Origin of the sequence: Ensifer sp. ENS10, from assembly GCF_014852025.1 — a bacterium.
Lineage (GTDB): Bacteria > Pseudomonadota > Alphaproteobacteria > Rhizobiales > Rhizobiaceae > Ensifer.
The window spans coordinates 791,452-1,012,559 of the sequence record NZ_JACVAS010000001.1; the positions used below are offsets into that span (position 1 = coordinate 791,452).

General features: G+C 62.8%; 221 protein-coding genes, 2 tRNA genes and 1 riboswitch (1 of these 224 running past the window's edge). Of the genes, 110 read left to right on the top strand and 113 right to left on the bottom strand.

The window, feature by feature from the left end; all coding sequences use genetic code 11:
- From IB265_RS03815 to IB265_RS03865, 11 genes are all read left to right on the top strand, one after another.
- On the top strand, positions 1-556 hold the 3' portion of the coding sequence (locus tag IB265_RS03815) for a LuxR family transcriptional regulator (RefSeq protein ID WP_192494632.1). It extends 185 nt beyond the left edge of the window; 556 of the gene's 741 nt are visible here — the last part of the coding sequence; its start codon lies off the left edge, out of view; the stop codon is at positions 554-556.
- 142 nt (positions 557-698) lie between these two features.
- Complete coding sequence (locus tag IB265_RS03820) at positions 699-1,472, top strand: LuxR family transcriptional regulator (protein ID WP_057250827.1); 774 nt, start codon at positions 699-701, stop codon at positions 1,470-1,472.
- A 472-nt stretch (positions 1,473-1,944) separates the two neighbouring features.
- Positions 1,945-3,108, top strand: coding sequence for an Mrp/NBP35 family ATP-binding protein (locus IB265_RS03825; RefSeq protein WP_057250825.1), 1,164 nt, complete (start codon positions 1,945-1,947; stop codon positions 3,106-3,108).
- Between the two features lie 547 nt (positions 3,109-3,655).
- Entirely contained in the window at positions 3,656-4,633 is a 978-nt protein-coding gene (locus tag IB265_RS03830; protein WP_057250823.1) for a magnesium transporter CorA family protein, read from the top strand.
- 16 nt (positions 4,634-4,649) lie between these two features.
- The gene (locus tag IB265_RS03835) at positions 4,650-6,548 is read left to right on the top strand and encodes a potassium transporter Kup (RefSeq protein WP_057250821.1); all 1,899 of its coding nucleotides are present in this window, start codon (positions 4,650-4,652) and stop codon (positions 6,546-6,548) included.
- A 352-nt stretch (positions 6,549-6,900) separates the two neighbouring features.
- Entirely contained in the window at positions 6,901-8,022 is a 1,122-nt protein-coding gene (locus tag IB265_RS03840; RefSeq protein ID WP_057250819.1) for a cell wall hydrolase, read from the top strand.
- A gap of 302 nt (positions 8,023-8,324) precedes the next feature.
- Positions 8,325-8,684, top strand: coding sequence for an AtpZ/AtpI family protein (locus IB265_RS03845; protein WP_057250817.1), 360 nt, complete (start codon positions 8,325-8,327; stop codon positions 8,682-8,684).
- Positions 8,685-8,744: 60 nt separating this feature from the next.
- A complete protein-coding gene (locus IB265_RS03850) occupies positions 8,745-9,497 on the top strand; it encodes a F0F1 ATP synthase subunit A (protein WP_057250816.1) in 753 nt (250 codons plus the stop codon).
- 82 nt (positions 9,498-9,579) lie between these two features.
- Positions 9,580-9,807, top strand: coding sequence for a F0F1 ATP synthase subunit C (locus IB265_RS03855; protein ID WP_025426100.1), 228 nt, complete (start codon positions 9,580-9,582; stop codon positions 9,805-9,807).
- A gap of 76 nt (positions 9,808-9,883) precedes the next feature.
- Entirely contained in the window at positions 9,884-10,501 is a 618-nt protein-coding gene (locus IB265_RS03860; protein ID WP_057250814.1) for a F0F1 ATP synthase subunit B, read from the top strand.
- A gap of 13 nt (positions 10,502-10,514) precedes the next feature.
- Positions 10,515-11,000, top strand: coding sequence for a F0F1 ATP synthase subunit B (locus tag IB265_RS03865; RefSeq protein WP_057250812.1), 486 nt, complete (start codon positions 10,515-10,517; stop codon positions 10,998-11,000).
- Positions 11,001-11,303: 303 nt separating this feature from the next.
- Here the strand turns inward: IB265_RS03865 and IB265_RS03870 are convergent, their stop codons facing one another.
- Both IB265_RS03870 and IB265_RS03875 read right to left on the bottom strand, forming a co-directional pair.
- Positions 11,304-11,951 (bottom strand): ribonuclease HII, encoded by a 648-nt coding sequence (locus IB265_RS03870; RefSeq protein ID WP_057250811.1) that lies wholly within the window; start codon positions 11,949-11,951, stop codon positions 11,304-11,306.
- 245 nt (positions 11,952-12,196) lie between these two features.
- Entirely contained in the window at positions 12,197-13,354 is a 1,158-nt protein-coding gene (locus tag IB265_RS03875; RefSeq protein WP_057250809.1) for a PA0069 family radical SAM protein, read from the bottom strand.
- A 187-nt stretch (positions 13,355-13,541) separates the two neighbouring features.
- On the opposite strand from IB265_RS03875, the gene IB265_RS03880 reads away from it, so the two are divergent.
- Positions 13,542-14,078, top strand: coding sequence for a hypothetical protein (locus tag IB265_RS03880; protein ID WP_057250807.1), 537 nt, complete (start codon positions 13,542-13,544; stop codon positions 14,076-14,078).
- 291 nt (positions 14,079-14,369) lie between these two features.
- Here the strand turns inward: IB265_RS03880 and moaB are convergent, their stop codons facing one another.
- The 4 genes from moaB to IB265_RS03900 form a co-directional block, all read right to left on the bottom strand.
- Positions 14,370-14,912, bottom strand: a complete 543-nt coding sequence (gene moaB, locus IB265_RS03885; RefSeq protein WP_057250805.1) for a molybdenum cofactor biosynthesis protein B — start codon at positions 14,910-14,912, stop codon at positions 14,370-14,372.
- A 1-nt stretch (position 14,913) separates the two neighbouring features.
- Positions 14,914-15,828, bottom strand: a complete 915-nt coding sequence (locus tag IB265_RS03890) for a 4-(cytidine 5'-diphospho)-2-C-methyl-D-erythritol kinase (protein ID WP_192494633.1) — start codon at positions 15,826-15,828, stop codon at positions 14,914-14,916.
- Between the two features lie 7 nt (positions 15,829-15,835).
- Positions 15,836-17,677 carry a tetratricopeptide repeat protein gene (locus IB265_RS03895; RefSeq protein WP_057250800.1) on the bottom strand — a complete coding sequence of 614 codons (1,842 nt, stop codon included), beginning with the start codon at positions 17,675-17,677 and terminating at the stop codon, positions 15,836-15,838.
- 162 nt (positions 17,678-17,839) lie between these two features.
- Positions 17,840-18,856, bottom strand: coding sequence for a polyprenyl synthetase family protein (locus IB265_RS03900; RefSeq protein WP_057250798.1), 1,017 nt, complete (start codon positions 18,854-18,856; stop codon positions 17,840-17,842).
- A gap of 107 nt (positions 18,857-18,963) precedes the next feature.
- Here IB265_RS03900 and IB265_RS03905 point away from each other — a divergent pair, with 107 nt between their 5' ends.
- The 6 genes from IB265_RS03905 (at position 18,964) to IB265_RS03930 (ending at position 22,939) form a co-directional block, all read left to right on the top strand.
- Positions 18,964-19,185, top strand: a complete 222-nt coding sequence (locus IB265_RS03905) for a DUF2007 domain-containing protein (protein WP_057250796.1) — start codon at positions 18,964-18,966, stop codon at positions 19,183-19,185.
- On the top strand, positions 19,182-19,970 hold the full coding sequence (locus tag IB265_RS03910; protein ID WP_057250794.1) for a tRNA1(Val) (adenine(37)-N6)-methyltransferase: 789 nt from the start codon (positions 19,182-19,184) through the stop codon (positions 19,968-19,970). The genes IB265_RS03905 and IB265_RS03910 overlap by 4 nt, the downstream gene beginning before the upstream one ends.
- A 147-nt stretch (positions 19,971-20,117) precedes the next feature.
- The gene (locus IB265_RS03915; RefSeq protein ID WP_057250793.1) at positions 20,118-20,984 is read left to right on the top strand and encodes a S49 family peptidase; all 867 of its coding nucleotides are present in this window, start codon (positions 20,118-20,120) and stop codon (positions 20,982-20,984) included.
- A 131-nt stretch (positions 20,985-21,115) separates the two neighbouring features.
- Positions 21,116-21,307 carry a hypothetical protein gene (locus IB265_RS03920; protein WP_057250790.1) on the top strand — a complete coding sequence of 64 codons (192 nt, stop codon included), beginning with the start codon at positions 21,116-21,118 and terminating at the stop codon, positions 21,305-21,307.
- A 127-nt stretch (positions 21,308-21,434) separates the two neighbouring features.
- The gene (locus IB265_RS03925; RefSeq protein ID WP_093232042.1) at positions 21,435-22,391 is read left to right on the top strand and encodes a glycine--tRNA ligase subunit alpha; all 957 of its coding nucleotides are present in this window, start codon (positions 21,435-21,437) and stop codon (positions 22,389-22,391) included.
- Positions 22,388-22,939, top strand: a complete 552-nt coding sequence (locus IB265_RS03930; protein WP_192494634.1) for an AAA family ATPase — start codon at positions 22,388-22,390, stop codon at positions 22,937-22,939. Before IB265_RS03925 ends, IB265_RS03930 begins: the two co-directional genes overlap by 4 nt.
- On the opposite strand, the gene IB265_RS03935 is transcribed toward IB265_RS03930, so the two are convergent.
- A complete protein-coding gene (locus IB265_RS03935; protein ID WP_057250783.1) occupies positions 22,940-23,137 on the bottom strand; it encodes a hypothetical protein in 198 nt (65 codons plus the stop codon).
- Between the two features lie 253 nt (positions 23,138-23,390).
- Here IB265_RS03935 and IB265_RS03940 point away from each other — a divergent pair, with 253 nt between their 5' ends.
- The 6 genes from IB265_RS03940 (at position 23,391) to IB265_RS03965 (ending at position 30,760) form a co-directional block, all read left to right on the top strand.
- Positions 23,391-23,939 carry a LemA family protein gene (locus IB265_RS03940; RefSeq protein WP_057250782.1) on the top strand — a complete coding sequence of 183 codons (549 nt, stop codon included), beginning with the start codon at positions 23,391-23,393 and terminating at the stop codon, positions 23,937-23,939.
- Between the two features lie 86 nt (positions 23,940-24,025).
- The gene (locus tag IB265_RS03945) at positions 24,026-25,297 is read left to right on the top strand and encodes a 3-phosphoshikimate 1-carboxyvinyltransferase (protein ID WP_057250780.1); all 1,272 of its coding nucleotides are present in this window, start codon (positions 24,026-24,028) and stop codon (positions 25,295-25,297) included.
- A gap of 123 nt (positions 25,298-25,420) precedes the next feature.
- On the top strand, positions 25,421-27,361 hold the full coding sequence (locus tag IB265_RS03950; RefSeq protein WP_057251095.1) for a DUF2207 domain-containing protein: 1,941 nt from the start codon (positions 25,421-25,423) through the stop codon (positions 27,359-27,361).
- A gap of 111 nt (positions 27,362-27,472) precedes the next feature.
- Entirely contained in the window at positions 27,473-29,638 is a 2,166-nt protein-coding gene (glyS, locus tag IB265_RS03955) for a glycine--tRNA ligase subunit beta (protein ID WP_057250778.1), read from the top strand.
- A gap of 118 nt (positions 29,639-29,756) precedes the next feature.
- Positions 29,757-30,137 carry a cupin domain-containing protein gene (locus tag IB265_RS03960; protein WP_057250776.1) on the top strand — a complete coding sequence of 127 codons (381 nt, stop codon included), beginning with the start codon at positions 29,757-29,759 and terminating at the stop codon, positions 30,135-30,137.
- A gap of 122 nt (positions 30,138-30,259) precedes the next feature.
- Entirely contained in the window at positions 30,260-30,760 is a 501-nt protein-coding gene (locus tag IB265_RS03965) for a DUF523 domain-containing protein (RefSeq protein ID WP_057250774.1), read from the top strand.
- A 118-nt stretch (positions 30,761-30,878) separates the two neighbouring features.
- On the opposite strand, the gene IB265_RS03970 is transcribed toward IB265_RS03965, so the two are convergent.
- The 5 genes from IB265_RS03970 to IB265_RS03990 all read right to left on the bottom strand — a co-directional run bounded on the left by IB265_RS03970 (position 30,879) and on the right by IB265_RS03990 (position 37,667).
- Positions 30,879-31,406, bottom strand: coding sequence for a plant virulence effector HPE1-like domain-containing protein (locus IB265_RS03970; RefSeq protein WP_057250773.1), 528 nt, complete (start codon positions 31,404-31,406; stop codon positions 30,879-30,881).
- A gap of 107 nt (positions 31,407-31,513) precedes the next feature.
- A complete protein-coding gene (gene purD, locus IB265_RS03975; protein ID WP_057250771.1) occupies positions 31,514-32,785 on the bottom strand; it encodes a phosphoribosylamine--glycine ligase in 1,272 nt (423 codons plus the stop codon).
- A gap of 106 nt (positions 32,786-32,891) precedes the next feature.
- A complete protein-coding gene (locus IB265_RS03980; RefSeq protein WP_057250769.1) occupies positions 32,892-35,261 on the bottom strand; it encodes a bifunctional diguanylate cyclase/phosphodiesterase in 2,370 nt (789 codons plus the stop codon).
- The gene (locus tag IB265_RS03985; RefSeq protein WP_057250767.1) at positions 35,258-36,298 is read right to left on the bottom strand and encodes a spermidine/putrescine ABC transporter substrate-binding protein; all 1,041 of its coding nucleotides are present in this window, start codon (positions 36,296-36,298) and stop codon (positions 35,258-35,260) included. Before IB265_RS03985 ends, IB265_RS03980 begins: the two co-directional genes overlap by 4 nt.
- Positions 36,299-36,470: 172 nt before the next feature.
- Positions 36,471-37,667, bottom strand: coding sequence for an MFS transporter (locus tag IB265_RS03990; protein WP_057250765.1), 1,197 nt, complete (start codon positions 37,665-37,667; stop codon positions 36,471-36,473).
- Positions 37,668-37,776: 109 nt separating this feature from the next.
- On the opposite strand from IB265_RS03990, the gene IB265_RS03995 reads away from it, so the two are divergent.
- From IB265_RS03995 to ubiA, 3 genes are all read left to right on the top strand, one after another.
- Complete coding sequence (locus IB265_RS03995; RefSeq protein ID WP_057250763.1) at positions 37,777-38,592, top strand: helix-turn-helix domain-containing protein; 816 nt, start codon at positions 37,777-37,779, stop codon at positions 38,590-38,592.
- A gap of 172 nt (positions 38,593-38,764) precedes the next feature.
- Positions 38,765-39,571 (top strand): MipA/OmpV family protein, encoded by an 807-nt coding sequence (locus IB265_RS04000; RefSeq protein ID WP_057250761.1) that lies wholly within the window; start codon positions 38,765-38,767, stop codon positions 39,569-39,571.
- Positions 39,572-39,640: 69 nt separating this feature from the next.
- Complete coding sequence (gene ubiA, locus IB265_RS04005) at positions 39,641-40,600, top strand: 4-hydroxybenzoate octaprenyltransferase (protein WP_057250759.1); 960 nt, start codon at positions 39,641-39,643, stop codon at positions 40,598-40,600.
- 512 nt (positions 40,601-41,112) lie between these two features.
- Here ubiA and IB265_RS04010 read toward each other — a convergent pair.
- Positions 41,113-41,679, bottom strand: coding sequence for a DUF6101 family protein (locus tag IB265_RS04010; RefSeq protein ID WP_057250756.1), 567 nt, complete (start codon positions 41,677-41,679; stop codon positions 41,113-41,115).
- A 334-nt stretch (positions 41,680-42,013) separates the two neighbouring features.
- Here IB265_RS04010 and IB265_RS04015 point away from each other — a divergent pair, with 334 nt between their 5' ends.
- Positions 42,014-44,488, top strand: a complete 2,475-nt coding sequence (locus IB265_RS04015) for a DUF1217 domain-containing protein (RefSeq protein WP_057250754.1) — start codon at positions 42,014-42,016, stop codon at positions 44,486-44,488.
- Positions 44,489-44,558: 70 nt separating this feature from the next.
- Here IB265_RS04015 and IB265_RS04020 read toward each other — a convergent pair whose 3' ends face one another.
- The 3 genes from IB265_RS04020 to IB265_RS04030 all read right to left on the bottom strand — a co-directional run bounded on the left by IB265_RS04020 (position 44,559) and on the right by IB265_RS04030 (position 47,790).
- On the bottom strand, positions 44,559-45,992 hold the full coding sequence (locus IB265_RS04020; RefSeq protein WP_057250752.1) for an FAD-binding oxidoreductase: 1,434 nt from the start codon (positions 45,990-45,992) through the stop codon (positions 44,559-44,561).
- Between the two features lie 144 nt (positions 45,993-46,136).
- On the bottom strand, positions 46,137-47,111 hold the full coding sequence (locus IB265_RS04025; RefSeq protein ID WP_057250750.1) for an L-threonylcarbamoyladenylate synthase: 975 nt from the start codon (positions 47,109-47,111) through the stop codon (positions 46,137-46,139).
- Positions 47,112-47,190: 79 nt separating this feature from the next.
- On the bottom strand, positions 47,191-47,790 hold the full coding sequence (locus IB265_RS04030; RefSeq protein ID WP_057251094.1) for a DUF6656 family protein: 600 nt from the start codon (positions 47,788-47,790) through the stop codon (positions 47,191-47,193).
- A 313-nt stretch (positions 47,791-48,103) separates the two neighbouring features.
- Positions 48,104-48,313: riboswitch (cobalamin riboswitch) on the top strand.
- Between the two features lie 103 nt (positions 48,314-48,416).
- On the opposite strand from IB265_RS04030, the gene IB265_RS04035 reads away from it, so the two are divergent.
- On the top strand, positions 48,417-49,661 hold the full coding sequence (locus tag IB265_RS04035; RefSeq protein ID WP_057250748.1) for an aromatic ring-hydroxylating dioxygenase subunit alpha: 1,245 nt from the start codon (positions 48,417-48,419) through the stop codon (positions 49,659-49,661).
- Between the two features lies 1 nt (position 49,662).
- Positions 49,663-50,757, top strand: a complete 1,095-nt coding sequence (locus tag IB265_RS04040) for a hybrid-cluster NAD(P)-dependent oxidoreductase (RefSeq protein ID WP_057250745.1) — start codon at positions 49,663-49,665, stop codon at positions 50,755-50,757.
- Between the two features lie 4 nt (positions 50,758-50,761).
- Here IB265_RS04040 and IB265_RS04045 read toward each other — a convergent pair whose 3' ends face one another.
- A complete protein-coding gene (locus IB265_RS04045; RefSeq protein ID WP_082615826.1) occupies positions 50,762-51,913 on the bottom strand; it encodes a glycoside hydrolase family 25 protein in 1,152 nt (383 codons plus the stop codon).
- 103 nt (positions 51,914-52,016) lie between these two features.
- Between IB265_RS04045 and IB265_RS37290 the strand changes: the two genes are divergently transcribed.
- Together IB265_RS37290 and IB265_RS04050 are read left to right on the top strand one after the other, a co-directional pair.
- Positions 52,017-52,148 carry a hypothetical protein gene (locus IB265_RS37290; protein ID WP_255570933.1) on the top strand — a complete coding sequence of 44 codons (132 nt, stop codon included), beginning with the start codon at positions 52,017-52,019 and terminating at the stop codon, positions 52,146-52,148.
- A 171-nt stretch (positions 52,149-52,319) separates the two neighbouring features.
- A complete protein-coding gene (locus tag IB265_RS04050) occupies positions 52,320-52,772 on the top strand; it encodes a BA14K family protein (RefSeq protein ID WP_057250743.1) in 453 nt (150 codons plus the stop codon).
- A 47-nt stretch (positions 52,773-52,819) separates the two neighbouring features.
- On the opposite strand, the gene IB265_RS04055 is transcribed toward IB265_RS04050, so the two are convergent.
- Complete coding sequence (locus IB265_RS04055) at positions 52,820-53,809, bottom strand: transporter (RefSeq protein WP_057250741.1); 990 nt, start codon at positions 53,807-53,809, stop codon at positions 52,820-52,822.
- A gap of 187 nt (positions 53,810-53,996) precedes the next feature.
- Between IB265_RS04055 and IB265_RS04060 the strand changes: the two genes are divergently transcribed.
- The 3 genes from IB265_RS04060 (at position 53,997) to mcpU (ending at position 58,990) form a co-directional block, all read left to right on the top strand.
- On the top strand, positions 53,997-55,778 hold the full coding sequence (locus IB265_RS04060; RefSeq protein WP_057250739.1) for an acyl-CoA dehydrogenase: 1,782 nt from the start codon (positions 53,997-53,999) through the stop codon (positions 55,776-55,778).
- 11 nt (positions 55,779-55,789) lie between these two features.
- Entirely contained in the window at positions 55,790-56,542 is a 753-nt protein-coding gene (locus tag IB265_RS04065; RefSeq protein ID WP_057250737.1) for a crotonase/enoyl-CoA hydratase family protein, read from the top strand.
- A gap of 381 nt (positions 56,543-56,923) precedes the next feature.
- Complete coding sequence (gene mcpU / locus IB265_RS04070) at positions 56,924-58,990, top strand: methyl-accepting chemotaxis protein McpU (RefSeq protein WP_244495603.1); 2,067 nt, start codon at positions 56,924-56,926, stop codon at positions 58,988-58,990.
- Positions 58,991-59,159: 169 nt separating this feature from the next.
- Here the strand turns inward: mcpU and IB265_RS04075 are convergent, their stop codons facing one another.
- The 7 genes from IB265_RS04075 to IB265_RS04105 all read right to left on the bottom strand — a co-directional run bounded on the left by IB265_RS04075 (position 59,160) and on the right by IB265_RS04105 (position 66,871).
- Positions 59,160-60,410, bottom strand: a complete 1,251-nt coding sequence (locus IB265_RS04075) for a class I SAM-dependent RNA methyltransferase (RefSeq protein ID WP_057250734.1) — start codon at positions 60,408-60,410, stop codon at positions 59,160-59,162.
- Positions 60,407-61,177, bottom strand: a complete 771-nt coding sequence (locus IB265_RS04080; protein ID WP_057250733.1) for a TlyA family RNA methyltransferase — start codon at positions 61,175-61,177, stop codon at positions 60,407-60,409. Before IB265_RS04080 ends, IB265_RS04075 begins: the two co-directional genes overlap by 4 nt.
- Before the next feature lie 283 nt (positions 61,178-61,460).
- On the bottom strand, positions 61,461-63,374 hold the full coding sequence (dxs, locus tag IB265_RS04085; RefSeq protein WP_057250732.1) for a 1-deoxy-D-xylulose-5-phosphate synthase: 1,914 nt from the start codon (positions 63,372-63,374) through the stop codon (positions 61,461-61,463).
- A 244-nt stretch (positions 63,375-63,618) separates the two neighbouring features.
- Entirely contained in the window at positions 63,619-64,542 is a 924-nt protein-coding gene (locus IB265_RS04090) for a pirin family protein (protein WP_057250730.1), read from the bottom strand.
- Positions 64,543-64,652: 110 nt separating this feature from the next.
- Complete coding sequence (locus IB265_RS04095; RefSeq protein WP_057250728.1) at positions 64,653-64,904, bottom strand: exodeoxyribonuclease VII small subunit; 252 nt, start codon at positions 64,902-64,904, stop codon at positions 64,653-64,655.
- Positions 64,905-64,906: 2 nt separating this feature from the next.
- Positions 64,907-65,836, bottom strand: coding sequence for a histone deacetylase family protein (locus tag IB265_RS04100; protein WP_057250726.1), 930 nt, complete (start codon positions 65,834-65,836; stop codon positions 64,907-64,909).
- A gap of 63 nt (positions 65,837-65,899) precedes the next feature.
- Positions 65,900-66,871 (bottom strand): zinc-dependent alcohol dehydrogenase family protein, encoded by a 972-nt coding sequence (locus IB265_RS04105; protein WP_057250725.1) that lies wholly within the window; start codon positions 66,869-66,871, stop codon positions 65,900-65,902.
- 16 nt (positions 66,872-66,887) lie between these two features.
- Here IB265_RS04105 and IB265_RS04110 point away from each other — a divergent pair, with 16 nt between their 5' ends.
- Positions 66,888-67,289: a thioesterase family protein gene (locus tag IB265_RS04110; protein ID WP_057250723.1), complete on the top strand. Its 402-nt coding sequence runs from the start codon at positions 66,888-66,890 to the stop codon at positions 67,287-67,289.
- Between the two features lie 56 nt (positions 67,290-67,345).
- On the opposite strand, the gene IB265_RS04115 is transcribed toward IB265_RS04110, so the two are convergent.
- Genes IB265_RS04115 through IB265_RS04135 form a run of 5 tightly spaced genes read right to left on the bottom strand, consistent with a single transcriptional unit; the run spans position 67,346 to position 71,890 of the window.
- Positions 67,346-68,527: a thiolase family protein gene (locus IB265_RS04115; protein ID WP_057251093.1), complete on the bottom strand. Its 1,182-nt coding sequence runs from the start codon at positions 68,525-68,527 to the stop codon at positions 67,346-67,348.
- On the bottom strand, positions 68,505-70,007 hold the full coding sequence (locus IB265_RS04120; RefSeq protein WP_057250721.1) for a class I adenylate-forming enzyme family protein: 1,503 nt from the start codon (positions 70,005-70,007) through the stop codon (positions 68,505-68,507). The genes IB265_RS04115 and IB265_RS04120 overlap by 23 nt, the downstream gene beginning before the upstream one ends.
- Positions 70,008-70,011: 4 nt before the next feature.
- Positions 70,012-70,575 carry a biotin transporter BioY gene (locus IB265_RS04125; RefSeq protein ID WP_057250719.1) on the bottom strand — a complete coding sequence of 188 codons (564 nt, stop codon included), beginning with the start codon at positions 70,573-70,575 and terminating at the stop codon, positions 70,012-70,014.
- 35 nt (positions 70,576-70,610) lie between these two features.
- Positions 70,611-71,216, bottom strand: a complete 606-nt coding sequence (locus IB265_RS04130) for an energy-coupling factor transporter transmembrane protein EcfT (RefSeq protein WP_082615825.1) — start codon at positions 71,214-71,216, stop codon at positions 70,611-70,613.
- Positions 71,210-71,890 (bottom strand): energy-coupling factor ABC transporter ATP-binding protein, encoded by a 681-nt coding sequence (locus tag IB265_RS04135; protein WP_057250717.1) that lies wholly within the window; start codon positions 71,888-71,890, stop codon positions 71,210-71,212. Before IB265_RS04135 ends, IB265_RS04130 begins: the two co-directional genes overlap by 7 nt.
- Positions 71,891-72,062: 172 nt before the next feature.
- Between IB265_RS04135 and IB265_RS04140 the strand changes: the two genes are divergently transcribed.
- Both IB265_RS04140 and tldD read left to right on the top strand, forming a co-directional pair.
- A complete protein-coding gene (locus IB265_RS04140; protein WP_192494635.1) occupies positions 72,063-73,262 on the top strand; it encodes a winged helix-turn-helix domain-containing protein in 1,200 nt (399 codons plus the stop codon).
- A gap of 74 nt (positions 73,263-73,336) precedes the next feature.
- A complete protein-coding gene (gene tldD / locus IB265_RS04145) occupies positions 73,337-74,752 on the top strand; it encodes a metalloprotease TldD (protein WP_057250713.1) in 1,416 nt (471 codons plus the stop codon).
- Between the two features lie 233 nt (positions 74,753-74,985).
- Here tldD and IB265_RS04150 read toward each other — a convergent pair whose 3' ends face one another.
- Positions 74,986-76,245: a D-alanyl-D-alanine carboxypeptidase family protein gene (locus IB265_RS04150; protein ID WP_373419807.1), complete on the bottom strand. Its 1,260-nt coding sequence runs from the start codon at positions 76,243-76,245 to the stop codon at positions 74,986-74,988.
- A 230-nt stretch (positions 76,246-76,475) separates the two neighbouring features.
- Between IB265_RS04150 and IB265_RS04155 the strand changes: the two genes are divergently transcribed.
- Positions 76,476-77,516 carry a polysaccharide deacetylase family protein gene (locus IB265_RS04155; RefSeq protein WP_057251091.1) on the top strand — a complete coding sequence of 347 codons (1,041 nt, stop codon included), beginning with the start codon at positions 76,476-76,478 and terminating at the stop codon, positions 77,514-77,516.
- A gap of 11 nt (positions 77,517-77,527) precedes the next feature.
- Here IB265_RS04155 and pdxH read toward each other — a convergent pair whose 3' ends face one another.
- Positions 77,528-78,148, bottom strand: a complete 621-nt coding sequence (gene pdxH, locus IB265_RS04160) for a pyridoxamine 5'-phosphate oxidase (protein WP_057250709.1) — start codon at positions 78,146-78,148, stop codon at positions 77,528-77,530.
- Positions 78,149-78,289: 141 nt separating this feature from the next.
- Between pdxH and IB265_RS04165 the strand changes: the two genes are divergently transcribed.
- From IB265_RS04165 to IB265_RS04180, 4 genes are all read left to right on the top strand, one after another.
- Positions 78,290-78,742: an RT0821/Lpp0805 family surface protein gene (locus tag IB265_RS04165; protein WP_057250707.1), complete on the top strand. Its 453-nt coding sequence runs from the start codon at positions 78,290-78,292 to the stop codon at positions 78,740-78,742.
- Between the two features lie 208 nt (positions 78,743-78,950).
- The gene (locus tag IB265_RS04170; protein ID WP_057250705.1) at positions 78,951-80,057 is read left to right on the top strand and encodes a DnaJ C-terminal domain-containing protein; all 1,107 of its coding nucleotides are present in this window, start codon (positions 78,951-78,953) and stop codon (positions 80,055-80,057) included.
- 208 nt (positions 80,058-80,265) lie between these two features.
- Complete coding sequence (gene fabI, locus IB265_RS04175; protein ID WP_057250703.1) at positions 80,266-81,084, top strand: enoyl-ACP reductase FabI; 819 nt, start codon at positions 80,266-80,268, stop codon at positions 81,082-81,084.
- A gap of 47 nt (positions 81,085-81,131) precedes the next feature.
- Positions 81,132-81,716: a histidine phosphatase family protein gene (locus IB265_RS04180; protein WP_057250701.1), complete on the top strand. Its 585-nt coding sequence runs from the start codon at positions 81,132-81,134 to the stop codon at positions 81,714-81,716.
- A 94-nt stretch (positions 81,717-81,810) separates the two neighbouring features.
- On the opposite strand, the gene IB265_RS04185 is transcribed toward IB265_RS04180, so the two are convergent.
- Complete coding sequence (locus tag IB265_RS04185) at positions 81,811-82,071, bottom strand: DUF1344 domain-containing protein (protein WP_057250698.1); 261 nt, start codon at positions 82,069-82,071, stop codon at positions 81,811-81,813.
- 295 nt (positions 82,072-82,366) lie between these two features.
- Here IB265_RS04185 and IB265_RS04190 point away from each other — a divergent pair, with 295 nt between their 5' ends.
- From IB265_RS04190 to ribB, 3 genes are all read left to right on the top strand, one after another.
- Positions 82,367-85,540 carry an EAL domain-containing protein gene (locus tag IB265_RS04190; RefSeq protein WP_057250696.1) on the top strand — a complete coding sequence of 1,058 codons (3,174 nt, stop codon included), beginning with the start codon at positions 82,367-82,369 and terminating at the stop codon, positions 85,538-85,540.
- Positions 85,541-85,655: 115 nt separating this feature from the next.
- Entirely contained in the window at positions 85,656-86,756 is a 1,101-nt protein-coding gene (gene aroC / locus IB265_RS04195; RefSeq protein ID WP_057250694.1) for a chorismate synthase, read from the top strand.
- A 126-nt stretch (positions 86,757-86,882) separates the two neighbouring features.
- Complete coding sequence (gene ribB / locus IB265_RS04200; protein ID WP_057250692.1) at positions 86,883-87,983, top strand: 3,4-dihydroxy-2-butanone-4-phosphate synthase; 1,101 nt, start codon at positions 86,883-86,885, stop codon at positions 87,981-87,983.
- Between the two features lie 134 nt (positions 87,984-88,117).
- Here ribB and IB265_RS04205 read toward each other — a convergent pair whose 3' ends face one another.
- Positions 88,118-88,672: an invasion associated locus B family protein gene (locus tag IB265_RS04205; protein ID WP_373419799.1), complete on the bottom strand. Its 555-nt coding sequence runs from the start codon at positions 88,670-88,672 to the stop codon at positions 88,118-88,120.
- 341 nt (positions 88,673-89,013) lie between these two features.
- On the opposite strand from IB265_RS04205, the gene coxB reads away from it, so the two are divergent.
- The 13 genes from coxB to rnhA all read left to right on the top strand — a co-directional run bounded on the left by coxB (position 89,014) and on the right by rnhA (position 98,970).
- Complete coding sequence (gene coxB / locus IB265_RS04210; RefSeq protein ID WP_057250688.1) at positions 89,014-89,895, top strand: cytochrome c oxidase subunit II; 882 nt, start codon at positions 89,014-89,016, stop codon at positions 89,893-89,895.
- 20 nt (positions 89,896-89,915) lie between these two features.
- A complete protein-coding gene (gene ctaD, locus IB265_RS04215; protein ID WP_057250686.1) occupies positions 89,916-91,604 on the top strand; it encodes a cytochrome c oxidase subunit I in 1,689 nt (562 codons plus the stop codon).
- Positions 91,605-91,702: 98 nt separating this feature from the next.
- Complete coding sequence (locus IB265_RS04220; RefSeq protein WP_057251090.1) at positions 91,703-92,659, top strand: heme o synthase; 957 nt, start codon at positions 91,703-91,705, stop codon at positions 92,657-92,659.
- Positions 92,659-92,799, top strand: a complete 141-nt coding sequence (locus IB265_RS04225; protein ID WP_043619862.1) for a hypothetical protein — start codon at positions 92,659-92,661, stop codon at positions 92,797-92,799. The genes IB265_RS04220 and IB265_RS04225 overlap by 1 nt, the downstream gene beginning before the upstream one ends.
- Positions 92,800-92,810: 11 nt before the next feature.
- Positions 92,811-93,404, top strand: coding sequence for a cytochrome c oxidase assembly protein (locus IB265_RS04230; protein ID WP_057250684.1), 594 nt, complete (start codon positions 92,811-92,813; stop codon positions 93,402-93,404).
- 64 nt (positions 93,405-93,468) lie between these two features.
- Complete coding sequence (locus IB265_RS04235) at positions 93,469-94,347, top strand: cytochrome c oxidase subunit 3 (RefSeq protein WP_057250682.1); 879 nt, start codon at positions 93,469-93,471, stop codon at positions 94,345-94,347.
- Positions 94,348-94,449: 102 nt separating this feature from the next.
- Complete coding sequence (locus IB265_RS04240) at positions 94,450-94,938, top strand: murein L,D-transpeptidase family protein (RefSeq protein ID WP_057250679.1); 489 nt, start codon at positions 94,450-94,452, stop codon at positions 94,936-94,938.
- Entirely contained in the window at positions 94,935-95,318 is a 384-nt protein-coding gene (locus tag IB265_RS04245; protein ID WP_057250677.1) for a DUF983 domain-containing protein, read from the top strand. The genes IB265_RS04240 and IB265_RS04245 overlap by 4 nt, the downstream gene beginning before the upstream one ends.
- Complete coding sequence (locus tag IB265_RS04250) at positions 95,287-96,051, top strand: SURF1 family protein (RefSeq protein ID WP_057250675.1); 765 nt, start codon at positions 95,287-95,289, stop codon at positions 96,049-96,051. Before IB265_RS04245 ends, IB265_RS04250 begins: the two co-directional genes overlap by 32 nt.
- Positions 96,052-96,107: 56 nt before the next feature.
- On the top strand, positions 96,108-96,473 hold the full coding sequence (locus tag IB265_RS04255; RefSeq protein ID WP_058320379.1) for a DUF1304 domain-containing protein: 366 nt from the start codon (positions 96,108-96,110) through the stop codon (positions 96,471-96,473).
- Positions 96,474-96,476: 3 nt separating this feature from the next.
- Entirely contained in the window at positions 96,477-97,487 is a 1,011-nt protein-coding gene (gene ispH / locus IB265_RS04260) for a 4-hydroxy-3-methylbut-2-enyl diphosphate reductase (protein WP_057250671.1), read from the top strand.
- A 38-nt stretch (positions 97,488-97,525) separates the two neighbouring features.
- Positions 97,526-98,506 (top strand): homoserine kinase, encoded by a 981-nt coding sequence (locus tag IB265_RS04265; protein ID WP_057250669.1) that lies wholly within the window; start codon positions 97,526-97,528, stop codon positions 98,504-98,506.
- On the top strand, positions 98,503-98,970 hold the full coding sequence (rnhA, locus tag IB265_RS04270) for a ribonuclease HI (RefSeq protein WP_057250667.1): 468 nt from the start codon (positions 98,503-98,505) through the stop codon (positions 98,968-98,970). Before IB265_RS04265 ends, rnhA begins: the two co-directional genes overlap by 4 nt.
- A 47-nt stretch (positions 98,971-99,017) precedes the next feature.
- Here the strand turns inward: rnhA and IB265_RS04275 are convergent, their stop codons facing one another.
- A complete protein-coding gene (locus IB265_RS04275) occupies positions 99,018-99,503 on the bottom strand; it encodes a peroxiredoxin (protein ID WP_057250664.1) in 486 nt (161 codons plus the stop codon).
- Positions 99,504-99,577: 74 nt separating this feature from the next.
- Positions 99,578-100,420, bottom strand: a complete 843-nt coding sequence (locus tag IB265_RS04280; protein WP_057250662.1) for a protein-disulfide reductase DsbD domain-containing protein — start codon at positions 100,418-100,420, stop codon at positions 99,578-99,580.
- 169 nt (positions 100,421-100,589) lie between these two features.
- Here IB265_RS04280 and IB265_RS04285 point away from each other — a divergent pair, with 169 nt between their 5' ends.
- Positions 100,590-101,195: a YqgE/AlgH family protein gene (locus IB265_RS04285; protein ID WP_057251089.1), complete on the top strand. Its 606-nt coding sequence runs from the start codon at positions 100,590-100,592 to the stop codon at positions 101,193-101,195.
- A 113-nt stretch (positions 101,196-101,308) separates the two neighbouring features.
- On the opposite strand, the gene IB265_RS04290 is transcribed toward IB265_RS04285, so the two are convergent.
- The 4 genes from IB265_RS04290 to thrC all read right to left on the bottom strand — a co-directional run bounded on the left by IB265_RS04290 (position 101,309) and on the right by thrC (position 107,940).
- Entirely contained in the window at positions 101,309-104,218 is a 2,910-nt protein-coding gene (locus tag IB265_RS04290) for an EAL domain-containing protein (protein WP_093232074.1), read from the bottom strand.
- Entirely contained in the window at positions 104,218-104,829 is a 612-nt protein-coding gene (locus tag IB265_RS04295; protein ID WP_057250658.1) for a GNAT family N-acetyltransferase, read from the bottom strand. Before IB265_RS04295 ends, IB265_RS04290 begins: the two co-directional genes overlap by 1 nt.
- A 392-nt stretch (positions 104,830-105,221) precedes the next feature.
- Positions 105,222-106,523, bottom strand: coding sequence for a pitrilysin family protein (locus tag IB265_RS04300; RefSeq protein WP_093232076.1), 1,302 nt, complete (start codon positions 106,521-106,523; stop codon positions 105,222-105,224).
- A 16-nt stretch (positions 106,524-106,539) separates the two neighbouring features.
- Positions 106,540-107,940 (bottom strand): threonine synthase, encoded by a 1,401-nt coding sequence (gene thrC / locus IB265_RS04305; protein ID WP_082615823.1) that lies wholly within the window; start codon positions 107,938-107,940, stop codon positions 106,540-106,542.
- A gap of 280 nt (positions 107,941-108,220) precedes the next feature.
- On the opposite strand from thrC, the gene IB265_RS04310 reads away from it, so the two are divergent.
- Positions 108,221-108,772, top strand: coding sequence for a hypothetical protein (locus IB265_RS04310; RefSeq protein ID WP_057251086.1), 552 nt, complete (start codon positions 108,221-108,223; stop codon positions 108,770-108,772).
- Between the two features lie 72 nt (positions 108,773-108,844).
- On the opposite strand, the gene IB265_RS04315 is transcribed toward IB265_RS04310, so the two are convergent.
- Positions 108,845-109,951, bottom strand: a complete 1,107-nt coding sequence (locus IB265_RS04315) for an ABC transporter substrate-binding protein (protein WP_057250656.1) — start codon at positions 109,949-109,951, stop codon at positions 108,845-108,847.
- Positions 109,952-110,175: 224 nt separating this feature from the next.
- On the bottom strand, positions 110,176-110,871 hold the full coding sequence (locus IB265_RS04320) for an HAD family hydrolase (RefSeq protein ID WP_057250653.1): 696 nt from the start codon (positions 110,869-110,871) through the stop codon (positions 110,176-110,178).
- Positions 110,872-111,051: 180 nt separating this feature from the next.
- Between IB265_RS04320 and IB265_RS04325 the strand changes: the two genes are divergently transcribed.
- Positions 111,052-111,720 (top strand): GntR family transcriptional regulator, encoded by a 669-nt coding sequence (locus IB265_RS04325; RefSeq protein WP_057250651.1) that lies wholly within the window; start codon positions 111,052-111,054, stop codon positions 111,718-111,720.
- A 123-nt stretch (positions 111,721-111,843) separates the two neighbouring features.
- Here the strand turns inward: IB265_RS04325 and IB265_RS04330 are convergent, their stop codons facing one another.
- A complete protein-coding gene (locus IB265_RS04330; protein ID WP_057250649.1) occupies positions 111,844-112,524 on the bottom strand; it encodes a helix-turn-helix transcriptional regulator in 681 nt (226 codons plus the stop codon).
- A 93-nt stretch (positions 112,525-112,617) separates the two neighbouring features.
- On the opposite strand from IB265_RS04330, the gene IB265_RS04335 reads away from it, so the two are divergent.
- From IB265_RS04335 to IB265_RS04350, 4 genes are all read left to right on the top strand, one after another.
- Positions 112,618-112,938 (top strand): NIPSNAP family protein, encoded by a 321-nt coding sequence (locus tag IB265_RS04335; RefSeq protein WP_057250647.1) that lies wholly within the window; start codon positions 112,618-112,620, stop codon positions 112,936-112,938.
- A gap of 3 nt (positions 112,939-112,941) precedes the next feature.
- Entirely contained in the window at positions 112,942-113,292 is a 351-nt protein-coding gene (locus IB265_RS04340; protein ID WP_057250645.1) for an antibiotic biosynthesis monooxygenase, read from the top strand.
- Positions 113,293-113,427: 135 nt separating this feature from the next.
- On the top strand, positions 113,428-114,558 hold the full coding sequence (locus IB265_RS04345; RefSeq protein WP_057250643.1) for a site-specific DNA-methyltransferase: 1,131 nt from the start codon (positions 113,428-113,430) through the stop codon (positions 114,556-114,558).
- A 240-nt stretch (positions 114,559-114,798) separates the two neighbouring features.
- Positions 114,799-115,200 carry a YkvA family protein gene (locus IB265_RS04350; RefSeq protein WP_057250641.1) on the top strand — a complete coding sequence of 134 codons (402 nt, stop codon included), beginning with the start codon at positions 114,799-114,801 and terminating at the stop codon, positions 115,198-115,200.
- 52 nt (positions 115,201-115,252) lie between these two features.
- Here the strand turns inward: IB265_RS04350 and IB265_RS04355 are convergent, their stop codons facing one another.
- On the bottom strand, positions 115,253-115,870 hold the full coding sequence (locus tag IB265_RS04355) for an HAD family phosphatase (protein WP_057250639.1): 618 nt from the start codon (positions 115,868-115,870) through the stop codon (positions 115,253-115,255).
- Positions 115,871-115,893: 23 nt separating this feature from the next.
- A complete protein-coding gene (gene mutY, locus IB265_RS04360; protein WP_057250637.1) occupies positions 115,894-116,982 on the bottom strand; it encodes an A/G-specific adenine glycosylase in 1,089 nt (362 codons plus the stop codon).
- Positions 116,983-117,075: 93 nt separating this feature from the next.
- Here mutY and IB265_RS04365 point away from each other — a divergent pair, with 93 nt between their 5' ends.
- From IB265_RS04365 to smc, 3 genes are all read left to right on the top strand, one after another.
- Positions 117,076-117,582 (top strand): DUF721 domain-containing protein, encoded by a 507-nt coding sequence (locus tag IB265_RS04365; protein WP_057250635.1) that lies wholly within the window; start codon positions 117,076-117,078, stop codon positions 117,580-117,582.
- A gap of 115 nt (positions 117,583-117,697) precedes the next feature.
- Positions 117,698-118,525, top strand: a complete 828-nt coding sequence (locus tag IB265_RS04370; RefSeq protein WP_057250633.1) for a DsbA family protein — start codon at positions 117,698-117,700, stop codon at positions 118,523-118,525.
- Positions 118,526-118,630: 105 nt separating this feature from the next.
- Positions 118,631-122,092 carry a chromosome segregation protein SMC gene (gene smc / locus IB265_RS04375; protein ID WP_057250631.1) on the top strand — a complete coding sequence of 1,154 codons (3,462 nt, stop codon included), beginning with the start codon at positions 118,631-118,633 and terminating at the stop codon, positions 122,090-122,092.
- A gap of 4 nt (positions 122,093-122,096) precedes the next feature.
- Here smc and IB265_RS04380 read toward each other — a convergent pair whose 3' ends face one another.
- The 4 genes from IB265_RS04380 to IB265_RS04395 form a co-directional block, all read right to left on the bottom strand.
- On the bottom strand, positions 122,097-123,866 hold the full coding sequence (locus IB265_RS04380) for a caspase family protein (protein ID WP_057250629.1): 1,770 nt from the start codon (positions 123,864-123,866) through the stop codon (positions 122,097-122,099).
- 182 nt (positions 123,867-124,048) lie between these two features.
- On the bottom strand, positions 124,049-124,990 hold the full coding sequence (locus tag IB265_RS04385) for a peptidoglycan-binding protein (protein ID WP_192494636.1): 942 nt from the start codon (positions 124,988-124,990) through the stop codon (positions 124,049-124,051).
- Positions 124,991-125,008: 18 nt separating this feature from the next.
- Positions 125,009-125,785: a caspase family protein gene (locus IB265_RS04390; protein ID WP_192494637.1), complete on the bottom strand. Its 777-nt coding sequence runs from the start codon at positions 125,783-125,785 to the stop codon at positions 125,009-125,011.
- Between the two features lie 143 nt (positions 125,786-125,928).
- Entirely contained in the window at positions 125,929-127,749 is a 1,821-nt protein-coding gene (locus IB265_RS04395) for a caspase family protein (RefSeq protein WP_057250623.1), read from the bottom strand.
- A gap of 317 nt (positions 127,750-128,066) precedes the next feature.
- Here IB265_RS04395 and ppdK point away from each other — a divergent pair, with 317 nt between their 5' ends.
- From ppdK to IB265_RS36600, 4 genes are all read left to right on the top strand, one after another.
- Positions 128,067-130,733 carry a pyruvate, phosphate dikinase gene (gene ppdK, locus IB265_RS04400; protein WP_057250621.1) on the top strand — a complete coding sequence of 889 codons (2,667 nt, stop codon included), beginning with the start codon at positions 128,067-128,069 and terminating at the stop codon, positions 130,731-130,733.
- A gap of 299 nt (positions 130,734-131,032) precedes the next feature.
- Positions 131,033-132,247, top strand: a complete 1,215-nt coding sequence (locus tag IB265_RS04405; RefSeq protein WP_210334385.1) for an RNA ligase RtcB family protein — start codon at positions 131,033-131,035, stop codon at positions 132,245-132,247.
- On the top strand, positions 132,240-132,503 hold the full coding sequence (locus IB265_RS36595) for a hypothetical protein (RefSeq protein WP_244495598.1): 264 nt from the start codon (positions 132,240-132,242) through the stop codon (positions 132,501-132,503). Before IB265_RS04405 ends, IB265_RS36595 begins: the two co-directional genes overlap by 8 nt.
- A gap of 30 nt (positions 132,504-132,533) precedes the next feature.
- Positions 132,534-132,854, top strand: coding sequence for a peptide chain release factor-like protein (locus IB265_RS36600; RefSeq protein WP_244495597.1), 321 nt, complete (start codon positions 132,534-132,536; stop codon positions 132,852-132,854).
- Positions 132,855-132,949: 95 nt separating this feature from the next.
- On the opposite strand, the gene IB265_RS04415 is transcribed toward IB265_RS36600, so the two are convergent.
- Together IB265_RS04415 and IB265_RS04420 are read right to left on the bottom strand one after the other, a co-directional pair.
- Positions 132,950-133,201 (bottom strand): hypothetical protein, encoded by a 252-nt coding sequence (locus IB265_RS04415; RefSeq protein WP_057250618.1) that lies wholly within the window; start codon positions 133,199-133,201, stop codon positions 132,950-132,952.
- Between the two features lie 265 nt (positions 133,202-133,466).
- On the bottom strand, positions 133,467-133,850 hold the full coding sequence (locus IB265_RS04420; protein ID WP_057250616.1) for a hypothetical protein: 384 nt from the start codon (positions 133,848-133,850) through the stop codon (positions 133,467-133,469).
- A 257-nt stretch (positions 133,851-134,107) separates the two neighbouring features.
- On the opposite strand from IB265_RS04420, the gene IB265_RS04425 reads away from it, so the two are divergent.
- On the top strand, positions 134,108-135,016 hold the full coding sequence (locus IB265_RS04425; RefSeq protein WP_057250614.1) for a DUF1499 domain-containing protein: 909 nt from the start codon (positions 134,108-134,110) through the stop codon (positions 135,014-135,016).
- Between the two features lie 24 nt (positions 135,017-135,040).
- On the opposite strand, the gene IB265_RS04430 is transcribed toward IB265_RS04425, so the two are convergent.
- From IB265_RS04430 to IB265_RS04445, 4 genes are read right to left on the bottom strand one after another with little or no spacing between them, the layout of a single operon-like run.
- Complete coding sequence (locus IB265_RS04430) at positions 135,041-135,688, bottom strand: DUF4166 domain-containing protein (protein WP_057250612.1); 648 nt, start codon at positions 135,686-135,688, stop codon at positions 135,041-135,043.
- Positions 135,685-136,137 (bottom strand): thiol-disulfide oxidoreductase DCC family protein, encoded by a 453-nt coding sequence (locus tag IB265_RS04435; RefSeq protein ID WP_057250610.1) that lies wholly within the window; start codon positions 136,135-136,137, stop codon positions 135,685-135,687. The genes IB265_RS04430 and IB265_RS04435 overlap by 4 nt, the downstream gene beginning before the upstream one ends.
- Before the next feature lie 2 nt (positions 136,138-136,139).
- Positions 136,140-137,063, bottom strand: coding sequence for an MBL fold metallo-hydrolase (locus IB265_RS04440; RefSeq protein ID WP_057250608.1), 924 nt, complete (start codon positions 137,061-137,063; stop codon positions 136,140-136,142).
- Positions 137,064-137,080: 17 nt separating this feature from the next.
- Complete coding sequence (locus IB265_RS04445) at positions 137,081-137,377, bottom strand: cupin domain-containing protein (protein ID WP_057250606.1); 297 nt, start codon at positions 137,375-137,377, stop codon at positions 137,081-137,083.
- 225 nt (positions 137,378-137,602) lie between these two features.
- Here IB265_RS04445 and IB265_RS04450 point away from each other — a divergent pair.
- Together IB265_RS04450 and IB265_RS04455 are read left to right on the top strand one after the other, a co-directional pair.
- Positions 137,603-137,677, top strand: a tRNA-Gln gene (locus IB265_RS04450).
- A 129-nt stretch (positions 137,678-137,806) separates the two neighbouring features.
- Positions 137,807-137,989, top strand: a complete 183-nt coding sequence (locus tag IB265_RS04455; RefSeq protein ID WP_057250604.1) for a YegP family protein — start codon at positions 137,807-137,809, stop codon at positions 137,987-137,989.
- A 67-nt stretch (positions 137,990-138,056) separates the two neighbouring features.
- Here IB265_RS04455 and IB265_RS04460 read toward each other — a convergent pair whose 3' ends face one another.
- Positions 138,057-138,494, bottom strand: coding sequence for a hypothetical protein (locus IB265_RS04460; protein WP_057250603.1), 438 nt, complete (start codon positions 138,492-138,494; stop codon positions 138,057-138,059).
- 317 nt (positions 138,495-138,811) lie between these two features.
- Here IB265_RS04460 and IB265_RS04465 point away from each other — a divergent pair.
- Both IB265_RS04465 and IB265_RS04470 read left to right on the top strand, forming a co-directional pair.
- Positions 138,812-138,888: transfer RNA gene (locus tag IB265_RS04465), tRNA-Pro, on the top strand.
- Between the two features lie 245 nt (positions 138,889-139,133).
- Entirely contained in the window at positions 139,134-139,553 is a 420-nt protein-coding gene (locus tag IB265_RS04470) for a hypothetical protein (protein ID WP_210334386.1), read from the top strand.
- Between the two features lie 76 nt (positions 139,554-139,629).
- Here the strand turns inward: IB265_RS04470 and IB265_RS04475 are convergent, their stop codons facing one another.
- Positions 139,630-139,809: a hypothetical protein gene (locus tag IB265_RS04475; protein ID WP_057251083.1), complete on the bottom strand. Its 180-nt coding sequence runs from the start codon at positions 139,807-139,809 to the stop codon at positions 139,630-139,632.
- A 516-nt stretch (positions 139,810-140,325) separates the two neighbouring features.
- Here IB265_RS04475 and IB265_RS04480 point away from each other — a divergent pair.
- A complete protein-coding gene (locus IB265_RS04480) occupies positions 140,326-140,469 on the top strand; it encodes a hypothetical protein (protein ID WP_093232085.1) in 144 nt (47 codons plus the stop codon).
- Positions 140,470-140,489: 20 nt separating this feature from the next.
- Here IB265_RS04480 and IB265_RS04485 read toward each other — a convergent pair whose 3' ends face one another.
- The 5 genes from IB265_RS04485 to IB265_RS04505 form a co-directional block, all read right to left on the bottom strand.
- Positions 140,490-140,684 (bottom strand): hypothetical protein, encoded by a 195-nt coding sequence (locus IB265_RS04485; protein ID WP_057250601.1) that lies wholly within the window; start codon positions 140,682-140,684, stop codon positions 140,490-140,492.
- A 139-nt stretch (positions 140,685-140,823) separates the two neighbouring features.
- A complete protein-coding gene (gene cysN, locus IB265_RS04490; protein WP_057250599.1) occupies positions 140,824-142,329 on the bottom strand; it encodes a sulfate adenylyltransferase subunit CysN in 1,506 nt (501 codons plus the stop codon).
- Positions 142,329-143,282: a sulfate adenylyltransferase subunit CysD gene (gene cysD, locus IB265_RS04495; protein ID WP_057250597.1), complete on the bottom strand. Its 954-nt coding sequence runs from the start codon at positions 143,280-143,282 to the stop codon at positions 142,329-142,331. The genes cysN and cysD overlap by 1 nt, the downstream gene beginning before the upstream one ends.
- Positions 143,283-143,325: 43 nt before the next feature.
- The gene (locus IB265_RS04500) at positions 143,326-144,084 is read right to left on the bottom strand and encodes a phosphoadenylyl-sulfate reductase (RefSeq protein WP_057250595.1); all 759 of its coding nucleotides are present in this window, start codon (positions 144,082-144,084) and stop codon (positions 143,326-143,328) included.
- Positions 144,085-144,325: 241 nt separating this feature from the next.
- On the bottom strand, positions 144,326-146,230 hold the full coding sequence (locus IB265_RS04505) for a methyl-accepting chemotaxis protein (RefSeq protein WP_057250591.1): 1,905 nt from the start codon (positions 146,228-146,230) through the stop codon (positions 144,326-144,328).
- Between the two features lie 379 nt (positions 146,231-146,609).
- Here IB265_RS04505 and IB265_RS04510 point away from each other — a divergent pair, with 379 nt between their 5' ends.
- Together IB265_RS04510 and IB265_RS04515 are read left to right on the top strand one after the other, a co-directional pair.
- On the top strand, positions 146,610-146,999 hold the full coding sequence (locus tag IB265_RS04510; protein ID WP_057250589.1) for a DUF6152 family protein: 390 nt from the start codon (positions 146,610-146,612) through the stop codon (positions 146,997-146,999).
- Positions 146,996-147,475, top strand: a complete 480-nt coding sequence (locus IB265_RS04515) for a hypothetical protein (RefSeq protein WP_057250587.1) — start codon at positions 146,996-146,998, stop codon at positions 147,473-147,475. The genes IB265_RS04510 and IB265_RS04515 overlap by 4 nt, the downstream gene beginning before the upstream one ends.
- An 8-nt stretch (positions 147,476-147,483) precedes the next feature.
- Here IB265_RS04515 and IB265_RS04520 read toward each other — a convergent pair whose 3' ends face one another.
- The 6 genes from IB265_RS04520 to betI (IB265_RS04545) all read right to left on the bottom strand — a co-directional run bounded on the left by IB265_RS04520 (position 147,484) and on the right by betI (IB265_RS04545) (position 155,067).
- Positions 147,484-148,119: a flavodoxin family protein gene (locus IB265_RS04520; protein ID WP_057250584.1), complete on the bottom strand. Its 636-nt coding sequence runs from the start codon at positions 148,117-148,119 to the stop codon at positions 147,484-147,486.
- Between the two features lie 264 nt (positions 148,120-148,383).
- Positions 148,384-149,271, bottom strand: a complete 888-nt coding sequence (locus tag IB265_RS04525) for a sigma-70 family RNA polymerase sigma factor (protein WP_082615822.1) — start codon at positions 149,269-149,271, stop codon at positions 148,384-148,386.
- A gap of 335 nt (positions 149,272-149,606) precedes the next feature.
- Positions 149,607-151,256: a choline dehydrogenase gene (gene betA / locus IB265_RS04530; RefSeq protein ID WP_057250580.1), complete on the bottom strand. Its 1,650-nt coding sequence runs from the start codon at positions 151,254-151,256 to the stop codon at positions 149,607-149,609.
- 211 nt (positions 151,257-151,467) lie between these two features.
- On the bottom strand, positions 151,468-152,931 hold the full coding sequence (gene betB, locus IB265_RS04535; RefSeq protein ID WP_057250578.1) for a betaine-aldehyde dehydrogenase: 1,464 nt from the start codon (positions 152,929-152,931) through the stop codon (positions 151,468-151,470).
- Between the two features lies 1 nt (position 152,932).
- Complete coding sequence (gene betC / locus IB265_RS04540; RefSeq protein ID WP_057250576.1) at positions 152,933-154,468, bottom strand: choline-sulfatase; 1,536 nt, start codon at positions 154,466-154,468, stop codon at positions 152,933-152,935.
- Positions 154,465-155,067 (bottom strand): transcriptional regulator BetI, encoded by a 603-nt coding sequence (gene betI / locus IB265_RS04545; RefSeq protein ID WP_057250573.1) that lies wholly within the window; start codon positions 155,065-155,067, stop codon positions 154,465-154,467. The genes betC and betI (IB265_RS04545) overlap by 4 nt, the downstream gene beginning before the upstream one ends.
- 146 nt (positions 155,068-155,213) lie before the next feature.
- Here betI (IB265_RS04545) and IB265_RS04550 point away from each other — a divergent pair, with 146 nt between their 5' ends.
- Together IB265_RS04550 and IB265_RS04555 are read left to right on the top strand one after the other, a co-directional pair.
- Positions 155,214-155,762 carry an HdeD family acid-resistance protein gene (locus IB265_RS04550; RefSeq protein ID WP_057250571.1) on the top strand — a complete coding sequence of 183 codons (549 nt, stop codon included), beginning with the start codon at positions 155,214-155,216 and terminating at the stop codon, positions 155,760-155,762.
- A gap of 250 nt (positions 155,763-156,012) precedes the next feature.
- Positions 156,013-157,809: a GGDEF domain-containing protein gene (locus tag IB265_RS04555; protein WP_057250569.1), complete on the top strand. Its 1,797-nt coding sequence runs from the start codon at positions 156,013-156,015 to the stop codon at positions 157,807-157,809.
- A gap of 20 nt (positions 157,810-157,829) precedes the next feature.
- On the opposite strand, the gene betI (IB265_RS04560) is transcribed toward IB265_RS04555, so the two are convergent.
- Positions 157,830-158,411 (bottom strand): choline-responsive transcriptional repressor BetI, encoded by a 582-nt coding sequence (betI, locus tag IB265_RS04560; RefSeq protein ID WP_057250567.1) that lies wholly within the window; start codon positions 158,409-158,411, stop codon positions 157,830-157,832.
- Between the two features lie 102 nt (positions 158,412-158,513).
- Between betI (IB265_RS04560) and choX the strand changes: the two genes are divergently transcribed.
- From choX to IB265_RS04575, 3 genes are all read left to right on the top strand, one after another.
- Positions 158,514-159,449, top strand: coding sequence for a choline ABC transporter substrate-binding protein (gene choX / locus IB265_RS04565; RefSeq protein WP_057250565.1), 936 nt, complete (start codon positions 158,514-158,516; stop codon positions 159,447-159,449).
- Positions 159,446-160,258 carry an alpha/beta fold hydrolase gene (locus tag IB265_RS04570; protein ID WP_063893296.1) on the top strand — a complete coding sequence of 271 codons (813 nt, stop codon included), beginning with the start codon at positions 159,446-159,448 and terminating at the stop codon, positions 160,256-160,258. Before choX ends, IB265_RS04570 begins: the two co-directional genes overlap by 4 nt.
- 79 nt (positions 160,259-160,337) lie before the next feature.
- Complete coding sequence (locus tag IB265_RS04575; protein ID WP_057250563.1) at positions 160,338-161,336, top strand: NAD(P)H-quinone oxidoreductase; 999 nt, start codon at positions 160,338-160,340, stop codon at positions 161,334-161,336.
- 319 nt (positions 161,337-161,655) lie between these two features.
- Here IB265_RS04575 and IB265_RS04580 read toward each other — a convergent pair whose 3' ends face one another.
- Positions 161,656-162,393, bottom strand: a complete 738-nt coding sequence (locus IB265_RS04580; RefSeq protein ID WP_057250561.1) for a DUF3750 domain-containing protein — start codon at positions 162,391-162,393, stop codon at positions 161,656-161,658.
- A 71-nt stretch (positions 162,394-162,464) separates the two neighbouring features.
- Between IB265_RS04580 and IB265_RS04585 the strand changes: the two genes are divergently transcribed.
- Positions 162,465-163,472, top strand: coding sequence for an asparaginase (locus tag IB265_RS04585; RefSeq protein ID WP_057250559.1), 1,008 nt, complete (start codon positions 162,465-162,467; stop codon positions 163,470-163,472).
- Positions 163,473-163,533: 61 nt separating this feature from the next.
- On the opposite strand, the gene IB265_RS04590 is transcribed toward IB265_RS04585, so the two are convergent.
- Positions 163,534-164,286 (bottom strand): DeoR/GlpR family DNA-binding transcription regulator, encoded by a 753-nt coding sequence (locus IB265_RS04590; RefSeq protein ID WP_057250557.1) that lies wholly within the window; start codon positions 164,284-164,286, stop codon positions 163,534-163,536.
- 92 nt (positions 164,287-164,378) lie between these two features.
- Between IB265_RS04590 and IB265_RS04595 the strand changes: the two genes are divergently transcribed.
- A complete protein-coding gene (locus IB265_RS04595) occupies positions 164,379-164,750 on the top strand; it encodes a hypothetical protein (protein ID WP_057250555.1) in 372 nt (123 codons plus the stop codon).
- A gap of 116 nt (positions 164,751-164,866) precedes the next feature.
- On the opposite strand, the gene IB265_RS04600 is transcribed toward IB265_RS04595, so the two are convergent.
- Positions 164,867-165,598 carry a DUF4198 domain-containing protein gene (locus IB265_RS04600; protein ID WP_057250553.1) on the bottom strand — a complete coding sequence of 244 codons (732 nt, stop codon included), beginning with the start codon at positions 165,596-165,598 and terminating at the stop codon, positions 164,867-164,869.
- 235 nt (positions 165,599-165,833) lie between these two features.
- Between IB265_RS04600 and IB265_RS04605 the strand changes: the two genes are divergently transcribed.
- Positions 165,834-166,454 carry a glutathione S-transferase family protein gene (locus tag IB265_RS04605; protein WP_057250551.1) on the top strand — a complete coding sequence of 207 codons (621 nt, stop codon included), beginning with the start codon at positions 165,834-165,836 and terminating at the stop codon, positions 166,452-166,454.
- Between the two features lie 18 nt (positions 166,455-166,472).
- Here IB265_RS04605 and IB265_RS04610 read toward each other — a convergent pair whose 3' ends face one another.
- Complete coding sequence (locus IB265_RS04610) at positions 166,473-167,396, bottom strand: bestrophin family protein (protein ID WP_192494638.1); 924 nt, start codon at positions 167,394-167,396, stop codon at positions 166,473-166,475.
- Positions 167,397-167,450: 54 nt separating this feature from the next.
- Here IB265_RS04610 and IB265_RS04615 point away from each other — a divergent pair, with 54 nt between their 5' ends.
- Positions 167,451-168,152: a dihydrofolate reductase family protein gene (locus IB265_RS04615; protein ID WP_082640654.1), complete on the top strand. Its 702-nt coding sequence runs from the start codon at positions 167,451-167,453 to the stop codon at positions 168,150-168,152.
- A gap of 6 nt (positions 168,153-168,158) precedes the next feature.
- Here IB265_RS04615 and IB265_RS04620 read toward each other — a convergent pair whose 3' ends face one another.
- Together IB265_RS04620 and IB265_RS04625 are read right to left on the bottom strand one after the other, a co-directional pair.
- On the bottom strand, positions 168,159-168,512 hold the full coding sequence (locus tag IB265_RS04620; RefSeq protein WP_057250546.1) for an MmcQ/YjbR family DNA-binding protein: 354 nt from the start codon (positions 168,510-168,512) through the stop codon (positions 168,159-168,161).
- 30 nt (positions 168,513-168,542) lie between these two features.
- Positions 168,543-168,752, bottom strand: a complete 210-nt coding sequence (locus IB265_RS04625) for a hypothetical protein (protein WP_057250544.1) — start codon at positions 168,750-168,752, stop codon at positions 168,543-168,545.
- A gap of 89 nt (positions 168,753-168,841) precedes the next feature.
- Here IB265_RS04625 and IB265_RS04630 point away from each other — a divergent pair, with 89 nt between their 5' ends.
- Positions 168,842-169,780 (top strand): LysR substrate-binding domain-containing protein, encoded by a 939-nt coding sequence (locus IB265_RS04630; protein ID WP_057250542.1) that lies wholly within the window; start codon positions 168,842-168,844, stop codon positions 169,778-169,780.
- Between the two features lie 30 nt (positions 169,781-169,810).
- Here the strand turns inward: IB265_RS04630 and IB265_RS04635 are convergent, their stop codons facing one another.
- On the bottom strand, positions 169,811-170,473 hold the full coding sequence (locus IB265_RS04635) for a glutathione S-transferase family protein (RefSeq protein WP_057250540.1): 663 nt from the start codon (positions 170,471-170,473) through the stop codon (positions 169,811-169,813).
- Between the two features lie 186 nt (positions 170,474-170,659).
- The gene (locus IB265_RS04640; RefSeq protein WP_057250538.1) at positions 170,660-170,860 is read right to left on the bottom strand and encodes a hypothetical protein; all 201 of its coding nucleotides are present in this window, start codon (positions 170,858-170,860) and stop codon (positions 170,660-170,662) included.
- 309 nt (positions 170,861-171,169) lie between these two features.
- Here IB265_RS04640 and IB265_RS04645 point away from each other — a divergent pair, with 309 nt between their 5' ends.
- The 3 genes from IB265_RS04645 (at position 171,170) to IB265_RS04655 (ending at position 175,980) form a co-directional block, all read left to right on the top strand.
- Positions 171,170-172,540, top strand: coding sequence for a PepSY domain-containing protein (locus IB265_RS04645; protein ID WP_192494639.1), 1,371 nt, complete (start codon positions 171,170-171,172; stop codon positions 172,538-172,540).
- A 173-nt stretch (positions 172,541-172,713) separates the two neighbouring features.
- Complete coding sequence (locus IB265_RS04650) at positions 172,714-175,047, top strand: bifunctional diguanylate cyclase/phosphodiesterase (RefSeq protein WP_057250534.1); 2,334 nt, start codon at positions 172,714-172,716, stop codon at positions 175,045-175,047.
- Positions 175,048-175,191: 144 nt separating this feature from the next.
- The gene (locus IB265_RS04655; protein WP_057250532.1) at positions 175,192-175,980 is read left to right on the top strand and encodes a L,D-transpeptidase family protein; all 789 of its coding nucleotides are present in this window, start codon (positions 175,192-175,194) and stop codon (positions 175,978-175,980) included.
- 60 nt (positions 175,981-176,040) lie between these two features.
- Here IB265_RS04655 and IB265_RS04660 read toward each other — a convergent pair whose 3' ends face one another.
- Positions 176,041-176,517 (bottom strand): MarR family winged helix-turn-helix transcriptional regulator, encoded by a 477-nt coding sequence (locus IB265_RS04660; protein ID WP_057250530.1) that lies wholly within the window; start codon positions 176,515-176,517, stop codon positions 176,041-176,043.
- A 114-nt stretch (positions 176,518-176,631) separates the two neighbouring features.
- Between IB265_RS04660 and IB265_RS04665 the strand changes: the two genes are divergently transcribed.
- A complete protein-coding gene (locus IB265_RS04665; protein WP_057250528.1) occupies positions 176,632-177,054 on the top strand; it encodes an organic hydroperoxide resistance protein in 423 nt (140 codons plus the stop codon).
- 132 nt (positions 177,055-177,186) lie between these two features.
- On the opposite strand, the gene IB265_RS04670 is transcribed toward IB265_RS04665, so the two are convergent.
- Both IB265_RS04670 and IB265_RS04675 read right to left on the bottom strand, forming a co-directional pair.
- Complete coding sequence (locus IB265_RS04670; protein ID WP_057250526.1) at positions 177,187-177,399, bottom strand: alkylphosphonate utilization protein; 213 nt, start codon at positions 177,397-177,399, stop codon at positions 177,187-177,189.
- Positions 177,400-177,494: 95 nt separating this feature from the next.
- A complete protein-coding gene (locus IB265_RS04675; RefSeq protein WP_192494640.1) occupies positions 177,495-179,069 on the bottom strand; it encodes a helicase HerA-like C-terminal domain-containing protein in 1,575 nt (524 codons plus the stop codon).
- 248 nt (positions 179,070-179,317) lie between these two features.
- On the opposite strand from IB265_RS04675, the gene IB265_RS04680 reads away from it, so the two are divergent.
- A complete protein-coding gene (locus tag IB265_RS04680; protein WP_057250522.1) occupies positions 179,318-179,710 on the top strand; it encodes a DUF2780 domain-containing protein in 393 nt (130 codons plus the stop codon).
- An 87-nt stretch (positions 179,711-179,797) separates the two neighbouring features.
- On the opposite strand, the gene IB265_RS04685 is transcribed toward IB265_RS04680, so the two are convergent.
- Both IB265_RS04685 and wrbA read right to left on the bottom strand, forming a co-directional pair.
- A complete protein-coding gene (locus tag IB265_RS04685) occupies positions 179,798-181,000 on the bottom strand; it encodes a CynX/NimT family MFS transporter (protein WP_200964173.1) in 1,203 nt (400 codons plus the stop codon).
- Entirely contained in the window at positions 181,000-181,632 is a 633-nt protein-coding gene (gene wrbA, locus IB265_RS04690; protein ID WP_057250521.1) for an NAD(P)H:quinone oxidoreductase, read from the bottom strand. The genes IB265_RS04685 and wrbA overlap by 1 nt, the downstream gene beginning before the upstream one ends.
- Before the next feature lie 108 nt (positions 181,633-181,740).
- Between wrbA and IB265_RS04695 the strand changes: the two genes are divergently transcribed.
- On the top strand, positions 181,741-182,652 hold the full coding sequence (locus IB265_RS04695; RefSeq protein WP_057251080.1) for a LysR family transcriptional regulator: 912 nt from the start codon (positions 181,741-181,743) through the stop codon (positions 182,650-182,652).
- On the opposite strand, the gene IB265_RS04700 is transcribed toward IB265_RS04695, so the two are convergent.
- From IB265_RS04700 to IB265_RS04710, 3 genes are all read right to left on the bottom strand, one after another.
- A complete protein-coding gene (locus IB265_RS04700; protein WP_057250519.1) occupies positions 182,649-183,809 on the bottom strand; it encodes an MFS transporter in 1,161 nt (386 codons plus the stop codon). The two genes, IB265_RS04695 and IB265_RS04700, sit on opposite strands and share 4 nt — an antisense overlap.
- A gap of 150 nt (positions 183,810-183,959) precedes the next feature.
- A complete protein-coding gene (locus IB265_RS04705; RefSeq protein ID WP_057250518.1) occupies positions 183,960-184,796 on the bottom strand; it encodes an aldo/keto reductase in 837 nt (278 codons plus the stop codon).
- A 103-nt stretch (positions 184,797-184,899) separates the two neighbouring features.
- Positions 184,900-186,081: an MFS transporter gene (locus IB265_RS04710; RefSeq protein ID WP_057250516.1), complete on the bottom strand. Its 1,182-nt coding sequence runs from the start codon at positions 186,079-186,081 to the stop codon at positions 184,900-184,902.
- Positions 186,082-186,221: 140 nt separating this feature from the next.
- Between IB265_RS04710 and IB265_RS04715 the strand changes: the two genes are divergently transcribed.
- On the top strand, positions 186,222-187,115 hold the full coding sequence (locus IB265_RS04715) for a LysR family transcriptional regulator (RefSeq protein WP_057250513.1): 894 nt from the start codon (positions 186,222-186,224) through the stop codon (positions 187,113-187,115).
- Positions 187,116-187,127: 12 nt separating this feature from the next.
- Here IB265_RS04715 and tam read toward each other — a convergent pair whose 3' ends face one another.
- The 6 genes from tam to IB265_RS04745 form a co-directional block, all read right to left on the bottom strand.
- Positions 187,128-187,898: a trans-aconitate 2-methyltransferase gene (gene tam, locus IB265_RS04720; RefSeq protein WP_057250511.1), complete on the bottom strand. Its 771-nt coding sequence runs from the start codon at positions 187,896-187,898 to the stop codon at positions 187,128-187,130.
- Positions 187,899-187,909: 11 nt separating this feature from the next.
- Entirely contained in the window at positions 187,910-188,572 is a 663-nt protein-coding gene (locus IB265_RS04725) for a haloacid dehalogenase type II (protein ID WP_057250509.1), read from the bottom strand.
- 191 nt (positions 188,573-188,763) lie between these two features.
- A complete protein-coding gene (locus IB265_RS04730) occupies positions 188,764-189,324 on the bottom strand; it encodes a hypothetical protein (RefSeq protein ID WP_057250507.1) in 561 nt (186 codons plus the stop codon).
- Positions 189,325-189,431: 107 nt separating this feature from the next.
- Entirely contained in the window at positions 189,432-190,115 is a 684-nt protein-coding gene (locus IB265_RS04735; protein ID WP_057250505.1) for a YoaK family protein, read from the bottom strand.
- 111 nt (positions 190,116-190,226) lie between these two features.
- Positions 190,227-191,267: a zinc-dependent alcohol dehydrogenase family protein gene (locus IB265_RS04740; protein WP_057250503.1), complete on the bottom strand. Its 1,041-nt coding sequence runs from the start codon at positions 191,265-191,267 to the stop codon at positions 190,227-190,229.
- Positions 191,264-191,791 carry a GNAT family N-acetyltransferase gene (locus IB265_RS04745; protein ID WP_057250501.1) on the bottom strand — a complete coding sequence of 176 codons (528 nt, stop codon included), beginning with the start codon at positions 191,789-191,791 and terminating at the stop codon, positions 191,264-191,266. The genes IB265_RS04740 and IB265_RS04745 overlap by 4 nt, the downstream gene beginning before the upstream one ends.
- Before the next feature lie 153 nt (positions 191,792-191,944).
- Here IB265_RS04745 and IB265_RS04750 point away from each other — a divergent pair, with 153 nt between their 5' ends.
- On the top strand, positions 191,945-192,826 hold the full coding sequence (locus tag IB265_RS04750) for a branched-chain amino acid aminotransferase (RefSeq protein ID WP_057250498.1): 882 nt from the start codon (positions 191,945-191,947) through the stop codon (positions 192,824-192,826).
- A 64-nt stretch (positions 192,827-192,890) separates the two neighbouring features.
- On the opposite strand, the gene IB265_RS04755 is transcribed toward IB265_RS04750, so the two are convergent.
- The 3 genes from IB265_RS04755 to IB265_RS04765 form a co-directional block, all read right to left on the bottom strand.
- Positions 192,891-193,406 carry a hypothetical protein gene (locus tag IB265_RS04755; RefSeq protein ID WP_057250497.1) on the bottom strand — a complete coding sequence of 172 codons (516 nt, stop codon included), beginning with the start codon at positions 193,404-193,406 and terminating at the stop codon, positions 192,891-192,893.
- 188 nt (positions 193,407-193,594) lie between these two features.
- Positions 193,595-194,182, bottom strand: a complete 588-nt coding sequence (locus IB265_RS04760) for a TetR/AcrR family transcriptional regulator (protein ID WP_057250495.1) — start codon at positions 194,180-194,182, stop codon at positions 193,595-193,597.
- 233 nt (positions 194,183-194,415) lie between these two features.
- Complete coding sequence (locus IB265_RS04765; RefSeq protein WP_057250493.1) at positions 194,416-194,754, bottom strand: hypothetical protein; 339 nt, start codon at positions 194,752-194,754, stop codon at positions 194,416-194,418.
- Between the two features lie 219 nt (positions 194,755-194,973).
- On the opposite strand from IB265_RS04765, the gene IB265_RS04770 reads away from it, so the two are divergent.
- Positions 194,974-195,576: a superoxide dismutase gene (locus IB265_RS04770; RefSeq protein ID WP_057250491.1), complete on the top strand. Its 603-nt coding sequence runs from the start codon at positions 194,974-194,976 to the stop codon at positions 195,574-195,576.
- Positions 195,577-195,660: 84 nt separating this feature from the next.
- Here the strand turns inward: IB265_RS04770 and IB265_RS04775 are convergent, their stop codons facing one another.
- Positions 195,661-196,356 carry a YafY family protein gene (locus IB265_RS04775; RefSeq protein WP_057250489.1) on the bottom strand — a complete coding sequence of 232 codons (696 nt, stop codon included), beginning with the start codon at positions 196,354-196,356 and terminating at the stop codon, positions 195,661-195,663.
- A 131-nt stretch (positions 196,357-196,487) separates the two neighbouring features.
- Between IB265_RS04775 and IB265_RS04780 the strand changes: the two genes are divergently transcribed.
- The 4 genes from IB265_RS04780 to IB265_RS04795 all read left to right on the top strand — a co-directional run bounded on the left by IB265_RS04780 (position 196,488) and on the right by IB265_RS04795 (position 199,661).
- Positions 196,488-197,120 carry a LysE family translocator gene (locus IB265_RS04780; protein WP_057250487.1) on the top strand — a complete coding sequence of 211 codons (633 nt, stop codon included), beginning with the start codon at positions 196,488-196,490 and terminating at the stop codon, positions 197,118-197,120.
- A gap of 236 nt (positions 197,121-197,356) precedes the next feature.
- Positions 197,357-197,803: a cytochrome c gene (locus IB265_RS04785; protein ID WP_057250485.1), complete on the top strand. Its 447-nt coding sequence runs from the start codon at positions 197,357-197,359 to the stop codon at positions 197,801-197,803.
- Between the two features lie 109 nt (positions 197,804-197,912).
- Entirely contained in the window at positions 197,913-198,827 is a 915-nt protein-coding gene (locus tag IB265_RS04790) for a cytochrome c (RefSeq protein ID WP_057250483.1), read from the top strand.
- A 159-nt stretch (positions 198,828-198,986) separates the two neighbouring features.
- Positions 198,987-199,661, top strand: coding sequence for a nitroreductase family protein (locus IB265_RS04795; protein WP_057250481.1), 675 nt, complete (start codon positions 198,987-198,989; stop codon positions 199,659-199,661).
- A 110-nt stretch (positions 199,662-199,771) separates the two neighbouring features.
- Here the strand turns inward: IB265_RS04795 and IB265_RS04800 are convergent, their stop codons facing one another.
- The 7 genes from IB265_RS04800 to IB265_RS04830 all read right to left on the bottom strand — a co-directional run bounded on the left by IB265_RS04800 (position 199,772) and on the right by IB265_RS04830 (position 207,809).
- Entirely contained in the window at positions 199,772-200,359 is a 588-nt protein-coding gene (locus tag IB265_RS04800) for a DJ-1/PfpI family protein (RefSeq protein WP_057250479.1), read from the bottom strand.
- Between the two features lie 10 nt (positions 200,360-200,369).
- Complete coding sequence (locus IB265_RS04805; protein WP_057250477.1) at positions 200,370-200,873, bottom strand: GNAT family N-acetyltransferase; 504 nt, start codon at positions 200,871-200,873, stop codon at positions 200,370-200,372.
- A 217-nt stretch (positions 200,874-201,090) separates the two neighbouring features.
- On the bottom strand, positions 201,091-201,504 hold the full coding sequence (locus IB265_RS04810; RefSeq protein ID WP_057250475.1) for a helix-turn-helix domain-containing protein: 414 nt from the start codon (positions 201,502-201,504) through the stop codon (positions 201,091-201,093).
- A gap of 250 nt (positions 201,505-201,754) precedes the next feature.
- Positions 201,755-202,222, bottom strand: coding sequence for a hypothetical protein (locus IB265_RS04815; RefSeq protein ID WP_057250473.1), 468 nt, complete (start codon positions 202,220-202,222; stop codon positions 201,755-201,757).
- Positions 202,223-202,326: 104 nt separating this feature from the next.
- The gene (locus tag IB265_RS04820) at positions 202,327-204,660 is read right to left on the bottom strand and encodes a glucose/quinate/shikimate family membrane-bound PQQ-dependent dehydrogenase (RefSeq protein ID WP_210334387.1); all 2,334 of its coding nucleotides are present in this window, start codon (positions 204,658-204,660) and stop codon (positions 202,327-202,329) included.
- Positions 204,661-205,093: 433 nt separating this feature from the next.
- Positions 205,094-206,599 (bottom strand): YdiU family protein, encoded by a 1,506-nt coding sequence (locus IB265_RS04825; RefSeq protein WP_058320517.1) that lies wholly within the window; start codon positions 206,597-206,599, stop codon positions 205,094-205,096.
- 253 nt (positions 206,600-206,852) lie between these two features.
- Positions 206,853-207,809, bottom strand: a complete 957-nt coding sequence (locus tag IB265_RS04830) for a homocysteine S-methyltransferase family protein (protein WP_057250471.1) — start codon at positions 207,807-207,809, stop codon at positions 206,853-206,855.
- Between the two features lie 239 nt (positions 207,810-208,048).
- Here IB265_RS04830 and IB265_RS04835 point away from each other — a divergent pair, with 239 nt between their 5' ends.
- Positions 208,049-208,666, top strand: a complete 618-nt coding sequence (locus IB265_RS04835) for a TetR/AcrR family transcriptional regulator (RefSeq protein WP_057250469.1) — start codon at positions 208,049-208,051, stop codon at positions 208,664-208,666.
- On the opposite strand, the gene IB265_RS04840 is transcribed toward IB265_RS04835, so the two are convergent.
- The 5 genes from IB265_RS04840 to gstA form a co-directional block, all read right to left on the bottom strand.
- Positions 208,663-209,181, bottom strand: a complete 519-nt coding sequence (locus IB265_RS04840) for a DUF1697 domain-containing protein (protein WP_057250467.1) — start codon at positions 209,179-209,181, stop codon at positions 208,663-208,665. The genes IB265_RS04835 and IB265_RS04840 overlap by 4 nt on opposite strands.
- Before the next feature lie 125 nt (positions 209,182-209,306).
- The gene (locus IB265_RS04845; protein WP_057250465.1) at positions 209,307-211,415 is read right to left on the bottom strand and encodes a S9 family peptidase; all 2,109 of its coding nucleotides are present in this window, start codon (positions 211,413-211,415) and stop codon (positions 209,307-209,309) included.
- A 149-nt stretch (positions 211,416-211,564) separates the two neighbouring features.
- The gene (locus tag IB265_RS04850) at positions 211,565-211,777 is read right to left on the bottom strand and encodes a 4-oxalocrotonate tautomerase family protein (protein WP_057250463.1); all 213 of its coding nucleotides are present in this window, start codon (positions 211,775-211,777) and stop codon (positions 211,565-211,567) included.
- Positions 211,778-211,787: 10 nt separating this feature from the next.
- The gene (locus IB265_RS04855) at positions 211,788-212,183 is read right to left on the bottom strand and encodes a nuclear transport factor 2 family protein (RefSeq protein ID WP_057250461.1); all 396 of its coding nucleotides are present in this window, start codon (positions 212,181-212,183) and stop codon (positions 211,788-211,790) included.
- Positions 212,180-212,794, bottom strand: a complete 615-nt coding sequence (gene gstA / locus IB265_RS04860; protein ID WP_192494641.1) for a glutathione transferase GstA — start codon at positions 212,792-212,794, stop codon at positions 212,180-212,182. The genes IB265_RS04855 and gstA overlap by 4 nt, the downstream gene beginning before the upstream one ends.
- Positions 212,795-212,930: 136 nt before the next feature.
- Here gstA and IB265_RS04865 point away from each other — a divergent pair, with 136 nt between their 5' ends.
- Entirely contained in the window at positions 212,931-213,335 is a 405-nt protein-coding gene (locus IB265_RS04865; RefSeq protein ID WP_057250457.1) for a helix-turn-helix domain-containing protein, read from the top strand.
- 25 nt (positions 213,336-213,360) lie between these two features.
- On the opposite strand, the gene IB265_RS04870 is transcribed toward IB265_RS04865, so the two are convergent.
- Positions 213,361-214,281 (bottom strand): LysR family transcriptional regulator, encoded by a 921-nt coding sequence (locus tag IB265_RS04870; protein WP_057250456.1) that lies wholly within the window; start codon positions 214,279-214,281, stop codon positions 213,361-213,363.
- 149 nt (positions 214,282-214,430) lie between these two features.
- Here IB265_RS04870 and IB265_RS04875 point away from each other — a divergent pair, with 149 nt between their 5' ends.
- Positions 214,431-214,703 (top strand): DUF2798 domain-containing protein, encoded by a 273-nt coding sequence (locus tag IB265_RS04875; protein WP_057250454.1) that lies wholly within the window; start codon positions 214,431-214,433, stop codon positions 214,701-214,703.
- A gap of 146 nt (positions 214,704-214,849) precedes the next feature.
- On the opposite strand, the gene IB265_RS04880 is transcribed toward IB265_RS04875, so the two are convergent.
- The 3 genes from IB265_RS04880 to IB265_RS04890 form a co-directional block, all read right to left on the bottom strand.
- Positions 214,850-216,640 carry a right-handed parallel beta-helix repeat-containing protein gene (locus IB265_RS04880; RefSeq protein ID WP_156414632.1) on the bottom strand — a complete coding sequence of 597 codons (1,791 nt, stop codon included), beginning with the start codon at positions 216,638-216,640 and terminating at the stop codon, positions 214,850-214,852.
- A 14-nt stretch (positions 216,641-216,654) separates the two neighbouring features.
- Positions 216,655-216,873: a hypothetical protein gene (locus IB265_RS04885; RefSeq protein ID WP_057250451.1), complete on the bottom strand. Its 219-nt coding sequence runs from the start codon at positions 216,871-216,873 to the stop codon at positions 216,655-216,657.
- A gap of 220 nt (positions 216,874-217,093) precedes the next feature.
- Positions 217,094-217,933, bottom strand: coding sequence for an SDR family oxidoreductase (locus IB265_RS04890; RefSeq protein WP_057250449.1), 840 nt, complete (start codon positions 217,931-217,933; stop codon positions 217,094-217,096).
- 133 nt (positions 217,934-218,066) lie between these two features.
- On the opposite strand from IB265_RS04890, the gene IB265_RS04895 reads away from it, so the two are divergent.
- Entirely contained in the window at positions 218,067-218,423 is a 357-nt protein-coding gene (locus IB265_RS04895; RefSeq protein WP_057250447.1) for a helix-turn-helix domain-containing protein, read from the top strand.
- A gap of 60 nt (positions 218,424-218,483) precedes the next feature.
- Here the strand turns inward: IB265_RS04895 and IB265_RS04900 are convergent, their stop codons facing one another.
- Positions 218,484-219,347: a VOC family protein gene (locus IB265_RS04900; RefSeq protein ID WP_057250445.1), complete on the bottom strand. Its 864-nt coding sequence runs from the start codon at positions 219,345-219,347 to the stop codon at positions 218,484-218,486.
- Positions 219,348-219,652: 305 nt separating this feature from the next.
- On the opposite strand from IB265_RS04900, the gene IB265_RS04905 reads away from it, so the two are divergent.
- Together IB265_RS04905 and IB265_RS04910 are read left to right on the top strand one after the other, a co-directional pair.
- Positions 219,653-220,075, top strand: a complete 423-nt coding sequence (locus IB265_RS04905) for a universal stress protein (RefSeq protein ID WP_057250443.1) — start codon at positions 219,653-219,655, stop codon at positions 220,073-220,075.
- Positions 220,076-220,137: 62 nt separating this feature from the next.
- Positions 220,138-220,482: a TraR/DksA C4-type zinc finger protein gene (locus IB265_RS04910; RefSeq protein ID WP_057250441.1), complete on the top strand. Its 345-nt coding sequence runs from the start codon at positions 220,138-220,140 to the stop codon at positions 220,480-220,482.
- Positions 220,483-220,534: 52 nt separating this feature from the next.
- On the opposite strand, the gene IB265_RS04915 is transcribed toward IB265_RS04910, so the two are convergent.
- Positions 220,535-220,972, bottom strand: coding sequence for a GNAT family N-acetyltransferase (locus tag IB265_RS04915; protein ID WP_057250439.1), 438 nt, complete (start codon positions 220,970-220,972; stop codon positions 220,535-220,537).
- Positions 220,973-221,108: the final 136 nt, after the last annotated feature.

Below are 221,108 nucleotides of genomic sequence, written 5' to 3' on the forward strand. Positions count from 1 at the left end.
ACTTATGACCAATTATCCGACCGCGTTCTTGCAGAGGTATGACAGCGCTGGCCTGATTAGTGGCAGCCCGGTGATCCAGCGCCTGCGCCGCAGCACCATTCCCTTCACCTATGACGCGCATCAGCTGGCGCGCCGTCGGTCCGACGGCAAGGGCGATGCGGCCATTTGTGTCTTTGAACAGGCGAACATGCCGCGTGGCCTCTATCTGCCGGTACATGATGCGAGCGGCCATCGCGCGGCCATCGCTTTTGGCGGTGATCGTTCCGTCGTCTCGAACGATGAGTTGCAGGAACTCAATCTGTGGGCGGGCCTGCTCTATAGCAAGTACATGGAAGTTCGCGACCGCGATCGGCGCGGGCCGGGCAGTCTTTCGCGCCGCGAGGTGGAGTGCCTGCGCTGGGCGGCTGCCGGCAAGACCACCAGTGAGATGGCGAAAATCCTGGCGCTGTCCGAGTATACGGTCAACCACTACCTCAACCGTGCGACGCGCAAGCTGGATTCGGTCAACCGCGTCCAGACCGTCGCGAAGGCCATGCGCGCTGGTCTCATCAATTGAGATCGGTGCCGGCTGCGCCTGAAGCGAACGGCACTGCCTGCGCTTCGCGAGAGAAATACACAGACTTTTGGGCCGAGGAAGCAGGGAATCTCGATCATCTGTTGGCATTGGCAGGCCGCTCGGTCTATTTGATACTTGATGAATGCCATGGAACGCGCGAATGCAGGATACGATGACGACCGGGATGACTGACGCAGATCTGCCCCGGGGCGGTGATTTCGCGTCCGAGATCGCAAAGCTTGAGACCCAATTCGATATCATCCGCTATATGCGGCGGATTACGCAGGTCTTCGGCTTCAAGACCTTTCTGATCTGCTCGATCCCCTCGATCGACGTGGAGCGGCTGGCTGCGAGCACGGTCATCTCTAATATGCCGGCGGAACTGCTGAACAAATATGATAGCCTGTCGATGCTGCGCTTCAGCACCGGCGTGCGCCGCCTGCGCGAGACGACGACGCCGTTCCAGGTGACGCTGGACGCCTGGGAAGGCGAGGGCGGCAAACCGGAGACGGCGGCCGAGTACATCGCGATGCTGCGCGAGAACGGCATCTTCCAGGCAAGCTATTTCCCTGTTCATGACGCCGAGGGCGGCCGCGGCGCGGTCATTCTCATGGGCCCGCTGGTCGAATTGCCGATGACGGTGACCATGGAGCTGCAGATGATTGCGATCCATGTCTACAATCGCCTCGCCGAAATCGGCTCTGTGTGGAAGAGCAGCGGCGCGGCGCTTTCGGAGCGCGAGATTCAGTGCCTGAGCTGGACGGCGGCCGGAAAGACCAGTGCCGAGATCGCCGGCATCCTCGGGCTCTCCGAACATACGGTCAATCACTACCTCAATCACGTGACCAAGAAGCTCGACGCCGTGAACCGCACGCAGGCGGTCGTGAAGGCGATGAAGAAGGGCTACATCAGCTAGCCCTCCCGGCGTCGAAGGCCGTTTGCCTCTTCTCGCTTGCCCTCCGTCTCCGTTGCGATCACGAAGGCTGCAGCAATCGCCGCGCCTGCGTTCCTATGCCGCTGAGATCGCCCACCACCGCAGCCGAATTGCTCCATCCTTGGACGTTTTGCAGAGAGTTGCTCAGAATCTGAGCAGATGCCCCAGCCGTATCAGGCGTTGAGAAATCATCCATCTATTTGAAATTGCTTGTTATTATTGCCGAATTTGAATCTGGCACGCATCCTGCATTTCTATCGGCATGTCCAGAGGGGACTAAAAAGAAGACAGCGCCCACGAAGGTCGCGATCGAAAGGGCCACTGCCCGCCTCAAGGTGATCCCGGATGTACGGACACCGGGGTGGACGGTGGCCCTTCCTTTTTCCGTTATGTCGCATTGGCGAAGCGCCCCGCCTCGACTATCTAAGGGATAACAGAAGAATGAGAGGGCGCGATGCCGGAAGTCACGAAAGAAGTGGTCCTTGAGAAGCTGCGCACGGTGCGTGGCCCGGGCATGGAAGGCAACATCGTCGACCTCGGACTTGTGTCTGATGTCTTCATCTCCGATGGCAAGGCCTATTTCTCGATCACCGTGCCGGCCGAGCGCGCCAAGGAACTGGAGCCGATGCGGGCCGCAGCCGAGCGCGTCGTGCGCGACATCCCGGGGATCACGGCGGCCATGGTTGCACTGACCGCCGACCGCAAGGCGGCGCCCGCCGGCGCCCCGGTGCAGCGCCCGCAGCCCTCGGCAGCGCCTCATGCCGGCCATTCCCATGCGCCGCGTCCCGCCGGCGGCCCGCCGGCCAAGGCTGGAATTCCGGGCGTCGGCGCCATCATCGCCGTCGCCTCCGGCAAGGGCGGTGTCGGCAAGTCGACGACCTCGGTCAACCTGGCGCTGGCGCTGAAGGCAAACGGCCTGAAGGTCGGCCTGCTCGATGCCGATATCTACGGCCCGTCGATGCCGCGCCTTCTGAAGATTTCCGGAAGGCCGCAACAGATCGAAGGGCGCCTTATCCGCCCGATGGAGAATTATGGTCTCAAGGTCATGTCCATGGGCTTCCTCGTCGATGAGGAAGTGGCGATGATCTGGCGCGGACCGATGATCCAGTCGGCCCTGCTGCAGATGCTGCGGGAAGTCGCCTGGGGCGATCTCGATGTGCTGGTCGTCGACATGCCCCCCGGCACGGGCGACGCCCAGCTCACCATGGCCCAGCAGGTGCCGCTCGCCGGCGCCGTCATCGTCTCGACGCCGCAGGATCTGGCGCTGATCGATGCCCGCAAGGGCCTCGCCATGTTCCGCAAGGTAGAAGTCCCGGTTCTCGGCATCGTCGAGAACATGAGCTATTTCATCGCGCCCGACACCGGCAAGCGCTACGATATCTTCGGCCATGGCGGTGCGCGCAAGGAAGCCGAGCGCATCGGCGTCCCGTTCCTCGGCGAAGTGCCCCTGACCATGGGAATTCGCGAAACGTCGGACGCCGGGACACCACTCGTCGCGTCTGACCCGAGCGGTGAGATCGCGCGTGTCTATCGCGATATCGCCACCAAGGTCTGGGATCAGATATCCGCCGCGCAGCAGGACAAGAGCCGCGCCGCGCCGACCATTGTCTTCGAGTGACGGTTTCCGGGAAGGCTGTCTGGTCTTTCCGGGCCGCGGTTACGCCTGTTCCGGAACAGGCCGCAATTCAAGGCGCTACAGCGACTTTGCACGTCAGGCATGACGTGACGCTCGGCACCGAATCGTTTTGCCCTTGATTCGATTTTGATTTAAGCAAACATGCGGTAGGGTGGTGCCGGTATGGCGGCACATGCCCGCGTGCCGGATTGCAAGGGGGCATTGATTTTGCGTTTGCGTTGCGCCATATGCCTTGCCGCACTTGCGAAGGTGCCCAACTTGACGCCCGCTCGCCGGAGATTTTGGCCTCGCGCGATGACTGAGTTGAAGACTTTGTCCTGACTGGCGGAACGCTCCATCCGATGGATCTCTATTGCGGGTATTTTGTGGCGCACGACCTTTCGCCTTCGCGGTTCGGCACGCTGCATGATTGCTTAGATCGGAATCGATTTAAGGATAAAATTATGCAGCCGCTCAATGTGTTACAGCGACCCTTGCGCGTCTCAGAAGACGGGCGGCGCTGTCAGCTTCGCATGACGAGGACGGTCGCATGATCACCGGCTATTGCGCCGATGGGACAGCCGTCGTTCTGACACCGGCCGAACCACCCGAAAAATTGCGTCCCGATGTCATCTGGCTGGATCTGGTCGAGCCCACCAAGGCAGAAGACCTGATGATGGAGAAGCTTCTCGGCATTTCCATCCCGACACGCGACGATCTGAAGGACATCGAACCGTCGAGCCGCCTCTATGTCGAGGAGGGTGCCGTGTTCATGACGGCGTCACTGGTGTTCCGTTCGGATACGGATATCCCCGGACTGACGGATGTCGGCTTCATCCTGTCGGGTGGCCGGCTTGTGACCATCCGCTATGCCGAGCCCCGGTCGTTCACCCTCTTCAAGACATCGATGCATCGCTTCCCGGGCGGTTGCCGCGATGGCGCGGTTGTCCTGACCCGGCTTCTGGAAACGGTCGCCGACCGAACCGCCGAGATTCTCGAGCAGGCGGTCACCAAGATCGACGATCTGTCGATCGACGTCTTCAGCGACAAGGCTGCAGGCAAGCGCCGCTCGCCGCATTATCTCGAGGCGCGCTTGCGTGATGTCGCTGGCCATCATCGCCTCGTCGCCAAGACGCGTGACAGCCTTGCCTCGCTCTCGCGCCTGCTGACCTTCGTCTACACTGTTCCGGAGGTGCAGGAAGACAAGGACACGCGCGAACTCTGCCGTTCGATCTCCCGCGACATCCAGTCGCTTTCCGAGCACGCAAGTTTCATTTCCGGCAACATCACCTTCCTGCTTGATGCGTCGCTGGGTCTGATCAACGTCGAGCAGAACGCCATCATCAAGATTTTCTCGATCGCATCGGTCGTCCTGCTGCCGCCGACCCTGGTCGCTTCGGTCTACGGCATGAACTTCCGCGTTATGCCCGAACTGGAATGGCACTTCGGCTATCCCTGGGCGATTGCGGCGATGGTGATATCGGCCGTCATCCCCTTTTTCTTTTTCCGCTGGAAAGGCTGGCTGTGAACGCCAGTAGGTTTGCATGACCCAACCGCATGCCCCCTCCCACGAGCCGAAGGATCTGCGACGCCTGCTGATCCTCGGGCTTGGCTCGATCGGTGTCGTCTACGGCGACATCGGCACCAGCCCGCTCTATGCCTTTCGCGAAGCGCTGCGCCCGGTTTCCCACGACGGCGTGACCGACGTGGAGATCATCGGCCTGATCTCGCTGATGATCTGGACGCTGACGATTATCGTCACGATCAAGTACGTGCTGTTCCTGCTGCGCGCCGACAACCAGGGGGAGGGCGGCACGCTGTCGTTGCTCGCTCTTCTGATGAAGTCCGCCAACGGGCACGCATCGATCCTCTTCTTCATGGGGATCGCGGGTGCAGCACTTTTCATCGGTGATGCGATGATCACGCCGGCCTTGTCCGTTCTTTCGGCGGTCGAAGGTCTGAAGCTGGTGACGCCGGCGCTGTCGGAATACGTGGTTCCGATCGCAGTGGTCATCCTGCTCATGCTCTTTGCGGTGCAGTCAAAGGGAACGGCGGCCGTCTCCAACTTCTTCGGGCCGATCACGCTGGTCTGGTTCCTGGTGATGGGCTGGATCGGCCTCGTCCACATTTCCGACGACCTGACGATCTTCAAGGCCTTCAATCCTTACTATGCCGTGAGCTTCATGCTGAATGAAGGCTATGTCGGCATCATCGTCCTTGGCGCCGTTTTCCTGACGGTGACGGGTGCCGAGGCGCTCTACGCCGACCTCGGACATTTCGGTCGCCGACCGATCCAATGGGCCTGGTTCCTGGTCGTCTTCCCGGCGCTGACCCTCAACTATCTGGGGCAAGGTGCCTTCGTGCTGCAGAACCCGGAAGCGATGTCCGATCCGTTCTTCCTGATGTTCCCGAAATGGGCGCTGCTACCGGTCGTCATCTTGGCGACGGCGGCGACCATTATTGCCAGCCAGGCAGTGATAACAGGGGCCTTTTCGCTGACGCGTCAGGCGATCCACCTGGGCTTCCTGCCGCGCATGGCGATCTTCCACACGTCGGAGACGCATACGGGTCAGATCTATCTTCCGAACGTCAACACGCTGCTGATGTTCGGCGTCATGGCGCTCGTCTTCGTCTTCGGCTCGTCGGAATCGCTCGCCACCGCCTACGGCATCTCGGTCACCGGCGCGATGGTGGTGACGACGGTGCTTTCGTTCGAGTTCCTGCGCACGCGCTGGAATTGGTCCGGGCTCTGGGCGGCGGCGGTGTTGCTGCCGCTGTTTGGGCTTGAGTTCATCTTCCTCGGCGCCAACATGCTGAAGATCCACGACGGCGGTTACGTGCCGGTGCTGATCGCCGCCACCTTCATCGTCATCATGTGGACCTGGCGGCGCGGAACCGAGATCCTGCACGCCAAGACGCGCCACATCGACATTCCGCTTGCGAGCTTCATCAAGTCGATCGAGCGCAAGAGCGAGCATGCACCGGTGGCCGTTCCCGGCACGGCCGTGTTCCTGACGAGCGATCCGGAATCGACCCCGGCCGCACTGCTCCACAACATCAAGCACAATCATGTGCTGCACAATCAGAACTTCATTCTGACGATCCGTACCGCCAATACACCGAAAGTGCCGAAGTCGGAGCGGGTGAGCATGCAGCCGCTTTCGGATCGCTTCACGCTGCTCGAGATGCGCTTCGGCTTCATGGAAACGCAGAACGTCTCGCAGGCGCTCGGCCTTTTCCGCAAATCGGGGCTGAAGTTCGACATCATGTCGACCTCCTTCTATCTCGGTCGCCGCAAGCTCGTGCCCGATGCCGAATCCGGCATGCCCCATTGGCAGGACCGGCTGTTCATCGCACTGGCCAATGCGGCGATCGACCCCTCGGACTATTTCCGCCTGCCGACCAACCGCGTCGTCGAACTCGGCTCGCACGTCATCATCTGATCCTTGCGTCCCTCAACCTGGTGTACCGGGCAGGGGCTTCGCGCACACAGTCGGATAAAGCGGAGCCGTACCCGGCCGGGGCGGCTCCGTTCGCGTTATGACGGCCGTGTTCTTCAGCGAGGCTGCATTAACTAAACATCAAGGTTAATGCTTCATTTTCAAAGCTCGAACGAAGCGGCTCCGGCGGGGTGTCCGGCCGCCTCATTGTCTTAGCTTCCCGCGCGGAATCTCCGACGCTGGCTTCTTGCCGGCGCGGGCAAAGCCGTGCCGTTCGTCAAGCGTTGCGTGGAGTCGGTTGGTGCGTAAGAGTCGGAACCTGCGTCAAAAGTCTCGCCTGAACGTGTCCACGTGGATGGCGCCTGCAATCATCGGCCTCGCGCTCTATCTCGGCTTCCCTTCCGTTGCGGCCTATGCGGATCTCGCGACCTTTCTCTCCGGCATCAATCGTGGCGGTGAGCGCTGGCGCATGTACATGACGCCGTCGCCGGCGGGCTCGATCCACGAAGTCGAGATGGTCTTTGCCGATCCGATCACGACGGGCGCGCTCGATGGCGGCGCCGGCATCAACATGCCCGACGGCAGCCATGTCGCACTCACGTCCGAGACCAAGCATTCCGGCACGCCAGACGAAGAGCGTATCAACCGCCGCGACAAGAAGGGACGCATCGTCGCCGTCACGCCGATGACGCCGCCCAAGGATTTCAGCGCCGGCTCCATCCTGCAGCGCACGAGTTCCCTCACGGAGCCGCGCTTCGAGGAGGGCGAGAAAATGGTCTTCGCCAAGGCGCGCATCAAGGGCAAGGAGATCGAGATCGCCACGGCCTTCTATGGAAAGAAGCCGCCAAAGGCGGATCCCGGCGTTTCGCCGATGCTGGCCAAGCTCGTGACGAACGACAAGCCCGACATTCTTGCGACTGCTTACGTCCGGCCCGAGCCGGACTATGCGCGTGAATCACCCTTCGATTCGATCCTGCGCGAGGACAAGAACGCTGGCCGCTTCATTCCCGAAATCGCGCCTGACGACCACGCTTGGGCGGCAACGGTGCTGCCCTCGGCCGTATTCAGCAAGGAAGAGCAGGCCTGCCTGGCCGAAGGCATCTATTTCGAAGCGCGCAGCGAGTCGCTCAAGGGCCAGGCGGCCGTCGCTCAAGTGATTCTCAATCGCGTCCGCAATCCGACCTATCCGAAAACCATCTGCGGCGTCGTCTATCAGAACAAGACCTGGCGCAACCGTTGCCAGTTTTCCTTCGCCTGCGACATGATCCGGGACCTGATCTATTCGCGCTCGCACTGGAAAATGGCCAAGGAAGTCGCGATGGCGGTCACGGCCGGCAAGATCTGGCTGCCAGAAGTGGGCTCTGCCACCCATTACCATGCGACCTACGTCAATCCGCCCTGGGCAAAGACGATGAAGCGGGTCGGCAAGATCGGTATGCACATCTTCTACCGGACCTATGGCGGCGGCTGGAGTTGATCGGCGCCTGGCGCGATTCCGCCGTCTTTTCCTGTCTAACCCGTAGAACCGAGATTCCAGCCGACAGAGTGCAGGAATCCTGCGACAACCTTGTCGCGGATCGTGCTTTGCAATTCTAACTATTTGAATTATCGTAATAATATTGTCCACGGTCAAGCTGCCCGCATGCCTTGACTATGCGGGTGCCTAAAACTATGTTGCGCGCGACTTCAAATGGGGCCGAAACGTGGCTTGAACGATGGCCTATTGTATGACCGAAATCGCGGTCTGAGACCCGATCGGGACGGCAAGGGAGTGGCCACGTGGCGGAGAAACCTGAAGAAAGTCTGGAAGCGCGGCTGAAGCAGCTCGGCGATAAGATTGAGGCCAAGAAGCCTCATACGTCTGATGCAGCGGAGGCCCGTGCCGCCGAAAGCCGTAAGGGCTATGCGGCGGCGATGAAGCTGTCGAGCGAATTCATCGCCGGCATCGTTGTCGGCGCGTTTCTGGGCTATCTTTTGGACCACTTTGCGGGTACAGGGCCGTGGGGCATGATCATCCTCCTGCTTCTTGGCTTCTGCGCTGGCGTGCTGAATGTGCTGCGCTCGGCCGGTATGGTGGCAACACCGGAAGCTGGAAGAGGCGGCCCTGAGGATGACAAGAAGGACGGAGACGCCCACTGAGGCGTTGTCCCGAAGAAAACGGTTTCCGCTCTTGGGCGGGCAGAACGAAAGAGAAGCGCGGTGTCAAACGATCCGACCCACCAGTTCCTGGTCAACAAGATTGTCCCGATCGAGATTGGCGGAATTGACTTTTCCTTCACCAATGCGTCGCTGTTCATGGTCGCGACCGTGGGTGCTGCCGCAGGCTTCCTGTATCTGACGACGTCGCAGCGCGGTCTGATCCCGAACCGCATGCAGTCGGTCTCCGAAATGTCCTACGAGTTCATCGCCTCGATGCTGCGCGAAGGCGCCGGCAGCGGCGGCATGAAGTTCTTCCCGATGGTGTTCTCGCTGTTCATGTTCATCCTGACGGCGAACCTGCTCGGCATGTTCCCGTACTTCTTCACGATCACCAGCCAGATCATCGTCACCTTCGCACTGGCGCTGTTTGTGATCGGTACCGTCATTCTCTATGGTTTCTACAAGCACGGTTTCGGTTTCCTGAAGCTTTTCGTGCCGCATGGTGTTCCTGGCGTGCTTCTGCCGCTTGTCGTCGCGATCGAAATCATCTCGTTCCTTTCCCGCCCCATCAGCCTCTCGGTCCGTCTTTTCGCCAACATGCTGGCCGGCCACATCACGCTGAAGGTCTTTGCAGGCTTCGTCACGTCGCTCAGCGCCCTTGGCGCGCTCGGCATCGGTGGCGCGATCCTGCCGCTCATCATGACCGTCGCCATCACCGGTCTTGAGTTCCTCGTCTGCTTCCTCCAGGCCTATGTCTTTGCGGTACTGACCTGCATGTACCTCAACGACGCTGTCCATCCCGGAAGCCACTAAGGAATAACAGTCGCTTGCTTTCGGCCGGCCCTCCGCCGGAAGCGCAATCCTAAGCCGCAACACCATTCGAAGGAGTTCAAACATGGAAGCGGAAGCAGCAAAGTACATCGGCGCAGGTCTCGCTTGCCTCGGTATGGCCGGCACGGCTCTCGGCCTCGGCAACATCTTCGGCAGCTACCTGTCCGGCGCACTGCGCAACCCGTCGGCTGCTGACGGTCAGTTCGGCCGCCTCGTATTCGGCTTCGCCGTTACGGAAGCTCTGGGCATCTTCTCGCTGCTCGTAGCCCTGCTCCTCCTCTTCGCCGTCTAATATCGGCTGGAGTTTTGGCCGCGGCCCGTCAAACGGCCGCGGCCGCGCATATTCTTGAGTGCACCTGGAGGTGAGCATGTTTGTGACCGCGGCCTATGCCCAGCAGTCAACCACCACTGAAGGCGCCGAAGCACACGATGCCGCTGCGGCCGGTGAGGTGCACACCGAAACGGGTGTGGCCCACGAAGGCGAGGCTGGCTCCGGCGTGTTCCCGCCCTTCGATTCGACCCATTTCGCATCGCAGCTGCTTTGGCTCGCGATCACGTTCGGCCTCTTCTATATCCTGATGTCGAAGGTCATCATTCCGCGTATCGGCGGAATTCTCGAAACCCGTCACGATCGGATCGCTCAGGATCTCGATGAAGCGTCCCGCCTCAAGGGCGAAGCCGACGCGGCCATCGCTTCCTACGAGCAGGATCTGGCAACGGCCAAGTCCAAGGGTCACAAGATCGCTGACGACGCTCGCGAATCCGCAAAGGCCAAGGCCAATGCAGACCGCACGGCCGTCGAAGCCGATCTCGCCAAGAAGATTTCGGCTGCGGAAGACCGCATCGCCGACATCAAGGCAAAGGCACTGGCTGACGTCGGCGCCATCGCTGAGGAAACCGCGACCGCTGTCGTCAAGCAGCTGATCGGTGGAACCGTCACCAAGGCCGAGATCACCGCTGCCGTCAAGGCATCGGCCGGTAACTGAGGAGCACTGAACCATGCATCTTGATGCGACCTTCTATGCCCTCGTCGGCCTGATCCTGTTCTTCGTCCTGATCGCCTATCTCAAGGTTCCGGGCATGATCGGCAAGGCGCTCGACGCCCGCGCCGAAAAGATCGGCAACGAGCTGACCGAAGCCAAGCGTCTGCGCGAAGAAGCACAGAGCCTTGTCGCCGAGTACCAGCGCAAGCGTAAGGATGCCGAAGCGGAAGCTGCCGGTATCGTCGCTGCCGCTCAGCGCGAAGCCGAAATGCTGACGGCGGAAGCCAAGCAGAAGACCGAGGAATACGTTGCCCGTCGCACGGCTCTCTCGGAGCAGAAGATCAAGCAGGCTGAAAGCGACGCGATCAACGCCGTCCGTTCCGCTGCCGTCGATCTGGCGATTGCCGCTGCCGAGAAGGTCGTCGCCGCCAAGGCCGACGCCGGTGCACAGAGTGATCTGTTCACGAAGGCGCTTGGCGAAGTCAAGGCACGCCTGAACTAAGCCTCAGGACATTCCGGATTTGAAAAGCCCCGCCCTGTGCGGGGCTTTTTGTTTGGGCCATGCACCGGGTTTGGCTGCAGGCACTGGCTTGCCGGCGATACGCTGGGCGATCGCTGAGACAACAATGCGCATGCCCCCGCTTCACGGCGGGCGCCTCGCGAGGCGCCGGTGACGCCGATAAAACTTTACGCGCGCATATTCATCGGCGCGTGGCCCTATGGGCACGCGCTGCTGAGTCAGACAAGATTTCTTCTGCAAGCTGGCGAGCTAGAATCGGCGCTCCCAAGAACCGTTCAGCCGCCATTAATCCTGCCGCAGGGGCCGGAAGCTCATGCGGTGCAGGGCACAGGGACCTTGCGTTTCTATGGCGCGCCGGTGGGTTACGGTCGCGTAGCCGGCATGGAGCGCAAAGCCGTAGCCGGGATGCGCGAGGTCGGCGCGAGCCATCATACGATCGCGCGTAACCTTGGCGACGATCGAAGCGGCGGCGATCGATAGCGACCGTGCGTCGCCCTTTACGACTGCCTTGGCATGGCATGAAAGCCCGGGCGGCACGTCGCGGCCGTCGACGAGTACGAAGCGTACGGTCGAGGGAAGACCCGCCACTGCGCGTCGCATCGCCTCCAGGCTTGCCTTGCGGATATCCGTGGCATCGATCGTGCCGGCCGAGGCCGAGGCGATCGATACCTCCGATGTCGCGAGGATTTCGTCGAACAGCTTCTCGCGCGCCTGCGCGCTGAGCTTCTTGCTGTCATCGAGGCCCTCGGGAATGGCGTCGGGATTGAGAATGACCGCAGCCGCTACGACCGGTCCTGCGAGCGGGCCGCGACCAGCTTCATCGGCGCCGGCGACCGGCCAAAATCCATCACCTCTTGCCGAGAGTTCAAAACTGAAATCGGGTGCTTCGATGATATCGGGAAAAAGGGGAGAATCGGACGACCTGCGAGACATAAGTCTAATTCGCATGATCGACCGATTCTCTTCAAGCCCCCAGGTCCGAGTGCGGCGGCGGACGGGGGGATGGCCGATGCCCCAGGCGGGGGCGGGGCACCGGAACTGTTTTGCGACCTTCTAGCGTTCACACCGGCTTGCCTGAGGGGCGGTGACGAAAACTCCCCCATTGCCCGGGCATCCTCGGTGCCTATCGCTGGCCACAAACCCGGAACAGCCATCACGCAGGCCATTCCGGAAAACCTTCAAAGAAGCGAGAGCTGCACCCCCGTTCCGAGCGGCGGCACGAACAGATCGTCGCGAAGCTGGCGGCGTGTCGGGTTGAAGCCGAGGCGCTTGGTGGCGAGATCGAAGCGGCGGCCGATCTGCCAGGCATAGGGGCCGGCGCCTTTCATGCGCTTGCCGAACTCGGCGTCATAGTCCTTGCCGCCACGCATGGAGCGGACGAGCGACATGACGTGGCGGTAGCGGTCCGGATAGTTGCGCAGAAGCCAGTCACGAAACAGCGGGCTGACTTCGAGCGGCAAGCGCAACAGCACATAGCTCGCCTCCGTCGCACCGGCCGTCCTTGCCGCTTCGAGAACCCGCTCGATCTCATGGTCGTTGAGCGCCGGGATGATCGGAGAGACGAGAACCCCGGCGGGGATGCCGGCCTCGGCAATGGCACGCATCGCCTCCAGCCGCTTGGGTGGCGTTGCGGCGCGGGGCTCCATTGTCCTCGCCAGCTTGCGCTCGAGCGTGGTGACTGAAATGCCGACCCGCGCCAGTCCCTTCTCGGCCATCGGCGCGAGAATGTCGATATCGCGGGTGACCATCGCCGATTTGGTGACGATCATGACCGGGTGGTTGGCGTCCCTCAGCACTTCGAGGATCTGGCGCATGATGCGCCATTCCTTTTCAATCGGCTGATAGGGATCGGTGTTGGTGCCGATGGCGATTGGCCTGACCTTGTAATCCGGTCGCGCCAGTTCGCGCTCCAGGAGCCGCGCGGCATCCGGCTTGGCGAAGAGCTTCGCCTCGAAATCCAGACCCGCCGACAGGCCCATGAAGGCGTGTGTGGGGCGGGCGAAACAATAGATGCAGCCGTGCTCGCATCCGCGATAGGGGTTGATCGAACGGTCAAAGGAGATATCGGGAGATTCGTTGCGGGTGATCACCGTCCGCGGCTTCTCGACCTGGACTTCGGTCTTGAAGGGGGGCAGATCTTCCAGGCTTTCCCAGCCGTCGTCGAAGCTTTCCCGCGCCTGCGGCTCGAAGCGGCCGGACGTGTTGAGCCCGGCGCCGCGTCCGCGGCGGCGGTCGATATCGATCCGCAAGCCTGTTGCGCTCATCATCGCTTCGGCGACATCTGCCGTATTGGCGGGCGCAAGCGCACCCTGCCTGATCTGAGACAGCTCGTTCATTGGAATCTCCCCGGAATCAGATCTTTGATCCCGTTTTGTTCTGATTATTTTCCTATCTCGAATACGAGAACAATTCAAGAACAAAAAGCGGGAGCAGTACGTTTGGAGTTTCGTGCTCCCCGGTTTGGTTTTCAGCCAAGCCAGCAGTGCATGTAGCAATTGTGAGTGTGATGCGGTAGGACGGGCTATGCTGACGATCATCATGGAAACGCGGGACAACGAAGCCGAGCTGGTGCAGACGCTGTCGGTGCTCGTCGCCGGCGCCGTGGAGGGCCTCGTCAGTGATGTGATTGTCCTCGATCACGGCTCCACGGACGGCTCGTCGCGTGTGGCGGAAGCGGCCGGCTGCCGCTTTCACGTCGATTGGAATCTCGGCGACGTCGTGCGTTCGGCGCGCGGCGAATGGCTGATGCTGCTCGAACCCGGTGCCCGTCCGATCGGCCGGTGGATCGACGAGCTTGCCGAATACGTCTCGCTCAACAGGGCGCCCGCGCGCTTCTCCGATTCCAGAATGCACCGCAAACCGTTCTTCCGCCGCCTGATCCGGCGAAGAAAGCCGCTGGAAACGGGTTTCCTGGTGAACAAACATGATGCGCTCGCAGCGGCCGATGGCAATCGATGCCTCGGCGACATGACGAATGTCCGGGCGGTCCGCAAACTCTCGACGGAGCTCGTTCCGGCCTGGGTCGTCACCGAAAGCAAGCCGACGCCGGGACGCTCCTGATCGCTGTGCACTAAAAAGGTGCCAGTCCCAGGGGACGGCACCTCAAGGTGGCTCTCAAATGACCTTGTCTGGTAAATTTCTTACCGGGCAGCATTCTGGCTGCACGTCGTATCCCCTTGTTCTCCCCGCCCGGGGATATCGGCGGGGAGGCGTCTTTGCAGCCTGAAGAGAAACGTGCGGCGTCCGATCTTCGGTGGGCTGATGATCGGACGCTAAAGGCACGAAAAATGGCTGTCAGTTCCAAAGGTAACAGACGGGCCGAAAGTGCGATGGGACGTGGAGGATCCGGGCTTAACCGCGTTTGAGGTGCTCGTCGAGCCGGGGCATGATCTCGACGAAATTGCAGGGCATGTGCCGGTAATCGAGCTGCTGCTTCAATATGCCGTCCCACGCATCGCGGCAGGCGCCGGGTGAGCCGGGCAGAACGAAAATGAAGGTGGCGTTGGCAACGCCGCCAGTTGCGCGTGACTGGATCGTCGAGGTGCCGATCTTCTCGTAGGAGATCCGATGGAAAACCTCGGAGAAGCCGTCCATGCGCTTTTCGAACAGCGGCTCCAGCGCCTCCGGCGTCACGTCCCGGCCGGTGAAGCCCGTGCCACCGGTCGTGATCACCACGTCGATCGTCGGTTCGAGCGTCCAGGCCTTCACCTGGTCGTAAATCTGCGCCCGATCGTCCGGCACGATCGCGCGCGCTTCCAGGCGATGACCTGCGTCGCGCACCCGCGCCTCCAGCGTGTCGCCCGATTTGTCGTCGGCGAGCGTGCGGGTGTCGGACACCGTGAGGACAGCAATTCCGACGGGAACGAAGGGGCGTTTTTCGTCGATGCCAGCCATTCTACTTGCCTCTTCCTATCGTGTTGCAGGCGAGAACGTACCAGCCGGGCTGCGCCTCCGAAAGAGTACGCGCTGTCGCAGCCGCACGCTCACCGTTGTCGAAAATGCCGAAGCAAGTGGCGCCTGAGCCCGACATCCGAACCAGCAGGGCCCCGGCCTCCATCAGCGACTGGCAGACGTCGCCGATGACAGGCTGCAGCTGCTGCGCCGGCGGCTGCAGATCGTTGCGCATCGTTGCCATTGCCGCCAGCCACGCGTCGAGCGTTCCCGAAGCCTGAGGCAAAACGAGCGGCGCATTGGTCTTGTTCGCGAGCGTCCGGAACACCACCGGCGTCGAAACGGCAACGAGCGGATTGACCAGTACGAGGGGCAGGGATGGAAGGTCGGCAAGCGGCGTGATGTCCTCACCGATGCCTTTCGCCACGAGAGGAATGCCGGCGAGGCACATCGGTACGTCGGCGCCGAGCGCCAATGCCATTGCATCGAGGCGGGAGGGTTCGATCGCGGCGTGCCAAAGTTGGAGAAGCCCAAGAAGCGTCGCCGCCGCGTCGGCGGAACCGCCGCCGATGCCGGAAGCGAGGGGCAAATTCTTTTCGAGATGCAGATGAACAGGGCCGGCAGCGGCGAGGTTGCGGGACCGCAGTTCCTCACGCAGGACATCTCGCGCCTTTAGGACCAGATTGCCGCCCTGGGCGCTGGCATCCATTGGCAGTTCTGCGGCAAAGGGCCCCGATACGGTAAAGAGGTCGGCGTCTGCCGATGCAAAGCCGATCCGGTCGCGGCGATCGGCAAAGGTGACGAGGCTTTCGAGAAGGTGGTGGCCGTCGGCCCGCTGGCCGACGACGTGGAGCGCCAGATTGATCTTTGCGGGCGCCGCGCGCGTCAGCGTGAAGCCCGCGATGCCGTCATCAATCATGGATCGATCAGGACTTCTTGTCCGGCGCCGGCGCTTCCGCTTCCGGGGTCACCTTCTTCGGCGCGGTTTCCTTGGCATCGGCGGAGGCCGGAACCTCTTCCTTCAGCGGCGGCAGGCCGTTTTCGATCTTCGCCTTGATCTTCGGGATCTCGGCTTCCTCGGGCTTCAGCTCAAGCGTCTGTGTCCATTGGAACACCGCTTCGAGCTTGCGGCCGACGCGCCAGTATGCGTCACCGAGGTGATCGTTGATCGTCGGGTCGCCGGCCATCAGTTCAGCCGCTTTTTCCAGTTCCACCACCGCATCGTCGAAGCGGTTCATGCGGAAATAGGCCCAGCCGAGCGAATCGACGATGTAGCCGTCGTCGGGCTTCAGTTCGACCGCCTTGCGGATCATCTCGAGGCCTTCGTCGAGATTGATGTTCATGTCGACCCATGAATAGCCGAGATAGTTCAAAACCTGCGGCTGGTCCGGGTTGAGTTCCAGCGCTTTCTTGAAGCTCGGTTCGGCCTTGTCCCAAAGCTTCTGGCGCTCGTAGGCAATGCCGCGCTGGAAGAACACGGTCCAGTCGCTGCGCTTCGGCACCGGTCCGATCTGTTCGACGGCCTGGTCGTAGAGCGTGCCCATCTCCTTGTAGTCCTTGGCGTCGGAGAGCACGCTGCCATAGGCGAGATAGTTGCGGATGTTCTTCGGATCGACGTCGATCAGCGCTTTCAGGTGCTTCTTCGCTTCGTCGACTTTGCCGATGCTGGCCAAGCTCAGGCCGAGTTGCAGTTCAGAGACGCGCCGCATCGGCGAGGTCTCCGGGATAGCCTTGTAGAGTTCGATCGCCTCGTTCGGCTTCTTCAGGTTTTCGGCGATGCCGCCGAGCATCACGAGGATGTCGGCGCTGTCGGGGTCGAGCCGGCGGGCGGTCTGCAGATAGAGCGAAACGATATCCTCGGCGCCGTCGCGATTGAGCGCAGCACCAATCGAGAAGAGCACGGCCGCAGCGCCCTGGCTGGCATTCTTGACCTGCTGTTCTTGCGGAACACCGTTCTCGATGTCGGTCCTCAGCGCCTGCAGCGGCGTGTAGTTGTTGACCATGTTCTCGCCGACGGCGACGGTATCGAGCGCCTTCTGCTTGTTGCCTTCGCGCGCCTCGAAACGAGCCAGCGCTTCGACCGCCCGCATGAAGGTGTCAGGCGCAGCACTTCCGCCTTCCCGATCCAGAATGGCATCGTTGAGCCTGGTCCGTGCGGTCTGCTTGTCGCCCGCGGCAACCGCGATCGCGCCGGCGTGATAGTTCTTGAACACGCGGAACCAGTCGGGGCCTTCCAGGCCGTTGATCTGCGCCAGCGCTTCCTTCGGCTTGCCCTGGCCGAACTTCGCCCAGGCGGAAAGCAGGCCGTTCATCAGCCGGTCGAGATCGTTGGGGCCTTGGTAGTTCAGGAGTTTCTGCGCATTGCGATACTCGCGCTTGCGGATCGCTTCGATCGCGCGGATCACGGTGGTGATGCGCTCGACGGCCGGGTCTGACTTCAGCTGCTCGGCAATCTTGGCGCCTTCATCGAACTGGCCGGCCATCAGCAGGGTGATCATCAGCCGCTGCTTGACGTCGTTGTTGTTTGGTTCGAACTGCAGCGCGATCTTGTAGAGCTCGGTGGCGGACGCGAAGTCGCGGTCCGTATCGGCGGTGCGGGCAGCGAGGAAGGCGCCGGCGAAAGTGTTCACCGTCTTGATGTCAAAGGGTTCGCTTTCCTCGACAGCGGCGACCTTGTCTTCCGCGAAGGCCTGGTGGCTGCCGCTGACTGCGGCGAGAGCCAGCAGTGCTGCGCCGCTAAGGAGGCGGAGGATCGTCATTTGCCGCATGTCAAACCTTTCGTGCCGATTGCTCGGTCTTGCGCACCACTGAGGGTTGTTTCCGGAGTCAGCCACATATAGCCCAGCGCAACTCTTGAGGAACAGAATGGCTTTTTTGGCGCAATGCGGCAAGAAAATCCTGTCGGTCGTCCCGGTAGGGTTGAGGTCCCGTCAGCTTACCCGGTCGATGCAGAAGTCGATCACTTCCGTGAGCGCCGACTTCCAGGGGGACGCCGGCAGCGGTGCCAGCGCATCGCGGGCAATCGTGCCGTAGTGCTGGGCGCGCGCGATGGTGTCGCTCAAGCCGCCGTAGCGCTTGATCAGGCCGAGCGCCTTTTCGAGGTTCTGATCGCTGCTGTCGCCGCCTTCGATCGCCTCGCGCCAGAAGGCCCGGTCTTCTGCCGTTCCGCGGCGGTAGGACAGGATCACCGGAAGCGTGATCTTTCCTTCGCGGAAGTCGTCGCCGACATTCTTGCCGAGGTCGCTCGACGAGCCGCCATAGTCGAGCACGTCGTCGACGAGCTGGAAGGCGAGGCCAAGGTTCATGCCGTAGGATTTCAGCGCATTGCGGTCGGATTTGCTCGTCTGGGCGACGATCGGTCCAACTTCGGCGGCAGCGGCAAAGAGTGCCGCGGTCTTCGCGCGAATGACCTGGAGATAATCGTCCTCGGTCGTTTCCATGTTCTTGGCGACGGAAAGCTGGAGAACTTCGCCTTCGGCGATGACGGAAGCAGCCGTCGAGAGCACGTCGAGCGCGTCGAGCGAGCCGACATCGACCATCATGCGGAAGGCCTGGCCGAGCAGGAAGTCGCCGACAAGAACACTCGCCTGGTTGCCCCAGATCGTGCGCGCGGTGGACTTGCCGCGGCGAAGGTCGCTTTCGTCGACGACATCGTCGTGCAGCAGCGTCGCCGTATGCATGAATTCGACGCTGGTGGCGAGCTTGACGTGGGCGTCGCCCTCATAGCCGAACATCGAGGCGGAGGCGAGCGTCAGCATCGGGCGCAGGCGCTTGCCGCCGGAAGAAATCAGGTGGTTGGCGACTTCGGGAATCATCTGAACGTCGGAACCGGCCTTCGACAGGATGAGCTGGTTGGCGCGCTCCATGTCCGGCGCTGTCAGGTCGACGAGCGGCTTAACGGACGCCTGTTTGTTTTTGCTGTCTTCCAGCGGTATCACTACGCCCACACCGGGACTCCTGTTTTCATTGTCGCTTTCGACAATAGGAAGGGGTGTCCCGTGCGGCAAGAGGCGAATTGTCCCGCTTGCTGAAATAGGACAGGAAAAACCGCCGGATGAAGGAATTGATCCGTACCAACGATGCCGTCGTGCTCTCCTTTGCCGAGAGCCTGATGAAGGATGCCGGCATCGCAAGTCTCATCGCCGATCAGGGGATGAGCATTCTGGAAGGCTCGCTCGGCCTGCTGCCCCGCCGTTTTCTGGTCGCGGACGAGGACGCGGAAGCCGCGCGGCGGATATTGATCGACGCCGGGCTCGAGGCGGAGTTGCGGTCGTGAACTCGGACCCAGTGCTGGCGGCCGCAACCGAAACCGTCGATGCCTTCCATCGCGGCAAGTTCCATGTCGTTCAGCCGCTGGGGCAGGGACATCGCTCGGGCATGGACGCGATGCTGCTGGCATCGCTCGTTTCCTCGGATCATCCCTGCCGCATCGCCGATCTTGGCGCCGGTGCGGGCGCCGCCGGCATGGCCGTCGCTTCGCGGATCGCAGCTGCGGAGGTGGTGCTGGTGGAGCGCTCACCGATCATGGCGGAGTATGCCCGTCGCAGCCTGCTGCTGGCTGAGAATGCCCGCTTTGCTTCGCGGGTCTCGGTGCTGGAGGCCGATGTCTCGCTTGCCGGCAAGGCGCGTGTCGCGGCGGGTCTGGCGGATGACAGCTTCGACCACGTGATCATGAATCCGCCCTTCAACGACGCTTCCGATCGCAAGACGCCGGACAGCCTCAAGGCTGAGGCCCATGCGATGAGCGACGGGCTCTTCGAGGTCTGGGTGAAGACGGCTGGCGCGATCATGAAGCCGGGCGGGCAACTGTCGTTGATTGCCCGGCCGGAATCGATCGCCGAGATCATCGCCGCCTGCGGCCGCCGCTTCGGCGGCATCGAGATCACGGCGCTGCATCCGCGCGTCGGCGAAAACGCCGTGCGCATCCTGGTGACGGCGATCAAGCAGAGCCGCAAGCGGCTGGTGTTGCGCGCGCCACTCGTCATGCATGAGGAGGGGCATCGCTTCGCTGATCATGTCGACGATCTCAACAACGGTCGTGCCGCCTATCGCCGCCGCTGATTTACCGTATGCGGCATTGCGTTTGTCGTGGCAGTGCATACATGCCATGGATGGGCCAATACATTTGGCCATCGGAGCGGCATGAGGAAAGGTGCCATGCCGTTTTCCTCACGCTGCTCCAAAGCGATCCAGTAGGCAGGAGTTGAAATGAAGGCGTTCCTGAGACGGTTGTTGCCGAGGCGATTTCGCAGGGAAGGCGTGACGATCCCCGTTGTCCGGCTTCACGGTGCGATCATGGCTGGCGGCGGGCAATTCCGGCCGGCGCTCAACCTGGCAACGGCGGCACCGCTTCTGGAAAAGGCCTTTGCAATCAAGGAAGCGCCTGCGGTTACGATCTCCGTCAATTCGCCCGGCGGCTCCCCGGTGCAGTCGCGCCTGATCTATCAGCGTATCCGGGACCTCGCCCAGGAGAAGAAGAAGCGCGTCCTGATCTTCGTCGAGGACGTTGCAGCGTCCGGCGGCTACATGATCGCACTCGCCGGCGATGAGATCATCGCCGATCCGACCTCGATCGTCGGCTCGATCGGCGTCGTTTCCGGCGGTTTCGGCTTTCCGGAGCTGCTGAAGAAGATCGGCGTCGAACGACGCGTCTATACCGCCGGCGAAAACAAGGTGATGCTCGACCCGTTCCAGCCGGAAAAGGAGCAGGACATCGCGTTTCTGAAGAACCTGCAGCTCGACATCCATGATACCTTCATCCAGATGGTGAAGGCGCGTCGCGGACAGATGCTCGCCGATGATCCGGATATCTTCTCCGGCCTTTTCTGGACTGGCCGGCGCGGATTGGAACTGGGGCTAATCGACGGTCTCGGCGATCTGCGCGGCGAGGTGAAGAAGCGTTACGGCGACAAGGCGCGGCTCGAACTCATCCAGCCGGTGCGCAGCCTTTTCGGCCGCCGGCAGACCGGCACGGCCGTTGCCGGCGCCCTTGTCGAGCCCTTGGCGGCGTCGGCGGCAGCGGGTCTTGCCGAAGCAATCGAGGAAAGGGCATTGTGGGCGCGGTTCGGGCTTTGAGCCCAAGCAATTCCAGCGAAATTGTACGACGGTTTCGCATCCGGAACGGCGTAGAACATGAGATAGGGCGTTTCGACGACTGAATTTGATCGGAAGCGCCCTGGCTCACGCGTGATGTCCTTGGAGGAAAAATGCCGCAACTCATCCTGCTCCTGATTGCAGGTTTCGTCTTCTGGCTCGGCTACCGCAAGTTCGTGGCCGATGCGCAGAAATTGACGCGCCAGCGTGAACAGACCCGCCGCGAGGAGCGGACCGGGGCGCAGGGCACGCTGGTCCAGGATCCGGAGACCGGTGAGTACAGGCTGAAACGCGACGACGAGTAGCGAGATCAAAGGGCGCGGAGGCTCCGGCGCGTCTAATTGGCGGGCCGGCGCTGTAGTTGCTTGACCCTTCTCATCAGGCGTGGCACCTGTCCGGCTCAATTTTTATGAAGAAATCCGGACGCGATCCATGACCACTCTGCCCGATCATATGAACCCGAAGCGCTCGTTTCAGGCCCTGATCCTGACTTTGCACAACTACTGGGCCGACAAGGGTTGCGCCGTCCTGCAGCCCTACGACATGGAAGTGGGCGCCGGTACCTTCCATCCGGCAACGACCCTGCGCGCGCTTGGTCCGCGCCCCTGGCGTGCCGCCTATGTGCAGCCGTCGCGTCGCCCGACCGACGGCCGCTACGGCGAAAACCCGAACCGCCTGCAGCACTACTATCAGTACCAGGTGCTCTTGAAGCCGAACCCGTCCAACCTGCAGGAGCTCTATCTCGGCTCGTTGGAGGCGATCGGCCTCGATCCGCTGCTGCACGATATCCGCTTTGTCGAGGACGACTGGGAAAGCCCGACGCTCGGCGCCTGGGGCCTCGGCTGGGAGTGCTGGTGCGACGGCATGGAAGTGTCGCAGTTCACCTATTTCCAGCAGGTCTGCGGCATCGAATGCTCGCCGGTTTCCGGTGAACTGACTTACGGTCTCGAGCGTCTCGCCATGTATGTGCAGGGCGTCGACAACGTCTACGACCTGAATTTCAACGGCCGCGAAGGCGCCGAGAAGATCAGCTATGGCGACGTCTTCCTGCAGGCGGAACAGGAATATTCGCGCTACAATTTCGAATACGCCAACACCGCCATGCTGCATCAGCACTTCATCGATGCCGAAGCGGAGTGCCAGGCATTGTTGGCCGCCGGCGCACCAGGCGATCACAGCAACAATCAGCTGCACAAATGCGTCTTCCCCGCCTATGACCAGTGCATCAAGGCGAGCCACGTGTTCAACCTGCTCGATGCCCGTGGCGTCATCTCGGTCACCGAACGCCAGAGCTACATCCTGCGCGTCCGAGCGCTGGCCAAGGCCTGCGGCGAAGCCTTCCTGCTGACCGACGCTGGCGGCGCGAACTTCAACCGGGACGCGGCTTGATCACGCAACCGTCCGGCCTCGTCGTTCACATCAACGGCTGGCCGGGAACCGGCAAGCTGACGATCGCGCGCCATCTGGCCGAAAGGCTGGGCGCGCGGCTTGCCGACAACCACACGCTGATCAATCCGGCCGAGGCGCTGTTTGCGCGGGGCACACCGCTCTATCGATCGCTGCGCGCGGCGATCCGTGAGAGTGTGTTGGACCATTTGGCGAGGGCGCCAGGGGAACAATCCTTCGTCTTTACCGATGCGCTCTCGGATGACGCCTCCGACACCCGCGCCTTCGAAGACTACGCCGAGCTTGCGCGCCTGCGCGGCGCCCGCTTCGTTGCGGTCGTCATCGATTGCGATGTCGAGGAAAATCTCAAGCGGCTGACAAGGGCCGGACGGTCAAAGCAACACAAGCTGACCGATCCTGCGATCCTTTTGGACCTTAGGGCCAGACACAGATTGCTGCGGGACAATGGTCATGCGGTTGTCGAGATCGATGTGACGACGCTTGGCGCCAATGAGGCCGCCGAGCATATCGCCGGCCGTATCTTTGCGTGATCAAACAACATTGACGATGGCGGCAGCGTTGTTGGCCTGGTCCAGGGTGGGGTAGGCGCCGGTGTAGATCTGACCCGCATAGGTCTGTAAGGCGCGACGAACACCGACCGGCTTTTCCTCTGCGATGGACACGTTCGCATAGGCAACGAAAAGCGCCGTGAAGGCGATTGCGTTGATGAGGGGTGCGAACGTTTTCATGACCTTAGCTTCGTTTTCCAGGAGTTGCTCTCTGGATTGGAATATGGCTGAAGGTCAGCAATGCTGCCGTTCCCGTTGGAACAGGGATTGGACGCCGCACGCGAACACTGTGTTCACGAGGGGGAATGCGCATTGTCTCCGTTTGAAGCGACAGTTGGGGAGGAGTGCGTTTCTCCGCGCAATTGCGGTAGAAAGGCCTTTGCAGCTTGAAAGCCGGTGCTAATCTCGGCCGGGCAATTTTGGAGGGCACCCTATGATCGGTCTGGCAATCGCCGTCGTCGTGATCCTGTATCTGGTTTTCGTCTATAACGGTCTCGTCAAGGCGCGGCAGATCGCCGAGGAGGCCTGGTCCGGCATCGATGTGCAGTTGAAGCGTCGTGCCGATCTCATCCCCAACCTGATCGAAACCGTGAAGGGCTACGCGGCGCACGAGAAGTCGACTCTCGAAGAGGTGATCGCCATGCGCAACCGGGCGCAAGCGGTGCCTGCAGGCGATGTCGAGGGGCGAGCGCAGGCCGAAGGCGCGCTGTCCCAGGCGCTCGGCAAGCTGTTCGCGCTTGCCGAAGCCTATCCGGATCTGAAGGCCAACGAGAATTTCGCCGAACTGCAGCGCTCACTGGAGACGATCGAGGGCGAGATCCAGATGTCGCGCCGCTATTACAACGGCGCTGCCCGCGATCTCAACGTCAAGGTCGAGAGCTTCCCGTCGAACCTGATCGCCAACGCCTTCCGTTTCGTCAAAGCCGGCTATTTCGAGATCACCAACGAAGCCGATCGCGCGGTGCCGCAGGTCAAGTTCTGAGCTTTTCCCATCCGCGGTTCCGATCGCCACGAACATCCCGGCCGCGGGCTCCCGCCGCAGCTCATTCGCATCAAGAGACCTATTCGATGACCACCGATACCATGAAGAAGCTGACCATCCTGCCGACCGACCATCCGCTTCGCGGCCATGTGCGCCCGCCGGGCTCGAAGTCGATCACCAACCGCGCGCTTTTGCTGGCCGGCCTTGCGAAAGGCACGAGCCGATTGACGGGTGCCTTGAAGAGCGACGACACCCGCTACATGGCGGATGCACTCAGGGCGATGGGTGTCGAGGTCAGCGAGCCGGATGAAACCACATTCGTCGTGACCAGCACGGGCAAGCTGCTCCCGCCGGCTGCACCGCTGTTCCTCGGCAATGCCGGAACGGCGACGCGCTTCCTGACGGCGGCGGCCGCTCTCGTCGATGGCACAGTCGTCGTCGACGGCGACCAGCATATGCGCAAGCGCCCGATCAAGCCGCTGGTCGAAGCACTCGGCGCCCTCGGCGTCGAGGTTACCTCCGAGACCGGCTGCCCGCCGGTCACCGTCAAGGGCACCGGCGGCTTTCCGGCCGGCCGCGTCGTCATCGATGCCGGCCTTTCCAGCCAGTATGTCTCTGCCTTGCTGATGGCGGCTCCGGGCGCCAAGGGGCCTGTCAGCATCGAGCTTGCCGGCGACGAGATCGGCGCGCGTGGTTACATCGACCTGACGGTTGCCGCCATGCGCGCCTTCGGGGCCGAAGTCGAGCAGGTGAGCCCGTCCGTCTGGCAGGTCGCCCCGACCGGCTATCGTGCGGCGGACTATGTCATCGAGCCTGACGCGTCGGCTGCAACCTATCTCTGGGCGGCGGAAGTGCTGACCGGCGGCGCCATCGATCTCGGCGTCCCGGCAACAGCCTTCTCCCAGCCAGATGCGCGCGCTCATGCAGTGATCTCAAGCTTCCCGAACCTGCCTGCTGTCATCGACGGTTCGCAGATGCAAGACGCGATCCCGACGATTGCGGTGCTCGCCGCCTTCAACAACACGCCGGTACGCTTCGTCGGTCTCGCCAATCTGCGCGTCAAGGAATGCGACCGCGTGCGCGCGCTGTCGCTGGGCCTGACAGCGATCCGGCCGGGTCTTGCGCATGAGGAAGGCGACGACCTCATCGTCTCGTCCGACCCGGGTCTTGCCGGCCAGACCCTGCCGGCATCGATCGACACCTTTGCCGATCATCGCATCGCCATGAGCTTCGCGCTTGCCGGCCTGAAGATCCGCGGCATCACCATCGAGGACCCTGGCTGCGTCGCCAAGACCTATCCGGCCTATTGGGACGCGCTCGCATCCCTCGGCGTCGAATTCACCGGCGACCGGCCGTGATCGAGAGCGGATGAGGAAAAGTGTATGCGGTTTTCCGCCCGCATCCCGCTCTAACTTATCAAATCGCCGCGCCTTGACCCCCAACCGGAACTTGACCCTCAACCGGAAGAAAGCTTGATCCGCATGGCCCGTCTCGCTGCCGCATTCGCCATTCTGGTTCTTTTGCTGGCGACGGCGGGCATCGGGCGGGCGGAGGAGGTCTTCTCCGCCTATCGCTCCGTCATCGACCTCGCCAAGGACGGCACGATGACCGTGACGGAGACGATCACGGCGACGGTCGAGGGCAACAAGATCCGCCGCGGCATCTATCGCGACCTGCCTTTGACCTTCACCGATGCGAAGGGCAAGCGCAGCAAGGTCGACTTCGAGCTGCTATCGGTCGAGCGCGATGGCGAGGAGGAGCCCTACCGCACGGAGTCGATCAGCGGCGGCGTCCGCATCTACACCGGTTCTGCCGAGGTGTTTCTGGACCCGGGTGAGCATACCTTCCAGTTCACCTACGAGACCGGCCGGCAGATCCGTTTCTTCGACGATCACGACGAACTCTACTGGAACGTGACCGGCACGGAGTGGGACTTCCCGATCGACGAGGCGAGCGCCACGGTGACCCTGCCGGAAGGCGTTAGGGTGGAAGCACTCGATTTCTTCACCGGCGGCTACGGCGCGACCGGCAAGGACGCCCGAGGCTCGCGGGACGGCAGCGAGATCTTTTTCGCCACCACCCGCCGTCTCGATCCGCGCGAAGGGCTGACGATCGCCATCAAGATGCCGAAGGGCAGCATCATCAGGCCGTCCTCCAGCCAGGAGAACGCCTGGTGGCTGCGTGACCACCTCGCGCTTGTCATCGCCGGTGCCGGGCTCGTCCTCGTCCTCATCTATTACAGCCAGGCCTGGTTGCGGGTCGGGCGTGACCCGGACCGCGGCGTCATGGTGCCGCGCTGGGATCCGCCGGAAGGCATCTCGCCGGCGCTGGTCAACTACATCGACAACAAGGGTTTTTCCGGCGAAGGCTGGACCGCACTGTCGGCGGCAGCACTCAACCTCGCGGTCAAGGGCCACGTGGTTCTCGAAGATCTCAAGAACGCCATCGTCATCGCCGCCACCGGCAAGGGAAGCAACGAAAAACTGCCGACCGGCGAAGCGGCCGTCATGAAGGCGGTCAATGCGGCCGGCGGCACGCTCACGATCGATCGCGCTCATGGCACACGAGTGCAGGCGACCGGTGCGGATTTTCGCAATGCCATGGAGCGCGAGCATCGCGGCAAGTACTACCTGGCAAACAGCGGCTACATCGTCGCCGGGGTCGTCCTGTCGGTCCTGGCGGTCGCGGCGGTCTTCCTCTTCGGCGATCTCAGCGAAGACAGCCTGCCGCTGGTAATCGTTCCCGTCTTCATCGCCTTCTTCGTGTCGATCCTCGCCGTCTCATTCGGCAAGTCGCTGCGCCGTGAGAAGAGCCTGATGAGCCGGATCATGTCGATCGTGGTGGTCGCCTTCATCGGCTTCGTGGCCTTCACGATCTTCTCGGCGATCCTCGCAGCCGTCTTCTACTCGGCAGCCGAAACCGATGAGTTGCCGCTGTTGTTCGTGATCGGCGCCATCGTCCTCGTCAACGTGTTGTTCTTCTTCCTGATGGGTGCGCCGACGCCGCTCGGCACGCGGATGATGGATGGTATCGACGGGCTTAGGCAGTACATGACGCTCGCCGAAAAGGACCGGATGAACATGCAGGGCGCGCCTGAAATGTCGCCCCGGCATTTCGAGACGCTTCTGCCCTATGCGGTAGCGCTCGGCGTCGAGAAACCGTGGACAGAGACCTTCGATCGATGGCTGCTCGCCGCCGCGGCGGGAGCGGCGGCGGCGGTCGCCTATCAACCGAGCTGGTATCACGGCGACGGCTTCGGCTCGAGCACCTTCGGCGACCGTATCGGCGGATTTGCCGGTTCGATGGCCGACACGATAACCTCGTCCCTGCCACCCCCGCCCAAATCGTCATCGTCAGGCTTTTCGACCGGCGGCGGCTTCTCCGGTGGCGGTGGCGGCGGTGGCGGCGGTGGCGGCTGGTGAAACCGGCCCCAAACGCAGGCATCCCGCCAAATTCATCGACGGGCTTGGTGACATTCTTGCCAGAGATTGCTAAGTCCGCCGCAACCGTCAGGAACAGAAAAAGTCGCTCCCATGCCCGATCTTCTTATCGAACTCCGCTCCGAGGAAATTCCTGCCCGCCTGCAGCGCAAGGCGGCCGGCGACCTCAAGAAGCTGCTGACCGATGCCCTGGTCGAGGCGGGCCTGACCTATGAGGGTGCGCGCGAATACTGGACGCCGCGCCGGCTGACGCTCGATATCCGTGGCCTCAACGCCCGCTCCGCCGATATTCGCGAAGAGCGCAAGGGCCCTCGCACCGACGCCAACGAGAAGGCGATCGAAGGCTTCCTGCGTGGCGCCGGTCTCTCCTCGATCAGCGAGGCGCATGTCCACAGCGATCCGAAGAAGGGCGATTTCTATGTCGCTCACATCGTCAAGCCGGGCCGTCCGGCCGAAGAGATCATCGCCGAGGCGATGCCCGGCATCATCCGCAATTTCCCCTGGCCGAAGCCGATGCGCTCCGGCGCGGCGTCGGCAAAGCCCGGTGCGCTTCGCTGGGTCCGCCCGCTGCAGTCGATCGTCTGCACCTTCGGCTCGGAAACCGAGGAAACCCATGTGATCCCGTTTGAAGTCGACGGCATCGTCGCCTCGAACGTTACCTATGGGCACCGTTTCCACGCGCCTGAGGCGATTACGGTTCGGCGCTTTGCCGACTACGCTGAGAAGCTCGAAAAGGCGAAGGTCGTTCTCGATGGCGAGCGCCGCAAGGAAATGATCCTTGCCGATGCGCGTAACGTCGCTTTCGCCAACGGGCTGGAACTCGTCGAGGACGAGGGTCTCCTGGAAGAGGTCTCCGGCCTCGTCGAATGGCCGCAGGTGCTGATGGGCAGCTTCGAGGATGCCTATCTCGAAATTCCCTCGGAAATCATCCGTCTGACCATCAAGACCAACCAGAAGTGCTTCGTCACCCGCGCACCTAGCGCCGAAACGCTCTCCAACAAGTTCATCCTCGTTTCGAACATCGAGGCGAAGGACGGCGGTAAAGAGATCGTGCACGGCAACGGCAAGGTCGTGCGCGCCCGCCTTTCGGACGCCGCCCATTTCTGGCACCGCGACCAGGGCAACCTGCCGGATCTCGAAACGCTGGAAGCGTCCGCGGAAAAGTTCGCTCTCGATCTCAAGAAGCCGCTCGACCAGCGCATGGCCAAGCTCGACGCGCTGAACGTCACCTTCCACGCCAAGCTCGGCACGCAGGGCGAACGCGTCGCCCGCATCCGGGCGCTGGCCGCTGAACTCGCCAAGGTGATCGGCGCGGATCAGAAGCTCGTCGACCGCGCCGTGGTGCTCGCCAAGGCGGACCTGCGCACCGAAGCGGTCGGTGAATTCCCCGAGCTTCAGGGCATCATGGGTCACAAATACGCGCTGCTTCAAGGCGAAGAGCAGTCGGTCGCCGATGCGCTCGAGGATCACTACAAGCCTCAGGGCCCGTCCGATCGCGTGCCGACCGATCCGGTGGCGGTGACCGTCGCGCTTGCCGACAAGCTCGACACGCTCGTCGGCTTCTGGGCGATCGACGAAAAGCCGACCGGCTCGAAGGACCCTTATGCGCTGCGCCGCGCGGCACTCGGCGTTATCCGCCTGATCCTGGAAGGCAAGGCGCGCCTGGCGTTGCTCCCGGCCTTCGAAGCCGCGCTCGTTGCTCTCCGAGCACAGAAGCCGGCGCTTGCAGGCGACGTTTCCGCCGATCTGCTCTCCTTCTTCCATGACCGGCTCAAGGTCTATCTGCGCGATCTCGGCGCCCGTCACGACCTGATCGACGCGGTTCTGACGTCGGATTCGGACGACCTACTGATGATTGCCCGCCGCGTCGAGGCGCTGACGGCCTTCATCACCGACGAGGAAGGCCGCAACCTCCTGGCCGGCACCAAGCGTGCAACGCAGATTCTCGCGGCCGAAGAGAAGAAGGGAACGACTGTCGCCGACGCCGTCGATGCCGGCCTCTTTCGTCTCGATGCCGAAAAGGCGCTGCACCAGGCGGTCGAAACCGGTTCGGGCGAAGCGCGCAACGCGATCGCCAAGGAAGACTTCCGTTCGGCGATGGAAGCGCTGGCAAGGCTGCGCGAGCCGGTCGATCAGTTCTTCAACGACGTGCTGGTCAATGATGACGATGCCGCGATCCGAGCGAACCGGCTGGCGCTGCTTGGCCTGATCCGTTCGGCAACCGGCACTGTCGCGGACTTCTCCAAGATCGCAGGCTAAGGCGAAAAGGTCGGCTGCCGGCTCCGGAAGCATCCGCTGTTGCTCCCGCACAAACGTTCAAGCGGGTCGCCGTGAGGCGACCTATAACCTGTCTCCATCACGCAGATGGAGACAGCCGATGGATACCGCGACGAGGACCCACAAGCCGATCAATTTCGCCGAAAAACTCTCGCTCTTCAGGGATCAGTGGCAGCCGCGCGTCATTGCCGAACTCAATGATTATCAGTTCAAGATCGTGCGTATCGAGGGCGACTTCATCTGGCATGATCACAAGGATACCGACGAGGCGTTCATCGTGCTTGAAGGTACACTGCGCATCGATTTCCACGACGGGTCGGTGACGCTTGGGCCAGGAGAGATGTACGTCGTGCCGAAGGGCGTCGAGCACAAGCCCTATGCGGAGCGCGAGGTGAAGATGCTGCTGATCGAGCCGCGCGGCACCCTCAACACCGGCCATGAGGGCGGCGAACGCACGGCGGAAAACGATCGCTGGATCTGACGCGCGTGGCTGCTCACTGCATGTCTCAAATCGACCTCGATTTGAGGACGAATTCATGCAGCGCGGCGCTGTAGGGTCGGGATCGCGCTTGATGACCATCCCGCCTCGGAGTAGGAAGGCATATGCCCGCAAAGATCCTCGTCAGCGCCTGTCTCATGGGCCATGCCGTCCGTTATGACGGTCAGTCGAAACCGCTCCTTCATCCGGCGATCGATCGCTGGCGCGCCGAAGGCCGTCTCGTGACCATCTGTCCGGAAATGTCTGCCGGCATGCCGGTGCCGCGCCCGCCAGCGGAAATTGCTTCAGGCGCCGTCGGCAAGGATGTGCTCGAAGGCGAGGCGAGGGTGGTGGAGATCACCGGCCGCGACGTGACCGAAGACTTCGTGCGGGCCGCCGAAAACGCGCTTTCGCTGGCGAAGGAAACCGGCTGTCGTTTTGCGCTGCTGATTGATGGCAGCCCGTCCTGCGGATCCGGCTTCGTCTATGACGGCAGCTTTTCCGGCGCTCGCCATCCGGGCGAGGGTGTGACGGCAGCATTGCTCGCCGGCAATGGCATCGAAGTCTATTCGGACAGGCAGATCGAGGCGCTGGTCGCGCGGATCGAAGGATTGGAAGGCCCATAATAAAAGATTGCGCCCCTGCTTCTCTCAGGGGCGCAATCTCTCGCTGTGCAGCGAAACGCCCGTCAGCCTTGCATGCAGGGGACAGCTGAGCGGGGCAGGGAACTTTCCCGATAGGAGATCAGTCTAGCCGAAGTTCGAGGGTGGACGGATCAAATTGCTGTGAGCCGTCTTCGGTCGGCGGTGCAACTGAGCCGCCCATGGAGGCACCGATCGGCGTGACCGCGGCGGTCTTTGCGGTCTGGTCGATCGCGATCATCTTCGCGTCGTCCGCCACCGGGTTCTGGTCGTCCGCATTCGTCGAGACGACGACCGTCGGGGAGGCATCACTGTCGGCGGAAGCCGCCTTGATGATCTCCTGCGAAGGCTTGCTGACAAAGACGACCGGGGAGCCACCGAGCCAGGCTTCGGTGCGCACCATCTTCATCTCGCCGTTGATTTTCTTGAGCTCGACCGTTTCGTCGCCCGCAGCGATCGTGGGTACCACATAGGTCACCTTCTTCTTCGACTGCAGCGGCGGGCACGCGGCGCAGGAGACGGTGGCGACACTGGCGTTGTCGGTCGTGCGCGACGCGAGCGCCTCGATCGACGACGCCTCTGCGTTGCCGGCGGCAAGCCCGAGGACGGTGGTGATCAGCAACAGGCGCATACGCTTTCTCCCGCAATTGTTAGCGGCGAGAATATGCGCACTCCCTTACTTTCCCGTCAGGAGAATTGGTAAAAATAGAATGATCCGGAAATGAGTTCCGCTCCGGATCACGCTTTCTCGCGTGCAACCGCACGCCAGCCGATATCGTGCCGGTAGAAGCCGTTGTCCCAGGAAACGGCCGAGACCGCCGCATAGGCTCTGTCCTTGGCCGTGCCTGCATTTGCGCCTGTTGCGGTGATGTTGAGCACGCGGCCACCGGTCGCGACCAGGGCGCCATCCTTCATCGCTGTGCCAGCGTGGAACACCTTGGTGGTGGCCGAGGCCACGGGCAGGGCGGTGATCGGCGTGTTCTTGGCGTAGCTGCCAGGATAGCCCTTGGAGGCCATCACGACGGTCAGCGCCGTCTCCTCGCGCCAATCGGCCACCATGCCGGCGAGCGTGCCGGTCGCCGCGGCATAGAGCAGCGGCAGCAGATCGCTCTTCATCCGCATCATCAGCACCTGGCATTCCGGGTCGCCGAAGCGGACATTGTATTCGATTAGCTCCGGGCCCTTGGCGGTGATCATCAGGCCGGCAAAGAAGACGCCGGAAAAGGGATGGCCGCTTTCCGCCATGCCGCGCATCGTCGGCTCGATGATCTCCTTCATCGTGCGCTCGATCATCTCGGCCGTCATGACCGGAGCGGGCGAGTAGGCGCCCATGCCGCCGGTATTCGGCCCGGTATCGCCGTCGCCGACGCGCTTGTGATCCTGCGCGGAGGCAAGCGCCAGCGCGGTCTTGCCGTCGCACAGGCAGAAGAAGCTTGCTTCCTCACCATCGAGATAGGCCTCGACCACCACTTCGGCGCCGGCAGCACCAAAGGCGCCGGCAAAACAATCGTCGACGGCAGCGAGCGCCTCATCGAGCGCCATGGCGACGGTGACACCCTTGCCGGCTGCCAGGCCATCGGCCTTGATCACGATGGGCGCGCCCTGGGCGCGCACATAGGCCTTGGCGCTTTCGGCATCGGTGAAGCGGCCATAGGCGCCGGTCGGAATGTCATAGCGGGCGCAAAGATCCTTGGTGAAGCCCTTGGAGCCTTCGAGCTGGGCGGCGGCGGCAGACGGGCCGAAGACGGCGATGCCGGCTGCGCGCAGGACGTCGGCGAGACCGGCGACCAACGGGCCCTCAGGACCGACCACGACGAAATCGATCGCTTCCTTGCGGCAAAAATCGGCGACGGCCGCATGATCGTCCGTGTCGAGCGCGACGATGACGGCTTCTTCGGCGATGCCGGGATTGCCCGGTGCCGCATAGAGCTTCGTCAGTTTGGGAGACTGCGCAATCTTCCATGCAAGGGCGTGCTCGCGCCCACCCGATCCGATGAGAAGAACCTTCATTGCAGCCCCCGATATCCCGAAATTGCTGCGCTGCGGTTAGGACGGCAGGGCGGCAAGGTCAAGGGAAAATGGGAGTCCAGGCAGCGATTCCCGCAATCGCCACCGTTCAGGCGATGGCCTGCCGAGTTTGTACGTCATCCAGCCCTTCGTCGTGCGCGTAGCGGGCGGTGCGCGTCAGCGCCCAGATGCCGAGATCTTCAATCGGCAGCGGCTTGCTGATGAGATAGCCCTGGAACAGATCGCAACCGGCTGCAGTCAGCATCGAGAGCTTCTCTGGCGTGTCGATGCCTTCGCCGACGACGGCGACGTCCTTGGCGTGGCAGAGCGCGATGAGCGCCTTGAGCACCGGCAGCGACTGCGACGCGGTGAGGTTCGAGACCAGCGCCCGGTCGAGCTTGATAGTATCGGCCGTGTATTCGATGATCTGCTGCACGGACGTGTAGCCGGCGCCGAAATCGTCGATCGAAAGGCGGAAGCCATTCTGGCGCAGGGCGTCGATGTTGCGGCGAAGCTGGTCGCTGAACTTGACGGCGAAGGTTTCGGTGAGCTCGATCTCGATCGAACGCGCCTCCAGCCCATGTCGCTCCAGGCAGTCAGAGAAATGGTCGGCAATCGCCTTGGAGTGCAGTTCGGCCGAGGAGATGTTGATTGCCAGCACCGTTTCCGGGCCGAACAGCGCCTTGAGCTGCCGGCAATCGGACATCGCCTTGTTGATCACCCACCAGTCGATCTTGGTGAAGAGACCGGAGCTTTCGGCGATCGGCACGAATTCATCCGGGGTAACATTGCCGAGGACGGGCGAGTACCAGCGCAGCAGCGCTTCGCAGCCGGTGACGCGGCCTTCGGTGTCGACCATCGGCATGTAGACGAGATGGAACTGTTCGTCCGGATCGAGCGCGCGCAGCTCGTCCTGGATCTGGCGCAGCCGCGTGCGCTTATCGTGAAGCGCGCGCGAGAAACGGGCCGAACGGTTCTTGCCGCTGGTCTTCGCCTGATACATCGCGGCATCGGCATTCGAAATCAGCTCGGCAAGGTTGGTCGCATCGTCCGGGCAGATCGCCGCGCCGATGCTTGCGGTCACCGGGTAGCGCTTGTCGGAGACTTCGAAGCCGTCCTCGAACAATCCCAGAATGGCGGCCGAAATTTCCCGGACCGTTCCGTCGCCGGGTCGCGATCGCACGAAAACGGCGAATTCGTCGCCGGAGAGGCGGGCAAGAATGGCCGGCTTCTGGCCGCGCCGCTCGGTGATCGCATCGACGCGCTCGCCGATACGGACGGACAGCGTCTTCAGGAGCTCGTCGCCGATCTCGTGGCCGTGCTTGTCATTGACGAACTTGAAGTTGTCGATGTCGATAAACAGCAGGCTGCACTTCTCGCCGGCGGCGATTGCCTCGCGCACGGCGCCGGCGGCAAGTGCGTTGAAATGGCCGCGGTTGCTGATGCCGGTCAGGGTGTCGGTCCAGGAACTGCGTTGCACGAGTTTCAGCGATTGCACCGACTGCCGATGCAATTCGCGGATATTTTCCGTCAGCCGCCCGATCTCGCCTTTCTCCTCCATGTCGCGGATCTCGTCGCGCGCGCCCACCATCACCGCCATCACGTTGGCGTCGAGGCTTGCGATCGGGTCGGTAATGAAGCGGCGGATCAGCATGATGATCAGCCAGATCGAGAACAGGCTCATCGCCACGGCGCCGAGCGCCAGCAGGATCTTCTGCCTGGCCAACAGCGCATCGAAATGTTCGCTCGAAACCGTGAGCGTCGCATAGAGCGAGGGCCCGAGATGAACGCTTGCCGAAAGGTCTTCGGTAATCGCCAGCGGCCAGGGCTGGAGCACGATGTCGGAGCCGTATTCCTTCTTCAGTGCCTGCTGCATGTCGAGGAAGCGGTCCGGCTGGATCGCGACCTGGACGAGCAGAGCGCTCGATTTCTTGCTCGGCAGCGGCCGGGTGAAGGCGACCGGATCGAGGAAGAAGGAATAAACGATGCGTGGTCTTTGTCCCGCTTCGTAAAGATAGGTCCAGTCGGCGAGCGTGTCTTCGCGGATCAAGCGGCGGGCGAGGTTGAGCTGGGCCTCGTCGATCTGGGCGAAGGGGTCCCAGCTGTTTTCGAAATAGTAGTCCGTCTTCAGATCGGAAGTCAGCAGCGCCAGCGACACGTAGCCCGTCGGGTCGTCCAGGAGTGATTTGATGCTTTCCTGCAGCCTGACACCAAGCGCATTGGCGCGGTAGTTCTCATCCGTTTCGGACACATACTGGCGCAGCGAGTTGCCGTTCAAGAGCGCATTGAGGAAGCCCTTGCTGCGGCCGATCTCGTTCTGGAACACGGCGGCCGCATGTTCCAGGCGCTGCGACAGTTTGGCGTGTTCGAGCGCGCGGATGGAGCGGCTCTGCGTGACGTGGACCGAGACTGCCGCCAGCAGGTAGCCAGCGAGAACGACGGGGAAGATCAGGATGAGCGCGCGTTTGCCGAGATTCACTGGAAGTTCGCCAATGTGCTGATGATGCGTCGGCGCAATTGCACCGACTCTGTGGACAGTTCCTGTTGATACTGGCTCTTGGCCAGGATGTCGGGTGAGGGGTAGATGGCGGGGTCGGCGCGGACTTCTTCCGGCAGGAGCGCATAGGCTGCCCGGCTTGCCGTCGGCATGTTGAGCGCCAGCGCGTTCGCGGCAGCACTGCCCGGCGAACCGAGATAGTCGAGGAGAGCGAGCGCGCGGTCCTTGTTCGGCGATTTGGCGACGACCGACATGCAATCGAGCCAGGAAAGCGTGCCTTCCTTGGGAACGGCGTAGCGCCAGACGCCGGGCGTACCTGCCTTGTCGTTCAGCACGTGCTGGTCGCCGCTATAGCCCAGCGCCATATAGATGTCCTTGCTGACCGTCGGGTTCTGGATCGAGCTGATGATATATTCGTAGGTGAGCACCGAGGGCGCCTGTTCCTTCATCAGGTCGAAGGCGGCCTTCAAGGTGGCGCTGTCGTTGGTGTTGATCGATTGGCCGAGCAGCATCAGCGGCGCGACGAAGGCCTCGTTGTGGTCGTCGTACATGGCGACATGCTTCGCGAGCGCCGGGGCTGGACGCATGAGATCCTGCCAGGAGGCCGGCGCCTCCCGAACGACGTCCGATCGGTAGAGGATGCCCATCGTGCCCCAAAGATAGGGCAGGCCTCGGCCCGAGCAGCGCTTGCGCCAGCTTTCGTCATAGTCCCGCAGCGAGGCGACGTTGGTCTCGTCGAGCTTTTCGAGCACGCCCTTGCGACCGAAGAGGGCGGCGCTGTTTTCGCCGGTTACCACCAGGTCGACGCGGCTGTTCGGGTCGGCCAGCACCTCGTCGCGGGTGTCGCCGCTATCGTAATAGACCTGGTGCACCGCGACGCCTGTTATCGACGTCCAGCGATCAAGGATCTTCTGGTCGATATAGGATTCCCAGATCAGCAGGTTCAGGGTCTCGGCCGGTGCCGCCGTTGCAAATAGCAACGTCGCCAGAAAGGCCGGAATCGCCGTTCGCCCCTGCATTCTATACCCCTGCCCAAGCCCGTCAGACGACCGTAGCGCGCAAAAATTGATGAATGATTACGTGGGGCTGCGACGGGGATGGGGTGTCGCGTGCTGCTTGTGGCGCAAGACGAAAACCGGGCGCCGCATGGCGGCGCCCGGTGAAAACGGAAGCGATTTCGGCGCGAAGAGCCTATCGCGCGGGGATCTTCGGCAGCAGGATCGTGAGGATGCCAAGCAGCGGCAGATAGGAGCAGATGGTGTAGACGAACTCGATGCCCTGCCGGTCGGCAAAGATGCCGAGCACGGCCGCGCCCATGCCGCCGAAGCCGAAGGCGAAACCGAAGAAGACGCCGGCGATCAGCCCCACTCGGCCCGGCACCAGCTCCTGGGCGAAGACGACGATCGCCGAGAAGGCCGAGGAGAAGATCAGGCCGATGATGATCGACAGGACGCCGGTCCAGAAGAGGTTCGCATAGGGCAGCAGCAAGGCGAAGGGGATGACGCCAAGGATCGAGAACCAGATGACGAAGCGGGCGCCGTAACGGTCGCCGATCGGACCGCCGAGGAAGGTTCCGGCCGCGGCCGCGCCGAGGAACAGGAACAGCATGAGCTGCGCCTGCTGCACGTCGATGCCGAACTTCTCGATGACGAAGAAGGTGAAGTAGCTGGAGATGCTCGCCATGTAGACGTTCTTGGTGGCGGTCAGGAGCACGAGCACGGCGACCGCCCACATGACCCGCCCCTTCGGCAGCGGAAGGGCGCGGCTCGGCGCCGGCCGGCTCATCGTGGTGCGGCGATGGCGCACATGCCAGGTGCTGACCCAGGAGAGCACGAAGAAGCCGATGATCGCGACGATCGAGAACCAGCTGAGGCTTCCCTGACCGAAGGGAATGACGATGAAGGCGGCAAGCAGCGGACCCATGGCGCTGCCGGCATTGCCGCCCACCTGGAACAGCGATTGCGCCAATCCGTGGCGACCGCCGGAGGCGAGGCGGGCGATGCGGGACGATTCCGGATGGAAGATCGCCGAACCGATGCCGATCAGGCTCGCTGCCACCAGCAGGACCCAGAAGTCATGCGCATTTGCCAGCAGGATCAGGCCGCTGCAGGTCGAAAGCATGGCGAGCGGCAGCGAATAGGGCAGCGCCCAGCGGTCGGTGATGATGCCGACGGCCGGCTGCAGCATCGACGCCGTCAGCTGGAAGGTAAAGGTCAAGAGGCCGATCTGCACGAAATCGAGCGAATAGTTCGCCTTGAGCAGCGGATAAAGCGCGGTCAGCAGCGACTGCATGATGTCGTTCAGCATATGGCAGAAGCTGACGGCCAGGATGACGGAGAAAGCCGTCTTTTCCGGCGAAATCCCGGAAGTTGAGGTCACGGTAGACATGGGTGATTCCTTGCCGTCTCGAAGGTTGTATGCGGCAAGGGCTATCTGTACTGAGGTTGCGATTGGCCTGCTTTTGTGATCTGGTCGATTTCTTTCGTGAGTGGGCCAAATGCCGATCCGCCGATATCCCTTGCCGCAGCTTCCCGATGACGATCACTTCCGGAACCTCGATTGGGTCGAGACGGGAAACGCCCCGGTGCTGGCGCTCGGACGAGACTATAGCGCCGGTCTTCTGGTTCCCTTCCACAGCCATACGCGCACGCAGCTCTGGTGGGCGCGTGGCGGCGTCGTGCTGATGCGCACCGAGCGCGGGCGGTGGATGGTTCCGCCCGGCCATGCCCTGCTGATCCCGGCCGGTATGGAGCACTCGGCCGAGATGATCAGTGACGTGCGCATGCACTCGATCTACTTCGCGCCGGAACTGCTGCGCGCCGAACGGCCGATGGTCATGGAAATCAATCCGCTCGCCGGCAGCCTTGTCGATGCGCTCGTCAGCGTCGAGAACGAGACGATGTCGGAGCGGCGCGAACAACTGGTCACGGATCTGCTTCTGGAAGAAATCGGCCGACTGCAGGAACGCCCGCTCGGCCTGCCGTTTCCGCGCGACGAGAAGCTCGCGGCGCTGTGCCGACAGTTCCTGCAGGCGCCATCGGCGGCAGCGAGCATCGACCAGTGGGCGGATCGCATGCGCCTCAGCCGGCGATCATTCACGCGGTTCTTCCGCAAGGAGACGGGCGTTAGCTTTGTCACCTGGCGCCAACAGGCCTGTATCTTCGCTTCCTTGCCGCTCCTTGCCGATGGCGAGCCAATCACCAATGTGGCCCTTGATGCCGGCTATGAGAATGTCGCGGCCTTCACCACCATGTTTCGCCGCATGCTCGGCAGCCCGCCGAGCGTCTATCTCAAGACCTATCTTGGCCAGTGACCGGGGTTCGCCAACCGGGTATGGCAAAGGAAGGTTGAATTGACCTGGTTAACGGAATCGTAGGAACAAGCCGCAATAAACCGCCCTCGTGTCGTTCCTGCCCACCTCCCTCCTTCGGCGCAGCGGCACGGTCAAACTTCGCCCCGGCGAATGATTCTTCCGGAGTTGTTTCTTGCGTATCCGTTCTCTCGTCCTCCTTTCTGGAACCCTTTTGCTGTCGGCCAACGCCGCCTCTGCCGCTGACGGCCAGTATTTCTGGTCCGGCGACTGGTATCTGAAGGTCGGTGCCACCGGCTTCCTCGGCCCGAAGTATGAAGGCGCCTCGAAGCGCATGTTCCAGGCCGCGCCCCTGATCTCGCTCGGCAAGGCCGGCAGCTCGGTCCGCTTCTCCTCGCGCAACGACAACATGTCCTATGCGCTCGTCGACCAGGGAAGTTTCCGTGCCGGTCTCGTCGGCAAGCTGATCTTCGAGCGCGACGCCAGCACCTCCAGCGACCTGAAGGGCCTCGATCCGATCAAGTTCGGCGGTGAAGTCGGCGGCTTTGCGGAGGTCTATCCGACGGACTGGCTGCGGGTGCGCGCCGAAGTCCGCCAGGGCATTCGCAGCCACCACGGCGTCGTCGCAGACGTCGCGGCCGACGCCTTCACCGATGTCAGCAGCAATGTCCGCATCTCCGGCGGCCCGCGCCTGAGTGCGGCCACGAGCGGCTACTACTCGGCCTACTACGGCGTAAACGATCGCGAGTCGGCTGCATCCGGGCTCAGCACCTACAGTCCACATGGCGGCGTCGGATCCGCCGGCGTCGGTGCCGCGATCACCTGGCAGGCAACGGAGAAGCTTGAGACGAGTGCCTATGCCGAGTATCGGCGCTTGCTTGGCCCTGCTGCCGATTCCAGCCTCGTTCAAGAGCGCGGGAGCCGCAACCAGGTCCTGGTCGGTCTGTCGGCGACCTACCGCTTCGACTTCACTCTTCCCTGACGTTCGCTGGTTGGGCGCCGCGGCGATCTCGCCGCTTGACCGGCCGGACCTGCGGCGTCAAACAGGGGCATGAACACGTTTTCCGCCGATTCCGGCCGCGTCCACGACGCGCCGTCCAACAATTGGGTTTATCGCGTCCTGCCGCGCGCGCTCTGGCCCTATGCCCAGCTTGCCCGTTGGGACCGTCCGATCGGCTGGCAATTGCTGCTGTTGCCCTGCCTCTGGTCCGTGGCGCTGGCGACGGGCGCAGCGGCGGGCACCGAAGAATTCTCGTTCGGCCGCTTCCTGTATCATTGCTTCCTGTTCACCGCCGGCGCGATTGCCATGCGCGGCGCGGGGTGCACCTACAACGACATCGTCGACCACGACATCGATATGGAGGTTGCGCGCACCCGCTCGCGGCCGCTTCCGTCGGGGCGCGTTTCGCGTCTTCAGGCGAAAGTGTTCATGGTGCTGCAGGCGCTCGTCGGCCTTGTCGTGTTGCTGCAGTTCAACACGTTCTCGATCGTGCTCGGCATCCTGTCGCTGGCGATCGTCGCGATCTACCCCTTTGCTAAGCGGTTTACCGATTGGCCGCAATTCTTCCTGGGCCTCGCCTTCTCCTGGGGCGCGCTGATGGGTTGGGCAGCCGCGTTCGGCACGCTGTCGCTGGCAGCCGTGCTGCTCTACGGTGCGGCCATTGCCTGGACGATCGGCTATGACACGATCTACGCCTACCAGGACAGAGAGGACGACGAGCTGATCGGCGTGCGTTCGACGGCAAGGCGGTTCGGCGAAAATCCGCGACCGTGGCTGATCGGCCTTTATGGCATCGCGACGCTGCTGTTGCTGCTGTCCTTCGTGGCTGCCGGTGCCGGCACCATTGCCTATATCGGACTTCTGATTGCCGCGGCGATGCTGACCTATCAGATCCTGGTGTTGAACATCCACGATCCGGCACAGTGCCTGGCGCTGTTCAAGTTCAACGGGGTCGTGGGCCTGATCATCTTTGTCGGCCTGGTGCTGGCGTTTCTTGTTCGCCTGATATGAAAAATCCTCCGTCGCGGCGGAGGATCCTCTTCATGCATTCGGTCCGTCCCGCTTCTGCATGTTTCCTTAAATCCTAGCCGGTTTAAGGGTAAAAACATGCAGCCCTGAAAGTGCTACAGCGACCTTTGCGCGTCTGAAAAGACGCGCGGCGCTGTAGTGGCGGGCCGCAGAAGCTTCAGGCCCAGCTGATCTCGCGGGCGGCCTTGCGCTCCTTCGCCTCGTGACGCGCACGGAAGCTGGACAGGATGACAGCAACGGCGGCGACGATATGCTTGCGCATCAGGTTTCTCCTTCTTTCGTGATCTTGGCTATGAACCCGATATGGCACGAAGAAGGCGGCGGAGCTGTTTCCGTGGGAACATCTCGAGCAATCCCAGAAAACCTGTGAAATGGCTTGCCGTCCGCAACGGCATCCCAAAATCGGCAGCCCCAAAATCGCCAGCGCGGAGATCAAACGACAACAGCCGGCCGCAGGGAACGGCCGGCTGTCGCGCTGGAGGTGCTGCTGCGGATTAGCTGCGGGCGATGATCTCGCGCCCGTCGATCTTCATGTGAACGCCAAGCGTGCCGGTGGAACGGCGCACGAGGAAACGCGGCCGGCGCTCGGCGAAGAAGGAGTGGCGGCGCCGCGGCTTGACCGGCGCGGTGCGCACATCGCCGAGATGCTCTTCGAGCGGCCTTGCGACGCCATCCGCTTCGACCATCAGCATGGGAATGCGATAGGCCTCCGCCCAGGCGCGCCAGTCGGCCGCGATGTCGGACAGGTCGTGTGCGACGAGCAGCGGAACGCAGAGGTCCGGGTCGTCGTGATGAAGTTCCAGCGTCACTGTAACGTCTCCGTCGCCGTGATCGATCGCGCGAGCCGCGACCCCTTTGAATGCCCGCGCCGGCAGTGCGATCGAAAGCGGCAGGCCGCTCGATGGTAGCACCTTGCGCAGAACTGCGCCACGCTCGTCCAGGCTGATCGTGACATTCCCCGTGTGACCGCGCAAGGCGTAGCTTGCCTGCTGTGGAAAGCGCTTCGGATCAAGACGGAGCGTGTTTTCGACCCATGCGGGTTGAGAGAGTGTGTTGCGCATTTCAATCGCCCTTGTTTTTCCTTGAGAGCCGTTTCCGGTCTTCTCGTCGGGACCTTTTCGTCCTCTATGGGCTGAGAATAGGCGCCCCCCTTTCCGAACGGCTTAAGAATCGCGGTTAAGAAAACTTTGCGTTTTTCGATGGTTAGCAAAAGCCGACCGCTCAGGGTTTCCGTTTCGTCAACGGGTCGGACGGTCTTGTTCCGATCGGACGCAACAAGCGGCCTGCCGGCGGCCGGCGAAAAGCCACACACAAGCCAGTGCTGCAATCATGACGCGTCAGAATTCTGTTTCGGGGTTGGTTCGGCCGCCCCATGGGTAACCGACGGGGCCAGGCATGGTATCGACCTATCTCGACTATAGTCGCATCACGCGTGATTTGCGCAGCAGCCTCAATCGTGTTGCCCAGCAGCCGCAGATCGCGCGCGAGGCCCAATATTACCGGGAAAACATCGACCGCGTGAAAACCGTCGAGGCGTTCCTCGACGACTACCGGCTCTACTCCTACGCGATGAAGGCGCATGGCCTGGAGGACATGACCTATGCCAAGGCCTTCATGCGCAAGGTTCTGGAAAGTGACCTGAAGGACGATAACAGTTTTGCCAACCGTCTCACGGATGAACGCTACCGCAATTTTGCGCAGGCCTTCAACTTCAGTTCGGCAACCGCGGTGGCTCAAACCAGCGCACAGCAGGATGCGCTGATCGGCCTCTACAACGACCGCATCAACGATCTCGATACAGTCATGCGGCAAGAGATGGCCTATTTTGGCGCGGCCATGGATCTGGTCACCGATGTCGACCAGTTCCTGGGCAACGAAAAGCTGCGCTCCTTTGCCTTCACCGTGTTCGGACTGAACCCGAAGACCTTTTCGTACACGGAAGTTCGCAATGCGTTGACCAGCGATCCCGCGACCTTGACCGCCAGCCAGACGGCAGCCAAGACGCGGTTGACCGAAGCGAACAAGCAGCTGACGGATCTCGGCGCGCGCGACACGGCCCTGGCCCAGATCGTCAGCCTGACAGCCCAACTGGCCGCGGCGCCCGATGCCGACAAGCCTGCCATCCAGACGAAGATCGACGAGCAGAACGCGATTGTCACCGACCTCGATGCACGGCTGCCGCCGCGCGACCAGGCGCCGGCGCTGAAGACGCAGCTCTCCCTGGAGGTGAACACGCTTGCCAGGCAGATCAGCAGTCTCGATATCTATATCCAGCTCGCCTCGACATTCAATTTCAATGCCGACGGCAGCGTGCCTGCCGGTGAGAAGGCGATCAGCGACGAACAGAAGGCGCTGCTCAACGAGGCCTATGTCTTCCTGCGGCCCGGCGTCACACCGTCGGGCGCTGCACGATTGACCGGCGCCGGGGCGCTGCTCAACAAGGAATACTACGAACAGAAGATCGGCAGCATTACCAAGGTCTCGGACCTGATCGCCGATAACCGCCTGCTCAACTACATCATCACCGCCTTCGGCTTGCCGTCCGCGACGACGATGCCCTCTACGGTCGAAAACATCCTCACCAGCGACATCAACGACCCGGAGAGCTACGTCAACAAATATGGCGGCGAATACAACGCCGCCTACAAGAAGATGCTTGCCGCCTTCAACTTCCAGACTGACGGTACGCTGCCAGCCGGCAAGACCGCGCAGGATGCGGACCAGATGAAGACGACGTCCGACGGCTACATGGTGCGCTACAACGACAAGAGTGATGCCGAGGACGAAGCGCTGGTCAAACGCTTCAAACTCCTGATCGGCACGATGAAATCGGTCGACGAGTTGCTCGCCAACAATGACATGAAGAAATTCATGCTGCGCGCCTTCGGCCTCGATAATGAGGATCTGAGCAGCCGAACGCTGAAGCGGATTCTGACCAGCGACCTCAACGATCCCAGAAGCTATGCCAACACGCTGCGCGATGAGCGCTACGTCAAGCTGGTAAAGGCATTCAACTTCAATCCGGACGGCACGCTCGGCGCACCAAAGTTGGCGCAGAGCGAAGCCGACATCATGAATACGGCCAAGGCCTATGTGATCGCCAAGTCCCGGTTCGGCACGGATGAAGAGAAGAAGGTCGCCAAGGTCAAGGCGCAGGAGGAAGCCAAGTACTACACGGCCGAGATCGAGAAGATCGAGACGCTCGACGCCTTCCTGGCGAACCGGCGGCTGGTCGATTTCGTGCTCGTCGGGTCCGGCATCGATCCGGGAACGGTCAAGACCGAATACCTCAAGGACATGTTCACGTCCAACCTGGACGATCCCAAGAGCTTCATCAATACCGATCCGAACGGGCTGAAGTACCGCGGGATCGTCGCCTCCTTCAACTTCGACACAGACGGCAAGATCGTCCGGGGCGAGGCCGGCCAGATCCAGACCCGGCGCGGATTGATCACCACGGTCGACCTCTATCTCAATCAGTCGCTCGAGGAGTCCGAAGGCGCCGACAACGGCGGCGTTCGCCTGGCGCTCTATTTCAAGCGCAAGGCCCCGGAGATCAACACGGCTTACGACATCCTGGCCGAGACCGCCCTGTTCCAGGTTATCAAGACGGCCTACAGCATGCCGGAGGGGCTGCAGAACGCCAAGATCGAGGCGCAGGCCGCCTATATCGAGCGCGTCGTCAACATCAAGGATCTGCAGGATCCCGGGAAGCTCGAGAAGCTCCTGCAGCGGTTCACGGCACTTTATGACGTCGAAAACAACACGGACGTATCACCGGGGCTGGCGATCCTCAGCGGTAGCGGCGGAGGCGGCGTCAGCGCCGAGACGCTCCTGTCTCTCTCGCAGTTGCGCGCAGGCGGTCGCTGAGTCAGGTTGCGTAAAGTGCAGCGAGCCCTTTGCGGCAGGTGCTTAAGCCTGCCGCAGAAGACTGCCCGCTTCACCGGTCGGCGCGCAGCACCTTGTCAGGGTTCATGATGCCCGCCGGATCGAAGGCGTGCTTGATCCGTTGCATCAGCTCGATCTCGATCGGTGCGCGGATTTCTGCGAGCTCGTCGCGCTTCAGCTGGCCTATGCCGTGTTCGGCCGAGATCGAGCCGTTATATCTCAGAACGATACCGTGCACGATCGCGTTGATCTCGCGCCAGCGATCGAGGAAGGCCTGCTTGTCGGCGCCGACCGGCTGCGAAATGTTGTAGTGGATGTTGCCGTCGCCCATGTGGCCGAAAGAGCAGATGCGCGCGCCTGGGATCGCCTTCATGACGGCGGCGTCCGCCTCCTTCATAAAGGCAGGAATGCTGGAAACGGGCACTGAGACGTCGTGCTTGATCGAGCCGCCCTCGGGTTTCTGCGCCGGCGACATGCTTTCGCGCATATGCCACAGCGCCTTGCCTTGCGTCTCGTTGGCGGCGATCACGGCGTTTTCGACGAGACCGGCGGCAAAGCCCTGTTCCAGGAGGTCGTTGACCATGCGCTCGGCGCTTTCGGCCGAATCCGAGGTCGAGATGTCGATCAGCGCGTACCAAGGATGGACGGTGTCCATCGGGTCGCGAACGCCGGGAATATGTTTCGTCGTGAATTCGACGCCGAGGCGCGGCATCAGCTCGAAGCCGGTCAGCGCCGGCCCGCAAAGGCTGGCGGCCTTTTCGAAGAGAGCGAGCGCATGCTCCACACTGCCGACACCGGCGAAGGCTACCTGATGTCCAAGCGGTTTCGGGAATAGCTTGAGCACCGCGCCGGTGATGACGCCGAGCGTGCCCTCGGCGCCGATGAAGAGGTCGCGCAGGTCGTAGCCGGTATTGTCCTTCTTCAGCCGGCGCAGCCCGTCCCAAATTTCGCCGGTTGGCAACACGACCTCGAGGCCGAGGCAGAGCTGGCGCATGTTGCCATAGGCGAGCACCGCCGTGCCGCCGGCATTGGTGGAGAGATTGCCGCCGATACGCGCGGAGCCTTCCGATCCGAGCGACAGCGGGAACAGGCGATTGTGATCGTCCGCCGCCTTCTGGATGTCGGCGAGAATGCATCCGGCGTCCGCGACGATCACGTTGCCGACCGGATCCACGTCGCGAATCCGGTTCAGCCGTTCGAGCGAAAGCACGATGTCCGCTTTGCCTTCCCGCGGGATCTGTCCGGCCACGTGGCCGGTGTTGCCGCCCTGCGGTACGATCGCGGTGCGGGTCGCGCTGGCGAGTTTCATGATGCGAGAGACTTCGTCGACCGAACCGGGGCGAAGCACCATCGGCGTCGTGCCGCGAAAGAGCCCGCGGGATTCGACGAGATAGCGCGCCTTGTCCGCTTCGGCGGTGAGCGCATTGGCGCTGCCGACGATCTCGACGAAGGAGGCGATGAGTTCAGGAGAGGGAAGGGTCGTCATGAGTCTGCCTTCGCACTGCGCTTGAGCGCGCTATCGGATCGGTCGATCTGAAGACACGATCCTCGGTTCCTATCGGCTGCGATCATAACCGCAATCGCGGCCGTCCGGTGAGGGCGGGGTGCGGAGGAGAAGCCGCACGCGATCTCACCCTCGCGGCGCCGCCGCACGCTGCAGCCGGTCGATGATCGCTTCTCCCAATCCTTCCGAAGGGATCGGCCCGAAGGCGATCGTCGCAGCGCCGCTGGCGTCGGCCCGCTTCATGTAGTCGAAGAGATTGGCTGCCGCTTCGTGAAGATTTCCGGTCGGGCTGAGATCGAGAACGATGGCCGCCTGTTCCTCGCCGGCGATCCGGCCGCCGCCGTAGCGGATCAAGGCCTCGCCCGCACGCACATCGGCAACATCGAGCCTGACGGCCGCGCCGGGCGCGTAGTGGGAGGCCAGCATGCCCGGCGCCTCGATCGTTGCTCCCGCCGTTTCCGGTCGGATCACCGGACGATCGAGCAGGCGCTCGATTTCTGCGGCATCGAGGCCGCCGGGGCGGAGCAGCCGGATCTCGTCGCCATCGACCTTGATGATCGTGGACTCCAAGCCGATTTCGGCCGGGCCTGCGTCGAGGATCAGTTTCAGCTTTTCGCCGAGATCCGCATCGACATGGACCGCACTGGTCGGGCTGATCTTGCCCGAGGTGTTGGCGCTGGGCGCTGCGAGCGGCCGCCCGAAGCGGGCGATCACCCGGCGCGAAAAGCCGTCGGGCATGCGGATGCCAAGCGTGTCGAGGCCGGCCGAGGCCAGCGCATGCACGCTGCTATCGGGCCGCTGCGGCAAGATCAGCGTCAGGGGTCCGGGCCAGAAGGTTTCCGCCAGGCGTCGGGAAATCGGGTCGAAGCGCACATGGGCCTCGGCCATCGCCATGTCGGAGACATGCGAGATCAGCGGATTGAAGCGCGGCCGGCCCTTCATCTCGTAGATGCGGCTGATCGCATCGGGATTGGTGGCGTCGGCGGCAAGGCCATAGACGGTTTCGGTGGGAATGGCGACCGGTTCGCCTTCGGCAAGAACGGCGCAGGCGCGTTCGATCGCCCGGTCCGGTTCCCTGCCTGTGTCGATGATCTCTGCCATGCCGTTTCCTTTCCGACGCTTCCTTAACGGACGTGCCGGGAAAACAGAACGATTTTTTTGGGGGCGTTCGGTTGCTGCCTCAGAGACTGCGGATAATGCGGCGCAGCGCGGAGTCCCGGGCACCCAGCATCAGCACGTTCTTGAGAGCAACCTTGGGGTCGTCCGTGCGGAAGAGGAGCCCGTTGTCGCGGACGTTGCGGTTGATGACCATCTGTCCGTCTTCGGCGTTCGGCTCGATCGCGACCGCGAAATACATGCGGGAATAGCCGCTCTGGATACGGTCGAAGAAATGCGTCTCATCACCAAGGTCGCTGAAGAAATTGGCGAAGTAGAACGACCAGGTGATGTCCTTGGAAGGCGTGACCGCCGTCCGCGCCGCCGTCACATGGCAATAGCCGAGATGCGGCTTGCCGACGAGCGTGCGGTGAAAAATCAGCTTGGGAAACTGGATCGAGGCATGAAAGCCGTTGATCCGCTTGTGCGTCGTGTCACCGGCGGTCGCGAGCTTCTTGCCGGTCCTGTCCGCGACTTCTTCGTAGCTCAGATACCGTCGCTCGCTCGGCAGCCATTGCCGGCGGTTGATCCTGCCGGTGCGCAGAAACTCGGTGTGAACGGCCGTCTTCGGCATGACCGCCGGCGGCTTCTCGGCCGCAGCGTCGTAATATCTGAACTTTGCCATGATCGTCAGTGTGCCATCTGCCTGCCGGACATCTTCGTCCGCCGGCAAGCCTAGTGGCTTATGGTTAATGAAGGATTTCCTTTCGTTCGCGGAAGATGCCCCTGCACATTCATGGGAATGTCGCAAACGGGCGAAGCCTTCCTGTGTCTGCGTCATGTCAGTCACAAAAGACGGCATCTGCCCAATTTTTGATCTATCTATATGTTTATAAAGTGAAAAATTCTCGCATCCGTTTCCAAAAGGCGGTTTCGATCGTGTCGTCATTCTGGAATTGAATGTCGCTATCCGGCGCCTGCCGAGGCGCCTTCCGCGCTTACATATCCTTACTCAAGGTGTCGTCTTCCAAAGGGGAAGGCGGAGAATTGGGAAGCCGGTCAAATCCCGGCGCTGCCCCCGCAACGGTGGTGGAGCGAAAGCCTCGGCAAAAGGCCACTGGACGGTTTTCCGTCCGGGAAGGCGCCGGGCTGGTCCTTCGAAGGACGGCTCCTGAGCCCGGAAACCAGCCTTGACAGACATAACCGTAACGGGTTGCGGCGGGCAGCCGGATCGGAGCCTAAAACGCATGGGCGTGCGCCCATGCGGGTTCCTGTCCTGCCTCTCCGAAACATGGCGCATGAGGACAGGACATGGATACCAAGACCGATATGCTTCGCAAGCTGAAGGGCCGGCGTGACGGCTACAGCCTCGATCGGGCCTTCTACATCGACCCCGACTATTACCGGCAGGACCTGGAAAACATCTGGTATCGGGATTGGCTGTTCATCGGCCACGATTGCGAAATCCCGCGGGCCGGCAACTATTTCACCGTCCAGGTCGGCGACTATCCGGTCGTCATCACCCGCGATCGCCAGGGCACGATCCGCGCGCTCCACAACTCCTGCCGCCACCGCGGCTCCCGCGTCTGCACGCAGCACAAGGGCTCTTCGGCAAAGCTCGTCTGTCCCTATCATCAATGGACCTACGAGCTCGACGGCTCGCTGCTCTTCGCACGCCAGATGGGCGAAGACTTCGACAAGGCAGCCCACAGCCTGAAGCAGATCCATTGCGAAACGGTCGGCGGCTACATCTTCATCAACCTGTCGGAGACGCCGGCGGATTTCGCCGCCTTCCGCGAGCTGGCATTCCCCTACCTCGCGCCGCACCGGCTGGGAGAGACCAAGGTCGCCTTCGAAAGCACCATCATCGAAAAGGGCAACTGGAAGCTCGTCTGGGAGAACAACCGCGAGTGCTACCACTGCGCCGCCAATCACCCCGAACTCTGCCGGACCTATCCGGAAGCGCCGACCGCGACCGGGGTGCAGGGCGCCAAGGACGATCCGGTGATTGCCGCCCATTGGGCGAAGTGCGAGGCCGAGGGCCTGCCGAGCGAGTTCCGGATGTCGCCGACCGGCCAGTTCCGCGCCGCGCGCATGCCGCTGGTCGATAATGCCGAAAGCTACACCATGTCGGGTGCGCCCGCCGTAAAAAGGGCGCTGTCGGCCGATGTCAGGCAGAAGCAGATCGGCACGCTCCTGATGTTCCATTACCCCACGACCTGGAACCACGTGCTTTCGGATCACGCCATCACCTTCCGCGTGTTGCCGCTGGGGCCGGAACTCACGCAGGTGACAACGAAGTGGCTGGTCCACAAGGACGCGGTCGAAGGTGTCGACTACACGCTCGAGGATCTGACTCATGTCTGGACCGAGACCAACGACCAGGATCGCCAGATCGTCGAGGAAAATGCCTTCGGCATCCGCTCGCCGGCCTATGAGCCCGGTCCGTATTCGCCGGAGCACGAGGGTGGCGTGATGCAGTTCGTCGAATGGTACTGCAAGTTCATGGAGCAGCGCCTGCAGGGCGATGCGGCTCCGCTCTCAAAGGTCGCCTGACATGCAGATGGCGTCCTCCTTCCATCATTTCGACGAACTGCATGTCTGGATCGACCGGCAGCAGATGCTCGAATGCACATCGGCGGTTGTCGAAACCGCCGATGTCATGACCTTCACCTTCCGTGCGGAGAAGCCCGCCTGGTTTCGTTATCTGCCCGGCCAGTTCGTCACCCTCGAATTGCCGGTCGCCGACGAACCGGTCATGCGCACCTACACCCTGTCGTCGACGCCATCGCGACCGCTGTCAATTGCCGTCACGGTGAAGGCGCAGGCCGACAGCGTCGGCACCCGCTGGATGTTCGATCACCTGAAGCCGGGCATGAAGCTCCGGGCTTTTGGACCGCTCGGAGATTTCAGCTTCGTCCGTCATCCCGGCGAAAAGTACCTGTTTATCTCCGCCGGATCCGGCATCACCCCGATGATGTCGATGACGCGCTGGATGGCCGACTGCGTGCCGGAGACCGATGTCACCTTCATCTCCTGTGCTCGCCGGCCGGACGACCTTCTGTTTCGCTCGGAGCTCGAGGTTCTGGCGACACAGATGTCCGGGCTGAACCTCGGCTTCATCGTCGAGGGGCACGAGGCGCGTCACGGCTGGCATGGCCTGCGCGGCCGCATCGACGGTGCCAAGCTACCGTTGCTCGCTCCCGACTTCCAGGAGCGCACGGTGTTCTGCTGCGGTCCGGAACCGTTCATGCGCGGTGTGCGCGAGATGCTGAAGGCAGCCGGCTTCGACATGGCCCGCTATCACGAGGAGAGCTTCCAGCCGGCGGCAGCACCTGCCGCGGAAGAGATCGCCGTGCGCGCCGGTGCCGGCGATGATGGTGAGGTTCAGGCGGCCAAGGTCGCCTTCACCATGAGCGGCAAGGAGGTCGAGGCGAAACCCGGCCAAACGATCCTGCAGACGGCGCGTGCCAATGGTGTGAGGATCGGCGCTGCCTGCGAGGGCGGTATCTGCGGCACCTGCCGGGTGATGAAGGTCGCGGGCGAGGTCGAGATGAACCACAATGGCGGTATTCTCGATGACGAGATCGACGAGGGCTACATCCTCGCCTGCTGCTCGCGGCCGCTGGGAGATGTCCAGATCGAAGCCTGAAGGATCAGGGCGTGTTGCAGGGCGCAGGCTTGATTGCAACGCGCCGTAGCGTGTCGGCATTGGCAACTGCGCTGCCACAACCGCCCTGTGCCGCATCATCGGCGGCGACCGCCACCTGTAGGGCGCGCTCGTGGCGAGCGAAGTCGATCGAGCCTGTCACCAACATGTCGACGCCGCTGCCGGCGCCGCTCGTGGCACCGGCACGGCTGACAAGCAGCGGCTCGCTAAGCGTTGCGGTCGCCCGTGCGACCGCGTGCATGCCCGTCCCTTGCTCGGCTTGAGCGACGAGGGCGAGCGGCAATGGCTTTTCAGGCAGCAAGGCACCCTGCGCCCAAATCGCTTTCAGCGCCAGCGGCGACATTGCAGCGACATTCACGTCGATATCGTCGAGCGTCCCCGGCACCCGGTAGGGGCAACGCCGCTTGCCGCAATTGATGCCGGACGAGAACTGCCACAACGCATAGCTTTCCCAATTGCCCATCGGGAAGACCTGGCGGATATCCGGCTTGTAGCGCGCGTACCAGAGCGGCAGGCGCGACAGCAGCCGGTGCTTGGCGCGGTGCGCGGCGATATATTTGGCCGTGATGTGGTTGGTATAGAGGATCGGATAACGTCCGGTGCGGGTCTTGACGTGGCCGGCGAAGATCGCGGCATCCTCTAGCGACATGTATTTCTCGGCATCGATGCCCTCGAGATCGAGAACCATCAACTCGTCGTCGCGCGGCTCGGCGTAGTCGAGGAAATGGTTTGCTTGGTCGACGGGATTGCCGGGACGGGCGAGATGGTAGGCACCCCACAGCAGCCCGTGCGTGCGGGCGATCATGCGTCGGGTCTGGTAGAGCTCGCGGCTGACTGCGTATTTGCGCCACATGGTCTTGCAGTGGTTGAAGGTGTCGCCGTTGTGGTCGCCGGTGCAGGAGAAGCTTTCGGGCAGGCCGTCGGAGGCCTTGGCGATGAAGCCGGAGATGCGCTTGTCCGCAAGCATCGTTTCCCAGTCGATGCTGTTCATCTCATAGGCATCGACGATGATGGCGTTGGACTTGGTCTTCCAGGGCTCCAGTTCACCGGCGCGTGCGATCGCCGCCGCGAAAGCCAGACCTAGAAAGGTCGCGAGGCGCAGAATCATCCCTGTGGTGGAGATATACCGCTTTGCCATTCTCTGAGATTGCCGACAGTATCGTTAATGTATCGTAAATCCCAGCCCCCGAGGCGGACTGTGCTGGAGCGGCGCGCGAAAGTATACCGACCTCCGGCTGTATATGAGCAATGCCTTGCATAATATTGGTGTGTCGCGTGATGCCTTCGACGCCGACAGGCGGATGAACGAATGCGCCAAAGCCGTCACTGCTGCCGATCTGCAGCTGCTGATCCGCAGCAGCCGCGATGCCTGAAGATGGAACAAAACCGGTGACTTATGCGTTGCTGGTTGGCTTCGGATTTCCCGGCTGAGGGTCATCCCCGGTTTGCAGCGAACCGGGTGAAATCACGCAGAGGCTGAAGTTCCCGTGGTTGCCCGATTTTTCGGCACCCTGCGGAGCGTGGATTCGGTTATGGAGGTTTTGATGAAGACTTTGCTGAAGACCGGGAAGAGCCGGTGGTTTTCTTCGATCATTGCCGTGGCAGTCCTGATGACGTCCGCGGCCCCGTCGCAGGCGTTCATGCCGACGCCGCCGCGCGTCGAGCGGCAGAACGACGCGACGAACGTTCAGTATCGCAGGCCGGGGTATGAACGCCGCGGCAACTATTACTACTACAATGGCTACCGCGGTTATAACTACCGCCGTCCGGGATACCGTTACTATAACGGTTGGTGGTACCCGATGGCCGCCTTCGGCACCGGCGTGATCATCGGCGGGGCAATCGCCCAGCCTCCGCGCTACGAGCGTCCGGCTCCCGTCTATGGCAGCCGCCATGTGCAATGGTGCGCCAACCGGTACCGGTCCTACAGGGCCTATGACAATACTTATCAGCCCTATGGCGGCCCGCGCCAGCAGTGCTATTCGCCCTATAGCTAAGGGTGAGCAGGGCCGGGGGCTTTCGCCGCCGGCCTCTTCTCTGACATTCAAAGAATCCCGATCCGCCTGAGGATCCACCAGGCAAAGCCCATGGAAAACGCGATGAACAGCGCGGCATAGAGCGTGCCGCTGCCATCGGCGAAGGGGAGCGCCCCGGTGTTCATGCCGAAGAAACCGGTCACGAGCGTCGGCGGCAGCAGGAATGCGGTCATCAGCGACAGGATGTAGAGGTGGCGGTTGGTTTCCGAGGAGATCTTGCTGTCGATTTCTTCGTGCAGCAGTCGTGCCCGTTCCTGCAAAGCGAAGACGTCGCGGTCGACCGCCTCGAGCCGGTCGGAAAGCCGCTCGGCAACGTCGATGAAACCGGGGGGCACCTCGTCTTCATCCGAGGCGGCCGCCCGCCTCAGCAAAGCCAGGATCGTGCGCAGATGCCGATGAAGCCGCACCACCGTGCGGCGGAGCGGCGCAAGCCCCGGCTGCTGGCGATGTCCGGCGGCGCCATAGACATGATCCTCGATGACGTTCAGTTCCTCGGTCAATTCCAGAACCAGCGAGATCAATGTGCGCTGGAACTCGATCACGATCATCTCGAAGAGGTCGATCGGGCGGGCACATTTCGTGCTCTTCTCCACCGCCGCCTTGACGCGGTCGATGCTGCGCAGCGGATGCAGGCGTGTGGTGATGATGATCCGGTCGCTGACGGCGAAATGCAGCCAGCCGATCGTCTTGGTCACGGCATCGAAGGTGCGCTCGAAGTCGACGAGTGTGCCGTGTACGATATCATCCGAAACCGTAATCGCGGCCTGCGTGTCGTGGCTGGTCAGCGCGGTGACCGCGAGTGGCGGAAGGTTGCCGATCCGCTCGATGAGGGCAGGCGTGCGTGCATCGGAGAGCGCCAGATGAACCCAGACCCATCCTTCGCCAGTCAGCAGGCTGTCGACCGAAGCGTCGGTGGCGATGCGCTGGCAGCGGCTTTCGCCTGGCAGGAAACGATAGGCCCAGACGATGCCGGGTATTTCGGGGGAAATCAGGTTCATCTGAACGCCTTGGCAAAAGCCTTATGCCTTGGCTTCTATGCGCCGTTGATGACAGTTTTGTTACAGTTGGAAGCGCCCCGCGTTCATCAAGGAGTGCGGGATTGACGTTGACGTTTACGTAAAAATCAATAGTGTTCGGCGCAACGAGGATGCGCCCTGCGCGACCTGACTATCTGGGAGGATCATCATGTACAAGGCACCCGTCGACGAGATCGCGTTTACGCTGAAACACGTGGCAGGCATGGGCGACGCGCTGCAATCGGGTGCGCTCGGCGACCTCGGCGAAGATCTGGTCGATGCCATCCTGTCGGAAGCGGGCCGATTCGCGACGGAGGAGGTGGCGCCCCTCGGTGACGTCGGCGACCGCCAGGGCTCGCGTCTCGTCGAAGGCAAGGTCGAGACGCCGGATGGCTGGCGTGACCTCTATCACAATTGGATCGCTGGCGGCTGGAACGGGCTGACGGCTCCGGAAGAATTCGGCGGCCAGAACCTGCCGCACATGCTGCATGTCGCCGCCATGGAGATGTGGAACGCCGGCTCCATGGCATTCGCGCTTGGTCCGACACTCACCATGGGCGCCGTCGAGGCGCTGGAAAAGCACGGCTCGGAAGCGCTCAAAGCCACCTATCTGCCGAAGATGGTTTCCGGCGAATGGACCGGCACGATGAACCTGACGGAGCCGCATGCCGGCTCCGATCTCGGCGTGCTGAAGACCCGCGCCGAGCGCCGCGACGACGGCACCTACCGCATCTTCGGCCAGAAGATCTTCATCACCTGGGGCGAACACGACTTCACCGACAACATCGTCCATCTGGTGCTCGCCCGGCTTCCCGACGCGCCGGCGGGGACGAGGGGTATTTCGCTCTTCCTGGTGCCGAAGTTCCTGGTCAAGGATGACGGTTCGCTCGGCGAACGCAACGACCTCTTCTGCCATTCGCTCGAACACAAGCTCGGCATCCACGGTTCGCCGACCTGCACGATGATCTACGGCGACGGCAAGTTCGGCGCAGAGAAGGGCGCGATCGGCTATCTGATCGGCGAGGAAAACCGCGGTCTCGCCTGCATGTTCACCATGATGAACAATGCGCGTCTCGCCGTCGGCATGCAGGGCGTCGCCATCGCAGACGCCGCCACCCAGAAGGCGATCGCCTTTGCCAAGGAACGCACCCAGGGCAAAGCGCCCGGCTGGACGGGGCAGGGCATGAGCCCGATCATCGAGCATCCCGATGTCGCCCGCACGCTTCTGACGATGAAGGCGCTGACGCAAGGGTCGCGCGCGATCTCCTATGCCTGTGCCCACGCCGTCGACATGGCGCATGCGGCTGAAGGCGAAAAAGCAAAATACTGGCAGGAGCGCTCCAGCCTGCTGACGCCGATTGCCAAGTCCTTCTCGACCGACGCCGGCGTCGACGTCGCCTCGATGGGCATCCAGGTGCATGGCGGCATGGGCTTTATCGAGGAAACCGGTGCCGCCCGCTACCTGCGGGACGCCCGCATCGCCCCGATCTACGAGGGCACCAACGGCATCCAGGCGATCGATCTCGTCACCCGCAAGCTGCCGCTCTCCGACGGCGCGCATGTGCGCGGCTTCATCGGCGAACTGCGCGAGATCGCGCAGGCCGTGCGCGCCTCGAACCGGAATGGTTTCGGCGAGACGGCGGCGCGCCTTGATGCGGCACTGGATGATCTTTCGGCTGCGACGGAGTGGCTGATCGCGGCCGTCGCCGGCGGCAAGCTCGCCGAAGCGCTCGCTGGCGCGACGGCCTATCAGCGCCTGTTCGGCCTGACGCTGAGCGGCGCCTATCTGGCGAAGGGCGGTCTGGCCGAAGTGGCTGACGGCAAGGAAGACCAGCGCATCGCACTCTGCCGCTTCACCGCCGAAAACCTCCTGGCGGAAACGACCGCCCTGAAGGATCGTGTCGTCAACGGCGCCGACAGCCTGGCCGTCGCCCGCGCCGTTCTGGCTTGAGAGGAATTGTCATGACCGACCACGTGCTCATCGAGCGGCCGGAAGCCTATCCCGGCGTCCAGGTGATCCGCTTCAACCGGCCGGAAAAGAAGAACGCCATCACCCGCGACATGTACGCGAAGATGACCAATGCGCTGACGGTTGCCTCAAGCGATCCGGCCGTGCGCGCCACCGCCTTCCTGGGCACCGATGGTTGTTTCTCCGCCGGCAACGACATGGCCGATTTTCTCGCCTTCGCCATGGGTGGCTCCATGGGCATGGAGGTGATCGAGTTTCTGAAGGCGCTGGCGACCGCAACCAAACCCATCGTCTCGGGCGTCGATGGCCTGGCGATCGGCATCGGCACGACGATCCATCTGCATTGCGACCTGACGATCTCCTCTGAACGTTCGCTGTTCAAGACGCCCTTCGTCGATCTGGCGCTGGTGCCGGAAGCCGCGTCGAGCCTGATAGCGCCGCGCATCATGGGCCATCAGCGGGCTTTCGCCTTGCTTGCGGCGGGCGAGCCGCTCGATGCCAAAGGTGCGTTGGACGCAGGGCTGATCTGGAAGATCGTCGGCCAGGACGCGGTGGAAGAAGAAACGCTGGCACTCGCCGCCCGTCTCGCCAAAAAGCCGCCGGAAGCGCTTCGCATCGCCCGCGACCTCGTCCGTGGCGACCGCAGCGACGTTCTGGCGCGCATCGACGAGGAAGCCAAGCATTTCGCGGCGCAGTTGAAGAGCGCCGAAGCGCGTGCAGCCTTCGAGGCCTTCATGCGCCGCTAAGCAGTCTCCAGGCTTTTGCGAGTGGGAGAACGGGTGCCGCAGTGCACCCGTTTTTGCTTTCGGGGGCGGTGTTCTAGCCGCCGCACGGTAAAGATCGTGTTGCCGTCGGCATCGCGAACTTGCATAGATCAATTTTAATTTGTTCTTAAATAGCGATCGCTAGCGTGGGGCGCGATAGGCCTATCCTCACTTCGAGAGGCCCCAGCCGCATGAAGCATGGCTGGCTCCGCCTTCTGGCATGTTCAACGTTTTCCCGCAGGCGTCTGCGCTCCGTCCCTCCGGCGGACGAAGGATGCTGCGCGAAGATCATCGAGAGCTCATGTCCGGCGGGAGCCGCCGGCACCCCATTGGGAGCCCATCTTGTCCAAGCGATCGAACCTCATGACGCGGATCCTGGTTGCCGCGTCCTGTGTCGTCGTCGGCGCCTTTGCCGGCTTTTCCGTTTACATCGACACGCTGCAGCGTGGCACCACGACCAAGGCCGTCGAGGAGAACATTGCCTCATCCGGCACGCAGGCCGCCCAGAGCGTCGCCAAGTGGCTGAACGGCCGCGTCACGCTGACTGCGATGGTGGCCGATGCCACCGGCAACGTCGCGGACGATAGCGCCATCCAGCCGATCCTGAAGAACGACGTTCTGACCAGCGAGTTCATGTCGACCTATGTCGGCAATGAAAGCGGCAAGTTCATCACCTGGCCGGACAATCCGATGCCGGCCGGCTACGATCCGCGCCAGCGCCCCTGGTACCAGCAGGCCGTCAAGGCCGACGCCCGCGTCTTGACCGAGCCCTATGTCGACGCCTCCAGTGGCGCGCTGATCATCAGCGCCGCCGTCCCGGTCAAGCGTGATGGCAAGCTCTATGGCGTTGCGGCCAGCGACTTTTCGCTCGATACGCTGGTGGCAATGATCAAGGGCGTCGATGTCGGCGGTGAAGGCTTCGCCTTCCTCGCCAGCAAGGACGGCCAGATCCTCGTGCATCCGGATGCCAAGCTCGTCACAAAGTCGCTCACCGACGCCTTCCCGATCGACACGCCGACGATCGGCTCCGGCATCATGAACACCGAGCTCGGCGGCAAGCCGATGCTGGTGAGCTTCGTTCCGGTCCAGGGTCTGCCGTCGGTCGAATGGTATGTCGGCTTCGTCATTGATGCCGACGCCGCCTACTCGGCGATCGACCAGTTCCGCATCGCCGCCACCATCGCCACCATCCTGGCCGTCGGCGTGATGCTGGTCTTCCTTGCGACCTTCCTCAACCGTCTGGTCATCCGTCCGGTGACGGAGATGACCGGCGCGATGGAGAAGCTCGCTTCGGGCAACCACAACGTCGAAATTCCCGGCGAAGAGCGTACCGACCAGATCGGCTCGATGGCCGCGGCCGTCGCCATCTTCAAGGCGAATGCCGTCGAGCGTGCCCGTCTCGAAAGCGAAGCGGATGCGAACCGTTCGCTGTCGGAACGTGAACGTCTGGAGCGCGAGGCGCAGAAGGCGCGGGATGCGGCGGAAATCCAGCAGGCTGTCGATGGTCTGGCGTCCGGCCTCGGCCGCCTGGCCGAAGGCGATCTCGCTTACCGGATCGACAACCCGTTTGCCGATCGCCTTGACCGTCTAAGGGCCGACTTCAACAACTCGGTCGCCAAGCTGCACGACACGCTCCGCGCTGTCGGCGCCAACGCCCGAGGCATCGATGCCGGTGCAACGGAAATCCGCTCGGCCGCCGACGATCTTGCCCGCCGCACCGAGCAGCAGGCAGCCTCGGTCGAAGAGACTGCTGCTGCTCTGGAAGAGATCACCACGACCGTCAAGGATTCCGCCCGCCGGGCCGAGGAAGTCGGCGCTCTCGTTGCCCGCACCCGTGCCGGCGCCGAGAAATCAGGCGAAGTCGTTGCGAACGCTGTCGAGGCGATGCACGCGATCGAGAAGTCTTCGGGCGAAATCTCCAACATCATCGGCGTCATCGACGACATCGCCTTCCAGACGAACCTGCTGGCGCTGAACGCCGGCGTCGAAGCGGCCCGTGCCGGCGAGGCCGGCAAGGGTTTCGCCGTCGTCGCCCAGGAAGTGCGCGAACTCGCCCAGCGTTCGGCCAATGCCGCCAAGGAGATCAAGGCGCTGATCACCACCTCGGGCAACCAGGTGCGCAACGGCGTGACGCTCGTCGGCGATACCGGCAAGGCGTTGGAGACGATCGTCGCCGAAGTCCAGGAGATCAACAAGCACGTGAGCGCAATCGTCACGGCGACGCGCGAACAGTCGACGGGTCTTCAGGAGATCAACACGGCCGTCAACACCATGGACCAGGGCACCCAGCAGAACGCGGCGATGGTGGAAGAGCAGACGGCGGCAAGCCATGGTCTCGCCTCCGAAGCCGCTTCGCTCAATGCGCTGCTCGCCCAGTTCAACCTCGGCGAAGTGCCGACGGTAAGTGGTGGCCGTCGTCGCGCGGCTTGAGCGGAGCTCAGCGTGGCCATCGACAGAACGCTGCAATAACAAAGCGATAAGACCACTGTCGTGAATCGGTGTCGCAAGTGCTTCAAGCCTGACATGACAAAGGCCCGGGAAACCGGGCCCTTGTCATTGGGGTGTTCTTGACGCCGTCCGCCGACTTCTCGGCCTTGTCTTATTTCTCCAGTGTTGCCACCGCCTCGACATGAGACGACCAGAGGAACTGGTCGATCGGCGTCACCGAGGTGATGCGGTAGCCGGCAATTGTCAGGATCGAGAGGTCGCGCGCAAGCGTGACCGGATTGCAGGAAACGGCCACGATCTTCTTGACGCCGGAGCGGGCGATCTCGTGACATTGCGTCTCTGCGCCGGCGCGCGGCGGGTCGAAGACGATCGCGTCAAAGACCTTCAACTCCTGCGCCATGACCGGGCGGCGGAAGAGGTCGCGCTTTTCGATCGTCACGGGCTTCAGCCCTTGCGTGTTGCGCGCGGCGAAATCGAGCGCCTTCAGCGCCTTGTCCTCGCCCTCGACCGCATGGACGCGCGCCTTGCGAGCGATGCGCAGAGCGAAGGTGCCGCAGCCGGCAAAGAGATCGGCGACGCGCTTGGACTTGCCGAGATGGTCGAGCACCAGCTTCGCCATTGTCTCTTCGGCCTGCGCCGTCGCCTGGGTGAAGCTGCCGGGCGGTGGCGAAACGGAAACACCGCCGAAATCGATCACCGGTCTCACCGGCTCGACAATGATCTCGCCATTGAGGCTGACGCGGGCGATGCCGCGCTCGCCGAGCACGGCTTCGACCGTGCGGCGGCGCTCGCGGTCGTCGAGCTTCTTGATGCCATCGACCGAGAGGTCGAGGCCGGAGAGCGTTTCGAGCACGGTGATGCGGAACGGCTCGGCATTGACGGCCATGGCCGCGCCGACTTTGGCAATGGTGGCGAGCTTCGAGACGATACCCGGGCTCGCGATCGGACATTCCGAGATCGCGACGATATGGTGGCTTTCCGCCTGGTTGAAGCCGAGAAGCAGATCCTTCTCGGTCTTGCGGGCGGTGAAGACCGCGCGGCGGCGCTGGCCGGGCTCGGCGGTGATGAGCGGCGCCACCTCGGGTGTGAGCCCTTTCGACTTCAGGGCGGCGATCACCAGATCGCGCTTGAAGCCGTGATAGAGCGTGTCCGACGCATGCTGCAGCGTGCAGCCGCCGCAGGTGCCGTTGACACCATCGGGCCCGAAATGCCGACAGTGCGGCTCGATGCGCTCGGGTGACGGTTCCCTCAGCGAGATCAGCGTGCCGTGCGACTTGTTGACCGCGAGCGCCACACTTTCGCCGGGCAGCGTGAAGGGCGCATAGATCGGCCCGTCAGGGCCTTCTGCAATACCGTCGCCCTGGGCGCCGAGCCGGTTGATGGTGACGGTCTCGGTGCTCATGGCTTCCTGCCCGCCAGCAGGAATTCGACATTGCCGTCGCCGCCGGCAATCGGCGAGGGGATAAGGCCGAGGCTCTGCCAGCCCATGTCCTCCACAAGCCAATGTTCCAGTTCGGCAGCAACGGCCGGCGCGCTGTCGGGGTCCTTGAGCAGCCCCGCCTTGCTGATTGCATCGCGGCCGGCCTCGAACTGCGGCTTGACCAGCAGGATGCAGTGCGCGCCGGGAAGCGCCATCTCGAGCGCCGGGGGGAGGGCGAGCTTCAGCGAGATGAACGAGACGTCCGAGACGACGAAGGTGACTTCTCGGTTGTCGACGTCGTCCTCAGTCATCGCGCGGGCATTGAGGCCCTCGATGCTGGTGACGCGCGGGTCACCTTCGATGCGCGGATGGATCTGGCCGTGACCGACGTCGATGGCAACCACGTGCTCTGCCCCGCGCTTCAACAGCACTTCGGTGAAGCCGCCGGTCGAGGCACCGATATCGAGACAGCTTTCGCCCGAGGGATCGAGGGCGAAATGATCGAGTGCCGCGACAAGTTTCAGCGCCGCGCGGGAGACATAGTCCTGCGCCGGGTCATCAATGGTGATCGTCACGCTTTCGGCGAACATCAATGACGGCTTGGTGACCGTGCGGCCATCGACCTTGACGGTGCCGCGCTGGATCGCGTCTCGGGCGCGGGCGCGGCTGGCAACCAGACCCGTGTTGAGCAGCAACTGATCCAGGCGCACCCTGTTTCTGTGTTCTTCATTCTGGCGTTCTTCTGACATGTGCTTCTCATGGCGACTTGCCGCCCCAATGGCAAGCCCCTCGCGCTCGGAGCGATGACCCGCTTTGGGCTTAACAGCTAGGAAACCCAAGAAATCGGGGAATACTTACCGTCCGCCGCCTGCGCCACGCTACACCAGTTGCCTCCGCCGAGTGGTTCAACCCCGCAGATCTTTGTCTCGTGGGAACACAGCGATGGCGCAGACGGGAACTCCGACGGTATCCACAAAAAGCAAAACCCCGACGAGAGCCGGGGTTTTGCTTTTAAACGGGGCGCCGTTCGTGTCAGCCGGCAGCGCCGATGCCGATATCCTGCTTCTGGCCGAGCGCCTTGAAAACAGTAGAGACGATGCCGGCACGGTCGAGACCGGCGGCGGCATACATCGCTTCGGGCTTGGCCTGCTCCATCCAGATGTCGGGCATGACCATCGGGCGGACCTTGAGGCCGCCGTCGAGCAGGCCGTCTTCAGCGAGAAACTGCAGCACATGGCTGGCGAAGCCGCCGACGGCGCCTTCCTCGATGGTGATCAGCACCTCATGGTTACGGGCCAGCTGGCGGATGAGGTCATGGTCAAGCGGCTTGGCGAAGCGGGCGTCGGCAACGGTCGTCGAAAGGCCGGCGGCATCGAGGTCTTCTGCGGCCAGCAGACAGTCGGCAAGGCGCGTGCCGAAGGAGAGCAGCGCCACCTTCGATCCCTGCTTGACGACGCGGCCCTTGCCGATCTCGAGGATCTGGCCGCGCTCCGGCATTTCGACGCCGACGCCCTCGCCGCGCGGGTAGCGGAACGAAATCGGCCCGGCATCATAGGCGGCGGCAGTGCGCACCATGTGTTTCAATTCCGCCTCGTCGGCGGCGGCCATCACGACGAAGCCGGGGAGTGTGGCGAGATAGGTCGTGTCGAAGGAGCCTGCATGGGTCGGACCGTCGGCGCCGACGAAGCCGGCGCGGTCGATCGGGAAGCGCACGGGCAGCCCCTGGATCGCCACGTCGTGCACCACCTGGTCGTAGCCACGCTGGAGGAAGGTGGAGTAAAGCGCTGCAAAGGGCTTGTAGCCTTCGGAAGCAAGACCGGCGGCAAAGGTTACGGCGTGCTGCTCGGCAATGCCGACGTCGAAGCAGCGCGACGGATGGACCTTGGCGAATTTGTCGAGACCGGTGCCGGACGGCATTGCGGCGGTGACGGCGACGATCTTGTCGTCGAAACCGGCTTCCTGCGTCAGCGCATCGGCAAAGACCGAGGTATAGGCCGGGGCATTCGGCTTGGCCTTCGCCTGGGCGCCGGTGATGACGTCGAACTTGTTGACCCCGTGATACTTGTCGGCCGCGGCTTCCGCCGGCGGATAGCCCTTGCCCTTCTGCGTCACCACATGGATCAGCACCGGACCCTTGGCATTGTCGCGCACATTGCGCAGCACCGGCAGGAGATGGTCGAAGGAGTGCCCATCGATCGGGCCGATATGGTAGAAGCCCATCTCTTCGAAGAGCGTGCCGCCGGTGACGTAGCCGCGGGCATGCTCGACAGCGCGGGTGATCGCCCGGTCGACGGTCTTGCCGAGATAGGCGGTCAGCTTCTTACCAACCTCGCGGATGCCCATATAGGTGCGGCCCGAGGCAAGGCGTGCCAGATAGGCGCTCATCGCGCCGGTCGGCGGCGCAATCGACATGTCGTTGTCGTTGAGGATGACGATCAGTCGGGCATCGAGCGCGCCGGCATTGTTGAGCGCCTCATAGGCCATGCCGGCCGAAAGCGCGCCGTCGCCGATGACGGCGATGACGTTGCGGTTCTTGCCGTCGAGATCGGCGGCGACCGCCATGCCGAGGCCGGCAGAAATCGAGGTCGAGGAGTGGGCGGCGCCGAAGGGGTCGTACTCGCTCTCGGCACGGCGGGTGAAGCCGGAAAGGCCGCCTTCCTGGCGCAGCGTCCGGATGCGGTCGCGACGGCCGGTCAGGATCTTGTGCGGATAGCACTGGTGGCCGACGTCGAAGATCAGCCGGTCATCCGGCGTGTTGAAGACCTTGTGGATGGCAATCGTCAGTTCGACAACGCCGAGGCCGGCGCCGAGATGGCCGCCGGTGCGCGACACCGCGTCGATCATTTCCGCTCGGACCTCACCGGCAAGCTGCGGCAGATCCTTGTCGTCGATCTTCTTCAGATCGTCGGGGAAAGTCACCTTGTCGAGCAAGGGAGTAGCCGGCATCGGATTGGTTGGCAGTTGTGTCACGCTGCATGCCTCATGCGCGCCGTGGGGTCAGGCGCGCGATAGTTGGTGGTACCGTCGAAGCGGCTCTTTAGACGCAATCGTTGCTGAATGCAAAATTAGGCGTTCCTGCGTCGTCAACCAAGAGACTAGCGCATGATTCTGTGAATCGAAATCGATTCAAGCGCCATGAGGCAATGTTGCGCGGTTTTATGCGCTCATGCCGTTCTACTTGCGGTCGAGATCAGCTTTCGGGCAGCGGAACAAATTCTTCCTCGTCGCCGGGCACGATGTCGAAGCGGCCGGTGCGCCACTCTTCCTTGGCCTTCTCGATGCGCTCCTTGGAGGAGGAGACGAAGTTCCACCAGATGTGGCGGGCGGAGCCAAGTGCTGCACCGCCGAAGAGCATGACGTGACAGCCCTCAGGCCCGGCGGTCACCGTGATCTCGTCGCCCGGACGGAAGACGAGCAGTTGGTTGTCGGCAAAGTGGTCGCCGGCGATGATCGCCTCTCCGGAGAGAATATAGAGCGCGCGTTCTTCCCACTGTGCGGCAAAGGGGGCGCTTTTGCCCGGAGCGATGTTGAGGTCGACATAGATGGTGTCGGTGAAGACCGAGACGGGCGACTTCGCGCCTTCGAAATTGCCGAGGACCACCCGCGCCTTGATGCCGTCATCGCTCATATGCGGCAGCATGCGCTCCTCGGTGTGGCTGAAAATCGGGTCGATTTCTTCCTTGTGGTCGGGTAGTGCCAGCCAAGTTTGCAAGCCGGAGATCGAGCGGGCGTGGCCGCGCTGGTTTTCGGGCGAGCGCTCGGAATGCACGATGCCGCGGCCGGCGGTCATCAGGTTCACGTCGCCGGGGCGGATCACCATCTCGGTGCCGAGGCTGTCGCGATGCTTGATTTCGCCGTCGAAGAGATAGGTGACGGTCGAAAGCCCGATATGCGGATGCGGGCGCACGTCGATCGCCTCGCCGGCGCGCAGCAGCGCCGGGCCCATGCGGTCGAAGAAGATGAAGGGACCGACCAGGCGCCGCTTCGCCGACGGCAGGGCGCGGCGAACCTGCAGCCCGCCGATATCGCTGGTGCGCGGAACGATCAGATGTTCGATGGCGTCACAGGCGGGTTTGTCGCCGGCGAGCGGATCGGGGCCTGGAAAGAAAGACATGGCGCGTGCTCCCGTTTCTTGCTGTCATATCAATAACTAGCGCCTGCGCGCTGAGGCGGCTAGGGACCAATCCGATACGAAGCGTTTCCGCGGAGCAATCAATCCGCTTCTCAATCGGCGTCGAGCGGCTCCACGCCCTGCGGCTTGCCGGCCCGGTCGAGGCGGATCTTTTCGATGCGGTCTTCGGCAGCCTTCAGCAGCGCCTCGCAATGCTTCTTCAGCGCTTCGCCACGCTCGTAAATCTCGATCGACTTGTCGAGGGCGACGTCGCCGCGCTCCAGCGCCGAGACGATCCGCTCCAGTTCCTCTACGGCCTGCTCGAAGGAGAGCGCGGAAACGTCCGGTTGCGTGGTGTTGTTCATGGTTACCCTCTCATCAGTCTTGAGATGTGCAGGCCGGCCGATTCGGCCAGGCCCTGAAGGTCATAGCCGCCTTCGAGCAGGCTGACCATGCGGTTGCCGGCGCTGCGGTCGGCGATCTCGTGCAGGCGTCCCGTCGCCCAGTCGAAATCCTCGGCGACGAGGTTGATCTGCGCCAGCGGATCGCGGTGATGGGCGTCGAAGCCGGCGGAAATCAGGATGAAGTCCGGCCGGAAATTGGTGAGCGCCGCAAGCACGCGGCTGCGGAACGCCTCGCGGAATTGCTCGCTGCCCATGTTCGGCGACAGCGGCGCGTTGACGATGTTGCCCTTGACGCCCGTCTCGTCCTTGGCGCCGGTGCCGGGATAAAGCGGCATCTGGTGCGTCGAGCAGAAGAGCACGGACGGATCGTTCCAGAAAATGTCCTGCGTGCCGTTGCCGTGGTGCACGTCCCAGTCGACGATCGCGACGCGCTCGGCGCCATGGGCCTTCTGGGCGTACCGGGCGGCAATCGCCACCGTGTTGAACAGGCAGAAGCCCATCGCCTTGTTTTTCTCGGCGTGGTGTCCCGGCGGGCGCGCCGCGATGAAGGCGTTGTCGGCCTCGCCGGAAAAGACCGCGTCGACCGCCGCAGTCGCCCCGCCGATGCCCGTTAAGGCGGCGTCGAGGCTTAAGGGGCTGGCATAGGTATCCGCCTCGAAATGGTTGAGGCCTTCCTCCGGGATGGCGCGCTTGACGTTACGCAGGTGTTCTTCCGGGTGAACGAGCAGAACGAGATCTTCGCTCGCCTTCTTCGCCTCGATCCGCTTGAGATCGGCGAAGTTCGGATGTTCGAGCGCAAGGTTCAGCGCCTTCAGCCGGTCCGGCCGTTCGGGATGCCCCTCCGGAACCTCGTGTTCCAGAAAGACCGGATTTTCATAGAGGAACGTGGTCATGTCGCGAAACCTAGTGCTGTCACCCTGCAAGGTCCATGGCGAGGCAGTCGAAAGGCGGAATTTTCAACAGCGCGGATCGAGCAGCAGTTTGCCGTCGCGGCCCGCATCTGCCTGATGCGCAAGCGCCGCGCCGAGCTGGCTCAATGGATAGATCTCCGCGATCCGGCTGGAGAAGAGGCCTGATCGCAAGCCGTCGAAACTTCTCGCAAAAGCCGCTTCAATCGCCGGTCGCCCGGCCGAATGTACCCATGTGCGCAGCCACAGGAACGAGAAGCGGATATCCGGCCGCGACTGGATCACTGCCTGAGATACCGGCACGCCGCTCAGCGCCCCGTACTGGATGAAGGCGCCGCCGGGTTCGAGGGTGCGAAGAATGAGATCGCCGGCAAACGGACCGCCGACGGCGTCGATGATCGCGTCGAGCCGGAGTTCGGGTATGCGGCTCTCGTCGCCAAGAACGACGTGGCCGGGAACCTCGCTTGCAAGCCGCTCGGCGCTGCGTTGTCTGCGAACGATGCCAATGGCCTTCGCCCCTTCGCCGGCAAGCAGCTTCATCAGCATCCCGCCGATCGCGGACCCTGCCGCCGTGACGCCGATGCGGCGCCGGTCGAGCGCGCCGAAATGCGCGCGCAGCGCCTCGACCAGTTGCAGTGCGGTCAGCGGATTGACGTAGCAGGTGGCCGCATCGGTCTCACGGATGTCGTCGGGCAGTGTGAAACACCATTCGGCCGGTCGCAGCAGATACTCCTGCCAGAGGCCGCTGGCGCCGATCGGTACCACGCGGTCGCCGGGTTTCAGCGAAGTCACGCCGCCGCCGACGCGCGTCACCGTACCGAAGCCCTCGAAGCCCGGAACGAAGGGCAGGGTGGTGCGGGCGCTGTAGGCGCCGGTCACCGGGATGAGATCGGACGGGTTGATGGCGGCAAGCGACAGCGCTACTTCGACGTCGCCCGGTCCCGGTGCGACGCGTTCCCGATCGACGACCGCAATCACTTGCCGGGGGTCGCCGAACTGTCTAACGAGGGTGGAGCGCATCGTCGGGGAGCCTCGCATGGACGGCAGGGAGCTGGAGAACGTTACGGAAATCCGTATTCCGTTTCGCGATATAGACATGCACGGCCATATGCACAATGCCGCCTATTATGCCCATGCGGAAGCAGCCCTTTCCAGTCTCTGGCGCCACCGCCCGCATGTGGTGAACGAGCCGAGCTATCTCGTGCGCCGCTCGGCCTGCGTCTATCACCGCGGCCTGCGCTACGACGAACCGGCCCGCTTCACTGTCAACGTAACAAAGATCGGCGGCAGCTCGATCAGCTTCGCCGTCAAGGTCGAGGCGCGCGGCCAACTTGTGGCGGAAGTGGAGGTCGTCTGGGTGGCGGTCGATCCGCAACGCCACACCCCACTGCCGCTGCCGACCGCGACACGGGAATGGCTGGCGGCCTATACGGTCTGAACCAAAGCAATTGCAGGAAAAGTGCGAAGCGGTTTTCCGTCCGCAATTGCGCGCGCTCAAACCGCGCGAAACAGGGCGACGATGCCCATGCCGCCGCCAACGCCCATCATCGCCAGTCCTTCGGTGTCGGCGGGCGCGGTCGACATTTGCGAGAAAAGCCGGACCGCAAGGATTGCTCCTGATGCGCCATAGGGATGGCCGAGCGCGATGGCGCCGCCATCGAGATTGACCCTTTCCTCCGCAATATCGAGCTGGTCGAGACTGCCAAGCACCTGTGAAGCGAAGGCCTCGTTGAATTCGATGAAATCGACCTTGGCCGGATCGAGCGCGGGTTGCCGCACTTTCAGCTTCTGTATAGCCGGCACGGGGCCGAGACCGAGGAGATTGGGATGGACGCCGGCCGTCGCGGCATCGACGAATTCGAGCATGAAGGGAACGTGAAGTCGCTGGGCCTCGGCAAGGCTGGTCACCAGCACCACGGCCGCGCCATCATTGATCGGGCAGGCATTGCCGGCGGTCACCGTGCCACCCTCGACGAAGACCGGCTTTAGCCGCTGCAGTGTTTCCATCGACGCGTTCGGACGCGGGCACTCATCGCGAGACACAAAGCCCGCCGCCGTCTCGATCGGCACGATCTCGCGGACGAAACGGCCGGCAAGCTCGGCTTCAACGGCGCGGCGATGGCTTTGAAGCGCAAAGGTATCCTGCCGTTCGCGAGAGATCCTACAGGCGGTCGCGACGTTTTCGGCGGCGACGCCCATGTCCGGATCGCCGATCTCGTCCGGCGCCATGCGGGCGCGCTTGACGGGCGCGAGCTCGCCGCCGCGCTCCAGCGGCGGCCTCAGACGGATATGCGCGCGGCTGGCGCTCTCGGTCCCGCCGGCCAGGTAGAAGCGGCCGGCACCCGCCTGGATCATCCGCGCCGCGAGCGCGATCGCCTCCAGCCCGGAGCCGCATTGCCGATCGACGGTCACGCCCGGCGTCGAGACCGGCAGGCCTGCTTCGAGCGCTGCGAGCCGGGCGAGATTGCCGGCGCTGTTTGCGGCATTGCCGAGAATGACGTCGTCGATCTCGGTCGCTTCAAGCCCGACGTCGCCGAGAATACGGGCGATCAGCGGTGCTGCCAGCTGCGACGGTTCGATATCGCGAAGCGTGCCGTTGACCCGGCCGATTGGCGTCCGGAGCGCGGCGATGATCACCGGTATGCGTGCCGGCTCAGTCGATGAGTTCGAGAGCATCGTTTCCATCCGCGATCCATTGCCTGAGCGTGCCCGCCGCCACCTTGCCCGACTGCGTCATTGGCATCTTCGGGCAGAGCCAGATGCGGCGCGGATGTTTGTAGCGCGGCAGATGGGCAGCGAGATGACGCTCAAGTGCGTCTCGGTCAAATATGCTGCCCTCCGGCTCGATGACGGCGACGAGTTCGCTGCCGAGGTCCGGATGATCGAGCCCGAGGACGAGCGCAGCGTGAACGTCAGGGTAGGCGACAAGTGTCGCCTCCACTTCCTGCGGGTAGATGTTGTTGCCGCCCGACAGAACCATGCCGCCGGCGCGCCCGAGAAGATGAAGCGTACCGTCGTCGTCGAGGAAGCCAATATCGCCCACCGTCGCAAGCTCGCCAAGACGACGGAAGCCGGCGCCATCGCTTTGCCCGACATAACCGTCGGAGATGAGGGCGCTGTCAACGAAGATCGTCCCCGTTTCGCCCATGGGCACTTCATCCCCTGTGTCATTGCGAATGCTTAGCGCAACGCCGGGAAAGGCGCTGCCGACGGCGGTGGCCGAAGCGGTGTCGTCCTTTGTTGCGACGCTGATGAAGCCCAGTTCCGAGGCGCCGTAATATTCGATGACCTCCGCCTTCGGAAAAGCGAGTGCGGCGACAGCGCGGTCACTCGCCGTCAGTTTGGCGCCGGCGACCGTGATATGTGTGACGCAGGCCTGCGGTCTGTTCGCGGCCGCTGCGCAGAGCCGCCGCAGCATCGTCGGTACCAGCACCAGGCGTTGCACTTTCTCCGTCTCGATGATGGTCAGCGCTCGCGCTGCGTCGAAATGAGCCGCCCCGATGAATTCGGCGCCGGCGCAGAGCGTTTCGGCGAGCGCGTAGAGCGTCAGCCCGTGCGCTAGCGGACCGGGAGCAAAGGTGCGGGTGCCATGGTCGATGCCGAAAAAGCGCGCGCCGGTGGCCAGGCTCCTGCGCCACGAGCCGCGATCACGGATGATCGCTTTCGGCGCGCCGGTCGTTCCCGAGGTGAAAACGACCAGAAACGGCTCGCTTTCTTTGCCGGCTGCGAGTGGCGCTCGCTCTTTGCCGTCGCTCTCGCGGAAGGATCGCGTCTCGCCGCTTGCCGGAGCGTGAAGAGACAAGTCCGCGCCATTGGCGCTGACGATGAGATCGGGAGACAGACGATCGCGCATGGCCTGGCGGGTTGCGGCCGGCAGATGCGGGTCGATGAGCGCGACACAGTTACCTTGGCTGGTGGCGGCGAGAAAGGCGGCGGCGAAGAGTGGATGATTGCCGGCCTCAAGTACGATCAGGCATGCGCGGGCGCCAAGCACGCTGCGGTGCCCGGCAACCCCCGCCAAATCGTCGAATGCCGCAACGAGCTGTCCGGCGAAGCGCTTCAGCTCATCGAAAGTGAAAACCCGGCCCTCCATACGGAAGGCCGGGGCATACGGATGTTCGTCCGCGTGGCTATGGATCGCGGCGGCAAACGGCATCGGCTCAGGCGCGTGCCGGCAGCAGCGGATAGCCGGCGTAGACGGCGCGGGCTGCCAGCGTTGCGATCGCTGCCTTCAAGAGGTCGCCCGGGATGAAGGCGAGCGAACCGGTGGCGACGGTCAGGAGCGGCGTGCCGGTAACCGCCGAAACCCAGGGCATGCCGATTGCATAAAGCACGACGATGCCGCCGAGGACGGAGGCGAGGAAGAAGCCGATGAACTGGCGCGTTTCCGCCTGGCCCTCGCGCACCGCGCGCTCGGCAATCAGGCCGGTAACGAAGGTGGCGACGACCCAGCCGATGATGAAGCCGCCGGACGGGCCGGCCAACACGGCAAGACCGCCGCGACCGCCCGAGAGCACCGGCAGGCCGATGGCGACCAAAAGCAGGAACAGCAGAAAGGCGAGTGCGCCGCGCTTGGCGCCGAGAATGCACCCGGCGAGCATCACGCCCATCGACTGGGCGGTGATCGGTACCGGAATGAAGCCGAGCGTGATCGGCGGAATGAGGCCGAGCACGACGACGATCGCGGCGAAGAGGGCGATGAGGACGAGATCTCTGGTGTTCATGACGTTCGGTTCCCTGTGTATTAGATTTTTCGCATCTATTGGCGACGAAATCCGCGCGCGTCAATTGCCGCAGCGATGGTATCGGCATCTTTGAGCGTCAGGATGATCAGCGGCCCGATGATCGTCAACGGTCGGATCGGCAGGCCGCGGGCGCGGTGCGCCTCGCGGATCGCCTCGTAGCGCGCGAAGATGTCGGGCACGAAGCGCAGCACCAGCCCGAGCGCCAGGCTGACATCGGCCGCCCGCAGCCAACCCAGCCGTTCGAAAGGGGTCAAGAGTACAGTGATCTCGTCCATGAAGGCGCTGATCGTCGTCGTCGCCGTGACGGCGGCCGCAAACAGCACCAGGGCCATCAGCCTCAGCGTCAGGGTCGCGACCTCGCCGACCGGCAGCAGAAAAAGGTTGACCGCGGCCAGAAAGAAGATCGTCAGGAAGACGATGCCGACGCGCGCGATTGCCTCCTTCAGGGGGAGCCCGACGGAAAGATAGAGGCCGGCGGCAAGGACGAAGGCGATCGCCTGCAGCACCAGTGAACCGCTGAGGAAGAGGACGATGCTTAGGGCTACGAGTGCAATGAGCTTCACTCTCACCGGCAGGCGGTGCAGCAGGCTGTCGCCTTCGATGTGCAGGCTCGTCAGCATCCGGCGATCTCATGGTAGCGGCGGATCGTCTCGCGCGGGTCGCCGTCGGCCGCAAGCCGCCCCTCGTGGAAGAGCAGCAGCCGGTCGACGTTTTCGACGAGTGCAAGATCGTGGGTGATCACCACCGTATCCTCCGGCAGCCCCTCGATCGTTTCGGCGACGCGGCGTCGATTGCGCAGGTCGAGCTGGTTCGTCGGCTCATCGAGGATGAGGATTTTCGGATCGGTGACGACGACGCTTGCCATGGCGACGAGCTGCGTCTCGCCGCCCGAAAGCTCGTGCACACGCCGTCGTGCCAGATGTTCGATACCGAAGCGCGACAGCGCGCCTTGCATGCGGCGGTCGATTTCCTCGCGAGGAAGCCCGCGGTTCTTCAAGCCGAAGGCGATGTCCTCGGCAACGATGGGCATGATCAGCTGGTGCTGCGGATTCTGGAAGATAAAGCCGGCTTCGGAAAGCACGGCGCGATCGTCTTCGACCGTGTTCAGCCCGTTGACCGTCACTCGACCCGAGGAAGGCTTGACCAGGCCATTGATCAGCCGGGCGAAAGTGGTCTTGCCGGAACCGTTGAGACCGATGATACCGACGCGCTTTTCACTGAGCGCCAAGTTCAACGGGTGCAAGGCCACCCGCTCGCCGAAGCGGACCGCGCAATCGGTAAAGCGGATGTCCATTCCGTCCCTCGCTATCTTCGGCCCGCGCCGTTTTCGGGGTGCTCTATAGGCCAAGTCCGGCAACAAGGGCAATGCGGTGGCGCGGGACCGAGATGCGGGCGGAACACGGCGCATACATTTCCTCATCCTGCTCCAGTTTGAATTATGGGAATAAAAGCCTATTCTTATCGCCATGACGATTCGCCTTTCCAACAGCGACGCCCGTCGCATCTTCCTCGCCAAGCAGGGCCTTTCCGGCGCTCCGAACCGCGCGCTCGGCAAGGAGGGGCTGCTGAAGCTCATCCACGACATCGGCTTCGTGCAGGTGGACAGCATCGCCACGGTCGAGCGCGCCCATCACCAGATCCTGTTTGCTCGCAACCAGACCTATCGCCGCGAACATCTGACGGCGCTTCTGGAAGATGATCGAGACCTGTTCGAGCACTGGACGCACGACGCCTCGATCATTCCGAGCAGCTTCTTCCGCTACTGGAAGCACCGCTTCAAATGGGAAGGCGAGACGATCGTCGAGCGCTGGCAAAAATGGCGCGGCGAGGGCTTCGAGAAGGGCTGTGACGAGACCTATCAGCGCATCGCCGAGGGCGGACCGGTGCTGGCGCGCGACCTCAAGGAAGCCGAGCACGAATCCGGTGGCTGGTGGAACTGGCACCCCTCGAAGACCGCACTCGAAGTGCTCTGGCGCACCGGAAAACTGGCGATCGCGCGGCGTGAGAATTTCCAGAAGGTCTATGATCTGACCGAGCGGGTGATCCCGCCGCATCATCAGGATGGCGACGTCAGCCACCAGGAATTCATCGATTGGGCTTGCCGCAGTGCGCTCGAACGCCTGGGCTTTGCCACCCACGGCGAGATCGCCGCCTTCTGGGATCTCGTATCCCCCGACGAGGCGAAGACCTGGGTTGCCGAGCATCGCGATGAACTTTGCGAAGTGTTGATCGAGGCGATCGATGGTGGCCGCCCGCGCGCCGCCTTCGCCTTCACCGGTTTTCCGCAAGCGCTCGGCAATATTCCCGAACCGCCGGGCCGTGTCCGGGTGCTCAGCCCCTTCGACCCGCTGCTGCGCGACCGCAACCGCACGGAGCGGCTGTTCGGCTTCTTCTATCGCATCGAGATCTTCGTGCCCGAGGCCAAGCGCGAATACGGCTACTATGTCTTTCCACTGATCGAAGGTGACCGGATGATTGGCCGCATCGACATGAAGGCGGACCGCAAGCGCGGCAGCCTCGACGTGCGCAAGCTCTGGCTCGAGACGGGCGTCCGCGCGTCGGCAGGCCGCCTGGAGCGCATCGATGCGGAGCTCGAGCGTGTTGCCCGTTTTGCCGGCGTCGAAAAAGTGGAGCGCCTCGAAGGCTGGGACGCATCGCTTACGTGATATTTTCCTTGGCTTGAACCCGCGGCCTTCCTAAATGGAGGCGATAGAATTTCTCGACGCGGGAGCGCACCACCATGAACACCGATCTGATGAGCCTCTTCGATGCCGACGAGGCAACGATCCGCAAGGTTCTCTCGGAGACGCTCGCCGGCGCCGACGACGGCGAGCTCTTTCTTGAACATGCGCAAGCCGAGGTGCTGTCCTTCGACAACGGCCGTCTGAAGGGCGGCAGCTTCAACACCGACCAGGGTTTCGGTCTTCGTGCCGTCGCCGGAGAAGCGGTCGGCTACGCCCATTCAGGCGAGCTTTCGCTGTCGGCGCTTCGCCGCGCCTCGGATGCGGTGGCGCAGGTCACCCGCGGCTATGCCGGCTCCTATGCGGCCGCGCCGCAGCGCACCAACAAAAAGCTCTATGGCGACGAGAACCCGATCGGCGAGCCGAGCTTCGAGGCGAAGGTTGCCCTGCTGCAGGAGATCGACGCCTATCTGCGCGCCAAGGATCCCAAGGTTCGGCAGGTGACGGCGTCGATCGCGGCAAGCTGGCAGGTTGTCGACATCCTCCGCGCCGACGGCCACCGCGTGCATGACGTCAGGCCGATGACCCGCATCAACATCTCCGTCGTCACCGGTGACGGCGATCGCCAGGAAAGTGGTTCCTTCGGCACCGGCGGGCGTCGCGGCTTCGGCGATTTCGTCACCGAGGAAAACTGGAAGACGGGCGCCGATGAGGCGCTGCGCCAGGCGCTTGTCAATCTCGAAGCGATCGATGCGCCGGCCGGCACCATGGACGTGGTGCTTGCCTCCGGTTGGCCGGGCGTCATGCTGCACGAAGCCGTCGGCCACGGCCTCGAAGGCGATTTCAATCGCAAGAAGACGTCGGCCTTTGCCGGCCTGATGGGCGAGCAGGTCGCCGCCAAGGGTGTCACCGTCGTCGACGATGGCACCATCGAGGCGCGCCGTGGTTCGATCTCGATCGACGACGAGGGTACGCCGTCCGGCTACAACGTGCTGATCGAGGACGGCAAGCTCGTCGGCTACATGCAGGACCGGCAGAACGCCCGGCTGATGGGCATGACGCCCACCGGCAATGGCCGCCGCCAGGGCTACGCCCATGTGCCGATGCCGCGCATGACCAATACCTACATGCTGTCAGGCGAGAGGACGCCGGAGGAAATCATCGCCTCGGTCAAGAAGGGCATCTATGCCGTTTCCTTCGGCGGCGGCCAGGTGGACATCACCTCCGGCAAGTTCGTCTTCGGCTGCACCGAGGCCTACCTGATCGAGAACGGCAAGATCGGCGCGCCCGTGAAAGGCGCCATGCTGATCGGCAACGGTCCGGACGCGATGAAGCGCGTGACCATGGTCGGTAACGACACCAAGCTCGACACCGGCATCGGCAATTGCGGCAAGGCCGGCCAGTGGGTGCCAGTCGGCGTCGGCCAGCCGCATCTGCGCATGGATCAAATCACGGTCGGCGGCACGCAGGCGTAAGATTGCATGGCGGTCTTCAAGCTGTCATTTCCGTCGCCGGAGACCGCCACGCCAAGCCACGAACTCAGGTTCAACGGGGATGCTGGCGAGATCGTGCGGCGCCGCGGAAGATGAGCGCGAGGAGGGATTGCTCCTTGGCTACACCGAGGAGCAATGTGACTGGTGGCCCGCCAATCGTTTCCGCAGGATCATCGCGGAAACATGACGAAGGCTGCCTCTGTCGCCGCCTCCGCTCACCCGCGTGACGGCAGCATCATGCAATCATAGGAGCGCTGCTTGAGCGCATCGCAGGCGGCCGCTGCCGCATCACGGCTCGAGAACCCGACGAAGCGGGCGCGGTAGATGGCATTGGCGCCCTTGCCGACAGCTTCAGTGTAGGGTGTGGCTCCGGCGAGGGGAGCGCCGGCTTCGGAGCGTGCCTGAGCGAGCAGCATGCGGGCTGCCTCGGCAGACGGTGCCGCTGAAATCTGGATCTGCCAACCGCCAGCTGCAGCCGGTGCCGCCGCCGTCGTTTCGATCTCAGCCACCTCGGTGGGACGTTCCGCAGGTATAGCGGCTGTGGATGTTGCCGCAATCAAAGCGGCAACGGAATCCTGCTTCGTCCGCTGGGGCGCGGCAAAGGGCATTGGAACGTCCAATGTCGCGGCCGACGTCACCTCGACCACCTTCCCGCCGCGGGTGGACGCGACCAGCTGCCGCCCGATCTTAGTCGAAGCCTTGCCGACATGGCGATCGAGAAGTGCCGCCATCTTGGCATCGCGGCTGCGCGCCGACCGCCCACCGAGCACGACGCCGACCACCCGGCGATTGCCGTCCTTGACGGCGCTGACGAGATTGAAGCCGGAAGCGTTGGTATAGCCGGTCTTGATGCCGTCCATGCCCTCGTAGCGATACATCAGATTGTTGTGGCCGCGGACCTTGCGGCCGCGGAAGCTGAAGCTCTCGGTGGCAAACAGCCGGTATTCCCTGGGAAAGTCGCGCATCAGCGCGACGGCAAGCGTCGCCATCTCACGCGCTGTCGTCACCTGCTGGCTGGCCGGCAAGCCGGAGGCGTTGGTGAAGACCGTCTTGCGCATGCCGAGCTGCCGCGCCTTGGCGGTCATCATCCGGGCGAAGTTGGCCTCGGAGCCTCCGAGCCTTTCCGCCATCGCCGTCGCCGCGTCGTTGCCTGAGCGCACGATCATGCCGAGCACGGCCTCGCGAACCGTGATAGTCATGCCGGACTTGAGGCCGAGGCGCATCGGTGGCTTGGCGGCGGCTGCCTTCGAGACCTTGATTTTGCTGTCCCACGAAAGTTCGCCGCGCCGCAGCGCCTCGAAGGTCATGTAGACCGTCATCATCTTGGTCAGCGAGGCCGGATGGTTGAGCACGTCAGGGTTTTCGGCCGAGAGGACTTTGCCGGTGCGCGCATCCAGTACCAGCGAGGCGGTTCCGGCGATTGCCGTTGCGGACCCAAGCGCGAAAGCGAAGATCGCAAGCAGGAGGCAGCGCAAAGTTTTCATGTCGATCCCCGTCGGAAAGCGCCGTCGGCCGGGCGCAAAGCTGTTTCGTTTTGTGACAAGGTGCGTGTCTTTGTTGCAACTTTAGGGCGGAATGTGGCGTCCCGCCCTGTTTTCGGGGCCGTGGTAAATGGCCAATGAATGTCCTCTCCGTTCAACAAGGTTTAACGCCCTCGCCGTTAACTTTCCAGGCCTGTATGCCGCGGGGAAACATGGGGCCGAACATCAAGAGCACGATCGCGACAATTGTTCGCCGCGCCGCCATCGCCGGCGGACTGGAGGTCGCCGGAGGGCTGAGCCGCGTCGGGCTGATGGGTGGTGCGCGCGGCAAGGGGGCGATCTTCACGCTGCACCATGTCCGGCCGAGGCTTGCGCGTGCCTTCGATCCCAACGCCCATCTGGAGATCACGCCGGAATTCCTCGACGCAGCTTTGACGACACTGAAGCGTGACGGCTATCGCTTCGTCCCGCTCGAACAGTTGCCGGATGCGCTGGCCGCCGGAGGCGGGCCGATCGCCTGTCTTACGCTTGATGACGGCTACCGGAACAATCTCGTGCATGCGCTGCCCGTGTTCGAGCGCCATGCCGCACCCTTCACCGTGTTTGTCACTGGGGGCTTCATCGATCGAACCCATACGCTCTGGTGGGAAACGCTCGCCGACGTGCTCGCGACGAAGGAGACGCTGCGGTTCGACTTCGGTCACGGTGTCGAGACGCTGCCAACGCATACGACTGCGGACAAGCAGACGGCCTTCAATCGTGTCGCGGCGGTCGTTCATAGCCGCGATGAAGCGACGGCCATTGCATTGCTGAACGCCGTAGCGATCGAACACGGCATCGATCCGCTGGCGATTACCGAACGGCTGACTTTGGATCAGACAGGGCTTCGGCGGTTGATCGAAAGCCCGCTGGCCAGCCTCGGCGCGCACACGATCAGCCATCGCTCAATCGCGCGCCTGAGCGGCGACGACGCAAGGCGAGAAATTCGCCAGTCGGCGGAGCGTGTCGAGGCCATTACCGGCCGGCAGCCTCTGGCCTTCGCCTATCCCTATGGCGACGCACCAGCCGTCTCGGCACGCGATCATCGCATCGTCGCCGATCTCGGTTTTTCCCTCGCGGTCACCACCCAGCCCGGCACGCTCGTCGAACGCGCGAAATTCAGCCTTCATGCGTTGCCGCGCATTTCGCTGAATGGTCATTTCCAGCGGGCACGTTACGTCTCGGCGCTGGCGTCCGGCATCCCATTCCGCTTGGCGGGCGCCTGAACGGCCGCCAATTAAGGGTACATGCGCACCTTTTCCCAGCCGCCTTCGGGTGTTGCGCGACGGAACTCCATCCGGTCATGCAGCCGGAACGGGCGGTCGTGCCAGAATTCGATCGAGGTCGGGCGGATGCGGAAGCCGGACCAATAGCTCGGGCGCGGGATCTCGCCGAGTGCGTGGCGGGCGGTGTATTCGGCGACGGCCTTTTCCAGTGCGAAGCGGCCTTCTAGCGGGCGTGACTGTTTCGATGCCCAGGCGCCGATGCGGCTGCCGCGCGGCCGGCTCTTGAAGTATTCGTCTGCCTCTTCGTCGGTCACGATCTCGACCGGACCGCGCACGCGCACCTGACGCCTCAGGGATTTCCAGTGGAAGCACATGGCTGCCTTGCGGGCGCCAAGGATTTCCTGGCCCTTCTGGCTCTCGAAATTCGTGTAGAAAACGAAGCCGCGTTCGTCGAATCCCTTCAGCAAGACCATGCGGACGTTCGGCAATCCGTCGCTGTCGACGGTGGCAAGCGCGACCGCGTTCGGGTCGTTGATTTCGCTGCCTTCCGCGTCCTTCAGCCATGTGCCAAACAGGGAAAAGGGCTCATTTGATTCGGTGAAGTCACCGCTTGTTAACTCATTCGCCGCCATTATTGCCTTCCAATGCCGTGATGTCTGGCGCGGAAATGCTTCGGGATGAACCCGACCGGTGTTTCCGCATCAAAAATGTCGGAGCCTGTACGTTGACCTTCTCGAGCAGCGTGCGGCTCCAGCGAGTCTGACAGGATTGCCGTGCAAGACATAGCAAAGTGGATCGATACCAAGAAGGGGTATTCCTTCGCCTTGCTGCGTAGCGCGGCAATTTGCCTGCCGGTCCTGGTGCTTTCTGGCTGCATGGGCGCGGGCCTCGATTTCTTTGGCAGCGGCGTCGACCGCACGGTCGCGACGGGTACCGTTCCCGTCGCCAAGACCTCCGATGGCCTCTCCGACGCCGTGATGGTCCGCAATGCCGTGACATCGGCCGAACTCGGTGGCGGTAGCATCAACCCGATCCCTTGGGCCAACGCGACTTCTGGCAGCGCCGGTGTCATCAGCATCATTCAGGAAGACCGCGCGAGCGGCATGCTCTGCCGCCGCTTCACCACGACGCGCCATTCCTACGAGGGCATCGCAAAGTTCGACGGCAGCACGTGCCAGGGCGGCGATGGCGCCTGGTATCTGACGAGCTTCGGCCCGCGCGCCTGAGATAGCGCTCGGAAATTCGCGATTAACCACAATTCTCTAAAAGTGCGAACGATCGTCCGCGACGCTCATTCCAGAGCCGGTGGCGCCGTTGCGGCTAACCACTATTTAGCAAGTTCTCCAGATCATCGATGCTCAGTGGACGGGCGACAATGACGCCTTCATTCGGGGCATAAGGCGGGCATCAAGGAGAGGCCGCCGATCAGAGAAGATGGTAGAAGCCATGCGTGATCCCTATGCGATCCTCGGTGTCCGGCGCAACGCCGGGCAGGACGAAATCAAGGCGGCCTGGCGTTCGCTGGCAAAGGCCGTGCATCCGGACCATAACCAGGACGACCCCACTGCCGCCGAGCGCTTTGCCGAGGCAGGCAAGGCCTATGAGCTTCTGCGCGATCCGAAGCTCAGGAGTCGCTACGACTATGCGCGCCGCGAGGCCGAGCTTCGTCGCATGGAGGCGATGAAGGCAAAGATGCGTGGCAATGTGCAGGAGGAGGCGCCCGTCGACGCGGAGACCGCCGAGGACGCCATCTCGCAGATCTTCGGCGCCGAAGCACGTGCCAAGTCGGCCCGGCCATCGCCGAAGCCGGCGGCGAACCCATCGCCCAAGCCCGCGCCGAAACCGACAGCGGCCAAGGAGCCGGAACGCACGGCTCAAGCTGCCGAGGTAAAGCCTGAACCCGCGGCCGAGGCGCAGCCGGAAGCCGTCGCCAGGACGGATACGCCGCTCATGCAGCGCGCCGCAGCGCCCGCAGCCGAACTCGTCGCAGCCATCGTCCGGCGCATCCGCGGCCGCGCAGCAAAGACCGCCGAGAAGGTGCCCGACCTTACCGTCGATCTGGCTGTCAGCATCCGGGACCTGATCAATCGCCAGCGCCTGACTGTCGAACTTCCGGATGGCGAGAGCCTGAAGGTTCAAATTCCCCCGGGTGCCGTCGATGGGCAGACCATTCGCCTGGCGGAACAGGGTTATCGCGTCACCGGCATGAGTCGCGGCGATGTCGTCGTCACGCTCAGGGTCGATCAGAGCGGCACCTTCCGCACCCGTGGCCTTGACCTGCTCACGACCCTACCGATCGATCTGCAGGGTGCTGTCCTCGGCTGCGAGGAGCGCATCGAGACGCCGGTTGGTCCGGTCACCGTCGTCGTGCCGGCCTGGTCCGGTTCGGACAAGATCATCCGTCTCGCAGGCCAGGGCCTGCCCGGAACCTACGGGACCCATGGCGATCTCCTGGTGGAGCTGCGGCTGGTCCTGAAAGACACGCCGGATGAGAAGGTGACCGATCTGATGAAGTCGCAGCGCGACGGATTCTATCTGTGACGGTCGATTTGTGACAGTTCGCTGACACTTTGAACCAATATTACGGGGACTAACAGTTCCTGATCTCAGGCGCGCTTGAACCACCCTTGCCACTATGCCATAGGCAATTCTCGACAATTTGCCGCACCCGTTCGGTGGGGTGTCTATGACATTTGTGAACTTTGGCACCGGCGCCGGCCGTTGCTGGAAATAGTATTGGGGACTTACCATGGCTCAGGCATCCGGTCTGATGAAGGGCAAACGCGGCGTCATTATGGGCGTTGCAAACAACCGTTCCATCGCATGGGGCATTGCCAAGGCCATCCACGCGCAGGGTGGTGAAGTTGCGTTGACCTATCAGGGCGATGCGCTCAAGAAGCGCGTCGAGCCGCTGCTCGCCGAGATCGACGGCTTCATGGCCGGCCATTGCGACGTTAGCGACGAAGCCAGCATCGACGCCGTCTTCGATACGCTCGAAAAGCAATGGGGCAAGATCGATTTCGTGGTGCACGCGATCGGTTTCTCCGACAAGGACGAACTCACCGGCCGCTACGTCGATACCTCGCCCGAGAACTTCGCCAAGACGATGCAGATTTCGGTCTACTCGTTCACCGCGGTTGCCCGTCGCGCTGAAAAGCTGATGACCGATGGCGGCTCGATGCTGACCCTGACCTACTACGGCGCCGAAAAGGTCATGCCGAACTACAACGTTATGGGTGTGGCCAAGGCTGCGCTCGAAGCCAGCGTGAAGTACCTCGCGGTCGACCTCGGCCCGAAGAACATTCGCGTCAATGCCATCTCCGCCGGCCCGATCAAGACGCTGGCTGCCTCCGGCATCGGCGACTTCCGCTATATCCTCAAGTGGAACGAGTACAACGCGCCGCTGCGCCGCACCGTGACGATCGAGGAAGTCGGCGACGTCGGCCTCTACATGCTCTCCGACCTGTCGCGTTCGGTCACCGGTGAAGTCCACCACGCCGACAGCGGTTACCATGTCGTCGGCATGAAGGCGGTGGACGCGCCCGATATCTCCGTGCTCAAGGACTGATCGGCACGGCTTGCCGGTTCGACGGCCCCGCTGCCCGGAGACATGTTGTGCTGATCTATGTGATCCGTCACGGACAGACCGACTGGAATGCCGAAAGCCGGCTCCAGGGGCAGAAGGACATCCCGCTCAATGATTTCGGTCGCCAGCAGGCGACCGGCAATGGCGCAGCACTCGCCGGTATCCTCGGCACCGACGCCGCGCATTTCGATTTCGTCGCGAGCCCGCTTGGCCGCACGCGCGAGACCATGGAGCGCGTGAGGCTGGCGATGGGGCTCGATCCCGCCGCCTACCGTACCGACGAACGGCTGAAGGAGGTATCCTTCGGTGACTGGGAAGGGCACACGCTTCCCGAGCTCAAGCGCTCGGCGCCGCAAAGGATCGCCGAACGGCGCGCGGTGAAGTGGGACTTCATTCCGCCGGGACCTGATGCCGAGAGTTACGAAATCCTGTCCTGGCGTGTTGCCGCCTGGCTAAAGGACGTGACGAAGCCGACCGTCTGCGTCAGCCACGGCGGTGTCATCCGATCGCTTTTCAAGCTCTTTGGAGAAATGGAGGCCGAAGAGGCTGCGTCTGCGGCGATCCCGCAGGATCGCCTTCTGCGCATTTCCGGCGGTGCCAGCGGCTGGATCTGACGGCCGGAACGATAACCCGCCCCAAAGCAATGCCAGGAAAAGTATGGAACGGTTTCCCGTCCGGAATTGCGTGATCTGAGGGACGGGTCGCTGCTTACTGTACGATTTCGAGGTCGTTGATGACCCGCTTGCCATCGACTTCGGTATAGAAGACCAGCACCTTCACGCCCTCCTTCAGGCCCTCGAAATTGAATTCTTCGGGTGCCTGGTAGCTCTTGCCGTCATCGAGCTGCAGGCTGAGACGTTCGGTGTCGACACCCGTAATGGTCGCTTCCACGTCGGCGCTTTCCGCAAGAGCGGACAAAGGCGAAAGCAAGCCGGCGGCGGCCATGAGCGCGGCAATGACAAAACGCATCTTTCTTGCCCTTTTCAACGATTCTGCGAACATTCTTGTCATCACCCTTGGTCCCCGATTGTGGCAAAAATTGCCTTGTAACTTGGCTTTTGGCCGTCAGGCCCCGGTTTTTTGATGGCCTGTCCGACGCCGCAAGACTGGACGGCGACATCGTTTTTTTCAAGCGGGGGAGCGTCGAAGTAGGGGAGGCGGAATATTGATTTCCCCATGAATCATAGGGTTTTCCAAGGATTTGTGACGAAAGCCAATCTTAAGGTTCGCTCGCTACCTTTGGTTGGGGATCGAGGGGAAAAGATTGAAGATCATCGACGTTCTGCGCCAGCGCATTCGGGCGGCAGCCAGATTTGCGAAACCATCGCTCATACCAGCGGCGATCGCCGGCCTCGTCGTGTTTGCCGGCGGGTACGTCTATGAGCGGCAGAATCGCGAAAACTTCCAGAGTGACCTCAGGATCGATGTCGAGAACGAACTGAACCTCATCGCCAACCGGTTGCAATCGGAGATAAACACCAACATCGCCGCGCTGAACGGATTTGCCAACAGCATCGGCGTGCACCCGGCGATGACGCCTGACGATTTTACCGTCATGGCAACGAAGCTTCTTCTCCAGAACCCGCAGATGGTGCGCGCTTCGGCTGCGCCCGCCGGTGTTGTGCGGATCGCCTTTCCGCGTGAAAGCCAGCAATGGTTCGTCGGCACCGATTTCAACAGGTTCGGCGCGACAAGGCACGCGATAGAACGCGCATCGTCGACGGTGAGACCCGTGATGATCGGCCCCATTCGCTTGCCGAGCGGCCGCAACGGCTTCGAGCTTTTCTTGCCTGTCTTTTCCAAGATCCAGGGACGGATGGAGCGCTGGGGCTATGTCGAGGCCATCATCGATGAAAGGGCGCTCTATCGCGCCGCGCGCCTCTTGGAGGCGGGCAGCGAAACGCCGGAACTGACGAAGGATCATCGCTACGTCGACGTTCACCTCGCGATCAGGGATATCTCCGAGCAGGAGCGGATCCAGGATGCGTTCTTCGGCGACGACGCGCTTTTCCGCAAGGCACCGGTGACGCGTCGGCTGGATCTGGCGGGTGGCGCTTGGGAGCTCGCAGCCATGCCGGTTGGCGAGTGGGACCAGCTTCCCGAAAACATCGATGCCATTCGATTGGCGATCGCCGCCGCTGTCGCAATCGTGGTAATCCCGATCCTCTTGACCGGCGGGCTCTTCAACGAACGGCAGCGCAACATTGCCAAGCTGAAAGCGCGGGAAGGGGAGGTGATGACGCTCTCCCACCGGCTGAACCTCGCGCTCGACGCGTCCAAGATCGGCGTCTGGGAGATCGACGTCGAAACGCAGCAGCGCTCCTGGGACGATCGCATGTTCCACCTGCATGGGCTGGAGGTCCATCTGGAGGAACCGACCTATGAGGAGTGGCGCGCAACAGTGCATCCGGAGGACATCGGCATCGCCGCCAACGCGCTGTTCCGCAGCCTGGACGACGGCCTGGAATATCGCTCGCAATACCGGGTCGTGCTGTCTGACGGAACCTTGCGCCACATCCGCAACGTCGGATCCAGCCACCGCGGCGCCGATGGGCGCGCAAAGGTCACCGGCATCAGTTGGGACGTCACAGACGACGTTATGAAGACCGAGCGGCTGACTGCGGCCAAGGCCCAGGTCGATCAACAGAACCTCGAGCTCGAACAGGCACTGAAAGGTCTTTACGAGCGTGAGCAGGATCTTGAACTGCTTTCACGCCGGCTCGACCTGGCACTCGATTCCTATCGATGCGGCATGTGGGAGGCGGACCTCGATAGCGGACTGACCTATTGGGACGACCGCATGCACCAGCTCTACGGCCTCGTCTACACCGATGGGACCACCAACGAGGAGACATGGCTCACCGCGCTTCATCCCGATGATCGGGCGCCGGCGCTGGACGCGGTCAACCGCGCAATCGCGGCGGACGAGACCTATGTGCACCAGGCGCGCGTGTTTCTGCCGGCTGGCGGCGTCCGCCACATCCGGTCGGTCGGCAAGCTTCATGTGGCGCCGGATGGTGCACGCAAATTCGTCGGCATGGCGCTCGACGTCACCGAAGACGTGCTGATGACCGAGCAGTTGCGGGCAGCCAAGGCGATGGCGGATGCGAAGAACGCCGAGCTGGAGCAGGCGCGGGTACGGATCGAGCACAACGCCCTGCACGATCCCCTGACCGGTCTTGGAAATCGCCGCATGCTCGACAAGGCGCTGGAGCGGCTGGCGAGGGCCGGTGATCTCGAGGATATCGCCATCCTCCATATCGATCTCGACCGTTTCAAGCAGATCAATGACACGCTCGGCCACGCAGCCGGGGACGCCATGCTGATCCACGCTTCCGAAATCCTCCGGGCAAATATCCGGCCCGGCGATATCATCGCCCGCATCGGTGGTGATGAGTTCGTGGTCGCGGTCACCGGTGCGCCGGGCGAGGCGGCGCTGGCGGTGCGCTGTGACCGGATCATCGCCGCGATGCGCCAGCCGGTCGATTACAACGGTTTTCCCTGCCGCTTCGGTGTCAGCATCGGTGTGGCGGTGGGCCGTGGCGCGGAGATCGATGCGCGCAAGCTGCTCGTCAATGCCGATATCGCGCTCTACCGGGCCAAGGAGGCGGGCCGTAATCGTTATCAGTTCTTCACCGAGGTGTTGCAGGCCGAAGTGGTGACGGCCAAGCGGATCGCCGACGAGATCCTCGAAGGCATCGAACGGGACGAGTTCGAACCCTGGTATCAGCCACAGTTCGACGCGACCACGCTTGCGCTGTGCGGGGTGGAGGCGCTGGTGCGTTGGAACCACCCGCGTGAGGGCATCCTGACGCCGGATCGTTTCCTTGGCATCGCGGAGGAATTGAATGTCATGGCGGCGCTTGATCGCCTCGTGCTGGAGAAATCGCTGATCGACCACATGCGCTGGGCGGCCGCCGGCCTCAGAGTTCCCAAGATCTCCGTCAACGTTTCGGCGAAGCGGCTTCAGGAGGATGATCTGCTGTCCTCGCTCGAAGGCTTGAGCATCGCGCCCGGCCAGATCTGTTTCGAACTGGTGGAATCGATCTTCCTCGACGAGAGCGACGACATCGTTGCCACCAACATCGAAGGTATCAAGAAACTCGGCATCGATATCGAGCTCGATGACTTCGGCACCGGTCATACCTCGATCGTCAGCCTGCTGAAGATCAAGCCGAAGCGGCTGAAGATCGATCGGCAGCTCGTCGTTCCGGTTCTGAGCGCGCGGCGGGAGCAGGCCCTGGTCCGTTCGATCATCGAGATCGCCCGCTCGCTCAACATCGAGACCGTTGCCGAAGGTGTCGAGACGATGGCACATGCGGAGATGCTCGGCATCCTCGGCTGCGACGTCCTGCAGGGCTATGCCTTCTCCCGGCCGTTGAGCGCGGAGAAGTTCCTCGCCTTTGCGACCGACCGCGGCCTGCGCCTGGCATCGTGACGAAGCGACGGCGGCAGGCGCAAAAGTCTTTCCCCGTCCCCGGCTTTCCACTAAGAGAGGGCATCCGTGTACGAAAAACGTACGGCCGTTGCTTGCTTAAGGTCCGGTAGCCTTCATGTCGCATAACACTTTCGGTCACCTCTTCCGCGTCACCACCTGGGGCGAAAGCCACGGCCCGGCGCTTGGCTGCGTGGTGGATGGTTGCCCGCCCGGCGTCCGTTTCACGCTCGCCGAACTTCAGGCCTGGCTCGACAAGCGCAAGCCCGGGCAGTCGCGTTTCGTGACGCAGCGCCGCGAGGATGATCTCGTCAAGGTGCTCTCCGGCGTGATGTTCGACGAGGACGGCGAGACGATGATCTCGACCGGGACGCCGATCTCCATGCTGATCGAGAACACCGACCAGCGTTCGAAGGACTATTCCGAGATCGCCAAGCGTTACCGTCCTGGCCACGCCGACTACACCTATGATCTGAAATACGGCATCCGCGACTATCGCGGCGGCGGCCGTTCCTCGGCGCGCGAGACCGCGGCGCGCGTTGCCGCCGGCGGCATCGCCCGCAAGGTCGTTCCGGGGCTCGTCGTGCGCGGCGCCCTCGTCCAGATCGGCAAGCACAAGATCAACCGGGCCAACTGGGATTGGGCCGAGGTGGGCAACAACCCCTTCTTCGCGCCGGATCCGGAGATCGTGCCGGTTTGGGAGGAATATCTCGACGGCATCCGCAAGGCCGGCTCCTCGATCGGCGCCGTCGTCGAAGTGGTCGCCGAGGGCGTGCCCGCCGGCATCGGCGCGCCGATCTATGCCAAGCTCGATCAGGACATTGCCTCCAACCTGATGTCGATCAACGCCGTCAAAGGCGTCGAGATCGGCAACGGCTTCGGTGCGGCCGAGATCACCGGTGAGGAGAACGCCGACGAGATGCGCATCGGCGTCGACGGCAAGCCGGTCTTCCTCTCCAATCATGCCGGCGGTATTCTCGGCGGCATCGCCACCGGCGAACCCGTGATCGCGCGTTTTGCCATCAAGCCGACGTCGTCGATCCTCACCGAGCGCCGCTCGGTCGACAGCGATGGCAAAGAAGTCGATGTCCGCACCAAGGGCCGCCACGACCCCTGCGTCGGCATCCGCGCCGTGCCGATCGGCGAGGCGATGCTTGCCTGCACGATCGCCGATCACTACCTGCGTGACCGCGGCCAGACCGGCCGGCTTACTGCATAATTCCTTAAATCGGAATCGATTTAAGGACAAAATTATGCAGCAACTTAAAGTGTTACAGCGACCTTTGCTCGTCTACGAGACGCGCGGCGCTGTAAGTAATTCGCCCTCTATTTCGGGAAGAGCACCATGTCCTATGACCAGAAGCGTGTCGTCGACGCCATCCGCGCCTTCGAGGCCGGCGAAATCGTTGTCGTGACCGATGATGACGGCCGCGAGAACGAGGGCGATTTGATCGTCGCCGCGGTGCATTGCACGCCGGAGAAGATGGCCTTCATCGTGCGCCACACGTCGGGCATCGTCTGCACGCCGATGCCGCGCGAGGAGGCGAAACGCCTCAACCTCAATGCCATGGTTGCTGAAAACGATTCTGCCCATACGACGGCCTTCACCGTCTCGGTCGATTTCAAGCACGGCACCACGACCGGCATTTCCGCCGATGACCGTACGTTGACGGTGCGCAACCTCGCCAACCCCAATGTCGGGCCGACGGACTTCGTTCGCCCGGGCCACATCTTCCCGCTGGTCGCCCGCGAAGGCGGCGTTCTGATGCGCTCCGGTCACACCGAAGCCGCCGTCGACCTCTGCAAGCTCGCAAGCCTGCCGCCGATCGGCGTCATCTGCGAACTCGTCAACGATGACGGCACCGTCATGCGCGGACCGCAGGTCGCGAGCTTTGCCGAGACCCATGGGCTGAAACAGGTTTCGGTCGCCGACCTCATCGCCTACCGCCAGCGCAAGGAAACGCTGATCGAGCAGGGCGGATCCTTCGATATCGAAACCCCCTACGGTGCGGCCAAGGGTCATTCCTATTCGCTGCCCTGGGATCCGATGCAGCATCTTGCCGTCGTCTTCGGCGATATTCGCGACGGCGTCGATATCCCGGTCCGGCTGCACCTCGAAAATGTCGGCGCCGACGTGTTCGGCAAGGACTGCCAGATCGATCGCGTCATGAAGCGCATTGCCGACGAGGGCAGGGGGGTCATCGTCTACCTGCGCGAAGGCTCGGTCGGCGTCGGCGTGTCGCAAACGGCCCGCAAGGGCAAACACGATCGTGAAGCACATGACGAGGCGCAGGCGCGCGAGAACGAATGGCTGGAAATCGGCCTCGGCGCCCAGATCCTGAAAGATCTCGGCATCAGCTCTATCCGCCTTCTTGCCTCCCGGGAGCGCCACTATGTCGGCCTCGAAGGCTTCGGCATCAAGATCGCCGGAACCGACATCATCTAAAGCACGACGTCTCTGAATACGACAAAGCCCGGATCGTGGATCCGGGCTTTGTCGTTTGTGCCGGCGCCTGCCAATAAAAAAGCCGCGCTCGAAGCGCGGCCCTGTGTCTTGTTTGTGTGGGGTCCGGCGACCGGTCAGGGCAACGCGTCGTAGCCTTCGCCGAAGCCCTTGAGATCGACCGGGATGCCGATGCCTTCTTCCGGCGACTGGAAGACGATGAAGGTCGCCGTCGCGCCGGAGCGGAAGGTCTTCAGCAATTCATCTTCAAGCACGACTTCCGCATAGCAGCCGTCGGAGAAGCAGCGCACGAAGTAGGCGCGGCCGATATCCTTGCCGTCGACGTTGAGGCCGAGGCCGTTTGGCAGCAGCACGCCGAGCGGAGCGAGCACGCGCAGGATCTTCGCCTTGCGGTCCGCCGTCTTCAGCACGACCACCGACAGGCCGACTTCCGGCCGGTCCTCGGCAATGACGTTCTGCATCAGCGCGCACTGGTCGGTGGATGCGCCTGCCGGCTGATCGCAAACGATCGACCACGCGCCGTGGTTGGACTTGACCGTGCCGGGTGTTCCGGCGGGCTGCTGGGCCAGGCTCTGAGCGGGGAGAGCGAGAACGGCAAGGCCGAAGGCGGCGAAGGCCGACAGTCGCGAAAAGAGGGGCAGGCCCATGTAAACCTCAAAACGTCGAATCATCAGGGCTATTCTTGAAGCGCGCGGGAATAAATGAAAAGCCCTGCGGGGCACATTCCAGCGTCATATGGCGGAAATTGGGCGGGTTAACGCCCTATCCCGTGTGTTGCCGCGCGAACCGCGTGCGATCGCGCCTTTAGGGGCGCGGAAGACGTCATATAAGTCGATTCGTGACGGCTTCTAAGGGGTGCCTGTGTGAAAAGATGCGTTTGTGCAAAAATGCCGCATGGGGTTGATTGGTCAGATGTTGCGGCATCGGACAAACTGTGGTTTGAAGCGCAGCAGTATCGCAGGGATTCTGCGTTCCGGTTTGATCCTGATCAAGCGCATTGGGGAGACATATTGTGAAAAACAAGGCTTATGCAGTTCTGGCAGCGCTTGCCTGTCTGCTTTTTGCTTCGAGCGCCTTTGCTGACAAGCCTGTCGATTGGCAGACAAACTTTCAGTCGGCCGCTACGGGCATCATGGAAGAAATCACGTGGTTTGAACATTATACCCTGTGGTTCATCATTCCGATCACCCTCTTCGTTCTCCTCCTGCTGATCATCGTCGTGGTCAAGTTCCGCGAGAGTGCTAACCCGGTTCCCTCCAAGACCAGCCACAACACCGCCATCGAAGTCGTCTGGACCGTCGGTCCGGTCATCGTGCTTCTTTTCCTCGCCATTCCGTCCTTCCAGCTCCTGACCGCGCAGCTCACGCCGCCGGCCAATCCGGACCTGACGGTCAAGGCGACCGGCAACCAGTGGTACTGGTCCTATGAATATGAAGTCGGCGAAAGCCCGCTCTCCTTCGACAGCCTGCTGGTGAAGGATGAAGATCGCGCCGCCCTCGGCAAGGAAGACAAGAAGGAATATCCGCGCCTGCTCGCCGTCGACAACGAAGTTGTCATTCCGGTCGGCAAGACGGTTCGTGTCCTCGTCACCGCCGCCGACGTGATCCATGCCTTCGCAATGCCTGCCTTCGGCGTGAAGATCGATGCCGTTCCCGGCCGCCTGAACGAAACCTGGTTCAAGGCTGACCGCGAAGGTCTGTACTACGGCCAGTGTTCCGAGCTCTGCGGCAAGGATCACGCCTATATGCCGATCGCGATCCGCGTTGTTTCGCAGGAAAAATACGACACCTGGCTCGCAGCCGCCGCTACCAATCTCGGCGATGCGAACAAGGCGCTCATGGCGTCCATCGATGCGGCCAAGACCGTCGACGTCGCCGCAAACGCCGCACAGTAATCGGAAGGGGAGCTCGACCCATGGCTGGAACAGCCGTTCATCACGATCAACGCCATGATCACTCCGATCATGGCCACGCAGACCATGCGCATAAGCCTCTGAGCTTCTTTCAGCGCTGGTTCCTGTCGACCAACCACAAGGACATCGGCACGCTGTACCTGATCTTCGCGATTTTCGCGGGCATCATCGGCGGCACGCTCTCGGTGTTCATGCGCGCCGAACTGCAGGAGCCGGGCATCCAGATCTTCCACGGTCTGGCGCAGATGGTCTACGGCTTCGAGGGTGATGCTGCCATCGACGGCGGCAAGCACATGTTCAACGTGTTCACGACCGCGCACGCGCTCATCATGATCTTCTTCATGGTCATGCCCGCGCTGATCGGCGGCTTCGCCAACTGGATGGTTCCGATCATGATCGGTGCGCCGGACATGGCGTTCCCGCGCATGAACAACATCTCCTTCTGGCTGATCATCCCGGCCTTCCTGCTGGTGCTCCTGTCGATGTTCGTCGAGGGACCGGCCGGTGCCTATGGTGCAGGCGGCGGGTGGACGATCTATCCGCCATTCTCGACATCGGGCATGCCCGGGCCGGCCATGGATTTCGTGATCCTCGGCCTGCACATCGCCGGCGCATCCTCGATCCTCGGTGCGATCAACTTCATCACCACGATCCTGAACATGCGCGCTCCGGGCATGACGCTGCACAAGATGCCGCTCTTTGCCTGGTCGGTTCTGATTACCGCCTTCCTGCTGCTGCTCTCGCTGCCGGTTCTGGCAGGCGGCATCACCATGCTGCTCACCGACCGCAACTTCGGCACGGCCTTCTTCGCGCCTGAAGGCGGCGGCGACCCGATCCTGTTCCAGCACCTGTTCTGGTTCTTCGGTCACCCGGAAGTGTACATCCTGATCCTGCCGGGCTTCGGCATCGTCAGCCACATCGTTTCCACCTTCTCGCGCAAGCCGATCTTCGGCTACCTCGGCATGGCCTACGCCATGGTCGCGATCGGCGCTGTCGGCTTCATCGTGTGGGCGCACCACATGTACACCGTCGGCATGTCGCTCGACACGCAGCGCTACTTCGTCTTCGCGACGATGGTTATCGCTGTTCCGACCGGCGTTAAGATCTTCTCGTGGATCGCGACGATGTGGGGTGGTTCGATCCGCTTCACGACCCCGATGGTCTGGGCGATCGGCTTCATCTTCCTGTTCACCGTCGGTGGCGTCACGGGCGTTCAGCTCGCCAACGCCGGCCTCGACCGTTCGCTGCACGACACCTACTACGTGGTTGCTCACTTCCACTACGTTCTGTCGCTCGGCGCCGTGTTCGCGATCTTCGCGGCCTGGTACTACTGGTTCCCGAAGATGACCGGCTACATGTACTCCGAGTTCGTCGGCAAGCTGCACTTCTGGGTCATGTTCATTGGCGTGAACCTGATCTTCTTCCCGCAGCACTTCCTCGGCCTCGCCGGCATGCCGCGCCGCTACATCGACTATCCGGACGCCTATGCCGGCTGGAACATGGTTTCGTCCTACGGCTCCTACATCGCAGCCGTCGGCGTGCTGATCTTCCTCTTCGGCGTCTTCGAAGCCTTCGCCAAGAAGCGCGTCGCAGGCGACAACCCGTGGGGCGAGGGCGCGAACACTCTGGAATGGCAGCTGTCTTCGCCGCCGCCGTTCCACCAGTGGGAGCAGCTCCCGCGCATCAAGTGACGGGCAACGAACAGAAGCCGCCGGTTCCGGCGGCTTCACCCCGCCGGGAAACCGGCGACACACGGCCATTGCGGCCGGGACTTGCACAGGGACACGACATGACGGTCATCGACAATCACGAAGCAGTCGGCATGGAAGGCGTTGCGCGCCTGTCCGAAGCCTCTGCGCGCGATTATTTCGAGCTTCTGAAGCCACGTGTCATGTCCCTCGTCGTCTTTACGGCACTCGCCGGGCTGGTGCTCGCGCCGGGCCACATCAATCCCTTCATCGGCTTCATCGCTATTCTCTGCATCGCCGTCGGCGCCGGCGCCTCCGGTGCGCTGAACATGTGGTATGACGCCGATATCGACGCAGTCATGAGCCGTACCGCCAAGCGCCCGATCCCGGCAGGCAAGATCCTGCCGCAGGAAGCGCTGGCTTTCGGTCTGACGCTCTCCGCCTTTTCCGTGATCATCCTCGGGCTCGCCGTCAATTGGCTCGCAGCCGGGTTGCTCGCCTTCACAATCTTCTTCTACGTGGTCATCTACACGATGTGGCTGAAGCGCTCGACGCCGCAGAACATCGTCATCGGCGGTGCGGCCGGTGCTTTCCCGCCGATGATCGGCTGGGCCTGCGTCACCGGCGCCGTATCGATCGAAAGCATCGTTCTCTTCCTGATCACCTTCCTGTGGACGCCAGCCCATTTCTGGGCGCTTGCCCTCTTCAAGATGGGCGACTATGGCGCCGTCGGCGTGCCGATGATGCCGAATGTCTGCGGCCAGGCGACCACCAAGAAGCAGATCGTCATCTATGCCGTGCTGACCGCGCTCATCGGTATCTGTCCCACCTTGCTCGGTTTCGCGAGCATCGGTTACGGCCTCGTGGCAGCGGCACTCGGTCTCGGCTTCATCTGGTATTCGATCGGCGTGCTGCGCATGCCTGAGACGGATGAGCGCATGCTGCCCGCCAAGAAGCTGTTTGCCTTCTCGATCATGTATCTGTTCGTGATCTTCTCCGCCCTGATGGCGGATCACCTAATCGTCAATATCTGGCTGCACGCCGGGAGTATTGCCTGATGGAAACCGTCAAGCTCACTGATGCCCAGAAGAAATCGCGCCGCGGTCGCAACATCGCGCTCGGCTTCGTCCTCTTCGGGCTTGTCGTCCTGTTCTACATCGTCACGCTGATCAAGTTCGGCAACGGCATGGTCAACTGAGGCGGGACGGCATGACGAATTCATCGGAAACCACGCCCAAACAGCGCTCGAACCGCGTCGTCGTCGGCACTTGCCTTGCCTTCGTCGCCGGCATGGTCGGCATGGCCTATGCCGCCGTGCCGCTCTACGACATGTTCTGCCGCGTCACCGGCTATAACGGTACGACGCAGCGCGTCGAGCAGGCTTCGGACGTGATCCTGGACGAGAAGGTGAGGGTCACCTTCGACGCGAACACCTCGGGCGGTCTGCCCTGGGAGTTCAAGCCGGTCCAGCGCGACATCGATATCCGCATCGGCGAAACTGTGCAGGTGATGTACCGGGCGAAGAACCTGTCGTCGAAGCCGACGACGGGCCAGGCGACCTTCAATGTCACGCCGATGCAGGCCGGTGCCTATTTCAACAAGGTACAGTGCTTCTGCTTCACCGAGACGACGCTACAGCCGGGAGAGGAGATGGAGATGCCGGTGGTATTCTTCGTCGATCCGGAGATCGTCAAGGCGGTGGAGACCAAGGACATCAAGACGTTGACGCTTTCCTACACCTTCTACCCGCGCGAACCGTCGAAACCGGTGGCGCAGGTGAAGACGGAAGAGAACAAACTTTGACTGGAGGTCCTTTTCGGCTATGCCGGAAGGGCGACAAGAGAGAGACATTTCGGGGATTACTGACATGGCCGGTGCGCATCAGAAGAATCACGACTACCACATCATCGACCCGAGCCCCTGGCCGTTGCTTGCCTCGATCGGCGCCTTCGTCATGGCGTTCGGCGGCATCTGCTACATGCGCTACCTCGCGGGCAGCTCGCTGAAGATCTTCGGCCTCGAGCTCGCCAACGTCTGGATCCTGCTCGCCGGTCTGATCATCGTTCTCTACACCATGTTCGGCTGGTGGTCGGACACGGTGAAGGAAGCGCATGAAGGCCACCACACCCGTGTCGTGTCGCTGCACCTGCGCTACGGCATGATCATGTTCATCGCTTCGGAAGTGATGTTCTTCGTGGCCTGGTTCTGGGCCTTCTTCGATGCGAGCCTGTTCCCGGGCGAAGCCATCCAGGCAACCCGCGCCACCTTCACCGGCGGCGTCTGGCCGCCGAAGGGTATCGAAGTGCTCGATCCGTGGCACCTGCCGCTCTACAACACCGTCATCCTGCTGCTTTCGGGCACGACGGTCACCTGGGCACACCACGCGCTCCTGCACAACGACCGCAAGGGCCTGATCTCGGGCCTGATGCTGACGGTCGCGCTCGGCGTGCTGTTCTCCTTCGTTCAGGGCTACGAATACGCCCACGCTCCGTTCGCCTTCAAGGACTCGATCTACGGCGCGACCTTCTTCATGGCGACCGGCTTCCACGGCTTCCACGTTCTGGTCGGCACGATCTTCCTGCTCGTCTGCCTCATCCGTGCCCTGCGCGGCGATTTCACGCCCAAGCAGCACTTCGGCTTCGAAGCGGCTGCCTGGTACTGGCACTTCGTTGACGTCGTCTGGCTCTTCCTCTTCTTCTCCATCTACATCTGGGGCAGCTGGGGTGCGCCGATCGCTCACGGCTGATAGCGCGAGCATCTCGATCTTTATGAACAGGGCGGTTGCAGCCATGCAGCCGCCTTGTTCTTTTGGTGGCTTGTGATGATGGCAACGCGACGGGGGTGCGAAATGCGGGTTGCGTCGATCATGGTCATGGCGGTGCTGGCCGGCTCCGTCTCGGCTGCGGCGGCCGACGTTGCGGATAGGGTCGTCGTCCACAAGGAACGGCGGCTCTTGCAGCTCTTCCACGGTGGCCAGTTGATCCGCGAATATGCGGTCGCGCTCGGCGGAAACCCCGTTGGTCACAAGCGGCAGGAAGGCGACGAGAGGACGCCGGAAGGGCTCTATCTCCTCGATTGGCGCAATCCGGGAAGCGGCTACTACAAGTCCATCCACGTCTCCTATCCGGCGCCGGAAGATACCAAGGCCGCGGTCGCAAATGGGGTCGATCCCGGCGGCATGATCATGATCCATGGCCAGCCCAATTATTTCGGTTGGCTGGCGTTTTTGACGCAGCGCTTCGATTGGACGAATGGCTGCATTGCCGTTACCAATGCCGAAATGGAAGAAATCTGGACGATGGTCCCCAACAACACGCCAATCGAGATCAAGCCGTGAGCGAAGACAAGGCACATTTCCCGCCGGTGGACCCGGTGATGACAGGGATCAAGGGGCTTTGCCCGCGCTGCGGCCAGGGCAGGCTGTTCGACGGCTTCCTCAAGGTCAAACCGGCCTGCACAAGCTGCGACCTGGACTATCGCTTTGCCGATGCCGGCGATGGCCCGGTGGTCTTTGTCATCCTGATCGTCGGCTTCGTCGTCGTTGGCGCGGCGCTTTGGGCGGAGGTCAACTTCAACCCACCGCTGTGGCTGCATTTCCTGTTGTGGATCCCGCTCGCGACCATCCTCAGCCTCGGGCTGACACGCATTCTGAAGGGCGTCCTGATCAACCTGCAGTACCGCAACAATGCGCGCCCGGGCGAAATCGACCGTGGCTGAGATCGAAGTCAAGAAGCGCGGCCTCCTCGGACGCCTCGGCGCCTTCCTATTGCTCGCCGTCGCCTTCGCCATCCTTATCTCGCTCGGCACCTGGCAGATGCAGCGGCTGCACTGGAAGGAAGGCCTGCTGACCGCGATCCAGGAGCGTCGGTCGGCGCCTCCGGTGTCGCTTGGCGACATCGAGAAGATGCTCGCAGATGGGGTGGACATCGATTACCGCACCGTCACGGTTACAGGCACCTTCGATCACAGCAAGGAGCGGCATTTCTTCGCGACCTTTAACGGCCGCACCGGCTATTACGTCTTCACGCCACTGACGCTCGACGATGGCCGCGTGCTCTTCGTCAATCGCGGCTTCGTGCCCTTCGAACAGAAAGAATCGTCGACCCGTCTCGCGGGCGAGCTTCCGGCCTTCGTAGGTGTCCACGGTCTTGCAAGACCGAAGCTCACCGAAAAGCCGTCGTCGCTCGTTCCGGACAATGATCTCGCCAAGAACATCTTCTACTGGAAGGATCTCGACACGATGGCGTCGTCGGTCGGGCTTCCGGCCGACAAGGTGCTGCCGCTGTTCGTCGATGCCGATGCGACACTCAACCCTGGCGGTCTGCCGATCGGCGGCGTTACCCAGTTCGACCTGCCCAACAACCATCTGCAATACGCCCTGACTTGGTATGGGCTGGCGGCAGCTTTGGTGCTGGTCAGCGGCATTTACGTGGCGCGCCGCGGGCGATAGCCCGGACGGCGCCGCCGTGCTAACCCTGCTGAAGGGATCGACAGCGGGGAACAAGGATGGCGATTATCGCGAACACTCTGATTGCGTTGACGGGTTTGCTGCATGTCGGCTTTCTCGTGCTCGAGATGTTCCTGTGGACAGGACCTCGGGGGAGGGCTGTCTTCCGCATGACACCGGAGCAAGCGGAGACAACACGCGTCCTTGCGGCGAACCAGGGTCTCTACAATGGTTTTCTCGCGGCCGGCCTGTTCTGGTCGTTGATCCAGTCGGAACCGTCCTTTGCCTTCGAGCTGAAGGTGTTCTTCCTTGTGTGCGTGATCGTTGCCGCTATATATGGCGCGTGGTCGGTCAAGCCGCGCATCCTCTTAATCCAGGGCGGCCCGGCGATCGCAGCGCTTGTTTTCCTTCTATTGGCATTCTGATCCATGGCATCATCAGCGGCAGCAAAATCCCCGATCACCATTCGCCTCTGCGGGCCGCGCGGTTTTTGCGCCGGCGTCGACCGGGCGATCCAGATCGTCGTCCTGGCGCTGAAGGAGTTCGGCGCGCCCGTCTATGTCCGCCACGAGATCGTGCACAATCGCTATGTCGTCGAGGGCCTTGAGGCCAAGGGCGCGATCTTCGTCGAAGAGCTCGACGAGATCCCGCCGGAGCACCGCAAGCAGCCGGTGGTCTTCTCGGCCCATGGCGTGCCGAAATCGGTGCCCGCGGATGCTGACGCCCGCAATCTCTTCTATCTCGACGCCACCTGCCCGCTGGTCTCCAAGGTCCACAAGCAGGCGATGCGCCATCACCGCCTCGGTCGGCACGTCGTGCTGATCGGCCATGCCGGTCATCCGGAGGTGATCGGCACCATGGGGCAGTTGCCGGAAGGCGCCGTGTCGCTCGTCGAAACGGTCGAAGATGCCGACGTCTACCAGCCGCCGGACCCGGACAATCTCGGCTTCGTCACCCAGACGACGCTGTCGGTCGACGATACGGCCGGCGTCATCAAGCGGCTGCACGAGCGCTTTCCGAACCTGACGGCGCCTGCTGCAGATTCGATCTGTTACGCCACCACCAACCGTCAGGAGGCGGTGAAGCAGGCAGCGCCGGGCTGCGACCTGTTCCTCGTCGTCGGCGCGCCCAACTCTTCCAATTCCAAGCGACTGGTCGAAGTGGCGCTGCGGGCCGGCGCGAAGAAGTCCGTGCTGGTGCAGCGTGCATCGGAAATCGACTGGGATGCGATGGGCGATATCTCGACGGTAGGTCTGTCGGCCGGCGCCTCGGCGCCCGAAGTGATCGTCAACGAGATCATCGAGGCATTCCGCGAACGTTACGACGCGAAGGTGGAACTTGCCGATACGGTCGAGGAAAACGAAAACTTCCTCGTCAACCGCGAGATCCGCCATGTGCCGCTGACATCAGCCGATATGGCCTTCGTCAACGGCGAATAATCACATTTCTTGCCCGCATTTCTTGAGAGTGGAAGCCCTTGGCAGTTTACACCGATATCACGGAAGACGATCTCTCCCGTTTTCTCACCGCCTATGACGTCGGCCAGCTGACCTCCTACAAGGGGATCGCCGAGGGCGTCGAGAATTCCAATTTCCTGATGCACACGACCAAGGGCTCCTACATTCTCACGCTTTACGAAAAGCGGGTGAACGCCGATGACCTGCCATTCTTCCTGGGATTGATGCACCATCTGGCCGACCGCGGCCTGTCCTGCCCGCTACCGCTGCCGCGGGCCGATGGCAAGCTGCTCGGTGAGCTCTCCGGCCGCCCCGCCGCCGTCATCTCCTTCCTCGAGGGCATGTGGCTGAGGAAGCCCGAGGCAAAACACTGCCACGAGGTCGGCAAGGCGCTTGCCGCCATGCATCTTGCCGGCGAAGGCTTCGCGCTGAAGCGCACCAATGCGCTTTCGGTTGGCGGCTGGCGGCCACTCTGGGTCAATTCCGAGGCGCGCGCCGACGAGGTGCAGTCGGGTCTCAAGGACGAGATATCGGCGGAACTCGAGCATCTGGAACGTCATTGGCCGCAGTCCTTGCCGGATGGCGTCATCCACGCCGATCTCTTCCCGGACAATGTCTTCTTCCTCGGCGACCAGCTTTCCGGCCTGATCGACTTCTACTTCGCCTGCAACGACTATCTCGCCTATGACGTTGCCGTTTGCCTGAATTCCTGGTGCTTCGAGAAAAACGGCTCCTACAACATCACCAAGGGCATGGCGATGCTTTCGGGCTACGAGAGCGTGCGCAAGCTGACGCCGGCGGAGGTCGACGCCCTGCCGCTGCTCTGCCGCGGCTCGGCGCTGCGCTTCTTCCTGACGCGGCTCTATGATTGGCTGATGACGCCTGCCGGCGCGCTCGTGGTCAAGAAAGATCCGCTCGAATATCTGACGAAGATCCGCTTCCACCGCGCCATCGCTTCGAGCGCTGAATACGGCCTGAGACGCGAAGAGGGCCGGGCATGAAACACGTCGACATCTTCACGGACGGCGCCTGCTCCGGCAATCCGGGGCCGGGCGGCTGGGGCGCCGTGCTGCGCTACGGCGAGGTGGAAAAGGAACTCTCCGGCGGCGAAGCCGAGACAACCAACAACCGCATGGAATTGTTGGCGGCGATCTCGGCGCTCGATGCGCTGAAGAGCGCCTGCGAGGTCGATCTGCATACCGACAGCAAATATGTGATGGACGGCATCTCCAAGTGGATCCACGGCTGGAAGAAGAACGGCTGGAAAACCGCGGACAAGAAGCCGGTGAAGAATGGCGAACTCTGGCAGGCGCTGGACGAAGCCAACCGCCGACACAAGGTGACCTGGCATTGGGTCAAGGGCCACGCCGGCCATCCGGAAAACGAGCGCGCCGACGAGCTCGCCCGCAAGGGCATGGAACCCTACAAGAAGGGGCGCCGTCCGGACTCTCTTCTCGTGAAATGAAAAACGGGCCCGTTGAGGCCCGTTTCCATTTGCACATACTTCTGCGCTCAGAGCTGCTCGAGCATCGCCGCAGCGCCGGAAACGGTCGCCTGTCCCGGGCTTTCTTCGAGATTGAGCGACTTCACCACGCCGTCTTCCACCAGCATCGAATAGCGCTTCGAGCGGACGCCAAGCGTGCCGGCCGACAGGTCGATGTCCATGCCGAGTGCCTTGGTGAAAGCGGCGTTCCAGTCGGAAAGGAAGTGGATTTTGCCCATGCCGCCGGATGCGGTTGCCCAGGCACCCATCACATGCAGGTCGTTGACCGAGACGACGGCGATATCGTCGATGCCGCGGGCAAGGATCGCGTCGCGGTTTTCGAGGTAACCTGGCAGATGGTTGAGCGAGCAGGTGGGCGTGAAGGCACCTGGAACGGCGAAGAGCACGACGCGCTTGCCCGCGAAGAGCTGATCGGTGGTGACCTCCACCGGACCGTCGGCGGTTTTTTCCTTGAAGGTTGCGGCTGGCAGTTTGTCTCCGACGGCAATGGTCACGGCACTCTCCTTGCGTTGCTTGCGTCTTCGCTTCTCCGCACTCGTCGGAGAACTCGGCGGACTATAGATGCGGCCTAGTCAAAGGCAAGGGTCGTCTCCATGCTGCGGCCCTTGGCCCGTATGGTGACAACGATCGGCTTGCCCTTGAGTTCCCTGTCCTTGCCGGAGAGGCGAACCGGGACGGCTGCGCTGAGGCCCGCCTCGCCCTCGATCGCGATCTCGGGCTTGCCGAAAGAAACGCCGGAGGGGCCGGCCAAGAACAGCTCCGGATGGTCCGCGCCATCAGGCAAGTGCACGGAGAGGTGCAGCACGGTTTTTGCCGCATCATAGCGGCTCGCCGTGACGGCAAAGTCCTTGGACGGCGCTTCCGGCAGGGCGGCAACGGCGTCATCGATGCGCGCGCTGTCGAGCGGATTGTCGAAGTCGCCCTGCTTCAGCGCCAGCGTCAACTCGCCCTGGACCGGGATGCAGATGTCTTCGCAGATGCCGAGAAACACCGAGGCGCGAATGGTCACGTCGCCCGTGCCCTGGACGCGCTTCAGCGTCAGCGGGAAAGCGACCGACTTGTCGTAGCCGACGTAGCGCACCACGCCATCGTCGAACGTCTTCGGCACGGGGAAGCCGACCTTCTCGAGTACGACGCCGCTCGCCGGATCGATCGTCACCTGCGGAGGGATGCCGCTTGCGCCGGGCTCGCGCCAATAGGTCTTCCAGCCAGCGTTAAGCTTGACTTCGAGCGTTGCGGGGATCGTACCATCCTGCCTGGGTTGGGCTGCGACGAGGCGGATCATGCCGCCTGGAGAGGTCACCCAGTCGCTGGTGGCCGCCTGTGCAGCGACGGTAAGAAAAAAAGCGGCGATGAGGCTTGCCGCGCCAATGAACTGGGCCATGTTCTGATGTGTGGAGCGCTGGATCATGTCGGAAGCAATATCGCTTTTGCCGATGCTGCTCCAGACGCTGCGAAGAGAGCAACGATCATAATCGCTTGATCGGACACGGCGAAGTGAACGTCGTGCGTGCAATATTTCCCGGCCGCGACGCTGAGGCGCTTTTCATTTCGCGGTGAATTGGTAGGCTGTTCCCATGATGTCGACTCCGATGGCGCAGAAGAGACGGGAGCGAGGTTTCCTTGACGGTCAATTCCTGATCGCCATGCCGGGAATGTTTGATGCCAATTTCGCCCGCACGGTCATCTTCATCTGTGCTCATTCAGACGACGGCGCCATGGGCTTCGTGCTCAATCGGCCTCAACAACTGACCTTTCCGGACGTGTTGCTCCACCTCGATATTCTCGACGAGGAAGAGGCGATCCGGCTTCCGCAGATGACACGGGATTTCCAGATTCAGGCCGGTGGGCCGGTCGAGACTGGGCGCGGCTTTGTGCTGCATTCCGACGACTATCTGAGCGATTCCAGCATTCCGGTCAGCGATGACATCTGCCTGACGGCAACGCTCGATATCGTCCGCGCCATTTCGCGCGGGGAGGGGCCAGTCAGGGCGACGATGATGCTCGGCTATGCCGGCTGGGGTCCGGGGCAACTCGAGGCGGAAATCACCCAGAACGGCTGGCTCACGAGCCCGGCACGCGAGGAACTGATCTTCGACAAGGCGCTGGACGACAAATACGACCGGGCGCTGGCGCTGATGGGCGTGTCGGCCGCGATGCTCTCGGTGGACGCAGGCCACGCCTGATCGCCGTCTTAGCCGGCGTTCTTCAATCATTCATGTTGAAATGAAAAGCCCGCCGGGCTGTAGCCGACGGGCTTATGGCGATGTGCGCGCTGAGCGGCGTCGTGTTGCCGAACTCACGCCCGCTTCATCAGCGGAAAGCGCTCCTTCAACAGTCGCTGGATCGATTCCGAGCCGATCGGCGGGCCGAAGAGGAAGCTCTGGCCGTAGTCGCAGCCCATCTGTGAAAGCTGGATTGCATCGTCTTCGGATTCGATACCCTCGGCCACCACCTGCATGTCGAGCTCACGCGCCATGGTGATCACCGAGCGCAGCAGGATGCCGCGTTTGTCGCTCGGGTCGCGCACCAGCGCCTTGTCGATCTTGATCGTGTCGAAGGGGAAGCGGGTGAGGTAGGAAAGCGACGAATGGCCGGTACCGAAGTCGTCGAGTGCCAGTTTCAATCCGGCTTCCTTCAGCTTTTCGAGGACGAGACGGGCTTGCTCGGGATTTTCCATCACGAGCGATTCCGTCAGTTCCATCTTCACTTTACCCGGATCGCAGCGGTTTTTGGTGAGAATTGCGCGGACGTCGTCATAGAGCTCGTTGTTGAGCAGCTGCGCGCTCGAAAGGTTGATCGAGACGAAGATCGGCAGGTCGCCGGTCTGGACTTGCCATTCCGTCAGATCGCTCGTTGCCTTGTCGAAGGCGAACATGCCGAGCTGGTTGATGAGGTCGGAATTCTCGGCAATCGGAATGAACTCGGTCGGCGAGATGTTGCCGCGCTTCGGATGATCCCAGCGCATCAGCGCTTCGAAACCGGCGATCTCCGCATCATTCAGCCGGACGATCGGCTGATAGACCAGCGAGAGCTCCTTGCGTTCGATCGCCCGCTTGAGATCGGCTTCGAGCTGAAGCCGGTCCGATCCAGAAGTACGGAAAGCAGGGCGGAAGGGCTCGACACGGTTGCCGCCTTCCTTCTTTGCCCGGAACATGGCGAGCTCGGCATCGTCGAGCAGGCCTGCTGCGCTTTGCTCCTGGTCGAGCCAGGAGACGAGGCCGATCGAAGCCGTCAGGTTGATTTCGCGGTTGCCGTAGTTGAGCGGCACCATGATCGCCTTGCTCACCGCGTCGGCGAAATCCGCGACCTTGGCGGGATCGCGCTCCGACATCAGGATCAGGCCGAACTGGTCGCCGCCGAGGCGGGCAAGCGTGTCCTGCGGGCGCAGGAGCCGCCGCAACCGTCGCGTCAAGGCGATCAGGATGTTGTCGCCGGCGGCGATGCCCAGGAGATCATTGACCTGCTTGTAGCGGTCGATGTCGATTGCGAGCACCGTCGGGCGCACCGAATTGCTGCCGTCGGCCATCAGCAGGATCGCCTGCAGCCGGTCGAGGAAGACCTGGCGGTTCGGAAGGCCGGTCAGATTGTCGAGCAGCGCGTTGTGCAGCAGACGCTCCACGGAATTGCGCTGTTCGGTGATGTCGATGATAGTGCCGACACAGCGGATGATTTCGCCGTTGGCGCCGAGCACTGGCCGGGCGCGAATGGAAAGCCAGTGATAGTGGCCGTCCTCGGCGCGCACGCGGAATTCATGATTGAGCTTGCCGCGGCGGCGCTCCAGAAGCACGTCGAGCGTCGCCCGGAAGCGGTCGCGGTCATCAGGGTGGAGCCGCGGCAACCAGTTGCGCAAGGGGCCGTGCATGCTGCCGAGCGACAAGCCGAGCTGCGTCGAGATATCGGGCATGGTCACCACGCGGTCGCGGGCGACGTCCCAGTCCCAGACGGTGTCGCCGGAGCCGGTGAGCGCGAGCGACTGGCGTTCGAGATCCGAGAACAGGCCCTGCTGGTAGCCGCTGCCGGCAACCGCATGCTGCATGACGGTGAAGCCGATCAGGAGCACGATGAGGACGAGACCGCCGCCGAGCGCCGGCTGCACGATGTCGTTGGCGAGCTGGCCGGTGACGGTCAGCCACGCGCCGAAGAGCCAGACGAGTATGAGCAGCCAGGCCGGCACCAGAAGGATTGCGCGGTCGTAGCGGTTGAAGCCGAGATAGGCGATCAACACGATCCCGACGGTTGCCGTCAGCGCAAAGGAAAGGCGGGCGATGCCGGACGCAATTGCCGGATCATAGACGGCGACGCCGAAAAGCAGGCCGAGGCCCAGGATCCAGGCGAGTGTGGCGTAACCCAGATGCTGGTGCCAGCGGTTGAGATTGAGATAGGTGAACAGGAAGATCACGAGGCCCGCCGCGAGGAAGACCTCGGTGCCCGCTCGCCATATTCGTTCGTCGCCTGCGGTGACGCTGATGAGCTTCGACAGGAAGCCGAAATCGACGCAGATATAGGCGAGAACCGCCCAGGCGAGCGCCGCCGTTGCCGGCAGCATCGAGGTTCCCTTGACGACGAAAAGAATGGTCAGGAACACCGCGAGCAGGCCGGCAATGCCAAGCACGATGCCGCGGTAGAGTGTGAAGGCGTTGACCGTGTCTTTGTAGGAGTCCGGCTCCCACAGATAGATTTGTGGCAGCTCCGGCGTCGCGAGTTCGGCGACGAAGGTGATGATGACGCCCGGCGCCAGCGTGATACGGAAGACGTCCGCCTCGTCGCTCGGCTCGCGGCTGAGCGCGAAGCCTTCGCTGGGTGTAATCGAAAGGATGCGCTTGGAGCCGAGATCCGGCCAGAAGAGCTTGGAATTCACCAGCCGGAAATGCGGCGCCACGATCACGCGGTCGAGCGGTTCGGCCGAAACGTTGGCGAGCGCGAACACCGCCCAGTCGCCCTGATGGTCTTCGCTGCTGGAGCGCACTTCGATGCGGCGCACGATGCCGTCGGTTCCGGGCGCGGTCGAGACCTGGAAGGCCTCGTTACGGCCGCTGTAGATCTCGGTCGTTGCCGTCAGGTCGAGCGCGGTGTCCTCGCGCGAAATCTTCACCGGCTCCAGAGCCTGGGCCGCACCGCCGAGCGCGCAGAAAAACGTCGTGAGCGCAATTAGAAACGCTGCCAGCTTCGAGGCTGACCAAGCGAAGGGCGAGCGGGCTAGAGGCATCAAAGGGGCATATTCCTGTTCGGTAGGGCATCGTCGGACAGGAGAGAAAAGAGCACGTGGTCTCGCCACTGGCCATTGATTCTCAAGTACTGTCTTAAGTAGCCTTCACGCTCAAAACCGGCCTTTTCAAGGAGCCGGATGCTTCTTGAGTTGTCCGGAATACAGGCTGCTTCAATACGGTGCAACTCAAGGGTCGAAAAGATGTAGGGAATAGCGAGCCTCAGGGCCGCGTACATATGGCCCTTGCCGGCGTGGCGCGCGCCCATCCAGTAGCCGATCATGCAGTTTTGCCCGGCGCCGCGGCGGATGTGGCCGATGGTCAGCCCCCCGAGCAGCGTCTCGTCTGGCTTGTGGAAAAGAAAGAGCGGCACGGCCTGGCCGGACGAATATTCCTGTTCGTTGCGGATGACCCGGCTGCGAAAGGAACTCTCTGTCATCTCGTCAGTACGCCAGGATGGTTCCCAAGGCTCCAGGAAGGCGCGGCTCTCGCTTCTGAGCTGGTACCATTGACGATAATCGGCATAGCGCGGGAGCCGCAGCAGATAATTCTGGTCGGCAATTTCGATCGCCTCCGGCTGCCGCGACAGGAACCGAAAAACCGATCGTGTCATAGCTGCCTCCGAGGCCGTCCAGTTTGCGTGCGGGGACCTTTTATCATCCGCCCGGCAGCGCGCCTTTGCGCTGTCCAAACCGAAACGTTGCACAACTTTGCGCGCAAATCGAATCCGAATTTGCGAAAAGGCGCAAAGACTTCACCATTTGGATATGGTGTTTGCGTCCTCGGCGGCCCGGGGCAATTTCAGGAAAAGTGGCAAACGCTTTCCGCCAGGAGTTGCCTACAGCGCCGCGCGTCTTGTCAGACGCGCAAAGGTCGCTGTAGCACTTTGATTTTCTGCATGTCTTTGTCCTTAAGTCGAGGTCGATTTAAGGAGACATGCGGTCGCCTCGAAAAGGCAAGATCATTTCACGGTTTCGATGAAACCATGAAATGATCTGGGCCTGTTTAGCTGGCGACGGCGTGCGGTACGGCGGCCTTGCCGGTCAATGTCGACAGGATGTCGCCCATCGGGGCAAGCTGCTCCAGCGGGCCGATCGCCGAGAGCGTCGGCGTCGTATCGAAGAACAGCCGGCCGGCAAGATCGGTCAGGCGTTCGATGGTAATGCCGGACAGGCGCTCCATCAGTTCTTCGTTGGGGATCGGGCGGCCGTAGAGCATCATCTGGCGGGCGATCTGGCCGGCGCGGGCGGCCGGGCTTTCCTGGCCCATCAGCAATTGTGCACGGATCTGGGCGCGGGCCCGCTCGATTTCCTGCTGCTCGATGTTCATCGAGGACTTGCGCAGTTCGTCGACGATGACGGGCATCAGTTCCGGCAGGTTCTCGCCGCCGGTTGCCGCGTGCACACCGAAGATACCGGTGTCGGAAAAGCCCCAATGGAAGGCATAGACCGAATAACAGAGGCCGCGATGTTCGCGCACTTCCTGGAAGAGGCGGGAGGACATGCCGCCGCCGAGGATGTTGGCGAGGATCTGCGAGCAATAGAAGTCGCGGGCGTGATAGGCCTTGCCTTCGAAGCCGAGCAGGACCTGCGCGTCCATCAGGTCGCGCGTCTCGCGGCTTTCTCCGCCGGTGTAGCGGGCGGTTTCGAGCACCGGGGTCGCGATCGGCGTGCGCGGCAGCGAGGAGAAGCGTTCCTCGACCTGGCGAACGAACGCGTCGTGTTCGACGGCGCCGGCGGCGACCACGAACATGCGGTCGGTCGTGTAATTGCGGCCGAGATAGTGGCGGATCTGGCCGGCGGAAAACGACATGACCGTCTCGGGGGTGCCGAGGATCGGACGTCCGACGGTCTGGTTGCGATAGGCGGTCTCGGCGAAGCGGTCGAAGACCACGTCATCCGGCGTGTCGTCGGCAGCGCCGATTTCCTGCAGGATCACCTGCTTCTCGCGCCGCAGCTCCTCGTCGTCGAAAGTGGATTCGGTGAGGATGTCGGCGAGAATGTCGACCGCCAGCGGTACATGGTCCTTGAGGACGCGCGCATAGTAGGACGTCGTCTCGGTCGACGTGGCGGCGTTGACTTCGCCGCCGACATTTTCGATTTCTTCGGCAATCTGGCGGGCGGTGCGCCGCGCGGTGCCCTTGAAAGCCATGTGCTCCAGCAGGTGGGCAATGCCATGTTCGCCCAGGGTTTCATTACGCGAACCGGACTTGATCCACACCCCGAGCGCCACGCTTTCGAGATGCGGCATCTGCTCGGTTACCACCGTCAACCCGGAAGGGAGCCGGGTGCACTCAACTTTCATCATACGTTTCTTCTCGTTCTTACCCCCGGAGACGGGTGCGCTCGCCGATAAAGGTCTCGACGCTCTTCAGGTCCGCATCCAGGATATCGAAACGCTCCTCCCTGTTCATCAGGTCAGCAAGCCACGTCGGAAGCGCCGGGTCAATACCACTGGCCGATTTTACCGCGTCCGGGAATTTCGCCGGATGGGCGGTGGCGAGCGTCACCATGGGAGCAGACGGCTTCTCGTACTTCTCGGCAACGAAGACGCCGACAGCGCTGTGGGGATCAAGAAGATAGCCGGTTTCTTCCAGCGTCTTGGCGATCGTCTTGTCCACTTCCTTCTCCGAGGCGCGGCCGGCGCGGAATTCCTTGCGGATGGCCTTCAGCGCCTTATCGCGAATGGTGAAGGAACCGGACTGCTTGAGGCCGTCCATTGCCGCGCGCACTTCGCCCGGATCACGGTCGCTCACCTCGAACAGAAGCCGTTCGAAGTTCGACGAGATCTGGATGTCCATCGACGGTGCAGTGGTCGCCTTGACGTCGCGCATCTCGTAGCGCCCGGTCTTCAGCGTGCGGGCGAGGATGTCGTTTTCGTTGGTGGCGATCACCAGCTTGTCGATCGGCAGGCCCATGCGCTTGGCGACGTAACCGGCGAAGATGTCGCCGAAGTTGCCGGTGGGCACCGTGAAGGAGATCTTGCGATCCGGCCCGCCGAGCGCGACCGAAGTGGTGAAATAATAGACGATCTGGGCCATGATGCGCGCCCAGTTGATCGAGTTGACACCCGAAAGCTTGACGCGATCGCGGAAGGCTCCGTCGTTGAACATGGCTTTGACGAGGTTCTGGCAATCGTCGAAGTTGCCCTTGACGGCAATGGCGTGAACGTTTGATGCCTGCGACGTCGTCATCTGTCGCTGCTGCACCGGCGAAACCTTGCCGTGCGGGAAGAGGATGAAGATGTCGGTGCGTTCGCGGCCGGCGAAGGCGTCGATCGCCGCACCGCCGGTGTCGCCCGAGGTCGCGCCGACGATGGTGGCGCGCTCGTCGCGCTCGGCCAGCACATAGTCCATTAGCCGCGCAAGCAGTTGCATCGCCACGTCCTTGAAGGCGAGCGTCGAGCCGTGGAACAGCTCCATGACAAAGGCATTCGGGCCGGTCTGGACGAGCGGAGCCACGGCCGGGTGGCGGAAGGTGGCGTAGGCTTCGTCGATCATTTCGCGGAACTTGGCCGCCGGGATCTCGCCGTTGGTGAAGGGCTCGAGGACGGCGAACGCGATCTCCTGATAGGATTTGCCGCGCAAGCCGCGGATTTCCTTCTTGGAAAACTTCGGCCATTCTTTGGGGAGATAAAGACCGCCATCGCGCGCAAGACCGGCAAGCAGCGCGTCGCAGAAGCCGAGAGGAGCGGATTCGCCGCGCGTCGAGATATACTTCACCATGATTGTCCTTCGTCCCACCTGCCGATCGCGACGACCCTAGAAAGCGGCGCCGCGGTTTGCCCGTCTTATTGCGTCAGTCCTTGACAAAGTCTGCATCTATTCTTGTCACCGACGCAATTTCCGACCGTAGATCAGGTTTCGGAAAATTCGGAAGGGACACGCCGACCCAATCGATTTTTCAGTTTGTCGCTGCTATAGACGATGCCCGAAGGCCATGAAAGGTCTTCCGGCCGAGATTTCGGTCAAGGAGTTTCAACCGGTCCAGCAGAGGTTGTTCAACGTGTTTGGCAAAGTATCCCGGCCTGTTCTCGCAATATCTTTTCTCGCGGTCCTCGCCGGCTGCAACAAGACGCAATCCGGCGGAGCGATCGATGCGGGCGGCAGCGCCACCGCTCCGACGCCAGCCGTCGTCCAGGCGGCATGCCCGCAGGTCGTCCTGCGTGACGGCACAAATGTGTTCACCAGCTACGCCAAGGGTGCCAAAAACGACCCGTCGAAGCTCGTCTACCAAGCCTCTCTTGCCGACACGACGCGCCAATGCGTACAGAGCGAGAGCGCGATAACCATTACTGTCGTGGTCCAGGGCCGCGTCGTCAGCGGTCCCGCCGGCGGTCCCGGCAAGATCACCATGCCGATCCGCGTGGCTGCGACCGACGACGACAAGACGCTCTATTCCGAGCTGACGCAGCATGCGGTCGAAATTCCTTCGACCGGTTCGGCGCAGTTCGTCTTCACCAAGGCCGACGTGACATTGCCGGCAGGGTCCGGTTCCAACGCCACGGTCTATGTCGGCTTCGACGAAGGTCCGCCGGCAAAGGGCAAGAAAAAGTAAGCTGCGATTGCAGCCTGCAAACAAAAACGCCGGGGCAAGCCCCGGCGTTTCTATTTTATATCGCGCTCTAGCTTATTCAGCCGGAACGCTCTTGCCGCCTTCCCACTTGTAGAGCGAGAAAGCCTGCGAGGTGAGGTCGCCGGCTTCGCCATAGGTCAGCTTGCCGAGCACCGTGTCGATCGCTTCGCCGGACTTGATCGCAGTGGCAACCGCAGTCGCGTCTTCGGCGGAGCCGGCCTTCTCGATGCCAGCCTTCAACACCTGCACGGCGGCGTAGGCGTTGAGAGTGAAGGCTTCGGCCGGAATGTTCTTCGCCTTCAGCGCTTCGACGGCTGGAGCTGATGCCGGGTTGCGGGTCGCGTCGCTGGCGTTGGTGTAGACCGTGCCGGTCGCAGCTTCGCCGCCGATTGCCCAGAATTCCGTGTTCGACAGGCCGTCGCCGCCAAAGATCTGTGCCTTCACGCTCTGATCGTGCATCTGGCGTGCGAGCAGGCCGCCTTCCGGATGGTAGCCACCGAAGTAGACGACATCGACATTCTCGGCCTTCAGGCGGGTGACGATGGCGCTGAAGTCCTTGTCGCCCGGGTTCAGGCCTTCATAGACGACCTCGGTGATGCCGCCTGCGTTGATCGCCTTCTTGAAGCCGTCAGCGAGACCCTTGCCGTAAGGAGCCTTGTCGTGCAGCACGGCGACCTTCTTGTCCTTGAGGTTCTTGACCACATAGGCAGCGGCGACCTCAGCCTGCTGGTCGTCGCGGCCGCAGGTGCGCAGCACGTTCCAGAGGCCGCGGGTGGTGAGGTCAGGCGTCGTTGCCGTCGGCGTCACCATCAGAATGCCGTTCTCGGCGAGAACGTCGGAAGCCGCCATCGAGGTGCCCGAAAGCACCGGGCCGACCACGTAGCGGATGCCTTCGCCAGCCGCCTGGTTGGCAACCGAAACGGCCTGCTTCGGGTCGCCGGCGTCGTCGAGCAGCTTCAGGACGATCTTTTCGCCGTTGATGCCGCCAGCCTTGTTGATCTCTTCAGCGGCCGTTTCCGCCCCGTTCTTCACCTGCTCGCCATAGGCCGCGACCGGGCCGGTGAGCGGCGTGATGACGCCAACGGTGATATCGGCAAAGGCGAGCGGGCCGAAGGCGACGCTGGCCGCCAGGGTCAGGCCAGTCAACATTGAAAGACGCATAGTGTTTCCTCCTAGAAATACCCCTGATGGGGCTTGCTTGATATGGCCCTCGTGCGCGGCTTTTCGAAAACCTGGGAGATTTTCTAGGGGACGCGACGCGACTGCAATGTGTCATCGTGTCCCTCGACGCCTAATTGGACGCCTGCCGTGGTGGCCGAAGGCTTCTTTCCCGCTCCGGCTGAAGGCCGGGGCGAAAGGGGGCAAAATCGGTCGGCCGCGGCGTCTCAGGCTGTCAGCGATTCCGACCATTCGGAAAGTGCTGCGATCACGCCCGGAAGGGCCGTCATGCGCGAGATCACGGTCTCCGCGCCGGCTTCCGTCAGCTTGTCGGCATGCGACGGGAAGGTGTGGGAGCCGCCGGTGAAGCCGACGACGCGCATGCCGGCGGCACGCGCGCCGTGGATACCATGCACCGAGTCCTCGATGACCAGCACCCGCGACGGGTCCACGCCCATCTGCTTGGCACCATGCAGGAAGATGTCCGGCTTCGGCTTGACGCGATCGGGTCCGAGGTCGCGCGCCGAGTAGATGCGCGGGCCGAAGTGGTCCTTGATGCCGACCTTGCCGAGCATCATGGCGAGGCGCGCCGAGGTGGAGTTCGAGCAGATGCAATGGGGCAGGGTGAGCTGCAGCAGCATCGGCTTGACGCCGTCGATGATCTTGACGTCGCGCTCCAGACGTTCGTCGAGAATGGTGTCTACCTTGCCGATCAGCGACGCGGAAAGCGGGATGCTCGCTTCCTTCTCGATCTGCAACAGCGTGTTGTGCCAGGTCATGCCGGCAAAACGCTCAGCCATTTCTTCGACGCTGATCGGATAACCCGCTTCGGTGAGCAGCGCGGCTTCGACTTCCGAAGCGATGATTTCGGAATCGACGAGAACGCCGTCGCAATCAAAAATGATGAGATCGATACCGGACATTTGAAACAGTTCCCTGGGAGAAGAAGGCGCCGCAGGCAGGGGGAGGATAGCTTGCGCGGCGCGGGGCTTTCGTACGCCAGAGCTTTATACGAAGGCGGCCGAAAGCTCAACCTTTGGAAATTATCGAAACCGCTGTTCCGCTTGCTCGACAGTATTGTTTCGCGGCTCTATCTGTAGGCGATGGAAAAGCAACAGGACGACACACTTGCAAGTCGCATCAGCAGGGCACTCGCCGAGAGGATCATCTCCGGCATTTTGATGCCCGGGGAGCGCTTGCGGCAGGATCACATCGCCGAGGAATTCGGCGCGAGCCACGTTCCCGTTCGCGAGGCTTTTCGGCGGCTGGAGGCCCAGGGGCTTGCCGTCAGCGAACCGCGCCGCGGCGTCCGCGTCGCCTCCTTCGATCTCAAGGAGGTGAGGGAGGTTGCGGAGATGCGCGCGGTTCTCGAGGTTCTGGCTCTACGCCATGCGATCCCGCATTTGACGCCGGCGATCCTTGATCGGGCCGAAGCGGCGACGGTCGCCGCCGACACCTCGCGCGACGTGCGCTCCTGGGAAGCGGCGAACCGCGCCTTTCACCGATTGATCCTGCAGCCCTGCGGCATGCCGAGGCTCTTGGCCGCGATCGACGATCTGCATGCGGCAAGCGCCCGTTTTCTCTTCTCTGCCTGGCGCACGAGCTGGGAAGCGCGCACCGACCACGATCACCGCGCGATCCTCGCAGCCTTGCGCGAAGGCCGCGGCGACGAGGCTGCAAAGATCCTGGAACGCCATGTTGGATGGATCGGGAAGACGCCGGTGAGGACAGCGGCCGGCGAAACCCGCGAAGCCTTCTCGATCGTCGGCTAGCAGCAATTCCAGGAAAAGTGTGAGACGGTTTTCCGTCCGGAATTGCGTTAACTACGAAGCAATTCCAGGAAAAGTGTGAAGCGGTTTTCCGTCCGGAATTGCGTCGATTGAGACGCGCAGCCACTACTGCGGGAACAGCTCCGAAAACGCCTTGTCGCCATTGGCCGTAAAGCGGATGGCGCGGCTGTTGGCCTCGCGTTTTGCCCAGCCCTTGTCGATGAACAGCGTCAGCAGCGCTTCGCCCAGAGATCCCGCGAGATGCGAGCGACGCTCGCTCCAGTCGAGACAGGTGCGGCAGATCGGCCGCCGGGATTTTTTCAATGCGGCATAGTCGATGCCGAGCGCCTCGATCCGGCTCTGGCCGGCCGGCGTCAGCGCCAGGTCGTCGCCTTTGACCTCGATCTGCTTCTCGGCAATCAGGCTGTCATACATGCGTACGCCATAGTCGCCGGCGAGATGGTTGTAGCAGACGCGCGCCTTCCGGAGCGCCGGATCCTTAGGGCCTGGTCGATGGCGGTTCATGCCGCGGCTGGCGGCAAAACCCATCAGGTTCTCGAGCATCAGCCCGACTTCGTCTTCCGCGAGTTGGAAATAGCGGTGCCGTCCCTGCTTGCGCTGGGTGAGCAGGCCACCGGCTTCGAGTTTGGAAAGGTGGGAACTGGCGGTCTGCAGCGTGATGCCGGCGTGGGTCGCAAGTTCGGTCGCCGTCAGGGCACGGCCGGCCATCAGCGCCGTCAGCATGTTGGCGCGGGCGGGATCGCCGATCAGCGATCCGATGAGAGCGATGTCAGGACCTTCCTTCATACTTCGATCGTAGTCGAAGCATCCCTATCGAACAAGCGGGCATACTCCACTCATCGAAGGCCCGCAAAATGCCGTGGCCACAAGGAGACGACGATGATCACCTGCTTCATCCGCTACGAAATCGATCCCTTCAAGAAGGAGGAGTTCGCCACCTATTCGCGCAACTGGGGCGAGGCGATCCCGCGCTGCGGCGCTGATCTCATCGGCTATTTCGGACCACACGAGGGTTCGGCGACAACGGCCTACGGGGTCTACAACATCGAGAGCCTCGCGGCTTACGAGGCCTATCGCGCCCGGCTTGCCGCCGATCCGCTCGGCCGAGAGAATTACGCCTTTTCCCGCCGCGAGCGGTTTATCCTGAAGGAGGAGCGAATCTTCCTGAAGAACGTATCTATGCCTGCCGGAGGTAAGTGAAACATGATTGCCGTCATCTTCGAAGTCCTGCCGGCCGAGGGTTGTCGCGACACCTATCTCGGCATTGCCGCCGATCTGCGCCCACTGCTCGACGACATCGATGGTTTCATCTCGATCGAGCGGTTCCAGAGTCTCGCCAATCCCGACAAGGTGCTGTCCCTATCCTTCTGGCGCGACGAGGAGGCGGTGAAGGCTTGGCGGAACGGCGCCGAACATCGCGCTGCGCAGGATGCGGGACGCCATGGCATCTTTGCCGACTATCGCCTGCGCATCGCCTCCGTCATCCGTGATTACGGGCTGAACGAGCGCCGTGAAGCGCCGGCCGACAGCCGCACCTTTCACGACGCCAAATGAAACGCCGCTGCAAAAGTTCTCACTAACATGGCGTGAATACGAACTTTTTCGGAACGGCCTTCAGGCTTTGGTAACCATCTTCGGTAACCATAAGCTCCATAGTCCGTTCCGAGTAAGCGTATTTGCGAGTTGTCCATGTCTTCAGTTGTTTCGCTTGCCGAAGTCTCCCGTTCCACCCGCCCGCTGGGCTGGCTCGACAGCATCATCAAGGGTGACTGCGTTGCGGCGCTCAATGCGCTTCCCGACAATTCTGTCGACGTCGTTTTCGCCGACCCGCCCTACAACCTCCAGCTCGGCGGCATGCTGACCCGTCCCGATCAGTCGGTGGTCGATGCCGTCGATGACGAATGGGATCAGTTCGCCTCCTTCGAGGCCTATGACGCCTTCACCCGCGCCTGGCTGCTCGCCTGCCGCCGCGTGCTGAAGCCGACCGGCACGCTCTGGGTCATCGGCTCCTACCACAACATCTTCCGCGTCGGCGCCATCCTGCAGGACCTGCACTTCTGGATCCTCAACGATATCATCTGGCGCAAGACCAACCCGATGCCGAACTTCAAGGGTCGCCGGTTCCAGAACGCCCATGAAACGCTGATCTGGGCGACGCCGAACGCAAATGCCAAGGGCTACACCTTCAACTACGATGCGATGAAGGCGGCCAATGACGACGTGCAGATGCGCTCCGACTGGCTGTTTCCGATCTGCTCCGGTCACGAGCGCCTGAAGGGCGACGACGGCAAGAAGGTGCATCCGACGCAGAAGCCAGAAGCACTGCTCGCCCGTATCCTCATGGCCTCCACCAAGCCTGGCGACGTCGTGCTCGATCCCTTCTTCGGCTCCGGCACGACCGGTGCCGTCGCCAAGCGCCTCGGCCGCCATTTCGTCGGCATCGAGCGCGAGCAGGATTATATCGACGCGGCATCGGCACGCATCGACGCGGTCGAACCGCTCGGCAAGGCCATGCTGTCGGTGATGACCGGCAAGAAGGCCGAACCGCGTGTCGCCTTCAACACGCTGATCGAAAGCGGGCTGATCAAGCCCGGCACGGTGCTCACGGACGCCAAGCGCCGCTACAGCGCGATCGTCCGCGCCGACGGCACGGTCGCTTCCGGCGGCGAGGCCGGCTCAATTCACCGCCTGGGCGCCAAGGTCCAGGGGCTTGATGCATGCAACGGATGGACATTCTGGCACTTCGAAGACGGGAACACCCTGAAGCCCATCGACGAACTCAGAACCGTCATTCGAAATGATCTGGCAAAGCTGAACTGATCAACCAGTTCGCCGGATCCTTCGAAAAGCGCTCCGACCGGTTTTTGTACCTTCAGTCCCGGAAGGAGTGCTTTAAATGCCCGGAATCCTCGAAAAGGGGATTCCGGGCATTTGTATGTTTCCGGTACGCTTGCCGGGTTGACGCGATAGGCAACGAAGCTTCGCCTGATTGCCAGTCCTTGCGTCCGGAAATAGGGTTCGGAGAAACCAGTCTTCACCCGAACATGGGGTGCCTTCCGCATGACCTCTCCCGATCGACTCAAGCGCGTGAAGCAATGGGCGCGTCAAATCAAACGCGACGTCGTAGCACTCTGGTTCGCTGCACGAGATCCTCGAACGCCGCTTTCAGCGAAATTCGTTGCCGGCGCCGTGGCGGCCTATGCGCTGTCGCCGGTCGACTTGATCCCCGATTTCATTCCGGTGCTCGGCTACCTTGATGATCTGGTCATCGTTCCGCTCGGCATCCTGTTGGCGGTGCGTCTCGTGCCGCCGGCGCTGATGCACGAATTTCGGGAGCGGGCGACGGCACAGGAGGGGCGCCCGTCCAGCCGCGGCGGTCTGGTCGCGATCCTATGCATCTGGCTGGTGGTCGCAGCGCTTGCTGGCTGGGTGGTGTGGCGCATGGTTTCGGCCGAAAGCTGACGATACCGCAACTTAGCTGGCCATCGGCTGGTTTTCGGCGAGACGGCCTGCGTCAGGGATGGATGCCGTAGGCGACGAGGTCGGCCTTCAGTTTCTCCGGATCGACGAAGTGTACCGCATGCCAGCCGGCGAGCCGTGCGGCTTCGACATTCGGCACGCTGTCGTCGATGAAGAGCGTGGCCGAGGGGGTAAGCCCGAAGGTGCGGGTGTGCGTCTCGTAGATGGCAATATCGGGTTTGATTAGCTTCACGTCGCCCGAAACCGTGACGCCGCGCGGCAATGTCAGGAAGGGATAGAGCTGCTGGGCCTCACGGAACGTATCAGAGGCGAAATTGGTCAGCATGGTCACGTCGCGCCCTTCGGCGATCAGCCGCTCCAGCAGCGAGACCGTTTCGACATAGGCGTGCGGCACCATCTCCTGCCAATACTTGCGGAACGCACGGATCTGCTCTTCGCGTTCCGGATGGTCTTTGATCAAAAGCGCTTCGGCTTCCTCCCAGGGGCGGCCACGGTCCTGCTCGATGTTCCAGTCATGGGTGCAGACATTGGCGAAGAACCATTCGCGCTCGGCCTCGTCCGGAATGATGCGGCTATAGGGCAGGTTGGGGTCATAGTGGATCAGCACCTTGCCGATGTCGAAGACGATATGGCGGATATCGATGCTGCTCATAGCTGCATTCCTTGCTCGATCTTTCAGCGTTCAGCCTTGAAGGCGTCAGGGATCGCCTGGGTGATCGCCTTTTTCATGACCGTCGGCAGCGCCTGGGCCCCGAGGGAGTGAACGGGTTCCCACCAGCCGTCGCCCTCCGCTCCGGCGCGCGCGACATTGGCGCGGTAGACGGAGAGACGCAACTCGAAATGTGTGAAGACGTGGCTGATGGTTCCGCAGTCTTCCCAGGGCGCAACGAAGGGTTGGGAGGCGAGCGAGGTGTCGCCGTCCTGTCGCGATGTCCAGTCGGTGCCGGGTACCTCGGTCATGCCGCCAAGAAGGCCGGTTTCGACCCGCTTGCGCAGATAGACGGCATTGTCGGCATCGATCGCGACGAAGGCCGCGCCGCGCCGAAGTGGCTTTTCTTTCTTCTGCGCCTTGCGCGGAAAGGTCTCGGGATCGGCAACCGAGAGTGCGCGACAGTGCGCACGGAAGGGACAGAGCGAGCAGGCAGGCCGCTTCGGCGTGCAGATCGTCGCGCCGAGGTCCATCATCGCCTGGGCGAAATCGCCCGGACGATCATCAGGCGTGAGGATGGCGACGCGCGCCCGCATTTCGGGCTTCGCTGCCGGCAGGGGCGCTTCGATCGCATAGAGGCGCGAGATCACCCGCTCGACATTTCCGTCGAGTACGGCGCTCTTGCGATTGAAGGCAATCGCCGCGATCGCGGCTGCGGTGTAGTCGCCGATGCCCGGAAGGGATTTCAGCCCGTCTTCCGTGTCGGGAAAACGGCCACCGTGACTGTTCGCGACGGCTTCGGCACATTTCTTCAGGTTGCGGGCACGGGCATAATAGCCGAGCCCGGCCCAGGCCTTCATCACGTCCTCGTTCTCGGCGCGCGCCAGGTCCTCGACTGTCGGCCACAGCGACAGGAACTTCTCGAAATAGGCCTTCACTGCCTGGACCGTCGTCTGCTGCAGCATGACCTCCGACAGCCAGACGTGATAGGGATCGGCAACGATCCCTCGGCTCGCCATAGGCGGAGAGACCCGCCAGGGCAGGTCGCGGTGGTGCCTGTCGTACCATTCCAAAAGTAGGGGAGCGGCGTCGGCCGCTGGGATTGAATCGTGCATGATTTGCCGGGAGTTCTCTTTCCGGCCTATACTTGGCGAAGCGGAGCCGCGGCATCAAGGCTCAATCGACGTTGCATACAGAAAGTCGCTTTCGTGAGTGAGCAGAAGCCACGCAAGGGTGTCGTCCAGATCAGCGAAGTCGCCAACGGCCTGATCGACCCCGTCCTCGCCAAGCGGGCAGGCATCAACACCATGCTGCTCGGCTCCTGGGACGAAATTGCCGGGGAAGGCTTCGCCGATTGCACGCGGCCGGAGAAGATCGCCTGGCCGCGCCGCGCCTCGGAAATCTCGGGTGAGGGCGGCTACCAGCCGGGCGTGTTGACGGTCGCTTGTGAAGGCGCACGTGCGCTCTTCCTGACCCATGCCCAGGGCGAACTGATCCAGCGCATCAACGGTTTCTTCGGTTTCTATGCCATCGGCCAACTGCGCATCGTTCAGAAGCCCGTGTCGCCGCAGCACAAACACCGTGGCAAGCCGAAGCCACTTTCGGGCGAGCCCGCGCGCCGGCTGGAAGCGATGGTCGAGGGCATAGAGAGCGAAGAACTGAAGGCGGCTTTGCGTCGGCTTGGGACGGCCGTGCTCGCGCCGCGTCGGCGGTAGGGCCATCAGCCGGTCACAATTCTTTGAATTCTGTTGACGACCGGCCACTTGCCGCCCCGCGCGCAGCAAGATATCGAATCCACACCATAAATCCCTCCGAACACGGGTCAAATTCATGTCCGCTTCCGCAATGAACCTTACGAAACGCCTGCTCAGCGGTGCCGCCATCGCAACCGTCGCCCTGGTGCTTGCTGCCTGCAGCGACGAAAAGAAGGAAACGGCATCAACCGCGCCGACCGAGGCGAGCGAGACGGCGGCAAATCCCGCTACGGACGCCATCACCACGGCATCGACGGCCGCGGCCCCTGCAAGCACCGAAGCAAAGCCGGCTGCAGGCACCGAAGTCGCCCAGTCGACCTCCGCTCCCGTGAAGGTCGAGCTTCCTTCTTCGGAAGGCTCGGTCGATCAGGCAAAGCTGCTCGAGCCGGGCGTCCTGCCGGAAATGGCGCTGGGCGAAGCCAATGCGCCGGTCACCATCGTCGAATACATGTCGATGACCTGCCCGCACTGCGCGGCCTTCCACAACAACACGTTCGAAGCGATCAAGACGAAGTACATCGACAGCGGCAAGGTCCGCTTCATCGTGCGCGAATTCCCGTTCGATCCGCGCGCGGCCGCCGCCTTCATGCTGGCGCGTTGCGCGCCGGAAGGCCAGTATTTCCCGATGATCTCCATGCTCTTCAAGCAGCAGCAGCAGTGGGCCGCGGCCCAGAACGGCCGTGATGCGCTGCTGCAAATGTCCAAACTCGCCGGTTTTACACAGGAGAGCTTCGAGGCCTGCTTGACGAACCAAAAACTTCTGGATGATGTGAACTCTGTCATGCAGCGGGGCGCAAAGGATTTCGGCGTACAGTCGACGCCGACCTTCTTCGTCAATGGTGAGCACTATTCGGGGGACATGTCGGTTGACGTTATGTCGGCCCTCATCGACAGCAAGCTCTGATCCTTCGCTTTTCCTGAAAACGGGCGACGGCAGCAGCCGTGCGCCCGTTTTTTTCGTTTCGCGGCGCTGTAGAGGGGGGTATCTCGTCGCCCCAGCGTCGCCCGCATGAAGTTCAACAAGCTCCGCCTGCTTGGCTTCAAATCCTTCGTCGAACCGACCGAGTTCATCATCGAGCGGGGCCTGACCGGCGTCGTAGGACCGAATGGTTGCGGCAAGTCGAACCTCGTCGAAGCGCTGCGCTGGGTGATGGGGGAAAACTCCTACAAGAACATGCGCGCCTCCGGCATGGACGACGTGATCTTTTCCGGATCCGGCAACCGTCCGGCGCGCAACACGGCGGAAGTCGGCCTCTATCTCGACAACGGCGATCGCACGGCACCGGCCGCCTTCAACGACAGTGACGAGATCCAGGTGACGCGCCGCATCGAGCGCGAACAGGGCTCCGTCTACCGCATCAACGGCAAGGAGGCGCGCGCCAAGGATGTGCAGCTCCTCTTTGCCGACGCCTCCACGGGCGCGCGCTCGCCGTCGATGGTCGGGCAGGGGCGTATCGGCGAGCTGATCGCCGCCAAACCGCAGGCGCGTCGGCAACTCCTCGAAGAAGCAGCCGGCATTTCCGGACTGCACTCGCGCCGCCATGAGGCGGAACTGCGCCTCCGGGCAGCGGAAACCAACCTTGAACGCCTCGACGACGTAACCTCGCAGCTCGAAAGCCAGATCGAGAGCCTCAAGCGCCAGTCGCGTCAGGCCAATCGCTTCAAGATGCTTTCGGCCGATATCCGCAAGCACGAGGCGATCCTGTTCCATATCCGCTGGGTGCACGCCAAGGAGGCGGAGGCCGAGGCGACGAGCCAGCTCAATCAGATCACGGCGCTGGTCGCGGAAAAGGCGCAAGCGCAGATGCAGGCGGCGAAGGATCAGGCGATTGCCAGCCTGAAGCTGCCGGAGTTGCGCGAGAACGAGGCGCGGTTCGCCGCCGCCTTGCAACGCCTGCAGATCGCCCGCTCGCAGCTTGAAGAGGATGCCGGCCGTATCCTCAGGCGGCGCGACGAGTTGCAGCGCCGTCTGGCGCAGCTTGCCGAAGACATCGCCCGCGAAGAGAGGCTTGTCGTCGACAATGCCGGCATCCTGGCGCGGCTCGACGAAGAAGAAGCCGAACTCAGCGACATGCTGGCCGAGGCCGATGACCGTGCGACGGAAGCACGCGAGCGGCTGGAAGAGGCGAACGAAAAGCTTGCCGGCAACGAAGCGCTGTTGGCGCGGCTGACGGCCGAACGTGCCGAGGCACAGGCCGGTCGCAACCAGCTCGAGCGCACGCTGCGCGATCTCTCGGAGCGCCAGGCCCGGCTTGCGCGTCAGCTCGCCGATCAGTCGCGCGATCTCGACGAGCTAAACCGGCAGATGGCCGCACTTCCCGATCCGCATGAGAAACAGGGCCAAGTCGAGGTTGCCGAGGCCGCGCTCGAAGAAGCGGAAATCAATGTGCTTGCGATCGAGGAGGCTCTGGCAGAGGCGCGCCGCGCCGAGGTCGAGGCGCGTCCGCCTGTTGATCGTTCACGCGCTACTCTCAACGGCATCGAAACCGAAGCGCGCACGATCCGGCGGATGCTGGAAGCGGCATCGGGCGGCACCTATCCCGCCGTCGTCGAGGAGATGAAGGTCGACCGAGGCTTCGAAATCGCGCTCGGCGCAGCCCTTGGCGACGATCTCGATTCACCGCTCGAAACGGACGCGCCGGCCCATTGGCGCGCCCCGGGAGATCATGCCGGCGACGCCGGCCTGCCGGAGGGCGTTACGTCGCTGATTGCGCACGTGAAAGCACCGGATGCGCTGACCCGCGCGCTGAAGCAGATCGGCATTGTCGCAAGCGAAGCGGACGCGGAACGGCTGCTGCCGCTGTTGAAGCCGGGCCAGAGCCTCGTCACCAAGCAGGGCTCCGTCTGGCGCTGGGACGGGCACGTGACCGGCTCCGAGGCGCCGAGTGCGGCCGCCCTGCGACTGGCCCAGAAGAACCGGCTGGCAGAACTCGATGCCGAAGCCGAGGGCGCAGCAGAGGCGCTGCGCCGCGCCGAGGCCGAACTTGCGGCCGCCGGTACACGCATCCACGCCGAAGACGAAAGACTGCGGCTTGCGCGCGATGCGCAGCGCATGATCACGCGGCAGCTAGCTGAAGCCCGTGACGCCCTTGCTGCCGCCGAGCGCGCCTCCGGCGATCTTGCTCGCCGCCGTGCGGTGTTGGCGGAAACGCGCAGCCAGATCGAGGTCCAGGTCGAGGAAGTGGCCGAGCAGATCGAGACGGCCAACGACGCACTGGCGGATGCTCCCGATCTTTCGGAGCTGGAACTGAAACTGCGCACGCAGACCGCCGACGTCGCTGCCGATCGTGCCGCAGTTGCCGAGGCCCGTGCCGCCCATGACGGCCTGGCGCGCGAGAACGAGGCCCGCCAGCGACGCATCACCGCGATAGCCAACGAGCGCCAGACCTGGAAGGCGCGCGCCGCGAGCGCCGAGGAACATATCGCCACGCTACGTGACCGCGAGGCCGAGGCTCGCGACGAAGTGGAAGAACTGATCGACGCGCCCGACGAGTTCGATGACAAGCGCCGTGCGTTGATGAACGAATTGCAGAAGGCAGAAGCGGCACGGCGCGAGGCGGCTGACCTTCTCGCCGAGGCCGAAAATCACCAGCGCGAGGCGGATCGGCTGGCGGCGACGGCGCTCTCCGAGCTGGCGGAATCGCGCGAGAAGCGTGGCCGCGCAGAGGAGCGGCTGGTTTCGGCCCGTGAGCGCCGTGTCGAAATCGAAGCGCGCATCCAGGAAGCGCTCTCCTGTGCGCCGCACGAGGTGATGCGCCTGACCGGGCTCGCTGTCGATGCGGCGTTGCCGGACATGCGCAACATCGAGCGCGAACTCGAACGGCTGAAGATCGAACGCGAACGGCTTGGCGCCGTCAACCTGCGCGCAGAAGAGGAGCAGAAGGAACTTTCCGAAAAGCTTGCTCTTCTCCTTAGGGAGCGCGACGACGTCATCGAGGCGATCCGCAAGCTCAGGAGCGCCATCCAGAACCTGAACCGCGAGGGCCGCGAGCGCCTGATCGCCGCGTTTGATGTGGTCAACGTGCAGTTCCAGCGGCTCTTCACCCACCTCTTCGGCGGCGGCACCGCCGAGCTGCAACTGATCGAGAGCGACGATCCGCTGGAGGCAGGCCTGGAAATCCTCGCTCGCCCGCCGGGCAAGAAGCCGCAGACCATGACGCTGCTTTCGGGCGGTGAGCAGGCGCTGACGGCGATGGCGCTGATCTTTGCGGTATTCCTCACCAATCCGGCGCCGATCTGCGTGCTCGACGAAGTGGATGCACCGCTCGACGATCACAATGTCGAGCGCTACTGCAACCTGATGGACGAGATGGCGGCCTCGACCGAGACCCGCTTCATCATCATCACCCACAACCCGATCACCATGGCCCGCATGAACCGCCTCTTCGGCGTGACCATGGCCGAGCAGGGCGTGTCCCAACTCGTCTCCGTCGACCTGCAGACGGCAGAGCGGTTGAGGGAAGTGGTGTAGCCACTCACTCGAATTCGGTGATGAACCCCGGCACCGGCCGCAATGCATCGCGCGCTCCCCAGGTATCGATGTAGGCGGCCAGGGGGACTTTGTTTGCGCGATATGCCGCATATAGCGTCGCAGCGCCTGCCTTCTCCGGCGGTCGCCTGAACCACCTGCTGTAGGTGACAACGGCGCCCGTCACCCAGGTCCATGCGTCGCCGATGCCGTTCTCGTTGACGAGCCCGAGCCAGGGTCCGACGCGGCGATGTTCCCCGCCTTCGAACAGGCTGTTGAAGAACCTGGCGTCCGTGTTTACCAGCGAGGCGACGAACGCATTTTCGTCACTGGATTCAATCGTGGCAAGGTGACCGCCGCAGCGTTCGGCAGTCGCCTTGGCTTCCTGCCAGCTGATCTGCTGCGCATTGTAGGCGGCCGCGTAGAGGCGCCCGTCGAACATGCCGTAGGTCAAGGACAACGGCGACAGGCAACGCACCATGGCCACCACTGCCGCATCCTCAAGCCCCTCGAGATCGGCGGCATCATAGCGGCGTGCGATTGCAGCCGAGAGGATTTGGTGGTCGACGCGAGCAAATCCCAGGCCCAGGGCGGCGCTGGTCTCCTGGTCGAGAAATCCGGATTGCGTCAGACCGCGGGCTGTCTGAAACGAGGTTACCGCCCGGCGCGTCTGGCCACCGAAGGTCCCGTCTGTCTGGCCCGTATCGAACCCTTCGCTGCGCAATGCCTCTTGCGCGCTTGAACGCTTTTCCCTGCTGTCGAACACCTTTTGCTCCTGCGCCATCGCTACCAATGGCGACCGCAGGTCGTCAATTGCTCCGAGACGCCGAACGGATTGGCGGGCTGCGTCGGCGTAGCTGCCGCTGCCATGTTTGGCGATGAAGCGTTTCCAGGTTCGAATGGTGTCGACACGCATCGCCTTGCCAAAGTCGAGCGCGGCGAGATCCACGGTGGTCGCCGCCGAATGGGCAGGCTCTCTAACGGCTGTGTCGCGGCCGAGATAGAACTCCAGATCGAGCGAAGACAGAATCTGCGGTGACTGTTTCCCGTCCGTCTCTGAGCGTACTTCCCGGATCACGCGCTTGAAGGCCGTGCCGATTTCAAGGCCAGGGCCGGAGAGATTGGCGATCAGCGCACGGGTAAAGGGTGAGTGCCCGTCGGTGCCGTCTGCGGCGACCTGTCCGGGTGCCGCGGCAAAGGCCACGAGCGTGCCTGCACCCTGTGTGTCAATCGGTGCGAGCCCCCTGATGGCGCCACCGCGGCTTGCGCCCTCCACTTCGCGATTGAGCCGGTCTGCGAGCGGATTGTTGCGGCAGGCATCGAGGAAGATCAGCGAGATCTTCGCACGCTTTTCCAACGCGTTGACAATTTCGGAGAGTGCCATGGTTTCGGCTGGCACGTCGAATTCGCTTTCGAGCCTCGCATCGGTTGCGACAAGGAAATTATCGCCGTGCAGCTGCATGCCATGTCCGGCGTAGTAAAACAGTGCAACGTCTTTGGGGCCGATCTTGCGCGAAAAGCGCGCAAGCGCCTCGGCGAGACCCCTGCGATTTGTATTGAGCACGAGGTCGGCCTCAAAGCCCTGGTCATCGAGGAAGGTCTTGAACGCTTCGGCGTCGCGCGAAGCATTGGGCAGAATACCTGCAACGACGTAGTTGCTCATGCCGACGATCAGCGCCAACCGTTTGCCGTCCTCCTCGGCGAGGGCGTGCCCGACTGCAAGCAGGACGATCAGGGCCGAGGTGACCCAGGACGTGAGTTTTGTACGCCATTTCATGACCTACCCTCCGAGCCTCTGAGCCTGAACGGATCGCCATGACGGGACATTCTTGAATGCACCCCATCGCCGGAATCGATATGCGTGACTACTCAAATTCAAGAACGAGGCTCGGGGACATGTTGATGAGCCCCATGTCTTGCCACGTGTTGAGGTAGGTACTCCTCATGTCTTGCCGGCCGTCACGCTGGGTAAAATACATCGCGGAATCGGCGTCCGGCTTGAATTCGTATGGCGCGCCTGGGACCCATTTTGTGTAAGTCATCGCCTCGCCTCGCCTCGCCGCTGTCCCAGTGCCAGCCGCCTTTTGGCTCTTTGCCTTGCGGGTCCTGAACCAGGCCAATCCACGGCCCGATTTTGTAGCTGATGTTGTCCGGAGCGTAGTAGCCCATATCGAAAAAGCCCGGGTCGGCGTTAAACAGCGATGCGATAAAGGCATTTTCCGCGTCCGATGTGATCGAGGCAAGATATGTGCCGCAGTTCTTGGCGACGGTTTCGGCATAGGGTGCGCGAGTCGACCCCGTTCGTGCCACGACATAGAGATGGCCCCCGAAAGCACCATAGACGGACGGCTCGTGACCCAGGCATTTGATGGCGGCAAGGACACGCTCGTCTGTTTCGAGCCCGGTAAGGTCGTCGATGTCATAGATTCGCGCCGTCGTTGAACTGTATATGCCCTCTGCCCTGTCGTTGACCTTTATGCCAAGGGCTGCTGCAGTGAGCTCGGTGATGAAACCGCTCGCCGGCTGACGGTTGGTGCTTTGGAAGCGTTTGATCGCTTCGCGTGTCTGTCCGCCGAAAACGCCGTCGGCCACGCCGGATGCAAAGCCCTTGGCTGCGAGTGCTAGCTGGACGTTTTTGCGCTGTTGCTTGTCCGGCAAGAGCCGCGCTTCTACCGACAGCGGAAGATGCGACTGGTTGCGCACCGCTGCGGGTTCGATCTGTGCCAGTGTCTGGCGCGCGAGTTGCGCATACTCGCCGGTGCGGTGCTTTTCGACGAAGAAGTGCCAGATCCGTGGCGTGCCGATCCTCAGGGCCTTCTTGAAATCCGCTTCCGCCCCAAGCGCAGCCGGGTCGACTGCCGGTGCCTGTATTGCAGGCAGGGTGGCATTGGTATGCGGCACTATCATCTCCGGCCCGAACTAGAATTCCAGCGACAGGGAGGACAGGATTTGCGGCTGCTGTTTGCCCTGCGTTTCCTTGCGCACGTCGCGAACGACCCGCTTGAAAGCGGTGCCGACCTCAAGGCCAGCGCCGGAGAGATTGGCGATCAGCGCGCGGGTGAACGGCGAATGTCCGTCGGTTCCGTCGGCTGCGACCTGGCCAGGGGCGGCGGCGAAGGCGACGAGCGTTCCGCCACCCTGGGTCTCGATCGGCGCCAATCCTCTGGTTGCGCCGCCGCGGGTGGCACCCTCAACTTCGCGCGTGAGTCTTTCGGCGAGTGGGTTGTTGCGGCAGGCGTCGAGGAAGACCATCGATATCCTGGCACGTTTCTCCAGTGCATTGATGATCTCGGAAAGCGCTACGGTTTCGGCCGGGACGTCGAATTCGCTCTCAAGCTTTGCATCGGTCCCGACGAGGAAGTTTTCGCCGCGCAGCTGCATGCCGTGCCCGGCGTAGTAGAACAGGGCTGTGTCTTCAGGCCCGATCTTGCGCGAAAAGTTTGAAAGCGCGCCGGCGAGACCCTTGCGATCCGCGTTGAGCACGAGGTCGGTTTCAAATCCCTGGCCCTTGAGGAAGGCGTCGAACGCTTCGGCATCACGTGAGGCATTGGGCAGCGTTCCGGCAACGACGTAGTTGCTCATGCCGACGATCAGCGCCAGCCGTTTGCCACTTCCTTCGGCAAGAGCGTTCCCTGCAGCAAATAGGACCATCAGCGCCGAGAGGAGCCAAAATCTCAGATCCGCACGCCATTTCATGACCTACCCTCCGAGCCCTCGAGACTGAAACGGATTGCCATGACGGGATATTCATGGATGCGTCCCCATCGCGTGAATTATATTAGATAATTGTGATTTATCCAGTTATGCGGGCGTGCCGACCTGCGCGGTGGTCCAGGCGGTCACTCGAATTCGAGAATGAGACCGCCCGTTCCGTCGGTTGGCCCCATATCGTCCCAGGTGTCGACATAGACGGACTTCGTGTCGGCTCTGCCGTTGCGGTGCGCGTAGTACATGCCGATATCGTCGCCCTTCTTGCCCTCGTTCGGCATGTCCTGGAACCATTTCGTGTAGGTCAGCGGCTTGCCATTATCCCAGTGCCAGCCGCCCTTGGGCTCCTTGCCCTGTGGATCTTGCGTAAGGCCGATCCATGGGCCCATCTTGTAGCTGACGTTTCCGGTGGGATCGTAGCCCGTCTGGAAGAACCTTTGGTCGGCGTTGAAAAGCGAGGCGACGAAAGTGTTCTCTTCTTGAGAGGAAATCGCCGCAAGATGCGCGCCGCAACCGCTGGCTATCCCGCGCGCGTAAACTGCCAGAATCGTACCCGTTTGCACGGCGACATAGAGATGCCCGCCGAACGCGCCGTATACGGTATCGAAGTGGCGCAGGCAGGTTAAAGCCTCCAGAACACGTTTATCGGTTTCGAGACCTTCGAGGTTGGCAACATCGTAGCGTCGGGCTTTGGTCGCGCTGTAGATGCCTTCCGCGCTGTCGTTGACCTTGATGCCGAGGGCTGCTGCGGTGCGCTCGGTAATGAAACCGCTCGCCGGCTGGCGGTTGGTGCTTTGGAAGAGTTTGATCGCTTCGCGCGTCTGTCCACCGAAAACGCCATCGGCCGTGCCCGCCGCAAATCCCTGGGCGGCAAGTGCGAGCTGGACGTTTCGCCGCTTGTCTTTGTCCGGCAACAGCCGTGCTTCGACGGATTGTGGCAGATGAGACTGGTTGCGCACCGCCGCGGGCTCGATCTGTGCCAGCGTCTGGCGAGCGAGTTCCGCATATTCGCCGGTGCGATGCTTTTCGATGAAGAAGTGCCAGATCCGAGGCGTGCCGATCCTCAAGGCCTTCTTGAAATCTGCTTCGGCCTCCAGTCCTTCGGGGTCTATGGCCGGTACCGCAACGGCCGGCAGGGCGGCCTGGATCTGCGGCGCGGCCGCTTCCGGTCCGAAATAGAATTCGAGCGAAAGCGATGACAGGATCTGAGGCTGCTGCTTGCCCTGCGTTTCCTTGCGCACGTCGCGAACGACGCGTTTGAAAGCAGTGCCGACCTCCAGGCCAGCGCCGGAGAGATTGGCGATCAGAGCGCGCGTAAACGGCGAGTGCCCGTCGGTTCCATCGGCGGCCACTTGCCCGGGCGCGGCGGCAAAGGCGATGAGCGTGCCGGCACCCTGGGTCTCGATCGGCGCCAACCCTCTGGTCGCGCCGCCGCGGGTGGCGCCTTCGACTTCGGTATTCAGCCGGTTGGCGAGCGGGTTGTTGCGGCAGGCATCGAGGAAGATCATCGATATCCGGGCACGCTTCTCCAGCGCGGTAATGATCTCGGACAGGGCTATGGTTTCGGCGGGAACATCGAACTCGCTCTCGAGCTTAGCATCCGTGCCGATGAGAAAGTTCTCGCCGTGCAACTGCATGCCATGGCCGGCGTAGTAGAAGAGGGCGACATCCTCCGGGCCGATTTTGCGCGAAAAGCTTGAAAGCGCGGCCGCAAGGCCCCTGCGATCTGCGTTGAGCACAAGATCGGTTTCAAATCCCTGCCCGTTGAGGAAGGTGCCGAATGCTTCGGCGTCGCGTGAGGCGTTGGGCAGCGTTCCTGCCGCCACGTAGTTCGTCATGCCGACGACGAGCGCAAGCCGCTTGCCGCTCTCCTCGGCGAGGCCATGCCCGACCACGAGCAAGACCATCGCGACCGAGAGGAGCCAGGATCTCACTTTCGCACGCCATTGCATGACCTACCCTCCAAGCCCACGGGACTGAAACGGATCGCCATGACGGGATATTCTTGGATGCGCCCCATCGCGTGCATTTATATTAGGTTTTTATAATGGATCGGGCAATGTCGACACTCAAGCCTCTGGCGGGCATTTGTGGTGCCGATAGAAGAGGCAAAGCCCATGTTGTGCGGGTTCTGCCCCTCGGCCTGCCAATATGTTGCATTGTTACAGAAAATGATGCGGTGCAGCATAAATCTTCGCCAGATGCATTTTCAGCCTGAAGCATATACTGTAAATCGTCATAAAACACTGTATCTGGGTGGAGAGCAGGCATGACGAAATGGGTTTACACCTTCGGTGGGGGCAAGGCCGAAGGACGTGCAGGTGACCGCGAGCGGTTGGGTGGCAAGGGCGCAAACCTTGCCGAGATGTGCAACCTCGGCTTGCCGGTGCCGCCTGGCCTGACCATCGTCACCGATGCCTGCAACAACTTCTTCGACAACGACAGGCAAATGCCTGACGGCCTGCACGATCAGGTGCGCGAGGGTATCCGCCGGATGGAGGAGGTGACGGGCCGCGTCTTCGGCGACACCAGCCATCCCTTGCTGCTTTCGGTTCGCTCCGGTGCCCGCGCCTCGATGCCGGGCATGATGGATACAGTTCTCAATCTTGGGCTCAACGACGAGTCGGTGCACGCGCTCGGCCATGACGCCGGCGACGCGCGCTTTGCCTGGGACAGCTACCGTCGCTTCATCCAGATGTATGGCGACGTGGTCATGGGCGTCGATCACGACGTCTTCGAGGAAATCCTCGAAGATGAGAAAGCGCGTCTCGGCCACGAACAGGACACCGAGCTTTCCGCGGTCGAGTGGCAGCATGTCATCTCCCGCTACAAGGAGGCGATCGAAGAGGCGCTCGGCGAGCCGTTTCCGCAGGATCCGGAAGTACAGCTTTGGGGCGCCATCGGCGCCGTCTTCTCAAGCTGGATGAACGCGCGCGCGGTGACCTATCGTCATCTGCACGGAATTCCGGCTGCCTGGGGCACGGCGGTCAACGTCCAGGCGATGGTCTTCGGCAATCTCGGCAATGCGTCGGCAACCGGCGTCGCCTTCACCCGCAATCCGTCGACCGGCGAGAGCGAACTCTACGGCGAGTTCCTCGTCAACGCGCAAGGCGAAGACGTTGTTGCCGGCATTCGCACGCCGCAAAACATCACCGAGGCCGCGCGTCTCGCCTCCGGTTCCGACAAGCCGTCGCTCGAAAAGCTGATGCCGGAAGCCTTCACCGAGTTTCGGTCGATCTGTGATACGCTGGAGCGTCACTACCGCGACATGCAGGATCTCGAGTTCACCATCGAGCGCGGCACGCTCTGGATGCTGCAGACGCGCTCGGGCAAGCGCACCGCCAAGGCAGCGCTGAAGATCGCCGTCGATATGGCGGAGGAGGGCCTGATTTCCGAGCAGGAGGCCGTCGCCCGCATCGATCCGGCCTCGCTCGACCAGTTGCTGCATCCGACGATCGATCCGCATGCGCGGCGCGACATCATCGGCTCCGGCCTGCCGGCCTCGCCAGGTGCTGCGACCGGCGAAATCGTCTTCACCTCCGAGGAGGCGGTTCAGGCCGACAAGGAAGGCCGCAAGGTCATTCTCGTGCGCGTCGAAACCAGCCCGGAAGACATTCACGGCATGCACGCCGCCGAAGGCATCCTGACGACGCGCGGTGGCATGACCAGCCATGCGGCCGTCGTTGCCCGCGGCATGGGCACGCCTTGCGTTTCCGGCGCCGGCAGCATCCGCGTCGATCTTCGCAACGAATTGCTGACGGCCGGAAGCGTGACGCTCCGCAAGGGCGACGTCATCACCATCGACGGCTCGTCCGGTCAGGTGCTGAAAGGGTCGATCGCCATGCTGCAGCCGGAGCTTTCCGGCGACTTCGGCAAGATCATGGCCTGGGCGGATGCCAGCCGCCGCATGACTGTCAGAACCAATGCCGAAACCCCGGCGGATGCGCGCGCGGCGCGCTCCTTCGGCGCCGAGGGCATCGGCCTCTGCCGCACCGAGCACATGTTCTTCGAGGATGACCGCATCAACGTCATGCGCGAGATGATCCTCGCCGACGACGAGGCCGGCCGGCGCTTGGCACTCGCCAAGCTCCTGCCGATGCAGCGCTCGGATTTCGCCGAATTGTTCTCGATCATGCATGGCCTGCCGGTGACAATCCGCCTGCTCGACCCGCCGCTGCACGAGTTCTTGCCGAAGACCGACGAGGAGATCGCCGATGTCGCCGGCGCACTTTCGCTTGATCCGTCGGCACTGCGCCAGCGTGTCGACGAGCTGCACGAGTTCAACCCAATGCTCGGCCATCGTGGGTGCCGTCTGGCAATCTCCTATCCTGAGATCGCCGAGATGCAGGCGCGCGCCATCTTCGAGGCTGCCGTCGAGGCCGCCCGCGAAACCGGCGCGGCCGTCGTTCCTGAAATCATGGTGCCGCTCGTCGGCCTCCGGGCCGAACTCGACTACGTCAAGGAGCGCATCGACGCGGTCGCCAAGGCGGTGATCGGCGAAGCCGGCATCGGCATCGACTATCTCGTCGGCACGATGATCGAATTGCCGCGCGCAGCACTCCGCGCCGGCGTAATCGCCGAAGCGGCCGACTTCTTCTCTTTCGGCACCAACGACCTGACGCAGACGACCTTCGGCATCTCGCGCGACGACGCCTCGCAGTTCCTGGCGACCTACCAGCAGAAGGGCATCATCGAGCAGGACCCCTTCGTCTCGCTCGATTTCGAAGGTGTCGGCGAACTGATCCAGATCGCCGCCGAACGTGGACGACGCACCAAGAACGGCCTGAAGCTCGGCATCTGCGGCGAACATGGCGGTGACCCGGCCTCGATCCGCTTCTGCGAGGACGCCGGTCTCGACTACGTCTCCTGCTCGCCGTTCCGCGTACCGATTGCCCGTCTTGCCGCCGCCCAGGCGGCGATCAACGGCAAGGGGTAGGGGGGCCCTCTGCGTGTTGCAACGATGCAACGCGCGGACGCCGGTTTATCGGAGCCCTGCATTCCTGGTTGCACGCGGCGAGCGGATAGTGCATCAGCGCCTCGTTCGCGCCGTATCGGCGCGGGCGATCGCTAGCTATGCATGTGCATAGAGGTTTGTTCAGAACGGGACCGGAAAATGACGCAGTGCGTTTCCACACGCCCCTTGGGGCTTCGCGGCTAATCAGCGTTGATGCGCTGAAAGGGCCCGTCCTGCTGGCCAATGTGCCGGCTGTTTGACCCTGTTCTGGATTATTTTTCTTGGGCAATCATTCTTTTGGGGACATCGTCCCCGAAGGCGACGATGGTGCGCGCAGAGCGACCGTCACGCATTATTTTACTGCCGGCAGCTGGATTGAAGGCGCGGCAGTTCATCAACTGGCGGAAATTGCCAGTCTCCCCGGCATGATCTCGGTCGCCGGTTTCCCGGACCTGCACCCGGGCAAGTATGGCCCCGTCGGCATGGTCGCGCTTTCGCAGCGGCTCTACCCGCAGCTGATCGGCAACGATATCGGCTGCGGCATGTCATTCTTCGAGCTCTCCTTGCCGCTGCGCAAATTCAAGGTCGAAAAGGCGGCCGAGCAACTGCGCAGGCTGGAGCAGATCGATCTCGGCGACATGGCAACCCGCCTGGCGGAGCACGATCTTTCGCCTGACATGGGCCCGCAATCCCTTGGCACCATCGGCGGCGGCAACCACTTCTGTGAGCTGCAGGCCGTGGACGAAGTGTTCGAGGACGAGGCGGAAAGTGTGGCCGACCGGCAGAAGCTCTATCTTCTGGTCCACTCGGGCTCGCGTTCGCTGGGCGCCAATCTTTTCGGTCGCACGCTCGGCACAGAACACTTGCGGGACGGTCTGGCTGCCGGTTCGGCCGCCGCCGTTGAATGGCTCGCCGGAAGCGGCGAGTGCGTTCGATGGGCTTCGCTTAACCGGCGAATGGTGGCGGAGCGGGCAGCGCGGACGTTGCGCGCCGATCTGTCGCTGGTTGCCGATATCCCGCACAACCTGGTGCGGGCCACGGCGTCGGGCTTCCTGCACTATAAGGGCGCGGCCGCAATCGGTGAGGATGCCGTCGCGCCGGTCGCTGGATCGCGCGCAACGCGAAGCTTTCTGGTGCGCGCCCTGGCCGGTGCGGAGCGATCGCATTGGGGCATCTCGCACGGTGCGGGGAGGAAATATGACCGTAAGGCCATGCACGGCCGCGTGGGTGGCAATCGCTCCGAGCGTGATGCCTTGCGCATCAATGCCTGGGGTGGTCTCTCAATCTGCGAGGATCGCAACCTGCTGATCGAGGAGGCGGCCGGCGCCTACAAGGATGCCGCTAAGGTTGTCGCAGACCTCGAGGCGTTCGGGCTTATTCGACCGATCGCGGCGATGAAGCCGCTCGTCACCTACAAGAACGTGCAGCCGCAGGAACGGGTGCGCGAGAAAACGAAGTGGGAGCGGACGACGATAAGGAGGATGCGCCATGGGTGAAGTGACGCTCTTTCTGACCTCCGGCAACGGTCCGGTGGAATGTCGCATTGCCATGGCCGCGCTGATCGACATCTTGGGCAAGGAAGCGAAGGTCAACGGCTGCAGCTTTGACCTGGCCCTTGGCGGGCAACCGGATGCGTTCGGTCCAAAATCCGCAATCGTCACGATGGCAGGCGCTCGATCCGAAGATTTGGCAAGAGCCTATTGCGGGACGATTCGCTTTGTTTTCAAGAGCCCGGTTAGAAAAGGGCATTAACGACAGAACTGGTTTGTCGGTGTCCGGCAAGTGGATCTTTCCGGCGCGGGCGTCGTACCGACGATCGAGCTTGGGGATTTGCGCTTCGAAACCTTGCGGGCCGGCGGGCCCGGTGGCCAGCATCAAAACACTACCGATAGCGCCGTGCGGGCGACGCATGTCCCCACGGGCCACACGGTCGTTTGCCGAGAGGAGCGATCGCAGCATCGCAACAAGGCAACTGCAATTCGCAGGCTTCAAGCCATTCTGGATCTCATCGCCGCCGGGAACGAGCAGCAAGAAAAGACGGCCTTGTTCATGGCCAGCAAGGAGCTGGAGCGGGGTAACGCGGTCAAGACCTTCCGCCTGTAGCCTTCCTTGGCGACCCGGGCTTGTGCGCCCGGGTCGCCTTGATACGCTGATCGTCGAGCCGCGACATTACCGGTTGCTTCGGTTGAACGCCTCCGTCAGCGCATGATGACGACGGGGCGGTCCCAGCCCCACATCATCACGTCGTTCTGATAGCGGAAGGCGCGCGATTCAGCGCGCCGGTCGAGTTCGATGCGTTGCAGGCAGGTGGCAAAGGCGTCGGTGCCGCGGCGGAAACCGTAGGAGGCGCAGGTGTTGCCGTCGGCGATGCGCCGCTCTTCCGGTGTCATGGTCTGGCACGCCGTCAGCAGCAGGGCGGCTGCGACTAGGATCGTCAATCGGGTCGTCATGATGTTCGTGTCTCCTGGGTGCCGCCTTCGTATTCATTTCTCGAATCGCAATTAATATAGGGAGTTGCGCCGAAAATCGAAGCGGACCACGCCAATTCTGCGGCAGGCGCGCGGTCGCACGCAGGGGAGACGTAAAGCGTCCGATGTCGTCCTGAAAGTTGATTTTCTGAGGCTTGGCCCGACGTGATCAGCACGCCAGAACCGACACGTCAGCGCGTAGGTTTTTCGATTGAAGCCAGTTTAAACCGCCGCCGGCAGGCGGCGATCACATGCGTTCGAGCACGCCGACGAAGGACTCGGCGAAGCGCTCCAGGTCTCGCGTGCCATCGCCCGGGTGCTCGAGGCGGATGGTCGTGCCCTGCTCATCAAGGCAGGCAAACAGGATCGATGTTTCGCTGTCCTGCTCGCCATGCCGGAGCACGGCGATACTCAGGCAATCTTCGACCAGTTCCGAAGCAGGCAATGCAAACAGAAACTCGCCGCCGGCATTGTCGGCAACGGTCCGGACAAAACCAGGGAAATCGTCCTTGTTTCCGGAAAAGCCGTCGAGGGAGAGTTCGAGCTCGAGGAGCCCCATCGGAATTCCGCCGTCACGCGGGGGAAGAGGGGTAGGGGTGGCAATGGCCACGGCTGCCTGCGATGCGCCCATGTCGGTTCTCCGTCGATCGCCGCGTACTTTCACATGAAGCCGTGCGCGGCCGTTGCCTCCGATTGAAACTCCGCGCGCCTTGGGCGCGCGGGCACATTCCCATGTGTTGATAGGTGGTTAACGAGAATGGCGATTTTGCGGCGAAGCCTCAGGCATGGCCCGCGGCGCGGCGGCCGACTGGGCATTGCCTGTTTTCACGGCACGGGGCATGGTCTAAGAATGCGATCTGTTTCGCGGCAGGGGATTGATTCAACTACATGATGGTCCGGTACGAGCGTCCCTATTCCTATGCCGCCCAGTGGGCGCGTCGCTTCGCCCGTGTCTCCTTCGTGCTCTTCTTGCTTTCGCTGCTGGCGCACCGCTTCGGGCCACTGACGACACCGCATTTCCTGGCTCTTGTCGGCCTGTCCGGCATTTTCGCGCTGCTCGGCGTATTGCTTGCCGTCGTCGGTCTTGCACGCCTCTGGCAGGTCGCCGCGATCGGCGGCCTCGCGTCTGCTGCGGCTCTTGTCTATGCCGCGCCGGCGCTCGGTTTCATCGGCTTCGGCGTCGTGCAATATCTGACCCGCCCGGCGATCTACGATGTCAGCACCGACACGGTGACGCCGCCGCCATGGCTCAAGGTACCGCAGACCGAAGAGAGCTGGCTGAAACGCAAGGGCGCTGTGACGCCCGAGGACCGGGAAGCGCAGATCCTTGCCTATCCGGGCCTCACCGGCCGGCGCTACGATGGCGCACTCGACCGCGTTTACCAGGGCGTGCGCACTGTCATCGAACAGAACCGCGTCGGCATCACCGAGGAGCTTGGCGTCGAAAACGCCCGCGCCGATCTCGAGGATCTGACCGTACGGCCGAATGCCGGGGCGGAGACGACCGTCGAACCGGAGAACGTACCGGTGCCGGCGGCGCGGCCGGAACTCTCGCTCGAAGGGGCGATTGCGGGGCGCCGCGCCAGCGACGTCGTGCTCCAGGGCGAATGGCGCACGCTGATCGCCGGCTTCCGTTTCGATGTGTTGATCCGGCTGCGCGAAGAGGCCGAAACAACCTTCGTAGACCTGCGTGTCGCCTCCCGCTATGGCCCGCATGACCTCGGCATGGGCGCCGCCTTCGCTGATCAGTTCCTGCGGGCGCTCGATGCCGAGCTGCTCGGCATTGCCGGCGATTGATCGGCAGAGTACCGCCAGGAGACGTCAGTCGTTCACGGCGGCGCCGCGGCCATCGAATTGAGCGGTAGCTTTTCGGTCGAGGGCGGGCGCCCGCAACGACGTCGACTCATCGGCTGGTGCAAGCCAGCCGCGATAGCGCACGATCAAGCCGGTCAAGGGGCTTTCGACCTCCACATGGAAGTGAAACAGGCCGTCGCGATCTTCCTCGAACGTCCGACCGCCCGGCGCGAGCCGCAAGGGAAGCGGGAGGCCGAGGAAGGACCAGGCGCGAACCGAGAGGTGCAGTCGATCTTCTGCAGACTCCAAGGCACACAGGATGCGGAACGGTCCGAAATCCTCCGCCAGCAGTTGTTCGTTTCGCCTCTCTACCTTCTGCTGCGAACTGCGCAGGATCTTTTCGCCGAAGCGCCGGGTCCAGACCTCCCGACCGTTGCCGCATGCGAAGCGGATTTCGACCGGCACATCCGCACCGGCGCTGGGAAAGCCGAAGATAGAGGCGACAAGGCGGGCCCAGATCGATCCGCCTCGCTCGACGACCGCACGTCCGCGAAAGGTTGCGTGTCCTTCCGATCTATCATGCAGGGCTTGGATCGAGGCCGGCACGAGATCCCAATCGCGTCCGAGGATCCGCCGGTAGAGGCTCTGCTGTTGGACCACGATTTCCGTCGTCATGCGATGAAGCGGCCACGCTCCTCGGGCGTCGGCACCATGCAACTCTGACGGCGCCCGGCTATGCGATAGCGGTTTCTCGCCACGAGATCATAGAGTGGGTCGCGAAGGGCAGCGGGCAGGATACGGCAGACGTTCACCAGCGACCATGGCAGGCCGAGCCGCGCAAGCGTCCGCATCGAGCCGTCGGATTTGAAGCGGGCGACGCCGTCCTCGATCAGGATGTTGCTTTCGAAGCTGCTGGCGTCGAGGCCGTAGTGCCGATAGAGCGCCTGGCCAAGCGGCGACTGCGCCGTGAGATAGCGATATTGCGCTCGCCGGTCATGGCGAAGCAGGAAACGTACCCAGCCGGAACAGAAAATGCATTCGCCGTCGAAGACGATTACGGGATTGTCGTCGGCAAAGGCAGGCACCGCGGCATCGCTGCGATAGCTGTAGGCGACCCGCCGCATGGTCAGCCGGCTCCGCCAGGCGCCAGCCGGTAGGCGCCAAGGAGCGAGGGCGGCCCATCGGTCTCGACCCGCCCTTGCTCGATCAGGTCTTCCAGATGGGCAAGGACCGAAAGTGCCGCCGCCCCATGCAGCCGGACATCGGTCGAGGCATAGATGACCTTGACCATATCCGGGATATGGCTGTCGCCGGCGCGAATACGTTCGAGCACTGCGCGCTCGCGCATCTTGCGGTGGGCGCGCAAGCCCCGAAGAAACGAGGCGGGCTCGGTCACCGGCCCGCCGTGGCCGGGCAGGTAGAGGTGCTCGTCTCGGTAGAGCAGTTTTTCAAGCGAGGCCATGTAGTCCGCCATGGCCCCATCCGGCGGCGCGACGATCGTTGTCGCCCAAGCCATGACGTGATCGGCGGAAAAGAGGATACCGGTGCCGTCGAGTGCGAAGGCCATGTGGTTGGCCGTATGGCCGGGCGTCGTCAGCCCCGTCAGGCTCCAGCCATCGCCCTCGATCCGCCCGCCATCGGCAAGCACGAGATCGGGGGCGAACTCCATGTCCGAACTCTCGGCAAAAGGATTGGTCTCGCCCGTATGCAAGGGGCGGGCGGAGCGGTGCGGGCCTTCGCCCACGATCAGCGCACCGGTCGCAGCCTTCAGCCGGCGCGCAAGCGGCGAGTGGTCGCGATGCGTATGGCTGACGGCGATATGGGTGACCTCACGGCCGGCAAGGGCCGCCATCAGCGCCTGAAAATGCGCCTCGTCATCCGGGCCGGGGTCGATCACCGCAACGGAACGCTTTCCGACGATATAGCTGTTGGTGCCGTGGAAGGTGAAGGGGCCGGGATTGTTGACGGTGATGCGCTGCACATCGTCCGCAACCGTCACCGCCTCGCCATGGGCCGGCTTGAAATCGAGATCGAAGTCTGGCCCCTGCATGCGTCTCTTCCTGGCTTTCACTTGTACTCGATCTCGATGAACGACATCGGCTCGCTGCCGGCATTGACGACATTGTGCGACATGCCCGCCTCGCGGCGATAGGCCGCTCCCTTGGCGATATCGACACGGCGGCTGCCGCCTTCCTCCTCGAGCAGGAACTGGCAGTCGGTCATCGGCACGACGACATAGCCGAGACCGTGCACATGGTGGCCCGTATCGGCGCCGGGCTCGAAATCCCAGCGGGTAATACGCACCACCGCGTCATCGACGAGCACGCTCGGAACGGCAGGAGGGCGGGCGCGAAACTGGCTCATGATCTTCTCCATTTCGGCGGGACAATAGGAGGTGCGATGCAGGAAGGGAAGGGTGCAGGCGGCAGCGGCAGACGTTGTGTCGCGGTGTGCTCGCCGGCCTTTTGCACAGCTGATCGACAAATCCGCCGAAAAACCAACTTAGTGTCAACTTAGTGATTGTGACGGACGGCGAGCTTTGATAATCAGGCGCTCGATTTGGCGGGCTTGTTTTTCCGTCAGTCCAGTTGGGGCGTCGCCAAGCGGTAAGGCACCGGTTTTTGGTACCGGCATTCCCAGGTTCGAATCCTGGCGCCCCAGCCACATTCTTCCAATCGTCCGATCCCGAACGGCCAAACCCAGCTTTGGGCCGGGCCTCTACTTGCACTCTTGTCAAGTCACGCTGCAACTGACACGCTAGTTTCGGTGATTCCTACTTGTATGAGGGAGAAGATGGCTCACAAATTCGAAATCTACAAAGACAAGGCTGGTGAATACCGGGTTCGCTTCAAGTACAACAGCGAAGTGATGTTCTCGACCGAGGGCTACAAGACCAAGGCCAGCGCGCAGAACGCCATCGACTCGATCAAGAAGAACGGTCCCGACGCACCCGTCGAGGACAACAGCAGCAGCTGAGTTCGACATTCTTTCCATAGAAAAAGCCCGCCGATTTTCACCGGCGGGCTTTTTTGTTTCTTGGCGTTTAGCTTGCGGTTGCGGCCGGCTTGGTCTGCGCCGGCGCGCCCAGGAACTCTTCGCACCAGCTCGGGCCATCGGCACGCTTGCGGTCGCCGGCAATGCGGATCGAGCGGATGACATAGTCCGACGAGACGGTAAGCTGGACGGCGCAGCTCAGATATTCCGTGCGGGCCGACGCGATGCGCTTGCCGCGCTTGCCGTCCTTGGTGGTTTCGTACTGCGCCGGAACCTTGCGGGTCTTGTAGCCGCCCTTCCAGCTATAGACGGTGGAGCTGCCGCTTTCGACGTCGGAGATCGGCGGACCGTATTGAGCGAAAAAGCCGCCGGCCGGCTGGCCGAGCCAACGCGCTTCGACCGCGTTCTTGGAGATCCCCGTTCCGGTCGTCGTGCAGCCGGCAAGCACGAGCGCAAGGCCCGCCACCGTCATCATACGGAAGTTCATGTTTCTGTCCCTTTGGTTCTCGTTCTGAAATAGGCATGGCGCGGAAGCCCGTATCCCCTGGTTTTCCGCGCTTTCCGTTGTGCCTCTAGCGCCAAACCAGGCGAAAGGAAATCCACGCCGCGCCTTGCATTTCAGGAAAATATGAAGCGTTGCACAAAGTCCCTATCGGGCGCGCTTTCAGGCGCCGACGCCCCCGGAAAACGGCAATTTCCGCATGAGTTTTCCACCGTCACAAGTTTTTTGAAAAAGGCGCAAGGTTTTTCGAGATAGGCGCTTGTGAAATCAAAATGCCTGTTCTATAGAGGCGCCGCTGGTCACGGAGTGTAGCGCAGTCTGGTAGCGCACCACGTTCGGGACGTGGGGGTCGCAAGTTCGAATCTTGCCACTCCGACCAGCCAAATCAATCCTTTACCCGATCATTCCCTTGCATGCCGCTCGGCGCCGCACCGTATGCGCTTGCGCTTTGCGCGCCTGTTCCGGCGTCGATCTTTACGCCCACTCGTCCTCCATGTTAGCCGTTCGTCGCTCCCTCGAAGCCGTTGGTCGAATAGCCGTGCATTCGCACCCGGGTCGGCCTGTCTGCGCGAAGGCGAAGGTTCTAGGTTCCCGTCATTCGATCAATGACGACGAGGAACGGGAATGTCGATCAAGCATCTATTCATTGCAGCGGTTCTGCTTCTGGCCGGCCATTCGGTGGCGGCGGCGCAGAGCTGCGAGAAGAATTTCAAGGCTTCGGGCGTGCCGCTGGTGACGCCGGTCTTTTACAAGACCTGGCAGGAGTTTCCGAAGCTGAAGCCCGAGGCCGCCTTGCAGCGGATGGCACGGGGTGTCGCGGCGGAAGGATTTTCGGGAATCGAGATCAACAAGTCGCTCGGGACCATCGAGGCCTATCAGGATACCGCCGGCTCCGGACGGCTGCAGACGCTGCGCGTCGTTGCCCGCAAGCGCGGTTCAGGCACGCGGGTTGATGCGATGTTCGATATTCAGGTGGGGCAGGTGACCACCAAACAGGTGGTGCAGGAGGGGCTCTGCAATATCATCCGCTCCGCAGTCGAGTAGGGACCAGCGGGCGCAACGGACAGGCAGCAGCAGGAGAGCGTTTCCATTGTCGATATGGTAACGCTCCGTCCGCTTGTCAGCCCTGCCGTTCGAGCGCCTTTAGCGTCGATTGGGCCGCGGCCTGTGCTTGCAGCATCGACGTGAAATTGCCCTGGGCGGGATAGGTGACGCCGCGATACTTGATGACGAAGCACCATTTGCCGTTGACGCGTTTCTCGACCTTCACGGTGGTTTCCGGTTGCTTGTCCGTGCTCACCTTTTCGTCTCCCTGATTCGGTGCATCGTTGCGCGAAAGTCGTCCAGATACGCCGGAGAGGTCGGCTCTGTCCATCGATACCCCGCATACATGGGGCGCTGTGGCGGGGGAGAGGCCAGGGAAGAGCGCCTATGCCGGGCAGGAGCCTTGCTGCCGGGCCACGGTCAGGCGGACTGTCCCACAACGTCCAGGAACGGTGAAACAGCCCTATCGATCCTCATGATCGACGCGCCAACTTACGAATGCGGAGACGGATGAAAAGGTGCGATCTGTGCGATTTCGGGTCAAGGTGAAGCGATCGCCAGCCCCTGTCCTGTTTTGGGACGGTGGCGGCTTCAGGGCGTCGGAGAGCCTCCCGCAGGGAAGCGGATTCAACAGCGCCGGATCACTCATGCACCAGCAATGCGCGGCTTTATTGTTCACTTTGAAACGACGTGTTCACGGAATGATGTCTTATCAGAGTGAACAATCAGGGCGATATTTCCATCAACACTTGTTCTTGCCCGAGAGGCCCAGATGTTGAAGGAACCGATATTCACCTTTCGCGAGATCGCCATATGGACCGCCATACTTGGCAGCGTCGTAGGCTATCAGCTTTGGCAGCACGCCGAACCGGCGCCGTTGACGATGGTTCTCCCGGCGATCGAGCAGCAGCTTTGATGTTGAATGCCGGCAGGAGTTCACTCCTCCGGCATGCCGTTGCGCCTGGCCGCCTGCAGCAGGTCGATTTCGCCGGCGACCGGACCGAACTGGTTCTCCAGCCGCTCGGCTTCCTCCGCATCGAGCCGATATTTCCGGGCAAATGCTTCGATCGATACCATGCGCCCGCGAAAGCCTTTTTGCCTCGCATCCTCGCCTTGATGTTCCGTTTTCATGGTGCTTCTCCCATGCGCCAGGGACATAGGGCGACGGACTTCTTTGAAAAGGCCCAAATCGACCGGTAGCAACCGCGGTTTCAGCAACGAAAAAGGGGCCTTGGTCGGGCCCCTTTTTTGTGTGTGCTGCGGCTGTCGATCAGCCGTCGATATCGTCGATGATCTCGACCGCCTTGCCGGCGCTGACGCGTCGGATTTCGGCCTCCTCGCGGCGGCCCGCGAAGAGTTCGGTCGCCATCAGCTGGTCGGCGAGGTCCGCCGGCAGCGAGAGGATAACGCGGGCGTCTTCCGTGTGGATGCCGCCGAGTGCCGAGCGCTTGGCCGTGATCATGCCGCCAGCCACCGTGTTGTTGGTGTCCGGATCGATCAGGATGAAGGCGCCGGTGAAGCGGTTCTGCTCGTAGGTGTCGAAGATCGCCTGCTCGTCGAAGGCCAGATGCACCTTGCCGATGGCGTTCATCGGCAGCTGCTCGGCATGGTTCCACTTGCCGGTCTTAAGGTCGAGCTGGCTGGCAGGCTGGATCTGGACGCGCTGGCGGCGGCTGCCGCTCTTCAGCCAGTAGCGCTTGCCCGGCTGGATGCCTTCCGGCTGCAGGGCAACGAGCTGGGCATCGAAGGCAAGGCCGGTCAGCGGCTGGCTGTCGATGGCCACGATCATGTCGCCGCGCGACACGTCGACCTGGCGGTCGAGCACGAGCGTGATCGCGTCGCCGGCGACGGCGGCGTTGCGCACGAGGTCAAAGGTGACGATCTTGGTGACGTTGGCCACCATGCCGGAGGGCAGGATCACGACACTGTCGCCCGGCTTCACCGAGCCGCCGGCAACCGTGCCCTGATAGCCGCGGAAGCTTTCGCCGGGCCGCGAGACGCGCTGTACCGGCAGGCGGAAGCCGACGGTCTGGGCCGAACGGGTGGTTGCCAGTTCCAGCACCTCGATCAGCGTCGGGCCGTCATACCAGGGCATGGAAGCGCGGCCGTCGTAGACGACGTTCTCGCCCTTCAGAGCCGAGACGGGAATAGCTGTGACCTGGCGCACGCCAAGCGACAATGCCAGTTCCCGGAATTCGTGGTTGATCTCTTCGAAGCGGGCGCGATCGTAGTCGGTGAGGTCGATCTTGTTGACCGCCAGTACGAACTGCTTGATGCCCATCAGCGTTGCGATCGTCGCATGCCGGCGGGTCTGCTCGAGCAGGCCGACGCGGGCGTCGACCAGCAGCACGGCGAGGTCGGCGGTCGAGGCGCCCGTTGCCATGTTGCGGGTATATTGCTCGTGGCCGGGCGTGTCGGCGACGATGAAGGAGCGCTTGTCGGTCGAGAAATAGCGATAGGCGACATCAATGGTGATGCCCTGTTCGCGCTCGGCCTGCAGGCCGTCGAGGAGCAGCGCGAAGTCGGGCAGGCCGAGATCGTTCTGCTTGCCGTTGGAATCGCGCTGGAGCGTCGCGGCCTGGTCTTCCTTGACCGCCTTGGTGTCCCAGAGCAGGCGACCGATCAGCGTCGACTTGCCGTCATCGACAGAGCCGCAGGTAATCAGGCGAAGCGGGCGGCTGTCACGCGCGGCGCGCGCCGGCTCCTGCGCCGGAAAGGCCAGAACCTCGCCGGCAGCAACGTGCTCAACGGCATTCGCGGTTGCGGGAGCAGTCATCAGAAATATCCTTCGCGTTTTTTCTTTTCCATCGAGCCGGACTGGTCGCGGTCGATGGCGCGGCCCTGGCGTTCGGATACGGTCGCGGTTTCAAGTTCGGAGATGATGTCGTCGAGCGTCGTCGCGCTGGAGCGGATGGCGCCGGTCAGCGGGAAGCAGCCGAGGGTGCGGAAGCGGATCACTTCCTCGCGTTTGGTCTCACCCGGCAAGAGTTCGAGGCGCGGATCTTCGGCCAGGATCATCATGCCGTCGCGTTCGACGATCGGGCGCTTCTCAGCGAAGTAGAGCGGCACGATCGGAATCTCTTCTGCCTGGATGTAGCGCCAGATGTCGACTTCGGTCCAGTTGGAGAGCGGGAAGGCCCGCACGCTTTCGCCCTTGCGGATCATGCCGTTATAGACGTTCCAGAGTTCCGGGCGCTGGTTGCGCGGATCCCAGCGATGATCCGGCGTGCGGAACGAATAGATGCGTTCCTTGGCACGGCTTGCTTCCTCGTCGCGCCGCGCGCCGCCGAAAGCCGCATCGAACTGGCCGGCGTCGAGCGCCTGGCGCAGCGCCTCGGTCTTCATGATGTCGGTATAGAGCGCCGAACCGTGGCTGAAGGGCGTGACGTTCTCGGCTGCACCGCGCGGGTTGATGTGCTCGATCAGGTCGAGGTCGTAGCGCTCGACGATCTCGTTGCGAAACGCGATCATCTCGGCGAACTTCCAGCCGGTGTTGACGTGCAACAGCGGGAAGGGCACGCGGCCAGGATAGAAGGCCTTACGGGCGAGGTGCAGCAGCACCGAGGAGTCCTTGCCGATCGAATAGAGCATGACCGGGCGTTCGAACTCGGCGGCCACTTCGCGAAAGATGTGGATCGCTTCGTTCTCGAGTGCCTTCAGATGCGGATCGAGCGGCGGCTTGGCGCTCTGCGGATTGTGCAGTTCCGTTTCCGGATGGATATGGGGCATTTCAGTCTCCGGGAGGATTTGTCTTCAGACGAGCGCGCCAGCCTCAGGCGGCGCTGCTCGAATTCGGGATGATGGAACTGGCGGCAGCTTCCGGAACGTGCAGACCACATTCGCGCTTCTCGTCGTTTTCCCACCACCAGCGGCCGGCGCGCTCCGGCTCGCCGGGCTTGATGGCGCGGGTGCAGGGCTCGCAGCCGATCGACGGATAGCCGCGGGCGTGCAGCGGGTTGACCGGAACGGCATTGGCGGCGACGTAAGCACGGATGGTCTCGATGTCCCAGTCCGCCAGCGGGTTGATCTTGATGAGGCCACGTTCGGCATCAGCTTCCGCGAACGGGGTCGATGCGCGATTGCCCGACTGGCCCCGACGCAGGCCGGTGACCCAGAAGGTTACCCCTTGGAGTGCGCGCGCAAGCGGCTTCAGCTTGCGCACGTCACAACAGGCATGCCGGGCCTCGACGCTCTCGTAGAAGCCGTTGAGGCCATAGCGCGCCGCATAGGCGTCGATGTCGGCCTGTTCCGGATGGTAGCGCTTGATCAGGATCCCGTAGGTTTCTTCGGTTTTTTCGATAAGGGCGACCGTCTCGTTGAACAGGCGCCCGGTCTCCAGTGTCGCGACATTGATGGACAGCTTGTTCTCGCCGATGGCCGCGGTAATCACCTGATCCTCGATACCGAGCGAGGTCGTGAAGACGGCCTGCCCTTCAAGGCTTGCGACAAGCGCCAGCCGGCCGGCGAGATCCAGGCCTTCGAGCGTCTCGTTCAGTGCCTTGGCGGTGGTTTCGAGGGATGACGTGGTCATGGCTGCGTCCTGTTCCAACTTGGTCGGAATATCGCAGCCCAATGCGACAATGGACAGAAATAGCGGTTTCTAATGCTGTTTGTTTGGAGCAAATCTGCCTCTCAGAACGAAAGGCAGCGAAAAACCGAATATAGACTAGTAATTTACTAGATTTTATACTGTATGGCTACGACGGCAACCCTTGAAGAGGAGGCGCGAACCTTGCGGGCCCGCGCCTCCTGCCAAGGGGAGAGCCAGACCGTCAGAACGCTGCCCAGCCGGCCTCCTGTGCCTGCGGGGCACTGCGATAGGCCGTGGCGAGTTTGCGGCCCAAGGCGCGTGCGGGCGAAGGGGCAGCAATCTCGCTCGTCACGAGGCGTGGTGCCGCCGCTTGGCCGTTGCCCGTCTTGAAGCGCATCAGCAGATCGTTGAGCGCGCCGGCCTCGCGGGCGAGGCTATGGCTCGCGGCGGTCGATTGCTCCACCATTGCCGCGTTCTGCTGCGTTCCCTGATCGATCGCGTTTACCGCCGTATTGATCTGCTGGATGCCGGCGGCCTGTTCGCGGGCGCTTTCGACGATCGCCGTCACGTGGCTGCTGATCTCCTTGACCTCGGTGATGATGCTTTCGAGCGCCGTACCGGTCTCGCGCACCAGCGTGACGCCGGATTTGACCTGCTGGCCAGATGTGGCGATCAGCACCTTGATCTCCTTGGCGGCCTGCGCCGAGCGCTGGGCGAGCTCGCGCACCTCCTGGGCGACGACGGCAAAGCCCTTGCCGGCTTCGCCCGCGCGAGCCGCCTCGACGCCGGCATTCAGCGCCAGGAGGTTCGTCTGAAAGGCAATGTCGTCGATGACGCCGATGATGCTGGAGATCTCCCGCGACGAGGCTTCGATGCCACTCATCGCGGTGACGGCATTGCCGACGATCTCGCCGGACTTCTCTGCTGCACCGCGGGTGCGCGTCACCAAGGTGCCTGCCTCCTCCGCACGCCGGCTGGCATCCGCCACGGTGGTCGCGATCTGGTCCAGTGCAGCCGCCGTTTCCTCGACCGAAGCCGCCTGCTGTTCTGTGCGCTTGGAAAGGTCACCGGCCGCAGAGCGGATTTCGCTGGCGCCGGCATTGATGCTGCGGGCGTTCTCGCCGACCGAGCGCAGCGCATCTTCGAGATTGGTGACGGAGCTGTTGAAGTTCGTGCGTAGCGTGTCGAGCCGTTCGGCAAGCGGCGTGTCGATGCGATAGGTGAGGTCGCCTTCCGCCAGCCGGTCGAGACCGAAGCCGAGCGCATTGACCGCGGTCTGGATCTCGGCAGCTTCCTTGACCTTCTGCGCCTCGCGCTGCTCGCGCTCGCGTTCGGAAAGTGTTCGACCCGCCTCCGCTTCCTGCTCGAGCCGCTGGCGTTCGAGCGCATTGTCGCGGAAGACAGCGACGGCACCCGCCATCTGGCCGATCTCGTCACGGCGGCCTTCGCCGAAGATCGTGGCCTTGAGGTTGCCGGCTGCAAGCTGCCGCATGGCCTCGCACAGCTGCGTCAGCGGCCGAAAGAGACCGGCGGCCACGAACCAGACTGTTGCCCCAAGAAGCGCGATGGCAAAGGCGGCGATCATGACCTGCCAGCGTGTCAGGGTGTCCTTCTCCACCTTGGCCGCCTCCAGCTCCTGGTCGGCTTCCGCGAGCTGGAGCTTGACCAGGGCGCCGATCGGTTCGGCCAGCGGATCGATGGCCGCGTAAAGGCGGCTGTCGATAAACCGGCCGAACTCGGCGATGTCCTGTCGATCGATGATCTCGAGCATGTCCCTGACCGCCTGCTCGCTGCCGACGCGGGCTGCGTCGAAGGTCTTCGCAAGCTTCTTTTCCTCAGGCGTCAGTCTCGTTGCTTCATAGGCGCGCCATTGTTCGTCGATGGTGGCAAGCGCCGCGTTGATCTTCTCCTTGCCGTCAGCCCACCCAAGCGCGCCGCTTCGCATCTTGTGGGTCGTATCGACGATTTCGACGGCGTACATGTCGGCGACGGTATCGAGCTGCGCCACCGGCAACAGCCGGTCGGCGACGATCGATTCGGTGCGCTTGGAGATCGATGTCATCGCGTTGAAAGCCGTGACGATCATGACCAGCATGGCGACGGCGAGCAGGGACAAGCACACGAGCAGGCGTGCTTTGATTGTCATGAAAAACGCTCCTCGGTTGCCCGCAAGGCAAATCATCCTCGGCCGGTGACCGCGGACAAGGCCGCATGGTCATCGGGAAGCGAGCTCGCCTTGGCAGGGAGTAATGACGATGATGGGGATGGAGCACGCGTTACTACGCGGCGAAACTGCCCTCATGGCACGTTCGCCCAGCGTTCACTCCGTCTTATCTAGACATAACAACCGGAGATTAAGAATGGCTAAATTTTAAGGTGTTGAACAAAGCTCGCGCAACCCATGGTCATCGCAACCACAGGAGGCGGTTGGCGATGCTCAAGAAGTGTTGAAGACCACATCCTTTCGCAAATCGTTCTTCGGGTTCAAGCTGCCGCCTCTCCGAAACAGGCGAAGGAGCACGCACATGTTGAAAGCCATTTCACGCCGTGGCGTTGCAGCGGGTGTCCTGACGGCGCTTCTGGTCACCGGCGCCTATGCCCATCACGGATGGTCCTGGGCCGAGGCCGACCAAATCGAGCTCAAGGGCATCATCCGCGAAATATCGATGGCGCCGCCGCATCCGACCTTGCAGGTGGAAACGACCGCGGATGGCATGTGGCACGTCGAACTCGGCAATCCCCGGCAGACGGAGCGCTCCGGCTTTGTGGAGGGATCAGCCAAGGCCGGTGACGCCGTCGTCGTTCTCGGCAACCGCTCGCTCGACCCGAACGAAAAGCGCATGAAGGCGGTGCGCATCACGGTCTCCGGCAAGACCTATGACATCTATCCGGAACGCATCCGGGCCGGTGGATGAGTGGGGCGGAGCTTGTCGAATGGATCGCCGGCTGGCCGGTCGGCGCTGCGCTCAGGCGTTCGGCGCTTCTCTATCTCTTGGTCAATGCGGCCCACATTCTCGCGATCGGGCTGCTGATGGGCGCCATCGTGCCGTTGGATTTACGGTTGCTCGGTTTCTTCGGCAACACCTCACTTGAAGTGCTCGGACCGTTTCTGTCGCGTGCGGCGGCAGTTGGCTTAGCATTGGCGATCACCACTGGCTTATGCCTCTTCAGCGTGCGCCCGGCGGCCTATGTCACGAATGCTGCCTTTCTCGCAAAGATCGCTCTGCTGGGGATCGGTGCCGTCAACGCTGTCAGTGTGCATATGGGCGGCGCCTGGCGGGCCGCCGTAAATGGCGGCCCGGTCTCATGGCGTCTTCGCATCCCGGCAGCCGTCTCGCTGACGGTGTGGCCGGCAGCGCTCCTGGCTGGGCGCTGGATCGGCTTTCTCTGATGCTGGTTCTATCGGTCGTTGGCCGTTTTCCACGCGGGGAGGGCTGGCTCCTGCTTGAGCGCTCTGCCGCGCACGAACTGCAGCGTCGCTTCGGCCACCCGTTGCCCGAGATGCGTTGCGGTGGCGAGATCGGATTGCGGCGGCGCAAGATCGGCCCCCTGGTCGACATTCGACTGCGCCCCAGCACCCAGCCAGAAGCCTAACCGGTTGAGATCGTCAGAAGATCCTGTGGTCGAGTGGTTGGCCGGCGGCAGATCGAGGTTGATCCAGTGCATGCCGTGCTGGGCAGCAAAGAGTGCAAGTTGCATCAGCGTCGCGAGCTTGTCGCCGGAAGCGGTTCCCGAATTGGTGAAGCCAGCGGCGATCTTGTCTTTCCAGAGATAGCCTTTGGCCATCACCGCGTTCGAACTTGCCTCCTGGAAAGATTTGAACGCGGCTGATGGACCCCCGACATAGGTTGGCGTGCCGAAGATGATCGCCTCAGCCGAGAGCAGATCGTTCCACCGGTCCGGTGCTTCGTCGACGGTCAAGAGCAGGCATTGCGTGCCGTCGACCCGCTCGATTCCGGCTTTGACGGCTTCCGCCTGACGTGCGGTGTGGCCGTAGCCGCTGTGATAGATAACGGCGATGCATATGTTGCTCATGGTTTGGTCTCCATTGGTTTTGGGTGATGGATCTGCAGCGCGCGAGCGAAGACGCGCGCCGGCGGCGCGTTGCACGTTGAAGGCAACGCTGGTCAGGATCGGTTGATGGGGCGGTGGGCTCTACAGTGCCGCGCTTCTTATGAGACGCGCAAAGGTCGCTGTAGCACTTTGCCTTGCTGCAAGTTTTTGTCCTTAAATCGGCTACGATTTAAGGAAACATGCAGTAGCGACCGCGTGCGATCGTCAGGACGCAGTCACTGTCGTTCAATGAATGGCGTGACCATCGAACTGCCTCAGCGTCTCCGGGAGATGTTTGAGCTTCTCCGGATTGCGCGTGACATAGATGGCGGTGATCCGGTCCTGTTCGATCTCAAGGGCGGTTGTCTGCAGGATCTCACCGTCTTCGATGGTGATGAAACCGGGTAGCCCGTTGATGAAGTCGTAGCGCACGAGCCGCGACATCGTCTCCGCAAAGATCAGCGCCAGCGACGCGTGGAGTTTCATGACCTTGTCGAAGCCCATGATTGGCCATCTCGGCGCCACTGTCTTGCCGCCGCCGTCGGCATAGACGATCGCCTCCGTTGCGAGCAGCGAGCGAAGCTGCTGCATGTCGCCGCTGCGCGAAGCCGCGAAGAAAGCGCAGGCGATTTCGAGGCCTTGTTCCCGGGGCATGACAAAGCGGCGACGAGCGCTGCGGATATTGACGCGGGCGCGGCTGGCAAGTTGACGGCAGGTCGCCGGTTTGCGGCTGAGCGTCTCGCCGATTTCATCGAAGCTGACGCCGAAGACATCGTGCAATAGAAACGCGGCCCGTTCGAGCGGCGACAGGCGCTCCAGCGCCATCATCAGTGGCAAGGTGATGTCGTCGAGGTCGTCGTTTTCCTCGAGGACCGGTTCCGGCAGCCATGGTCCGACATAGGTCTCGCGTCGGTGCCGCGCCGACTTCAACTGATCGAGGCAAAGTCGCGTCACGATGCGGCGCAGGAAGGCTGACGAATCCTTGACGGCGGTGCGGTCGGCGTCGAGCCAGCGCAGGAATGCCTCCTGGACGACATCCTCGGCTTCGCTGACCGAACCCAGCATCCGATAGGCGATGCGGATCAGTCGGGGACGCAGCGGCTCGAAGGTCGTTCTGACGTCTTCGTCGGTCATCACGCCCCCCATCGCCGTTCGGGGCAATCGGCTATGGCATGGCCGGCAGGCACGAGGAGCCATGATGGCATTGCCGCTGGAGTAACGGCAAGCAGGTCCAGCCTCGGTGTCATGTTCGTCTCCTTCTTCTCGGGCACTCGAGAAGATAGGACGAGATAGCGTCGGCGAACGTGACATGCCGCAGACATTGCGGCTGTCGAATGCGAGGAAAACGTGCCGCCTAGAGCATCCCGCTTTCAAGTGGAATCACTGAAAGCGGATAAGATGCTCTAGAATCAAAGTGCTAGAGCGCCGTGCGTTCGTCTGAACGCACGGCGCTCTGGTGCACGCGATCCTTATCGGTCGCTGACCTCCCAGCGCGGGTTGATCCACGGCTCCTGGTTGGAGCGCGCCAGCGGCTGCTTGCCGAGAATGTGGTCGGCTGCCTTCTCGCCGGTCATGATCGACGGGCTGTTGAGGTTGCCGTAGGTCACATGCGGGAAGATCGAGCTGTCGGCGACGCGCAGGCCATCGACGCCGATGACGCGGGTTTCCGGATCGACAACCGCCATCGGATCGTCCTTGGCGCCCATCTTGCAGGTGCCGCAAGGGTGATAGGCGCTTTCCAGGTGCTCGCGCAGAAATTCGTCGATCTGCTCGTCCGACTGCACCTTCTCGCCCGGCTGGATCTCCGGACCGCGATAGTGGTCGAAAGCCTTCTGGCCGAAGATCTCGCGGGTGAGGCGCACGCAGTGGCGGAACTTCTCCCAGTCCTCCGGGTGGCTCATATAATTGAAGCGGATGACAGGATCGGCCATCGGATCGGAGGAGCGCAGCGTGACGTTGCCGCGCGACTTGGAAAGATTGTAGCCGACATGCACCTGGAAGCCGTGCGTGTTGGCGGCCGCCTTGCCGTCGTAGCTGATCGCCACCGGCAGGAAGTGGTACTGGATATCCGGCTGCTTGACGCCGGGTGCGGAGCGCAGGAAGGCGCAGGCCTCGAACTGGTTGGAGATGCCGAGGCCCTTCTTGAAGAACAGCCATTGCGCGCCGGCAACGCCCTGCCAGAACCACGGCAGCCAGGAATAGAGCGACACAGGCTTGGTCGAAATCTGCTGGAAATAGAACTCCATGTGGTCCTGCAGGTTCTGGCCGACGCCGGGCCGGTCGACCTTCACCTCGATACCCATGTCCTTGAGGTGCTGTGCTGGACCAATGCCCGAGAGCATCAGCAGTTTCGGCGAATTGAACGACGAGGCCGAGACGATCACCTCACGGTTCGCCTTGACGATCTCGATCTTGCCGCCGCGCTCGATCTCGACCCCGGTCGCCCGGCCGTTCTCGATGATGATCCGGCGGGCGAAGCAGCGCACGAGCGAGACGTTTTGCCGTTTCATTGCCGGCTTCAGGTAGGCGTTCGCCGCCGACCAGCGCCGTCCCTGCCAGACGGTCTGCTCCATCAGCCCGAAGCCTTCCTGCTTCGAGCCGTTGTAATCGTCGGTGAGTTCGAAGCCGGCCTGTTGGCCCGCTTCGATGAAGGCGTGGAACAGCGGGTTGTGGACCGGGCCGCGCTTGACGTGCAGCGGCCCGTCGGTGCCGCGCCAGCCCGCTTCGCCGCCATGCGAATTTTCCATGCGCTTGAAATAGGGAAGCACGTCCGCATAGGCCCAGCCGCGTGCGCCGAGCTCGTCCCAGCGGTTGTAGTCTTCCGCATGGCCGCGCACATAGACGAGACCGTTGATCGAGGAGGAGCCGCCGATCACCTTGCCCCGCGGCGCGGTGATGCGCCGGTTGTTGAGATTCGGTTCCGGTTCGGAGAGATAGCCCCAGTTGTAGCGCTTCATGCTCATCGGCCAGGCAAGGGCCGCCGGCATCTGGATGAAGGGGCCGATATCCGAGCCGCCATATTCCAGCACCAGCACCGTGTTCTTGCCGTCTTCGGACAAGCGGTAGGCGAGCGCCGAACCGGCGGAGCCGGAGCCGATGATGATGTAATCTGCCTGCATAAGCGTGGTCTTTCTTCTAGCGTCTCGCGTTCGACCTATCTGGCGCTTTCACCCCTCATTCCTGTGCGTGTCACAGGAATCCAGCCAAGCGACGTCTGTCGCTTGAAGACTCTTGTGCGCCACAGACGTGGCGCTGCTGGATCCCCGGAACTCGCTTCGCTCGCCCGAGGATGAGGGAGGTGGAGCCGCCTCTCGATGGAGGCCCCAATTCTCAATACGGCGCCTGTACCGGCCCCATGCCGACATAGACGGTCTTCAATTCGCTGTAGTGGTTGAGCGCGGCGACCGAATTCTCGCGGCCGAAGCCGGACTGCTTCGAGCCGCCGAACGGGATCTCCACCGGGCAAAGGTTGTAGGTGTTGATCCACAGCGTCCCGGCCTCGAGCTGATCGACGACGCGGTGCGCGCGGGTGATGTCGGCGGTGAAGACGCCGGCCGAAAGGCCGAATTCGGTCGCATTGGCCCGCGCGATCACCTCGGCCTCGTCGTCGAAATCGAGCACGCACATGACCGGCCCGAAGATCTCTTCGCGGGCGATCGTCATGTCGTCGGTGACGTCGGCAAAAACCGTCGGCTGGATGTAGGTGCCTTCTGCGTTGACGGCATTCGGAATGCCGCCGCCGGTCAGGAGCCGTGCGCCCTCCGCCTTGCCCTTCTCGATATAGGAAAAGACCTTGTCGCGCTGCGGCATCGATACCATTGGGCCGAGCTGCGTCGCCTCGTCCATCGGGTCGCCGATGACGATCGCCTCGGTGCGGGCCTTCAGCCGGGTGAGGAACTGTTCCTTGATGCCTTTCTGCACGAAAACGCGGGTGCCGTTGGAGCAGACCTGGCCGGTCGAATAGAAATTGCCGAGCATGGCGCCGCCGATGGCGCTTTCGAGATCGGCATCGTCGAAGACGATCAGCGGCGACTTGCCGCCGAGCTCCATGGTGACGTGCTTGAGTTCGGCTGCGGCCGCACCGGCTACCTTCTTGCCTGTCGGCACGGAGCCGGTCAGCGACACCTTGGCGACGTCAGGATGGTTGACGAGCAACGGACCGGTGGTGCGATCCCCCTGGATGACGTTGTAGAGGCCCTTCGGCAGGCCGGCCTCGACCAGGATCTCGGCGATCTTCAGCGCGCCGAGCGGCGTGTTCTCCGACGGCTTGAAGACCATGGCATTGCCGGCGGCAAGCGCCGGCGCACCCTTCCAGCAGGCGATCTGCTGCGGATAGTTCCAGGCGCCGATACCCACGCAGACGCCGAGCGGCACGCGCTTGGTATAGGCAAAATCGCCGCCGAGCGGGATGTAGTCGCCGTTGAGCGCCGTGGCGATGACGCCACCGAAGAATTCGAAACTGTCGGCACCGGACGTCGGATCGGCGACGATCGTCTCTTGGATCGGCTTGCCGGTATCGAGCGTCTCGAGCTCCGAGAGCTCGCGGTTGCGCTCGCGCATGATCTCGGCAGCGCGCTTCAAAATACGGCCACGGGCCGTCGGGCTCATCGCCGCCCATTCCGGTTGAGCGCGCTTGGCGGCTGCAATCGCCTTTTCGACGATCGCCGGCGTTGCCGCATGCAGCCGGGCGATCACTTCGCCGGTCGCCGGATAGATGCTCTCGATGACGGTGCCTTCGATGTCCTCGACATATTCGCCGTCGATGAAGTGCGAGGCTTGCGGTTGGGCTTTCATGTCATTCTCCCCGCGGATAGCGTTTGGATTCCTCGAGATTGTCGAGGTTCATATGGTTGCGCATGTAGCGCTCGGATGCTTTCTGCAGCGGCTGGTGATCCCAGGGGTAGTAGGCACCGTTGCGGAGCGCCTCGTAGACCACCCAGCGCCGCGCCTGGCTTTCGCGCACGGCCGCGTCGAAAGCCTCCATGTCCCAATGGGCGGCGCACATCTCGCGGAAGGCCTGCAGCGTTGCCGCCTGCACCTGCGTTTCCGGATGGGCCGCCAGATTCTTCAGTTCCAGCGGGTCGGCGTCGAGATCGTAGAGCTGATCCGGATCGAGCGCGCAGTGGATGTATTTCCACTTGCCCTCGCGGATGGCGACGAGCGGGGCGTAAGAAGCTTCCGCTGCATATTCCATCAGCACCGGCTCGCTGCGCTCCTCACCTTTGATCATGGGCACGAGACTCATGCCGTCGGTCCACGGCTTCACCTCGTCCATCGAAATACCGGCGAGATCGGCAAGCGTCGGCGTCACGTCGAGATTGGAGGTCGGGGCCAAGTGCAGACCCGGCGTCACACCGGGGCCTGCGACCATCAGCGGCACGCGGGCTGAACCTTCGAAGAAATTCATCTTGAACCACAGGCCGCGCTCGCCGAGCATGTCGCCGTGATCCGAGCAGAAAAGGATCAGCGTGTCGTCGAGCATGCGGGTGCGCGTCAGCGTGTCGATGAGCTCTCCGACCTTCTCGTCGAGATAGGAGATATTGGCGAAGTAGGCCTGGCGCGACCGGCGGATATTGTCTTCCGTCAGGTCGAAATTGACATAGTCGCAGGAATGCATGATGCGCTTGGAATGCGGGTCCTGCTGGTCCTCCGCCAGCATGCCGATCTCGGGCAGCAGATGCTCGCAATCCTCGTAGAGATCCCAGAATTTCTTGCGCGCCACATAGGGGTCGTGCGGGTGGGTGAAGGAGACGGTCAGGCACCAGGGACGGCGTGTCGCGTCGTCGTTTTCGCGCGAGAGCTGATAGAGCTTCTGATTGGCGAGGAAGGCGACCTCGTCGTCATATTCCATCTGGTTGGTGATCTCGGCGACGCCGGCGCCCGTGACAGAGCCGAGATTGTGGTACCACCAGTCGATGCGCTCGCCGGGCTTGCGATAATCGGGCGTCCAGCCGAAATCGGCCGGGTAGATGTCGGTCGTCAGCCGCTCCTCGAAGCCGTGCAGCTGGTCCGGCCCGACGAAATGCATCTTGCCCGACAGAGCCGTGTAGTAGCCGGCGCGGCGCAGATGATGCGCATAGGTCGGGATCGAGGACTGGTACTCGGCAGCGTTGTCGTAGACGCGGGTGCGGCTCGGCAATTGCCCGGCCATGAACGAGGCGCGGGCAGGGGCGCAGAGCGGCGACGAGGTGTAGTTGTTGCGGAAGCGGGCCGAGCGCGCGGCGAGCGCTTTCAGGTTCGGCGCATGCAGGAACGCGGCCGGTCCGTCCGGAAAGAGCTTTCCGTTCAGCTGGTCGACCATGATGATCAGGATGTTCGATCTTGCTGTCATGCGGCCGTTCCCTGGTATTTGAGCCGATCGATGTGCGAGCTGACGTAGTCTTCCGTGAGCGCGATCGATGCTTCGATGCTGATCGGCGCGGAGCGCAGACTCTGGCGGATATAAAGCCCGTCGATCATCGCAGCAGCGCCTTCAGCGATGCGTTCCGCGTCATCGTCGGCACAAAGGGCCTTGAGGCTCGCCATGAGGTTGGAGCGCAGGCGCCGGGCATAGACGACGAGCAGCCGCCGCACCTCCTCAGACCGTTGCGCCTCCGAATAGAAGGCGAGCCATGCGGCAATCGTATCTGGGGCGAACTGGCTTGCCTGGAAGGAGACGCGGATCAAGGCGCTCAGCCTTTCGCGTGGGCCTGCCACCGTGCGAAGCGCCGTCACCGTGTCGTCGCGCAACTGCCGTAGAAGGCTGCGGATCGTCTCGATCAGCAATTGTTCCTTGCTGCCGAAATAGTGGTGGGCAAGGGCAGGGGAGACGCCGGCGTGGCGGGCGATCTCGGACATGGTGACGGTCAGCGTGCCCTGGTCGCCGATCACGCGAAGTGCTGCGTCCACCAGCGCCTTGCGGCGCACTGGCTCCATTCCGACCTTTGGCATCCGTCTCTCCCTTGACGGAGGTCAGTTTATTTTTGATTGACTCATCAATCAATAAAAATCTTCGGTGTTTTCGCTTCCCTTTTTCGAAGAAATCCGGCTCAATCCTCCCGGTAGCGATCCCGCGATCTGAAGGACTGGAGGTTGAAATGACCCATGCATTCGATCACGCCGACAAGACGGCGGTTGCCCGCAAATGGGGGTGGTTCGTAGCACTCGGCGTGCTGCTCATCATGTGCGGTGGCCTTGCCTTCGGCAATCTGCTGATGGCCACGGTCGCTTCGGTCTATTATGTCGGGATCATCATGCTGGTCGGCGGGCTTTTCAATCTCGCCCACGCCTTCCAGGTCAAGGGCTGGGACAGCGTACTTTACTGGGGGCTCAGCGGCGCCTGTTATACGATCGCCGGCCTGTTTGCCTTCATCAATCCCTTGCTTGCCTCGTCCTTCCTGACCTTCGTGATGGCGATCGCCCTCATCGTCGCCGGCTGCTTCCGCATCTGGGTCGGTCTCAAGCTCAGGCCAGTACAAGGCTGGGGATGGGTGGCACTCGGCGGTCTGGTCACGCTTGCCGCCGGCCTCATCATCGCCGCCGGCTGGCCGGTCAACAGTCTCTGGATCCTCGGCCTTTTCCTCGCCGTCGACCTGGTGATGCAGGGCCTGTCGCTGATCGCCTTCGGCGTGCTGGCGAAGGGATAACCGCCCCCTTCCTGTGGGGTTCCGAGCTGGGTGCCCGGCCGTACGAAAGCGGCCGTTATCGGCGCCCGGGCAACCGCAGCAATCGCTCATGAAACTACTGATTTCATTAGAATGTTTGCAGTAGATCAAGGGCGGTAGCGACTGTCATATAGCTTTCATCAAAGCTTCATAATGGGGAAAGACTTCGTTGATAGTTGGCGGCCATGCTGCCGGCGTCCGATCGTCCGTTCCCCTGTCTCTGGAGCCCGGCATGTCCGCCGCCCCCGCCGAAATCCTCTCGTTGCGCCGGTTCGGCGACGACCAGATCGTCACGCTCGCCAAGCTGGTGATCGAGAGTGCCTTCCAGCCGATCACCGAAGCGGCGACCGGCACCGTCTTCGGTTACGAATCGCTGATGCGCGGCTTCCAGAAACTGGGCTTTGCCTCGCCGCTGGAACTGCTCGACAAGGCGGAAGAAGCCGGGCAATTGCTGGCGCTGGAGCACATGATCAACAGCCGCGCCGTCGCCGGCTTCGCGACGCTGCCCGATCATTCCGCCCGCACCCTGTTTCTGAATTTCGACTCGCGCCTCGTCGGCGGCGAGGGCGACATCGTCGAGCGCCTCGTCAACCATCTGAAGCGCGCCGGTATCGCCCCTTCGTCGCTCTGCTTCGAGCTTTCCGAGCGTTTCGACAGCGGCAAGATGCCGGACTTCTCCGCGCTCGTGCGCGATCTCCGGCTCGCCGGCTTCAAGCTCGCCATTGACGATTTCGGGGCTGGCTTCAACGGGCTGAAGCTGCTCTGCGACCAGCCGGTCGATTACGTGAAGATCGACAGGCACTTCATCTCCGGCATCGAGGCTGACGCCCGCAAGCGCCACCTCGTGCGCCACACCGTCAACACCGCGCATGTGCTTGGTACGCGGGTCATCGCCGAGGGCGTCGAGACGGAGGCGGAGTTCCTCACCTGCCGCGACCTCGGCTGCGATCTCGTGCAGGGCTATTACGTCGCCCGGCCGACCACCCATCTCAGCGAGCTTCTGCCCGCCTATCCGCATCTCGATCAGAGCGTCAGCGTGAGGCAACCCTCGTCCTCGCTCGACAGTATCCTGATCCGCAAGCAGATCGAGCAACTGCCGACGGTGCGCGAAAGCGATGAACTCGATTCCGTCTTCGATCTCTTCCGGCGAAACCCGCGCCAGGGCTTCTTCCCGGTTCTGAACGCCAATGGCGAGCCGCGCGGCATTCTGCATGAGTATCACGTCAAGGAGCTGATCTATCACCCCTTCGGCCGTGATCTCCTCAAGAACCGGATCTACCAGCGGCGGATCTCGCATTTCGTCAGCCCGGCACCGATCGCCGATCTCGATACGCCCGCGGATGAAATGCTGAAGATCTTCGCCGGCATGGACGGCAGCGATTGCCTGATCCTTACGGAGAACATGCGTTACGCCGGTACGCTTTCGGCCTCGTCGCTTCTGAAGATCATCAACGAAAAGCAGCTCAAGATGGCGCAGGAGCAGAACCCGCTGACGGGCCTGCCCGGCAACCGCGCCATCCGCGACTACGTCCAGGACGCGATCCTCGACGGCGATCAGACCCGCTATTTCTGCTATTGCGACTTCGACGACTTCAAGCCGTTCAACGACACCTACGGCTTCCAGAAGGGCGATCTCGCGATCACGCTGTTTGCCGCACTCCTGCGCCGCCACTTCATCGGCGAGGAGAAGTTCCTCGGCCATGTCGGAGGAGATGATTTCTTCGTCGGCATCAGCGGCTGTTCGGTTGAGGAGCTGGAGGCGGTGCTGAACCGCCTGCTGGACGATTTCCGCTCCGACGTGCGCCAGCTCTACTCGGCGGAGCACCAGGCCGAGGGCCGCATCAGCGGCCATGGTCGCGACGGTGCGCCGAAGGAATTCGCGCTGATGCGCTGCTCGATCGCCGTCCTCGGCCTGCCGGAGGGCTTCGTCTTTTCCGATGCCCAGGCCGTCAGCGCCCGCATCGCCGAAATCAAATCCCGCGCCAAGACCAGCGAAGCCGGTCTTGTCATGGACGCACTCGGCGGCTGATTTCCCGTCTTCGGGCTCGCTTAGGTCGCGGGTATGCGATGGGCGAGATAGTCGCGCATCTGGGAAAGCGCCGTGTCGCGCGTCAGCCCTTCCGATTGCAATCCGAGCCTAAGCCAAAGGCCGTCGATCAATGAAGTGATGCCGAGCGCCACGGTCTCGCAGTCTTCTGCCGGCAACAGGTCCACGAGCGCGGAAAGCAGGTTCGAGCGCATGCGCGCGTGGATCACCTTCTGGATGCGGGCAAGCTGCGGCTCGCGCGGAACTTCGGCACAAAGGGAAAGCCAGGCATGGCAGACCGAAGGCTGGAAGAAGCGCTCCTCGAAGTTCGCCTCAATGATCGCCTCTAGCCGCTCGCGCGGCGTGCGTGCGCGGTTCAGCCGAACGACCACCGCTTCCTTGAGCGCGGCGTTCGCCTCGCGCATGGCATGTTCGAAAAGCTCCTGTTTGTTGGCGAAATAATGCAGCACGATGCCCTTGGAGGCGCCGGCGTGTGTCGCGACCTTCTCCAGCGTCGCGCCGGCCATGCCCTCTTTCTGCAGCACCTCAAAGGCCGCGCGGCGCAGCTCGCGCCGCCTGATCTCGCTTATCCTCGTCAGTCGCATCAGCCGCCTCCAAACGATTCCCACATTGACAAACTTTCCGGAAAGATCAAATGTTGACCCATGGGACAATTATTAGTCCGAATGGACAAACTGGAGGATGCGATGCCGAAGCTGAAACTGTTGATGTCCACCATTGCCGTTGTCGCCGTCGCCTCTCCGGCCTTGGCCGGCGAGGCGCAATCCTGTCGGCAAGTCCGGCTGGCCGAGCCCGGTTGGAACGATCTGGCGTTCACCACGGGCGTCGGGCTGACAGTCCTCAAGGCATTGGGTTATGAACCCGAAAGCAAGCTGCTCGGCATTGACGTCATCTACACCAGTCTGCGCAGCGGCGATCTCGACGTCTTCCTTGGCTATTGGGACCCGGCGATGGTCTCCTATTACAAGCCCTACAAGGACGACGGTTCGGTCGAAACCGTCCGCACCAATCTGAAGGGGGCCAAGTACACGTTCGCCGTACCCGATTATGTCTGGGAGGCGGGCGTCAGGGATTTCGCGGACCTGAAGACCTTTGCCGACAAATTCGAGAAGAAGATGTACGGCATCGAGCCCGGCTCCAACCAGCTGATGCTGGATGCCGTCAAGGACCAGGGCCTCGGGCTTGATGGCTGGGAAGTGGTGGAATCAAGCGAGCAAGGCATGCTGGCGGAAGTCACGCGCCGGGTTCGCGACAAGTCCTTCATCGTCTTTCAGGGCTGGGCGCCGCATCCGATGAACACGGCCCTGTCGATCAAGTATCTGACCGGCGGCGACAAGTTCTATGGACCGGACTTTGGCGCGGCGACCGTTTCGACCCAGGTGCGCAAGGGCTACCTGCAGGAATGCCCGAATGTCGCCAGGCTCCTCAACAATCTGAGCTTCGATATCGACTTCGAGAACCGCGGCATGGGTTCCCTGATGAGCGACGGGCTGGCGCCGGAGGAGGCCGGCAAGAAGGCCATCGAGCAGGAGCCGCAGCGGCTCGACGCCTGGCTTTCCGGGGTGACGACCTTCGACGGGCAGCCGGGGCTTGCCGCGGTCAAGGCCGCGCTCGGACTGTGATCGTCATCGACCAGCAAGATTGGTCGCCGCTGAAGCGGCGGCTCGAACTGCCCGGCGGGCGCCAGTTCGCCTATGTCGATCGCGGCGAGGGGCCGGCGCTGTTGCTGCTCCACGGCTATTCCGACAATAGCCGCTCTTTCTCGCTGGTCGCGCCCCACCTCGTGGGCTATCGACTGATCATTCCGGATCTCGCCGGCCACGGCGCGTCGCAGGCGGGGCCGGGGGCAACGGTTGCCGATTTTTCGCGGGATCTCGCTTGTCTGGCCGATAGGCTGGCGCTGAGGGATATCGTCGTCATCGGCCATTCCATGGGGGCAATGACCGCCATTGCGCTTGCCGCCCTTCGCCCGGACCTGGTCCGGGCCCTCGTTCTTTTATCCGGCAGCCTGCAGCCGGGCCTCGACGCGAGGAGTCCAACGGCGCGGGCGATCCGCGCGTTGAAGGATCCGCTGGATCAGGAACACCCGTTCTTCGATGTCTGGCACGCCTGCAACCAACCAGTCGACCCGGCGTTCCTTGCGCACATGCGCAAGGAGGCCGCAGAGATACCGACGCAGACGTGGCTCGCTATCCTCGATGGCCTTGCCGCGACCGATCTTCGCGCCGCCGCGCGGCAGTTGCGTTTGCCGGTGCTGGCGATCGGCGGCAGTGAGGATCCGCTGTTCGACGCTGGGCATCGCCGGCTGCTGGCGGAAACCATCGGCTCGGCGCGCTCGATCAGCTTGGCCGGCCATGGCCACAACCCTCATTGGGAAAGCCCGGCACTGGTGGCTGGCGAGATCCTGTCCTTCCTGGCGGCCGAACCCTGATCGGCCAATACTACCGCCACCCTTTTCGCGGCACGCCGTCAGCGCTAGATGTGGCACATCAGCAGCATGAGGTGGTGCCATGTCCCTTCCGTCAGAAATGAACTTCGTCGATCTTCCGGCCCCAGGCGGACCGGAAAACATGGTCCTGAAAAAGGGACCGTTGCCTGAGATCAAACCGGGCGACATCCTCGTTCGGGTGGAGGCGGCCGGCATCAACCGTCCCGATGTCTTGCAGCGCAAGGGCGACTATCCGCCACCGCCGGGTGCAAGTCCGATCCTCGGCCTTGAAGTGGCAGGCGAGGTGGTGGCGCTCGGCGCGGGTGCGGAAGGATTTCAAATCGGAGACAAAGTCTGCGCGCTCGCCAACGGCGGCGGCTATGCGGAATATGCGGCAGTCCCGGCAAGCCAGGCGCTGGCCTGGCCGAAGGGCTATGACGCGGTGAAGGCGGCGGCTCTGCCCGAAACCTTCTTCACCGTCTGGGCCAATGTCTTCGACATGGCCGGCTTGAAGGCGAGCGAAACGATCCTCATCCATGGCGGCTCCAGTGGCATCGGCACGACGGCGATCCAGCTTGCCAAGGCCTTCGGCGCCGAGGTCTTCGTCACCGCCGGCAGCGCCGAGAAATGTCAGGCTTGCGAGTCGCTCGGCGCCAAGCGCGCGATCAACTATCGCGAAGAGGACTTCAAAACGGTCGTTATCGAAGAGACGGATGGACGCGGCGTCGACGTCATCCTCGATATGGTCGGCGGGCGTTACTTCGACCGCAACATCGCTTCGCTGGCGAAGGACGGCCGCCTGTCGATCATCGCCTTCCTCGGCGGCGCCAAGGTCGAGGCGGCGAACATCGCGCCGATCCTGACAAAGCGTCTGCATGTGATGGGCTCGGCGCTCCGTCCCCGTACGCCGGCGGAGAAGCAGGCGATCCGCGATGGTCTGGTGGCAAAGGTCTGGCCGCTGCTCGAGGCGGGCAAGGTCGCGCCGGTGATCCACTCCGTGCTGCCCTTTGCCAAGGTGGCGGACGGGCATCGCGAGATGGAGACCGGCGACCATATCGGCAAGATCATCATGTCCATGTGATCCCCGGATCGCCACGTGATTTGCGCCATTAAACCTTAGTCGGTCTTGCAAATACCGTGGGATCACCTACCTTGTTGCCATCTGAAACGAACAGAAAGGAAGGTGATCCAATGTCTAATGAGATTTCGGTCTTGGTGAAGGGCATGGGAGAGGTGAACACGTCGAGGCAGCCCTCGGCTTGATCCCCGCCTTCCTTCGGGCCTAAAGCCCGGGCCACTCACTTGGCCAGAACTCAGGGAAGGGTCGCCTCGGGCGGCCCTTTTCCATTTTCGGTATTCCCCGCCCGGGCCTTCAGCCTCAACTGTTGGAACTTTGCAGATCACACCCCGAAGCGTCCGAGCGCCGGGATCTTGATGCCGGGCTTCGCGAAATCAAATCCGGCGACGAGGCCGAAAAAGTGCAGTTCGAGGCCGCTGCGAACACCAGCCGAGATACCGGCGACGCCATAGAGCGTGGCGTGCATGTCACGGCCATCGGCATCGATCTGGAACAACTTGCCCTCCGGCAGATAATCGCGGCCGACGGCGTCGGGCGGCAGCACGGCGCCGAGTTCCGGCACGGAGCGCAGCACGTGGGCGACGAAGGTGTTGGAGTTCGGGCCCGGCCAGATCCGATAGCCGCCGGGTGCGTCATAGGGATAGCTTGCGATCGCCGCTTCGATCTTCGGGATCAGCCGGCTGGCTTCGGTTCCGGTGATCGAAACAACCAATCTCGGCTCGTTCGAATACCAGCGCGCATCGGCCGGATAGGCGTTGCGGCGGATCGGCTTGCCCCAGCCGACCTTGTCGTAGCGGTTGTAGGCGAGGGCGCCCTGTTGCTTGGTCACGATCCAGGCGTGGCTGGCGACGGCGCCCTTCATGCCGCCGGTCGTTGCCGAAAAGACGTAGATCGCCGCATCGGGGCTCTCGGCTGTCTTCGGCAGGATGCCCGCCGAGGACCAGTCGGCAGAGCGCCAGCTCTGTGGCCGGTCCTGCATGTACCACCAGCCGGCCGAGGCTAGCGCCGGCAGAAGGTAGATGATGAGAAAGGCGGCGGCGAGCCTGCGGGCGAATTTCATGAAAACTCCGTTTCCTGCCTTAAGATTCCTGCTAAATGCACGGAGCAATTTCGGAAATTTGAGGGCAAGGCATGTCGAATCCCGTTCTCGTCGAAGTCACCCGCGGAAACCTCGTCGAAAGTCGCCATCGCGGACTTGTGATCGCCGTCGACGGCGATGGCCGGACCGTCTTTTCGCTCGGTGAGACTGACACCGCCGTTTTCCCGCGCTCCGCCTGCAAGGCGATGCAAGGGCTGCCCTTGATGGAAAGCGGTGCGGCCGACGCCTACGGTTTCGGCAACAGGGAACTGGCTCTTGCCTGCTCCTCCCATTCCGGCGAGCCGGAGCATGTAGAGCTTGCCGCAAAGATGCTCGCGGCGGCGGGCCTCGACGTCTCGGCGCTCGAATGCGGCGCCCATTGGTCGTCCGACCAGAGGACCTTGATCGGCCAGGCCCGCAGCCTGGAGGCGCCGACAGCGCTTCATAACAACTGCTCCGGCAAACATTCAGGCTTCATCTGCGCCTGCTGCCATTCCGGCACCGAGGTGAAGGGCTATGTCGGCTACGAGCATCCGCTGCAGCAGGAAATCCGCGGCACGATGGAAAGCCTGACCGGGGCGATCCTCGGCACGGACAATTGCGGGGTCGACGGCTGCTCGATCCCGACCTACGCCGTTCCGCTCAAGGGCCTGGCGCACGGGTTTGCCAAGATGGCGACCGGCGTCGGTCTTGGACCCGAACGCGCCCGGGCCTCCAGGCGGCTGATCGAGGCCTGCATGGTCGAGCCCTTCTACGTGGCCGGAACCAAGCGCGCCTGCACCCGGCTGATGAAAACGGCCCCCGGCCGCATCTTCGCCAAGACCGGTGCCGAAGGCGTGTTCTGTGCCGCCATCCCGGAAAAGGGCATCGCCATCGCGCTGAAATGCGAGGACGGCACGACCCGCGCCGCCGAAGCGATGGTGGCGGCAACGCTTGCGCGCTTCTTCAGGGATGAGCCGGACCTGCACGCGGCCCTGATGGCGCAGGCAAATCACTCGATGTACAACTGGAACGGCATCCATGTCGGCGACGTCAGGGTCACGGACGCTTTCGCCGCCTGAGGTTCGCGGGCGACGGTTCTCGCCTGCAGCCCTCACGGACAGCCTCGGCGCGCTGGCACCGTCAGGCGCCGATCATCACAACGCTCGCGTCGTCATAGGGCGTTAGCATCTGGCGCTCGATTTCCACCGGTACGATGAAGCCGGCGAGATCGGCGATTCCGGCCACGCGATGTGGCGAAACTGCGTCGAATTTCTCCGCTGTCGCAAGCACATAGGTGTCGGCGGCCTGGGCGAGGATCGCGCGCTTGACGGCCGCCTCCTCGAAGTCGCCGGTGGAAACTCCGTGAACCGGATGAATGGCGGTGACGCCGAGGAAGAACAGGTCGATGCGGATGCCGGCGATGGCGGTGAGCGCCGCCGCGCCCGTCGCAACCATCGAATGTTTGTAGAGCCGGCCACCGATCAGGATCACTTCGGCTTCGTGGCGTTCGAGCTCGGCGGCAATCGTCGGGCTGTGGGTGACGACGGTCAGCCGCATCTCCCGCGGCAGTGCCCGCGCGATTTCCGCGTTGCTCGTGCCGCCGTCGAGAAAGATCGTCTGGCCCGCCTCGATCATCGTCGCGGCCTTTCGCCCAAGCCGGTGTTTGACGTCGCCGGCAATCTCCTGCCGTGCGGTAAAGTTTGGTAGCGGCGGGACCAGCGGCAGCGCGCCGCCATGTACGCGCTTCAGCAAACCTTCCGCCGCCATCTCGCGGAGATCGCGCCGGATCGTGTCTTCCGAGAGGTCCAGTTCGTCCGCCAGGCGCTTGGCGACGATCTCGCCGTCGCGCGCCAACCGTGCCGAAATCAAAGCCCGTCTCTGTGTTGTCAGCATGAATACCTCCTTGACTCTTCACGATATTGCACGAAATATCGTGAATATTCCAGAATGATCTGGATATTTCGTGCAAAAATTTGGAGAAGATCATGCTGATTTTGATCGCGGGGCCCTATCGCTCGGGAACCGGAGACGACCCGGCCAAGATGGCCGCCAACCTGAAGCGACTGGAGGAGCCGTCCTATGCGCTGTTTCGGGCCGGGCACGTGCCTGTCATCGGCGAATGGGTGGCGCTGCCGGTGTGGAATGCGGCGGGTGGCGAGCGCATCGGGGACGACCTCTACGAGGAAATTTTCCATCCCGTCGCCGGCCGCTTGCTGGCACTGTGCGACGCGGTGCTGCGTCTGCCGGGCGACAGCAAGGGTGCCGACAACGACGTGCGCATCGCCCGTGAACGCGGCATTCCCGTCTACTACCGCTTGGAAGACGTGCCCGGTTGCGGCGAGGCGCTGGTTGCCTGACCGGAAACGGCCCGGCAGGGATACCTGCCGGGCCGTGGCGGTGCTTCTGAACTCCACCTCAATCTCGGCCCCAACCCGAGGATTGGGTCCGCATTGCGGTGAGGGAGGCGGGAGGCCTATTCGTGCACGTGCGGCTCGGCGACGAAGGTCAGCGTGGCCGTTAAACCTTTCTTGTCGGCGGCGATGTTGCTTTCGAGCGGGATCGCGTGGCTGACGGCAAGAATGTTGACGCCGGCGTTGCGCAGCGTCACTTCCGCTTCGCCATTCGCGTTCGTCTTTTCAGAGACGAGCTCAGGCAATCCGGCATAGTCGAGGGTGATTTCCTTGCCTTCGAGCGGCTTGCCGTCGAGCAATAGGCGGATGCGAAATTTCTCGCCCGACTTCAGGCCAACAGGGTTGTCGAGCGGGATGATCTGCAGCGGCTGTGCCGGGAAGGCCGGCAGTGCGCCATGCGCATGCACCAGCGCGATGCTGTATTTGACCGAATGGCTCGCCTGTTTGGCGCCGGGCACCTCGTTCCTGGGCTTGTTCACCCATTTGCCGTCTGCGCCTTCGCTCCAATAGCCGTTGTCGAACTCCAGTGCGACGAGCGCCGGCTTGCCATCGAGTTTCAGCCTAGCGTGATTGTCTTCCGCCTCGATCGTCACCGGCAGCGCTTGACCGTCTTCGCCAACGGCCGAGACCGATTTCACTTTGGCCGGATCATAGGATTCGTCCGCGGGGCCGTGGCCGTAGATCACCGCCAGCGTTCCCCAGCGCTCGCCGATCCATGCGCCATGGGAGAAGGCGGGTGTGGCGACGGCGGCAAACAGGCCAGCAGCGATGAGGGTTGAAAAGAGCGTTTTCATAAGCAACTCCGAATAATGTTATAACGTAACAATGATCTTCTATTGAAATCCGTTCGGGCTTGTCAATCGGGCTGACTTCCTTTCTTCTGCCGCCGATCTTTGGTCTGGAGTTGAAACGTTAGGAAGCGCACGGTTCATCGCACGCATTCCGCTTCCGTCCGCCAGAATGATAGGGCAGGGTCGGGTCTGTCGGCACCACGTCGTCCGATCCGCGTGATCGCAGAGGAGAGTTGAAGTGTTGAAATTGTTCTACGCCCCGGGCACCTGCTCATTGGCTTCGCATATCGCGCTGGAAGAGGCGGGCGCTGACTACGAGGCGCGCCGCGTCGATTTTTCGACCGCCGAACAGACCAAGCCCGACTATCTCGCGGTAAACCCGAAGGGCCGGGTGCCGGCGCTGTTGACCGACCGGGGCGTCATCACCGAAACGCCGGCGATCCTCACCTATATCGCCGAGACAAATCCGGCAGCGAACCTTGCACCAAGGGGCGATGCCTTTGCTTTTGCGCAGTTGCAGTCGTTCATGAACTATCTCTGCTCGACGGTGCATGTCGCCCATGCCCATGGACGTCGCGGCGCGCGCTGGGCCGACGATCCGGCGGCGCACGAGGCAATGAAGGCCAAGGTCGCCTCCAACATGGCGGCCTGCTTCGAACTGATCGAGAACACGATGTTGGAAGGCCCCTTCGTCCTGGGCGAGACCTATTCGGTTGCCGATCCCTACCTTTTCACCATCGCCGGCTGGCTCGAATCGGACGGTGTGGATCCCGCGCGTTTCCCGAAAATCCTGGATCACCGCAACCGCATGACCGCGCGTCCGGCCGTTGCCCGGGTCCTGGCCGCGCTCAAGACCTGAGCTGCGCGACCATCTGGGCTACATCAGGATGTAGTCCTTGGGCTGCGGCAGGGGCGGAAGATCAGTCTCGCCGAGCGCCTCGCGCAGGTTGATCTCGATCGTTTCGGCAAGCGCCATGATCGGCAGGTCGTTCGGTAATACGCCGAACGGCTCCTCCAGTTCGTCCCCGAGTGCATCGAGGCCGAAGAAGGTGTAGGCGACCAGCGCGGTGACAAAGGGCGTGGCCCAACCGAGCGCATCGGCAAAGCCGAAGGGCAGCAGGAAGCAGAAGAGATAGGCGGTGCGGTGCAGGAGCAGCGTGTAGCCGAAAGGCACCGGCGTGTTGCGGATGCGCTCGCAGGCGGCAAGCATCGCCGACATCCTGCCGACGGTGCCATCCAGTTGGGCCCACTGAAAGTCGCTGATCGCGCCCGAAGCGCGCAAGCCCGCGAGATCGCGGCCCATATCACGCAGGAGGTAGTCCGGCGCGTTGCGGCTTGCCTTGTAGCCGGGAGCGAGATCGTCGGGCAGTCGCGCGAGCGCCCTGGTGGCATCATTGCCCGGCCGCAGGTGGCCAACCAGGGCGCGAGCAAAGGCGATGGCGATGTTGAGGAGCCGTTGCCGCGCCGCATTCTCCGATGCTTTCGCGTCGACCAGGACCAGTGTCTGCCGGGCGAGATCGCGCGACGTGAAGATCAGTTGCCCCCAATCCTTCCGCGCCTCCCACCAGCGGTCGTAGCAGGCGTTGTTGCGGAAACCGAGGAACACCGAGAGCGCAATGCCGAGCAGGGCGAAAGGGCCGCTGTTGACGCTTGGAACGATGCCGGGATCGGCACGGTGTGCCCAGACGACGAAGGCGGAAAGGCCGAAGACGAACAGCACCTGCGGAAAGATCCGCTGAATGACCGATCCTCTGAGGATGAAGAACAGTTTCAGAAGGCTGGGGCGGTCGCGAACGATCATGGAAGAACACCTGTGTGGCCGTCAGCTTCCACCGGTATAGGCGCGAGCTCTGAAATGGAAGGCCGCTCATTGGATGCCGCCAGCCGCCGGCGCGAGATTTTTACCGCCTATGTCGGCTCAGTCGCCGCGCGCACGTCCTTGTTGCGTAACGCCAACAGGGAGACAACGACGATGCGCAAGGTGGTTGCCGGCATGCAGATGTCCATCGACGGGATGATCGATGGACCGGATGGCTATACGGACTGGGTCGATTCCTGGTCGGACACCTTCGACCTCCTGCCTGAGATCGATGCCTGCGTCCTCGGGAGCGGCATGTATTCGGGCTATGAGCAATATTGGAGCGCGATCAAACAGAATCCGCATGCGCCGCTGGAGTTTACCGGCAAGGTGCCGACGCAGGAGGAGATCGAATATACGGATTTTGCTTTGAGCACGCCGCATTATGTTCTCTCGAAAGAGCGCTCGGAGGTGCAATGGGCCAACGCCACCATCGTTCGCGATGCTGCCGAGATCGAGCAGCTAAGGCGCCAGCCGGGTCGGACCATCTATGTCGTCGGCGGCGCTCGCACCGTGTCGAGCCTGATGGATCACGGCCTGATCGACGAATTGCGTCTCACCATCCATCCCCTGGTGGTGGGGAAGGGCAAGGCGCTGTTCGAAACCATCGCCCAGCGCCACTACGTGCAACTCGATGACGTGAAGAGGGTCGATGACGGCAAGGTTTGCCTGATCTACAAGGTCGGGGATCGAAGCTGAAAGCGGTCAGCCGGCGAGTTTCGCAGCAAGCCGCTTTGGCGCCTTCTGGCGCCAGGCTGCAACCAGTCGCCCGGTCAGGCTCTTATCGTCGATCACCGAAAGCCGAACCAGCATCGCCGGCCAGCCTTTGTAGTGATCGGTCTCGAAATAGAGTTGCGGGTCGAGTTCCAGCAGCAATTCCTTTTCCTCGAGCGCACACATGACGACAAGCGTGTCGCCGTCCTTCATGCGCACGAAGCTCTTGTCTTTCACCAGCAGTGCCGGCGTGCCGTAGGAGGTGCCGATGGCAACCTCCGGCAAGCCGGCGGCTTCCGCCAGCTTGACGACCCGTGCGAAATTGCGGTCGAGATCCTCGCTCATCCCGTCAGCATATCACAGGGTCATTGTCCGTCACCGGCCCCCGGCTTGCAGGCAGTCGCTGGCGCACTCGGCCGCGCGCGGCCAGGGCCAGCCGGGGAAGGGCAGATCACCGAGTTCGCGTTCGTCCATCCGCTCGAGATCCGGGTGCTGCAGCGGGTCACGCGCCCAGGCTAGTCGCGTATCCTGCTTCCGACTTTCAAAAGTGGCGAATGCGGTCAACATCGAGAGAAGCTTCAACATGGCGGCCCATCTTTTCGATGCTTGGATGATCTGCCTGTCTCGCTGTCTTTTCAATTGAGAATAGCACCGAACGGGTTTAGGAAAACTATATGAGAGATCTGAATTCCGTCCATTTGAACGGGCTTCGCGCCGTGGAAGCGGCCGGTCGCCTTGGTTCGTTGGCGGCTGCTGCCGAGGAGCTCGGCGTGACCTCAGGCGCCGTCAGCCAGCAGATTGCCAAGGCGGAGGCCCAGCTTGGCCGCATCCTGTTCGAGCGCACGCCGCGCGGCCTCGTCCCGACCGACTTTGGCCTGCGTTTCCTCGTCCGCCTCAGCAACGCCTTTCAGGAGCTGGCGGAGGCCGTGGCCTCGGCTCGGCGACGCGACGAGTCGGTGCTGACGATCTCGGTGGCACCGGTCTTTGCCGCCCGCTGGCTGGTCTATCGGCTGAACCGTTTCGCCGAGCGCCACCCCGACATTCGCCTGCGCATCGATGCCACGACCAAGCTCGTCAATCTCGACACATCGGATGTGGATGTCGGCATCCGTGTGGGCTCGGGCGACTGGCCTGGCGTTAAATCCGAACTGCTGTTGCAGCAGGAGGTCTTTCCCGTCTGTTCGCCGGTCGTGGCGCAGAACTTGCGCGTACCTGCAGATATTCTAAAGCTCCCCGCCGTGATCGACGGACACTCGATGTTCAGCTGGGAGGTGTGGCTTCGCGAAGTCGGCCTCTCCGGTGCCGAAATGACCGTTCGCCACACGTTCAATGAGGCGTCGCTGGTGCTCGATGCGGCGATCTCGGGGCAGGGGGTCATGCTCGCCTGGCAGACGCTCGCCGGCTTCGCGATCACCCAAGGCAGTTTGGTCGTGCCCTTCGGTATCCGCGTGGGCACCGGCTACGGCCACTACTTCGTCAGCTCGCCATCGCGGCGGGAAAGCAAGGCCGCAGCCGCCTTCAAGCGCTGGGTTCGTGACGAGGTGGAGGAGGGCATGCGCCTGCTCGATCTCAGGGCGCCGCGCGTACGCTTCGACGCGGCGACCATGCGCTGATCACTTGAAACGAGCCCCCCTCCGGACGGCTCAATCCGCCGGCTCTTTCAGCCGCTCTTCCATCATCGCCTTGAAAGCCGGGCGGGCATGGCAGCGGGCAAGCCAGGCCGAAACGCGTGGATGCTTCTCGAAGAGCTGTTTCTGGCTCATGGCGTAGCGGAAGACTTCCGCGAGGTTGAGGTCGGCTACGGTGAAGCGATCGCCAACCAGGTAGTCGCGCCCGTCGAGGTGCTCTTCCAGGCGGGTAAACACCTTGTCGAGGGACTTGGCGCAGGTAGTGATCGTTGCCCTGCCTTGGTCGGTTTCCTCAGTGCCGTAGTCGTAGGTGAGGATGATCTGCACCGCATGCGGCTCGACCTCCGTCGCCGCCCACATCGTCCAGTTGCCCATCAGTCCCTCTTCACGGATATCAGCCGGTCCCAGCGGGCCGCCGTATTTGCGCGCAAGGAAAAGATTGTTGGCAAGCGATTCCGTCAGTACGACGCCGTCGTCTTCGATCGCCGGAATCAGACCCATCGGGTTGACGGCGAGGAAGGCCGGCGACTTGGTGTTGATGGGCGCATCGGCGGCAAGCGGATCTGCAACCCGGCGCGCCTGGATGACCGGAACGGACGTGAAGGGGATTCCGAGCTCCCGCGCCATCCAGTAATTGCGCGATGCGCGCGAGCGATAGACTCCGTAGATCGTCAGCATGTCGTCCTCCCGTCGTTGCCGTGACCTTGTCTTAAGCCAAGCGTGCTGGACGGCGAAAGCCGGCGCCGCTGATACCACACATGAAATCTTTTGATAGGCCATGCGGCCCATTGCCCGCTTGCCTTTCGCGCCGTTGGTCTTTAGCTGTCGCAGTCGATTTTGGGGGCACTTTTGGCGCGACGGTTTCTAGGCGATCGGTTGACGGACATGGCGGCGCGTTTGCTCTGCGCGCTTGTCCTCGTCATCTCGGCCCTGATCCAGCAGCCGGCGGTCGCCATGCCGGTTGCGCCTGATACGACCGCCTACGCGCTTCCCGATGGAACGTTTGCCGATCTCTGCCTCACCGGCCACGACGATGCCGACGGAAAAGGTGGTACGAGAGGCCATGGATGCCAGTCCTGCTGCCTCGTCGCCCCCGCTGATCTGCCGGCGCCGTATCCGATCGCCGCACCACCGCTATCTCTCGCCTGGCATGTGTCGGTTCCTGCCAATGAACTTCTGTTTGTTCGCGGTGTGCTCCGCGGCGGCACAGGGCCTAGGGCGCCACCATCGGGTTTCTCCCTGATATCCGCTTGAGCGGCGGCTGACGGCCTCCCAGGCGTCGAAACTGCTGTTCGACGTCGCCGGCCGTGATCCGCGACCGACCCGACCATCACGAGGCGAAGCCGCGATAATGCGGATTTCCCGGAGAAACCCATGACAACCGCATCCTTTACCGGCGCCGCAGCGCAGCCGGTCGCCGCCGAGCGCGGCATTTCCCTCTATCGCGCCATCTGGCGCTGGCACTTCTTTGCCGGCCTGCTCGTCATCCCGTTCATGATCAGCCTGGCCGTCACCGGTGGCCTCTATCTCTTCAACGACGAGATCGACGATACCGTCTTCGCCTATCGCAACATCGTGCCTGCCGGGACCGAACGGCTGCCGCCTTCGGCGATCGTCGCCACCGCTGTCGAATCCGTGCCCGGCAGCGCCGCCGTCTCCTATCGCACACCCGCCGGTGCCGATCGCTCGGCGCGCGTCACGGTGGGTATCGGCAAGGCCAAAATGCTGGTCTTCGTCGATCCCTATACCGGCGCCATCCTCGATCACGTCGCGCCCACGGAAGAGTTCAATCAGGTGGTCGAGGACCTGCACAGCCTCGACTATTTCGGTAAGTCGGTCGAAACGATCATCGAGATTGTTGCGGGCTTTGCCATTCTGCTGGTCTTCACCGGCATTTATCTCTGGTGGCCGCGCCAGCAGACCGGCGGTGTGCTGACCGTGCGCGGCACGCCCGCGCGCCGCGTGTTCTGGCGTGACCTTCATGCCGTGACCGGCATCGTCGCCGGGCTGCTGATCGTCTTCCTCGCCTTCTCCGGTCTTCTGTGGTCCGGCTACTGGGGCGCCACCGTCAACGGCAAGCTGACGGCCATGGGGCTCGGCTATCCCGCGGTGCTTTGGGACCAGGTGCCAACCGCGACCAAGGTTTCGACCGATGTCCTCCCCAGGGCGAACTGGCTGATGGAGAATGCTCCGGTCCCGACGTCGAGCGGCGTCGGCGCCGAGCCGGTCGGCATAGACCGCGCGGTCGCGATCGCCGATGAGGCCGGCATGCTGCCCGGCTATGAGCTGGCGCTCCCGACCGATGAGAGCGGCGTCTACACGGCCGCGATCTTTCCGGCCGAGCTCGCACGGGAGCGCACGATCCACATCGACCAGTACTCCGGCAAACCGCTTGTCGATGTAGCCTTTGGCGATTACCCGGCGCTCGGAAAGGCGATCGAATGGAGCATCAACGTGCACAAGGGGCAGGAGTGGGGGCGCGCCAATCAGTTGTTGATGCTTGCCGCCTGCCTGTCCATCGTGCTCATCTCGCTCTCCGCCGTCGTCATGTGGTGGAAGCGTCGCCCGGCGGGGCGCGTCGGGGTGCCGCCGATGCCGCCGAAGCGCAGTGTCTATGCAGGATTGTGGATCATGGCCATTTTCTTTGGCCTCACTTTTCCGCTGACGGGGCTTGCGATCGTTATCATGGTGGTGGCCGACCAACTGCTGATGCTCGCGCCGGCGGCGCGCCGACGTCTGTCCTGAAATCGACGAAGGGGTGGCGCCGTCACCCCTTCTTTTCAGGCACGCAACTTGGAGATTGCAACCTCTGCACGATTTTTCTACAAGTTATTTAGGAAGGGCTAACTCTTGCTCGTCTAACGTGAAGTGGGGAAAGATCGACCAGCGACGCGGCTGAGCGCGTCGGGAGGCCTTGCTTGGCGAAGAACACGTCTCGCAATCCGCGATATGCCGCCTTAAATGCTGGCGGCAACGAGGATACACGTCGCCTGATCGATGCCAGCCATCGGCTGGCGGAAGAAGTTGCGCGGATCTTTCCGACCGAACCCGACATCGCAGACCGCCACTACTGGTTGGAGACGATGATCAACCATGTGCCCGACTACATCTATGCCAAGGATGTCGAAGGGCGGTTCCTCATCGCCAACCAGGTGACTGTTGCCGACAACGGCCTGGAAGGTCTCAAGGATATCGTCGGTAAGACCGACTTCGATCTCCATCCGCCGCACATGGCACAGGCGATCGCCGACATCGAGCGCCGCGTCATCGAAACCGGCGAACCGATTTTCGGCATCGAGGAACGGGCGATCGTCAGCAAGGGCCGCGACCGCTGGCTGATGACCTCCAAGGTGCCGCTGCGCAACAAGCGCGGCGAGATTGTCGGCGTCGTCGGCGTGTCGCGCGATATCTCCGACAGAAAGGCGGCCGAACGCCTGCTCGAAGGGCAGGCCCGCCTACTGGAAATGATCGCCAACAGCCGACCGCTCGACGAATTCTTCCGCGACATGATCCTGCTGATCGAGGCGCTGATGCCTGGCATCAAGGGGTCGGTGCTGTTGCTGTCGGCCGATGGCCGCCACCTGTTCCATGGCGCGGCACCAAGCCTCGACGAGAGCTATTGCGCGACGATCCATGGCGTCGAGATCGGCCCTCACATGGGCTCCTGCGGCACGGCGGCCTGGCGCGGCGAACAGGTGATCGTCTCGGACATTCTCGCCGATCCTCTCTGGGACGATTATCGCGAGCTCGTTCGACCCTATGGGTTCCGCTCCTGCTGGTCGACTCCCGTCCATTCGCGCGACCGCAAGGTGCTTGGCACATTTGCGCTCTATTCCGGCGCGGTCTGCGTTCCCAACGAAGGGCAGAAGGAGCTGATTGCGATGGCGGCGCATCTCGCCGGTATTGCAATCGAGCGCAAGCACGCGGAGGACCGTATCAGTTTCATGGCGCATCATGATGCGCTGACGGGCCTGCCCAACCGGGCGCTGTTCGAGGAGCAGGTCGCCGAGGCGCTGGAGGCCCTGCGCGGCACCGGTCAATGGGCGGTGCTCGCCTTCCTCGATCTCGATAATTTCAAGCTGGTCAACGATACGCTCGGCCATGCGGCCGGCGACGAGCTGTTGAAGGTCACCGCCTCCCGCATGCGCTCGTCGGTGCGCAAGTCGGATATGGTCGTGCGTGTCGGCGGCGACGAATTCATTCTGCTTCTGAACGGCCTTCCCTGCGAACGGGATGTCGTGCTGGCAAGGCTTGAAGATATTCGCCGCGCCATCGCGGGGCCGATGCAGATCGAGGGCCGAAGCCTGCAGGTCACCTGCAGCATGGGCGTCGCCTGCTTTCCCAATCAGGGCAAGACCGTCGGCGAGCTGCTCGCCAATGCCGACATGGCGATGTATCGGGCCAAGGAGCTCGGGCGCAACAATCTGCAGGTCTTCACCGAGGAAATGGCCGCCAAGGCGCACGAGAAGCTGCGTCAGCAGGAGGAGCTGCGCAGGGCGCTGGCACACGAAGAATTCTTTCTGCAGTTCCAGCCGCAGATGAACCTTGCGAATGGCCGCGTTTTCGCAGCCGAAGCCTTGCTTCGTTGGCGTCATCCAGAGCGCGGCACGGTTTCGCCGGCCGAGTTCATTCCGCTTGCCGAAGAAACCGGGCTGATCGTGCCGATCGGTGACTGGGTGCTGCGCGCCGCTTGCCGCCAGGCCAAGGACTGGCAGGATGACGGCCTGCCGCCGCTGATCGTCAGCGTCAACGTTTCGGCGCGCCAGTTCCGCGAGCGCAACTGGGCAGGTCACGTGGCGGCAATTCTCGCCGAAACCGGGCTTGAGCCCTGCTGTCTCGAGCTTGAGCTGACGGAAAGCCTGATCATGCAGGACGTGCCGGGGGCGATTGCCACCATGCATGAGCTGCAGGCGATCGGCGTGCACCTGGCAATCGACGATTTCGGCACCGGCTATTCTAGCCTCAGCGCCTTGAAGCGCTTCCCGGTGCGCCGCCTTAAGATCGACCGGTCCTTCGTTGCGGATATTCCTGTCGATCTCGACGACAACGCGATCACCGCGGCGATCATCTCACTCGCCCAAAATCTTGGCCTGCGCGTCATCGCCGAAGGTGTGGAAAACCAGGCCCAGGTCGAGTTCCTGCGCCAGAGCGGCTGTGACGAGATCCAAGGCTATTTCTTCAGCCGGCCGCTCTCCGCGCCGGATTTTGAAACACTGATGCGCCAGCCACGTTTCAACGCTCACAGCGTCTGAGTTCTCTTCGTTTCACGCCAAGACGCAAGCTTCGGTCCAGCCGGAAATGCAAGCATCGCCCCATTCCGAGGGGCTGTGCGTAGTGTTTCGTTAAGCAATTTCATGCAGCACTCCTCAGGCCGCACTCAAGCCCTTCAGAGTTCGATGTCCTCTTCAGTCGTCTTCTCCCGCCGTCAATTTCTCCGCTCGTCCGGATTGGCTCTTGCCTCCGCCGGTCTTGCAGGCTGCACCTCCTCGATGAACACGGACGTCTTCCGCTATGAGACGGCGCCTGTGTTCCGCAATCCTGCGCTCGAAGGACGCTTTACCGATCCGCGCGCGGAAGGCATCTATGAAAGGCAGGATGGCCCAGGGCCAGTTCCGACCGGTCTGCCGCCGCAGGGCCTCTATGTTTCGGATATTTATGCCTCCATGTACGACGGCGGCTATCAGGTGCCGGAGGTACCGTTCCGTCAGATCGACGCGCGCTTCTATCGTCAGGAGGTCAGCGATCCCTTTGGCGAACAGCCGGGAACGATCGTCGTCGATACCGGTGACCGCTACCTCTATCTGATCCAGCCGGGCGGCCGGGCACTGCGCTACGGCGTCGGCCTCGGCCGTGAAGGTTTCGCCTGGTCGGGCCGCGGCGTCATCCAGTGGAAGCAGAAGTGGCCGCGCTGGACCCCGCCGGACAGCATGGTCGCCCGCCAGCCGCAGCTGAAACCCTATTCGGCCAAGAATGGCGGTATGGCGCCGGGCCTCAACAACCCGCTCGGTTCACGCGCTCTCTACATCTTCCAGAATGGTCAGGACACGCTCTACCGCGTCCACGGAACGCCGGAATGGAAGTCGATCGGCAAGGCCGTCTCGTCCGGCTGCGTTCGCATGCTCAACCAGGATGTCATGGACCTCTACGATCGCGTGCGTGGCAAGGCGCCGATCCTCGTCATCTAACAACCACGGGCGTCGTCGCTCGCGGCATCCCCCAGTCACGAGGGGCGGCCTCTGCAAATGTCAGTCCGCGCCATGGCCGGAATTGAGCTGCCGCGTCAACTGATGCAGCGTCTCGCGGATTTCGCCCGCTTCTTCCAGGCTGCAGCCTGAAGCCTTGCCGATATCTATGAGAATACCGAAGGCCTCGCTTTTCAAATCGCGGCCTTTCTCCGTGAGGCGAACGATTACCTGTCGCTCGTCACCTGGGTCGCGCTGGCGCGCGACAAAGCCGGCTGCCTCCAGGCGTTTCAGAAGCGGCGACAGCGTTCCGGAATCGAGCCCTATCTCCTCGCCAATGCGCTTCACCGTCATTTCGTCCTGTTGCCATAGCGCAAGCAGCACGAGATATTGCGGGTAGGTGAGGCCGAAACGATCGAGCAGCGGCTTGTAGGCACGATTGAAGGCATGCGCCGCCGAATAGACGGCAAAGCAGAGCTGCTTGCCGAGCGACAGCGCCTCCTCCGGAATGGTATCTATATGTGCCGCTTTGTTTGCCATGGTCGCATTCTCGCAAAAACAGGGCGAAAATGCAATTTGCAAAATTAATTTGCACGCAATTGAATTTTGCGCTATCTAACCCTCATCCACTTGGAAACGCAAAGGAGACCGCCAATGCCTATTCTCTACCGCACCACTGCATCCGCAACCGGTGGCCGTGCTGGCCAGGCCAAGAGCGCCGATGGCGTTCTCGATGTCACCCTTACTGTGCCGAAGGAACTTGGCGGCGACGGCGCCCGCGGCACCAATCCTGAACAGCTCTTTGCCGCTGGCTACTCGGCCTGCTTCCTCGGCGCCCTGAAGTTCGTCGCCGGCAAGGAGAAGGTAAAGCTTCCGGAAGACACGAAAGTGACGGGAACAGTCGGCATTGGTCCGCGCGAAGATGGCACCGGCTTCGGTATCGATGCCGCGCTTGAGATCACGTCTCCGGGCGTCGACAAGGCGGTTCTCGAAGACCTCGTCCAGAAGGCGCATATCGTTTGCCCCTATAGCCATGCGACCAAGGGCAATATCGACGTCAAGCTGACGGTTGCCTGATATCTGAATTCCAATCGGAATCCAAAAGCCCGGCGGATCGTTCCGCCGGGCTTTTGTGTTCTCGGAGATCATGATGCTCCACGCAGGCGCTGCATGAGGTGGCTGCCGACGGAGAAGGCCGTCAGCCGTGGGCTATGCCTTCTTCAAAAACTCGGTGCGCAGCACCAGGCCCTTGATCTTCTCCACCCGGCATTCGACTTCATCAGGGTTGTCGGTGAGGCGAATACCCTTGACCATCGTGCCGCGCTTCAGCGTCGTAGAGGTGCCCTTGACCTTCAGATCCTTGATCAGGGTAACGTTGTCGCCGTCCTGGAGGATGGCGCCGTTCGAATCCTTAACGTCCATGCGAATGTTCCTTTCAAAATAACGACGCGCCTCGATCGAAATCAGGGCGCGGGCAAAATATCGACCTCAAGCATTGCCGGTTGCCGCGGCTATGTTCAGCGTCGGCTGAGGCTGCCGAGGATGCCGCGCACCAGGGCGCGGCCGACCTGGGTCGCGACGGTGCGAGCGACCGATTTCATCGCGGCTTCGACGACCGTCTCGCGCTGGTAGCCGGAGCTGCGTGGCCGCGCCTGCTTGCCCGCTGGTGCCGCCGCCTCGTCGTCGCCGAAGCCGGGCAGCGTCCAGCGGCTGCCGCCGGTATTCGCTTCCGTTGTCTGCTGTTCGGCCTGTTCTTGTGCTTGCGCCTGCGCTTCGGCCGTCTTCTTGGCGCGCGCGGTCAGCATCTCATAGGCCGATTCGCGGTCGAAATCCTCGTCATAGAGACCGCGGACCGGGCTCACATCCATCACCTTTTGCCGCTCGGCCTCGGTCAGCGGACCGACGCGCGATTGCGGCGGACGCACGAGCGTGCGCTCGACCATCGAGGGCGCACCCTTGCCTTCGAGCGTCGAGACCAGAGCCTCGCCGGTGCCGAGATTGGTGATGACGGTGGCGCAGTCGAAGTCCGGGTTCGGGCGGAAGGTGTCAGCGGCGGTCTTCACCGCCTTCTGGTCGCGCGGCGTATAGGCGCGAAGCGCGTGCTGAACGCGGTTACCGAGCTGGCCGAGGATCGTTTCCGGCACGTCGAGCGGGTTTTGCGTGACGAAGTAGACGCCCACGCCCTTGGAGCGGATCAGGCGCACGACCTGTTCGACACGCTCCGTCAGCACCTTCGGCGCATCGTTGAAAAGCAGATGCGCCTCGTCGAAGAAGAACACCAGCTTCGGCTTGTCCGGGTCGCCCACCTCAGGCAGTTCCTCGAACAGTTCCGAAAGCAGCCAAAGCAGGAAGGTCGCATAGAGCCGCGGGTTCATCATCAGCTTGTCGGCCGCCAGCACCGAGATCGCGCCGCGCCCGTCATTGGTCGTGCGCATGATGTCGGTGATCTTCAGCGCCGGTTCGCCGAAGAAATGTTCGGCGCCCTGCTGTTCGAGGATCAGGAGTTCGCGTTGGATCGAACCGACCGAGGCCTTGGAGATGAAACCGAACTGATTGGAGAGCGCGCTGGCATTGTCGCCCATGTAGTTGAGCAGCGCCTGCAGATCTTTCAGGTCGAGCAGCGGCAGGCCGCCCTCATCGGCGATCTTGAAGGCGATGTTGAGCACGCCTTCCTGCGCATCCGTGGCGTTCATCAGCCGCGAAAGGAGCAGGGGCCCCATTTCCGACATGGTGGTGCGGACGCGATGGCCCTTCTCGCCGTAGAGATCCCAGAAGATGACCGGGAATTCCTGGAACTCGTAAGGATTTGTCGGCAGGCCGATCTGCTCGGCGCGCTTCAGGATGAAATCCTTGGGCTCGCCGATCGCGCCGATGCCGGAGAGATCGCCCTTGACGTCGGCGCAGAAGACGGGGACGCCGGCATTGGCAAAACCTTCGGCGAGGACCTGCAGGGTGATCGTCTTGCCGGTGCCGGTGGCGCCGGTGATCAGGCCGTGGCGGTTGCAGAACTTGAGTTCCAGATACTCGCCCTTGTTGATCGAATCATCAGGCTTGCGGCTGGTGCCGATAAAGAGCTTGCCTTCTTCCAACATGTGGGCTTCATCTCCGTTTCATCAATGAAAGCGGGCGGTTCGCGGTTGATCGCAAGTGCCCGTCATCGAAATGTGCCTGGTTTTCTGTTATAGGTGCTGCGGTTGCGCCCGGCAACAAGGCTGTGCCAGCGCGCGACCGGAAAGCGGCGTTATCGACGGGCCGATAGTCACTGCTCACGGCTTGTTATTTGGTGGGCGATCATTTACCTTGACGTCAACGTCAAAAATCCAAGTGAGGGAGTTTTTCCATGAATGAACTGGTCACGCGCGTCGCGGAGAACGTCGGCATCGAGCCTGCAACGGCCGAAAAGGCTGTCGGCATGATCCTCGGCTTCCTGCAGCGCGAAGCCGCTGACGGCCCGGTTGCCCAGATGATCGAAGCGATTCCGGGCGCCTCCGAGCTCATCGCCCAGTACAATGGCGAAGGCACGGGTGGCGGCGGTCTGCTCGGCGGCCTGATGTCGGCGATCGGCGGCGGCGGCGTCATGGCGCTCGGCCAGCAGCTGATGAGCCAGGGTCTCGGCATGGGCGAAATCACCTCGCTCGCCAAGGAGACCATCGCCTTTGCCAAGGAAAAGGCAGGCGATGAAGTGGTCGACGAAGTCGTCGCCTCGGTTCCGGGCCTCAGCCAGTTCGTCTGATCCGCGGACAATCCGCCGGAAATGCCGAACCCACCGGTTTGCCGCCGGTGGGTTTTTCTTTGCGATTTGCTCTTTGCATGCAGGCCATCATCGCCGTTGGGCCTTGCTTCGCAGGGTCTGCTCCAGTGTGCTCGCAAGCAGGATGCAGAGAAGGGCGCCGACGCCGATGAAGGCCGCGCCCGAGGCCCAGCCGTAGCGTTCGATCGCCGTTCCGACTGCAACCGGCCCGACGAGTTGCCCCAGATTGCTGCCCTGCATCAAGAGCCCCATTGCCAACGGCGCAAGCGCCGGACGCGGCGACAGGATCGGCACCGACGAGATCAACGTGGCGGGGATCAGGCCGCCGATCGCGGAAAACAGCACGCAAAGCCCGAAGATCAGATTTCCACCGGACTGGCTCAGGAAGATCCATAGGCCGAACACACCCATCAGCAAGGCAGCGCTGGCGATCAACCGGCCGCGGGCAAAGCTGCGAGACAGCAGATGGCCGGCGGCAAGATTGCCGATGACGTTCACCAGTGTGATGATGGCGCTGAGGAGGCCGACGGTCCCGAGCGAGACGTGCATACGCTGGACCAACAGGATCGGCAGGAAGCTGGAAAGCGTGAAGCTCATCAGGCTGTAGAGCGAAAACAGAACGAAGAGCAGCACCGGGCCGCGGCTTGTAAGCGTTTCGGTCGCATCATCCCGGAAGCTGGCGGCGATGCTGGATGTTTCCCGAGACGGCGACACCGCCAGGAAGATGGAAGCCAGGCTTGCCAGCGTGATCAGCCCGTTGCTCCTCCAGATCGCTTGCCAATCGGGAAAAAGTGGCCCCGTCAGCATGGCGGCCGCGATGCCCGCCGGCATGAAACAGCTCCACAGCGAAAAGACGAGGTCGCGGCGATCCGATGTCACCAAGCGCATCAGAATGGCCGGGCCGGCGACGACGACAAGCAGGAACCCGAAGCCTTCGACGATGCGTGACAGAAGAAGCAGCGTGAACGCGTGGCTGGCCGCTCCACTGAAGGAGCCGAGCGCCAGCATCGCCATCCCGATGCCGACCAGACGCCGGTCCCCGGCAGCAGTGACGAACGCGCCGGCCGCCATGCCGCCGACGACGCCGACGATGGCGAAGACCGAGGTGATCCAGCCGAGGGCGGGGAGATCGAGCCCAAGGTCGGACTGAAGCAACGGACCGGCAATCAGCCCCTTGCCGACCTGCATGGCCGCGACCACGCCGGCGGCAACGACCGTCATCACGCCCGCCCAATCTGTTCTCTCCCGAGCGAAGGTTGTGGCCGTGGCCATCAGGCAATCTCCGCCACGCGCGCACGACCGGCGACCAGCGCCGCCGCCAGGTCTGCGACGTGGCGTCCTTGGAAGCGTGCGCCTTCCAGCTCGTTGGCGCTTGGCCGACGGTCGCCGCCGTTGCCGTCGTCGGCGAGCGTCGAGGCGCCGTAGGGCGAGCCGCCGGTGATTTCGTCCATGCGCATCTGACCCTTGAAGCTGTAGGGCAGGCCGGCAATCACCATGCCGAGATGGAGAAGCACGGTATGGGTGGCGAGGATCGTCGATTCCTGGCCACCATGCTGGCTTCCGGTCGAGGTGAAGACGCTGCCGATGCGGCCGACCAAAGCGTCGCGCGCCCAGATACCGCCCGCCTGATCGAGGAAGTTTTTCATCTGCGCGGCCATGTTGCCGAAGCGTGTCGGCGTACCGATGATGATCGCGTCATAGTCAGGCAGTTCCGCGACGGTCGCGACCGGTGCGACCTGATCGCGCTTGTAGCCCGCCTTGATGGCAACGGCTTCCGGCACGATTTCGGGCACCCGCTTGAGCACGGCGGTGGCGCCAGCGGCGCGCGCGCCCTCGGCAACCGCCGCCGCCATGGTCTCGATATGACCGTAGGATGAGTAGTAGAGCACGAGTATCCTGGCCATCGGGCCTTCCTTCCTGCTGAGCACTTGCTGTTCGGAAAAGAAGATGGATGCTTTCCATGATCTGATGAAGTGAGATAAACTTCATCAAATTGATCTATGGAATCGATCATGCTGGATGCCCTGACACTCGATCAGATGCGGACCTTCGTGACCGTCGCCGAAAGCGGGAGTTTCCGCGGGGGTGCAGCCCGGCTTTCCCGAGTGCAGTCGGCGGTCAGCCATGCCATCGCCAATCTCGAGACGGAACTCGGAGTCGCTCTGTTTGATCGTTCGGGCCATCGGCCGGTGCTGACACAGGAAGGGCAGGCCCTGCTTGCCAATGCCCGCGATATCCTGCTGCGGGTGGACGCCATGCGGGCCCGCGCGCGAGGGCTCGGCGAGGGGATCGAACTGGAGCTTTCGCTGATCGTCGACACGCTCTTCCCGATCGAGACGGTCGGGCTCGCCCTGAACGAGATGCGGACGATCTACCCCAATGTTTCAATCAGGCTTGCGGTTTCACCGCTGGGCGGACCGCTGGATGGCCTCGTCGAACGCCGCTTCACTCTCGGTATCATGGTCGGCGAGGATTTCCGCGATCCGGCTATCGCCCGCCAGGCGCTCTCGACGGTTCAGATCGTTGCAGTCGTTGCGGCGCATCATCCCCTGGGGCTGAGTGCCGGCGATGGTGCACTCGAAAACGCCGCGCTTGCCGACCATCTGCAGATCGTGCAGTCCGATCCGTCGCAGCGCACGGTGGGGCGGGATTTCGGCGTGCTTTCGCCGCAGACCTGTCGCGTCAGCAGCCAGGATACGAAACATGCGATGATCTGCGCCGGTCTCGGTTGGGGCCGGCTGCCGCTCTGGCAGGTGGAGCGGGATCTCGAAGAGGGCCGGCTGGTGCGCATGCCGACGACGGCCCTTGGCCGCAACAGTCAAGTCGGTGCCGAGGCCTATCTGGTGCATCGGATCGATGAGCCGCTCGGGCCGGCTGCCCGTGTTTTCGGTGAGGCGCTTGCCTTGCGCTGCGCCGAGGCCTAACGGCGCCCTGTCGCTGCAAACATCAGAGTGAAGAAGACGAGGACGGTGCCCACGCCGAGCGGGCCGGCGATAGGGTCGATGAAGTTCATCAGCGCGCCGGTGGCGCCCGACCCTGCAGCGCTGCCGGCGGCATAAGCGAGCGAGAAGGCGGCACTGCCGGCAACGAGCATGCTGCCGCGATATTCTTCGCCAAGCATCGTCAGGGCGGCCGTGTAGAGCGCGAAGCTGGCGGCGCCGATGAAGGCGAATGTCAGCAGCAAAGCCACGTTCGAAGACAGGAACGGCACCAGAAGGTAGCCGGTGGCGGCGACGGCGGCTGCTGAGATCGCCACACGGCGGCGCGGCAGCCGGTCGAGAAGCACGCCGATGAAGGGCTGCGCCAGCGCGGTCGGGATCGCAAGCGCCGTCACGCTGAGCGCGGCAAAGGCCTGGCTGTGGCCCGTTTTGACGAAGTAGACCGGCATTGCCGAGATCGCCGCGATATCGGCAATGCCGAACATCAGCACCATGAGGATCAGCATCGGTGCCTTCTTGAAGAAGGCGAAGAGGTCGCGTGTCGAGGAAGGCTCGGGCCGAGTGCGCGCACCCATGGTCAGGAGCCCGGTGAGGAAGGCGACGAGCGCGATATAGATCGCCAGCAGCGCAAAGCCGAGGCCGCCGCTGGTGCCGAGCAACGGGATCGCCAGCGGACCGGCGGCAAAGCCGCCGCACATGCCGGCGCCGTAAAGGCCGGAAACGCGACCGCGCAGCCGGTCGGGACAGGCCGTATTCAGCCAGGCTTCGCCGAGCATGAACACCATGCTGACGAAGAAGCCGAGGGCGAAGCGGGCGATAAACCAGATGGGAAGCTCTGACGTCGAGGCAAGCGTCGCGAGGCAGATGGAGCAGCCGCAGAGACTGGCGATGATCAGCCGGTCGGCGGAGGCAAGCCGCGTCAACCGGCCGAGAAGCAGGGTCGCCACGCCGAGACCGGCGGCAAAGCCCATGGCATTGAGGCCGATCATTCCGGCAGAGACGCCACGGCTTTCAAGCGAAAGCGAGATCAGCGGATAGGTGAGCCCCTGCGCCACCGAGAAGGCGGTGACCCCCAGGACGACGGCGATGATCGCCGGCCAATCGGGAGCGAAATCGCTCGTCTGCGCCTCATGCAAAGACATCGCCCCCTCCCTCTGATCGGTGTCTGCGGGGCATGTCCATATCGTATCCGCCGCCGGCTGGGAATTGGCCGGCGGCGAAATGGCGGAGCGGGATGAGGAAAAGTGTGAGCGGTTTTCCGCCCGCATCCCGCTCCACTACAAGAGAGTAGATCAGGCGGCCTTGTCCCAGACCGGAGCCAGACCTTCCGGATTGACGATGCGACCGTCGGGGCGGGCAAGCGCGTGGATCTCTGCCATCTCGCCGTCGCCGAGCGCGAAGTCGAAGATCGCGAAGTTTTCCTTCAACCGATCGATCGTCGCGGTCTTGGAAAGCGTGATCACGTCCTTCTGCTGCACCAGCCAGCGCAGCACCACCTGGGCGGCCGTCTTGCCGCGGCGTGCGCCGATCTCCTTCAGCAGCGGATCGTTCGGGACCTTGCCGTTCGCCATCGCGTAGTAGGCAGTGATCGACATGCCGTGCTTGCGCGCGATCTCGAGCACCTTGGTCTGGTCGAGATAGGGATGGTATTCGACCTGGTTGGTGGCGATCGGGGCGTCGCTGAGCTTCACCGCTTCTTCCATCTGTGCCGTGTTGAAGTTGCTGACGCCGATATGACGGACCTTGCCGGCCTTCTGCACCTCGTTGAGGGCGCCGATGCGCTCGGCCATCGGCACGTCACTGCCGCCCGGCCAGTGCAGGAGAAGCAGGTCGACATGGTCGGTCCTCAGCTTTTTCAGGCTCTCGTCGACCGAGGCGAGGAAGTCGCGATGCGCATATTTGTCGACCCAGACCTTGGTGGTGAGGAAGATGTCGGCGCGTGACACGCCGGAGTTATGGATGGCTTCGCCGACCTCGGCCTCGTTGCCGTAGATCTGGGCCGTGTCGACATGGTGGAAGCCGAGCTTGAGCGCTTCCGGCAGCACCCGCAGCACGTCGGCGCCGGGCATGCGGAAAGTGCCGAAGCCGAGCGCCGGGATGTTGGCACCGTTTGAATTGACGGAATGCATGGTGGGTAACTCCTTGTACTTGACCTGCTGTACTTGGCGAGCGCCCGGCCGGATGGCCGGGCGAAAAAGGAACGATCTATAGGTGGTCCTCAGGTGCGGCGGTTCAAGCCGGTTGGTAGGCGGCGCCGGCCCGGCGATCAAGAACGCCGCTCAAAAGCGTGAGCAGCAGCGCGGCGGCGACAAGCAGGGCGCCGATGACGGGCGTCATGCCGAGGCCGAGCGGTGAGGCGACGATCAAGCCACCGAGCCAGGCGCCGACGGCAATGCCGAGGTTGAAGGCGGCGATATTCAGCGCCGAGGCTACATCGACGGCGCCCGGCCGGTACTGCTTAGCAAGCTGCACGACATAGAGCTGCAGGCCGGGAACATTGGCAAAGGACAGGAAGCCGAGTGCGGCGAGCGTCACCAGCGTCAGCACCGGCGAGGGGGCCGTGAACGTAAAGAGCACCAGCACGGCCGCCTGGGCCAGAAACAGGCCGATAAGCGCCTTGACCGGATCGCGGTTGGCGATCTTGCCGCCGGCAATGTTGCCGATGGCGATCGCGACGCCATAGAGCACGAGGATCAGGCTGACGGCGCCTTCCGAGAAACCGGTGATGTCCTGCAGGATCGGCGCCAGGAAAGTGAAGGCGACGAAGGTGCCGCCGTAGCCGAGCGCGGTCATGGCAAAGACGATCAGCAGGCGGCCGGACCCGAGCACGCGCACCTGGTCGATAAGCTTGGCCGGCGGGGCCTTGGAGAGCGTGTTCGGCAGCAGGGCGACGATCGCGGTGAGCGCGACGACACCGAGGCCGGTCACAGCCCAGAAGGTGGCGCGCCAGCCGAAGGTCTGGCCGATCCAGGTGCCGAGCGGCACGCCGGTGACGATCGCGACGGTGAGGCCCATGAACATCATGGCGATGGCCGATGCGCGCCGGTCTTCCGGAACGAGGTCGGCGGCGATGGTCGAGCCGACCGAGAAGAACACTCCATGGGCAAAGGCGGAGATGACCCGTGCAATGAGAAGCGGTTCGTAGCTCGGCGACAGGGCGGCCGCAGCATTGCCGACGATGAACAGCGCCATCAGGCCGATCAGGAGCGGCTTGCGCTCGATCCGGCCGGTGAGTGCCGTCAGCACCGGCGCGCCGAAGGTGACGCCGAGCGCATAGACGCTGACGATCAGGCCGGCGAGCGGCAGGGTGACATTGAGGTCGGTGGCGACCGTCGGCAGCAGACCGACGATCACGAATTCCGTTGTTCCGATCGCATAGGCCGCGATCGTCAGCGCAAGGATAGCAATAGGCACGACGAGACCTTTCCCACCCGGCTGGGAGGAACCGGGCGCGTTGGTTGTTGTTGAAGTCGGGCGGAATATGAGCCTTGGCACTCATCATGATAATCAGCATAATGGTACAAATGACTGTGAATTGGATTCAAAGGTGACGCATGGACAATCGGGCAGGTGAAATGGAGGTCTTCGTTGCCGTTTCGGAGACCCGCAGCTTCTCGGCGGCTGCGCGGCGCCTGAAGCTTTCGCCGTCGGCCGTCAGCAAACTGGTGACCCGTATCGAGGACCGGTTGGGCACGCGCCTGCTCGTGCGCTCGACCAGGACCCTGCAGCTGACGCCGGAGGGGGAAGTCTATCTGCAACGCGCCCAGCGGATTCTCACGGAAATCGCGGAGACCGAACAACTGGTCGCTGCCGGGGGCCGCATGACGCCGCGCGGGCTGTTGCGGGTGAACGCCGCAGTCGGCTTTGGCGAGCGCTACATCATGCCGCTCGCGCCAGAGTTCCTCGCCCGCTATCCGGAGGTGCAACTTGATCTGACGCTGACGGACAGCATGATCGATGTCGTCGGAGAGCGCGCCGACGTGGCGATCCGCACCGGTCCGTTGCGCGATTCATCCCTCAAGGCACGCAAGCTCATGGAAAGCCGTCCGGTCGTGATCGCATCGCCGGGCTATCTGGAAAAGCATGGGGTCCCGCAAACGCCCGATGAACTCGACGGCCACAATTGCATTCGTTTCAATTTCCGTCGCAGCGTCGACGAATGGGCGTTCCGCATGCCGGGGCAGCCGGCTGCGGAATTGCGCTCGGTCTTCGGCAACATGCAGGTCTCGAGCGGTTCGATCGTCCGCCAGCTTTGCCTTGCCGGCATTGGCGTTGGCCGTATCGGCCGTTTCCATGTCGAGCCGGACTTCGAAGCCGGAACGCTCGTGCCGCTGCTCGAAGATTATCAGTCGGGCGAGATCGAGACGGTCTACGCCGTCTATGCCGGACATGAGCATCTCGCCGCCCGTATCCGTGCCTTCATCGATTTCCTGGTCGAACGCATGTAGCGTCGCCCGGCGCTAGGCCTTCACCGCGACGATGAAAAATCTCGGGAAGCGCAGAAGGACCTTGCCGTCGCTCATGGCCGGATAGGCAGCGCGGATCCGGTCCGTGTAGTCGGCAGCAAAGGCGTCGCGTTTATCTTCCGGCAAGGCATCGAGATAGGGTCTGAGGCCGGTCCCCTTCACCCATTCGACGATCGCTTCGGCATTGGCGAGCCGGTGGTAGTAGATCGTGTGCCAGACCTCGATGCTGGCGGCCTGTGGCGCCAGGCGTTCGACATAGGTTGCCGGGCCCGGCATGGGATTGCGGCGGACGGTCTTGCCGGCAAAGGCGTCAGTGAAAGCCGAGCTGCGCGCTGTCTCCTCCATCAGCAAATGGCTCAGCTCCCCGAGATTGTCCGGCATCTGGACCGCAAGCGTGCCGCCTGATGCGAGCGCTCCCATCAGTCTTTCGAAGATCGTGAGGTGGTTCGGCAGCCATTGAAAGACAGCGTTGCCGTAAAACAGCGAAGCGCCGGCAGGGGGGACCCAGTTTGCGAGATCCGCCTTTTCGAAGGTGATGCCCGGCAGCCGCTTCGCCGCCGCAACGAGCATGTTCTCGTCGCTGTCGAGGCCTGAAAGTGTGGCCTCGGGAAACCGGTCGCGGATGAGCTCGGTGGAGTTGCCCGGGCCGCAGCCGAGATCGAAGGCGATGCCTTCGGGCAGGTCGGGCACTTGGGCGAGGAGATCTCTGGCTGGGCGCGTGCGTTCGTCTTCGAACTTCAGATACTGCGCAGGCGACCAGACCATGGGGAGATCCTTCAGATACCGAATTGCAGACTTTCGAGAGAGGGCAGGATCAGCGCCGGCCCGTGATCACGATATTCGTCCGGCATGTCCGCCCGATTGATCCATACGGTGCGAAACCCGAATTTCGTCGCCCCGGCGATATCCCAGCGGTTCGACGACTGGAAGGAAACGGCATGCGGGTAAAGCCGGTAGCCGGTTGTGACGATGTCGTAGACGGCAGGCGCGGTCTTGAAGGCCTTCACCGCGTCGACGGAAAACACGTCGTCGATGACGATGTCGAGTGCCGCGTTGCGGACCGCAGAGGCGAGCATGGCCGGCGAGCCGTTGGAGAGGATGGCGATGCGGGCGCCGCGCTCCTTGAGCCCTTTCAGAACCGCCGGCACTTCCGGATAGCAGTCGAGCGTCCAATAGGCGTCGAGCAATCGCTTGCGAAGTTTCGGGTCGGCGGAGGGAAAACGTGCGAAGGCGTAGTCGAGCGACTGTTCGGTCAGTTGCCAGAAATCCTGATAGCTGCCCATCAGCGAGCGCACCCAGGAATATTCGAGTTGCTTGGCCCGCCAGAGTTCGGAAAAAGCCTGCCCGTCCGGGCCGATTTCCTGCGCGTGGCGCCTGACGGCCGCGTGCACGTCGAAGAGCGTGCCGTAAGCGTCAAACACATAGGCCGCGTGGGACATCTTTTCCTCCCGTCTTTTGTATTCGGCGCTGGCGGGTCAAGGTCGAATCTTCCCGTCAAAGCCCGTCCGAAAACAAAGGCTTACAGCATCATGCCTGATCAGGCAGTCAACTGTCACCGTTCTTTCGTGGGATCATGTCAAATCTTTGTGCGATGCACAACGGCTGGCGGCCAAGCTGCGTATTTCTAGCTTCAGCTTTTGGCTGGTTTCCAGACTTTCGCCGGGAAGCGTAGTGCCTGCTTGGCGAGCTTGCCCTTGAGCCCGAGCGCCGTGTCGCAAAGGTTGACGACATGCCTGTTCGGCTTGGCCTCCGGGCGCAGCGCATGGAGTGCGGCGGCGGCGTCCTCCGGTGGCATGTAGCGCGCCAGAATGCCGAGGGTGAGCGCGGTCGCGCGCCCAATGCCCCGAAGGCAATGGACGAGCAGATGGGCGTCTTCGGGCAGGCGGTCGACAAAGGCGAAGGTGGCTTCGATGGCTTGCGGGCGCGCCGCATCCGGCTCGTCCGGATCGGTGGTATCGCCGAAAAAGAGTTCCAGATTCTTTTCCGGCGGCAGCTCGATCATCGAGAGCAGTCGGCTGCCGGGAGCGCGGATCGAGATCAGGTGCGTTGGCGCCCAGAGCGCGCGATTGTGTCGCGCTTCGGTCTGTGAGCTGACGATTGCCCGGATCGGCCATCCGGCCGGATGCGCCGGATTGGCCTTGAGGATGGGATGATAGAGTTCATCCGTGGTGACGGCTGCCGCAAGCGCCATGGCAGGACCTCGCTCGTGATTCTTCTTTGCAGATTTTGCCCTGAAACCCGGCCGCGCTTAAGGGCAAAATCTTGGGAGGGGTGAAAAGCTGCCGTTGGAGCTGAGGCTCACCCCGAATGGATATAGCGCCGCGACCAGCGAGACGGCACGAGAACAGTGGCAAGCGCTAGCCCAGCGGCGAGCGCAAAGGACGCCCAGAGCGAGGCCGCGCCGAAGTGGCGCTGCAAGAGAGCGCCGGCGACCGCGCCGGAGAACATGCCGAGCCAGGGCACGATTTGCACCAGCCACTGACGGTTCCTGTTGCCGAGCAGCCAGCGGCCGAGACCGCGCCCGAAGCGGGAAAGTGCCCCCGTCACGTAGGTAAGCCCGATCGGCAAGCCCTCGATATGTTCGACCGCCGCATTGACCAGGCCCATGGCGAGCACGACGCCGTAGAAATAGAAGGGCCGCGGCATAAGGGCCCCGAAACCGGCGCAGAGCATCAGCACGAGGCTGACCGTCGAGAGCACGCCGACGACGCCGAGGCGCGCGGCTGCGATGACGCCAAGTGCGTTGCCGATGATGAACGCCCCGAGCGCGCCGACGAGCAGCAAGGCGCCGATAAAATCGCCATCGCCGAGGGCGATTGCTGCCCGGGTCGTGTTGCCGCTCATGAAGGAGACGAAGTCGCCAATGCTCAAGAGCCCGATCGCGTCGGTCATGCCGGCAAGGAAAGAGATCGTCGCGGCAATGGCAAGCGCCGTGCCGGTGCGCTGACGTTTGATCAACCTTCGCCGTCTCCCAATGGTCATCTGCCTTGCCCCCGATCCGGAACAAGGTTTAGCGCATTGAGGCCGTGAGTCGGAATGGGCATTGCCGGCACCCTCTCGTAGACGGCGCTTTTCCGGCCGCCCATGGCGCTATCAGAACCGCGTGATGACGCTGATGCCGAGGTCGGTTGCGCGGTCCATGGCGGTCAGTGCAGGGATCGCCTCTGAAAGCGAGATCTCCCGGCCGATCAATTGTTGCGGCTTCAGCTTGCCGTCGGCGATCATCGTCAGCATGGCGTCGTAGCGCCAGGCCTGCATGCCGTGGCTGCCATAGATCTCGAGCTCATGGCCGATCACCTGCGCCATCGGGATCTGCGGCGTCGCCTGGTCGCCGAGCATCAACCCGACCTGCACGTGGCGGCCACGCCGGCGCAGGTTCTTGATCGAGTTGAAGCAGGTCACCGGGTTGCCGAGCGCGTCAATCGAGACGTGCGCGCCGCCGCCGGTGATGTCTTTCACCGCCGCAGCCACATCCTGTACTTCTCGGCCGTTGATCGTCGCGACCGCGCCGAGCGTCTTCGCGAAGGCGAGCTTGTCCTCGGCAATGTCGATCGCGATCGGCTGGGCGCCGAGGGCGGCTGCGATCATGATCGCCGACAGGCCCACACCGCCACAGCCGTGTACAGCGACCCATTCGCCGCCCTTCACCTTCGCCTGGTCGGCGATGGCGCGAAACGAGGTGGCGAAACGGCAACCGAGGCTCGCGGCCGTGGTGAAGTCCATGCTTTCGGGCAGATGCACGAGGTTCTGGTCGGCAAAGTCGAGCGCGACATATTCGGCAAAAGAACCCCAATGGGTAAAGCCCGGCTGGAACTGTGCCTCGCAGACCTGCTGGTTGCCGGAGCGGCACTCGCCGCAGCGGCCGCAACCGGAAACGAAGGGCACGGTGACCCGGTCGCCGACCTTGTAGCGCATCACGCCGCGGCCGGCGGCGGTGACAACCCCCGCCAGCTCGTGGCCCGGTACGTGCGGCAACCGGATATCGGCGTCATGGCCCATCCAGCCGTGCCAGTCGGACCGGCAAAGCCCTGTGGCCTCGACCTTGATGACGACGCCGTTTTCGGTCGGGGTCGGATCGGGAAGGGTCCGGATTTCGGGCGTCTTTTCGAACGCATCGTAATACATGGCTTTCATCGGGGCGCTCCTTGCAATGCGGGTACGGCGCGGCCGTCGATGTGTCGCGCCATCAGAATTTCGTCGACCTCTACGTCTCCGTCGAGCATGCCCCCGGGGACACGGCCGATTTCGTGAAAACCCTCACGCGCGTAGAAGCGGATGGCCGTCGGGTTGTCGGCGCGTACGACCAGTTCCAGCAGGCGGATGCCGGACGCGCGGGCATGGTCGGTCAGATGGGTGAGAAGGTGCCGCGCCACGCCGGATCCGCGGGCTTCGTCGCGCACATAAACCATGATGATCGTGGCGCGGTGCGCCAGCCGGCTCGCGCGTTCGCGCATCAGCCCCATGATGCCGACAGGCTGGTCCCCGTCGAGAGCGGCAAAGACGGCGTTGGTCGTCAGCCGCGCCCGCCATTCCTCCGTCGAAAGGCGCTCCCAGTCTGCCGTAGTCGAGGCGAATGCTTGTGGCTCGCGGTTGAGCGCTTCCAGCCGTATGCGGCGGAAGATATCCACGTCGTCCTCGTCCAGATGCTTGATGCGCACGGCTGTCCCTTTCCTTTGCGCATGAGACTAAGCGAGAGGCCGTCCAGGTACCAGAATGGCCGCCATGACATTTTTTGATATACCCATTCACCACGATGCTGTTTTTTCGGGTTATGCCGAGTAAGCAGAACAAAAAACCTGAAGGAGACGCCGATGGCCGTCGATACATCCCCCCGCTCAGTGACCTGGACCTATGTCGATGGCGAATGGCTCTCGGGCAACCCGCCGCTGATCGGCCCGACCTCGCACGCGATGTGGCTGGGTTCGACGGTGTTTGACGGCGCCCGCGTCTTCGACGGCGTTGCGCCCGACCTTGATCTGCATTGCCAGCGCGTCAACCGCTCGGCGACGGCGCTTGGTTTGAAGCCGACGATGGCAGCGGAAGAGATCGAGGCGCTGACCTGGGAGGGTGCCAAGAAGTTCGACGGCGAGACAGCGCTCTATGTGAAGCCGATGTATTGGGCCGAGCACGGCGCTGCCGGGGTCGTCGCCATCGACCCGGAATCGACCCGTTTCGCGCTCTGCCTGTTCGAGGCGCCGATGGGCAACGGCCATGGCGGCTCGTCGCTGACGCTCTCGCCCTTCCGCCGACCGACGCTGGAATCGATGCCGACCGATGCCAAGGCCGGCTGCCTCTATCCAAACAATGCGCGCGTCCTGACCGAAGCCCGCTCGCGGGGCTTCGACAATGCGCTGGTGCGCGACATGCTCGGCAACATCGCCGAGACCGGCTCTTCCAACGTCTTCCTGGTCAAGGACGGCGTCGTCTATACGCCGGCCGCCAACCGCACCTTCCTCGCCGGCATCACCCGCTTCCGCGTGATGACGCTCCTGCGCGAAGCCGGTTTCGAAGTGGTCGAGGCGACACTGACCATGGCCGACTTCGAAACGGCCGACGAGATCTTCACCACGGGCAACTATTCCAAGGTGCTGCCGGTCACGCGCCTCGAAAGCCGAGACCTGCAGGCCGGTCCGGTCGCCGCCAAGGCGCGCGATCTCTATATGGATTGGGCGCACGCAGTCCGCGACGTCTGACGCACGCTCACATGCAATGCCCCGGCGCTCGGCGCTGGGGCAAAATGGCTGTCGGTTCGGGCACTCAGTACGAGCGGGGAGCGCGCGCCCTGACCAAGGCGCGCTTGTGGATCAGGTAGGCCTGGACCGACAAGCCTGCCAGGAAGATGACCAGCCAGGCAAGCAGCGTGGTCTGCACGATCGGCGATTCCGGCCCGCTGGCAAGCGGTTGCGAGGCGGGCAGGCGCTTCAGCGTCTCGGCGATTGCCGGCACGATCAGCAGGAAATAGCTGAAGGAGAAGCCCAACGTCGTCAGATAGGGTTTCAGGCGGCCAACGAAGGCCAACCGTTCGATCGCCAAGCTGCCGGCGATGACCGCCAGCGTCACGATGCCAAGCGCATGACCCTCGTTGAAGCCGCCGATGCTTGAAAGCCCGGCAGCGGTCAGGACCGCCAGGACGAGCGTGGCGAGGTAGATCTTGCCGGATCGGGTGGCGGGCACGATCGCGCCGTAGCGGGCAAAGCCGTAGAGGCCGGTAACGACGGGCGCGAGGCTGATTGCGGTATGAATGATGCCGAGCGTGGAAAGCGGATTTGCCATGAGCTTACTCCTTCAGATTTCGACCGACTAGTTGGTCGGTAACTTGGCGAAAAAGAGACGCGATGGATTTAGCTGCCCATCGCGTCCGTTGGTTTTGATTTTTAGCGCGGGTCTGCACAGTCCACCGTTCCCGCGGGAACAGCGTCCTGCACATGCTCGTTCCATCGCCGGCGCTTTCGGGTCGGCGATCAAGCTTCGACTGTCGGCTTGAGCCGGTCCAATGCGGGCCGGGCGATCGCGGAAAAAACGGCCGGATCGGAACCGGCGACGCGCGCGGCAAGCATCGCACCATGGACGGTGGCCATCAGGGTCTCGGCCTCTGCCTTCGGCCCTCGCACCGCCTTCAGATGCCCGCTGACCACGCCGTCCTCGATCACTGCGCCGAGCCAGCCGGAAAGGTCGGCAAAATGACCGCGTACCTGCTGAACGACAGCGTCCGGCAGCGAGGGTAACTCCGAGGCGAGCAGGGCGCCAATGCAGAAGGGCAAATCCTGCCTGGCGATACAGTCTTCCCAGTAGCCGACATAGGCTTCAAGCCGCGCGACCGGATCGCTGACGGCGGCAAACAATCCCTCGACGTGGCGCCGATTGCTCTTGCGGTAGCGAGCAAGCACCATAGCCGCAAGGTCAGCCTTGGTCGGGAAGTGATGGTGGATGGTCGCCTTGCCGACGCCCAGTTCGCCCGAGATGTCGGCATAGCTGAACGCGTTGTAGCCCCGCGACACCATGAGGTGTTCGGCTGAGTCCAGGATCCTCTCATAGGTATCGCTCACCATGACCAAGACTTATCAACGGGTCGGTTGAAGCTCAAGCGACGAGCGGCCGTCGAGGCGCTTGTGCCATTGTCTTGGTGCAGAGGCGCCCAGCCGGTCTGTGCGGCTGGGCAGACGAAGTCTGCGGCTGCCGGCCTATCGGCCTTGCAGGATCGCATGTTCGATTCGCAACTCATTGTGGCGGACGCCAACTGGCTGCAAACGGCAGGCAGTTCGTGGTCTAGGTCGGCTCTCGGCTATTTCTTCTTTGTCGGCACGCCCACCTTCACCGTGTCGGGCGTAAGCTCGCCGCCGAGTTCGACCGTCTTCTTTTTCTTGTCGAAGACGCAGATCTGCGTGACCGCGGCCTTGGAGCCCTTTGGCGTACCGATCACCAGCGCCAGACCGAAGCTCTCGGAGCCGAAGGGATCGACGACGGCGCTGGCCTTTTGCAGGGAGGTGGCGGCCGCCAGGCACTTCTTCGAAACCTCTGCCCGGAACGTCTCCCACGCATCGCCGGAAGAGGCCGCGGCACCGGATGCGGTGAAGGCCGCAGCAGTGGAGAGAACGAGAGCGGGGAGCAAGCGCTGTGGCATGGGTGATCCTTAGTGCATGATTGCAAGAGCGGCGAGGCTGCAGGCAAACCGTGGCGTCAATGTGCTCGAAAGTGTCATGCTTTCAAAATGATGTTGAAAGTATATTCCGTGGGTTGAGGAAAAATTGGCATTGCATCGGTTGCCTCCATGGGGGCCGGTGCCTATGTTCCCGCTCACAGATTTACCTGACGAAATCCCATGCCAAGAGGAGATGCCCACATGGCTTTCGAATTGCCGAACCTTCCCTACGATTACGATGCGCTGGCGCCCTACATGTCGCGCGAGACGCTCGAATACCACCACGACAAGCATCACCTCGCTTACGTGACCAACGGCAACAAGCTTGCTGAAGAAGCCGGCCTTGCCGACCTGTCGCTCGAGGAAGTCGTCAAGAAGTCCTATGGCACCAACCAGCCGCTGTTCAACAATGCCGGCCAGCACTACAACCACATCCACTTCTGGAAGTGGATGAAGAAGGGCGGCGGCGGCACCAGCCTGCCGGCCAAGCTCGACGCGGCCATCAAGTCCGACCTCGGCGGCTACGACAAGTTCCGCGCCGATTTCATCGCTGCCGGCACCGGCCAGTTCGGCTCGGGCTGGGCATGGCTCTCGGTCAAGAACGGCAAGCTTGAGATCTCCAAGACTCCGAACGGCGAAAACCCGCTCGTTCACGGTGCTTCGCCGATCCTCGGCGTCGATGTCTGGGAACACTCCTATTACATCGACTACCGCAACGCCCGTCCGAAGTACCTCGAAGCCTTCGTCGACAGCCTGATCAATTGGGACTACGTGCTCGAAATGTACGAAGCCGCGGCCAAGTAAGTCGCTCGTTTTCCGTGCATGACGTTTGGACCCGGCGCTTGCGCCGGGTCTTTTCATTTGGGCTGCGCTCCGGCAATAGATGGGTCAGGCCGCGGTCGGTGGCGTTTTCCAGGCGCTGACCCAGAGTTCCCTCAGGCGGTTGCCTTCGCCCGGGAAATACGCGCCCGCCGCCTCGCAATGTTCGACGCGGTCGGCGCGGAAATTGCGGATAGCCTGCCGCAATTCGCACCAGGCAACGATGTTGGCAGTTTCGGAATAGTAGATCAGCGCCACGGGCCGGATCATCCGCTCCGTCGCGCGGCCGAGTTCGTCGCGATAGTTGAGTTCGAGCTTCTGCTCGTCGCGGATCGCCCGGCGCACCAAAGCGAGATCGATGCCGGCGGGCGAAGGGGCGATCGTTCCCCAGGCATGCAGCGCCTGGGAACGGAAGGCGAGCCGGAGCGGCTCGGGCACCGCGGCAGTGATCTTCTTGTTGACGCGGCCGGCTGCCGCCTTCAGTTCTTCGTCGCCGGTCCGTGAAAGCAGCGCCAGCGCCACGGCGATCGCTTCCGTTTCTTCGATCGAGAACATCAGCGGCGGCAGGTCGAAACCGGGCCTGAGGATATAGCCGATGCCGCGGCCGCCCTCGATCGGCACCCGCATCGCCTGAAGTGCTGCGATATCGCGGTAGATCGAGCGCACCGTCACCTCCAGCGTCTCGGCCATCGCCGCGCCGGTCACGGGCTTTCGCGCAAGCCTGAGGATCTGGATGATCTCGAAAAGCCGTGCCGCCTTGCGCATCGAAAACCGCTCCCGTCGTCAACGCTCCTGACAATACCTTGTCAGTTGCCCGGATTTATACCATCAGCCAACGAATTGAAAAAACAGCAATTCGTATAGAGAAATGAAAAATCAGGCGACGGACAACTGACATGACCTACACGGAAAATCTCTGGCTCTTCTTCACCTTGCTGTTCGGCATCATCATCGTGCCGGGCATGGACATGGTCTTCGTTCTGGCGAACTCGCTGACCGGCGGCCGGGCCTCCGGCCTGTCGGCGACGGCCGGCATCATGGCGGGCGGCGTGCTGCACACGCTCTATGCGGCGCTCGGGGTCAGCGTCATTCTGCATCTGGTGCCTGGTCTCTTCAACGTGCTGCTCGTCGCCGGTGCTGCCTATATCGCCTGGATCGGCTTTTCGCTCGTCAGGAGTTCGATCACCATCGGCGGCATCGAAGGCTCGGGGAAGCTCTCGCGCTGGGCGAGTTTCCGGCAGGGTGCGCTGACGAGCCTGATGAACCCCAAGGCCTATCTCTTCATGCTGGCGGTCTATCCGCAGTTCCTCAAACCCCAGTTTGGGCCGATCTGGTCGCAGGCTCTGGTCATGGCCGCAATGATCGCGACAACGCAGCTCGCGATCTATGGCGGCCTGGCGCTTGCCGCCGGCCGCGGTCGTGATTTCCTGGTTGGCAGCCCCGGCGCAACGATGTGGATCGGCCGCGCCGCCGGCGTGGTGCTCATTCTGGTCGCGGCGTTCACCATCTGGCAGGGCTGGGCGAACTGATGTCCATCGTGGCCGCGAGTGAAGTATAAACATGATTATAAATGTCATATTTATACTTCTGACCGGTCGAAATCCCGGAAATACGAGGCGATCATTGGAAATTCTGCTGTCGTAACAAGCACATCAAAAAAATGTTACTTCCGCAGAATAATCAAGATGACATCATGCCGGCGCATTGGACATGAAGGCTTGCCAGGCAGATTCGCCAAACAGATTTGATTGACCGGGAGAACCTGATGAAAATACGCGCACTGATGTTGGCTGCCGCTCTTGCGGGCCTGGGGGTTACTGCCGTCACGGCAGCCGACGAGCCGCAGGTGGTTCGTCAGCAGCTGATGAAAAAGGTGGGTGCGGCGACCGGCGCGCTTGCCGGCATCGCCAAAGGTGAGAAACCCTATGACGCCGAGGTCGTCAAAGCGTCGCTGACGACGATCAGCGAAACGATAAAGACCTTCCCTGACCATTTCCCGGCCGGTTCGGAGACGGGGCATGAGACCGAGGCGAGCCCGAAGATCTGGGTAAACATGGATGACTTCAAGGCCAAGGCCGCCAAGCTCGGCACGGATACCGCGACGGTTCTGGCACAGCTCCCGGCTGACCAGGCCGGAGTCGGCGCGGCCCTTGGCGGCATCGGCAAGGACTGCGGCAGCTGTCATGAGAGCTATCGCCTGAAGAAGGATTAAGGGGCGGCGACGTCGCATCATGTTGACTAGGGAGGCACGCGACTTCGAGCCGCGTGCCTCTATCTGCATTTAGAGCCGGCCCGCCTGCGGCTAGGCATGAGGGGTGACAATGGGGCGTCGCACGAGAAAGCTGATTTCGGGTCTTGTGGTGCTGGGCGTCGTGGGTGGAGCAGCCTTCTGGTGGCTGACGAAGCCGGCGCCGTGGAGTGCGTCTCATTGGGAGGGGCTCGGGGAACCGGATCTTGCCAACGGCGAACAGGTTTTCTGGGCCGGCGGCTGCGTGAGCTGTCACGCCAAGCGGGGCGCCGAAGGTGACGCTCGCCTCGTTCTTTCCGGCGGCGCACCGTTGAAGAGCCCGTTCGGAACCTTCCATGCGCCGAACATCTCGCCTGACGAGACCGCCGGCATCGGCGGGTGGACGCTTGCGGACTTCGGCAATGCGATGACCCGCGGCGTGGGACGCAACGGCGAGCATCTCTATCCGTCCTTCCCCTATGGCTCCTATACGCGCATGACGCCCAATGACGTCAACGATCTCTGGGGTTTCATGAAGACCCTGCCGAAGAGCGCTTACGTGGCGCCGCCGCACGAACTGCCGTTCCCCTACAATATGCGGGTGGCATTGGGCGGCTGGAAGCTGCTGTTCCTGACAGACAAGCCACGCGTCGCGGTGGACGCCAACGATCCAAAGCTTGCCCGCGGCCAGTATCTCGTCGAGGGACCGGGCCATTGCGGCGAGTGCCATACGCCCCGTAATGCGATTGGCGGTTTCGAGCCCGATCAGTGGCTGGCCGGCGCGCCGAATCCGGAGGGCCAGGGCCGCATCCCCGACATCACACCCGGTTCCAAGAGCATCGGCGGCTGGAGTGCATCAGATATCGCCTCCTATCTGGAAACCGGCTTCACGCCGGAATTCGATTCGGTCGGCGGCTCGATGGTCGAGGTGCAGAAGAACATGGCGAAACTGACGCCGGCCGACCGGGAGGCGATTGCCGCCTATCTCAAGGCGGTCCCGGCGCTCTGACCCTTGATCTTCGCGTCGAGGCGCGCTCAACTCCTTCTGCATGCTTTCCCCGATCGTCACCGGTTGAGGGGAAAAACATGCAGGAATTCAAAGTGCTGCAGCGACCTTTGTGCGTCAAGAGGGGCGCGCGTTGCTGCAGGACAACGAGGAGGAGACTGAATGCGCCCACACGAAACCGTGCCCTATGACCAGTGGATCGAGCGCAGCCCCGAGGAGATGGCGACGCGTGCCGCCGACTTCTACGACGAGATCAACCGTCGGCGCACCACACGCTATTTCAGCGATCGCACGGTGCCGCGGGAGGTGATCGAAACCTGTCTGAAGGCGGCCGGCACGGCGCCGAGTGGCGCCAATCATCAGCCCTGGCATTTCACGGTCATCGAGAGCGCCGCGATCAAGGCCGAGGTGCGCCGCGCGGCGGAAGAGGAAGAGCGCATCTTCTATCGGGATAAGGCGCCGCAGGAATGGCTCGACGCATTGGCGCCACTGGGCACGGACGAGGACAAACCTTTCCTTGAGACCGCTCCCTACCTGATCGTCATCTTCTCGCAGAAGCGCGGCGGCCCCAATCCGGGCGACCTGAAGAAGAACTACTACATCAACGAAGGTGTCGGCATCGCCACGGGTATCCTGATCACGGCGCTGCATCATGCCGGGCTCGCGACACTCACCCATACACCGGCGCCAATGAATTTCCTCAATGAGATCTGCGGCCGACCGGAAAGTGAAAAGCCGTTCCTGATCCTGGTTGTCGGTTATCCCGCCCCGGATGCGACCGTTCCGGTCGCCGGCAAGGTGAAAAAGCCGTTGGATCAGATCTCGAACTGGCTCTAGAGCATCCTGCCCTCAAGTGGAATCGCTGTGGGCAGAAAGATGCTCTAGAATCAAAGTGCTAGAGCGACCTTTGTGCGTTCATAAGAACGCACGGCGCTTTAGCGCAAGTCTCAGCCGACGCTGCCGCTTTCATTCGTCCGATGCTCGTGTCCGTAGAGCGCGAGAAAGCCGTCGAGTTCCGTCGAGCCAAGGCCAAGTCCGTGCAGGATCTCGCCGGCAAAACTGATCGGCGCGGTTCCGGCGGCGGTGACGACATGGCCGCCGCGCAGTGCCTGCGGCTGATCGCGATAGTGCGGCCCACCGCGATAGCCGGGCAGCGCCGCAAGGCTTTCGGCGCTGTTGCCGGTGTGGTCGATGCCGTTGAGAAGACCGCTTGTGGCGAGCGCATTGACACCACCGCAGATGGCCGCGACCACCCGCTTGTCGCGATCGAAAGCGCGGATCGTTGTCGAGAGATCAGGAGCCTCATTCGTGTCCCAGATCGATCCGCCGCAGATCACCAAGCCATCGAAGCCCGCAGGATCGAGCGCGTCGATCGACAGATGCGCCGAGACGTCGAGCCCGCCCATCGACGTCACGCGTGCGCCGTCGGCTGTGGCGACCTCGACATCGATGCCGAGATGGGTGCGCGCCGCCGCCATCAACAGCGCACATTCCCAATCGGCGAAGCCTTCACAGAGCACGATTGCAAGACGCATCGTTCGATCCTCATCCAAGCTTCTGCATATAGCGCATGCCGGTCACCGGACGAGGCACGAAGCGTTCGGATTCGTAGAAATGATGCGCCTGGAAGTTGCCCGTGGCGGCGCTGACCGAAAGGAAGTCGCAGCCGGCCATCTTCGCCTGCTCGCGCGCCTTGGCAACGAGGTGACGGCCGATGCCGGTGCCGCGGCTTTCAGGGCGAACGAAGAGGTGATGCAGTTCCATGCCGCGTGCACCTTCGGCTGCCCGGTAGATCGGCACCAGGATCGCATAGCCGATCAGCCGATTGCCGGCCTCGGCAACGAGTGCCGTGATCCAGGGCGTGCGGCCGAAGAGATCGCGCTCGAGCTGTTCGGGCGTGATCGGCGCGGCATCGCCGTGGTGGGCGGCAAGCTCGGCGATCATCTCGCGCAGTTCCGGCAGGTCGCGCTGCTTGGCGCAGCGGATCGTGACCATCGGTGGCCGCGTCGACGGGACCGGATGAAGGGTAGGGATGGCGGTCTGTAGCATGTCTTGGCTCCTCGGGTTTTCTCGCCATCAGGAGCCGGAAAAACAAAAGCCGCCTGATGGCGGCCTTGTTGAATATGATCAGCAGGCCGCTCCTATCGGAACAGCCAAAAATACACGCGGCAAATGGGTGCGTTCTTGATCATGGGCGCTAGATTGTTCGTTTTCGCGATTTTGTCAACGGGAATTTTTTCGCGCGAGCGACGGTGGCTCGGCAGTCTCAGTGCTCGTTTTCGCACATCGAGTGGTCGGCCAGGGCCCGGATCACATAGCAGTCGCCCACCGTATGGTTGCCGTCGCAGGCGACGATGCGTTCCAGTTCCTGCTCCAGCTTCTTCAGCCGGGCGATCTTCTCGCGAACGGTCGCCAGATGTTCGCTGGCGATCCGGTCGGCTTCGCCGCACGGGCGTTCCGGATGCTGGCTGAGGGCGAGCAAGTCGCGGATGGAATCGATCGACAGGCCGAGGTCGCGCGCATGGCGGATGAAGGCAAGTCGCTCGAGCTCGCTCTTCTCATAGCGCCGCTGGTTGCCTTCGGACCGTTCGGGTGCCGCGATCAGCCCCATCTGCTCGTAATAGCGGATCGTCGGGATTTTGACGCCGGTGCGCCGTGAGAGATCGCCGATGGAATACATGCTCGCCTCAAACCTATAGCTTCTGGAGCAATAGATAATGACACGCTGTCGGGTGTCAATGGCAGTGGGAGGGAAGGGCCCATCTAGGCCCTCCCGAATGCCGAGACTGTGGCGTCGGCAAATCCTGGCCTGACCTACTCGAACAGCGCCAAGCTCAGCCATCTCCCGGCCGAAGGTCGCTTTGCGCGCCGGGCTCGCGGTTACAATCCATAACCGGACCGAGGCAAGCCGGACCGGCAATTCCGCTTGCTCAGAGGATGTCATCGCCGCCGTTCGCGATGTCCGTAGCGGCGTCATCACGTTGCTTTTCGACACCCATCGCACGTTCGATCGCCTGGCGGACTTCGTCCTCGACAGCCTTGCGCTGATCGGGATCCATCGCCTTGAGGTCTTCTTCACTGAGACCAAGCGATTCCAGGATCTGCGCGCGGATCTGTTCCGCCAGGCTCATCTTCGCGCGCTTCAGGAATTCGTCGCTGACCGAGTTGCCTGAGGGAGCCGCCCCTTCCTGGTCCGTGATCGAGGCCGTGCCGGTTTCGTCGCGGGTCGCGGTCGCCCACAAGGCGTTGGAGAGCGCATTCAACGTCGACGGCGGCGCAATCGTCGGGGCTTGGCGCGGGCGCGCGTCGGTGCCGGTCTCTTCTATCGGCGAAACCGTACCCATCTGCTGGCGGCGTTGGGAGAAGTAGTAGTTCGAGATGCTGTTGTCGATCTTCATGGGAAACCCCCGGAATCTGTCGTCCGGGGGAAGCTGCTTTTGCGGGCTTGCGCGGAGCTTGCCCATGCAACCTTCTAGCGAGAATTAGGGATGATTCTCGCACCTCAAGGCAGGGTGTAGGCGATGATGTAGTCGCCGGGCCTCGTGCCGACCGAGCCGTGGCCCCCGGCGACGATCAGCACATATTGCTTGTCGCCGACCGCGTAGCTCATCGGTGTCGACTGGCCGCCGGCGGGCAGGCGTGCTTCCCAGAGCTGGCGGCCGGTCGTCAGGTCATAGGCGCGCAGATAGTCGTCGACCGCGGCGCCGAGGAAGGCGAGGCCGCCCTTGGTGATCATTGGTCCGCCGATGCCTGGCACACCTACCTTGAACGGCAACGGCAGCGGCGTCATGTCCTCGACGGTGCCATTCTTGTGCTTGTAGGCGATCTTGCCGGTTCGAAGATCCGCGCCGGCGACATAACCCCATGGCGGCGCCTGGCAGGGAATGCCGAGCGGCCCGAGGAAGGGGCCCATAAAGACGCCATAGGGCGCGCCGTCGTTGCGGTTGAGGCCCTGTTCCGATCCCTTCTCGTCCTGTCCCTTTGGCGGAACCTGATCGCGAGGCACGAGACGCGAGGTGAATGCAAGGTAGGTCGGCATGCCGAACATCACCTGCCGTTCCGGATCGATGGCGACGGAGCCCCAATTGAAGGTGCCGAAGTTGCCGGGATAGACGAGCGTCCCTTCGATCGACGGCGGCGTGTAGCGCCCCTCGTATTTCAGCGACCGGAACGCGATGCGGCAGGCAAGCTGGTCGAAGAGCGTGACGCCCCACATGTCCTTCTCCTGCAGCGGCGCAGGCATGAAGGTGAGGCCGGAGACCGGCTGCGTCGGCGCGGTGAAATCCTCAGCGATCGCTCCGCCCGGCGCCTGAACCTCCTCAACGGGGATGATCGGCTCGCCGCTCCTGCGGTCGAGCACGTAGATATCGCCCTGCTTCGTCGGCCCGACCAGCGCCGGCACCACTGTGCCGTCTTCCTTGGTGATGTCGAGCAAGGCCGGTTGCGCCGGCACGTCCATGTCCCAGAGGTCGTGATGCACGGTCTGGCGCACCCAGCGCACGGCGCCGGAGTTGATGTCGAGCGCGACGATTGACGACGAGTATTTCTCGACGTGCTCGCTGCGGCCCATGCCCAGCTGGTCCGGCACCTGGTTGCCCATGGGGATGTAGACCAGGCCGAGGCCCTCGTCGTAGCTGAACACCGACCAGCTGTTTGGCGAGTTGGTCGTGTAGGTCTGGCCCTCGGGAAGGGGCGTCGTTACATCCGGGTTGCCGCTGTCCCAGTTCCAGATCAGCGCGCCGGTGTTGATGTCGAAGGCACGGATGACGCCGGATTGTTCCTGGGTCGAGTAGTTGTCGTTGACGGCGCCGCCGATAATGAGCTTGCCGGCAACGGCCACCGGTGGTGACGTCGAATAATAGTAGCCGGCCGGATTGTACTTCATGCCCGTTTCGAGATGCAGCACGCCGTTATCGGCAAAGCTGGTGCAGACGGAGCCGGTCGCCGCGTCGAGCGCGATCAGGCGCGCATCGGAGGTCGGCAGGTAGACCCGCTCGGCGCAGGGGCTGCCCGGCGCGGCAGCCGGATCGGCCCAATAGGTGACACCGCGGCAGGTCTGATGCTGGCGGTCGGGGTTCATGCCCGAGTTGGAATCATACTTCCATTTTTCCTCACCGGTTGCGGCATCGAGCGCGATCGCCCAATTGTGCGGCGTGCAGGCATAGAGCGTGTCTTTGATCTTGAGCGGCGTGACCTGATAGGTCGTCTCCCCGACGTCGTCGGGCCGTTTGACGTCGCCTGTCTGGTATTGCCAGGCAACCCTCAGATTGCCGACATTGTCCGGCGTGATCTGATTGAGCGGCGAATACCTTTGACCGAACGGCGTGCGCCCGTATTGATGCCATTCGCCCGGAGGCACCGAACCTCCCAGCGGCGGGTTGGCGGCAACGACATCGCTTGGCAGATCGCCGCGGATATCGTGCTGATCCAGCATCAGGGCATAGCCCGCCACGCCGATCGAGATGAGTATGGCGATCGCCAGCGGCCAGGCGCTCACCGCATAGCGCTCGCCCGTAGGGCTCTGGAAGCCGAGTGGCTGACGGACGGCCGGCAGCAGCAGCCAGAGCCCCAGAAGCACGATGACGCCGCCGCGCGGGCCAAGCTGCCACCAGTCGAAGCCGACTTCCGAGATCGCCCAGCCGAGCGAGCCGACGATAATGAACGCATAGAGCCAGATCGCCGCCGATTTCCGCATGAACAGGAGCACGGCCGTCAGCAGGAAGCCGATACCGACGACGAGGTAGTAGGGGCTGCCGCCGAGTATCAGCAGCTTGGCCCCGCCGCCACCGAGCACGAGGCCGATGAGAGCGAAGACGATGGCCGTCAGGATGAGCATGATGGAAACTCCCGCATTGAAGAACGGTGCCGCGGCACGGTTTTTTCCATAACGCCGGTCCCCGTTCGGGGCCGCGTGAGACAGGTCGGTTTCGGAGTTGGCGGTCGCAAGCAACTTCGCGGCAGCCTGGCGTGGAATGGCGCGTTTGGCACCCTTACCGGTAGCACCTAACGCGCCGCACCTGCCTTTCAATAGCCACAATTCCGCAGCGCGGAAATTTAGAGGCATGCGATGGGGTTGTGCTCAAGGCGCCGAGGTAGCTGAAGGCAAGGCGGACATGCGCTTCGGCTCGGCCCGCTGCCAGAGAAAGCGGCGCTGCCTTCGCAGCGCGCAAAAACAAGAAGATAGAGCGTTTCGGTGAATCAATACCGGAGGAACTGTGCGGGATCGCTTCAAGGCGACGTTGCATTAGCTGGCTTGCTTCAGGCGGCGGTCAAGTGCCGCAGAAGGTTCGCTGCACTTCCTCTTCGGGCTTTGGCGGCTCCTGGTAGGCGGCAAATTGCGGTTGATCCTCGGAGGGCTTCGCGGTGACGTCGATCAGCGCTTCGAACAGCGAAAAGTCCGCGTCGTCGGTTGCCGCCGCGATCGCCTGTTCGATGCGGTGATTGCGGGGGATGTAGGCGGGGTTCACGGCCTTCATCGCCGCCGAGCGCGCTTCGGGCGTTGCCGTTTCGCGGGAAAGCCGTTGGCGCCAGTCCTGAAGCCATGGCTGGATTGCCTCGGCCGAGGCAAAGGTAGCGCTGACCATCGCATCGCCTGCCGGATCGCGGGCACTGTCGCACAGCCGCCGGAAGGTGAGAGTGAAATCGGCCTCGCCTTTGTGCATGGCGGTCAGCAGTGATTGCACGAGATCGAGATCGCTCTCTTCGCTCGTGGCCAGTCCGATCTTGGCCCGCATGCCGTCCAGCCAATGGCGCTGGAAGATTGCGCCGTATTCGCCGAGCGCATCGTTGGCCAGTTCGACCGCCGTGTCCGCATTATCGTCGAAGAGCGGCACCAGGGTCTCTGCGAGGCGGGCGAGGTTCCACTGGCCGATGCCGGGTTGGCTCGCATAGGCATAACGGCCGATCTGGTCGATCGAGGAGAACACCTTCCTGGGGTCGTAGGCGTCCATGAAGGCGCAGGGGCCGAAGTCGATCGTCTCGCCGGATATCGTCATGTTGTCGGTGTTCATTACGCCATGGATGAAACCGACATGCAACCAGCGGGCGATCAGCTCCGCCTGGCGCGCGGTCACCGCCTTGAAGAAGGCGAGATACGGCCGGTCCTTGTCCTTGATGTCGGGATAGTGCCGGTCTATCGCGTAATCGGCGAGGATCTTCACCGAAGCCATGTCGCCGCGCGCAGCGAAGAACTGGAAGGTGCCGACGCGCATGTGGCTCGCGGCAACGCGCGTAACGATGGCGCCGGGCAGGATCTGTTCGCGATAGACGGGCTGGCCGGTGACGACGGCCGCCAGCGCCCGTGTCGTCGGGATACCCAGGGCAAACATCGCCTCGCTGACGATATATTCGCGCAGCACCGGCCCGAGCGCCGCGCGACCGTCGCCACGGCGTGAAAACGGCGTCTGGCCCGGTCCCTTCAACTGAATGTCGCGCCGCGTTCCGTTTCGATCGATCACTTCGCCGAGCAGGATCGCCCGGCCGTCGCCAAGCTGCGGCACGAAGGTGCCGAACTGATGGCCGGCATAGGCCATGGCAAGCGGTTCGGCGCCAACAGGCACATGGTTTCCGGAGAAGATCTGTGCACCTTCGCGCTCGAGTGCGGCGACGTCGAGCCTGAGCTCCTCTGCCAGGGACTTATTGAGCTTGATCAGCCAGGGTTCGGCAACAGGGGTCGGCTCGACGCGGGCGAAGAACTGCTGTGGCAGCCGCGCATAGCTGTTGTCGAAGACAAAGGCTTCAGCATTTCCGGTCGGTGAGGGGGGAGCGTAGTTCATGATCAAGCGGTCAACGGCGTCTGCCGGGATAACCCGGGGCCGTCCTTTCCGCCCAAGTCTACACGAGATCACGATGATTGTGGGTCGGCGCGGCCAAAAATCATCGTGATCGATTCTTGGAAGTGAGCGGGATGCGGGCGGAAAGCCGCGCACGCATTCCTCATCCCTAACACTATGGCTTTGCGGGAGCCCAAAAACGCGGCGCCCTCCCGCGATTACTCGCGAGAGGGCCGGGAGGGCGAGGCCCCGTGCCTCAGGCGCTCAGCGCCGTCGGTGGAAGGCAGGCCTCGCAGATTGCCGCGATATGGCGATGATCGGTGCCGCAGCAGCCACCGAGGATGCGCAATCGTGGCAAATGCGCTGTCAGTGTTCTGTACCGCTGCCCGAGGTCGGCGGGATCGCCGGCATCGAGCGTTTCGCTATTGTCGAGTTCAGCATGGCTCATCATCGAGGCGTTGGCCCGGATGCCGGCAATGCGTTGCGTCCAGGTGCCTTCGGCGTCGAGGATTGTTTCGAAGTGGCTCGGATGGGCGCAGTTGATCATGTAGTAGTGCGGATAGCCGCCGGTCGCAGCGTCGACGGTCTCGATTGCTGTCTGAAGCGTGCGGCCGTCCGGTAGCCGACCATTTGTCTCCACCGTGAAGGAAATGGCGCAGGGCATGCCGTGGCTCTGGGCCGCACGGGCAATGCCGGTCGCTTCGTCGATGCTGGTCAGCGTATAGGCGCTCACCATGTCCGCATCGCTGACGGCAAAGGCCGAGATTTGCGGCGAATGGTAGTCTTCGGCCTCGTCAGGGCTCATACGGCCCAGGCGGTAGCCGTCGCCACGCGGCCCGATCGCCCCGCTGAGCACGATCGGTGCCTGCGGGCGCTCATATTCGCCGCGCAGTTCCGCAAGCATGTAGACGGCATTCTGGTTTGTGACGGCCAGTGCCTCGTCATTGTAGCCAAGCTTTACGCCCCAGTCCGAGCTTGCCCGCCATGTGGGCGTATCGAGCACGAAGCCGATGCCATGTTGCTGAGCGATCGCGAGGTAGCGCGCGTAGTAGCTCAGCAACCGACGCCGCCCATCGGCGGTCGAAAGCAACACGAAGGCTGCGAAGTGTGGAAGCGTGACGCCTTCGTGGAAAATCAGCGTCGTCTCCATGCCGCCGTCGCTCAGGAACAGCCCACCCTTCAAGAGTGGCAGGCTCCGTCGGTATTTGGCCATGTCGGTCTCCACCGGTTCAGTCTTGCTGATGGGGCTCGGGGACGCCTCCAATCCCGCAGAACCACGTAAATTACTGCCTTTTTATCGTCTTCTAAACTAGACGACTTAAGGTATACTATTGCTAATATATCCGCATATTGTAGCGAAATCAGTCACTTACTGCGTTGGTTCCGTCACGGCGTCGTCGGCTGATGGCCCCTTCGTTGTCGGAAACCGCACCAATGGTAGGGCAGCCGCTAATGCGAAAGGGTGAGGAAACGCGAGCGAGAATCCTCGACACCGCGGAGGCGGCGGTGCTGGCGAAGGGTTTCGGCGCGACCTCGATCGACGAACTGATCGCCGAGATCGGCATTACCAAGAGCGGGTTCTTCTACCATTTCCGTGACAAGAACGAACTCGCCCGGGCGCTGCTCGAACGCTACATCGAGAACGACGAGCGCATCTACGATGAGATCTTCGGTCGAGCCCATCAGTTGGCCGACGACCCGCTGCAGGCGTTCCTGCTCGGTTTGAAACTGCTGTCCGAAACTCTGTCCGACCTGCCGAACGGCCACCCCGGATGTCTGGTTGCGGTGATGTGTACCCAGGAGCGCGCCTTCGATCGCGAGATTCAGGAAATCAACCGGCAGGCGGCGTTGGCGTGGCGTCGACGCTTCGGCGCGATGTTCGCGGAGATCATGCGCGTCTATCGGCCCCGCGAACCGCTGGATGTCGATCAATTGGCCGACATGGTTTCGACCGTGCTCGAAGGCGGCATCATCCTGTCGAAAGCGCTGAAGCAGCCCGAAAGCCTGCCGCAGCAGTTGCTCGTACTCCGATCCCTGGTCCGGCTGCTGTTCCAGCCGGCCGCCGCCTAACCTTCCATCTCAAGCGCCAAAGCGGCGAGCTTGCGCACCGTATTGAGGTTGCGCGCGGTGCCGGCCTTTGCCGCCGGCAGCTTGAGCTTCGAACGTCCCGAGCCATTGGGGAAATGAATGTAGATTTCGTGTCCAGCCAACCGCACTTCCTCATCATCCGGGGCGACAAGCTTGTCGAGCGCGTCCGCGGGTGCGGGCTCCGAGAGGAACACGATGTGCAGCAGGTTGGGTTTGGCGTCCGGGAAAGGGGCGCGATCGGCGATCGCCTGCAATTGTGCGCCGGTCCGGACCATCACGCCCGGCGCCTTCCCAAACTTTTCGAGAAGGGCGCCGTCCAGCATTGCTGCTGCTTTGGCTGCCGGCAGATCCGAGCGGAACAGGACGTTGCCGCTCTGGATGTAGGTCTTGACGTCGGCAAAGCCGAGCCCCTCGCAGATTGCCTTCAGGTCTGCCATGGCGAGCGAAGTCGTGCCGCCGACATTGACGGCACGGAGCAGGGCGACATGGACGGGCATGGCAGTGCCTCCTAGATCACGATGATTTTGGGTCGGATCGACCCCAAATCCATCGTGATCGATTCCATAAGCTAGAGCGGGATGCGGGCGGAAAACCGCATACACTTTTCCTCATCCCGCACTGGTTACATCCTGCCGGCGACCTTGATCGCAAAGGCATACTCGAAGGCGATCTCTTCGAGCCGCTGGAAGCGCCCGGACGCGCCGCCATGGCCGGCATCCATGTTGGTCTTCATCAGGATCGGTTCGCTGCCGGTGGTCTTCTCGCGCAGCCGCGCGACCCACTTTGCCGGCTCCCAATAGGTGACGCGCGGATCGGTGAGGCCACCGAGCGCGAGGATCGCCGGGTAGGACTTTGCGCCGACATTGTCGTAGGGCGAGTAGCCGGCGATGATGTCGTAGAATTCGCGGCTTTCGATCGGGTTGCCCCATTCCGGCCATTCCGGCGGGGTCAGCGGCAGCGTGTCGTCGAGCATGGTGTTGAGCACGTCGACGAAGGGCACGGCGGCGATGATCCCGGTGAACTTCTCCGGAGCCATGTTGGCGATAGCGCCCATCAGCATGCCGCCGGCCGAGCCGCCCTCGGCAACGATCTTTGCGTAGGATGTGAACTTCTGCTGATTCAGATAGTCAGCGGCGGCGATGAAATCCTTGAAGGTATTGGTCTTCTTGGCCATCTTGCCGTCTTCGTACCAGGCAAAGCCGCGATCCTTGCCGCCGCGAATGTGGGCAATGGCGTAGACGAAGCCGCGATCGGCGAGCGACAGGCAATTGGTGTTGAAGCCGGCCGGAATGGTGATGCCGTAGGCGCCATAGCCATAGAGCAGGCAGGGGGCGGAGCCGTCGAGCGGCGTGTCCTTGCGATAGAGCAGCGTCACCGGCACTTCAGTGCCGTCCCAGGAGGGGGCGAAGACGCGCCGGGTGACATAGTCGTCCGGGTTGTGGCCGGAAGGCACCTCCTGGGTCTTCAGCAGCGTGCGTTGACGCGTCGCCATGTCGTAGTCGAAGAGCTGCGACGGCGTCGTCATCGAAGAGTAGGAGAAGCGGATGACGTCGGTATCGTATTCGGCGGCACCCGAAAGGCCGAGCGAATAGGCCTCTTCGGCAAAGGCGATCGCATGTTCCTCGCCGGTCTTTCGGTCGCGGATGACGATTTCCGGCAGACCTTCACGCCGCTGCAGCCAGACGAGATGACGGGCATAGGCCATGTGGCTGAGGATCAGCGTGCCCGGCTTGTGCGGCACCACCTCGCGCCAGCTCTCTTTGCCCGGTGCATTTACCGGCGCTTCCAAGATCTTGAAGTCCTTGGCGCCGTCGGCGTTGGTCAGGATGTAGAAGACGTCGCCGCCCTCGGTCATCGAATATTCGAGACCGGTGACGCGCTCGGCGACGAGCTTCGGTTCTGCCGTCAGGTCGCTGGTCGAAAGCAGCCGATATTCGCTCGTCTCGTGGTCATGGATGTCGATGTAGATGAAGTCGTCGAGCAGCGAGCCGCCGACAGACATGAAGAAGCCCGGATCGTCCTCTTCATAGACCAGCCGGTCGTCCGCCTGGCTGGTGCCGAGCACGTGATGGAAGATCTTCGATGGCCGGTGGTTGTCGTCGAGCACGGTGTAGAAGAAGCTCTTGCCGTCCGGCGCCCAGGCGCCGCCACCGCCGGTGTTCTCGATGATATCGGTCAGGTCCTCGCCGGTGGAGAGATCGCGAACCCTCAGCGTGAAATATTCCGAGCCCTTGTCGTCATAGCCCCAGATGCCGAGGCTGTGGTCGGTCGAGTGGTCGAGGCCCGCGAGGCGGAAATAAGCCTTGCCCTCGGCCTCCTTGTCGCCGTCGAGCAGCAGTTGGCGGATCGCCTCGTCCTTGTGGTCGCCGTTGCGCGGAATGCGGAAGTAACGCGGCTGCTCGCCGCCGGTGACATAGGCGTGGCCGTAGGCAAACGGGCCGTCCTTGACCGGTATCGAGCTGTCGTCTTCCTTGATCCGGCCGCGCATCTCGGCAAACAGCGCCTTCTGCAGCGCCTTCGTGTCGTCCATGGCCGCGTTCATATAGGCGTTTTCCGCTTCCAGGTGCTTGCGGATTTCCGGATCGAGGATCGAGGGATCGCGGAACATCGCTTGCCAATTGTCCGCGCGCAGCCAAGCGTAGTCATCGGTGCGGGTAATGCCGTGGCGCGTGTCGCTCACCGGCTTTTTTGCGGCGACGGGAGCTTTGGGGAGGTTGCTGAATACGGACAAGATGCGTCTCCGGGATCAATGCGGCGGGAGACAATGAGATAGAGAGCCTGTCGAAAGCGATCAAGCGCAAACGAGCCGCCCAACGGATGTTGGCCATCGGGCGGCTGAGTTGCCCCTTCCTCCTTTGGTGGAGAAGGGGCCTCGTTCAGCTAGGACTTTTCCCCGACCTTTCGCCGGTATTCGTCAACCGGCAGTCCGCCGACACCCCAGTCTTCGAGCGCTACTTCGTCGATGACGACGAAGGTGGTGGCGGGGTCCTTGTTGAGCACCGTTTGCAGCAGATCGGTCACGCCCTTCATGAGGGCGGCCTTCTGTTCGGCGGTCGCGCCCTCGCGGGTGATCTTGATGTTTACATAGGGCATTTGCATCTCCTCATTTCGCGGGCTTGATGTCGTAGTGGAAGACCTTGGCGATGATCTGCCAGCGGCCGTCTACGAAGACAAGAGACAGAAGATCGGTGAAGGCCTTTTCGCCGATAGCGCATTGAACCTTCGCAAGTGCCGTCACCGGTCCCGCAAATTCGATCGAAAGGATCCGGTCGGCGCGCTCCTCGCCACGGCTTTCGGGCGAGGGACGCTTGTCGACAACAGGGAAATACCTGTCCATGTCGAGTTCCAGCAGGGTGCCGTCCGTCGCCGTAGCGTAGAGTGCCTTCGGATGGAAGACCTGCTTGAGGATGCTGGTGTCACTTCGGTAGAGCCCATCGAAGTAGCCTTGCAGCACCTCGACGATGGCGGCGAATTGCGGATCGTTCGGGGCGCCACTCATGCCGCGATCAGCCCTTCGGCTTGCATTGCCGCCTGCACGGACGGGCGCTGGCCGACCCGTTGCATATAGGCTGTCAGGTGGGGCCAAGGGCCAAGCGAAATACCCGTGACGCTCGTCCAATTGACGACGGTGAAGAGATAGGCGTCGGCTACGGAAAAAGCGTCTCCGAGCAGATGGGCGCGCCCATCGGATAGCAGCGTCTCGACGTTGCCGAGGCGTTTGCCGACCTGCGCTGCGGCGGCTTCCTTTGCGTCGGCGCTCGCCGTCTTGCTGAACAGTGGCGAGAACGCCTTGTGCAATTCGGAAGCGATGAAGTTCAGTTGCTCCTGCAGGCGAGTGCGCTCCAGCGTACCGTTGGCGGGCGCCAGCCCGGCCTCAGGAAAACGGTCGGCAATATATTGCACGACGGCCGCACCCTCAGTGACGACGTCGCCGGTTTCCAGCACCAGCGCCGGCACATAGCCTTTGGGATTGATCGCCTTGAAATCGGCGCCGCCTTCGGTGAGGTTGGTCGTGGTGTCGACCTTGACGATCTCAAAATCGACGCCGGCCTCGCGCAGGCTGATATGGGGCGAGAGCGAGCAGGCGCCGGGGGCATAAAAAAGCTTCATGGCCAAATTCCTTTTGCAATGGTGGTCTCTGTCGAAGACGGGCGGAACCTAACCTCAGGCGATAACTTTTGTATATGAGATAACTTTATGTTACCGATGTTTCCGGTTTCCCCGCGGTAACTGGAGAATTTTGCCCATGAGCTTGAAAATTCGAAAGAATAGGGCCGCCCCCTTGCCGCCTACCTGCCCGGTCGGCGAGTGCATGGTCATGCTCGGCGGCGCCTGGGCGCCCAACATCATCTGGTATCTGAGCGGCGGTCCGCGTCGCTTCAGTGAGCTCAAGATTGATATCCCCGGGATATCGGCGAAGGTGCTGAGCACACGACTGAAGGAGATGGAGGAGAAAGGCGCGATCGAACGGCGGATCGTGCCAACGTCACCGCCTTCGGTCGAATACAGGCTCAGCGACCTCGGTGAGGAATTCGTGCCGGCGATCCATGCGATCGTCGAAGTCGGCAATAAACTCAAGCTTCGCCGCGAGGCAAAGCTCGCGGAGGAAGCCGACCAGCAGAATGTCCCGCAGGCGGTGCCCGCCTTATAGCGTGGCTACCGGGCGATTGTGACGGCTACCACCGGCCCTTGAGCGACTGCACCGCATGGTCGATGAACGCCCGAACCTTCGGTGTTTCCGCCTGGCGATCGGCAAAGCAGGCATAGAAGTCGAAGGGCTCGTGGTCGGTGTTGGCAACGCCTTCGCGAGGTGCGCCGCCAAACAGCGGCACGACCAGGCCGCGCTCCATCAGCGGCGCTGCGATAAAGGCTCCGAGGCGGGTGATGCCGGCGCCGGCGATCGCCATTTCGGCAAGCGTGTCGATGTCGTTGCTGACGATCGTCGCTTTCAGTTCCGGCTCGAAGCGCAAGCCGTCGCGGGTGAATGCCCAGCGAAAGATGCGGCCGTGCCCGGCATAGCGATAGACGAGGCAATCGTGGTGGATGAGGTCTTCCGGCCGTTGCGGACGGCCGCGCCGCTCCAGATAGGATGGCGCGGCGCAGATGATCATCGGCACGGAAGCAAGCTTGCGGGCGATCAAGCCCTGTTCCAGTTGCAGACCGAAGCGCACGCTGATGTCGATCCCTTCGCCGATATGGTCGATCTCCCGATCGGTGACGACGAGTTCGATCGAGACATCGGGATATTTGGCAGCGAAGGACGGCACCAGGGGTGCCACGACATGGCGGCCGAAGGCGACAGATGAAGCGATCTTGAGCGGTCCGCGCGGTTCGGCGTTGAGCGCCGAGACGGCAGCGGCTGCAAGCTCCAGTTCATGAACGACACCGCGTACCCGCTCGTAATAGATCCTGCCGCTCTCGGTGAGCCCGAGCTGGCGGGTTGTCCGGCTGAGTAGCCGACTGCCGAGCGTACGTTCAAGCCGCGCAATGTTCTGGCTTGCCGATGCGGGGGTGATCCCCAGCTTTCGCGCGGCCGCGGCGATGCTGCCCTCTTCGACGCTTCTGACGAAACTCTCCACCCCGCGCAGCGTGTCCATAATCCCATCCATCGAATATTGGTATCTATTCGATGGTTTTGCCTATTTCTGAAGGAGGCTGCAATGGCCTACATCGCCGCAGCGCGATCCGTATAAGTTCGGTCCGAAGCGAGGGGGTGGTCCCCTCGGTCATCTCAGGAGAGCTTCTGATGGAAGACACCCTATCGGCTCCGCGGATCGCGCGTCGCCGCAAGTTGCCGCCCCGAGCGGCGCCCATCGCCTTTGCCTTCTTCATGTCGGCGATCATGGCGTTTCTGATGTGCTGCGTCATCGTCGGCGCCAACACAGGCATCGATGCCGGTTATCCGGCCCGCGTGCTCAGCTCCTACGGACTGGCAATGCCCGTCGCCTTCATCTGCGTGCTTCTCGTGCGACCGCTCGTTGCCAGGCTCGTCGGCGCAGTCTGCCGCCTGCCGGTCTGACAGGGCACCGTCCCGGAAACCGGGAGGGGCGGTCCCCCGCATCGCCGGTGACCACCCGGTCACCTTCGAGTGCCGTCAACCAGAATAGGTCAACCCGATCGGAACAAAGAGAAGCCACGCCCAGCTGTCCGGGCGTGGCTTGCGCGTTATCGGCAACGGGCCGCGGCGTTGCCCTGGTCGAGTTTGGTAGCGTTGACTGTCAGCACCGAGCCGGGCGACTGGGTGATCGTTCCCGCCGACCAGCCGTTGTCGAGCAGGCAATCCTTCGGCGTGTTGGTGACGCTGACATTGCCCGTAATGTCCTCGGTCGGACCGGAGAAGTAGAGGCCCGCCTTGCCGGCCTTGTCGACCGTCATGTTCTTCAGCACGATGTCGCGCACCGGTCCTCCCAGGAACTCGTATTCGTTGCCGTAGATGTAGGCGCCATAGGTGCCGGCATTGGTAACGGCGACGTCCTGAAGCGAGATGCCCGAGACCGGATTGAAGAAGATGCCGGCATTGCGCGTGCCGTCGACCGTCAGGCCCTTTACGTTGACGTCGGTGGTCGTCGCATCGAGGTTCGGGCTGGAAACGAGCATCAGGCCGTTGATGCCGCCCATGAGCCGCATGTCGTTGATGGCGACATTCGAAGTGCCTTGGAGCACCACGAGATCCATGTCGCGATCCTGCTTGGAATTGTCGACCGAGACACGATCGAGTTTGACATCCTTGCCTGCGACGAGCAGCACACCTTCGCGGCGGGAGTTGCTGATCGTCACGTTGTCGATCGTGACGTTTTCCGTGCCGGTGACCAGCTCATAGTCTGTCCGGCCGACCTTCCTGAATTCGCCGCCGGCAAAGACGCCGTAGGTCACCTTGTCGATCGAGGTGTCGCGTACTGTCACGTGGCGGCTGCCGACGGAGCTGACGGCGGCAAAGGGCGCCTTGTTCGGATTGTAGATCGAGAATTCGCAGGTCGTGTTGTTTTCGCAGATGAAGAGATCGTGGATGCGGCTGTCCTGAACCAGCGCGCCATTGACCCGCGTAAAGCGAACGCCGTCGTGATTGGTGGCGGAAATATCGACGTTGTCGATCGTCACGTTCGCTGCATCGGTCGCCGAGATGCCGGCGAGACCGCCGCGGACCGCAAGCGACGAGACCGTGCTGCCGCTTGCCATCGCGATCACGTCCTGGGCCGGATTGTAGCCGGTGATCGTCGTGGCCGCGCCGTCATTGACGAAGGTGGCCGTCGCGCCGCTTCTTGTGCCGCGCACGGCAAGCGCACCGCCGCCGCCGAGAAGTGTCTGGCCGTTGCCGAGTGCGAGCGCTTGGTCGACGCCGAGATTGCCGTCGGTGAGGATCAGCGCGTTGGCGCCCGCAGCTCCGATCAGGGCGTTGATATCAGAGGCACTGCCCGAAGCCGAGGAAACTGTGACGACCCGTCCGGCGTTGCGGCCGCTGTTGGCGAGCTGGGCCGCTTCGATGTCGCCGGTGGCGCCTGCGTGGGTGTGGATCCTGGTCGACCTTTCGACACGTTGCGTCATCGGGTCGAAGGCGTTGCCGGTCGAACCGGTCGCTCCGAACGGAATGCGCAGCCGGGCCATGACGGCGCCCTTGAGCTTGTCCTCGTTGTCATAGGTGCCGGTGACGCCGAGCGAAACCGTCGAGCCGTCGGAGAGGCCGGGCAGGTCGGCGAAGGTCAGCTCCGCACGCAGCTTGGCGCCGAACATGTCGTCGAGGTTGCGGCCGCCATACCAGTAGCTGCCGCCGAAGACCTTGAGCTGCACCTTGGAGTCTTCCTCGAACACCGGCAGCCGGCCGCCGATTTCGGCATCGATGCCGCGCCGCGCCCGTTCCTTGCCTTCCTGGAAGACGAGCACGTGGTCGCGCACGTAGGCCGTATTGAACGCGCTGAGTGATTTGGCACCCGTCAGCGGCAGGTAGAAGTTGCCGCGCATTTCGAGGTCGCCGCTCAACGCCTCAAGGCCGCAATCGCGCCGCGTGTATCGATGAAAATCGCATTGCCCGAATCGAGCACGAAGGGCAGGAAAAAGCCGCCACTGGCACCCGAACCACCGCTGAAGAAGCCGCCTTCGATCTCCGCCTGGGGGCGGAAGTCAACGGCCAGGGCAGGGCTTGAAAGCAGGGTGCTGCTTGCCAGGGCAGCTATAAAAATATTCTTATTTTTCATATCATTAACTCCGCATGTATGTGGCCTTGGGCGAGGCCACTTGGGCATGCGGTTAAGATATGTGAGTAAAATACTCAAGTTTATTGATCGACTAAGCAGCGGCTATCCAGCGACGTGTTGACGCAGGACTTCAAAAAGCTTCATCCGCAACTTTAGGAATATATAGTTCTCTGTCGGCATGCCGCCCGCCAGTCGGCGGGCGGGAGCGATCAGATAGTGGCTAGCCTTTGAGCGCCGCGATGTTGTCCTTGGCGTAGGTCTCCACGCTGCGCGGCTCATGGCCCGTCATCGTCTTCACGTCGCCGGTCGGTTTGGCGACCCAGCCCTCGCGCACCGGATAGAAGATGGAGGCAAGGAAGCGGGCATAGTCCGCCGGCACGCCGGCAGCTGTCAGAATGTCAACGAAGGTATCGTCGTCGACCGGTGCATAGGCGATCGGTTTGCCGGTGACGCGCGACAGGATCGCGGCGGCTTCGTCGTAGCTCAGCGCCTCCGGGCCGGTGAGATTGTAGGCGCGTCCGTTGAAGGCGTCGCTCGTGAGGGCGGCTGCCGCACATTCGGCGATGTCGCGCGTATCGATGAAGCTCGTCTTGCCCTCGGCCGCCGGCACGGCGATAGCGCCATGGCGGATGCCCTCGATCCAGTAGGTCTGGAAGTTGTCGGAGAACCAGTTGGGGCGAAGGATGACGAAGGGCGCGCCGGTCTTTTCGACAAGCAGTTCGAGCTGGCGGTAGGGGATCTTGTCATCCGCGTCGACGCCGATGACGGTCATCAGCACGATCTTGATGCCGCGTGCGGCAGCAGCGGTGACGATCGGGCCGAGCAGGCTCACCGGGTCGAGGTAACCTCCCGGCGTCAATACAAAGATGCGGTCGACGCCATTTAGCGCAGGCCCAAAGGTCGCGGCGTCCTGGTAGTCGAAGGCGACGGCTTCGGCGCCTTCGACCGGCGTCGCTTTGCGGGATGCTGCCTTGACCGTTTCCCCGGCTGCGATCAACGCGCGCACCACCTTGCTGCCGATCGTTCCATTTGCCCCGAGAACCAGAATCTTGCCTGCCATCGTCATGCTCCTTAGTATCAAAATGAAACCATATTGCGGATGGATACTAGATATAAATCCAGAAAAATGCTGTAAAGGAGGCAGGTTTTGGTGACATGGTTTCCGGCCGGAAACCGCCGTGGGGGCGTGCCTGATGGAATACGACGTCTATATCCAGACTTGCCCGACCCGCTTGGTGCTGGACCGGCTTGCCGACAAATGGGCGGTCCTGGTGCTCGGCAAGCTTGACGAACAGCCGGTGCGCTTCAATCAGCTGAAGCGCGAGATCGATGGCATTTCGCAGAAGGTGCTGTCGCAGGTTCTAAAGAAGCTGGAGCGCGACGGTCTCGTCAGCCGCAGCGTCTATGCTACCGTGCCAGTGACCGTTGAATATGCGATCACGCCGCTTGGCCGCACGCTGACGTCGACGGTCGCCGCCCTGACGCGCTGGGCCGAAGACAACATCGAGGCGGTGCTGGAGGCGCAGCAAAAATACGACCGCAGCGCCTGAGGCGGCTGCGGCCGACGAGTTGCCGCAGACATCATTCGTCTGCAGCCCGGGAGAGAGGGGTCAGGCGACCAGCTTGAGGCCGATGCCCCAGGGGTCGATGAGGCTGTAGCCATCGCCGGCGCGGTTGACCGGAATTTCCAGCGCATCGAGCTTGGCAAGCGCCGCGGCGCGTTCGGCCGGGTCCTTGTACTGGATCGTATAGTCCGAAAGCCCGGTCATATGGCCTTCGCGCTTCGGTGCGCCACGCGAATTCCAGATGTTGGCGGCGACATGGTGGTGGTACTTGCCCGAACCGAAGAAGCTCGCGCCCGGATAGCGTGCCATCAGCCCGAGCCCCAGCACGTCGCGGAAGAACGCGTCGGCTTCGGGGATGTTGGAGACCTGCAGATGGATATGGCCGATGGCGGTTCCATCAGCCATGCCGTCCCAATTGTCCTTGGGTGCTTCGTCATAGAGCGCCTGGAGATTGAGCGGCAGCGTGTCCATGCCGACGGTGCCGTCGGGGTTGAAGCTCCATTCGGAGCGCGGCCGGTCACGATAGACCTCAATACCGTTGCCTTCGGGGTCGGCGAGGTAGATCGCTTCGCTGACCAGATGGTCGGAAGCGCCCTGTAGCCTGGTGTTGTTGTGGGCGGCGTGGGCCAGCCAACGGCCGAGCTCCCCACGATTCGGCACGAGAAAGGCGTTGTGGAAGAGACCCGGCGCATTGCGGGGTGCCCTGGCAGCGTTGCCCTCGGTTGTCAGGCTGAGGAGCGGGTGGCCGGCAACGCCGAGCGTTTCGCCGCTTTTGCTCGTTTCGATCGGCTTCAAGCCCATGATTTTCTGGTACCAGGCCGAAACAACGGGCAGATCCCGGACGACCAGATGTGCGTGGTCGACATGCGCAGGCATGGCAAGGGCGTGTTCGGTCGGGGTATCCGTCATGTCTGCCTCCTTGGGCGTCGAAACCGTAGCCGCTCTGCCGGCCCAGTTTCGTTGAAACTGTTGTCAGGAATATGGGCCGGCTCGTCCGTTCACGGAAGCCCGTCAGTCGCTTGATGTTGTGTTCGATGAGCGTTGACAGTGGTTGCCGTCGCCCTACCTCCATTTGAGTAGGGTCACGCGAGCGCGGCGCTTTCGATTTGATTTCAATCAAAGCCGGGAAAGCGGTCGAGGCGCAATCTCCAGACGAGGGATTGGCCCGCCACATCTGGCGCGGCGATCCATGAGGGCAACAGAAGGAGTACAGCATGTACAAGAAGATCATCGTCCCGATTGCCATGGATCAGCTCGAGCACGGCGAATCTGTGCTGGGCATCGCCGAGAAGCTGATCGACGAAGGGGGCGAGATTGTCCTGCTCAACGTTGTCGAAGATCTGAATGCCTATGCGCAGGGCTACATGATCGTCGATTTCCCGTTGGAGATGGTCGAGGAATCCCGCAAGCAGGCAAAAAAGACGCTCGAGGACATGAAGACCAAGCACGGGATCAACGGCCGTGTTGAAATTCGCACCGGCGGTGCTGCCGGCACCATCAACGCCTGCGCGAGCGAAGAGAATGCCGATCTGGTGATCATCGCCTCCCACCGGCCGGGCCTGATCGATTACTTCATCGGATCGACCGCGAGCCGCGTGGTCAGCCATTGCCCCTGCGCCGTACTCGTCGACCGGTAACCCACCAACAATAAGAGCGGCTGCGGCGCGATCCTGCGCCGCCACCGCCGAGGAGTCTTCAGATGGACAAGTTTGCGCTTGACGATTTTCGCAGCCGCCTCACCCACCGCAAGGAGGAGCTGCAGGGGCGGCTGGTCAAGATCGAGCACGATCTCGATGAGCCCATGAACGCCGATGTGCCGGATCGCGTGACCGAGCGGGAAGGCGACGAGGTTCTGGAAGGCCTCGGGCTTGCCGGGCAGGAAGAGATCCGCGCGATCGACGCGGCACTCGACCGGATCGCCGCCGGCACCTTCGGCACCTGCGTCCGCTGCGGCCTGCCGATTTCGTCAGCGCGCCTGCAAGCTGTTCCCCATGCGCCGCTCTGTCAGGAATGTGCGGCGGAGGTTGCCCGGGGCGGAAGATGAACCATCGAGCGATCGCCGCCGTGCCCGCAGCGGCGATCTTCGGATGGTTATCTTAGTTCGGCAGAAAGCGCCCCGGGATTACGGTCGATGCCATGACGCCGTCATCGACCGCGCCCATGCGGCGATAGAAATCGGCAGCGCCCGGATCGGCATCGATCGTCATGACCGTGGCGCCGCGGTTGAGCGCTGCTTTGACACACCAGGCGAAAAGGCTGCGGCCAATGCCAGTGGCGCGCGCGTCCGGATCGATGAAGAGCTTGTCGAGTTCGGCGATCTGGCCATCGGAGCGAACCTGCGCCAGACCGAGGATCCGCTCGCCATCGACGGCGATCTGCAGGTCCGAATCCTTCCAGTCCTCGGCCGTCAGCGTCAGCGCCGGACGGCAAGCCTCCAGGAAGGCGGCGTCGTATCCCCATACCGCTTTCGATCGCAGGCAAAGCTCGCTGAGCGCGGCCGCCAGTTCCGGCTGAGGGGTGCGCAACTTCGACATGGTTCTCCTCCCGATCGGCGTAATCTTGTCAGCGCATGTGGTCATCGCCGCGCCTGCGAACAAGGTCCCGCGCACTCAGCAGATATGTCATGCGATTGTTGTAATGCGTTGCAAAAGTTGATGCTTTCGCCACGCC

Excerpts from the sequence above, each read along its gene's own strand:
- IB265_RS03820 (WP_057250827.1), top strand. The coding sequence starts at position 699 with ATGCCATGGAACGCGCGAATGCAGGATACGATGACGACCGGGATGACT.
- IB265_RS03825 (WP_057250825.1), top strand. The coding sequence starts at position 1,945 with ATGCCGGAAGTCACGAAAGAAGTGGTCCTTGAGAAGCTGCGCACGGTG.
- IB265_RS03830 (WP_057250823.1), top strand. The coding sequence starts at position 3,656 with ATGATCACCGGCTATTGCGCCGATGGGACAGCCGTCGTTCTGACACCG.
- IB265_RS03835 (WP_057250821.1), top strand. The coding sequence starts at position 4,650 with ATGACCCAACCGCATGCCCCCTCCCACGAGCCGAAGGATCTGCGACGC.
- IB265_RS03840 (WP_057250819.1), top strand. The coding sequence starts at position 6,901 with ATGGCGCCTGCAATCATCGGCCTCGCGCTCTATCTCGGCTTCCCTTCC.
- IB265_RS03855 (WP_025426100.1), top strand. The coding sequence starts at position 9,580 with ATGGAAGCGGAAGCAGCAAAGTACATCGGCGCAGGTCTCGCTTGCCTC.
- IB265_RS03860 (WP_057250814.1), top strand. The coding sequence starts at position 9,884 with ATGTTTGTGACCGCGGCCTATGCCCAGCAGTCAACCACCACTGAAGGC.
- IB265_RS03865 (WP_057250812.1), top strand. The coding sequence starts at position 10,515 with ATGCATCTTGATGCGACCTTCTATGCCCTCGTCGGCCTGATCCTGTTC.
- IB265_RS03870 (WP_057250811.1), bottom strand. The coding sequence starts at position 11,951 with ATGTCTCGCAGGTCGTCCGATTCTCCCCTTTTTCCCGATATCATCGAA.
- IB265_RS03875 (WP_057250809.1), bottom strand. The coding sequence starts at position 13,354 with ATGAACGAGCTGTCTCAGATCAGGCAGGGTGCGCTTGCGCCCGCCAAT.
- IB265_RS03880 (WP_057250807.1), top strand. The coding sequence starts at position 13,542 with ATGCTGACGATCATCATGGAAACGCGGGACAACGAAGCCGAGCTGGTG.
- moaB (WP_057250805.1), bottom strand. The coding sequence starts at position 14,912 with ATGGCTGGCATCGACGAAAAACGCCCCTTCGTTCCCGTCGGAATTGCT.
- IB265_RS03890 (WP_192494633.1), bottom strand. The coding sequence starts at position 15,828 with ATGATTGATGACGGCATCGCGGGCTTCACGCTGACGCGCGCGGCGCCC.
- IB265_RS03895 (WP_057250800.1), bottom strand. The coding sequence starts at position 17,677 with ATGCGGCAAATGACGATCCTCCGCCTCCTTAGCGGCGCAGCACTGCTG.
- IB265_RS03905 (WP_057250796.1), top strand. The coding sequence starts at position 18,964 with ATGAAGGAATTGATCCGTACCAACGATGCCGTCGTGCTCTCCTTTGCC.
- IB265_RS03915 (WP_057250793.1), top strand. The coding sequence starts at position 20,118 with ATGAAGGCGTTCCTGAGACGGTTGTTGCCGAGGCGATTTCGCAGGGAA.
- IB265_RS03920 (WP_057250790.1), top strand. The coding sequence starts at position 21,116 with ATGCCGCAACTCATCCTGCTCCTGATTGCAGGTTTCGTCTTCTGGCTC.
- IB265_RS03925 (WP_093232042.1), top strand. The coding sequence starts at position 21,435 with ATGACCACTCTGCCCGATCATATGAACCCGAAGCGCTCGTTTCAGGCC.
- IB265_RS03935 (WP_057250783.1), bottom strand. The coding sequence starts at position 23,137 with ATGAAAACGTTCGCACCCCTCATCAACGCAATCGCCTTCACGGCGCTT.
- IB265_RS03940 (WP_057250782.1), top strand. The coding sequence starts at position 23,391 with ATGATCGGTCTGGCAATCGCCGTCGTCGTGATCCTGTATCTGGTTTTC.
- IB265_RS03945 (WP_057250780.1), top strand. The coding sequence starts at position 24,026 with ATGACCACCGATACCATGAAGAAGCTGACCATCCTGCCGACCGACCAT.
- IB265_RS03950 (WP_057251095.1), top strand. The coding sequence starts at position 25,421 with ATGGCCCGTCTCGCTGCCGCATTCGCCATTCTGGTTCTTTTGCTGGCG.
- glyS (WP_057250778.1), top strand. The coding sequence starts at position 27,473 with ATGCCCGATCTTCTTATCGAACTCCGCTCCGAGGAAATTCCTGCCCGC.
- IB265_RS03960 (WP_057250776.1), top strand. The coding sequence starts at position 29,757 with ATGGATACCGCGACGAGGACCCACAAGCCGATCAATTTCGCCGAAAAA.
- IB265_RS03965 (WP_057250774.1), top strand. The coding sequence starts at position 30,260 with ATGCCCGCAAAGATCCTCGTCAGCGCCTGTCTCATGGGCCATGCCGTC.
- IB265_RS03970 (WP_057250773.1), bottom strand. The coding sequence starts at position 31,406 with ATGCGCCTGTTGCTGATCACCACCGTCCTCGGGCTTGCCGCCGGCAAC.
- purD (WP_057250771.1), bottom strand. The coding sequence starts at position 32,785 with ATGAAGGTTCTTCTCATCGGATCGGGTGGGCGCGAGCACGCCCTTGCA.
- IB265_RS03985 (WP_057250767.1), bottom strand. The coding sequence starts at position 36,298 with ATGCAGGGGCGAACGGCGATTCCGGCCTTTCTGGCGACGTTGCTATTT.
- IB265_RS03990 (WP_057250765.1), bottom strand. The coding sequence starts at position 37,667 with ATGTCTACCGTGACCTCAACTTCCGGGATTTCGCCGGAAAAGACGGCT.
- IB265_RS03995 (WP_057250763.1), top strand. The coding sequence starts at position 37,777 with ATGCCGATCCGCCGATATCCCTTGCCGCAGCTTCCCGATGACGATCAC.
- ubiA (WP_057250759.1), top strand. The coding sequence starts at position 39,641 with ATGAACACGTTTTCCGCCGATTCCGGCCGCGTCCACGACGCGCCGTCC.
- IB265_RS04010 (WP_057250756.1), bottom strand. The coding sequence starts at position 41,679 with ATGCGCAACACACTCTCTCAACCCGCATGGGTCGAAAACACGCTCCGT.
- IB265_RS04015 (WP_057250754.1), top strand. The coding sequence starts at position 42,014 with ATGGTATCGACCTATCTCGACTATAGTCGCATCACGCGTGATTTGCGC.
- IB265_RS04020 (WP_057250752.1), bottom strand. The coding sequence starts at position 45,992 with ATGACGACCCTTCCCTCTCCTGAACTCATCGCCTCCTTCGTCGAGATC.
- IB265_RS04025 (WP_057250750.1), bottom strand. The coding sequence starts at position 47,111 with ATGGCAGAGATCATCGACACAGGCAGGGAACCGGACCGGGCGATCGAA.
- IB265_RS04030 (WP_057251094.1), bottom strand. The coding sequence starts at position 47,790 with ATGGCAAAGTTCAGATATTACGACGCTGCGGCCGAGAAGCCGCCGGCG.
- IB265_RS04035 (WP_057250748.1), top strand. The coding sequence starts at position 48,417 with ATGGATACCAAGACCGATATGCTTCGCAAGCTGAAGGGCCGGCGTGAC.
- IB265_RS04040 (WP_057250745.1), top strand. The coding sequence starts at position 49,663 with ATGCAGATGGCGTCCTCCTTCCATCATTTCGACGAACTGCATGTCTGG.
- IB265_RS04045 (WP_082615826.1), bottom strand. The coding sequence starts at position 51,913 with ATGGCAAAGCGGTATATCTCCACCACAGGGATGATTCTGCGCCTCGCG.
- IB265_RS37290 (WP_255570933.1), top strand. The coding sequence starts at position 52,017 with ATGAGCAATGCCTTGCATAATATTGGTGTGTCGCGTGATGCCTTCGAC.
- IB265_RS04050 (WP_057250743.1), top strand. The coding sequence starts at position 52,320 with ATGAAGACTTTGCTGAAGACCGGGAAGAGCCGGTGGTTTTCTTCGATC.
- IB265_RS04055 (WP_057250741.1), bottom strand. The coding sequence starts at position 53,809 with ATGAACCTGATTTCCCCCGAAATACCCGGCATCGTCTGGGCCTATCGT.
- IB265_RS04060 (WP_057250739.1), top strand. The coding sequence starts at position 53,997 with ATGTACAAGGCACCCGTCGACGAGATCGCGTTTACGCTGAAACACGTG.
- IB265_RS04065 (WP_057250737.1), top strand. The coding sequence starts at position 55,790 with ATGACCGACCACGTGCTCATCGAGCGGCCGGAAGCCTATCCCGGCGTC.
- mcpU (WP_244495603.1), top strand. The coding sequence starts at position 56,924 with ATGACGCGGATCCTGGTTGCCGCGTCCTGTGTCGTCGTCGGCGCCTTT.
- IB265_RS04075 (WP_057250734.1), bottom strand. The coding sequence starts at position 60,410 with ATGAGCACCGAGACCGTCACCATCAACCGGCTCGGCGCCCAGGGCGAC.
- IB265_RS04080 (WP_057250733.1), bottom strand. The coding sequence starts at position 61,177 with ATGTCAGAAGAACGCCAGAATGAAGAACACAGAAACAGGGTGCGCCTG.
- dxs (WP_057250732.1), bottom strand. The coding sequence starts at position 63,374 with ATGCCGGCTACTCCCTTGCTCGACAAGGTGACTTTCCCCGACGATCTG.
- IB265_RS04090 (WP_057250730.1), bottom strand. The coding sequence starts at position 64,542 with ATGTCTTTCTTTCCAGGCCCCGATCCGCTCGCCGGCGACAAACCCGCC.
- IB265_RS04095 (WP_057250728.1), bottom strand. The coding sequence starts at position 64,904 with ATGAACAACACCACGCAACCGGACGTTTCCGCGCTCTCCTTCGAGCAG.
- IB265_RS04100 (WP_057250726.1), bottom strand. The coding sequence starts at position 65,836 with ATGACCACGTTCCTCTATGAAAATCCGGTCTTTCTGGAACACGAGGTT.
- IB265_RS04105 (WP_057250725.1), bottom strand. The coding sequence starts at position 66,871 with ATGCGCTCCACCCTCGTTAGACAGTTCGGCGACCCCCGGCAAGTGATT.
- IB265_RS04110 (WP_057250723.1), top strand. The coding sequence starts at position 66,888 with ATGGACGGCAGGGAGCTGGAGAACGTTACGGAAATCCGTATTCCGTTT.
- IB265_RS04115 (WP_057251093.1), bottom strand. The coding sequence starts at position 68,527 with ATGCTCTCGAACTCATCGACTGAGCCGGCACGCATACCGGTGATCATC.
- IB265_RS04120 (WP_057250721.1), bottom strand. The coding sequence starts at position 70,007 with ATGCCGTTTGCCGCCGCGATCCATAGCCACGCGGACGAACATCCGTAT.
- IB265_RS04125 (WP_057250719.1), bottom strand. The coding sequence starts at position 70,575 with ATGAACACCAGAGATCTCGTCCTCATCGCCCTCTTCGCCGCGATCGTC.
- IB265_RS04130 (WP_082615825.1), bottom strand. The coding sequence starts at position 71,216 with ATGCTGACGAGCCTGCACATCGAAGGCGACAGCCTGCTGCACCGCCTG.
- IB265_RS04135 (WP_057250717.1), bottom strand. The coding sequence starts at position 71,890 with ATGGACATCCGCTTTACCGATTGCGCGGTCCGCTTCGGCGAGCGGGTG.
- IB265_RS04140 (WP_192494635.1), top strand. The coding sequence starts at position 72,063 with ATGACGATTCGCCTTTCCAACAGCGACGCCCGTCGCATCTTCCTCGCC.
- tldD (WP_057250713.1), top strand. The coding sequence starts at position 73,337 with ATGAACACCGATCTGATGAGCCTCTTCGATGCCGACGAGGCAACGATC.
- pdxH (WP_057250709.1), bottom strand. The coding sequence starts at position 78,148 with ATGGCGGCGAATGAGTTAACAAGCGGTGACTTCACCGAATCAAATGAG.
- IB265_RS04170 (WP_057250705.1), top strand. The coding sequence starts at position 78,951 with ATGGTAGAAGCCATGCGTGATCCCTATGCGATCCTCGGTGTCCGGCGC.
- fabI (WP_057250703.1), top strand. The coding sequence starts at position 80,266 with ATGGCTCAGGCATCCGGTCTGATGAAGGGCAAACGCGGCGTCATTATG.
- IB265_RS04185 (WP_057250698.1), bottom strand. The coding sequence starts at position 82,071 with ATGCGTTTTGTCATTGCCGCGCTCATGGCCGCCGCCGGCTTGCTTTCG.
- aroC (WP_057250694.1), top strand. The coding sequence starts at position 85,656 with ATGTCGCATAACACTTTCGGTCACCTCTTCCGCGTCACCACCTGGGGC.
- ribB (WP_057250692.1), top strand. The coding sequence starts at position 86,883 with ATGTCCTATGACCAGAAGCGTGTCGTCGACGCCATCCGCGCCTTCGAG.
- IB265_RS04205 (WP_373419799.1), bottom strand. The coding sequence starts at position 88,672 with ATGATTCGACGTTTTGAGGTTTACATGGGCCTGCCCCTCTTTTCGCGA.
- ctaD (WP_057250686.1), top strand. The coding sequence starts at position 89,916 with ATGGCTGGAACAGCCGTTCATCACGATCAACGCCATGATCACTCCGAT.
- IB265_RS04220 (WP_057251090.1), top strand. The coding sequence starts at position 91,703 with ATGACGGTCATCGACAATCACGAAGCAGTCGGCATGGAAGGCGTTGCG.
- IB265_RS04225 (WP_043619862.1), top strand. The coding sequence starts at position 92,659 with ATGGAAACCGTCAAGCTCACTGATGCCCAGAAGAAATCGCGCCGCGGT.
- IB265_RS04230 (WP_057250684.1), top strand. The coding sequence starts at position 92,811 with ATGACGAATTCATCGGAAACCACGCCCAAACAGCGCTCGAACCGCGTC.
- IB265_RS04235 (WP_057250682.1), top strand. The coding sequence starts at position 93,469 with ATGGCCGGTGCGCATCAGAAGAATCACGACTACCACATCATCGACCCG.
- IB265_RS04240 (WP_057250679.1), top strand. The coding sequence starts at position 94,450 with ATGCGGGTTGCGTCGATCATGGTCATGGCGGTGCTGGCCGGCTCCGTC.
- IB265_RS04250 (WP_057250675.1), top strand. The coding sequence starts at position 95,287 with ATGCGCGCCCGGGCGAAATCGACCGTGGCTGAGATCGAAGTCAAGAAG.
- IB265_RS04255 (WP_058320379.1), top strand. The coding sequence starts at position 96,108 with ATGGCGATTATCGCGAACACTCTGATTGCGTTGACGGGTTTGCTGCAT.
- ispH (WP_057250671.1), top strand. The coding sequence starts at position 96,477 with ATGGCATCATCAGCGGCAGCAAAATCCCCGATCACCATTCGCCTCTGC.
- rnhA (WP_057250667.1), top strand. The coding sequence starts at position 98,503 with ATGAAACACGTCGACATCTTCACGGACGGCGCCTGCTCCGGCAATCCG.
- IB265_RS04280 (WP_057250662.1), bottom strand. The coding sequence starts at position 100,420 with ATGATCCAGCGCTCCACACATCAGAACATGGCCCAGTTCATTGGCGCG.
- IB265_RS04285 (WP_057251089.1), top strand. The coding sequence starts at position 100,590 with ATGTCGACTCCGATGGCGCAGAAGAGACGGGAGCGAGGTTTCCTTGAC.
- IB265_RS04290 (WP_093232074.1), bottom strand. The coding sequence starts at position 104,218 with ATGCCTCTAGCCCGCTCGCCCTTCGCTTGGTCAGCCTCGAAGCTGGCA.
- IB265_RS04295 (WP_057250658.1), bottom strand. The coding sequence starts at position 104,829 with ATGACACGATCGGTTTTTCGGTTCCTGTCGCGGCAGCCGGAGGCGATC.
- IB265_RS04300 (WP_093232076.1), bottom strand. The coding sequence starts at position 106,523 with ATGATGAAAGTTGAGTGCACCCGGCTCCCTTCCGGGTTGACGGTGGTA.
- thrC (WP_082615823.1), bottom strand. The coding sequence starts at position 107,940 with ATGGTGAAGTATATCTCGACGCGCGGCGAATCCGCTCCTCTCGGCTTC.
- IB265_RS04315 (WP_057250656.1), bottom strand. The coding sequence starts at position 109,951 with ATGCGTCTTTCAATGTTGACTGGCCTGACCCTGGCGGCCAGCGTCGCC.
- IB265_RS04320 (WP_057250653.1), bottom strand. The coding sequence starts at position 110,871 with ATGTCCGGTATCGATCTCATCATTTTTGATTGCGACGGCGTTCTCGTC.
- IB265_RS04325 (WP_057250651.1), top strand. The coding sequence starts at position 111,052 with ATGGAAAAGCAACAGGACGACACACTTGCAAGTCGCATCAGCAGGGCA.
- IB265_RS04330 (WP_057250649.1), bottom strand. The coding sequence starts at position 112,524 with ATGAAGGAAGGTCCTGACATCGCTCTCATCGGATCGCTGATCGGCGAT.
- IB265_RS04335 (WP_057250647.1), top strand. The coding sequence starts at position 112,618 with ATGATCACCTGCTTCATCCGCTACGAAATCGATCCCTTCAAGAAGGAG.
- IB265_RS04340 (WP_057250645.1), top strand. The coding sequence starts at position 112,942 with ATGATTGCCGTCATCTTCGAAGTCCTGCCGGCCGAGGGTTGTCGCGAC.
- IB265_RS04345 (WP_057250643.1), top strand. The coding sequence starts at position 113,428 with ATGTCTTCAGTTGTTTCGCTTGCCGAAGTCTCCCGTTCCACCCGCCCG.
- IB265_RS04350 (WP_057250641.1), top strand. The coding sequence starts at position 114,799 with ATGACCTCTCCCGATCGACTCAAGCGCGTGAAGCAATGGGCGCGTCAA.
- IB265_RS04355 (WP_057250639.1), bottom strand. The coding sequence starts at position 115,870 with ATGAGCAGCATCGATATCCGCCATATCGTCTTCGACATCGGCAAGGTG.
- mutY (WP_057250637.1), bottom strand. The coding sequence starts at position 116,982 with ATGCACGATTCAATCCCAGCGGCCGACGCCGCTCCCCTACTTTTGGAA.
- IB265_RS04370 (WP_057250633.1), top strand. The coding sequence starts at position 117,698 with ATGTCCGCTTCCGCAATGAACCTTACGAAACGCCTGCTCAGCGGTGCC.
- smc (WP_057250631.1), top strand. The coding sequence starts at position 118,631 with ATGAAGTTCAACAAGCTCCGCCTGCTTGGCTTCAAATCCTTCGTCGAA.
- IB265_RS04380 (WP_057250629.1), bottom strand. The coding sequence starts at position 123,866 with ATGAAATGGCGTACAAAACTCACGTCCTGGGTCACCTCGGCCCTGATC.
- IB265_RS04390 (WP_192494637.1), bottom strand. The coding sequence starts at position 125,785 with ATGAAATGGCGTGCGGATCTGAGATTTTGGCTCCTCTCGGCGCTGATG.
- IB265_RS04395 (WP_057250623.1), bottom strand. The coding sequence starts at position 127,749 with ATGCAATGGCGTGCGAAAGTGAGATCCTGGCTCCTCTCGGTCGCGATG.
- ppdK (WP_057250621.1), top strand. The coding sequence starts at position 128,067 with ATGACGAAATGGGTTTACACCTTCGGTGGGGGCAAGGCCGAAGGACGT.
- IB265_RS36595 (WP_244495598.1), top strand. The coding sequence starts at position 132,240 with ATGGGTGAAGTGACGCTCTTTCTGACCTCCGGCAACGGTCCGGTGGAA.
- IB265_RS04415 (WP_057250618.1), bottom strand. The coding sequence starts at position 133,201 with ATGACGACCCGATTGACGATCCTAGTCGCAGCCGCCCTGCTGCTGACG.
- IB265_RS04420 (WP_057250616.1), bottom strand. The coding sequence starts at position 133,850 with ATGGGCGCATCGCAGGCAGCCGTGGCCATTGCCACCCCTACCCCTCTT.
- IB265_RS04425 (WP_057250614.1), top strand. The coding sequence starts at position 134,108 with ATGATGGTCCGGTACGAGCGTCCCTATTCCTATGCCGCCCAGTGGGCG.
- IB265_RS04430 (WP_057250612.1), bottom strand. The coding sequence starts at position 135,688 with ATGACGACGGAAATCGTGGTCCAACAGCAGAGCCTCTACCGGCGGATC.
- IB265_RS04435 (WP_057250610.1), bottom strand. The coding sequence starts at position 136,137 with ATGCGGCGGGTCGCCTACAGCTATCGCAGCGATGCCGCGGTGCCTGCC.
- IB265_RS04440 (WP_057250608.1), bottom strand. The coding sequence starts at position 137,063 with ATGCAGGGGCCAGACTTCGATCTCGATTTCAAGCCGGCCCATGGCGAG.
- IB265_RS04445 (WP_057250606.1), bottom strand. The coding sequence starts at position 137,377 with ATGAGCCAGTTTCGCGCCCGCCCTCCTGCCGTTCCGAGCGTGCTCGTC.
- IB265_RS04455 (WP_057250604.1), top strand. The coding sequence starts at position 137,807 with ATGGCTCACAAATTCGAAATCTACAAAGACAAGGCTGGTGAATACCGG.
- IB265_RS04460 (WP_057250603.1), bottom strand. The coding sequence starts at position 138,494 with ATGAACTTCCGTATGATGACGGTGGCGGGCCTTGCGCTCGTGCTTGCC.
- IB265_RS04470 (WP_210334386.1), top strand. The coding sequence starts at position 139,134 with ATGTCGATCAAGCATCTATTCATTGCAGCGGTTCTGCTTCTGGCCGGC.
- IB265_RS04480 (WP_093232085.1), top strand. The coding sequence starts at position 140,326 with ATGTTGAAGGAACCGATATTCACCTTTCGCGAGATCGCCATATGGACC.
- IB265_RS04485 (WP_057250601.1), bottom strand. The coding sequence starts at position 140,684 with ATGAAAACGGAACATCAAGGCGAGGATGCGAGGCAAAAAGGCTTTCGC.
- cysN (WP_057250599.1), bottom strand. The coding sequence starts at position 142,329 with ATGACTGCTCCCGCAACCGCGAATGCCGTTGAGCACGTTGCTGCCGGC.
- cysD (WP_057250597.1), bottom strand. The coding sequence starts at position 143,282 with ATGCCCCATATCCATCCGGAAACGGAACTGCACAATCCGCAGAGCGCC.
- IB265_RS04500 (WP_057250595.1), bottom strand. The coding sequence starts at position 144,084 with ATGACCACGTCATCCCTCGAAACCACCGCCAAGGCACTGAACGAGACG.
- IB265_RS04505 (WP_057250591.1), bottom strand. The coding sequence starts at position 146,230 with ATGACAATCAAAGCACGCCTGCTCGTGTGCTTGTCCCTGCTCGCCGTC.
- IB265_RS04510 (WP_057250589.1), top strand. The coding sequence starts at position 146,610 with ATGTTGAAAGCCATTTCACGCCGTGGCGTTGCAGCGGGTGTCCTGACG.
- IB265_RS04515 (WP_057250587.1), top strand. The coding sequence starts at position 146,996 with ATGAGTGGGGCGGAGCTTGTCGAATGGATCGCCGGCTGGCCGGTCGGC.
- IB265_RS04520 (WP_057250584.1), bottom strand. The coding sequence starts at position 148,119 with ATGAGCAACATATGCATCGCCGTTATCTATCACAGCGGCTACGGCCAC.
- IB265_RS04525 (WP_082615822.1), bottom strand. The coding sequence starts at position 149,271 with ATGACCGACGAAGACGTCAGAACGACCTTCGAGCCGCTGCGTCCCCGA.
- betA (WP_057250580.1), bottom strand. The coding sequence starts at position 151,256 with ATGCAGGCAGATTACATCATCATCGGCTCCGGCTCCGCCGGTTCGGCG.
- betB (WP_057250578.1), bottom strand. The coding sequence starts at position 152,931 with ATGAAAGCCCAACCGCAAGCCTCGCACTTCATCGACGGCGAATATGTC.
- betC (WP_057250576.1), bottom strand. The coding sequence starts at position 154,468 with ATGACAGCAAGATCGAACATCCTGATCATCATGGTCGACCAGCTGAAC.
- betI (WP_057250573.1), bottom strand. The coding sequence starts at position 155,067 with ATGCCAAAGGTCGGAATGGAGCCAGTGCGCCGCAAGGCGCTGGTGGAC.
- IB265_RS04550 (WP_057250571.1), top strand. The coding sequence starts at position 155,214 with ATGACCCATGCATTCGATCACGCCGACAAGACGGCGGTTGCCCGCAAA.
- IB265_RS04555 (WP_057250569.1), top strand. The coding sequence starts at position 156,013 with ATGTCCGCCGCCCCCGCCGAAATCCTCTCGTTGCGCCGGTTCGGCGAC.
- betI (WP_057250567.1), bottom strand. The coding sequence starts at position 158,411 with ATGCGACTGACGAGGATAAGCGAGATCAGGCGGCGCGAGCTGCGCCGC.
- choX (WP_057250565.1), top strand. The coding sequence starts at position 158,514 with ATGCCGAAGCTGAAACTGTTGATGTCCACCATTGCCGTTGTCGCCGTC.
- IB265_RS04575 (WP_057250563.1), top strand. The coding sequence starts at position 160,338 with ATGTCCCTTCCGTCAGAAATGAACTTCGTCGATCTTCCGGCCCCAGGC.
- IB265_RS04580 (WP_057250561.1), bottom strand. The coding sequence starts at position 162,393 with ATGAAATTCGCCCGCAGGCTCGCCGCCGCCTTTCTCATCATCTACCTT.
- IB265_RS04585 (WP_057250559.1), top strand. The coding sequence starts at position 162,465 with ATGTCGAATCCCGTTCTCGTCGAAGTCACCCGCGGAAACCTCGTCGAA.
- IB265_RS04590 (WP_057250557.1), bottom strand. The coding sequence starts at position 164,286 with ATGCTGACAACACAGAGACGGGCTTTGATTTCGGCACGGTTGGCGCGC.
- IB265_RS04595 (WP_057250555.1), top strand. The coding sequence starts at position 164,379 with ATGCTGATTTTGATCGCGGGGCCCTATCGCTCGGGAACCGGAGACGAC.
- IB265_RS04600 (WP_057250553.1), bottom strand. The coding sequence starts at position 165,598 with ATGAAAACGCTCTTTTCAACCCTCATCGCTGCTGGCCTGTTTGCCGCC.
- IB265_RS04610 (WP_192494638.1), bottom strand. The coding sequence starts at position 167,396 with ATGATCGTTCGCGACCGCCCCAGCCTTCTGAAACTGTTCTTCATCCTC.
- IB265_RS04615 (WP_082640654.1), top strand. The coding sequence starts at position 167,451 with ATGGAAGGCCGCTCATTGGATGCCGCCAGCCGCCGGCGCGAGATTTTT.
- IB265_RS04620 (WP_057250546.1), bottom strand. The coding sequence starts at position 168,512 with ATGAGCGAGGATCTCGACCGCAATTTCGCACGGGTCGTCAAGCTGGCG.
- IB265_RS04625 (WP_057250544.1), bottom strand. The coding sequence starts at position 168,752 with ATGTTGAAGCTTCTCTCGATGTTGACCGCATTCGCCACTTTTGAAAGT.
- IB265_RS04630 (WP_057250542.1), top strand. The coding sequence starts at position 168,842 with ATGAGAGATCTGAATTCCGTCCATTTGAACGGGCTTCGCGCCGTGGAA.
- IB265_RS04635 (WP_057250540.1), bottom strand. The coding sequence starts at position 170,473 with ATGCTGACGATCTACGGAGTCTATCGCTCGCGCGCATCGCGCAATTAC.
- IB265_RS04640 (WP_057250538.1), bottom strand. The coding sequence starts at position 170,860 with ATGGCCTCTCGTACCACCTTTTCCGTCGGCATCGTCGTGGCCGGTGAG.
- IB265_RS04645 (WP_192494639.1), top strand. The coding sequence starts at position 171,170 with ATGACAACCGCATCCTTTACCGGCGCCGCAGCGCAGCCGGTCGCCGCC.
- IB265_RS04655 (WP_057250532.1), top strand. The coding sequence starts at position 175,192 with ATGTCCTCTTCAGTCGTCTTCTCCCGCCGTCAATTTCTCCGCTCGTCC.
- IB265_RS04660 (WP_057250530.1), bottom strand. The coding sequence starts at position 176,517 with ATGGCAAACAAAGCGGCACATATAGATACCATTCCGGAGGAGGCGCTG.
- IB265_RS04665 (WP_057250528.1), top strand. The coding sequence starts at position 176,632 with ATGCCTATTCTCTACCGCACCACTGCATCCGCAACCGGTGGCCGTGCT.
- IB265_RS04670 (WP_057250526.1), bottom strand. The coding sequence starts at position 177,399 with ATGGACGTTAAGGATTCGAACGGCGCCATCCTCCAGGACGGCGACAAC.
- IB265_RS04675 (WP_192494640.1), bottom strand. The coding sequence starts at position 179,069 with ATGTTGGAAGAAGGCAAGCTCTTTATCGGCACCAGCCGCAAGCCTGAT.
- IB265_RS04680 (WP_057250522.1), top strand. The coding sequence starts at position 179,318 with ATGAATGAACTGGTCACGCGCGTCGCGGAGAACGTCGGCATCGAGCCT.
- IB265_RS04685 (WP_200964173.1), bottom strand. The coding sequence starts at position 181,000 with ATGGCCACGGCCACAACCTTCGCTCGGGAGAGAACAGATTGGGCGGGC.
- wrbA (WP_057250521.1), bottom strand. The coding sequence starts at position 181,632 with ATGGCCAGGATACTCGTGCTCTACTACTCATCCTACGGTCATATCGAG.
- IB265_RS04695 (WP_057251080.1), top strand. The coding sequence starts at position 181,741 with ATGCTGGATGCCCTGACACTCGATCAGATGCGGACCTTCGTGACCGTC.
- IB265_RS04700 (WP_057250519.1), bottom strand. The coding sequence starts at position 183,809 with ATGTCTTTGCATGAGGCGCAGACGAGCGATTTCGCTCCCGATTGGCCG.
- IB265_RS04705 (WP_057250518.1), bottom strand. The coding sequence starts at position 184,796 with ATGCATTCCGTCAATTCAAACGGTGCCAACATCCCGGCGCTCGGCTTC.
- IB265_RS04715 (WP_057250513.1), top strand. The coding sequence starts at position 186,222 with ATGGACAATCGGGCAGGTGAAATGGAGGTCTTCGTTGCCGTTTCGGAG.
- tam (WP_057250511.1), bottom strand. The coding sequence starts at position 187,898 with ATGGTCTGGTCGCCTGCGCAGTATCTGAAGTTCGAAGACGAACGCACG.
- IB265_RS04725 (WP_057250509.1), bottom strand. The coding sequence starts at position 188,572 with ATGTCCCACGCGGCCTATGTGTTTGACGCTTACGGCACGCTCTTCGAC.
- IB265_RS04730 (WP_057250507.1), bottom strand. The coding sequence starts at position 189,324 with ATGGCGCTTGCGGCAGCCGTCACCACGGATGAACTCTATCATCCCATC.
- IB265_RS04735 (WP_057250505.1), bottom strand. The coding sequence starts at position 190,115 with ATGACCATTGGGAGACGGCGAAGGTTGATCAAACGTCAGCGCACCGGC.
- IB265_RS04740 (WP_057250503.1), bottom strand. The coding sequence starts at position 191,267 with ATGAAAGCCATGTATTACGATGCGTTCGAAAAGACGCCCGAAATCCGG.
- IB265_RS04750 (WP_057250498.1), top strand. The coding sequence starts at position 191,945 with ATGGCCGTCGATACATCCCCCCGCTCAGTGACCTGGACCTATGTCGAT.
- IB265_RS04755 (WP_057250497.1), bottom strand. The coding sequence starts at position 193,406 with ATGGCAAATCCGCTTTCCACGCTCGGCATCATTCATACCGCAATCAGC.
- IB265_RS04760 (WP_057250495.1), bottom strand. The coding sequence starts at position 194,182 with ATGGTGAGCGATACCTATGAGAGGATCCTGGACTCAGCCGAACACCTC.
- IB265_RS04765 (WP_057250493.1), bottom strand. The coding sequence starts at position 194,754 with ATGCCACAGCGCTTGCTCCCCGCTCTCGTTCTCTCCACTGCTGCGGCC.
- IB265_RS04770 (WP_057250491.1), top strand. The coding sequence starts at position 194,974 with ATGGCTTTCGAATTGCCGAACCTTCCCTACGATTACGATGCGCTGGCG.
- IB265_RS04775 (WP_057250489.1), bottom strand. The coding sequence starts at position 196,356 with ATGCGCAAGGCGGCACGGCTTTTCGAGATCATCCAGATCCTCAGGCTT.
- IB265_RS04780 (WP_057250487.1), top strand. The coding sequence starts at position 196,488 with ATGACCTACACGGAAAATCTCTGGCTCTTCTTCACCTTGCTGTTCGGC.
- IB265_RS04785 (WP_057250485.1), top strand. The coding sequence starts at position 197,357 with ATGAAAATACGCGCACTGATGTTGGCTGCCGCTCTTGCGGGCCTGGGG.
- IB265_RS04790 (WP_057250483.1), top strand. The coding sequence starts at position 197,913 with ATGGGGCGTCGCACGAGAAAGCTGATTTCGGGTCTTGTGGTGCTGGGC.
- IB265_RS04795 (WP_057250481.1), top strand. The coding sequence starts at position 198,987 with ATGCGCCCACACGAAACCGTGCCCTATGACCAGTGGATCGAGCGCAGC.
- IB265_RS04800 (WP_057250479.1), bottom strand. The coding sequence starts at position 200,359 with ATGCGTCTTGCAATCGTGCTCTGTGAAGGCTTCGCCGATTGGGAATGT.
- IB265_RS04805 (WP_057250477.1), bottom strand. The coding sequence starts at position 200,873 with ATGCTACAGACCGCCATCCCTACCCTTCATCCGGTCCCGTCGACGCGG.
- IB265_RS04810 (WP_057250475.1), bottom strand. The coding sequence starts at position 201,504 with ATGTATTCCATCGGCGATCTCTCACGGCGCACCGGCGTCAAAATCCCG.
- IB265_RS04815 (WP_057250473.1), bottom strand. The coding sequence starts at position 202,222 with ATGAAGATCGACAACAGCATCTCGAACTACTACTTCTCCCAACGCCGC.
- IB265_RS04820 (WP_210334387.1), bottom strand. The coding sequence starts at position 204,660 with ATGCTCATCCTGACGGCCATCGTCTTCGCTCTCATCGGCCTCGTGCTC.
- IB265_RS04825 (WP_058320517.1), bottom strand. The coding sequence starts at position 206,599 with ATGAACTACGCTCCCCCCTCACCGACCGGAAATGCTGAAGCCTTTGTC.
- IB265_RS04830 (WP_057250471.1), bottom strand. The coding sequence starts at position 207,809 with ATGGCCAAATACCGACGGAGCCTGCCACTCTTGAAGGGTGGGCTGTTC.
- IB265_RS04835 (WP_057250469.1), top strand. The coding sequence starts at position 208,049 with ATGCGAAAGGGTGAGGAAACGCGAGCGAGAATCCTCGACACCGCGGAG.
- IB265_RS04840 (WP_057250467.1), bottom strand. The coding sequence starts at position 209,181 with ATGCCCGTCCATGTCGCCCTGCTCCGTGCCGTCAATGTCGGCGGCACG.
- IB265_RS04850 (WP_057250463.1), bottom strand. The coding sequence starts at position 211,777 with ATGCCCTATGTAAACATCAAGATCACCCGCGAGGGCGCGACCGCCGAA.
- IB265_RS04855 (WP_057250461.1), bottom strand. The coding sequence starts at position 212,183 with ATGAGTGGCGCCCCGAACGATCCGCAATTCGCCGCCATCGTCGAGGTG.
- gstA (WP_192494641.1), bottom strand. The coding sequence starts at position 212,794 with ATGAAGCTTTTTTATGCCCCCGGCGCCTGCTCGCTCTCGCCCCATATC.
- IB265_RS04865 (WP_057250457.1), top strand. The coding sequence starts at position 212,931 with ATGAGCTTGAAAATTCGAAAGAATAGGGCCGCCCCCTTGCCGCCTACC.
- IB265_RS04870 (WP_057250456.1), bottom strand. The coding sequence starts at position 214,281 with ATGGACACGCTGCGCGGGGTGGAGAGTTTCGTCAGAAGCGTCGAAGAG.
- IB265_RS04875 (WP_057250454.1), top strand. The coding sequence starts at position 214,431 with ATGGAAGACACCCTATCGGCTCCGCGGATCGCGCGTCGCCGCAAGTTG.
- IB265_RS04880 (WP_156414632.1), bottom strand. The coding sequence starts at position 216,640 with ATGCGCGGCAACTTCTACCTGCCGCTGACGGGTGCCAAATCACTCAGC.
- IB265_RS04885 (WP_057250451.1), bottom strand. The coding sequence starts at position 216,873 with ATGAAAAATAAGAATATTTTTATAGCTGCCCTGGCAAGCAGCACCCTG.
- IB265_RS04890 (WP_057250449.1), bottom strand. The coding sequence starts at position 217,933 with ATGGCAGGCAAGATTCTGGTTCTCGGGGCAAATGGAACGATCGGCAGC.
- IB265_RS04895 (WP_057250447.1), top strand. The coding sequence starts at position 218,067 with ATGGAATACGACGTCTATATCCAGACTTGCCCGACCCGCTTGGTGCTG.
- IB265_RS04900 (WP_057250445.1), bottom strand. The coding sequence starts at position 219,347 with ATGACGGATACCCCGACCGAACACGCCCTTGCCATGCCTGCGCATGTC.
- IB265_RS04905 (WP_057250443.1), top strand. The coding sequence starts at position 219,653 with ATGTACAAGAAGATCATCGTCCCGATTGCCATGGATCAGCTCGAGCAC.
- IB265_RS04910 (WP_057250441.1), top strand. The coding sequence starts at position 220,138 with ATGGACAAGTTTGCGCTTGACGATTTTCGCAGCCGCCTCACCCACCGC.
- IB265_RS04915 (WP_057250439.1), bottom strand. The coding sequence starts at position 220,972 with ATGTCGAAGTTGCGCACCCCTCAGCCGGAACTGGCGGCCGCGCTCAGC.